At 43.8% G+C, this 230,686-nt stretch carries 201 protein-coding genes, 12 tRNA genes, 3 rRNA genes, 2 pseudogenes and 1 CRISPR repeat array (2 of these 219 cut by a window edge); of the genes and pseudogenes, 115 read left to right on the top strand and 103 right to left on the bottom strand.

The annotated features are described in order from the left end of the window. Positions 1-1,190, top strand: the 3' portion of a protein-coding gene (locus MmiEs2_RS04465) for a hydantoinase/oxoprolinase family protein (protein ID WP_316558684.1). It extends 793 nt beyond the left edge of the window; the window shows 1,190 of its 1,983 coding nt (coding positions 794-1,983); its start codon lies beyond the left edge, outside the window; it ends in the stop codon at positions 1,188-1,190. A 151-nt stretch (positions 1,191-1,341) separates the two neighbouring features. Here MmiEs2_RS04465 and ppdK read toward each other — a convergent pair whose 3' ends face one another. The 4 genes from ppdK to MmiEs2_RS04445 form a co-directional block, all read right to left on the bottom strand. After that, complete coding sequence (gene ppdK, locus MmiEs2_RS04460; RefSeq protein WP_316558683.1) at positions 1,342-3,996, bottom strand: pyruvate, phosphate dikinase; 2,655 nt, start codon at positions 3,994-3,996, stop codon at positions 1,342-1,344. A gap of 215 nt (positions 3,997-4,211) precedes the next feature. After that, a complete protein-coding gene (locus MmiEs2_RS04455; protein WP_316558682.1) occupies positions 4,212-4,382 on the bottom strand; it encodes a hypothetical protein in 171 nt (56 codons plus the stop codon). Between the two features lie 44 nt (positions 4,383-4,426). Beyond that, positions 4,427-5,806: a TldD/PmbA family protein gene (locus MmiEs2_RS04450; protein WP_316558681.1), complete on the bottom strand. Its 1,380-nt coding sequence runs from the start codon at positions 5,804-5,806 to the stop codon at positions 4,427-4,429. 1 nt (position 5,807) lies between these two features. After that, positions 5,808-7,139: a TldD/PmbA family protein gene (locus MmiEs2_RS04445; RefSeq protein ID WP_316558680.1), complete on the bottom strand. Its 1,332-nt coding sequence runs from the start codon at positions 7,137-7,139 to the stop codon at positions 5,808-5,810. 199 nt (positions 7,140-7,338) lie between these two features. Between MmiEs2_RS04445 and MmiEs2_RS04440 the strand changes: the two genes are divergently transcribed. From MmiEs2_RS04440 to MmiEs2_RS04405, 8 genes are all read left to right on the top strand, one after another. Continuing rightward, positions 7,339-7,533 carry a hypothetical protein gene (locus MmiEs2_RS04440; protein ID WP_316558679.1) on the top strand — a complete coding sequence of 65 codons (195 nt, stop codon included), beginning with the start codon at positions 7,339-7,341 and terminating at the stop codon, positions 7,531-7,533. Between the two features lie 258 nt (positions 7,534-7,791). Next, positions 7,792-8,472, top strand: coding sequence for a DUF4956 domain-containing protein (locus MmiEs2_RS04435; protein WP_316560209.1), 681 nt, complete (start codon positions 7,792-7,794; stop codon positions 8,470-8,472). Continuing rightward, positions 8,469-10,130 (top strand): CotH kinase family protein, encoded by a 1,662-nt coding sequence (locus MmiEs2_RS04430; protein ID WP_316560208.1) that lies wholly within the window; start codon positions 8,469-8,471, stop codon positions 10,128-10,130. The genes MmiEs2_RS04435 and MmiEs2_RS04430 overlap by 4 nt, the downstream gene beginning before the upstream one ends. After that, positions 10,127-10,828 (top strand): polyphosphate polymerase domain-containing protein, encoded by a 702-nt coding sequence (locus MmiEs2_RS04425; protein ID WP_316560207.1) that lies wholly within the window; start codon positions 10,127-10,129, stop codon positions 10,826-10,828. Before MmiEs2_RS04430 ends, MmiEs2_RS04425 begins: the two co-directional genes overlap by 4 nt. 285 nt (positions 10,829-11,113) lie before the next feature. After that, positions 11,114-11,800: a polyphosphate polymerase domain-containing protein gene (locus MmiEs2_RS04420; protein WP_316560206.1), complete on the top strand. Its 687-nt coding sequence runs from the start codon at positions 11,114-11,116 to the stop codon at positions 11,798-11,800. A 40-nt stretch (positions 11,801-11,840) separates the two neighbouring features. After that, a complete protein-coding gene (locus MmiEs2_RS04415) occupies positions 11,841-12,293 on the top strand; it encodes a hypothetical protein (protein WP_316560205.1) in 453 nt (150 codons plus the stop codon). A gap of 170 nt (positions 12,294-12,463) precedes the next feature. After that, entirely contained in the window at positions 12,464-13,144 is a 681-nt protein-coding gene (locus MmiEs2_RS04410) for a DUF4956 domain-containing protein (protein ID WP_316560204.1), read from the top strand. Continuing rightward, the gene (locus tag MmiEs2_RS04405) at positions 13,141-15,003 is read left to right on the top strand and encodes a CotH kinase family protein (protein WP_316560203.1); all 1,863 of its coding nucleotides are present in this window, start codon (positions 13,141-13,143) and stop codon (positions 15,001-15,003) included. The genes MmiEs2_RS04410 and MmiEs2_RS04405 overlap by 4 nt, the downstream gene beginning before the upstream one ends. Before the next feature lie 80 nt (positions 15,004-15,083). On the opposite strand, the gene MmiEs2_RS04400 is transcribed toward MmiEs2_RS04405, so the two are convergent. The 5 genes from MmiEs2_RS04400 to MmiEs2_RS04380 all read right to left on the bottom strand — a co-directional run bounded on the left by MmiEs2_RS04400 (position 15,084) and on the right by MmiEs2_RS04380 (position 19,863). Then, positions 15,084-15,278: a hypothetical protein gene (locus MmiEs2_RS04400; RefSeq protein ID WP_316560202.1), complete on the bottom strand. Its 195-nt coding sequence runs from the start codon at positions 15,276-15,278 to the stop codon at positions 15,084-15,086. A gap of 115 nt (positions 15,279-15,393) precedes the next feature. Then, the gene (locus tag MmiEs2_RS04395) at positions 15,394-16,401 is read right to left on the bottom strand and encodes a transcription initiation factor IIB (protein WP_316557838.1); all 1,008 of its coding nucleotides are present in this window, start codon (positions 16,399-16,401) and stop codon (positions 15,394-15,396) included. An 81-nt stretch (positions 16,402-16,482) separates the two neighbouring features. After that, entirely contained in the window at positions 16,483-16,734 is a 252-nt protein-coding gene (locus MmiEs2_RS04390; RefSeq protein WP_316560201.1) for an H/ACA ribonucleoprotein complex subunit GAR1, read from the bottom strand. Between the two features lie 408 nt (positions 16,735-17,142). Then, positions 17,143-19,164, bottom strand: coding sequence for an ATP-dependent protease LonB (gene lonB / locus MmiEs2_RS04385; RefSeq protein ID WP_316560200.1), 2,022 nt, complete (start codon positions 19,162-19,164; stop codon positions 17,143-17,145). Positions 19,165-19,509: 345 nt separating this feature from the next. Beyond that, entirely contained in the window at positions 19,510-19,863 is a 354-nt protein-coding gene (locus MmiEs2_RS04380; protein WP_316560199.1) for a hypothetical protein, read from the bottom strand. A gap of 365 nt (positions 19,864-20,228) precedes the next feature. On the opposite strand from MmiEs2_RS04380, the gene MmiEs2_RS04375 reads away from it, so the two are divergent. The 6 genes from MmiEs2_RS04375 to MmiEs2_RS04350 all read left to right on the top strand — a co-directional run bounded on the left by MmiEs2_RS04375 (position 20,229) and on the right by MmiEs2_RS04350 (position 23,577). Continuing rightward, positions 20,229-20,672 carry a hypothetical protein gene (locus MmiEs2_RS04375; protein WP_316560198.1) on the top strand — a complete coding sequence of 148 codons (444 nt, stop codon included), beginning with the start codon at positions 20,229-20,231 and terminating at the stop codon, positions 20,670-20,672. 175 nt (positions 20,673-20,847) lie between these two features. Next, positions 20,848-20,921 (top strand) — tRNA-Val (locus tag MmiEs2_RS04370). A 49-nt stretch (positions 20,922-20,970) separates the two neighbouring features. Next, positions 20,971-21,043, top strand: a tRNA-Phe gene (locus MmiEs2_RS04365). A 69-nt stretch (positions 21,044-21,112) separates the two neighbouring features. After that, positions 21,113-21,184 (top strand) — tRNA-Gly (locus tag MmiEs2_RS04360). 444 nt (positions 21,185-21,628) lie between these two features. Beyond that, positions 21,629-22,894 carry a YcaO-related McrA-glycine thioamidation protein gene (locus MmiEs2_RS04355; RefSeq protein WP_316560197.1) on the top strand — a complete coding sequence of 422 codons (1,266 nt, stop codon included), beginning with the start codon at positions 21,629-21,631 and terminating at the stop codon, positions 22,892-22,894. Positions 22,895-22,905: 11 nt separating this feature from the next. After that, positions 22,906-23,577, top strand: a complete 672-nt coding sequence (locus MmiEs2_RS04350) for a TfuA-related McrA-glycine thioamidation protein (RefSeq protein ID WP_316560196.1) — start codon at positions 22,906-22,908, stop codon at positions 23,575-23,577. A 58-nt stretch (positions 23,578-23,635) separates the two neighbouring features. Here MmiEs2_RS04350 and MmiEs2_RS04345 read toward each other — a convergent pair whose 3' ends face one another. Genes MmiEs2_RS04345 through MmiEs2_RS04330 form a run of 4 tightly spaced genes read right to left on the bottom strand, consistent with a single transcriptional unit; the run spans position 23,636 to position 25,482 of the window. Next, positions 23,636-23,911, bottom strand: a complete 276-nt coding sequence (locus MmiEs2_RS04345) for a MoaD/ThiS family protein (RefSeq protein ID WP_316560195.1) — start codon at positions 23,909-23,911, stop codon at positions 23,636-23,638. A 39-nt stretch (positions 23,912-23,950) separates the two neighbouring features. Beyond that, complete coding sequence (locus MmiEs2_RS04340) at positions 23,951-24,724, bottom strand: HesA/MoeB/ThiF family protein (protein ID WP_316560194.1); 774 nt, start codon at positions 24,722-24,724, stop codon at positions 23,951-23,953. Between the two features lie 23 nt (positions 24,725-24,747). Further along, a complete protein-coding gene (locus MmiEs2_RS04335; RefSeq protein WP_316560193.1) occupies positions 24,748-25,047 on the bottom strand; it encodes a DUF2769 domain-containing protein in 300 nt (99 codons plus the stop codon). An 18-nt stretch (positions 25,048-25,065) separates the two neighbouring features. Next, entirely contained in the window at positions 25,066-25,482 is a 417-nt protein-coding gene (locus MmiEs2_RS04330; protein ID WP_316560192.1) for an HIT family protein, read from the bottom strand. Positions 25,483-25,699: 217 nt separating this feature from the next. Between MmiEs2_RS04330 and MmiEs2_RS04325 the strand changes: the two genes are divergently transcribed. Continuing rightward, complete coding sequence (locus MmiEs2_RS04325) at positions 25,700-25,903, top strand: hypothetical protein (protein ID WP_316560191.1); 204 nt, start codon at positions 25,700-25,702, stop codon at positions 25,901-25,903. A gap of 243 nt (positions 25,904-26,146) precedes the next feature. Then, a complete protein-coding gene (locus tag MmiEs2_RS04320; RefSeq protein ID WP_316560190.1) occupies positions 26,147-27,598 on the top strand; it encodes an aminotransferase class I/II-fold pyridoxal phosphate-dependent enzyme in 1,452 nt (483 codons plus the stop codon). A 637-nt stretch (positions 27,599-28,235) separates the two neighbouring features. On the opposite strand, the gene uppS is transcribed toward MmiEs2_RS04320, so the two are convergent. From uppS to MmiEs2_RS04305, 3 genes are all read right to left on the bottom strand, one after another. After that, on the bottom strand, positions 28,236-29,042 hold the full coding sequence (gene uppS / locus MmiEs2_RS04315) for a polyprenyl diphosphate synthase (protein ID WP_316560189.1): 807 nt from the start codon (positions 29,040-29,042) through the stop codon (positions 28,236-28,238). A gap of 154 nt (positions 29,043-29,196) precedes the next feature. Further along, positions 29,197-29,514: a DUF2551 domain-containing protein gene (locus MmiEs2_RS04310; RefSeq protein ID WP_316560188.1), complete on the bottom strand. Its 318-nt coding sequence runs from the start codon at positions 29,512-29,514 to the stop codon at positions 29,197-29,199. Positions 29,515-29,816: 302 nt separating this feature from the next. Continuing rightward, positions 29,817-30,404, bottom strand: a complete 588-nt coding sequence (locus tag MmiEs2_RS04305; RefSeq protein ID WP_316560187.1) for a DUF8061 domain-containing protein — start codon at positions 30,402-30,404, stop codon at positions 29,817-29,819. Between MmiEs2_RS04305 and MmiEs2_RS04300 the strand changes: the two genes are divergently transcribed. After that, positions 30,403-30,525 carry a hypothetical protein gene (locus MmiEs2_RS04300; RefSeq protein WP_316560186.1) on the top strand — a complete coding sequence of 41 codons (123 nt, stop codon included), beginning with the start codon at positions 30,403-30,405 and terminating at the stop codon, positions 30,523-30,525. The genes MmiEs2_RS04305 and MmiEs2_RS04300 overlap by 2 nt on opposite strands. Here MmiEs2_RS04300 and MmiEs2_RS04295 read toward each other — a convergent pair. The 14 genes from MmiEs2_RS04295 to MmiEs2_RS04225 all read right to left on the bottom strand — a co-directional run bounded on the left by MmiEs2_RS04295 (position 30,498) and on the right by MmiEs2_RS04225 (position 44,775). After that, positions 30,498-30,971 (bottom strand): radical SAM protein, encoded by a 474-nt coding sequence (locus tag MmiEs2_RS04295; RefSeq protein WP_316560185.1) that lies wholly within the window; start codon positions 30,969-30,971, stop codon positions 30,498-30,500. The genes MmiEs2_RS04300 and MmiEs2_RS04295 overlap by 28 nt on opposite strands. A gap of 117 nt (positions 30,972-31,088) precedes the next feature. Continuing rightward, on the bottom strand, positions 31,089-32,987 hold the full coding sequence (locus tag MmiEs2_RS04290; protein WP_316560184.1) for a beta-CASP ribonuclease aCPSF1: 1,899 nt from the start codon (positions 32,985-32,987) through the stop codon (positions 31,089-31,091). Positions 32,988-33,293: 306 nt separating this feature from the next. Continuing rightward, entirely contained in the window at positions 33,294-33,923 is a 630-nt protein-coding gene (gene psmB / locus MmiEs2_RS04285; RefSeq protein WP_316560183.1) for an archaeal proteasome endopeptidase complex subunit beta, read from the bottom strand. A gap of 389 nt (positions 33,924-34,312) precedes the next feature. Next, complete coding sequence (locus MmiEs2_RS04280) at positions 34,313-34,825, bottom strand: HDIG domain-containing metalloprotein (protein WP_316560182.1); 513 nt, start codon at positions 34,823-34,825, stop codon at positions 34,313-34,315. Between the two features lie 72 nt (positions 34,826-34,897). After that, complete coding sequence (locus tag MmiEs2_RS04275) at positions 34,898-35,563, bottom strand: transcription factor (RefSeq protein WP_420891237.1); 666 nt, start codon at positions 35,561-35,563, stop codon at positions 34,898-34,900. A gap of 633 nt (positions 35,564-36,196) precedes the next feature. Continuing rightward, complete coding sequence (locus MmiEs2_RS04265; RefSeq protein ID WP_316560181.1) at positions 36,197-37,336, bottom strand: 60S ribosomal export protein NMD3; 1,140 nt, start codon at positions 37,334-37,336, stop codon at positions 36,197-36,199. Next, complete coding sequence (gene acsC / locus MmiEs2_RS04260; RefSeq protein WP_316560180.1) at positions 37,300-38,745, bottom strand: acetyl-CoA decarbonylase/synthase complex subunit gamma; 1,446 nt, start codon at positions 38,743-38,745, stop codon at positions 37,300-37,302. Before acsC ends, MmiEs2_RS04265 begins: the two co-directional genes overlap by 37 nt. Further along, positions 38,746-39,999 carry a CO dehydrogenase/acetyl-CoA synthase subunit delta gene (gene cdhD / locus MmiEs2_RS04255; RefSeq protein ID WP_316560179.1) on the bottom strand — a complete coding sequence of 418 codons (1,254 nt, stop codon included), beginning with the start codon at positions 39,997-39,999 and terminating at the stop codon, positions 38,746-38,748. A 51-nt stretch (positions 40,000-40,050) separates the two neighbouring features. Continuing rightward, positions 40,051-41,319 (bottom strand): hypothetical protein, encoded by a 1,269-nt coding sequence (locus MmiEs2_RS04250; RefSeq protein ID WP_316560178.1) that lies wholly within the window; start codon positions 41,317-41,319, stop codon positions 40,051-40,053. 53 nt (positions 41,320-41,372) lie between these two features. Beyond that, positions 41,373-42,071: a 7-cyano-7-deazaguanine synthase QueC gene (gene queC, locus MmiEs2_RS04245; RefSeq protein WP_316560177.1), complete on the bottom strand. Its 699-nt coding sequence runs from the start codon at positions 42,069-42,071 to the stop codon at positions 41,373-41,375. A gap of 20 nt (positions 42,072-42,091) precedes the next feature. Then, complete coding sequence (locus tag MmiEs2_RS04240; RefSeq protein ID WP_316560176.1) at positions 42,092-42,688, bottom strand: metallophosphoesterase; 597 nt, start codon at positions 42,686-42,688, stop codon at positions 42,092-42,094. Between the two features lie 152 nt (positions 42,689-42,840). After that, positions 42,841-43,026: a hypothetical protein gene (locus tag MmiEs2_RS04235; protein ID WP_316560175.1), complete on the bottom strand. Its 186-nt coding sequence runs from the start codon at positions 43,024-43,026 to the stop codon at positions 42,841-42,843. A gap of 424 nt (positions 43,027-43,450) precedes the next feature. Continuing rightward, complete coding sequence (locus MmiEs2_RS04230) at positions 43,451-44,218, bottom strand: DUF7839 domain-containing protein (protein WP_420891240.1); 768 nt, start codon at positions 44,216-44,218, stop codon at positions 43,451-43,453. Between the two features lie 35 nt (positions 44,219-44,253). Further along, positions 44,254-44,775 (bottom strand): ArsR family transcriptional regulator, encoded by a 522-nt coding sequence (locus MmiEs2_RS04225; protein WP_316560173.1) that lies wholly within the window; start codon positions 44,773-44,775, stop codon positions 44,254-44,256. Between the two features lie 383 nt (positions 44,776-45,158). Between MmiEs2_RS04225 and MmiEs2_RS04220 the strand changes: the two genes are divergently transcribed. Next, on the top strand, positions 45,159-45,836 hold the full coding sequence (locus MmiEs2_RS04220) for a hypothetical protein (RefSeq protein ID WP_316560172.1): 678 nt from the start codon (positions 45,159-45,161) through the stop codon (positions 45,834-45,836). 33 nt (positions 45,837-45,869) lie between these two features. Here MmiEs2_RS04220 and MmiEs2_RS04215 read toward each other — a convergent pair whose 3' ends face one another. The 4 genes from MmiEs2_RS04215 to MmiEs2_RS04200 all read right to left on the bottom strand — a co-directional run bounded on the left by MmiEs2_RS04215 (position 45,870) and on the right by MmiEs2_RS04200 (position 51,563). Beyond that, positions 45,870-46,331, bottom strand: coding sequence for a hypothetical protein (locus tag MmiEs2_RS04215; protein WP_316560171.1), 462 nt, complete (start codon positions 46,329-46,331; stop codon positions 45,870-45,872). Between the two features lie 120 nt (positions 46,332-46,451). Further along, the gene (leuS, locus tag MmiEs2_RS04210) at positions 46,452-49,505 is read right to left on the bottom strand and encodes a leucine--tRNA ligase (RefSeq protein WP_316560170.1); all 3,054 of its coding nucleotides are present in this window, start codon (positions 49,503-49,505) and stop codon (positions 46,452-46,454) included. Between the two features lie 66 nt (positions 49,506-49,571). Further along, the gene (thrC, locus tag MmiEs2_RS04205) at positions 49,572-50,789 is read right to left on the bottom strand and encodes a threonine synthase (RefSeq protein WP_316560169.1); all 1,218 of its coding nucleotides are present in this window, start codon (positions 50,787-50,789) and stop codon (positions 49,572-49,574) included. A 309-nt stretch (positions 50,790-51,098) separates the two neighbouring features. Continuing rightward, on the bottom strand, positions 51,099-51,563 hold the full coding sequence (locus MmiEs2_RS04200; RefSeq protein ID WP_316560168.1) for a ribbon-helix-helix domain-containing protein: 465 nt from the start codon (positions 51,561-51,563) through the stop codon (positions 51,099-51,101). 284 nt (positions 51,564-51,847) lie between these two features. On the opposite strand from MmiEs2_RS04200, the gene MmiEs2_RS08370 reads away from it, so the two are divergent. From MmiEs2_RS08370 to mtaA, 8 genes are all read left to right on the top strand, one after another. Then, positions 51,848-52,096 (top strand): DUF8108 domain-containing protein, encoded by a 249-nt coding sequence (locus MmiEs2_RS08370; RefSeq protein WP_478219581.1) that lies wholly within the window; start codon positions 51,848-51,850, stop codon positions 52,094-52,096. Positions 52,097-52,143: 47 nt separating this feature from the next. Next, positions 52,144-52,767 carry a hypothetical protein gene (locus MmiEs2_RS04195; protein WP_316560167.1) on the top strand — a complete coding sequence of 208 codons (624 nt, stop codon included), beginning with the start codon at positions 52,144-52,146 and terminating at the stop codon, positions 52,765-52,767. 167 nt (positions 52,768-52,934) lie between these two features. Continuing rightward, the gene (locus MmiEs2_RS04190; protein ID WP_316560166.1) at positions 52,935-53,498 is read left to right on the top strand and encodes a hypothetical protein; all 564 of its coding nucleotides are present in this window, start codon (positions 52,935-52,937) and stop codon (positions 53,496-53,498) included. Positions 53,499-54,080: 582 nt separating this feature from the next. Beyond that, positions 54,081-55,555, top strand: a 16S ribosomal RNA gene (locus MmiEs2_RS04185). A 164-nt stretch (positions 55,556-55,719) separates the two neighbouring features. Further along, a tRNA-Ala gene (locus tag MmiEs2_RS04180) sits at positions 55,720-55,792 on the top strand. A gap of 265 nt (positions 55,793-56,057) precedes the next feature. After that, positions 56,058-58,988: ribosomal RNA gene (locus MmiEs2_RS04175) — 23S ribosomal RNA — on the top strand. A gap of 225 nt (positions 58,989-59,213) precedes the next feature. Beyond that, a 5S ribosomal RNA gene (rrf, locus tag MmiEs2_RS04170) occupies positions 59,214-59,335 on the top strand. Together the 16S, 23S and 5S rRNA genes with 1 tRNA gene alongside form the textbook arrangement of a ribosomal RNA operon. Before the next feature lie 416 nt (positions 59,336-59,751). Continuing rightward, on the top strand, positions 59,752-60,798 hold the full coding sequence (gene mtaA, locus MmiEs2_RS04165) for a methylcobamide:CoM methyltransferase MtaA (RefSeq protein ID WP_316560165.1): 1,047 nt from the start codon (positions 59,752-59,754) through the stop codon (positions 60,796-60,798). Between the two features lie 33 nt (positions 60,799-60,831). Here mtaA and MmiEs2_RS04160 read toward each other — a convergent pair whose 3' ends face one another. After that, positions 60,832-61,428 carry a hypothetical protein gene (locus tag MmiEs2_RS04160; protein WP_316560164.1) on the bottom strand — a complete coding sequence of 199 codons (597 nt, stop codon included), beginning with the start codon at positions 61,426-61,428 and terminating at the stop codon, positions 60,832-60,834. 65 nt (positions 61,429-61,493) lie between these two features. Further along, positions 61,494-62,150 (bottom strand): histidinol phosphate phosphatase domain-containing protein, encoded by a 657-nt coding sequence (locus tag MmiEs2_RS04155; protein ID WP_316560163.1) that lies wholly within the window; start codon positions 62,148-62,150, stop codon positions 61,494-61,496. Positions 62,151-62,324: 174 nt separating this feature from the next. On the opposite strand from MmiEs2_RS04155, the pseudogene MmiEs2_RS04150 reads away from it, so the two are divergent. Beyond that, positions 62,325-63,074, top strand: a pseudogene (locus tag MmiEs2_RS04150) (4-phosphopantoate--beta-alanine ligase); the annotation flags it as partial. A 139-nt stretch (positions 63,075-63,213) separates the two neighbouring features. On the opposite strand, the gene MmiEs2_RS04145 reads toward MmiEs2_RS04150, so the two are convergent. Beyond that, positions 63,214-63,474, bottom strand: a complete 261-nt coding sequence (locus tag MmiEs2_RS04145; protein ID WP_316560162.1) for a hypothetical protein — start codon at positions 63,472-63,474, stop codon at positions 63,214-63,216. A 51-nt stretch (positions 63,475-63,525) separates the two neighbouring features. Then, a complete protein-coding gene (locus MmiEs2_RS04140; RefSeq protein ID WP_316560161.1) occupies positions 63,526-65,253 on the bottom strand; it encodes a tRNA uridine(34) 5-carboxymethylaminomethyl modification radical SAM/GNAT enzyme Elp3 in 1,728 nt (575 codons plus the stop codon). A gap of 174 nt (positions 65,254-65,427) precedes the next feature. Between MmiEs2_RS04140 and mer the strand changes: the two genes are divergently transcribed. Genes mer through MmiEs2_RS04125 form a run of 3 tightly spaced genes read left to right on the top strand, consistent with a single transcriptional unit; the run spans position 65,428 to position 67,376 of the window. Then, a complete protein-coding gene (gene mer, locus MmiEs2_RS04135; RefSeq protein WP_316560160.1) occupies positions 65,428-66,429 on the top strand; it encodes a 5,10-methylenetetrahydromethanopterin reductase in 1,002 nt (333 codons plus the stop codon). A 1-nt stretch (position 66,430) separates the two neighbouring features. After that, the gene (locus tag MmiEs2_RS04130) at positions 66,431-66,946 is read left to right on the top strand and encodes a nicotinamide-nucleotide adenylyltransferase (RefSeq protein ID WP_316560159.1); all 516 of its coding nucleotides are present in this window, start codon (positions 66,431-66,433) and stop codon (positions 66,944-66,946) included. Further along, positions 66,894-67,376: a hypothetical protein gene (locus MmiEs2_RS04125; protein ID WP_316560256.1), complete on the top strand. Its 483-nt coding sequence runs from the start codon at positions 66,894-66,896 to the stop codon at positions 67,374-67,376. The genes MmiEs2_RS04130 and MmiEs2_RS04125 overlap by 53 nt, the downstream gene beginning before the upstream one ends. Positions 67,377-67,500: 124 nt before the next feature. Here the strand turns inward: MmiEs2_RS04125 and MmiEs2_RS04120 are convergent, their stop codons facing one another. The 4 genes from MmiEs2_RS04120 to MmiEs2_RS04105 all read right to left on the bottom strand — a co-directional run bounded on the left by MmiEs2_RS04120 (position 67,501) and on the right by MmiEs2_RS04105 (position 72,900). Next, entirely contained in the window at positions 67,501-68,316 is an 816-nt protein-coding gene (locus MmiEs2_RS04120) for an adenylate kinase family protein (RefSeq protein WP_316560158.1), read from the bottom strand. Between the two features lie 247 nt (positions 68,317-68,563). Then, positions 68,564-71,479, bottom strand: coding sequence for a DUF3458 domain-containing protein (locus MmiEs2_RS04115; protein ID WP_316560157.1), 2,916 nt, complete (start codon positions 71,477-71,479; stop codon positions 68,564-68,566). 96 nt (positions 71,480-71,575) lie between these two features. Continuing rightward, positions 71,576-71,779 (bottom strand): hypothetical protein, encoded by a 204-nt coding sequence (locus tag MmiEs2_RS04110; RefSeq protein ID WP_316560156.1) that lies wholly within the window; start codon positions 71,777-71,779, stop codon positions 71,576-71,578. Between the two features lie 191 nt (positions 71,780-71,970). Beyond that, the gene (locus MmiEs2_RS04105; protein WP_316560155.1) at positions 71,971-72,900 is read right to left on the bottom strand and encodes a 23S rRNA (uridine(2552)-2'-O)-methyltransferase; all 930 of its coding nucleotides are present in this window, start codon (positions 72,898-72,900) and stop codon (positions 71,971-71,973) included. A 157-nt stretch (positions 72,901-73,057) separates the two neighbouring features. Here MmiEs2_RS04105 and coaBC point away from each other — a divergent pair, with 157 nt between their 5' ends. Genes coaBC through MmiEs2_RS04085 form a run of 4 tightly spaced genes read left to right on the top strand, consistent with a single transcriptional unit; the run spans position 73,058 to position 76,984 of the window. Continuing rightward, complete coding sequence (gene coaBC, locus MmiEs2_RS04100; protein WP_316560154.1) at positions 73,058-74,641, top strand: bifunctional phosphopantothenoylcysteine decarboxylase/phosphopantothenate--cysteine ligase CoaBC; 1,584 nt, start codon at positions 73,058-73,060, stop codon at positions 74,639-74,641. Between the two features lie 2 nt (positions 74,642-74,643). Then, positions 74,644-75,630, top strand: coding sequence for a pantoate kinase (locus tag MmiEs2_RS04095; RefSeq protein WP_316560153.1), 987 nt, complete (start codon positions 74,644-74,646; stop codon positions 75,628-75,630). A 32-nt stretch (positions 75,631-75,662) separates the two neighbouring features. Then, positions 75,663-76,640: an SPL family radical SAM protein gene (locus tag MmiEs2_RS04090; RefSeq protein WP_316560152.1), complete on the top strand. Its 978-nt coding sequence runs from the start codon at positions 75,663-75,665 to the stop codon at positions 76,638-76,640. Positions 76,641-76,663: 23 nt separating this feature from the next. After that, on the top strand, positions 76,664-76,984 hold the full coding sequence (locus MmiEs2_RS04085) for a hypothetical protein (RefSeq protein WP_316560151.1): 321 nt from the start codon (positions 76,664-76,666) through the stop codon (positions 76,982-76,984). Positions 76,985-77,051: 67 nt separating this feature from the next. Here the strand turns inward: MmiEs2_RS04085 and MmiEs2_RS04080 are convergent, their stop codons facing one another. The 4 genes from MmiEs2_RS04080 to MmiEs2_RS04065 form a co-directional block, all read right to left on the bottom strand. Further along, positions 77,052-78,707: an AMP-binding protein gene (locus MmiEs2_RS04080; RefSeq protein ID WP_316560150.1), complete on the bottom strand. Its 1,656-nt coding sequence runs from the start codon at positions 78,705-78,707 to the stop codon at positions 77,052-77,054. 71 nt (positions 78,708-78,778) lie between these two features. Further along, positions 78,779-79,354 carry a helix-turn-helix domain-containing protein gene (locus tag MmiEs2_RS04075; RefSeq protein ID WP_316560149.1) on the bottom strand — a complete coding sequence of 192 codons (576 nt, stop codon included), beginning with the start codon at positions 79,352-79,354 and terminating at the stop codon, positions 78,779-78,781. Positions 79,355-79,402: 48 nt separating this feature from the next. Then, complete coding sequence (locus tag MmiEs2_RS04070) at positions 79,403-80,641, bottom strand: adenosylhomocysteinase (RefSeq protein WP_316560148.1); 1,239 nt, start codon at positions 80,639-80,641, stop codon at positions 79,403-79,405. 133 nt (positions 80,642-80,774) lie between these two features. Next, entirely contained in the window at positions 80,775-81,611 is an 837-nt protein-coding gene (locus tag MmiEs2_RS04065) for a metallophosphoesterase (RefSeq protein WP_316560147.1), read from the bottom strand. A 185-nt stretch (positions 81,612-81,796) separates the two neighbouring features. Here MmiEs2_RS04065 and MmiEs2_RS04060 point away from each other — a divergent pair, with 185 nt between their 5' ends. Then, positions 81,797-83,134, top strand: coding sequence for an amidohydrolase family protein (locus MmiEs2_RS04060; RefSeq protein ID WP_316560146.1), 1,338 nt, complete (start codon positions 81,797-81,799; stop codon positions 83,132-83,134). A gap of 693 nt (positions 83,135-83,827) precedes the next feature. Here the strand turns inward: MmiEs2_RS04060 and argF are convergent. The 3 genes from argF to MmiEs2_RS04045 all read right to left on the bottom strand — a co-directional run bounded on the left by argF (position 83,828) and on the right by MmiEs2_RS04045 (position 86,688). Beyond that, positions 83,828-84,748 carry an ornithine carbamoyltransferase gene (argF, locus tag MmiEs2_RS04055; protein WP_316560230.1) on the bottom strand — a complete coding sequence of 307 codons (921 nt, stop codon included), beginning with the start codon at positions 84,746-84,748 and terminating at the stop codon, positions 83,828-83,830. A 56-nt stretch (positions 84,749-84,804) separates the two neighbouring features. Further along, entirely contained in the window at positions 84,805-86,145 is a 1,341-nt protein-coding gene (gene purD / locus MmiEs2_RS04050; protein WP_316560145.1) for a phosphoribosylamine--glycine ligase, read from the bottom strand. A gap of 270 nt (positions 86,146-86,415) precedes the next feature. Continuing rightward, the gene (locus MmiEs2_RS04045) at positions 86,416-86,688 is read right to left on the bottom strand and encodes a ribbon-helix-helix domain-containing protein (RefSeq protein WP_316560144.1); all 273 of its coding nucleotides are present in this window, start codon (positions 86,686-86,688) and stop codon (positions 86,416-86,418) included. A 233-nt stretch (positions 86,689-86,921) separates the two neighbouring features. Between MmiEs2_RS04045 and MmiEs2_RS04040 the strand changes: the two genes are divergently transcribed. From MmiEs2_RS04040 to MmiEs2_RS04030, 3 genes are all read left to right on the top strand, one after another. Further along, positions 86,922-87,455: an Rrf2 family transcriptional regulator gene (locus MmiEs2_RS04040; RefSeq protein ID WP_316560143.1), complete on the top strand. Its 534-nt coding sequence runs from the start codon at positions 86,922-86,924 to the stop codon at positions 87,453-87,455. Between the two features lie 220 nt (positions 87,456-87,675). Beyond that, positions 87,676-88,212: a flavodoxin family protein gene (locus MmiEs2_RS04035; protein ID WP_316560142.1), complete on the top strand. Its 537-nt coding sequence runs from the start codon at positions 87,676-87,678 to the stop codon at positions 88,210-88,212. A 441-nt stretch (positions 88,213-88,653) separates the two neighbouring features. Then, positions 88,654-89,697, top strand: a complete 1,044-nt coding sequence (locus tag MmiEs2_RS04030) for an NAD(P)-dependent alcohol dehydrogenase (RefSeq protein ID WP_316560141.1) — start codon at positions 88,654-88,656, stop codon at positions 89,695-89,697. A gap of 112 nt (positions 89,698-89,809) precedes the next feature. Here MmiEs2_RS04030 and MmiEs2_RS04025 read toward each other — a convergent pair whose 3' ends face one another. The 5 genes from MmiEs2_RS04025 to thiD all read right to left on the bottom strand — a co-directional run bounded on the left by MmiEs2_RS04025 (position 89,810) and on the right by thiD (position 95,573). After that, positions 89,810-90,388, bottom strand: coding sequence for an XTP/dITP diphosphatase (locus MmiEs2_RS04025; protein WP_316560140.1), 579 nt, complete (start codon positions 90,386-90,388; stop codon positions 89,810-89,812). A gap of 77 nt (positions 90,389-90,465) precedes the next feature. Next, positions 90,466-92,187 (bottom strand): bifunctional N(6)-L-threonylcarbamoyladenine synthase/serine/threonine protein kinase, encoded by a 1,722-nt coding sequence (locus MmiEs2_RS04020; RefSeq protein WP_316560139.1) that lies wholly within the window; start codon positions 92,185-92,187, stop codon positions 90,466-90,468. Positions 92,188-92,276: 89 nt separating this feature from the next. Then, a complete protein-coding gene (locus MmiEs2_RS04015) occupies positions 92,277-93,161 on the bottom strand; it encodes an Abi family protein (protein WP_316560138.1) in 885 nt (294 codons plus the stop codon). A gap of 267 nt (positions 93,162-93,428) precedes the next feature. Beyond that, complete coding sequence (locus MmiEs2_RS04010; protein ID WP_316560137.1) at positions 93,429-93,830, bottom strand: hypothetical protein; 402 nt, start codon at positions 93,828-93,830, stop codon at positions 93,429-93,431. Positions 93,831-94,091: 261 nt separating this feature from the next. Continuing rightward, positions 94,092-95,573: a bifunctional hydroxymethylpyrimidine kinase/phosphomethylpyrimidine kinase gene (gene thiD / locus MmiEs2_RS04005; protein WP_316560136.1), complete on the bottom strand. Its 1,482-nt coding sequence runs from the start codon at positions 95,571-95,573 to the stop codon at positions 94,092-94,094. Positions 95,574-95,895: 322 nt separating this feature from the next. Between thiD and MmiEs2_RS04000 the strand changes: the two genes are divergently transcribed. From MmiEs2_RS04000 to purF, 4 genes are all read left to right on the top strand, one after another. Further along, positions 95,896-96,114, top strand: a complete 219-nt coding sequence (locus MmiEs2_RS04000; protein ID WP_316560135.1) for an LSm family protein — start codon at positions 95,896-95,898, stop codon at positions 96,112-96,114. Positions 96,115-96,320: 206 nt separating this feature from the next. Then, entirely contained in the window at positions 96,321-96,500 is a 180-nt protein-coding gene (locus MmiEs2_RS03995) for a 50S ribosomal protein L37e (RefSeq protein WP_316560134.1), read from the top strand. Positions 96,501-96,792: 292 nt separating this feature from the next. Beyond that, complete coding sequence (locus tag MmiEs2_RS03990; protein ID WP_316560133.1) at positions 96,793-97,317, top strand: type III toxin-antitoxin system ToxN/AbiQ family toxin; 525 nt, start codon at positions 96,793-96,795, stop codon at positions 97,315-97,317. Positions 97,318-97,739: 422 nt separating this feature from the next. Next, on the top strand, positions 97,740-99,188 hold the full coding sequence (gene purF, locus MmiEs2_RS03985; RefSeq protein ID WP_316560132.1) for an amidophosphoribosyltransferase: 1,449 nt from the start codon (positions 97,740-97,742) through the stop codon (positions 99,186-99,188). A gap of 142 nt (positions 99,189-99,330) precedes the next feature. On the opposite strand, the gene MmiEs2_RS03980 is transcribed toward purF, so the two are convergent. The 11 genes from MmiEs2_RS03980 to MmiEs2_RS03930 all read right to left on the bottom strand — a co-directional run bounded on the left by MmiEs2_RS03980 (position 99,331) and on the right by MmiEs2_RS03930 (position 110,557). Continuing rightward, positions 99,331-100,341 (bottom strand): HipA domain-containing protein, encoded by a 1,011-nt coding sequence (locus tag MmiEs2_RS03980; protein ID WP_316560131.1) that lies wholly within the window; start codon positions 100,339-100,341, stop codon positions 99,331-99,333. A 22-nt stretch (positions 100,342-100,363) separates the two neighbouring features. After that, the gene (locus MmiEs2_RS03975) at positions 100,364-100,714 is read right to left on the bottom strand and encodes a HipA N-terminal domain-containing protein (RefSeq protein WP_316560130.1); all 351 of its coding nucleotides are present in this window, start codon (positions 100,712-100,714) and stop codon (positions 100,364-100,366) included. Between the two features lie 2 nt (positions 100,715-100,716). Then, positions 100,717-100,935: a type II toxin-antitoxin system Y4mF family antitoxin gene (locus MmiEs2_RS03970; protein ID WP_316560129.1), complete on the bottom strand. Its 219-nt coding sequence runs from the start codon at positions 100,933-100,935 to the stop codon at positions 100,717-100,719. A 365-nt stretch (positions 100,936-101,300) separates the two neighbouring features. Further along, the gene (locus MmiEs2_RS03965; protein WP_316560128.1) at positions 101,301-102,293 is read right to left on the bottom strand and encodes an ankyrin repeat domain-containing protein; all 993 of its coding nucleotides are present in this window, start codon (positions 102,291-102,293) and stop codon (positions 101,301-101,303) included. 23 nt (positions 102,294-102,316) lie between these two features. Further along, positions 102,317-102,577 (bottom strand): hypothetical protein, encoded by a 261-nt coding sequence (locus tag MmiEs2_RS03960; RefSeq protein WP_316560127.1) that lies wholly within the window; start codon positions 102,575-102,577, stop codon positions 102,317-102,319. 55 nt (positions 102,578-102,632) lie between these two features. Next, on the bottom strand, positions 102,633-104,219 hold the full coding sequence (locus tag MmiEs2_RS03955) for an ankyrin repeat domain-containing protein (RefSeq protein ID WP_316560126.1): 1,587 nt from the start codon (positions 104,217-104,219) through the stop codon (positions 102,633-102,635). A 10-nt stretch (positions 104,220-104,229) separates the two neighbouring features. After that, the gene (locus MmiEs2_RS03950; protein ID WP_316560125.1) at positions 104,230-105,801 is read right to left on the bottom strand and encodes an ankyrin repeat domain-containing protein; all 1,572 of its coding nucleotides are present in this window, start codon (positions 105,799-105,801) and stop codon (positions 104,230-104,232) included. Continuing rightward, positions 105,801-106,331: a tetratricopeptide repeat protein gene (locus MmiEs2_RS03945; protein WP_316560124.1), complete on the bottom strand. Its 531-nt coding sequence runs from the start codon at positions 106,329-106,331 to the stop codon at positions 105,801-105,803. Before MmiEs2_RS03945 ends, MmiEs2_RS03950 begins: the two co-directional genes overlap by 1 nt. A 91-nt stretch (positions 106,332-106,422) precedes the next feature. Further along, on the bottom strand, positions 106,423-107,913 hold the full coding sequence (locus tag MmiEs2_RS03940; RefSeq protein ID WP_316560123.1) for a DUF4261 domain-containing protein: 1,491 nt from the start codon (positions 107,911-107,913) through the stop codon (positions 106,423-106,425). 266 nt (positions 107,914-108,179) lie between these two features. Beyond that, the gene (gene gltA / locus MmiEs2_RS03935) at positions 108,180-109,643 is read right to left on the bottom strand and encodes an NADPH-dependent glutamate synthase (RefSeq protein ID WP_316560122.1); all 1,464 of its coding nucleotides are present in this window, start codon (positions 109,641-109,643) and stop codon (positions 108,180-108,182) included. Between the two features lie 35 nt (positions 109,644-109,678). Further along, complete coding sequence (locus MmiEs2_RS03930) at positions 109,679-110,557, bottom strand: sulfide/dihydroorotate dehydrogenase-like FAD/NAD-binding protein (protein WP_316560121.1); 879 nt, start codon at positions 110,555-110,557, stop codon at positions 109,679-109,681. Between the two features lie 267 nt (positions 110,558-110,824). Between MmiEs2_RS03930 and MmiEs2_RS03925 the strand changes: the two genes are divergently transcribed. From MmiEs2_RS03925 to rpoA2, 6 genes and pseudogenes are all read left to right on the top strand, one after another. After that, positions 110,825-110,901 (top strand) — tRNA-Lys (locus MmiEs2_RS03925). 201 nt (positions 110,902-111,102) lie between these two features. Beyond that, a complete protein-coding gene (locus MmiEs2_RS03920; RefSeq protein ID WP_316560120.1) occupies positions 111,103-111,345 on the top strand; it encodes a DNA-directed RNA polymerase subunit H in 243 nt (80 codons plus the stop codon). Positions 111,346-111,757: 412 nt separating this feature from the next. After that, the gene (locus tag MmiEs2_RS03915) at positions 111,758-113,446 is read left to right on the top strand and encodes a DNA-directed RNA polymerase subunit B'' (RefSeq protein ID WP_316560229.1); all 1,689 of its coding nucleotides are present in this window, start codon (positions 111,758-111,760) and stop codon (positions 113,444-113,446) included. Then, positions 113,446-115,281 (top strand): DNA-directed RNA polymerase subunit B, encoded by a 1,836-nt coding sequence (rpoB, locus tag MmiEs2_RS03910; RefSeq protein WP_316560228.1) that lies wholly within the window; start codon positions 113,446-113,448, stop codon positions 115,279-115,281. The genes MmiEs2_RS03915 and rpoB overlap by 1 nt, the downstream gene beginning before the upstream one ends. Before the next feature lie 2 nt (positions 115,282-115,283). Next, complete coding sequence (locus MmiEs2_RS03905) at positions 115,284-117,932, top strand: DNA-directed RNA polymerase subunit A' (protein ID WP_316560119.1); 2,649 nt, start codon at positions 115,284-115,286, stop codon at positions 117,930-117,932. Positions 117,933-117,934: 2 nt separating this feature from the next. Continuing rightward, positions 117,935-119,119: pseudogene (gene rpoA2, locus MmiEs2_RS03900) on the top strand (DNA-directed RNA polymerase subunit A''); the annotation flags it as partial. 321 nt (positions 119,120-119,440) lie between these two features. Here rpoA2 and MmiEs2_RS03895 read toward each other — a convergent pair. Further along, positions 119,441-119,899 carry a hypothetical protein gene (locus MmiEs2_RS03895; RefSeq protein WP_316560118.1) on the bottom strand — a complete coding sequence of 153 codons (459 nt, stop codon included), beginning with the start codon at positions 119,897-119,899 and terminating at the stop codon, positions 119,441-119,443. 236 nt (positions 119,900-120,135) lie between these two features. Here MmiEs2_RS03895 and MmiEs2_RS03890 point away from each other — a divergent pair, with 236 nt between their 5' ends. Further along, positions 120,136-120,531: a hypothetical protein gene (locus MmiEs2_RS03890; RefSeq protein WP_316560117.1), complete on the top strand. Its 396-nt coding sequence runs from the start codon at positions 120,136-120,138 to the stop codon at positions 120,529-120,531. A gap of 114 nt (positions 120,532-120,645) precedes the next feature. On the opposite strand, the gene MmiEs2_RS03885 is transcribed toward MmiEs2_RS03890, so the two are convergent. After that, the gene (locus MmiEs2_RS03885; RefSeq protein WP_316560116.1) at positions 120,646-121,155 is read right to left on the bottom strand and encodes a nitroreductase family protein; all 510 of its coding nucleotides are present in this window, start codon (positions 121,153-121,155) and stop codon (positions 120,646-120,648) included. Positions 121,156-121,570: 415 nt separating this feature from the next. On the opposite strand from MmiEs2_RS03885, the gene MmiEs2_RS03880 reads away from it, so the two are divergent. Continuing rightward, positions 121,571-121,653, top strand: a tRNA-Leu gene (locus MmiEs2_RS03880). A gap of 189 nt (positions 121,654-121,842) precedes the next feature. After that, a complete protein-coding gene (locus MmiEs2_RS03875; protein ID WP_316560115.1) occupies positions 121,843-122,358 on the top strand; it encodes an HdeD family acid-resistance protein in 516 nt (171 codons plus the stop codon). A gap of 130 nt (positions 122,359-122,488) precedes the next feature. Here the strand turns inward: MmiEs2_RS03875 and MmiEs2_RS03870 are convergent, their stop codons facing one another. Further along, a complete protein-coding gene (locus tag MmiEs2_RS03870) occupies positions 122,489-123,580 on the bottom strand; it encodes a mannitol dehydrogenase family protein (RefSeq protein ID WP_316560114.1) in 1,092 nt (363 codons plus the stop codon). Between the two features lie 54 nt (positions 123,581-123,634). Then, on the bottom strand, positions 123,635-124,333 hold the full coding sequence (locus MmiEs2_RS03865; protein WP_316560113.1) for a TetR/AcrR family transcriptional regulator: 699 nt from the start codon (positions 124,331-124,333) through the stop codon (positions 123,635-123,637). A gap of 255 nt (positions 124,334-124,588) precedes the next feature. Here MmiEs2_RS03865 and MmiEs2_RS03860 point away from each other — a divergent pair, with 255 nt between their 5' ends. From MmiEs2_RS03860 to pfdA, 18 genes are all read left to right on the top strand, one after another. Continuing rightward, entirely contained in the window at positions 124,589-125,146 is a 558-nt protein-coding gene (locus tag MmiEs2_RS03860; RefSeq protein WP_316560112.1) for a 5-formyltetrahydrofolate cyclo-ligase, read from the top strand. 491 nt (positions 125,147-125,637) lie between these two features. Next, positions 125,638-126,750 (top strand): cell division protein FtsZ, encoded by a 1,113-nt coding sequence (gene ftsZ, locus MmiEs2_RS03855; RefSeq protein WP_316560111.1) that lies wholly within the window; start codon positions 125,638-125,640, stop codon positions 126,748-126,750. A gap of 183 nt (positions 126,751-126,933) precedes the next feature. After that, positions 126,934-128,703 carry a DUF4346 domain-containing protein gene (locus tag MmiEs2_RS03850; protein WP_316560110.1) on the top strand — a complete coding sequence of 590 codons (1,770 nt, stop codon included), beginning with the start codon at positions 126,934-126,936 and terminating at the stop codon, positions 128,701-128,703. 490 nt (positions 128,704-129,193) lie between these two features. Continuing rightward, a complete protein-coding gene (locus MmiEs2_RS03845) occupies positions 129,194-134,029 on the top strand; it encodes an SdrD B-like domain-containing protein (RefSeq protein WP_316560109.1) in 4,836 nt (1,611 codons plus the stop codon). Between the two features lie 237 nt (positions 134,030-134,266). Continuing rightward, positions 134,267-134,728 carry a hypothetical protein gene (locus tag MmiEs2_RS03840; protein WP_316560108.1) on the top strand — a complete coding sequence of 154 codons (462 nt, stop codon included), beginning with the start codon at positions 134,267-134,269 and terminating at the stop codon, positions 134,726-134,728. A gap of 461 nt (positions 134,729-135,189) precedes the next feature. After that, positions 135,190-137,235: a sodium-translocating pyrophosphatase gene (locus tag MmiEs2_RS03835; RefSeq protein ID WP_316560107.1), complete on the top strand. Its 2,046-nt coding sequence runs from the start codon at positions 135,190-135,192 to the stop codon at positions 137,233-137,235. A 530-nt stretch (positions 137,236-137,765) separates the two neighbouring features. Beyond that, on the top strand, positions 137,766-138,251 hold the full coding sequence (locus MmiEs2_RS03830; protein ID WP_316560106.1) for an RNA-binding protein: 486 nt from the start codon (positions 137,766-137,768) through the stop codon (positions 138,249-138,251). A 295-nt stretch (positions 138,252-138,546) separates the two neighbouring features. Further along, positions 138,547-138,930: a cell division protein SepF gene (locus MmiEs2_RS03825; RefSeq protein ID WP_316560105.1), complete on the top strand. Its 384-nt coding sequence runs from the start codon at positions 138,547-138,549 to the stop codon at positions 138,928-138,930. A gap of 135 nt (positions 138,931-139,065) precedes the next feature. Next, complete coding sequence (locus tag MmiEs2_RS03820; RefSeq protein ID WP_316560104.1) at positions 139,066-139,716, top strand: ZPR1 zinc finger domain-containing protein; 651 nt, start codon at positions 139,066-139,068, stop codon at positions 139,714-139,716. Between the two features lie 746 nt (positions 139,717-140,462). Then, the gene (locus tag MmiEs2_RS03815; protein ID WP_316560103.1) at positions 140,463-141,788 is read left to right on the top strand and encodes an adenylosuccinate synthase; all 1,326 of its coding nucleotides are present in this window, start codon (positions 140,463-140,465) and stop codon (positions 141,786-141,788) included. Between the two features lie 452 nt (positions 141,789-142,240). Continuing rightward, positions 142,241-142,690, top strand: coding sequence for a 30S ribosomal protein S19e (locus tag MmiEs2_RS03810; protein WP_316560102.1), 450 nt, complete (start codon positions 142,241-142,243; stop codon positions 142,688-142,690). Between the two features lie 66 nt (positions 142,691-142,756). After that, positions 142,757-143,104: a DNA-binding protein gene (locus MmiEs2_RS03805; protein WP_316560101.1), complete on the top strand. Its 348-nt coding sequence runs from the start codon at positions 142,757-142,759 to the stop codon at positions 143,102-143,104. Between the two features lie 49 nt (positions 143,105-143,153). Next, positions 143,154-143,771, top strand: coding sequence for a DUF7411 family protein (locus tag MmiEs2_RS03800; protein WP_316560100.1), 618 nt, complete (start codon positions 143,154-143,156; stop codon positions 143,769-143,771). A gap of 75 nt (positions 143,772-143,846) precedes the next feature. Continuing rightward, positions 143,847-144,002 (top strand): 50S ribosomal protein L39e, encoded by a 156-nt coding sequence (locus MmiEs2_RS03795; protein WP_133517669.1) that lies wholly within the window; start codon positions 143,847-143,849, stop codon positions 144,000-144,002. Positions 144,003-144,041: 39 nt separating this feature from the next. Beyond that, a complete protein-coding gene (locus MmiEs2_RS03790) occupies positions 144,042-144,311 on the top strand; it encodes a 50S ribosomal protein L31e (protein ID WP_316560099.1) in 270 nt (89 codons plus the stop codon). A gap of 90 nt (positions 144,312-144,401) precedes the next feature. After that, a complete protein-coding gene (locus MmiEs2_RS03785) occupies positions 144,402-145,055 on the top strand; it encodes a translation initiation factor IF-6 (RefSeq protein ID WP_316560098.1) in 654 nt (217 codons plus the stop codon). A gap of 70 nt (positions 145,056-145,125) precedes the next feature. Continuing rightward, positions 145,126-145,302, top strand: coding sequence for a 50S ribosomal protein L18Ae (gene rpl18a / locus MmiEs2_RS03780; protein WP_316560097.1), 177 nt, complete (start codon positions 145,126-145,128; stop codon positions 145,300-145,302). 2 nt (positions 145,303-145,304) lie between these two features. Continuing rightward, complete coding sequence (gene pfdA, locus MmiEs2_RS03775) at positions 145,305-145,709, top strand: prefoldin subunit alpha (RefSeq protein WP_316560096.1); 405 nt, start codon at positions 145,305-145,307, stop codon at positions 145,707-145,709. A 32-nt stretch (positions 145,710-145,741) separates the two neighbouring features. On the opposite strand, the gene MmiEs2_RS03770 is transcribed toward pfdA, so the two are convergent. The 3 genes from MmiEs2_RS03770 to MmiEs2_RS03760 all read right to left on the bottom strand — a co-directional run bounded on the left by MmiEs2_RS03770 (position 145,742) and on the right by MmiEs2_RS03760 (position 147,222). Then, complete coding sequence (locus tag MmiEs2_RS03770; RefSeq protein ID WP_316560095.1) at positions 145,742-146,008, bottom strand: hypothetical protein; 267 nt, start codon at positions 146,006-146,008, stop codon at positions 145,742-145,744. Between the two features lie 11 nt (positions 146,009-146,019). Further along, positions 146,020-146,092, bottom strand: a tRNA-Glu gene (locus MmiEs2_RS03765). A 137-nt stretch (positions 146,093-146,229) separates the two neighbouring features. Beyond that, positions 146,230-147,222, bottom strand: a complete 993-nt coding sequence (locus MmiEs2_RS03760; protein ID WP_316560094.1) for a hypothetical protein — start codon at positions 147,220-147,222, stop codon at positions 146,230-146,232. 96 nt (positions 147,223-147,318) lie between these two features. On the opposite strand from MmiEs2_RS03760, the gene MmiEs2_RS03755 reads away from it, so the two are divergent. Both MmiEs2_RS03755 and MmiEs2_RS03750 read left to right on the top strand, forming a co-directional pair. Then, a complete protein-coding gene (locus tag MmiEs2_RS03755) occupies positions 147,319-148,752 on the top strand; it encodes a type II/IV secretion system ATPase subunit (RefSeq protein WP_316560093.1) in 1,434 nt (477 codons plus the stop codon). 2 nt (positions 148,753-148,754) lie between these two features. Then, entirely contained in the window at positions 148,755-149,657 is a 903-nt protein-coding gene (locus MmiEs2_RS03750; RefSeq protein ID WP_316560092.1) for a type II secretion system F family protein, read from the top strand. A gap of 75 nt (positions 149,658-149,732) precedes the next feature. Here the strand turns inward: MmiEs2_RS03750 and MmiEs2_RS03745 are convergent, their stop codons facing one another. The 3 genes from MmiEs2_RS03745 to cobT all read right to left on the bottom strand — a co-directional run bounded on the left by MmiEs2_RS03745 (position 149,733) and on the right by cobT (position 153,847). Beyond that, complete coding sequence (locus tag MmiEs2_RS03745; protein ID WP_316560091.1) at positions 149,733-152,222, bottom strand: DUF5814 domain-containing protein; 2,490 nt, start codon at positions 152,220-152,222, stop codon at positions 149,733-149,735. 36 nt (positions 152,223-152,258) lie between these two features. Then, positions 152,259-152,723, bottom strand: a complete 465-nt coding sequence (locus MmiEs2_RS03740) for a hypothetical protein (protein ID WP_316560090.1) — start codon at positions 152,721-152,723, stop codon at positions 152,259-152,261. A 62-nt stretch (positions 152,724-152,785) separates the two neighbouring features. Next, positions 152,786-153,847 carry a nicotinate mononucleotide-dependent phosphoribosyltransferase CobT gene (gene cobT / locus MmiEs2_RS03735; RefSeq protein ID WP_316560089.1) on the bottom strand — a complete coding sequence of 354 codons (1,062 nt, stop codon included), beginning with the start codon at positions 153,845-153,847 and terminating at the stop codon, positions 152,786-152,788. 452 nt (positions 153,848-154,299) lie between these two features. Between cobT and cas9 the strand changes: the two genes are divergently transcribed. The 8 genes from cas9 (at position 154,300) to MmiEs2_RS03695 (ending at position 167,689) form a co-directional block, all read left to right on the top strand. After that, a complete protein-coding gene (gene cas9, locus MmiEs2_RS03730; RefSeq protein ID WP_316560088.1) occupies positions 154,300-158,355 on the top strand; it encodes a type II CRISPR RNA-guided endonuclease Cas9 in 4,056 nt (1,351 codons plus the stop codon). After that, positions 158,352-159,218 (top strand): type II CRISPR-associated endonuclease Cas1, encoded by an 867-nt coding sequence (gene cas1, locus MmiEs2_RS03725; protein WP_316560087.1) that lies wholly within the window; start codon positions 158,352-158,354, stop codon positions 159,216-159,218. The genes cas9 and cas1 overlap by 4 nt, the downstream gene beginning before the upstream one ends. Before the next feature lie 11 nt (positions 159,219-159,229). Next, positions 159,230-159,535 carry a CRISPR-associated endonuclease Cas2 gene (gene cas2 / locus MmiEs2_RS03720; RefSeq protein ID WP_316560086.1) on the top strand — a complete coding sequence of 102 codons (306 nt, stop codon included), beginning with the start codon at positions 159,230-159,232 and terminating at the stop codon, positions 159,533-159,535. Between the two features lie 19 nt (positions 159,536-159,554). After that, complete coding sequence (gene csn2 / locus MmiEs2_RS03715) at positions 159,555-160,247, top strand: type II-A CRISPR-associated protein Csn2 (RefSeq protein WP_316560085.1); 693 nt, start codon at positions 159,555-159,557, stop codon at positions 160,245-160,247. Between the two features lie 20 nt (positions 160,248-160,267). Beyond that, a CRISPR array of direct repeats spans positions 160,268-164,133; the repeat unit is 36 nt; unit sequence GTTTGAGAGTGTTGTTAAATCAGAGGTCTCCAAATC. A gap of 149 nt (positions 164,134-164,282) precedes the next feature. Further along, positions 164,283-164,954, top strand: coding sequence for a nicotinamide riboside transporter PnuC (pnuC, locus tag MmiEs2_RS03710; RefSeq protein WP_316560084.1), 672 nt, complete (start codon positions 164,283-164,285; stop codon positions 164,952-164,954). After that, positions 164,947-165,879 (top strand): multifunctional transcriptional regulator/nicotinamide-nucleotide adenylyltransferase/ribosylnicotinamide kinase NadR, encoded by a 933-nt coding sequence (gene nadR / locus MmiEs2_RS03705; protein WP_316560083.1) that lies wholly within the window; start codon positions 164,947-164,949, stop codon positions 165,877-165,879. The genes pnuC and nadR overlap by 8 nt, the downstream gene beginning before the upstream one ends. A gap of 148 nt (positions 165,880-166,027) precedes the next feature. Then, the gene (locus tag MmiEs2_RS03700; RefSeq protein WP_316560082.1) at positions 166,028-166,306 is read left to right on the top strand and encodes an ACT domain-containing protein; all 279 of its coding nucleotides are present in this window, start codon (positions 166,028-166,030) and stop codon (positions 166,304-166,306) included. 21 nt (positions 166,307-166,327) lie between these two features. Continuing rightward, positions 166,328-167,689, top strand: a complete 1,362-nt coding sequence (locus MmiEs2_RS03695; RefSeq protein WP_316560081.1) for a PFL family protein — start codon at positions 166,328-166,330, stop codon at positions 167,687-167,689. Positions 167,690-167,964: 275 nt separating this feature from the next. On the opposite strand, the gene MmiEs2_RS03690 is transcribed toward MmiEs2_RS03695, so the two are convergent. Beyond that, positions 167,965-168,327, bottom strand: coding sequence for an MreA family transcriptional regulator (locus MmiEs2_RS03690; protein WP_316560080.1), 363 nt, complete (start codon positions 168,325-168,327; stop codon positions 167,965-167,967). A 605-nt stretch (positions 168,328-168,932) separates the two neighbouring features. Further along, positions 168,933-169,009: transfer RNA gene (locus tag MmiEs2_RS03685), tRNA-Ile, on the bottom strand. A gap of 245 nt (positions 169,010-169,254) precedes the next feature. On the opposite strand from MmiEs2_RS03685, the gene MmiEs2_RS03680 reads away from it, so the two are divergent. From MmiEs2_RS03680 to MmiEs2_RS03645, 8 genes are all read left to right on the top strand, one after another. Then, a tRNA-Ala gene (locus tag MmiEs2_RS03680) sits at positions 169,255-169,326 on the top strand. Between the two features lie 383 nt (positions 169,327-169,709). Then, a complete protein-coding gene (locus tag MmiEs2_RS03675) occupies positions 169,710-170,066 on the top strand; it encodes a response regulator (RefSeq protein ID WP_316560079.1) in 357 nt (118 codons plus the stop codon). A 369-nt stretch (positions 170,067-170,435) separates the two neighbouring features. Further along, a complete protein-coding gene (locus tag MmiEs2_RS03670) occupies positions 170,436-172,754 on the top strand; it encodes a DNA topoisomerase I (RefSeq protein WP_316560078.1) in 2,319 nt (772 codons plus the stop codon). Between the two features lie 127 nt (positions 172,755-172,881). Next, a complete protein-coding gene (locus MmiEs2_RS03665; protein ID WP_316560077.1) occupies positions 172,882-173,178 on the top strand; it encodes a hypothetical protein in 297 nt (98 codons plus the stop codon). 88 nt (positions 173,179-173,266) lie between these two features. Continuing rightward, the gene (locus tag MmiEs2_RS03660) at positions 173,267-174,046 is read left to right on the top strand and encodes a thymidylate synthase (protein WP_316560076.1); all 780 of its coding nucleotides are present in this window, start codon (positions 173,267-173,269) and stop codon (positions 174,044-174,046) included. A gap of 53 nt (positions 174,047-174,099) precedes the next feature. Beyond that, a complete protein-coding gene (cobA, locus tag MmiEs2_RS03655) occupies positions 174,100-174,852 on the top strand; it encodes a uroporphyrinogen-III C-methyltransferase (RefSeq protein WP_316560075.1) in 753 nt (250 codons plus the stop codon). 16 nt (positions 174,853-174,868) lie between these two features. Continuing rightward, the gene (locus tag MmiEs2_RS03650; protein ID WP_316560074.1) at positions 174,869-175,663 is read left to right on the top strand and encodes a uroporphyrinogen-III synthase; all 795 of its coding nucleotides are present in this window, start codon (positions 174,869-174,871) and stop codon (positions 175,661-175,663) included. A gap of 370 nt (positions 175,664-176,033) precedes the next feature. Further along, positions 176,034-176,264: an Lrp/AsnC ligand binding domain-containing protein gene (locus MmiEs2_RS03645; RefSeq protein WP_133517679.1), complete on the top strand. Its 231-nt coding sequence runs from the start codon at positions 176,034-176,036 to the stop codon at positions 176,262-176,264. 268 nt (positions 176,265-176,532) lie between these two features. Here MmiEs2_RS03645 and MmiEs2_RS03640 read toward each other — a convergent pair whose 3' ends face one another. Both MmiEs2_RS03640 and MmiEs2_RS03635 read right to left on the bottom strand, forming a co-directional pair. Then, complete coding sequence (locus MmiEs2_RS03640) at positions 176,533-177,684, bottom strand: DNA topoisomerase IV subunit A (RefSeq protein WP_316560227.1); 1,152 nt, start codon at positions 177,682-177,684, stop codon at positions 176,533-176,535. Positions 177,685-178,017: 333 nt separating this feature from the next. Next, positions 178,018-179,910 carry a DNA topoisomerase VI subunit B gene (locus MmiEs2_RS03635; RefSeq protein ID WP_316560073.1) on the bottom strand — a complete coding sequence of 631 codons (1,893 nt, stop codon included), beginning with the start codon at positions 179,908-179,910 and terminating at the stop codon, positions 178,018-178,020. 286 nt (positions 179,911-180,196) lie between these two features. Between MmiEs2_RS03635 and MmiEs2_RS03630 the strand changes: the two genes are divergently transcribed. The 5 genes from MmiEs2_RS03630 (at position 180,197) to truD (ending at position 185,260) form a co-directional block, all read left to right on the top strand. Continuing rightward, positions 180,197-180,865 (top strand): hypothetical protein, encoded by a 669-nt coding sequence (locus MmiEs2_RS03630; RefSeq protein ID WP_316560072.1) that lies wholly within the window; start codon positions 180,197-180,199, stop codon positions 180,863-180,865. A gap of 78 nt (positions 180,866-180,943) precedes the next feature. Next, on the top strand, positions 180,944-181,606 hold the full coding sequence (locus MmiEs2_RS03625) for a hypothetical protein (protein WP_316560071.1): 663 nt from the start codon (positions 180,944-180,946) through the stop codon (positions 181,604-181,606). Positions 181,607-181,781: 175 nt separating this feature from the next. Further along, the gene (gene pepD, locus MmiEs2_RS03620; RefSeq protein ID WP_316560070.1) at positions 181,782-183,404 is read left to right on the top strand and encodes a beta-Ala-His dipeptidase; all 1,623 of its coding nucleotides are present in this window, start codon (positions 181,782-181,784) and stop codon (positions 183,402-183,404) included. A 74-nt stretch (positions 183,405-183,478) separates the two neighbouring features. Further along, the gene (gene pth2 / locus MmiEs2_RS03615; RefSeq protein ID WP_316560069.1) at positions 183,479-183,826 is read left to right on the top strand and encodes a peptidyl-tRNA hydrolase Pth2; all 348 of its coding nucleotides are present in this window, start codon (positions 183,479-183,481) and stop codon (positions 183,824-183,826) included. 36 nt (positions 183,827-183,862) lie between these two features. Continuing rightward, on the top strand, positions 183,863-185,260 hold the full coding sequence (truD, locus tag MmiEs2_RS03610) for a tRNA pseudouridine(13) synthase TruD (protein WP_316560068.1): 1,398 nt from the start codon (positions 183,863-183,865) through the stop codon (positions 185,258-185,260). Between the two features lie 57 nt (positions 185,261-185,317). Here truD and MmiEs2_RS03605 read toward each other — a convergent pair whose 3' ends face one another. The 12 genes from MmiEs2_RS03605 to MmiEs2_RS03550 form a co-directional block, all read right to left on the bottom strand. Beyond that, a complete protein-coding gene (locus MmiEs2_RS03605) occupies positions 185,318-185,755 on the bottom strand; it encodes a hypothetical protein (protein ID WP_316560067.1) in 438 nt (145 codons plus the stop codon). A gap of 306 nt (positions 185,756-186,061) precedes the next feature. Beyond that, positions 186,062-186,874 (bottom strand): protease inhibitor I42 family protein, encoded by an 813-nt coding sequence (locus MmiEs2_RS03600; RefSeq protein ID WP_316560066.1) that lies wholly within the window; start codon positions 186,872-186,874, stop codon positions 186,062-186,064. Positions 186,875-187,163: 289 nt separating this feature from the next. Continuing rightward, complete coding sequence (locus MmiEs2_RS03595; RefSeq protein WP_316560065.1) at positions 187,164-187,697, bottom strand: protease inhibitor I42 family protein; 534 nt, start codon at positions 187,695-187,697, stop codon at positions 187,164-187,166. A gap of 253 nt (positions 187,698-187,950) precedes the next feature. Beyond that, on the bottom strand, positions 187,951-189,444 hold the full coding sequence (gene proS, locus MmiEs2_RS03590) for a proline--tRNA ligase (RefSeq protein WP_316560064.1): 1,494 nt from the start codon (positions 189,442-189,444) through the stop codon (positions 187,951-187,953). Between the two features lie 32 nt (positions 189,445-189,476). Next, a complete protein-coding gene (locus MmiEs2_RS03585; protein ID WP_316560063.1) occupies positions 189,477-189,779 on the bottom strand; it encodes a Dabb family protein in 303 nt (100 codons plus the stop codon). An 81-nt stretch (positions 189,780-189,860) separates the two neighbouring features. Continuing rightward, on the bottom strand, positions 189,861-191,300 hold the full coding sequence (locus MmiEs2_RS03580) for an MFS transporter (RefSeq protein WP_316560062.1): 1,440 nt from the start codon (positions 191,298-191,300) through the stop codon (positions 189,861-189,863). A gap of 130 nt (positions 191,301-191,430) precedes the next feature. Beyond that, complete coding sequence (locus MmiEs2_RS03575; RefSeq protein ID WP_316560061.1) at positions 191,431-192,273, bottom strand: DUF7524 family protein; 843 nt, start codon at positions 192,271-192,273, stop codon at positions 191,431-191,433. A 174-nt stretch (positions 192,274-192,447) separates the two neighbouring features. Then, positions 192,448-192,636: a methytransferase partner Trm112 gene (locus tag MmiEs2_RS03570; RefSeq protein WP_316560060.1), complete on the bottom strand. Its 189-nt coding sequence runs from the start codon at positions 192,634-192,636 to the stop codon at positions 192,448-192,450. Between the two features lie 110 nt (positions 192,637-192,746). Then, entirely contained in the window at positions 192,747-193,496 is a 750-nt protein-coding gene (locus MmiEs2_RS03565) for a MarC family protein (protein WP_316560059.1), read from the bottom strand. Between the two features lie 146 nt (positions 193,497-193,642). Further along, positions 193,643-194,851, bottom strand: coding sequence for a potassium channel family protein (locus MmiEs2_RS03560; protein ID WP_316560058.1), 1,209 nt, complete (start codon positions 194,849-194,851; stop codon positions 193,643-193,645). Between the two features lie 138 nt (positions 194,852-194,989). Then, positions 194,990-195,553 (bottom strand): magnesium transporter, encoded by a 564-nt coding sequence (locus MmiEs2_RS03555; RefSeq protein ID WP_316560057.1) that lies wholly within the window; start codon positions 195,551-195,553, stop codon positions 194,990-194,992. Beyond that, positions 195,550-196,167, bottom strand: a complete 618-nt coding sequence (locus MmiEs2_RS03550; protein WP_316560056.1) for a magnesium transporter — start codon at positions 196,165-196,167, stop codon at positions 195,550-195,552. The genes MmiEs2_RS03555 and MmiEs2_RS03550 overlap by 4 nt, the downstream gene beginning before the upstream one ends. A gap of 99 nt (positions 196,168-196,266) precedes the next feature. Between MmiEs2_RS03550 and MmiEs2_RS03545 the strand changes: the two genes are divergently transcribed. The 8 genes from MmiEs2_RS03545 to MmiEs2_RS03510 all read left to right on the top strand — a co-directional run bounded on the left by MmiEs2_RS03545 (position 196,267) and on the right by MmiEs2_RS03510 (position 206,036). Continuing rightward, positions 196,267-196,340 (top strand) — tRNA-Val (locus MmiEs2_RS03545). Positions 196,341-196,412: 72 nt separating this feature from the next. Beyond that, positions 196,413-196,486: transfer RNA gene (locus MmiEs2_RS03540), tRNA-Val, on the top strand. A 174-nt stretch (positions 196,487-196,660) separates the two neighbouring features. After that, entirely contained in the window at positions 196,661-197,593 is a 933-nt protein-coding gene (locus MmiEs2_RS03535; protein WP_316560055.1) for a hypothetical protein, read from the top strand. An 80-nt stretch (positions 197,594-197,673) separates the two neighbouring features. Beyond that, on the top strand, positions 197,674-197,886 hold the full coding sequence (locus MmiEs2_RS03530) for a hypothetical protein (protein WP_316560054.1): 213 nt from the start codon (positions 197,674-197,676) through the stop codon (positions 197,884-197,886). Between the two features lie 244 nt (positions 197,887-198,130). Next, positions 198,131-200,179, top strand: coding sequence for a beta-propeller domain-containing protein (locus MmiEs2_RS03525; protein WP_316560053.1), 2,049 nt, complete (start codon positions 198,131-198,133; stop codon positions 200,177-200,179). A gap of 290 nt (positions 200,180-200,469) precedes the next feature. Beyond that, the gene (locus MmiEs2_RS03520) at positions 200,470-202,476 is read left to right on the top strand and encodes a beta-propeller domain-containing protein (protein WP_316560052.1); all 2,007 of its coding nucleotides are present in this window, start codon (positions 200,470-200,472) and stop codon (positions 202,474-202,476) included. A 114-nt stretch (positions 202,477-202,590) separates the two neighbouring features. Then, positions 202,591-204,186: a thiamine pyrophosphate-dependent enzyme gene (locus MmiEs2_RS03515; RefSeq protein ID WP_316560051.1), complete on the top strand. Its 1,596-nt coding sequence runs from the start codon at positions 202,591-202,593 to the stop codon at positions 204,184-204,186. A gap of 83 nt (positions 204,187-204,269) precedes the next feature. After that, positions 204,270-206,036 carry a DUF4139 domain-containing protein gene (locus tag MmiEs2_RS03510; protein WP_316560050.1) on the top strand — a complete coding sequence of 589 codons (1,767 nt, stop codon included), beginning with the start codon at positions 204,270-204,272 and terminating at the stop codon, positions 206,034-206,036. A 98-nt stretch (positions 206,037-206,134) separates the two neighbouring features. Here MmiEs2_RS03510 and cutA read toward each other — a convergent pair whose 3' ends face one another. The 7 genes from cutA to MmiEs2_RS03475 form a co-directional block, all read right to left on the bottom strand. After that, positions 206,135-206,482 carry a divalent cation tolerance protein CutA gene (gene cutA, locus MmiEs2_RS03505; protein WP_316560049.1) on the bottom strand — a complete coding sequence of 116 codons (348 nt, stop codon included), beginning with the start codon at positions 206,480-206,482 and terminating at the stop codon, positions 206,135-206,137. A 38-nt stretch (positions 206,483-206,520) separates the two neighbouring features. Continuing rightward, the gene (gene hypE, locus MmiEs2_RS03500) at positions 206,521-207,582 is read right to left on the bottom strand and encodes a hydrogenase expression/formation protein HypE (protein ID WP_316560048.1); all 1,062 of its coding nucleotides are present in this window, start codon (positions 207,580-207,582) and stop codon (positions 206,521-206,523) included. Between the two features lie 45 nt (positions 207,583-207,627). Continuing rightward, entirely contained in the window at positions 207,628-208,320 is a 693-nt protein-coding gene (hypB, locus tag MmiEs2_RS03495) for a hydrogenase nickel incorporation protein HypB (protein ID WP_316560047.1), read from the bottom strand. Between the two features lie 87 nt (positions 208,321-208,407). Next, positions 208,408-208,776 (bottom strand): hydrogenase/urease maturation nickel metallochaperone HypA, encoded by a 369-nt coding sequence (locus MmiEs2_RS03490; protein ID WP_316560046.1) that lies wholly within the window; start codon positions 208,774-208,776, stop codon positions 208,408-208,410. Continuing rightward, entirely contained in the window at positions 208,769-209,200 is a 432-nt protein-coding gene (locus MmiEs2_RS03485; RefSeq protein WP_316560045.1) for an MmcQ/YjbR family DNA-binding protein, read from the bottom strand. Before MmiEs2_RS03485 ends, MmiEs2_RS03490 begins: the two co-directional genes overlap by 8 nt. A 22-nt stretch (positions 209,201-209,222) precedes the next feature. After that, positions 209,223-210,317: a hydrogenase formation protein HypD gene (gene hypD, locus MmiEs2_RS03480; RefSeq protein WP_316560044.1), complete on the bottom strand. Its 1,095-nt coding sequence runs from the start codon at positions 210,315-210,317 to the stop codon at positions 209,223-209,225. Between the two features lie 11 nt (positions 210,318-210,328). After that, positions 210,329-210,616 carry a HypC/HybG/HupF family hydrogenase formation chaperone gene (locus tag MmiEs2_RS03475; RefSeq protein WP_316560043.1) on the bottom strand — a complete coding sequence of 96 codons (288 nt, stop codon included), beginning with the start codon at positions 210,614-210,616 and terminating at the stop codon, positions 210,329-210,331. Between the two features lie 747 nt (positions 210,617-211,363). Here MmiEs2_RS03475 and MmiEs2_RS03470 point away from each other — a divergent pair. The 6 genes from MmiEs2_RS03470 to MmiEs2_RS03445 all read left to right on the top strand — a co-directional run bounded on the left by MmiEs2_RS03470 (position 211,364) and on the right by MmiEs2_RS03445 (position 218,759). Then, positions 211,364-212,515 (top strand): hydrogenase small subunit, encoded by a 1,152-nt coding sequence (locus MmiEs2_RS03470; protein ID WP_316560042.1) that lies wholly within the window; start codon positions 211,364-211,366, stop codon positions 212,513-212,515. 6 nt (positions 212,516-212,521) lie between these two features. Further along, positions 212,522-214,315, top strand: coding sequence for a nickel-dependent hydrogenase large subunit (locus MmiEs2_RS03465; protein WP_316560041.1), 1,794 nt, complete (start codon positions 212,522-212,524; stop codon positions 214,313-214,315). A 13-nt stretch (positions 214,316-214,328) separates the two neighbouring features. Next, the gene (locus MmiEs2_RS03460; RefSeq protein ID WP_316560040.1) at positions 214,329-215,090 is read left to right on the top strand and encodes a cytochrome B; all 762 of its coding nucleotides are present in this window, start codon (positions 214,329-214,331) and stop codon (positions 215,088-215,090) included. 436 nt (positions 215,091-215,526) lie between these two features. Next, on the top strand, positions 215,527-216,081 hold the full coding sequence (locus tag MmiEs2_RS03455) for a hydrogenase maturation protease (protein WP_316560039.1): 555 nt from the start codon (positions 215,527-215,529) through the stop codon (positions 216,079-216,081). Between the two features lie 51 nt (positions 216,082-216,132). Further along, positions 216,133-218,583, top strand: coding sequence for a carbamoyltransferase HypF (gene hypF / locus MmiEs2_RS03450; RefSeq protein WP_316560038.1), 2,451 nt, complete (start codon positions 216,133-216,135; stop codon positions 218,581-218,583). A gap of 93 nt (positions 218,584-218,676) precedes the next feature. Further along, positions 218,677-218,759, top strand: a tRNA-Leu gene (locus MmiEs2_RS03445). A 153-nt stretch (positions 218,760-218,912) separates the two neighbouring features. On the opposite strand, the gene MmiEs2_RS03440 is transcribed toward MmiEs2_RS03445, so the two are convergent. Continuing rightward, the gene (locus MmiEs2_RS03440; protein WP_316560037.1) at positions 218,913-219,359 is read right to left on the bottom strand and encodes a low molecular weight protein arginine phosphatase; all 447 of its coding nucleotides are present in this window, start codon (positions 219,357-219,359) and stop codon (positions 218,913-218,915) included. Between the two features lie 126 nt (positions 219,360-219,485). On the opposite strand from MmiEs2_RS03440, the gene MmiEs2_RS03435 reads away from it, so the two are divergent. The 4 genes from MmiEs2_RS03435 to MmiEs2_RS03420 all read left to right on the top strand — a co-directional run bounded on the left by MmiEs2_RS03435 (position 219,486) and on the right by MmiEs2_RS03420 (position 223,316). After that, complete coding sequence (locus tag MmiEs2_RS03435; protein ID WP_316560036.1) at positions 219,486-219,995, top strand: type IV pilin domain-containing protein; 510 nt, start codon at positions 219,486-219,488, stop codon at positions 219,993-219,995. Positions 219,996-220,304: 309 nt separating this feature from the next. Further along, positions 220,305-221,285 (top strand): cation diffusion facilitator family transporter, encoded by a 981-nt coding sequence (locus tag MmiEs2_RS03430; protein ID WP_316560035.1) that lies wholly within the window; start codon positions 220,305-220,307, stop codon positions 221,283-221,285. A gap of 258 nt (positions 221,286-221,543) precedes the next feature. After that, positions 221,544-222,806 carry a 3-isopropylmalate dehydratase large subunit gene (locus MmiEs2_RS03425; protein ID WP_316560034.1) on the top strand — a complete coding sequence of 421 codons (1,263 nt, stop codon included), beginning with the start codon at positions 221,544-221,546 and terminating at the stop codon, positions 222,804-222,806. After that, positions 222,807-223,316, top strand: a complete 510-nt coding sequence (locus MmiEs2_RS03420) for a 3-isopropylmalate dehydratase small subunit (protein WP_316560033.1) — start codon at positions 222,807-222,809, stop codon at positions 223,314-223,316. It abuts the gene before it with no gap. Positions 223,317-223,520: 204 nt separating this feature from the next. Here MmiEs2_RS03420 and MmiEs2_RS03415 read toward each other — a convergent pair whose 3' ends face one another. Together MmiEs2_RS03415 and MmiEs2_RS03410 are read right to left on the bottom strand one after the other, a co-directional pair. Continuing rightward, complete coding sequence (locus tag MmiEs2_RS03415) at positions 223,521-223,748, bottom strand: hypothetical protein (protein ID WP_316560032.1); 228 nt, start codon at positions 223,746-223,748, stop codon at positions 223,521-223,523. Between the two features lie 152 nt (positions 223,749-223,900). After that, positions 223,901-225,406, bottom strand: coding sequence for a catalase (locus MmiEs2_RS03410; RefSeq protein WP_316560031.1), 1,506 nt, complete (start codon positions 225,404-225,406; stop codon positions 223,901-223,903). Between the two features lie 243 nt (positions 225,407-225,649). Here MmiEs2_RS03410 and MmiEs2_RS03405 point away from each other — a divergent pair, with 243 nt between their 5' ends. Continuing rightward, entirely contained in the window at positions 225,650-226,258 is a 609-nt protein-coding gene (locus MmiEs2_RS03405) for a DUF367 family protein (RefSeq protein ID WP_316560030.1), read from the top strand. Between the two features lie 86 nt (positions 226,259-226,344). Then, positions 226,345-226,521 carry a hypothetical protein gene (locus MmiEs2_RS03400; protein WP_316560029.1) on the top strand — a complete coding sequence of 59 codons (177 nt, stop codon included), beginning with the start codon at positions 226,345-226,347 and terminating at the stop codon, positions 226,519-226,521. A 111-nt stretch (positions 226,522-226,632) separates the two neighbouring features. On the opposite strand, the gene MmiEs2_RS03395 is transcribed toward MmiEs2_RS03400, so the two are convergent. Continuing rightward, positions 226,633-227,868 (bottom strand): DUF373 family protein, encoded by a 1,236-nt coding sequence (locus MmiEs2_RS03395; protein ID WP_316560028.1) that lies wholly within the window; start codon positions 227,866-227,868, stop codon positions 226,633-226,635. A gap of 189 nt (positions 227,869-228,057) precedes the next feature. Here MmiEs2_RS03395 and MmiEs2_RS03390 point away from each other — a divergent pair, with 189 nt between their 5' ends. Next, on the top strand, positions 228,058-228,306 hold the full coding sequence (locus MmiEs2_RS03390; protein WP_316560027.1) for a hypothetical protein: 249 nt from the start codon (positions 228,058-228,060) through the stop codon (positions 228,304-228,306). Between the two features lie 56 nt (positions 228,307-228,362). Here MmiEs2_RS03390 and MmiEs2_RS03385 read toward each other — a convergent pair whose 3' ends face one another. Beyond that, positions 228,363-229,088 (bottom strand): 6-hydroxymethylpterin diphosphokinase MptE-like protein, encoded by a 726-nt coding sequence (locus MmiEs2_RS03385; protein ID WP_316560026.1) that lies wholly within the window; start codon positions 229,086-229,088, stop codon positions 228,363-228,365. Positions 229,089-229,241: 153 nt separating this feature from the next. Here MmiEs2_RS03385 and MmiEs2_RS03380 point away from each other — a divergent pair, with 153 nt between their 5' ends. Next, positions 229,242-230,686: the 5' portion of an ABC transporter ATP-binding protein gene (locus MmiEs2_RS03380; RefSeq protein ID WP_316560025.1), read on the top strand. 298 nt of this gene lie beyond the right edge of the window; only the first 1,445 of its 1,743 coding nucleotides appear in the window; its start codon is at positions 229,242-229,244; its stop codon lies off the right edge, out of view.

The following is a 230,686-nucleotide window of genomic DNA, read 5'->3' as shown; positions in this document are numbered from 1 at the left end:
CCAGCACGGATGTTTCGATGATTGAAGACGGCATTCCGCAGATTTCCGACCTCGGCGCGACCGTCGGCGGCTGGAAAACCAAAGTCCGCGCAATCAAAATGGAAACGATTGCCGCCGGCGGCGACAGTCACATTTGGGTGAACGCCGCAAACGTTTTGGAAGCGCGCCTGCCGTCCGTTACGATCGGCCCGCGCCGCGTCATTCCGCTTTGCCGCGCCGCCGTCATGTATCCGAAAATTGCCGAAACAATTACAAATCATTGGGCGGCGCACAATATGTCTTTGAACGAATTCATGCAAAAGACAACGCTTGTTTTAAAAAGCGGCTACGAAGCGACGAATTTGTCTCCCGATGAGATGAAAGTTTATCAAAAAATGAGCGAAGAGCCGGCTTTTATTGATGATTTGAACTGGAAAGATTTTCCCGAAGGCGAAATTCCGTTTGACATCGTTGAAACGTTGGTCAACAAGCGGTTGATTCAGCTCATCGGATTTACGCCGACCGACGTTCTTCACGTGACAGGTGAATTTTCCGAATGGGACGTTGAAATCGCGCAGCTTGGCGCAAGAAAGCTTGCCGAAATTTTCAATATGGCCAAAGAAGATTTCTGCCGGTTCGTTAAGCGCAAATTTGCGAAAATCATGGCGATTGAAACCGTTCTGTTCTTAAACGATACGTTTTCGCGCGATGAATTGAATTTATTCGCCGACAAATTCGGCGGCATCGGCGACAGCTCTTATTTGCGGTTTAAAGTAGATATTCCGATTATTTTAATCGGTGCGCCTGTTCGCTGTTTCATTCCCGAACTCGGCGAGTTTTTGGACGCTGAAATCATTGCGCCCGATCATTACGCCGTCGGAAACGCTGTCGGCTGTCTTGCCGGAAAACTTGCGAAACGCGTTGAAATCCGCATTGAAGTGGAATCCAAAGAAGAAGAAAACGGTGACTGGACGCTTCGCTACAACACGTTTACTTCCGAAGGCCAGCGCGCATTTTCAAACAAAGATGCCGCCGTTCATTACGCCGAATCATTTGCGCGAAAAGACATTTTCAAATACATGAATGAAAACGGCATCGCCGATGCGGATGTTGAAATTCGCGTCAAAGCCAAAGAAATGATTTATAACCCGCAAAAACCGCCGGTTCAAATTGATCTTTCCGTTGAGGGATTCGCCGAAAATAAAGTTTGATTTCGGCTTTCCTTTCCTTTTTTTTGTTTATTTTTTGATTTCACGGCTGCCGCCGCGCGCGAGCCGCTGCGCTTTTGAAGAAAATTTAATTCAAAATCAAATCGTACGTTTTTAAAAATAGAGTTTGAAAATCGGTTGATTCCGATTTTCATTATTTGTTTTCGTTTTCAATGCTCGCCTGCGCCGCCACCAAGCGCGCAATCGGCACGCGGTAGGGGGAACAGCTGACATAGTTTAAGCCGAGTGAATAAGCGAAGCGGATGGAACTCGGCTCGCCGCCGTGTTCGCCACAAATGCCCATTTTCAAATCGGGTTTCGTGGATTTTCCTTTCTCAACACCGATTTTCATCAACGCGCCGACGCCTTCCTGATCGATTGCAACGAACGGATCTTCCGGCAAAATGCCTTTTTCAATGTAGAGCGGAATGAATTTTGCGACATCGTCTCTGGAAAAGCCGAATGTCGTTTGCGTCAAATCGTTTGTTCCGAAGGAAAAGAACTCAGCTTCCTTTGCGATTTGGTCGGCGGTCATTGTCGCGCGCGGCAATTCAATCATTGTTCCGACAGTGTATTCAATCGTAACACCGCATTCTTCCATCACTTTTTGGGCGGTTTCGTTGACGTCCTTCTTGGTGATTTCCAATTCGCGGACGTGGCCGACGAGCGGAATCATGATTTCAGGCTTCACGATGATGCCTTCTTTGTGAAGGTTGCAGGCCGCTTCAAAAATGGCGCGCGTCTGCATGTTGTAAATCTCAGGATAAGTAATGCCGAGGCGGCATCCTCTGTGGCCGAGCATCGGATTGAGTTCGTGAAGATTGATGACACGATCAATCATCTTTTCAATCGCGTCGATTTCGTCTTTGGACGCGCCTTCTTTTTTAAGATGTTCCAAGTCTTCTTTTAATTCGAATACTTTGGGGAGGAATTCGTGAAGCGGCGGGTCTAAGTAGCGAATCGTCACAGGTTTTCCCTGCATGACGCGGAGAATTTCCGTAAAGTCTTTTCTTTGCATCGGCAAGAGTTTCGCCAACTGAATCTCGCGCTCTTCTTTGGATTCTGCAAGAATCATGTTGCGAACGACCGGAATTCTTTCTTCTTCAAAGAACATGTGTTCCGTTCTGCAAAGACCGATGCCTTCTGCGCCGAGTTCCAGTGCTTTTTGCGCGTCTTCAGGCGTGTCAGCGTTTGTGCGGACGCCGAGCGTGCGGATTCCGTCCGCCCAGCCGAGCAAAACTTCGATATCTTCGCTGATTTCCGGCGGAATCAAAGGCATTTCGCCTAAAATGACGCTTCCGGTGCTGCCGTCAATCGTAATGTAATCCAATTCGTTAATGGTTAAATCGCCGACATAGAATTTTTTGTCTTCTGATTCCGTAATTGTGATGTCGCCGCAGCCGACAACACAGGGCTTGCCCATGCCTCTGCCGACAACAGCCGCGTGAGATGTCATACCGCCTCTGACCGTCAAAACACCTTCCGCGACATACATGCCGCCGATGTCTTCGGGTGAGGTTTCGGTTCTGACCAAAATGACTTTTTCGCCTTTTTCAACCATGTATTCAGCATCTTCGGGTGTGAATACGACTTTTCCGACGGCGGCTCCCGGGGATGCCGGAAGACCTTTGGCAATCACGTTCTGTTTGCAGGACGGATCAATCATCGGGTGGAGGAGCTGGTCAATCTGCGCCGGCGTGACGCGTGTCACAGCCGTCTTTTTGTCGATTAAGCCTTCTTCGACCATGTCAACGGCAATCTTTGTCGCGGATTTCGCGGTTCTCTTGCCGCTTCTGGTCTGAAGCATGTAAAGCTTTCCTTCTTCAATCGTGAATTCGATGTCCTGCATGTCCTTGAAATGCTTTTCAAGGGTTTGGCAGATGTCGATTAATTGTTTGTACGCGTCGGGAATTTTCTTCTCAAGCGTTGAAATTTCGGACGGCGTTCGAATGCCGGCGACGACGTCTTCGCCCTGGGCGTTAATCAAATATTCACCGAAGAATTTGTTTTCGCCGGTGGACGGGTTTCTCGTAAAAGCGACACCGGTTCCGGACATGTCGCCCATGTTGCCGTAAACCATCGACTGCACGTTTACCGCTGTTCCCCAGTCTCCCGGGATGCCGTTAATTTTGCGGTAGGTAATCGCGCGCTGAGAATTCCATGAATCAAAAACAGCGTTAATCGCCATGAATAATTGCTTTTCGGGTTCCTGCGGGAAGTCAAAGCCTTTTTCGTCTTTGACGATTTGTTTGGATGCCGCGATAATTTCTTTTAAATCATCAACGGACAAATCGGTGTCTGATTCGACGCCGGATTTTTTCTTTTGTGCTTCGAGCGCTTTTTCAAATTTATTGAATTCAATGCCGAGAACGACATCGGAAAACATTGAAATAAAGCGGCGGTAGCAGTCATAAGCAAAACGAGGATTTTCGGTCTTGGAGGAAAGACCTTCGACAGAAATATCATTTAATCCGAGATTTAAAACAGTGTCCATCATGCCGGGCATTGAAATCCTAGCGCCGGAACGAACGGAAACTAAAAGCGGATCGGCATTGTCGCCGAGTTTTTTCCCGGTGACGTTTTCAAGTTTGTCAACGGCCGCTAAAATCTGTTTATGCATTTCGTCCGTTAACCCTTTGTTTGCCAAATAATGGATACATGCTTCCGTTGTAATCGTAAAGCCCGGCGGGACAGGGATGTTTAAATTCGCCATTTCAGCCAAATTCGCGCCTTTTCCGCCAAGAAGGTTTCTCATATCGCTTTTTCCTTCTGTCAGGCCTGCGCCAAAAATGTAGGTATATTTCTCCAAAAGTTTTCCTCCGATTACTCTTTTCACCCTTGCGTAAAAGTGTTTGACGGTTTTTTCAAACGAAGTCTTTCACTCGCAACACGGATAATAAAATGAGTCATATCTGAAACACAACCGTTGTAAATTCGCCACAAATCAATAACGGTCGGTTAAATCTAAATTAGATCTATGTTTGAAAATGATAAATATTCTATAAATCCTTTGTCCTTCAACATTCATTCTTCATTTTTTATTTTATTAGTGATATGCTCAATCTCGTTTTTTTTCATTTTATTCGAAATATCTTTCAAATAAACATTTAAACCGCAAACAATTATAAATATAATAAAAAAACGGCGTTTTATTTCCGTTTTTTCATTCTTTTTTACGGATGCGGCAGCGTTCATTCGGGTGTTCGGTTGCGGCTCACTCCGCCGCAGCGAGAACCGTTTTACTCCCCAATAACGCTCATTTCCGAAATTCGAATCGACGGCGTGATAATGCCGCCGACGGAACGCACATCTTTTCCGGCGCCGTCAATATTTTTAAGCATTTCAAAAATGTTTCCGGAAATCATCACTGATTTAATCGGTTTTGAAATTTCGCCGTTTTCAATTAAAAACGCGTTGCGTCCTTCAATTGAGAAATCGCCGGAAATTTCATTCGCGGTATGTGCGCCGATGACGGTATTGACGTAAATGCCGCGCTTCGTTTCGCGAATGACATCGCTTTGCGGAAACTGAATGATGAAATTGCTGAAATCCACACTCGGCGCGGACGAATACGAATATCGGTATCCGTTTCCGGTGCTTTTCACGCCGTCTTTTCCGGCGGTGTAGCTGTCATACAAATAAGAGTTCAGCACACCGTTTTCAATGACATTTGTCTTTTGCGTCGGCGTGCCTTCGTCATCAAAAGCGCCGCTTGAAATGCCGCCGGCAAGCGTTCCGTCATCAACGATTGACAATTCGGTGTTTGCGATTTCATCGCCGAGGCGACCGACAAGGCCCGACCTTTCTTTTTGAATATTGTCCGCGTCAACAGACGGCGCAAGCGTATTTTCCAAAATGTCGGAGAATGAAAACGGGTGGAAAATGACAGGCATTTTCTCCGCGCCACACGTCACGCCGTTGAGTGATTTTTTCGCCAAATCTGCGGCATTTTCGCCGATTTTCGCGAAGTCCACGTTTTTCTCGCGCGACACCGCGTAATCGTAAGCCGTTGAAACTTCGCCGGACATTGTCGTCACATCCGCGAAACCCGAGATCGCCGTTCCTTTTCTTTGAGCGAACAAATCATTCGTGTTCATAATCATCAAATAAGAAACCGATCTCGAAAATCCGCCGGATGTCGGAATCATGTTTTCAATGCTTTTCACGCCTGAAATCATGTCGGTCGCGCATTCGATACATTCGTCCAAACGCATTTCAACGATTTTGTCATCAAACAAACCGTCTACCGTTTTGTATTCCGATTTTGCCGGAAAACTTTTGAAAAGCGGATCCGCTTCCATCACTTTCGCCGATGCGACCGCCGTCCGGACGGTATTTTCCAAATCAGAGATTAAATTTGTTCCGGCGAACCCGACAGCGCCGTTGACCGCCGCGCGCACGCCGTAGCCGGCATTCGTGCTTTGTTTTGCCGTCTCAATCACGTCTTTTTTGAATTGAATGCTTGTCGATTCCCCGATTGAAAAAACAATTTCCGCATCCGATGCGCCGAGCTGTTCGGAAAGCTTCAGCGCTTTTTCAATGCCGGATCGGATTTCTTCAATTGATATTTTGTTTTCCGGAAACAATTTTTCCGCGTTTTCTGTTTTATTTGCCGTCATCTCAGGCACCTCCGACCGTTGCTTTTGAAATTGAAATGTGCGGCGCGCCGTCGGTGACCGGAACAGTCTGCCCGGACTTGCCGCAGTGGCCTGCATGCAGCTTGACATCTTTTCCGACCATTTTTATGTGATTTAAAATGTCCAGTGTTTGTCCCGACAATGAAACATCGCGAACCAAATCCGAAATTTCGCCGTTTTTAATCAAATATCCTTTTTCGGCGTTGAATTGGAAAACGCCTTCGCCGGTGTTGACCTGGCCGCCGCGCGAGCCGATTAAATAAATGCCGTCTTTGATGTCTTCAAGCATTTCTTCAAAAGTCGCGTTTCCCTTGTCGATATAAGTATTGCTCATGCGAACGACCGGCATCGAATACCCTTGGGCGCGCGCGTTTCCCGAAACGCCTTCAAACGCGCCGGCGGTTTCTCTGGAATGCATGTATGAATTCATGATCCCGTCTTTGATGAGAACGGTTTTTTCAGACGGCACGCCTTCGGCGTCAAACGGATAAAAGCCGTATTCCTGAATCGTCGGATCATCAATCACCGTAATTTCGGGAACCGCGATTTGTTTTCCCAATTTTCCCGAAAGAACGGAATCATTCTGAAGCACCAAATCCGCTTCCGACGCGTGTCCGACGGCCTCGTGCGTAAAAACGCCGGCAAGTTCGGGATCCAAAATCACGGGAAGCGCGCCGCCTTTGGGCGTTTTTGCGGTCAGCAAAGATTTTGCGGTTTTCGCGGCTTGTTTTGCCAATTCGTACGGATCGTTTTTTTCAAAAATTTCATAACCGGAAATGTTAAAGCGGCTTTCTCGGCCGGCTTGATAATTGCTGCCTTCGGCGGCGACGGCAGACACCGCAAACCCACTTCTGACTGTCTGATATTCCTTTTCATCGCCTTCGGAATTCATGAAGCGCGTTGTCAATATTGATTCGGAATACGAAACGCGCGTGCTTTTAATGCCTTCTTCTTTCGCGTATTTTTCAATTTCTCGGAGCAATTCGACTTTGTCTTCGATGCTGATGTCTTCCGGGTTGATTTTGATTTGCGGCATGCTGCCGACTTTTCTTTTCGGAACGCTTCCGAGAATCACTTTTTCTTTGGGCGTTCTTCTGTTCATGGAAACTGCCAATTCTGACGCGTTTTGAATGCCGGTTTTTAAATCCGTTTCGCCGTCAATCGACGTGTAGCCCCAAGAGCCGTGGCAAAGCGCGCGGATGCCGGCGCCTTTTGAATTGTTTTTGGAAACCGTTTCTAATTTTCCGTTGTCTAAAACGATTGTCATGGAACGCCCTTCGATTTGATTGGCGTCATAATATTGAATCTGATCCATTTTTTCCCTCCGTTTTTAAAATTAATTTAATTGATGATACAATAATAATTAAAACAATAAATACTTCAATAATATTTGGAATTTATTTATATTCTGTTATATGAATTTAATTCAGTCCGCCGCATAATTTCATTTTCCAAATCAAAAAGGGTAAACTATATAAATTTAAAAACTATTTTCAAACTTAGGTGATTTTGAAATGATTGGCATGAAAGAAATTGCATACGTTACAGCGGCATCCGTTGCGCTCACACTCGTTCTTTTCGCGTGGTACGCATTCGGCGCGCCGATGACAGCCCTTGATTTGACATCCGACGTGAACCAGTTCGCGCTTGTCGGCATCGGCATTGTTATCTGTTTCGTCGCATACGCATTATCCAAGCCGGAATTCTAATTCGGCTTTTTATTTCTTTTTATTTTTTATTTATCTCCTATTTTAATTTCATTTTTTGCCGCGCCGATTCGCGCGCGTGCCGCACGTTTTTAAAAATTTCAAAATTGCGTGTTCCTTTTTCAATTTTCAATTTACAAACTTTTGCCCTTTTTGAATTATTCTAATCCGATTCCGTTTTTCAAACCTTTCTTTTAAATATTTGTTATTCTTATTTATCATCAAAATTTGAATTACATTTTGGGTTTATGGAGAAATAAAATGGCGACTTTGACTTTTAATGACATTTTTGAATCGCATCTCATCAACAACATCGTTGATTTTTCATTGACGGATATTTTCATTGCCATGGTTTTGGCGTTCATCCTCGGATTGTTTATCTTTTTCGTTTACAAAAAAACATTCTCCGGCGTGATGTATTCTTCGGGATTCGGGGTTTCTCTGATTGCCATGACGCTTGTCACGACCATGATTATTATCGCAATCAGCTCCAACTTAATTTTATCACTCGGTATGGTCGGCGCACTTTCCATCGTCCGTTTCCGTTCCGCCGTTAAAGAGCCGATGGACATCGCGTACCTCTTTTGGGCAATTTCAGCAGGTATCGTCATCGGCGCGGGACTCATTCCGCTCGCCGTTCTCGGCTCCGCTTTCATCGGTGTCATTCTCATTATTTTCGCGAGCAAAAAACCGCTGGATAAGCCGTACATTTTAGTCGTTGACATCACCGGCGAAGATGCCGAAAAAGAAGTCAAGGAAATCATTCAAAACGGCGTTAAAAAGCAAGTGCTTCGCTCCAAAACGCTTTCCGAAGGAAACATCGAACTGACCGTTGAAGTCCGCCTCGTCAACAGCGAAAGTGAGTTCTTAAACAAAATTTCAAACGTTGAAGGCGTGACAAGCGCGGTTTTGGTCAGCTACAACGGAGAATATGTGACATGAGCGCCGATTCCGGCTCCGGTCTCATCAACAGCAAATACATGAACGCGCTGGCAGTCGTACTGATCGCCGCCGCGCTTATTTTTGTCGGGATTCTGCTTTTTGCGCCCGGCTTAATTCCAATCCCGTCGGCATCGGAAACCGTCAATTACGACGAAATGATGTTTGACCGCAACACCGTCATGACGATTGAAATTGAAATGGGGGAGGCGGATTGGGATCATTTGCTTTCCAACCCGCATGACGAGAGTTATCTCCCGTGCAACGTCACGATTAACGGTCAAAAATTCAGCGCCGTCGGCATTCGCGTCAAAGGCCAGTCCAGTTTGGTTTCGGTTGCCGCCAGCAACTCCGACCGTTTCAGCTTCAAGTTCAAAGCCGACGAATACGTTTACGGCCAAACCTTTTTCGGATTAAAAGAATTCGTCGTCAACAACAATTACCGCGACCCGACTTACATGAAAGAGTATCTGGCTTACGATATGATGGATTACGCCGGCGCGCCGGTTCCGCTTTTCGCGTACGCCGATATTGACATTAACGGCCGGGACTGGGGACTTTATCTCGCGGTCGAATCGGTTGAGGATGATTTCGCGCGGCGCGTTTTCGGAAACGATTTCGGAAAACTGTACAAACCGGAATTAATCAACGAAAGCAATGTTCCGAAGTTAGGCGGATTTTCGCCGCTGTACGGAACCGATGTCAATCAAGGCGCCGCTTTGATTTACACAACTGACAGCATTTGGGATTATTATCAAATTTTCGGAAATGCCGTGTTCAAAAACACGACGATTTCCGACTGCAAGCGCGCGTTAAAAGCGATTGAGCAGATCAACAAAGGCGAAGATTTGGATCAATATGTTTTTATCGACGAATCTTTGGCTTATTTCGCCGTCACCGGAATCGTTGTCAGCATGGACAGCTACGCCGGCCCGTCGCTTCAAAACTTTTACATTTATGAAAAAGACGGCAAGCTCATGATTTTCCCGTGGGATCAGAATTTCGCGTTTGACGGCTACAAAGACAACAGTACGCCGTCAGTCGTTGATTATCCGATTGACACGCCGGTTTATTCAAACGTTTCCATATATCATCGACCGTTCGTTAACATGCTCTTGAAAAATGAAACTTATAAAGAACAATATTATGACATTCTTCAAGACATTCTTGACGGCTATTTCAAAAGCGGCCGCTACGAAGAAACAATTAACCGCGTTGATTTGCTGATCGGCGAATCCGTTCGCGACGATCCGACGGCGTTTGTTTCATACGAGGATTACGCGGCAGGCGTTGAAGCGCTGCGTGTTTTCGGGGAATATCGCGCGCGCAGCATCGAAGGTCAGCTCAACGGAACGATTCCAAAAAACCATTTCGATCAACGTGTTGAGCGAGAAAATTTATCTGTTGACGCACCGGTTGACGCAATGTTTATGGAACGTACTTACCGCTATTACATTAAACCCGAAAATCCGAGATATACGCCGGAATCTAACAATTTCATGGTTTCTGTTTCGGATTTGCCGGATGTGATTAACGAGCCTGATCCGTCGGAAGCGCCGGATGACAATTTGCCGGAACTTGACGATGATTCGGAAATTTCGAACAAAAATTTAAATGAAAATTCGAATGAAAATTTAAATAAAATTTCGGAGGCTCAATGATGGATTCGATGTATTCGGAAATGAAATTCCGGCACGAGTTGAAGTATTACATTAACACGGCGGATTATTTGACGATTAAAAACCGTCTGTCGGCTTTCGCTGATATTGATAAAAACGTGAATGAAAACGGTACCTACAAAATCCGCAGTCTTTATTTTGAAACCCCGACAGACCGTGTTTTGTCGGAAAAAATAAACGGTGTCAACAACCGCGAAAAATTCCGCATTCGAATGTATAACGACGACGCGTCTTTCATTCGGTTGGAAAAGAAAACGAAAGTGAATGGTTTTGCCAACAAAATTGAAGCGCCTGTGACGCAGGAAGAATGTGAAAAGCTTTTGAGCGGCGACACGGCTTGGATGAAAAATTCCGAGCGCGCGCTTTTGACGGAATTGTACGCCAAAATGAAATACGAACATCTCCGCCCGAAAACGGTTGTCGATTACATTCGCGAGCCGTTTATTTACAAACCGGGAAATGTTCGAGTGACATTGGATTCGCAAATTAAAACAGGAATTCACGCGAAAGACATGTTTAATCCGAAACTGCCGACTGTCAAAACGAACGGCGGAGACGTCATTATTTTGGAAGTCAAATACGATCATTTCCTTCCGGCAATCGTTCAAACCGCCGTTCAGGTTCAAAATCGAAAAAGCACCGCGTTTTCGAAATATGCGATTTCAAGAATGTTCGGCTGATCTTATTTTTATCTTTTACATTTTTGTTTTTTTCTTTTCTGTTTTTCCGCTTTCTACTTTTCCGCTTTCTACTTTTCCGCTTTCTACTTTTCCATTTTTCTTTTTTCCGTTTTTTATTTTATTTTATTTTTTCTTTCCTTCGTTTTGCCAAATCTCTTTCCTGCTTCGATTCCGTTTTTATCTCGTTGACTCGACAATTTTATATACGATGTCTAATTTCAGTATTGTAAACCTTAATTCAAATTTAGGTTTACATTAACTCAAGCAAATCGGAGAAAACGGTTTATGGAGACTTTAAAATTCAGACATGAACTCAAATATTACATCAATATGGCGGATTATCTGACGATTAAAAATCGTCTGTCTGCATTTGCCGATAAGGATTTGCATGTCAGTGAAAACGGGACGTATAAAATTCGGAGTTTGTATTTCGAAACGCCGAACGATCGCGTTCTTCGCGAAAAGGTTGACGGCGTCAACAATCGCGAAAAATTCAGAATCCGCATGTACAATGACGATCCGTCTTTCATTCGGCTGGAAAAGAAAACAAAAATCAACGGCTATTGCAACAAAATTGACGCGCCCGTGACGCAGGACGAGTGCGAGCGGATGATTGTCGGCGACACGGCTTGGATGAAAGAATCCGAGCACGCGCTTTTGGTCGAGCTTTACGCGAAAATGAAATTTGAACTGCTGCGGCCGAAAACGGTTGTCGATTACATTCGCGAGCCGTTTATTTACAAGCCGGGAAACACGCGCATTACGCTGGATTCTCAAATCACGACCGGAATTCATGCCAAAGACATGTTTAATCCGGAACTGCCGACGGTTCGAACGCATGGGACGAACATCATCATTTTGGAAGTCAAATATGATGAATTCCTGCCGGAAATTATTCAAAATTCCGTTCGCGTTCAAAATCGTAAAAATACGGCTTTTTCAAAATACGCCGTCGCTCGAATGTTCGGCTGACTGAAAAACAATGCAATTAATCTGAAACGGATTTGAAAACATGTTGTCGTATCTCAATAACGAACTCGCTGTTTTGACAGGCGGAATCGCGTTAAAAACAATTGCAGTTTTGTTTTTTTTAATCGCGCTGAAATATCTCGTTGAAAAATTGGCGCAAGCGAATCCGGCTTTTACCGACGCTGATCAATTTTTTGATAAAAATTATCTGCCGATCGGGTTTGCTGTCATCGCAATTTCATTTGTTCATTGGATGTGTTCCGCCGGAAGCGTTGAAACACTCGGCTTTATGCCGTTTTTCATCGGTTTTATCGGCATCGCGGTCTGTTTGATTGCGGCCGGCAGTTATTATTCCGGCAAGACGACGCCGTTTCAAATAATCGGACGAAAACTCAAAACGAAAATTGCTTTCAAAAATGAAAAACGAAAATCAAAAACAAAAACAAAAACCCCAAGAAGAAACAGAATACAAAAAATGAAAAAAACGTTCTTGTGATTATTGAAAAATAAAATTAATTCAAACAAATGTTTAAAAATTGATTTAAAAATCAATTCTAAAAAATTTTAAAAATTAATTCAAAAATTGATTTAATTAAACTCAGAAAATTTAAAAAAATGTGATATGAATTTAAATTCGGCACTTCGTGCTGTTTTAGGAGTATAACTATGGCTACTTTAACGTTTAATGATATTTTGTCTTCAAATTTGATTGACAATATTACCAATTTTTCATTGCTGGATATGGCGATTGCCATGATTTTGTCTTTTATTATCGGTCTTTTCATTTATTACATTTACAAAAAAACGTTTTCCGGCGTCATGTATTCGTCGGGATTCGGCGTGTCGCTCATCGCAATGGCTGTTGTGACGACGATGATTATCATCGCAATCAGTTCCAACATCATCCTCTCACTCGGTATGGTCGGCGCGCTGTCGATTGTGCGTTTCCGCTCCGCCGTTAAGGAGCCGATGGACATCGCTTATCTCTTCTGGGCAATTTCAGCCGGTATCGTCACCGGCGCGGGTCTCATTCCGCTCGCGATTTTCGGATCGCTTTTCATCGGCGCAATTTTGTTGGTTTTTGCAAGCCGCAAGCCGACAGACCAGCCGTACATTCTGGTTGTTGATTTCGGCGGCGAAGAAACCGAAAAAGCCGTGATGGATGTCATTAAGTCTTCCGTTAAGAAGTATGTTCTTCGTTCAAAGACGCTTTCCGGTGCCGGAACCGAATTAACGATTGAAGTTCGCCTGCCGGATTCCGAAAGTGTTTTCTTAAACCGCATTTCAGAAACATCCGACGTTAAGAGCGCCGTTTTGGTCAGCTACAACGGAGAATACGTCACATGAGCTCGACTGATGAGAAAAACGGTTTTATCAACAGCAAATATCTGAACGCTGCAACAGCGGTTCTTGTCGTTTTCGCCGTTCTTCTTGTCTGCGTTCTGATGTACAATCCCGGCCTTCTCGGCATCCAATCCGCGAGCGCGCATCCCGATTACGAAGATGAAATTTTCGACCAAAGCATGATCACGTCAATCAGCATCGATATTTCCGACGAAGATTGGGTTGACATTTTGGCGAATCCGACGGCGGAAGAATTTCATCGCTGCAACGTTACCATCAACGGTCAAACGTTTTATTCCGTCGGGATTCGAACAAAAGGCATGACCAGTTTGTCCCAAGTCGCGAGCAGCGATTCCGACAGATACAGTTTCAAAATCAAAGCCGACAAATATGTTGACGGTCAGACTTTCTTCGGCTTAGAAGAGTTTGTTGTCAATAATATGTATCAGGATCCGACATACATGAAGGAATATCTTTCTTACGACATGATGTCTTACATCGGCGTTCCGACGCCGCTTTACAATTTCGCCGAAATTTCAATCAACGGCGAATATTGGGGTCTTTATTTGGCGATTGAAGCGGTGGAAGAAGACTTCGCGATGCGCGTTTACGGCAGCAGTTTCGGCCAGCTCTATAAACCCGAAAGTATGGGCAACATGGGCGGTGGCGGCGGAAATGCAGGCGGCGAGCGTCCGGATTTCACCGGCGGCGAGATGCAGATGTTTGAAGGAATGCCTGATCGAACGCAAAATATGCAGAATTTCGGCGGCTTCGAAGATTTCGACGAATCCGTTTTTGAGGCGGCGGCAGCAACGGCCGGCGTCGGCGGCGCAGGCGGCGAAAACGCGCGTCAAAATCCGTTTGGTGACGGCGCAGATAATGCTGTTTTTGACGGCACAGCCGTCGAAGCAGGCAATACCCGTCCCGACTTTGTCGGCGGAAACGGCGGTGGTCCGGGCGGCTTCGGCGGCACGGGCGGCGGCGCGGATTTGGTTTACACTGATGATGAAATTTCGAGTTACAGTCAAATCTTTGACAACGCGGTTTTCGGCAATGCCAAAAATTCCGATTTCAGGCGCGTGATTACGGCGCTGAAATATCTGAATGCCGGCGAGGAGCTTGAAACCTATGTTGATGTTGACAATACGCTCCGTTATTTCGCGGCGAATACGATGCTTGTGAATTTGGACAGCTACGTCAGTAATTTGAAACACAATTACTATTTGTACGAAAAGAACGGGCAGATTACGATTTTGCCGTGGGATTTCAATTTGGCGTTCGGCGCTTTCCAAGGCGGAAGCGCGTCGACAACCGTTAATTTCCCGATTGACACGCCGGTTTCCGGTGTCAGCTTGGAAGATCGCCCGCTCATCGGCGTTTTGCTGGCAGAAGATGAATACATGGAACTGTATCATTCTTATTTGCAGGAAATCGTTGACGGGTATTTCAACAGCGGCCATTATGACGCGAAAATTACGGAATTGGATCTTTTGATTAATCAATCGATTCAAAATGATCCGACGGCTTTCTACGAATACGAAGAATATTTAAAAGCGGTCGAAGCGCTTCGATTGCTCGGCGAACTTCGCGCAGAAAGCGTTCAAGGGCAGCTGAGCGGCACAATTCCGTCAACGGACAGCGCGCAATCTGCTGATCCGGATGCATTGCTTGACTCTTCCGCGCTGAATATAAACGATTTAGGCGGCATGGGTAACATGGGACGCGCCGACGGCGACAACAGTCGCCGCGGCCCGACTCAAAATGCGGTGACAGCGGTTTCGGTCAACACAACCGTTCCGATACAAATCGACAGGGGATCTTCTGATTCGGAAAGTAATCCGGCAGAACCGATTCCGGCATAAATCTAAAATTGAAACGGAAATTTTCCGTTTCATTTTTCTTTTTTAAAAATCATAGTCGATTTAATTCATTTATTATTTTTTTAAACCGGGATTGGGTTTAATTCATTTTTTAAAAATTGGTGCGGCTCGCGCGCGGCGACGGCAGCCGACGGCAACGAAAAGATGCGGAGGTAGCAGCGGCAAACGGAAACCAAAAGGTAATCTGTGCCACGCTCGCGCAGCGAGCGGATGTGATAAGAAAGAGCAAATACGCGCCAAACGCAAACTATAGGCATAAGCGCAGACACGGCCGGGAAGCACAAACGCAAATGGAAATAAAAAGAAAGAAAATTGAAAATTAAGAAAAATGTAAATTAAGAAAAAAAATGAAAAATAAATTATTCTCTAAAATCAGAGAATAATTTCAATGTCTAATTCTTCCGCGAGTTCCTTGTAACGGTTTCGAATCGTCACTTCGGTCACGCCGGCAACATCGGCCACTTCTCTTTGTGTTCTGCGTTCGCCGCAGAGGATGGAGGCGATGTAAATTGCCGCTGCGGCAACACCGGTCGGACCGCGGCCGCTTGTGAGTTCCTTTTCAGAAGCCTGTCTCAAAATTTCAACACTCTTGGACTGAACTTCGCCTTTGAGGTTGAGGCCGGAGCAGAATCTCGGGACGTAATCAATCGGAGAGGTCGGCATAAGTTTGAGAGAAAGTTCTCTTGAAATGAAACGGTATGTTCTGCCGATTTCTTTTCTGCTGACTCTTGACACTTCTTCAACTTCGTCGAGCGTTCTCGGGACACCGCACTGGCGGCAGGCTGCGTAAAGCGCTGCTGCTGCGACACCTTCAATGCTGCGTCCGCGAATGAGGTTTTTGTCAACCGCTTTTCTGTAAACGACGGACGCCGTTTCACGAACGGTTCTCGGAAGACCGAGGGCGGATGCCATACGGTCCAATTCGGAAAGCGCGAACGCAAGGTTTCTTTCCGTCGCGTTGCTCACACGAATACGTCTCTGCCATTTTCTGAGACGGTACAATTGCGCCCTGTTTTTGGACGAAATGGATTTGCCGTAAGAGTCACGGTTTCTCCAGTCAATCATCGTGGACAAACCTTTATCGTGAATTGTGTACGTCATCGGCGCACCGACACGTGAGCGTTTCATGCGCTGGTCGTGGTCAAACGCGCGCCATTCCGGACCTTCGTCAACGAAGTCCGCGTCAACAACAAGACCGCAGTCGCCGCAGACAAGCTCGGCGCGTTCATAATCGTGAACGAGATTTTGGCTGCCGCATTCCGGACAGGAGTAGACTTCCGTTTCTTTGGGCGTCTCCTTTTCCTTCTTGGCGCGGATCATCTCTTTAATTTTGTCTCTGTTGACGGTTTCAGAATATCGAACCCTTTCTAATTCTACCATTGTCATCACCTTTAATTTTCTTCGTTTTTGGACGAATTGCACGTATTGCTCACGTTTTTTACGGTTTAATATAAATTTGAATTATTTCACGTAGACTTTTTCTTTAACCAATTTTTTGGCCTGCGCGGCATCCAGTTCCCTGAAAATGCGCACCAAGAAGTACGGCTGCTTTTCAGATCCAAAGACAGTCACGACTTTTCCGACCGGGCGAACGCTTTTATCAATAACTTGCAAATTCATCATTCTGTTCAGCGGAGTTCCGTCAGGCGTGTCGTATTTGACAACAAAACAGGATTTTCCGTGCAAGTGCGATACAGTTCCGAGTCGTTTCATGAAATCCTCAAAATACGTCATCATTTCAGATGTTTATTTAAATTCGTACAGATTGTATTTCGGTAATCCGAATACAATAACCTTTAAATCCTTAAATCGCTTATGAATTTATCACTGAGATTTAAAAATCGAAGCGGCAATAATCAATTGCAATCCGCAAATGAACTATAAACTCTATAAGTCAGTTCATACTATTTAAACTTGCCGCAACAGTTATAAGTGAAAATCATTTCTTCTTTTTTGAAAAAGACAGCCGCATGTCAAAATAAAATTCATTTTAATATTCATAAGCGGATAGTGTCGAAACATTTGTAAAAAATAAGTGCAATCAAGGTCATAAAAATAAATATTGCAAAAAAATAAGTTAAAGCCGGAATTGTTTCCGACTTTTTATTTTTTTCTTATTCTTTATTCCGCGGGGGTTAAAGCCGCTTCCAATTTTTTAAGAAATTCTTCTTTTCTCGGACCATCAACAAGCGCGTGTTCGGCAACTTCTGTGATGCTTGAGACCGGAATGATTTCGATGATGTCCTTATAGGAATCTTCAATCATGACATCGGGCTCGTTTGCTTTCGGAATGATGACTTTTTTGATGCCTGCCTGCGCGGCTGCTTCAATCTTGTAGGTGACACCGCCGACCGGGAGCACATCGCCGCGGACGGACAAAGAGCCTGTCATGGCAACGGACTGGTTGACCGGAATCTTTTCATAAGCCGAGAGAACCGCGGTTGCAATTGAAATGGACGCGCTGTCGCCTTCAACACCTTCGTAGGTGCCGACAAACTGAATGTGAATGTCGATGGCTTCGATATTTTTGCCGGTCACTTTCTTAATCACGGCGGAAACGTTTTTCACAGCTTCACGCGCGATTGTTTTCAATTGACCTGTCGCAATAATATTGCCTTGCGCGCCGGACATGGAGGGCGTGACTTCCGATAAAATCGGGAGAACAATGCCTGAATCGCCGCCGATCACAGCCAAACCGTTGACACGGCCGATTTCGCCGCCGTCTTTAAAGAAGGATTCGTAATCTTTCTTGTTTTCCAAATAGCGGTCAGCCAATTGCTGTTCAATGGAACGTGAGATCTTTTTCGCGCGCAAAACGTGTTCAGCCGTTGTAAACGGCGCGTTGTCGGCGCGGGCTAAGTCACCGGCCACACGGACCAAACCGCCCAAATCTCTGAGTTTCAATGTCAACTGGCCTTTGCGCCCGGAACGGCGCTTGGCTTCGCGAATAATTTCTTTCACGGCATCTTCGTCAAATTGAGGAATGTTGCCGTCGCGCATGACTTCCTGCGCGACGAATCGAATAAACTTGTCGCGGTTTTCAGGTGTATCCGGAATGGATTCGCGCATATAAACTTCGTAACCGTAGCCTTTAATTCTGGAACGAAGCGCCGGATGCATTTTTTCAAGCGCGTCAATGTTTCCTGCGGCAACCATAATAAAGTCGCACGGAACAGGTTCGGTTTTGACAAGCGCGCCCGAACTTCTTTCTGATTGGCCGGTAATTGCGTATTCTTTTTCCTGAAGCGCGGTGAGCAAGCTCTGCTGAGATTCGATGCTCAAGATATTGATTTCATCCATAAACAAAACCCCTTTGTGGGATTTGTGAATGTCACCGGCTTCGACACGGTCGTGCGCGGGCGTTTCAAGGCCGCCGGACTGGAACGGATCGTGTCTGACATCGCCGAGGAGCGCGCCTGCGTGTGCGGCGGTTGCGTCAACGTAAGGAGCCTGCTGCTTGTTGTAATTTGAGACCAGCAGTTTCGGAATGAGCGCTTCATCGCGGCCGATAAACTGTCTTCCGACCGTCAACAATAAGAGACAAATGAAAATGCCGAGTAAAATCGCTCCTGTAAATACTGAATAAATCACAATACCCAACATCAAAAACATCAAAATCATTGTTTTTGACTGCGCTTTTTTCTGTGCTTCGGCGCGGTGGGCGGCGACGATTTCGCGGCCTTTTCCTGCCGGGACGCGGCGGATGCGCGGATTGTTGGAGTCTTCCGCATTCGGATACACAAGAATGTCTTCCAGTTCTTCTTTCGGGAGAAGTTCGGCCATTGCTTTTGCAAGCAATGATTTGCCTGTTCCGGGCGTTCCGATCATCATCACGTGGCGCCTTTGGCGCGCGGCTTTCTTGACAATCTCGACAGCCTGTTCCTGACCTAAAATTTGATCAATCAAAAGCGGCGGAACGTCAATTTCTCCCGTATTGGTGAAACTGTATCCGAGTTCGATGTCCTCATTGTCATTCGGAATCTCTTTAATCTCCGGCTGCTGTCCGGTTTCCGCGGTTTCAGTAACGGATTCCGTGACATTTTCAGTTTCATTCTCCGTTTTTGAAACCATCGGAGTAGTATTTTCCTCAGAGAACATCCCCTCTTCAGGATTTTGTTCCGTGAGTTCGTTGAATGTTTCCATTTTTATCACACTAAATTTAAAATTTTAAAAATCGATACGCTGATCTTAAAAACCAATTAAAAAACGAAACCTTAAAAGCTTGCGGAATAAATAAACAAGCTGTTTTTCTTATTTATTTTCGGTATTCCTACATATAAAGTGATATTACCATATATGAACTTAATTCTTGAAATAATTAAATAACTTTAATTAAAAAATGAGCGGCTGATGATTTTCACCGATTTTTCTAAAAATTCAAAAATAAATTATAATATTCTTATTTATCACAGCCGAATTATGAAAATGAGTTCTGAAGTTGTTTTCAACAACTTCTTCATTCAAATTTTTGCTTCTTAATTTTGCTTCTTAATTATCCATCGCCAAAACATCCGTTCGAATCGCGTGAATCAACGCGGCCGCCAAAAGCGCGGTTCCGATGCAGATAAAAACGCCGACTAAAATCTGCCAAGTAATAATTGAATAAAAAATGACGGCAACAATGACGCCGAGCGCGACATATTGAATTTTTTCAATTAAACCGTACGGCTCAATCGTCTCACCTTTCTTTATTTTGTAATATTGATAGGCTAGCAATACGATTATGGCGCAAACCAATACGATAAAAGCAATTCCGCCGGCAAGTCCCATGACAATTCCGACAGCCATTCCGGCAACGCCCGCAATCGCGGCTTTTCTCGCCGTTTCCTTTTCAATCTTCAACTTAAATCCCTCTAACCCCTGATTTCGATATTTTCCGATTTTATCTTTTTGATACGGATTGTCATTCTTTCATTAAAACAGTTTTCTTCAAGTTTTAATTTTTTCCAAAACCTTAAGTTTTTCAAAACTTCAAAATGTTTTTCAAAACCTCAGAGTTTTTCAAAATCCTTTTCAAAACTTCAATTTTTCAAAACTTCATTTTTTTACAACTTCAATTTTTTTACAACTTCATTTTTTTACAACTTCAATTTTTTTCAAAATAATTCAAACAATTCAAAACATGGAAGCAATATTATATATTCAAAAAAAGCAATTCAATTGATACTGTCTTCAGTTCAGGTTTATGTTTTAATTCGAGGTCAATTATGAAAGCGTCTCATCTCTTAATTTTGTTCGCCGCCGTTACGGTTATATTAGTAGCGTCAGCAACGCTTCATTATTCGATTGCGCCTCAAAAATCCGTTCAGTTTACGAAAATGGAAATTCATTTCCAAAATGAAAACGCAACCGCCGACATCGAATATGAAGTCGGTCTTTTGACGCAGCTTTATGTTTTCTTTTTCGGAAGCCGCAATCTGGATCCTTATTTGGACGAGCTGCTTTACGATTTTGAAGAATACAGAATCACTTCCGTTTTGGGCGCGACGGCAACCGTTGAGCTGATCAACGCGTCCCGTTACGAAGGCTCTTATTATCTTCATGAAAAGCACACCCTCGGAACTGATGTCAATCGACTTATTTTGTATTTCCCCGACGGCAAAACAATGACATTTGACAACGCGACCGAAACGCAGAATGTCTTCTATTAATCTTCGTTAAATTCGGCTTTTTCAAAGGCCGTATATAAATGACCGCTACTGCAACTCAAAACCTTTATATACGATTATCATATTTATGAGAAGTGCACAGCCGTGAGGAATAAGGCAGGCAAGTTCCCTGTCTGTTTCGGGTTTTTCCGAAATATTCTCACAATTTGTTACGTATGGGCTCGTGGTCTAGATGGTTATGACGTCGCCTTGACATGGCGGAGGTCCTGAGTTCGAATCTCAGCGGGCCCATCAAATTTCGATTGCTGTATGCCGAAAATTAAAACGACGGCACTTTTGTGCCCAAATAGCTCAGTTGGGAGAGCGCTGCCCTGAAGAGGCAGTTGTCGCTGGTTCAAGTCCGGCTTTGGGCATTTTCAGTATCGAAATTCTTTAATAACTTGAAGCAATTTTAGGATTGTTTCTAAAACATTAATCGAAGGACACTGGTAGTGTAGTGGTTATCACCGGGCGTTGCCAACGCTCGAACCCGGGTTCGAGTCCCGGCCAGTGTACTTATCTTTCTTTTCTTTTAATTCAACAACAACAGAATACTTTCTTTGTTTTTTCTATTAACATTGATACCGCTTTTTTTTTGCAGCATCTATAATATTGTCTTGTGCGCTTCTGCTTGCAATGCGTGCGTCTCTGTCTGCAATGTGTGGTCTCTGTCGCAGTGTCGAATGCGTTGCCGCCTGTACCATCTCATTTTTAGTACATCCGCTCGCTACGCGAGCGTGGGTGCAGATTACCTGCCGATTCCGTTTGCTGCCGGCATCAGGTTTCCGTAAATACAGTTGCCGACTTGCCTGCCTGCCCGCTGCCGCCGCCCGCGCGCGAACCGCACAAATTTTAAAAAATAAACAAAATCCAATCCCGCTTTTTTGAAAATAACAACTTGATGCAGATTTTTGTTCATTGAAAACTGTTAAATCATTTCGATTCGTTTTTCACGCCACATGGAATTAAAATCTTGTAAAAAATTATACTTAAAAGAAACGCATCGGGTCAAATCGCCCGAAGAAACGTTTGAAATCGTTGAACCGCTGACGGAAGTTGCCGGCATTACGCGTGTCGCCGACATCACAAAGCTTGACCGTCTCAACATTCCCGTTTTTTCATGCATCCGACCGGGCGCAGCCGACGGCGCGATTTCCGTTTACAACGGCAAAGGCGCAACGCCGATTGCAGCGCGCGTTTCCGCGATTATGGAAGGGCTTGAGCGCTATTCCGCAGAACTTCAGCAAACGGATCAGGATCAGCTTGTGACCGGCAAATATCCCGTCTTAGCGGAAGAATTTGAAGTTTTGGATCCCGTCGAATTGATTTTACCCGAAGCAATTGATCCGGATGCCGTTATTCCTTGGACAACCTGCTCCGAATTTTTGTTTTCCGAGGACGGCGAACTTCAATCCGAAGATCTTCTCGTTCCCGCCGCAGCCGTTTATCATCCGCTTCCGCCTCATTATTATTCTATTTTCCGAACCGGAACAAACGGCATCGCTTCCGGAAACACGCTTGAAGAAGCGACTTTTCACGCGATGTGCGAAGTGATTGAGCGTGACGCTTGGTCGCTCGCCGAAGCCGGAAAAACCGGCGGCAAATTAATCGTTGACATTGATGACCCGGATATTTCGAATTTAATCGACGCTTTCAAAAATGCCGGCGTCGATGTTTTTCTTCGTGACATCACAAGCGACATCGGGGTTCCGACGATTGCCGCCGTTTCCGATGATGTCGAATTGAAAGACCCGACGCTGCTTTGCCTCGGCATGGGAACGCATTCGTCGCCGAAAATCGCGGCGCTTCGCGCGCTCACGGAAGTCGCCCAGAGTCGCGCCACGCAGATTCACGGCGCGCGCGAGGACGCGACAATCGCGGATGTCCGCAAACAAATCGGGTACGAACGCACCAAACGCTTGAATGCGAAATGGTTTGACGACACCGTTACGATTTCCTGGAATGATTTGAAAGACATTTCAACCGACGACTTTTTAGACGAAATTAAAAATACGATTCGCGCTTTAAACGATGTCGGGCTCCAAACCGTGATTTTAAAGGATTTGACGCGCCCCGAACTCGGCATTCCCGTCGTTCATGTGATTATTCCGGGAATTGAGTCTTTCGCGATTGATTCGGATCGCATGGGCGTCCGCTCAAAAGCGGCGCGCGCAAAGGCCTCAAAAACCGGAAGCCGTGTTCGTAAATATGTTCGTGAAACCTGAACTGAGAAAAAATGTCTGAAAAATCGGTGATTGTTTTTCTCGGCCCGAGTCTGGATTTGGATTCGGCCCGCTCAATTTTGCCGAGCGCAGACTTTCGTCCGCCGGCGTCCCGCGGCGATTTGGAAAAAGCCGCCGCCGAAAACCCCGACATCATTTGTCTCATCGACGGCGTTTTTTTCGAGCAGTGTTCCGTCGGCCACCGTGAAATCCTCGCCGCGCTTAAAAAAGGTATTTGCGTTGTCGGCGCATCCAGCATGGGCGCGCTTCGCGCTTCTGAAACCGAGATTTTCGGAATGGTCGGCATCGGAAAAGTTTTTGAACTTTACAAAAACAAAATCATTGAATCCGATGACGAAGTCGCCGTCATTTGCGATCCGTTTACCAACGAAGCCGTGTCAGATGCTTTGGTTAACATTCGCGCGACATTGGAAAAAGCGGAATCCGAAAAGATTCTGACAGCTGATGAAAGCGCCGCTCTGTTTCAAATCGCGGCGGAAATTTATTATCCCGACAGGCTTTACGATTTTTTAATTGAAAACGCGAGCGCGTCAGGCGTTTTAAATCCCGAATCGCTTCATTCATTTGAAAAATGGATTCGCGACGGAAACGCCGCCGATATTAAAAAAGAAGATGCGATTGCCGCTTTAAAATTCGTTTCCGAAAAAATATCAGAATCGGATTAATTCGTTTCGAATTTACCCTCTGATTTTCATTTTCAATGTTTGATTTTTGTTTTTCAATTTATCCGCCCGAAACCGACGGGTAAACAACGACTTCGTCGCCGTCTTTTAAGATCAAATCCGCTGCCTTTCCGGTCAAAACTCTTTTTTTATTGACTTGAATAATCAAATGTTTTTTCAAATTTCCGTCTTTATCTGCGATTAAATCCGGATCGGTGAGAGTCTGCGCAAATTCCAAAATCAAATCTTTCGCGCTGGATTGTTCCGAAATATTCATCTCGGCAGCTTTTTTCCCGTTGTCTGCGCGTATTCCTAATATCGAAATTGACACTTTCATCTCATTTTCTCCTTATTTTGATTCTTTCCGGTATCGTTTTTAATTCTTGCAGCAAACGGCGCATTCCGCGTCTTTTTCAATTTCAATCACATCAAAGCTGTTTGAAAGACCGTCCCAAATAAACAATCTCCCGACTTGTTTTTTCCCGGCATTTGTTATGTACTTGATGATCTCGTTCGCCTGCATGGACCCGATAATGCCGGCAGTCGCCCCGACAATCGGAAAAACAGGCTGTTCGGATTCATTTGATTCATTTTCATCTTCCGCTTCCGGAAACGCACAGAAATAACACGGTCCGTCTTTCGGATAAAAAGACGCGAACTGTCCTCTGAATCCGGAAACGGCGGCGTGGAAATAAGGCCGTCCGGTTCTGACTGCAAAAGCGGCGAGCAATCGCCGTGTTTTATCATTATCAAGCGCGTCAACAATAATTTGACAGCCGCCGATTAAGTTTTCAACATTTTCTGCCGTCAACAAATCGCAAACCGAATTAACTTGAATTTCGGGATTCATCGCCTTTAATTTCTCCGCGCCCGACTCCGCCTTTTGCCGGCCGACATCCGCATCCCGATGCAAAAACTGGCGGTTCAGATTGGTTTTTTCAACCGTATCGCAATCCAGCAAAACAATTTTTCCAACCCCTGCCGCCGCTAAATAAGTCGCAACCGGCGATCCGAGACCACCCGCACCTGCGATGAAAACGGAGGCGTTTGCCAGCTTTTCCTGTCCTTCCCTTCCGAAAAGCGGAAGCTGACGGTCATATCTTCCGGCAGTCGGGGTTTGGCAGCTGCATTTTGATTCCGGTTGATTCATATTTTATTCCTTTCTGTTCTTTCTCATTCGGTTTTATTGTCGTTTACGCAAAAATCCGATCCTTCCATCGAAAATTGTTTGTAGACGGCGCATTTTTCGCACAAGCAAATCGTATTTTCTTCTTTTTCAGCATCAACAATCGTTCCGACTTCGCCGTTTTCATCGCCCGATCCGTAAGTCGGACAGCTTCCTTTCGCGCAATACATGATGTTTCCGAAATCGGGTCGAAGCGCGCACGTCGGACAAAGGCAGGCTTTGGAATGGTGAAACGAAGCGCAGACGCCGAAATATTTTCCGAATTTCTGTTCCCGCTCGTCTGCCATTTTGCCGCTTCCATTTGATTATTCTGTCAAAAGTTCGCAGATTTTCTTTAAATATTCGGGGTCGGCGGATTTCGCGGAATCGACGATTGAATGCGTTGTTCCGCCGCCGTCGCCTTCATAGCGCGGAAAAATGTGGACGTGCGTGTGCATAACAGTTTGGCCGGCGGAAGGGTACGTGTTCATTCCGATTGTCAGGCCGGTGATGCTTTCCATTTTATTCATAATCTGATTGGAAACTTTATTGACGGCTTCAAAAAGCGCGCCGGATTCTTCAGGTGTCATTTCAACGAAAGCGTCGGCGTGCTTTTTCGGAATCACCATGGTGTGACCGTCAGCGCAGGGCGCGACATCCAAAAACGCAAGCGTTTTTTCGTCTTCATAAACTTTAAAGCACGGAATTTCGCCGGCGATAATTTTGCAGAAAATGCAGTCCATTTTTAAAAACCTCTCTGATTATTTGATTTCAATGATTTCGATTATTTTGATTTTGACGATTTTACATTTTTAATTTTAAATTTATTGATGAATGCATTCAAAATCATATTAATTTTGCCGCCAATTCATTTTATTCGATAATTCAGTTTATGAGTTCTGTTATTATTGTTTTTTATTCGTTGCGGTTTGTGTTTTTGTTTGCGTTGCGGGTGGCGTGTTGCCGCCTGCGCTGCTGTCAGCGTTGCAGTTTGCACCTGCTCTTTATCATCACATCCGTTCGCTTCGCGAACGGGCGCACGGCTATCAGCCGTTCGCGCCACTGTCGGTGCCGCCGCGCGTGAGCCGCATCATTTTTCCAGAAAATAAATCAAAATACAATTTCGTTTTTCAAAAAAATAAATTAAATCCGAGTCGAATTTAAAAAATCAAATTTCAATCACGTTTCTAAAAATAATCTGTCAAAATTCTGTTTTAAAAACATTTTGAAAATGAAAGAAGGACTAGTTTTAAATATTGAAATCCATTATGAATTTTGTTTAATTTATTTTGACGGAAAAAGGCGAAAGCGGATATCGAAAAACTTCTGTTCTTAAATATCTGTTTCAAAACTGTCCCCATACCGTTTTTGTTTTTTGTTGAAATAAATCAGAGGTTATAACTGTAGATGGACCAAAATGCTACCCCGATTATCGATGCATTACGTGAATTCGATTCCAAGAAAATCACGTCGTATGATGTCCCCGGCCACAAAAGAGGAATCCGTGAAGACGATTTCCAAAAGTTGGTCGGCAAAGAAGTTTTTTTAATGGATGTAAATTCTCCGATCGGCACAGATCATTTTTCGCATCCGAAAGGCGTGATTAAAGAGTCGCTGGAGCTTGCGGCAGAAGCCTACAAAGCCGACAACGCGTTTTATCTGGTCAACGGCAGCAGCAGCGGCGTTCAGATCATGATCATGACGGTTTGTTATGACGGCGAAAAAATTCTGATTCCGCGAAACGCGCACAAATCCGTGACGAACGCGCTGATTTTGTCAGGCGCTGTTCCGGTTTTCATGGAGCCTGAAATCAATCAGCATTTCGGAATTGCCAGCGGCATGACGTTAAAAACAATCCAAAAACACGTCGAAGAAAATCCCGATGCGAAAGCGCTTTTTTTGGTTTATCCGACTTATTACGGCGCGTGCGCCGATTTGGAACAAATCATTGAATACGCGCACAGCAAAGACATTGTCGTGATGGTCGACCAAGCCCACGGCGCGCATTTCTCATTTTCGTCCGCGCTTCCGAAGTCTGCCGCCGAACTCGGCGCCGATTTGGTGGTCGCAAGCACGCACAAAACAGGCGGTTCACTCACGCAAAGCGCGATGCTTTTGCACAATGAAGGTTTGGTCAAATATCATTCCATCAAAAAGCGTGTTTTGATGTTTCACACGACAAGCCCGAGCTATCTGCTGATGGCGTCTTTGGAATCTTCCCGCAAGCTTTTGGCAACACAAGGCGAAGAGATTTTCGGCGAACTCGTTCACGAATGTCGAAAATTGAAAAAGGAAATCTCAAAAATTCCGGGACTTTCGGTTTTGGACGAACACGAAGGCGTGACGACAATGACGTACGACCCGACGAAAATCGTCATCAACGTGACGAAACTCGGTTTGGATGGTTTTGACGTTTACGATATTATGTTTGAAAAATACGGCATTCAAATGGAACTCGCCGAGCCGACAATTGTTTTGGCTGTCATCGGAATCGGTGATACGAAAGAAACGATTTGGAAGCTGGCCGACGCATTCAAAGATTTGTCGGAAACGTATTACGGCAAATATGAAATGCTTGACATTCCCGAAGAAATCGTGTACGTCCCGCCGCAAATCATGTCGCCGAGACAGGCGTTTTACGCCGACAAAATTTCAATCCCAATCGGCGAAGCCGTCGGCCATGTCGCCGCCGAAGCCGTGATGATTTATCCCCCCGGCATTCCGATTTGCATTCCCGGCGAATTAATCACCGCCGAAACCATTGATGAAATTCTTTATTGTCAGGAAAACAGCAACTGCGTTCAAAAAGACAGCAAAGAAGCCGATAAAATTCTCGTCGTCGATGACGGCGAGGAATGATTTTTTTATTTTTCGCTTTTCTCGTTTTTGTTTTTTGACATTTTCCTCAATTTGGGTCTTTTTCGTTTTTCTTATTTTGTTTCTTTTCTGCTTCTTCTTTTTGTTTCTTTCAACTTTTCTTTTTTTGTTTCTTCTTTCTCCTTTTTGTTAATTCGTTAAACCCTAAACAACCACACGCTAATTTTTGTTTTTGAACGGAGCGAAGCGAAGTGAGAAAACGGAAATTTGCGGATTCGCACCCATTCGAGTCAAAAAAACATTTGCTCATTGCTGTTACAGTTCGTTGTCACCACCGCAGTTAGTCGTCACCGCTAAAAACAGTCCATCGTCGCCACAGCAGTTTGTTGCCACCTCCAAGCAGTTCATTGCTGCCGCGTCCGTAGCTCATCGCCGCCACAACAGGTTTGCGTTTCCACTCGCATTTTCTTCTTAGAGCAGCCGTTCGCTTCGCGAACGTGGCACAGCTACCTGCCGTTTCCGGTCGCGGTTATTTCATTTTCAATAAAATTATCAAAAAATTATCCCTTCTTTTTCAATAATTTTTATTCAAAAACAACTCTCGTTTTTCAAAAATTTCTTCAAATCGGACCCGTTCGCGCGCGCCGCCGCGGCCCGATTCGTTGCTGTTGTTATTTGCTCAAATTTCAAAAAACGCTTCCACTTTTTTCATGCGCCGCTCTTCATTTTTCCGGCGCTCTTCTTCTAAACGCTGATAAATCCGGAGCGTGTAAAACAAGTCTTTGAACGTGAATTCCGGCCAGAATTTGTTGTAATAACAGACGACAGCATTGTTGCCGTTCGCTTGCCACGGCAGAAAATTAGATGTTCGGTGTTCGTCGCCGGTTCGAATGAGAAAATCAACGCTCGGGACGATTTCATCGGAAAACGGGAATAAGTATTTTGAAATTTCGTCGTCTGATAAGGCGGCTGCATTTGTATTTTCAGAACTCGCCGCGATCTTTTCAAATGCTTGCGTCATGTCGTTGCGGCCGCCGTAGGCGAGCGCGACATTCAAATACATTTTATCATTCGCGGCCGTCTTTTCTTCCAAATCTTTAAACGCGCGGAGTGTTTTTTCCGGAAGATTGTCCGTCTCGCCAATCATTCTGATCTTGATTTTTTTGCTCAGAATTTTTTCATCGGTTGAAAGTTTATGAAGCATTTTTTCAAGGAGCTCAAAAATGCTTTCCACTTCCGACGGATCGCGCTTGAAATTTTCCGTTGAAAAAGCGTAAATCGTGATGTGTTTGATTTTTGCAAGATACGTCCAATGAAGCAGTTTTTCAACGGCTGAGACGCCGGCGGTGTGCCCCCAAGTTGTTTCTTTTCCCTTTTTTTGAGCGTACCTGCGGTTACCGTCCATGATAAAAGCGATATGTTCCGGAACGTGTTTCGCCGAATGAAGAAATGCTCTCGAATTTTTACTTTTATTTATTTGAGGCATAATCGCGGCAACCGTTTCTTTTTAAGTGTGGTTGTTCAAAAAACAAACCGATAAAAACAAATCCGAAAATAAAAATAAAAACAAAAGAATGCCGATTGACATTCTTTTTATTTACTTTTACGAAATACGAAACAACAAAAATAACATGCTCAAATTACTGAGCGGCATGAGTGAGAATTGCTTGGACAACCGGTTTGTAGTCATCCTTCAATGAATAAATATTGTGATCCCCGGTCACATTAATGCTTAAAATTCCGAGTCTCGTATTCATTAAACCGACCATGGCAGAAACGCCTCTGTAACTGACATCACAGCATTCTTGTTCCAAATGCTTGTAAACGTCACCGGTCGTAAACTTGTCACCCGTAATAAACAAATTTAAAACAATTTTTCGTATTCCGTTTTCATCTCTTGAAAGATACTTTTCTAATCTTTCTCTGACTCTGTCTTCTGATGATTGCAGCCCTGACACCCTCTTGTATCCCTAATTTTTTATTTTGTGGGAACGGCAGCGAAAATTCGCGCCTTTTTGGATTGCTTTATTTTTCTTACGGCTGTTTTTGTTTTTGAAAGAAATCGTTTTTATTAACCGCCGGATTTGAAATTATAACTCCCTTTTATAATCCAATCCGTTTTTTATAATTGTTAATGCAATCCGTTTTTGTTTTTCTCCGCAAAATTCGGCGGCCGATTCGAAAATCGTCAGCTTCAAGCGGATTCATACCCCTAATATAGATTAATCCTTTATAAATTTTTACGCGTAACCTTTAAATATCAGAAAATACGCTCGCTGCCAACGACGAAGCCGCCGACAAACGGATACTGTTCGATAATCCAAAGCTGCACCTTTTCAAAACCGTCTTCGTCTTCTTCAAAAATCGCTTTTAATTCTTCGACAATTCCGGCCGCCGTTTCAATTACATTTCCGGAAATCGCATACGCTTCTTCCGGCAATTCATTTTCCTGCAAAATTCGAATCAATTCGCTGAGCGAATCCGAGTCCGGCGCTTTCACGCGTCCAAAATAAATCGTCCCGTCTTCCGTGATTTCATCAAACGGCCGCGCGAACTGCCGCGCCGTTCGAAGAAGCCGAAGCCGAAGCTGAATCGCATCTTTGTAGCGCGACGAACAGAAGTTCATTTTGGCGCCGCTTGCTGTGTCACCTGCGCTGCCGTCGTTGACACAGGCGCAGTCACCTGAGTTGTCGCCCGCACCGCCGCAGTGAGCCGCGCACCCGGCATCAAACGCGTGTTTCGCGATTTCGGCAGATCCCAAAACCGTGTTTGATTCATCATTAATCAAGCTGTAACCGCGGTTTTTCAATTCTTCCGCGTTCGTATCGGAAAATTCGAGTTCATTCATGTTTAAGAAACAGCCGGCTTTTGCCGAAAATTCGGCAACAAACGCCGCGCCGTCAATTGCCGGAATTTCAAATCCGGCGCAAATGCCGTTTTCCTACGCCGCCGTCAACGATTTTTCGTAAGCGGAACCCGAAAGTTTGTCCCACATTTCAATCGGCGGGTGGAATCTTATTTCATCTAAGCCGGCGCCGGCAAGTTCTTTTAATTCTTCATCACGCGGCGCGGTCGAAGTATAAAGGTGAACATGATGTTCTTTTCCGAATTCATTTTTCAAAAGCCGAATGTAATGCGCCACTTTTTCAAGTTCCAAAAGCGGTTCCCCGCCCGTAATTCCCGTTCCTTTCGCGTCCATCGAACGCGCTTCTTCTAAAACGTCGGCATCCGTTAAAACAAGGCGTTCGTTTGCAAAAATGACATCTTTGTTTTTTCGTTCATCCGAGAGCGGACAGAAAAAACAATCGCGGTGACAAATTCCGGTCACAAACAAAACCATTTTCGCGCCTTCGCGGCAGCAAAGACAGCCGTCCGTTAAAAAATTGCTGTAAGAACCGCTTTCATCCGCCTGCATTTAAATCACCTGAATATTGAAGAAAAAATTGAAAAGAAATTAAAAAAGAAAAGGAAATTTTGAGTTTTTCTCAAAATTTCAAGACATTTTATTGTTTTACTGCCTGTTGATTCTGTTTTACAAAATCCTGAACGTTTCCAAATTCACAAGCGGTTTACATTCAATTCTGTTCTTCTTGCGAAGCGATTCCGCAAGTTCGATACAGGATTTTTCATCGCCGTGAACCGTGAAAATGCGTTCAGGCTTGGGCTGCATTTTTCTGATGTATTCATGAAGCTGCCTGACATCGGAGTGACCGGAAAAACCGTCAATCGTCTCAACGCTCATGTTGACTTTCACGGTGTTGTTGTTGCCGACAGCAATCTCGGACCAGCCTTTTTGAAGACGGCGGCCGATGGTTCCGTCAGCCTGATAACCGACGAAAACAAGCGTGTTGCGCTCATCCGGCGCGAGTTTGTAGAAATAACTCATCACAGGACCACCCGTCATCATGCCTGATGTCGCGATAATAACACACGGGTGCGGCTCTTCCAATATTTTCTCACGCATGTCTTTCGAATCAACCTGCTTGAAAGATTCCGACAAGAACGGATTTTGACCTTTCTGGAAAATCTGTTTTTTGAGTTCACTGTTCAAATATTCGGGGTGGGTCGCGTGAATTGCAGTCGCTTCCCAAATCATACCGTCCAAATAAACGGGGACATTCGGAATAAAACCCTTTCGAATGGCCTCTTCCAAAACAATCATAACTTCCTGACTTCTGCCGACCGCAAACGCCGGAATTAAAACCGCGCCGCCGCGATTGACTGTGTCGCGAATAATTTTCTGCAAATTCTTCTCGGCATCTCGAAGCGGCGTCTGATATCCATTGTTGTTGCCATATGTCGCTTCCGTAATGACGGTTTCGACACGCGGGAAACGGTTGACGGCCGGGTCAAAGAGGCGCGTTCTTTCATACTTGTAGTCGCCCGTAAAGACGATGTTGTGGAGACCGTCACCGATGTGGAAGTGCGCAATCGCGGATCCGATAATGTGGCCGGCGTTGTGGAACGTCAGCTTCATGTCCGGCGCGATATCCGTCACTTCTTCGTAATCGAGCGGAATCATATGAAGCAATTCTTTTTGAATCGTTGAAGAATCGTAAGGCACTTTCTTGCCTTCTTTTGATGCGATATCGACGTAGTCCAGCTGAAGGAGAACAGTCATGTCGCGCGTCGGCGGCGTGCAGTAAACAGGACCGTCGTAGCCGTATTTGTAAAGCAGCGGGATGAGACCCTGGTGGTCCATGTGCGCGTGCGTTAAAACAACGGCGTCGAGTTCGTTGAAGTGGTTGACTTCGGGAACGTAAAGGTAAGGCGTTTTGTCTTCTGCGCCAAGGTTGACGCCGCAGTCAATCATGATTTTAGATTCGGGCGTTGAGAGGAGGTAGCAGCTTCTGCCGACTTCCAAACTGCCGCCGAGACCGGTCACACGAATCCATTGGTCGGTGTTCGTGGTTTCGCGGTGGATTTTGCGGCCGATGTCGCGCAGGATTTCTTTTCTTTCTTTGAGATTGTTTCTCATGAAATCGCGGACATTCTTCACGGTTTTGGATTTGATCGGCGGTGTTCGCGCGACTTTCGGAATCCAGCCGATTTCTTTTGTAATTTCACGAAGCGTGTCGCCGTGCTTTCCGATGACAAGTCCCGGTTTTTCGGCTTCGATAATCACTTCGCCGGCATCCGGATCAAAATAACAATTTGAAATAACGGAGTCCGCCGGAACAATCTTGTGAATAATTTCAACGGATTTTTCGGGTTCTGCCAAAACTTTCGGGTCCGGGCGCACCGCGATTCTGATACGAAGTGCCTTTGCCAAGTTTCTGATGATATTTCCGTCATCGGCAAACTTCTTCGGCTCTTCCGTGTAAAGTACTAATTGGGGACCTTCAAAGCTCACGCCTGATATGGTTACGCCGTCAGGCAGATTTTTTTCGATTTTATTTCGAAGGTCAGCTAAAACGTCATCTATTGCCATTCTTTTCTTCCTTTTTTTAAAATGAATAAATGTAATAATTTTCTTTGATTTTTGAATCTGTTGAATTTGAGTTTGTTAAATATTTGAAAAATGATTTAATGACGTTTTTCTAAAAGCAACATGAAAACAGCGGCCGATATCGGAGCTTGCTTTTGATAAACTCAAAAAATCAACAATGGCGGCGCAACGCGCCGTTTCGTTAAAATATTTAATTAAATTAAAAATTTAATAAAATCTAATATTGAATAAAATTTGATATTGAATTAAATTTAATAATTGAATAAAAATGAAAAATGAAATACAGAATCAGTTTAATGTTTTTCTGTATTCATTGATTTCTTCGTCTTCCATTCTGGCAAACTGATTGCCGGTGATTTTAACAACACTGATCGCATCGCCGGATGCGGAGTCTCTTTTCATTGCGTTGTGAAGCGCGCGAATTGCAAGTTCTGCACCTTCGTCAACAGTCATGTCTTCTTTGTAATGGTCTTCCAAAACACCGTAAGCAATCGGTGAGCCGGATCCGGTGGAAACCGCTCTCGTTTCTTCGATGATGCCGCCCATGGCGTCCAAAGAATAAAGCGACGGGCCGTTTTTGTCAACGCCGCCGATCAAAAGCTGAACGGAGTACGGATAATATCTGTTGGAGTTGAGCGTGTTTGAAAGCATTGTCGTCAGCCCTTTAATGGTGACGGATTCCTTTCGTCTCATTTTGTAGAGTTTGGATTCAACGGTCATGGCGCGGACAATCTGCTGCGCGTCGCCGACGGATCCGGCAAGCGTGAGGCCGATTGTGTCTCCAAGCTGATACACTTTTTTAGCTTCACGGCTGGCGATAAAGTGTCCCATTGTTGCGCGCCGTTCGCTTGCAAGAACGATTCCGTCTGAGCAAATCACACCGACTGTCGTTGTTCCTTTGTATACTTCTTGTTCCATGATAATTTACCTTTTGTTTTTGTTTTTGATTAAAAAATTAAGTTTCATAAATTGTAAAGTTATAAATTTAAATTTAAATGTTTATTCTGAAATGTTTGAAAATTCTTTGTTTTATGATTTTTGAAATCAAGCGTTGTTTTTAAAACTTAAGCTTTTTCAAATAAATTTTAAAAACATAAAATGAATGCGCCGTTAAGCTTTGCAGCCGACCTCTCTTATTTTTCAGCCGCAGTTTTATTTTCAGAAATAAACAGCCGATTTCTAAGATTTCAAAAAAGCTATCTGATTCGGCTATATAATTTATTTATGACATAATCGTTTTCGATGTATATAAATTTTCCTTTAATTTATTTCTCAAATATTTCCTATCAGGCGCGCTCTTCAAATCCTTAAAAATAATCGGGATCAATCTCGCGCGCCAAATCGTTAATCCGCTTGATAATATCTTCATCCGCGCCGTTTTCTTCCAACAATTCGTTTCTTTTTTCAAGCGTGATAACCTTCGTTCCTTTCACCAAATTATCCGCATGCGCGACGATTTTCTCTTCCAATGTCCGCGGTATGTAATCATCGTCGGGAAGCCCGAGCGCCGCCGCTTCTTCTTTTGTGACGCCTGCGCCGATATGTCTTTTGATGATTTCTAAAACCGACTCTTCAACGTCGTGTTTTTTCGCGAGTTTGACACCGACAATCGCGTGCGTCATGTCATGCGTTTTCGCGCGCCCCAAATCGTGAAGTAAACCGCCGATTTCAACGAGACTGATGTCAACGTCGCGGCCGATTTCAATATTTTTCTTCGCAACCTCAACGGCTTTATCCGAAACCGTTATACAGTGCCGAATCACTTTCTCATCGCAGCCTTCGTCTTTTAAAATTTGAAGCGCTTCTTCTCTTGAAATCATGAATTATCCCTCAAAATTCCGTCGTTTTTAAAAAATCAGATTGCCCACGCGCAACGGCGCAGGCTTGTAAATTTATGCGGTTTCTTCAAACTCTTCGATTCTCTGATCCAAGAGTTCTTTAAACTGCTCGTTGTCCTGGAAAACCAAATCTTCGCCGCAAAGCGGACATAAGAATTCCGTTTCCGTCGCTTCGTCAAAGACGAGGCGCAGGCAATTCTGCGGACAAACGTAGAAAATATTATTGTCTTCGTATTCCTTGCGCTTGACTAAGTTTCTGTACAGCTTTTTCTTTTCACGCTCAATCTGGTGATAAATGCCGTCCATGTTTAACATCCAGCGAAACGTCAGCCAGCCGCTGTTCGCGTCTCTTTCTCGGTGGCAGATTGTAAATTTGTTTTCATACAAAATGAAAAGAATTTTTCGAACCGTGTTTAACGTAATTTCTTTTTCGTCACCCAAGTTCGCTTTCGCGGTTTCGGCTTCCTTTTCGGCGGCTTTGACATCCTTTTCTAACTTTTTCGTCTCTTCGCCTTTTTCTTTCGCCGCTTTAATTTCAATGTTTAATTTTTTAACCTTGTCATCGGCCGCTTTTGAAATTGTTCGAAGCGGATTGAGCGTGTTGCAGATTTCCTCATCTGTCACTTCGCCTTCCGGCATATTTCGAATCAATGTGATACCGTCTTCACCGATTAAGCGAAGCAGATAGCCGTGAATCAGGGGATCGTCTAAATTAATCAAATCGTTTACCTCGTTTCTGATTTATAAATGCGGACTATTTTCCGCGTTCGTTTTTTTAAAATCGTATCTCATGAAATAAAAATGAAATAATTTTGGTAATTTGTGCTGTTTTAGCTTTTATATCTTTGCTTTAACCTTATGGAAATGAATTTTAAATACTTTATTCAACTTGTAAAATCATTCGCAAATTTTTTATTCACTTAATCGAATTGATTCCAATGAAAAAAGAAAACCAAATCTTCATCTTTTGTCTCGTTTTAGCATTATTCGGCGTTTTTTATTGCAGTTTTACGGAGTTTTCAACATTTTCTTTATTCTGTGTAAGTGCGCCGCCTCTGCTTCTTTTTGTGTCGCTGGTCTCTTCTAAAAAGATTCCCGAATCGGATCATTTGCCCGTTTACAATTTCATCGGCATTCTTTTTGTCATTCTGTCGTATCTTATCAATTTCGCGCATTATCTCAATATTTGGCAAAATGAATCGGCAGAACTCATATTCATAGCAGTATTCTTTATTTATTCTCTCTTTTTGGCATGGCAAAAAGGAAGATCATAAACGAAAAAATATTGAAAAATCCGAATCGGATTTTCATTCCTTTTTGAAAAACGTTGCCATTCACGCGCGAGCCACCGCCTCAAAGCGCGAAAATTCCGTATTCCGTCTTAAAAACTTTAATTTCGCTTCCGGGAAGCGCGTTAAAACTCATCGGCTTTTGAATCGTCACCGTTTCAAACGTTTCCGGATCCAGAATCTGAATGCCGTGCTCTTCAACGGAAACCAAAACGGTTTCCTTTGCGTCAGCCGTGTTTCCAAGAAGTTTCGCGCCTTTGAAGTGTTCACCGTCGATGAAAAAGTTGGACGAATTCATCAAATTAATGCCGGTCACGCGTTTGCCGCAATTTTTGATTTCAATCACTTTGTCTTCGAAATAAACGACATCGCCTTTCTTAAATTCGGGCAGTTTCATCGCGAAAGTCGTTCGATAAATGTCTTTGCCGTCCTTCATGCCGGCAAGCGTGTAAGATTCTGCGACCGTTCCGCCCATCACTTCAATAATGTGTTTGCAGACGTGTTTTCCGGCTTTGGAAGATCCAATGTAAACGTCGGCGCCGTCTTTAAACGTCATCGTATCCGTGACAAACGCGAGTTTATCGCCCTTTTTCAGCTGCGCCGTCATCGACTCTTCAACCAGCTTTAAGCATTCCGTCACTTCTTCTTTCGTCGGTATCCGATTGTTCGCGCGAATTTGAATGATCCCTTCAAAATATCCGCCGGCGCGGCGGCTGCACATTTCGCACGCTTCTCTTTTGATTCGAACTTCTGTTTTGGCATCTTTGTAATATTTAACGCCGTCCACTTCGCCTTCCACATCGACCAAAACGTCAAAAATGTAAGGGGAGCGCGCGTACGGATGCATGCCGACCGTTATGTTTTCAATGCCGTCCGGAATTGCAAGGTGGCTTTCTGCCGTCAGCATCGCGACTTCTTCGGGCGTTCCCATGTCTTCCCATTTGCTTTTGTAATAGTGAGCGCCGCAGCGCTGGCAAATGCGCGCGTGAAGCACTTCCGGCAAGTCAAATAAGTTCAATCTTTTTCCGAAACAATCGGGACAAACGTTTTTAACGGTTTTGTCCGTCTCCTTGCCGCATTCGGGACAAACAATCATCGCCGCGGCAGACGCCGTCTTTGTTTCAGGTTGGTTACTTTTTTGAGTCATTTCTTTCATTCCATTCGTTTTTATTCCTTTTTCGGCGGCCAATTTTCTTCCAGCCATTTCGCAAGCCTTCCCGAATCCATCGGGCCGACAAGCGCCGCCACGTTCATTGATTTTTCAATATCGCTTTGCAGGCGCGCGGCCAAGCCCGGCAGCACCAGCGTTTGATGCGCCGTCTGCTCCTCAAAGTTGAATTGCGCCTCTTCAAAATCCTTCTTCACAACGTCTGCCGTCAGCTGTCCGCCGGCAACCGCCGCTTCCACGCCGAGTCCGCCCGTGTTGACCGCCAAAACGTAACCGTTAAAGCCGGCCGATTCCAAATCGCTTTCCACCGTGTAGTAGGTCAGCGCGAAATTCGTCGTAAACAAAACCGGCGACGTTGAATCGGGATTTCCGATCTCATAGAGTTTCGGCTCAACCGACGACGGTGTTCGCGGGTCGGTGTAAATCATGTCGGTGACATGAACAATCGGAAGCAGCTCATGACCTTCCAAGCCGTGAATAATCATAATGTCCGCATATCGAACTGTCAGCGCTGATGCCGCAATCGTTTCATGATAATCTGCGACAATTTCGGGCGGCAAAGTTTCGCCGACTTTCGGAAGCGCTGCGCTTTTTCTTGCGGCAATCGGCAGCGCAATCAACGGGTACGCTAAATCTTTGTCGCCGTCAAGACCCGCTTTTCGAAGTTTGATGAAATTCTGAAACGTCTTTTTAAATTCCGGGCCGTAAGACGCGGTTCCCGGATCAATCACGATTTTTGAAACGCCGTCGGCGCGAAGCGTTGCCGAAAGCGATTTTAAATCGTCCAAATTTCCGCCGGCAGAAATCACAACAGGCGCATCAAATTCAAGCGCGAGCCGTGTCATTTCCTTGCGGTTTTTTAAATCGCAGGCATACATCAGCGGATTTTTGTCGTCCGCCGCGATGAGTCCGGCGCGCATAATTTCCGGATTTTTCGTACACAAAATCAACGGCAAATCCGAATGTTTTATAATCTTTTCAACGATTTTTCCGAATGTTTCGGGACTGCCCGATGTCGAACGAATCGCAATCATATCCAAATACAAAAAGTCGCCGACATAGAATTTCTTGAAATTTTGGATCTTTTCGATTCTTTCAAACAATTCCGCGTCAATCATCGTGTCCCAAACATCGACGGCAACCGGCGGTTTGTTATAAAACGAAAGCGTATGGCGGAACATCACGTCATCGCCGCCGATTGTAACTTTTTTGTCCCCCGCGCCGATTTCAATTTCCCGAATCGTCGGACTTAACAAATCGGCGAGTTTTTCGTATTTTTCGATAAATTCCGGCGGCAGGGTTTCGTAAATTTCCCGAACGTCTTTCACTTTTAATTTCTTTCCGGCAAGCTGCGTTGCAACCGCCATCTTTGACGTTCCGAAAAGCGATTCGCAGTTGTCCGGCAGAAGCGGATAAATGTCAAGCGGACTGACTTGTTTTGCCATTCAATAAACCTCCGTCAGCCAATCGTCATTGATTTCGGCGTTTTCAATATTTGCCGAGTTTCCTAAAATGCCCGTAAATTCCTTCAAAAATTGAACGGCTTTCGGGTGCATCATCATGAAAAGATCATTTCCGGCAAGCGAAAGCGTCATTCCCGTTATAATTTCCCAAATCGGGCCGCGATATTCGCGGTCACCCCAGTCGGAATCCTGTCCCTGCGGCGATGCGATCATCCACGCTTCGCGCGCGCCCCAGGCATTGGTCGTGCCGGACGAGAGCGGATAAGCCAGCTCGGAATCGCCCGAAAGTCCCGCCATTCGAATGCGTTCCATGTTGGAGTACGCGTAATCCAAACCGTAGCCGAGCGCAGCCGTCGTCGGATCCATGATCAGGCCGTCAGGCGCGATGCCGCATTGGCGAAACAGTTTGCGGTTGAGTTCTTTTTGCGCGTTGATGTCCATTTGCGTCCAGGACAAAACGACATGTCCGTGCTTTTTTGCCGCGTCTCCGATGCGTTTGTAATCCATATTCAGGTTCGCGGATGCGATGAGCGCGCGCTCGCCTTCCGCCGCCTCCGCGGCTTTTTCCAAGACTTCCGGATCTTTTTGCGGATTGCCGCTGCCGCCGATGACGATTGGGACATCAACGGCTTGCAATATTTCTTCAACCGTTTTCGCCGCGTCTTTTGCCGACGTGTCTTTAATGGCGGGATCGGTTGACACCAAATGAATCGTAATCATGTCCGCGCCGAATTCGTTCACCGCTTTTTTCGCCCACGCGGCCGGGTCGTCTAAAACGTCTTCGTAATTGGAGCGAACGGATTTCGCAAGGCCGACCGGCATGTCAAAAACGTCCATCGTTACGCGGTTGATGTTGGGCATTGCCGCGTCAAAAAAGTAAGGCATCGTTTTCTCACCGCCGAGAGTGAGCGTTTTCTTTCGGCTGCCGCCTTCGCTTTTGCCGGCACCGAGAACGACTTCCTGAATCGGTTGTTTGAATTGATTAAATCCTGAGACATTGAATTTGGCGGCGGTAAGCGTGTCCGAGATCGGGTACGCGCGGCTCAGCAGCGTTTCGAGCTCGCTGTCCGTTTCGCAGCCGAAAAGCGCCGTAATTTGAGAAATGCGCGCGAGAAGTTCTTTTTCATCGCTTTTCGCACCGGATAAATCCGAAAGCTGCAGCTCGCCTGCCTTGCCTTCGGTTTTGAGAAGCAGAAACATTTTTTCCAAATCGGAATATTTCATTTTGCGCGTCATAATCGGTTCACCAATGTTTTTTACGCTTATTTAATTTTTCATACGGTTTCGTTAATTCTTGTGCTCCGCCCGATATTTCAAAAGCGCGTCCAAATTCGCGGCATCCTTTTCCGTCGGAATTTCCAAAAGTCGGCCGAGTCGTTTTTCAAATCTTTTTGAATCCGATGATTTGATTTTTTGAATCAATTTATTTTTAAGCGATTCCGACATCCAAACGACATTTTCAAAGCTGCCTTCCATTTGCATAAATTTGTCCGACAGCAAATACATTTCGCCGACGCCCGAAAATCCGGAAATTTGCTGACCGTATCCCGTAAAAATCATCATTTCTTCAAACGTTAAACAATTCACGCTCGGCGTTTTTGTGTCGCGGTCAATTAAACCGATGCCGGAAAGTTCCGGGATGTAAAACGCGATAATGTCAAACGAAGAGCCGGTCGTATGCGGATTCTCAATCAATGAATAAAGCCGGACTTTTTCCGTCTCACCGCCGCTTTCCGAAAAAACGGCGTCGTTGACGCCGGAATATTCGCCGCCGGCTTCATCAATCAGCTCGCCCTTTTCAATCTCGAAAATCGGGCCGTCGGGGTTTGCCAATGTCGATGCCCCCGCTTCAAACCAGTGAATCGTTCCGCAAACCGACGGCCGATCCGGTGTAATCACGCAAACATGCGCCGGACTGCTGATTTGACAAATTTTGCAGCCGTAAAATTTCCCGACATCCTCATCGTGAAGTGCCAGCGACCGCTCGTCCCGCCGTTTGTAAATTTCTCGCGCGATTTCAAGGCCTGCTTTCACCGATTCCAAATCCGTGTAAATGCGAACGAAAACCGCGTCGACAAACGGAAATTCCTTTAATATTTCCTCCTCGACAAACACTTCGATTTTTTCAAATGTTATTCCGTTTTTCACGGCGTCAATGCTGATTTTTATCTCAATCTGGTCGCGCGTATGCTCATGAGAAACACCCGAAATCAAATTTAAAATGTCGCCGAGTTTCTTTTCGACAACGGCTTCCAAATCTTCAGCCGTAATCGAAGCGTCGGCGGAAATCTTCTTTTCAATCTCGTCTTTAATTTGAATTCTGACAACCAATCCGAACGGCGCGGTTTTTCCGAGCCGGTCCAGCTCCGGTCCGACCAAATATTCGTCAAATGATTTTGATTCTGCTCGGCCGGCGGCTGTTGTCGCTTGCTCGCTGACAGCCGTTACCAGCTGGTATCCGCTCTCAGCGCCGCCGAGCGTGACAAATGTGTCGGCATCCCGAATGTGTTCGCCCGATGTTTCGGGCGCGGCAATTATTTTTTCATCAAAATCCATTTTATGACGACCGTTTTCAATTTTTAATTCCGATTCGTTTCGAAATTCAAATCTTAATATTTTCCGCGCTGATATTCTTCAAGCCCCTTTTGCCGCAATCCGCAGGCAGGACATTCGCCGCAGCCTCTTCCGACAATGCCGTTGTAGCAGGTCACCGTTTCTTTTTCAATCAAATCAAAAATGCCGAGGTCTTCCGCCATTTTCCAGGTTTCCGCCTTTGTTTTATTCATCAGCGGCGTATGAATTTTAATTTCATAATCCATCGCAAGCGAAATTGTTTTTTCGGCGGATCTGATGAATTCTTCGCGGCAGTCGGGATAACCGCTGAAATCGGATTCGGAAACGCCGGTCACGACATTGTGAAATCCGTTGTTTCGGGCGATAACGCCGGCAATTGATAAGAAAAATAAATTTCTTCCGGGAACAAACGTATTCGGATAGTCCTCTCCTTCCGGAATTTCCTTGTCAATTTCAATTTCATCTTCCGTCAGCGCGCACGCCGAAATTGATTTTAGAAAATCCAGCGACAAATTCGTATGGGAAAATCCGTTTTCTCTTGCGATTTTCTCGGCCGCTTCCAATTCCTTTTCGTGTTTCTGGCCGTAAAAAAACGAAACCGGAATGATGTTTTTTTTTCCGTAAATCTTTTCCGCCCAAAACAAACAGGTCGTGCTGTCCTGTCCGCCTGAGAAGATGATGACTGCGCCGTCTTGTTCTTGATTTTTTTCCGACATTTGTTTCGTTTCCGTCATTTTGTTTTCCGTTCGTGTTTTTATTTCTTCTTTTCCTGATTCTTGACCAATTCCTCTTGGAATTTTAAGTAACCGCAGGAAGCAGGCGCAACCGGAATGATTTGAATTTCCGTAATCTTCTTTTCGTTTTCATCAATTGTCATTTCAACAACCGCCGGCTCGGACATTCGGGCTTTTGTCGGCGATCCCGGGCAAATCAAAAACTTTCCGTCATATTCGTCAACGGACGGCGTGTGAATATGGCCGTAAATCAAAACATCCGCGCCCATTTCTTTTAAAATATACCAGCGCGCGGTGTTATCGTTTAAAGAAAGGCCGGCTTCGTGAACGACGCCGAATTTGATGCCGCATTCTTCAAAAATCAATTTCTCCGGCAGTTCTTTTCGAATATTTTCCGTATCGCAATTCCCGAAAACCGCTTTCAACTTTCCCGTATTTTTAAAAAGCAGGTACGCATTGTCTGATTCAAAATCGCCGGCATGAACAATCAAATCCGCTTCGCGGATTTTTTGCCGCAGCGTTTCCGGAAAAAACGGAAAATCATTCATCTCGGGATTGTTTTTATTTTCGGCGCTGAATTCCGGAAGATGCGTATCGGAAAGAATTAAAATATTCATGAAATCCACCTGTTTTTATTCTTAAAGAAAAAAGTGCGTTGAAGGATTATATATCTTATCGAAAAATCCGAGTCAGGGTTTTATTTGTTTGTTAAAATTCGTGTTGGTTTTTTGTTCGTTTTTTAAAATTTTTGTTGGTTTTTATTCGTTTTTTAAAATCCGCGTTGGCTTTTTGTTCGCTTTTTAAAATCGGAGCGGTTCGCGCGCGCGGCGGCGGCAGCAGAGGCGGCAAAACGGAAACCTGAAGGTAAACAGTACCAAACGGAATCGGAAAGGTAATCTGTGCCACGCTCGCGCAGCGAGCGGATGTGATAAGAAAGAGAAGATGCACGCAGCAACACACTCCGCATTGCAAGCTGTAATCCACACAGAAGTAGAAACAGAAGCTGAAACATAACAATATCTCTAAAAACGGTTTTTTGTTTTTATGAAATTCTTGGGGCGAATCTCCAATCCTCATTTTGCTCGCTTCGCTCACAAAACTCGGATTGGAGGCGGTTATTTTGGTTTTCTATTATTATTTACAAACCGAAACATCGTTTTCTTTAAAATTAAGAAAAACGAACCCCTTTCTTCTTTTTATTTTTTGGAAAAGGCGGGGTTCGGGTTTTTAAAATTATGAAAAACGATGTTTCAATTTATGAAAAAACTAAAAAAATACAGAACTCAAAAAATAAAAACAGAATTAAAAATGAAAAACAGAAATAAAAAAATGAATCGATAAAAAAATGAATCGAAATGGAAAAATCAAAAAAGGAAAAATTAAATTTTTCCGGTTTTGCTTAAATCCATAATCTCATACGGAATGCTTTCGTTTTCAAGGCGCGCCATCAAATAAGAAACTTCATCTTCGACGATGACGATGACGGATGCTAATCCGTGATAAGCCGCCTGAATGACAGATTCGGGCGCGCCGAACATAACGTCGGGCGTGATGCCGATTCTTTTCAGCGCCATCAAAGCTTCCGTTCCGACCGCGCCGATGTAAGGCTTGGATTCAACAATTGGTCTAAGGCGTTCCAAATTCGTAAAAGACGATCCGCCGCGTTTAATTCTCGGAATCTTGCAAATTGTAATGGATTCGGTGTCGACATGCATGTAACCTTTCAAATCGGTTACACCAATATCAAAACCCTTCTCGCCGCTCATGATTGCGGTTCCGTAAATGCCGGTATCTTTGCTGCGGTTCGCGTACAATAATCCCTTGCGCATTTCGATATAAACCTTATCTTCCTTTTGAATCGCTTCATCGCAAATGGCCGTCCATGTCGAAACATGACTGATGATGTCTTCCATGACCAGCTGAGAATAACGCTTTAATTCCGACGCGTTATCCAAAACCCACTCGACACCGTCCTTGGTAATCTTGTAGCGGACACGCCCATCCGAATGAATCAATCCTTCCGCCGTCAATTCCTTAATGTATTCGGAAACGGCCTGAGGTGTAATTCCGATTTTGACTGCGATTTCCTTTTGGCGGACATTCGGCTGGTGCGCCGCAATTTCCGTCAATACTTGGAATTTGGTCATCTCACTTTTGCTTTGAAGGATTTTTGCATTCAAGGTTATATCTCCTCATCTTTTTCAGCTAATTTAAGACGCTGTCCCATGACGGAAAGTCTGTCGGAACGGCGCGCGATGGCGCAGATGTGGCTGGCATTCATGTTCAGCTCACGCGTGAGCTTGCTCATGGAATTGTTTCCCTCGGCAACCATTCTTTCAAGACTTTCGATTGTGTCTTTCACTTCTTCATACGGCTTGAAAGCCAGCATGATAATGTCGCTTAAATCTTCAAACGAGCTTTGGAAATTCACCTGAACATTGGAATAAGAAGTATGATATTCCTTGACCGGAGATTTTCCGGGTTCGGGAACACGCCATTTGCTTTCCAAAAGGCCCGCTTTTTTAAGGTTGATCAAACTGCTCAACGATTCGGCTTCAATCTCTTCATCCAGTTCTTCCTGTGTCATCCAATTTGATAAAAGTAAATCGAAGACTTTTTTGTGCGTCCTCGAACCAAAAGTTCTCAAAAGAGGAACCAGGTATGAAGGATCGTTAATAATTCGCGTTCTTTCTCTTTCTCCCATTTCAAAGCCTCAAATTTTGCCTTGCAGCAAATATTGTTTTTGTTTCGTTTTTAATTATGCCGGCCAATCCTTTCTTGTTTGTTTTTCTCTGAATCATAAACAAGGGGTTTGTATCCGAACATGGTAAAAGTTATATTCATCTATTGTGTTTGTTCATTAAATCATGTGATTTAAAAAAGACAGGTTCTCAATAGGTGTGCAAAGTATTTTAAACTTATCAGAAATACGCAATTTAATCAAGACAAATTGTGCATTTTTTATTGAGCAAACTCTGATTTCGTAATTCGTCCTCGAAATTCGGAACGGTTGAAATCAAGTTTAGTTCACTGTCAATCATGTTAATTTGCTTTTGCCGTACCGTTGTCATTGATTTTGGTGTATTTATGCAGGAACATTCGGATTTATCAGTTGAAATTTACGATTTATTAAAAGACGGCCGCCAGCTTTCAATCAGCGGAATCACACGCGAGCTGAAAGCGCGCGATTTCAACGAGCATCGCCTTATCGTAACCGGTTACCTTCGCGCGCTCAAAGATATGGATTGCTTAAACGAATTTGATTTGTCGCCGTCTAAAATTTACACGCTGAAAGCGGACGATAAAAACGCGAACGGCTTTTCAAAGTCAAAAACAAATGCGAACGTCGATGCAAACGCCGCGGACATTTACGGTTTGGTCGGCGAGAAGCTTTCTAAAACAATGTCTTCTGTTATCAAAATTGAAACCGCCGTTTATATTTTCATGACTCTTTTTGACCGCCCGTGCTTTGAATCCGAATTAAACGCGGCCGGCATTGATTCCGTTCAGCTTTCAAAATATTTCAGCGCGCAAACGGATTCCAATACCGATTCCAATCTTGTTTTCAAATCCAAAGATTTCAAAAAATATTACGACGAACTGCCGCAAATGAAAAATTCGCAGGCATATGAAATTCACACCGATAAACTGGATCCCGATTTCCTGATGCGCGCCGTCAATCTCTTGACCGCGCTTTTAAAAGATGAAGTTGATGTTTCTGATTTGGTTTCAAAAACGGCGAATACGAGTTTGCTGAATTTCTGATTCGATTTTCAGAAAAATCATTTTTCATTATTTTTAGTACATTTTAATAATCTCAATTTTAAAAACAACCGGTAAAGATCCTTTTTGCCATTCTGCCGCGTAATTTTCTAAAATGCCGGTGACCTCTTTAAACTCTGCCAAATCTTCTTCCGTTAAATTTTCTCGGTATTGTTCTCCCACTAAAACAATGACTGCAATTTTTTTGCTGCTGCTGTCCGGGTATAAACTGTATCCGTATCCCTTAACGAAACCGCCATTCTTATACAAATATTTGTCAAGCGCGCCATCAGCTGTAAGTTTATCAATATCGCAAGTTGACGAACTGAATGATCCGTCCGGATTTATTCCAAAAGTCGCAATAATTTTTTCATATTCTGTTTTATTCAAATTCGTTTGATCATCTGTCGAATCAATATTATCCAAACAGCCTGAAATCATACTTGCCATCAAAATTAAAATAAATATAATTGCAGTATGGTATTGCATTTTTATCATTGATTATTGCTTTTGTTTTAATCTTTTTAATAATTTGTTAATTAAAAAGATCTGTCTTTTTTTGTCTTTAAAAAAGGGTGCGGCTCGCGCGCACAATGGCGGCGCAAGCCAAAAATAATTTCACTCAATATAAATCGCCGGTCTTCCCGGTTCCGCGAATCTAGATTTCTTTTCCGGATCATAAGCGTTTCCGGCGTCAATTTCTTCCGCGTTGAAGATTTCAACCGCGCAGCCGAGTTCTTTTTCAAGGAACTGTTTGGCTTCTTCCAAAACGGCTTTCTCGTCCAAATCTGCGTTCAAATATCTCAAAACGGTGTCAATGGATGAGCCGCGAATATCGCCGGCAACTTTTTGGATATATTTCTGAGCGTCTTTGCCGCGAGAGCGAATAATCGGCTCTTCCATGCTTTTTTGCATGAGCTCTTTCATCTCGACAACGCTTTGGTTTTTGATGGCTTGGAGCATGTCATCCGCCCTGTCTTTGATATCTTCTTTGACATAATGGCGCATCGTTTCAATACTCGTTGTCACGATTTCCTTGTCTTTTGAAATTTCTTCCTGAATCTTTTCCGTCGGAACAAATTCGGAATTTGCCAGCGCGATTTCCGCCGCTTTCTTTAAAATCATCACGCGCCATTCGTGCGTCGTGTAAAGGTAGACTTTTTTCGGCTCAATCTTTGCCACGCGAATGATTTCTTCGACATCTTCAAGTGTTTTGATGATGATGTTTTCGGCAACTTCCGCCGCTTCGTCAACCAATTCCGGGTCTTCTTCCGGATACGGCGCGAACGCGATGGATTCCGTGTGTCCGAGCGCATCCCAAACTTCTTCGCAAATGTGCGGCGTAAACGGCGCCATCAATTTGGTCCAAGTTTCGACGACTTCGGTTAAACACTGTTCGCCGCCTCTTTTGTGATACCATTTGATATCATTGTAAATCAAAAAGAAAGCGTTTTGAATCGCGTGCCGCGTGTGAATCGTATCCAGCGCCGTGTTAACTTCGCGGATGTATTGCTGAAGACGGCTTTCAATCCAGCGGTCGATATGCGTTTTCTCGGCGGTTTCCGAGATTTGGCAGCCGCTTTCAATAATTTGCCGGACAAAATTGTAGAATCTGCCGATTTGCGCGCGAGCCGACTCGATGCCTTCGCGGCGCCAGTCCGCGTCCTGCGCCTGCTCGGCAGCGGAGAGGATATACATGCGCGTCACGTCCGCGCCGTATGTGTCCACCGCTTCTTTTAACGTCAGAATCGGGCCTTTGGATTTGCTCATCTTCTGTCCTTCAAGTGATACGAAACCGTTCACAGCCAAAGCTTTCGGCCATTTGGATTCGTCAAACAGCGCGACGTGGTGGAACAGGAAGAAAAGCAGGTGGTTCGGAACCAAATCTTTTCCCGAAGAGCGGATGTCAACCGGATACCAGTAGTTGAATTCCGATTTCATCTTGTCGATTAATGCCGCGTCCAGACTGCTTGCGTCGGCCGCGTCTTTGACTGTTCCGATGTCCAAAAACAGATAGTCTAAGAACGGGCGTGTCATCATCTCAGGCGTAATCGTGCCGTCGTTGATGTAATTGGCAATGGTATAATAAGACATGTAAATGGTGGAATCGCCGAGTGATTCAATCAGCCAGCGCGGGTCGCACGGCAGTTTTGTGCCGAGTCCTTTTGTCCGGGCGCAGGCTTTGTCTTTGAGCCAGTCGATTTTGTTTTCAAATTCCACGCGGAATTCGGGGGGAATGACTTCCATCATGCCGAGGCATTTGTAAACTTTATCTTTCCATTCGGGGTTGGAATAATTGAGGAACCATTGTCCTTTGACCATGTTGACAACGCACATCGTTCCGCAGCGGCACTGAACGGGTTCGCTGAATTCGTAGAAAACGCTTCCGATGCCCTGCGCGATGAAATCCTGCGTCAGGCGGTCCTTAATTTTTGAAACCGGCATGCCTTTGTATTTGCCGGTGATTTCTTTGAGCGTTCCGCCGTGGAATTCCCGCCGATAGACGATTTTTGTCGCTTCTTCGGCTTTCGGATCTTTTTGGTCGGTGACACCGAGTTCGACAACAACTTCAGCCGCCGGCGCTTCGCCGTAATCGGGGACATCAATAACCTGAATCGGTTTGATGTTTTGAATATCGTCGGCAGTGATGCCGTAGTTTGTCAAATCCTGAGTTGCCAAGTCTTTGAGCGCGAGATAATCATAAGGCGCGTGCGCCGGAACACTCATGACAACGCCGCTTCCGTTGTTTCCGCGGACAAACGGTGCCGGCAGAATCTGAATGATGTTGTCGGTTGCCGGGTTTTTGAGTTTTAAGCCGATGAGGTCGTTCGCGTTGAGTTCTTCGACCAATTCAACGTTCCAGTCGGTGTAAAGCAGTTTTTCGTACGCAACTTTACTGACAACCCAATATTCTTCAAGCTCGTCTTTTTCCATTTTCAATTTCACGTACTCAACTTCGGGGTTGAGCCAAAGATTGGTCACGCCGTAAACCGTTTCGGGGCGCAGCGTCGCGCAGGGGAAAATTGTGTCTTTGTGTCTGAATTTAATCAGCGTGTATTCGACAAGCGTTGCTTCTTCACCGCGCAGAATGTCGTGGTCTTCGACGGGATTGTTGTCATGCGGACACCATTTCACGGGGTGGGATCCTTTGACGATGAGTCCTTTGTCATAGAGATTTTCATACTGCCATTCGATAAATTTCTGAAAAGCCGGGTCCATGGTTGTGAATTTTCGGCGCCAGTCGATGGAATAGCCGATGATGTTCATTGCATTTTCGGCTTCGACTTTGAAATAATCGACAATTTTTTCAGGCTCGTCCAATGTCGGCAGAATGTCTTTCGGAATGCCGTGCAGTTCGGTGTAAACTTTCATCGTTGTCGGATCTTTTTCGCGAATCAAATCTGCGAGGCCGACAATCGGTGTTCCTGTGACGTGAAAGCTCATCGGGTAGAGGACGTTGTATCCCTGCATGCGTTTGTAGCGTGCAATAACGTCTCCGATCGTAAACGTGCGCGTGTGACCGGCGTGCAGGTTTCCGTTTAAGTACGGGAACGGAATTGTGATAAAGAATTTTTCTTTATCCGTCACAGGATCGGCTTCAAAGATCTTTCCGCTTCTCCATTTTTCCTGCCACTTGGATTCGGTCTCTTGTATGTTATAATCCTCTTGCATTTGTTTCACCGGATTTCCGACTTGTTTTCCTGTTATTCTTTCTGTTCGAACCAATAATCTTAATCCTTATTCGAAAACGGCTTTTCTCAATGCTTCCAGATTTGCTTCAACGGTCACGGGTTCGGTGCAGACGCTGATGACTTCTTCGGGGTCTTTGAGGAGGTGGCCGGTGGTCACACAGACAACGGTTTCGTCTTTGGAAATGAGTCCTGCGTCAACCAGCTTTTTGAGGCCGGCTACGGATGTTGCGCTGGCAGGCTCAACGCCGATGCCTTCAAGCTGCGCCAAGTCCTTTTGCGCTTGGACGAGTTCGGCGTCGGTGACGGATTCGGCCATGCCGCCGGATTCTTTGATGGCGATGAGTGCTTTTCTTGCGTTGACAGGGTCGCCGATTCGAATGGCGGTTGCGATGGTTTCCGGATTCTTCTCCGGTGTGATGTCATCGGCATCGGCTTTGTAAGCTTTGACAATCGGGCACGCGCCTTCGGTTTGAATGCCTGTCATTTTCGGGCGTTTGTCGGTGATTCCGAGCGTTACGAATTCTTTGAAACCTTTGTTGATTGCGGTGATGTTTCCCGCGTTTCCGACGGGCAAAACAACGCGGTCGGGCACTTTAAATCCGAGCTGGTCAACGATTTCAAAAGCAATGGTTTTCTGTCCTTCCAAACGGTAGGGGTTGACGGAATTAAGCAGGTAAATCGGTTCCTGCTCGCAGAGTTCGCGAACGAGCGCAAGCGCGTCATCGAAGTTTCCTTTAATCATGATGACTTTGGCGCCGTGCATGAGCGCCTGTCCGATTTTGCCGAGCGCAACTTTTCCGGCCGGAAGCAAAACAACGGACGGAATACCGGCTTTCGCGCCGTAAATGGCAAGCGCGGCAGACGTGTTTCCTGTGGATGCGCAGGCAACTGTTTTCATGCCAAGCTCAATTGCTTTTGAAACGCCGACGGTCATGCCGCGATCTTTAAACGACCCGGTCGGATTCATGCCTTCATGTTTGACGTAAAGTTCCTTAACGCCGATTTTCTTGGCGAGGCGGTCGCATTTGTAAAGCGGCGTTCCGCCTTCTCGGATGCTGACCGGCTCGATTGCAATCGGAAGCAAGTCCTTATACTTCCAAACCGACGGCGGCGCGGTTTTTAATTTTTCCATGTCCATGTTCTTTTTGATTTCATCGTAATCATAGATGACATCCAAAAGCCCGTCACATTTTCGGCAGGTGTAAATGATTTCTGTTTTGTCAAAGTCTGCGCCGCATTCGATGCATTTCAGGTAATAATCCATTGCTTGATGCTCCTGTTTCAGAGTTATTGATTAAAAATTGAATAATTATGAATGAAAAATGAATATTGATTTTATTTATTATCTTATCGATTGATTTGGTTTTTCAGAACTCATTAATTCATTATTAAGTTTGTGTCATTTTTCTTCTTTTGTTGAAGTTTCAACTGAAATAAAAATAACAATTGGTTTTGGTAATGTATGATAAATGATTTTGTTACATAAATTAAAGCTGCAAGGGAAATTTGAAAAAAGACTGACTGTAAGTATAAGTGCAGCTTTGTTGTAAGTTGTAACTTTTAATTTATGAGTTTAGTTTTTTTTCTTTGTCTCAATATCATTTATTATTTCTTTGATTAATTCTACTAAATCTTCTTTTGTAAACACATTCATTTCTTCATCTGGTTTTAAACGCTGTTCGATATTTATATAATATTCAAAAAAATCTTTCAGCGCAAGGCGAACAATATATGATTTGTTCTTTTGGGTGATGGCAACTAAATTTTCAAGTTCTTCATCTAAAAATTCGCTATATGTGACGGATATGCTTTGTTTGGGTGATTTGTCATCTTCTTTTAATTCTACCTTTTTTGAAAAATCAAAATTAAGATTATTTTCATATATTGCCATTTTTCCCAAATACATGGAAACTGCAACGTTTACAACATCCGATATTGATGAAAATTTGCCGGCTTTTATTAACTGATTCATTTTGTTAAGATATGGTTGACTTACCGTAAGGGAGATTGAGGTTTTTCTACGGTTTGTCGATTTCATGAATGCTTCATATTTTTAAAATAATATTATCATTCGCGGTGTAATTACACCATGTTTCTTATTTATGGTGTACGTGTCTTATATTTTGCATAATTTATTTATATTTGTAGTGGTATGGTGCTATTTAATAATGAGTTTGGTTTCGTTTATCGGGTTATTTTTCTCATAGCTAATTTCGGGCTATCAATGATGAATTGTGAATGAAGATCCATGACGAATTTCATAACGGATTCCGCGAACTCATTGAATAATTTTTAGCAAAATCAAATGGAGGTTTGTTTAATATGAGGATAATAACAGTAGATACAAAAAGAGCGTTGGAAAGGCGGGTTGAAGAATATGTCCTGCAAGGTTATTCGGTAAAAACACAATCTGATACAACCGCAACAGTTGAACTCCGAAAATTTGGAAGTATATTTTGGCATATTATTTTCTTTTTGATTTCGTTTGGTCTGTTGAATATTCTTTATCTCTTATATTCATATTTTGTGAAATGTGATGAAGTTTTGATTAAAGTGGAAGAGACTGATTAATTTATAGTGAGAATATTGGAAATTTCTTTCTTCATGGTGTTTTTACTATGGCAATTGATAAAAATCAGAAAAAATTATTGTTTTGGCTTGTAATTTTTGCAGTTCTTGCATTTTTTATGCTTTCTACTTATGTGAATAATTTCACTGACAGTAGTAAGCCAAATGATAATATGACAACAAGCAATGCATCAAACAACTTCTCGAATAACACATCAACTACAAATTCTTCTCAAATTCCTAAAAGTACAGGTCCGGCCGGTATAAATGAAAGTGAATTAAAAAAAGCTACACAAGCGACTAAATCTGCATTTCGGGAGTCTGGGGTGTATGAATTCGATGATATGAGTGTTTCATATAACCAATCAAATAATGAAATAACCGTTATAATCAGTGTTTTGGATACAACAAAGGGACTTTATGCAAAAAAAATGGCAGAAACCACCCTTAAGCGATTGAATGAAGAAGTTCGTGTTTACAATTCCAGCATTAAGCCACATAGTACTACTTATTACGGGGGCTTATATGATGAATGTAATTTGACAATCATGGTTGTTCCCAAAAACAACATGTATGATTCAAAATATTGGTATATTTCTCAATACATGACAAAGGGAACTCATCGGAATATAACTCTTAAAAAAATGTACGCGAGTGGTTCTATGTATATTTAAATATTTAGAGATTGGGCCATTTATTACTAAAATGAATCATTATTGAATAATTTGAAAATTTATTTTTATGGCCCATGCTATTAATTTATTATAAATTCTTTGGATGACACATCCTAATTTTTAAGTTTTGGCAATTAATTTATTTATGAATGTTGGAGGTTTAAATTGTGGTATCTCAAATTAAAGAAAATCGTTTAAATTATTGGGGAATGCTTCTCCAAAATCCTTTTTTTGAAGATGGGTATTTCAAACGTGGATATATGAAAAAGTATTCCAACGATAATTATTTGGCCTTATCTCGAAAAGAATGTGAAGGTATCTTTTTTAATTTCAAATTTGATGCACGAGATATTGGTGACAACCGGTCACCCGATGGACCATATGTAGCCGTTGAATTAACACTCCATTCTAAAAATGATGATAAACTCCCGATTTATACTCATTTAGAACAAAGACGGATCTCTATTAAAAACCAATTAGATTCCTTAGAACGGGAATTCGATGCTGTTTTGTATTATAATCCTAAGTTTCAAATTAAATCTCATCTTGCAACTGGATCTCAAAAAGAATATACAACGTGTGTTTCAGGAATTCAATTATGTAAATTTGATTTGGATTTCAAAGATGAATCTCATTTCGAAGAAGCATGTGAATTCCATCTTAAATGCATGCCCAAATTTAAATCTGTATTGGAATCAGAACTTAAATTGATTATGGGGGAATTAATCTGAATGTAATAAATAGGATTGCTGGATAATTTATTTCTTATATACGAAAATTCTGGCAAAACCCTTAAATACTTAACACCACTCTTTGGATTCCTCTCAAATCGCTCAGATTTGAGGCGTAAAATTCAAAATGAAAAGTTTTGACGAGAATCTTTATATATCTCAAAGCTATTCTGAGAATCTCTCGTTTGACGTGCTTTGAAACGTCTTGTGAGAACAATTTTACATTCATCTAATAATGAAGTCCGGAGTTTTTTCCGCGACTGATATGTGACCTGATGTTTCGGTAAACTTCGGCGGTGATTTTCAAAATTTCAGTTTGTTTTAACAAATTGAATCAAATTGTAAATCATCGTTACGAGATTTACAGGAATATCAAACTGTGTACAAAGGAAAGCAACTCAAAAATCTAAGAACTAAGTGTGAATAGCGCTTTATTCGTGGTTGACAAGTTTTTTCCGACAATTCTGATTATTCAGCAATGTTTGCAGTATTTCCAAAACCAGCTATTAAAAGCAACATCAAAGTGTGTACAGGATTACATTGAAAATGCTCACAGCGTTTTAAATGTTAAATTCAAATATAATTCCGGTTGATCCTGCCGGAGGTTACTGCTATCGGTGTTTGACTAAGCCATGCGAGTCAAATGTTCTTCGTGAACATGGCGTAATGCTCAGTAACACGTGGATAACCTGCCCTTAGGTCCGGCATAACCTCGGGAAACTGAGGATAATTCCGGATATCTCTTCTCTGCCGGAATCGCTTGAAGAGACAAAGAATTTCGCCTAAGGATGGGTCTGCGGCCTATCAGGTTGTAGGGGGTGTAATGTACCCTCTAGCCGACAACGGGTACGGGTTGTGAGAGCAAGAGCCCGGAGATGGATTCTGAGACATGAATCCAGGCCCTACGGGGCGCAGCAGGCGCGAAAACTTTACAATGCAGGAAACTGTGATAAGGAGACACCGAGTGCTCGCATCAAATGCGGGCTGTCCACATACCTAAATCGTATGTGTTAGCAAGGGCCGGGCAAGACCGGTGCCAGCCGCCGCGGTAATACCGGTGGCCCGAGTGGTAGCCGCTTTTATTGGGTCTAAAGGGTCCGTAGCCGGTTCGGTCAGTCCATTGGGAAATCCGGATGCTCAACATCCGGGCTTCCAGTGGATACTGCCGAACTTGGGATCGGGGGAGGTAAGAGGTACTACAGGGGTAGGAGTGAAATCTTGTAATCCTTGTGGGACCACCTGTGGCGAAGGCGTCTTACCAAAACGAGTCCGACGGTGAGGGACGAAAGCTGGGGGCACGAACCGGATTAGATACCCGGGTAGTCCCAGCCGTAAACGATGCTCGCTAGGTGTCAGGCATGGCGTGACTGTGTCTGGTGCCGAAGGGAAGCCGTGAAGCGAGCCACCTGGGAAGTACGGCCGCAAGGCTGAAACTTAAAGGAATTGGCGGGGGAGCACAACAACGGGTGGAGCCTGCGGTTTAATTGGACTCAACGCCGGAAAACTCACCAGGGGAGACAGCAATATGTAGGTCAAGCTGAAGACTTTACCTGAATCGCTGAGAGGAGGTGCATGGTCGTCGCCAGTTCGTACTGTGAAGCATCCTGTTAAGTCAGGCAACGAGCGAGACCCGTGCCCACAGTTACCAGCGGCATCTCCGGATGGCCGGGTACTCTGTGGGGACCGCCGGTGTTAAATCGGAGGAAGGTGCGGGCTACGGTAGATCAGTATGCCCCGAATCTCTTGGGCTACACGCGGGCTACAATGGACGGGACAATGGGTAACTACCCCGAAAGGGGATGTTAATCTCATAAACCCGTTCGAAGTTCGGATCGAGGATTGAAACCCATCCTCGTGAAGCTGGAATCCGTAGTAATCGCGTTTCAACATAGCGCGGTGAATACGTCCCTGCTCCTTGCACACACCGCCCGTCAAACCACCCGAGTGGGGTATGGGTGAGGGTATGGACATCGTGCCGTATTCAAACCTGAATTCCGCAAGGGGGGTTAAGTCGTAACAAGGTAGCCGTAGGGGAATCTGCGGCTGGATCACCTCCTAAGAATAAAACACCGCCGAATGCCGAAAAAACATCAGGTCACAACAAAAAACCAATAAAAGATCAATTCAAATAAAATTTGAAAATAAATCAAACTAAATTGAAACCAAAAGATCATCGGGCAAGACCCAAAAACAAATCGGGCAACGCCCGAATTTACGTATTGGGCTTGTAGATCAGCTGGAAGATCGCCGCCTTTGCAAGGCGGAGGCCTGGGGTTCAAATCCCCACAAGTCCATTTATTGGAAACAATAACAATCGGAATCATTCTATAACCGGAATTATCCGATGACAACAACAAGAAGCGCGTTTAAAAACGCGCCGGGGTGCAATTCCTCTCACAAATTTATAATGCACTCCGCGATTTCTCGCGGGGGAAGGACGGATAAATCGTGTGCCAGCACGGAATTTAAGTGATGTCATGTAAAGGTTGAAGAAGATAAACAACAACAAATCAACAAGTTGGACAGATATATCAGACGCTAACTGAAAAATCGGTTAAGCGAATGGTGTTACGCCAACAGGTGGATGGCTCGGCTCAAGAGCTGATGAAGGACGTGCCAAGCTGCGATAAGCTCAGGGTAGACGCAAGGAATCTATGAACCTGAGATCTCCTAATGGGAATCCCGTTGTCCGCGAGGGCAGCGATCAGTCATGATCGGGAACGCCCCGAATTGAAACATCTTAGTAGGGGCAGGAAAAGAAATCAATAAGAGATGCCGTTAGTAAAGGCGATTGAAACCGGCAGAGTTCAAACTGAATCCTTTGCAGTAATGTAAAGGAGATGTGGTTTACGGCTGACATTATTTTCCTATTTCATTGAATCAAACTTGCCTGAAACGGCAGACCATAGAGTGTGATAGTCACGTCGATAAAGATGCAAGGAAAATCGTCATGTCCTGAGTAGTGTGGGTCGGAAATCTCGCACGAATATGGGGGTCACCAATCTCCAAAACTAAATACTCCTTGAGTCCGATAGCGAATTAGTAGGGTGACCGAACGCTGAAAAGTACCCCGAGAAGGGAGGTAAAAAGTGCCTGAAACCTGTTGGTTATAGAACGATGGGGCGTGAAAGGATCTTTCTTATGAAGGAAGAAGCTGCGAGGCTTTTGTACGAATAAGATTGCCGATGTTCCATCTTAAGTTTTGAAGAACTGGCCAGGGAGTTTATCTTGGTGGCGAAGGCTAACTGTTCTTACAGGCAGCCAAAGCGAAAGCAACATGTGCGCAACTCTTCGAGTGAGGCACGGCGTATACAAGTGCGCGGAGTCACCGGGATAAGACCCGAAGCCGGGCGATCTAGGCGTGGGCAGGTTGAAGCGTGGCGAAAGCTGCGTGGAGGACCGCAAGTGGTATTGATCTGCAAATCATTCACGTGACCCACGTCTCGGAGTGAAATGCTAATCTAGCCCGGCATCCGCTGGTTCCCTCCGAAACATGTCGTAGCATGACCTGACCCGAGGTCGTTGGTGGAGTAGAGCACTGATTGGGGAATCCGGGGAAGAAATTCTTCGCTCTTCTGTCAAACTCCAAACCCACCCACACCGTAGACGGTCGGAGTCCGCACTGCTGGGGTAAGCTTGTAGTGCGTAAGGGAGACAACCCTGCCCGTGGTTAAGGTCCCCAAGTGTCGGCTAAGTGTAAACACTAAAGGGCGTCCCAAGCCCAAAACAGCTGGAAGGTTAGCTTAGAAGCAGCTATCCTTTAAAGAGTTCGTAACAGACCACCAGTCGAGGTTTGGGGCCCCGAAAATTGACGGGGCTCAAGCCGACCACCGATACCACGGAGTACCGTATAGGTAATCTCGTAGGAGGGCGTTGTGTTCGGGCAGAAGCAGGGCTGTGAAGTCCTGTGGACCGTTCACAAACGAAAATCCTGGTAATAGTAGCAGCATAGTCAAGTGAAAATCTTGACCGCCGAAGGGGCCAGGTTTCCTCGGCAATGATCATCAGCCGAGGGTTAGTCGGTCCTAAGACGTACCGTAATCCGAGTACGCCGAATCAGGGAAACAGGTTAATATTCCTGTACCGTTCGACAATAATCCTGACGCTTCAGGGCAGGCCGAGCGGCGTTGTCGCGCCGTTTAAGCATCGAAGTTCGTGGAGAGCCGTAATGGCGAGAAGCGAATGAATATGTTATGACGAAAGTCGGCTGCACCCCGGAGCCCGTGAAAAGGGGTCGAAACGTCCGTACCAAGATCTGACACAGGTGCCCCTAGCTGAAAAGGCTAAGGCGTGACGGAGTAATTCAGTTTAGGGAATTCGGCAAATTAGCTCCGTAACTTCGGGAGAAGGAGTGCCTGCTGTGAAGACAGCAGGTCGCAGTGACCAGGGGGCTCCAACTGTCTAATACCAACATAGGAGATCGCAAATCCGTAAGGATGAGTACGATCTCTGAATCCTGCTCAGTGCAGGTACCTCAAACCCCGGTTCAACGGGACGAAGGGCCTGTAAACAGCGGGGGTAACTATGACCCTCTTAAGGTAGCGTAGTACCTTGTCGCTTAATTGGCGACTTGCATGAATGGATCAATGAGAGCCCTACTGTCCCAAACTGGAATCCGGTGAAGCTTACATTCTAGTGCACAGTCTAGAGACCTCTAGGGGGAAGTGAAGACCCCATAGAGCTTTACTGCAGCCTGTCGTTGAGTTGTGATTTCGAATGTACAGTGTAGGTAGGAGACGTCGAAGCGGGCGCGCCAGCGTTCGTGGAGTCAAAAGTGGGACACTACCCTTTTGGAATTACGATTCTCACTCTCTTCTGAGAGGACCCCGATAGGTGGGCAGTTTGCCTGGGGCGGGACGCCCTTGAAAAGATATCAAGGGTGCGCAATGGTTGACTCAAGTGGGTCGGAAACTCACTGAAGAGTGCAAGAGCATAAGTCAGCCTGACGTTATTTCGCACAACAAGGAATGACGAGACGAAAGTCGGTTCTAGCGAACTTTTGAGCCCGCTTGGTGCGGGCCAAAAACTACAGAAAAGTTACCTTGGGGATAATTGTGTCGTTGCCGGCAAGAGTACATATCGACCCGGCAGCTTGCTACTTCGATGTCGGTTCTTTCCATCCTGGCCGTGCAGCAGCGGCCAAGGGTGAGGTTGTTCGCCTATTAAAGGAGATCGTGAGCTGGGTTTAGACCGTCGTGAGACAGGTTGGTTACTATCTACTAGAGGTGTTTGATGTCTGAGGGTAAGTTGCTTTTAGTACGAGAGGAACAAAGCAACGGTGCCTCTGGTCTACCTGTTGTCTGACAAGGCATCGCAGGGCAGCTACGCACCAAAGAATAAGAGCTGAATGCATCTAAGCTCGAAATCCCACCTAAATAAGAGACATCGTCAAGGACACTCGTAAAAGACGAGGTTGATCGAAACGGGATGTACGCACCAAGGCAACGAGGTGTTGAGTCCGCGTTCACGAATAGTCCGTGCCGCCGCGAGACTGATTTTTCAGGCGATATCTGATTATGTCTGAGTCATCCGTTTGTTGAAATTATTAAAATGTTGTTTATCAAAAATTGAGCAAATGCAATTTATGAATTGTTTGAATTCATTTGATTTGCATTGTTTGTTTTTCAATCATTACATGGCAGTCATGTTTTTCTTTTCAGGAAAAACATTAAATATCAATTATCCGTTTCATATCTCACGCTATAGAGAAAGTCTTTTGGCGGCCATAGCGGCGGGGCGACTCCTGTACCCATACCGAACACAGAAGATAAGCCCGCCAGCGTTCCCTGTTGTACTGAAGTGTGCGAGCCTTCGGGAAGCTTGGATCGCTGCCATGAGTCTTTCTTTATCATTCTTATTTTGTAATTGTTTTTTGAAGTGAAAAGCGGAAGCTTTGGTTTTTATTATTTTATGATTTCTTTTAATTTTGTTTTATTTTTGTTTGCCGTTGGCATCAGGTTTGCGTTTTGTACTTGGCGTCAGGTTTGCGTTTTGCCGTTGGCGTCAGGTTTGCGTTTTGCCGTTGGTGTCAGGTTTGCGTTTTGCGCCGGCTGCCGCCGCCGCGCGCGAGCCACATCATTTTTTCAAAAAGGTTGGAAAAATGGGGGATGGTTTTTTTAAAAAGTTGAAAAAATGAGCCACGATGATTTTTTCAAAAAAATGTTGGAAAAATGAACGATCATTTTTCAATTTTTGCATAACATTTTATTTTTTGAATCCATTAATTATATTACAATATCACGGGAATGATAAAATGGAAACAATGACAATGCTTGAACGCTTTACAAAATCCTTGCAGCTCAAAGAAGTTGACAAGATCCCGGTTTGTTCGGTAACGCAAACCGGAACAATGGAATTAATGGAACTGACTGGAACATCTTGGCCGAAAGCCTTTACGGATCCGAAAGAAATGGCTGCGCTGGCAATGGCCGGCTATGAAATTGCAGGGCTCGAAGGCGTTCGTTATCCGTTCAGTTCTCCCGATATTCCGCAGGCATTCGGATGCGCTTATTCAAGTGGCACATTTAATTCGCCGCCGCATCAGCTGGATTTTCCGTGTCAAACGCCTGAAGAAGTTTTAGATTTAACGATTCCCGAGGATTTGTATGAAAGCCCGGGAATTAAATCAATGATTGAAACGACAGATATTTTGCGCCGGCAAATTGATGAAAAAGGATATGAATTGCCTTTAATTGCAGGAATCTTAGGGCCGGCGTCTTTTGCTTCATGTATCGCAGGCGTTAACAATTATCTAATGTGGTCGGTGAAAGAACAAGATGCTCTTCAACAACTGATTAATCTCGGCGGCGAGGTTTGCGCCGAATACGCCAATGTTCTTTATGATCACGGCGCTGATTCCGTTGTTATTATTGATTCCGAATCCGGGCCCGACTTATTTCCGCCGCCGCTCTTTGAGCCGATGTTTTTATCCGTTTACCAAAAAATGGCGAAAACCATGAAAGGATTAAACATTCTTCACATGTGCGGCGATGCAACCGTTATTTTAGATCCGCTTGCAAAATCCGGATTTCACGGACTCAGCATCGAAGAAAAAACAAGTATGAAATATGCGTCTCAAACAATCGGAGATCAAATTTGTCTCATCGGCAACATTTCACCGTCCGATGAATTGCTTCTTCAATCACTGGAAGTTGTTAAAAAAGCGGCGAAGCAGTGCATCGAAGACGGCGTTCGAATTTTGGCGCCCGGCTGCGGCATTGCGCCGTACACGCCTCTTGCGAATTTAAAAGCGTTTGTTGCCGCAAGAGATGAATATTATGCAGAAAAAGAATCGGTTTGATTCTTTTTCGATTTTATATTTTCTTTTTCTGAATTATTCGTCAAAAACGCTGACTTTTACAGTTTTACAAGTTTCCGTCGGATATTTGTAATATTCGAGAACCTTGAAGAAAAGCATAAACGCGTACCAGTTATCAGTGTCGTCAAAACCGCAGCAGTTTCGTATGTCAAGCTTATTGTTCTTGTAAGTGATTTCGGCGTGAATGGAAACGTCATTTTTCTCGGACGCCAAAACTGTTCCCGTAAAATCTTCTTTCAAAAACGTTCCGGTGCCTTCCAATATGTAAATATCGTTTGTCTCATCTTCCGTTTTTTCTTTTTTCTTCAAAGTGAGTTCTTTGAACGTGTAATCCCTTTGCTTGTACCAGTCATTGGAATGACCCATGTAATCGACGCGGAAGAAAACATCGTTGACGACGAAATTTTCGCTGCTGTCCAGTTTGCCGAAGATTTCCCGAATGGTTTGATCAGACGGAATAATATATTCGGTGCTGGCGATATAATCCTGTTTGGTATACTCGTTGTCATCGATTTCCCAATCCAGTCTTTTGTAGCTTTTTGTTTTCAAATGACCTTGAGGGTCAGTCGCATCATGTTTATTAGAACCGAAAAGTCTTCCGAATAATCCCATATTTATTCACCTCTTCTCAAATAGGCTTTTTAAGCTTTTATATTTTTACTGAAAAAATCTGTTATTTATTGTCGTTTTTTCATTTTTTCAACTAATTCTTCCGAATTTTTAAAAGCCCGATCCGCGTGTTCTTTGGAAAGCCCCGCGCCCATTAAAACATCATACGCCGTTTCTTTTGTAATCATATCTCCCGGGCGATGCGTGTCGGTGTTGCAAACCAATTTCGCGCTTACTTCCGTTGCCAGTTTCGCGACGTGTCCGTTTGTTCGGTTGTGACCGCCGCGTGCCGTAATTTCCAGGCAGGTGTTTGTCGCTTTCGCAAGTTCTGTTTCTTCAAGCGTGATGAATCCGGGGTGGGCTAAAATATCAACGTATTCGGATTCGATTGCGGCGCGGTTTGTTCCGGCAGCAACGGGCTCGACCGGCGTTTCACCGTGAACGACGACAACGTCCGCGCCGATTTCTTTGGCGCGTTTGGCAAGCTTATCAATTTGTCCGGGGGGGACGTGTGTGATTTCAATGCCCGCGAAAATGTCGATTTCCCATTCTTCTTCGATGATTTTGGCTTTTTGAAGAGAAGTGAGGATGTATTCGAAATTCGTAAAATCGGCATGGTCGGTCATGGCAATTGCGCGGCAGCCGTGCATGACGGCGCGGCGGATGTGTTCGGCCGGAATTAATTCGCCGTCGCTGAAAAGTGTATGGGTGTGAAGATCTATCATTGAAAAACCCTGGATTTTTAATAATTCATTTGAATGAATTTTCGGTTTTGTGTTATTTATATATTGCTGATTGATTTTGATTTTTATTCGATTTTCTCAATAATTCAAAATTTAAACGAATGATTTTAAAGCATGAAGCGGTTTTACCAAGCAAATAAATTTAAGGGAAAAATTATGACTGAAATTCCGAAAAACCATCCTCGTTACGAATCGCTGATGACGCGCGAACAAATTGTCGCAGGCGTTGAAAATGGCATGACAAGCCGCCAAGGCTTAATTGCTCAAGGCCGTGGCGAAGCTTTTGATTATTTGATCGGCGAAAAAACAATCGAAAGCGCGGATTACGCCGAAGCGGTTGCGGTTTGTTTGCTGCTTTTGGCTGAGAATCCTGTTATTTCCGTTAACGGCAACGCCGCCGCTTTGGCGCCGGCTGAACTTGTCGCGCTTTCGCAGCTGACAGGCGCGAAACTGGAAGTCAATCTGTTTCACAGAACGGAAGAGCGCATTCAAAAAATCATCAGCGCGCTGAAAGAAAACGGTGCTGATGTCGTTCTCGGCGAAAACGCCGAGCCTTTGCTGCCGCTCGAACATGAGCGCGCGAAAGTCGAGCGCGACGGCATTTTTGATGCTGACGTGATTTTCGTACCGCTGGAAGACGGCGATCGCTGCAAGGTTTTGGCAGACATGAAAAAATTAGTGATTGCGGTTGACCTCAATCCGCTTTCAAGAACGGCGCAGACGGCGCATGTCAGTATTATTGACAATTTGAAGCGCGCACTTCCGAAAATGATTGATATGATTCCTGAATTCAAAAACATGAATGAAGAAGATTTGTGGGAAATCGTTGACGCGTATGACAACAATGTCGTTTTGGTCGATGCGATTGAAACGATGAAAGAAAATTTAACCGCCAAACAAAATGAGATTCTCGGTATTGAAAACGACGATGCCGGCAGCAAAAAAGAAAAGCCGGAAGATCCGAGAAAAGCCGGCAGAATCCAAAGAAATGCTGAAATCGCGCGTAAAGTTTTGATGCGCGGCGGCGATTTAATGATGGAATAAATCAAATCCGAAATCGGGTTTGATTCTTTTTCTTTTTTTTAATTTTATTTCTTTTAGAACTGACACTTAATTGAAAATATTGCGCCGCGCTGATTTTGATTTTTGCTGCGTTGGGTGTTGTGTTTATTTCTGCGTTGGGCGTGGTTTGCGTTGCCGCTGACATCTGTTTCTCAGAGCAGCCGTTCGCTTCGCGAACGTGATGCTGCTGCCTTCCCGTTTCCGCTTGCCGCCTCGTCGCGCGCGAGCCGCACAAACTTTTCAAAATTTAATCAAAATTTGTCCCCTCGTTTTTCAAAAATAAAAAAAGAATTCCTTACAATTTTTTCGTCATGTAAGTGCCGTCAAAAACGTATCCGTATTTTCGATAATATTCGCGAACGCCGATTCCGCTGATGACTGAAATCTTGTCATAGCCGCCGTCTGCCGCAATTTCCTCCGCTTTTTGAATCAATTCCTTGCCGTAGCCGCGGTGCTGCCAGGAACGGTTGTTGTCGGCAAGCGGCGCGGTCAGCGTGTCGGCGGTCTCGCCGAGCGGTGTGAGCGACCCGTAAACGTGAAGCTCGCGGATGAGCGCGGTGTTTGAAAGTTCCGGGCGGTGCGGCGCGTTCGGGAAACGGAGGCGGACAAATCCGATGAGAACGTCGGCTTTCAAATCTTCAAACGAAATGAAATGCTCGGTGCCGCCGCAGCAATCGTAGCTTTCGACGAGCAGCTGAATATTTTCAGGGCTCGGCGGATTGTTTTTCAAAATATTGTGACCGACTTCGCGGCAGCGGATGCATTTGCATTTTTCGCCGCGTTCGTGAAGCAATTTCTCGGCAAGCTGCCGCACATTGCTTTTTTGAATGCCTGCCAAAATCTGATCCGCCGGAATATCGCGCTGAATCCGCTGAAGCCGCGTCCATTTCGGCAAAATCGCTTTGATTCCGGAAACCAATTCCGGACCGTTGGAATCATCAAGCGGCGCGTATTCGCCGTTTTGCCACATTTCGCAAAGTTTTGTACCTTCCGTTACCAGCGTCGGATAAATTTTCAAATAATCCGGTTTGAAATCCGGATTTTCAAAAAGCGCCTTAAAACCTTCGATGTCGCGGTCAAAATCCGTATCGAACAGACCGGGCATCATATGAAATCCGACTTTAAACGCGCTGTCGCGCAGGCGGCGGTTCGCGTCAGCCGTTTCCGTAACCGTATGCCCGCGATTCATTTTGAGAAGGACATCTTCAAAAACGCTTTGAACACCAAGCTCCACCTTCGTTCCGCCGATTTTCAAAAACGTATCAATATGCTCTTCCTTCGTCCAATCCGGCCGCGTCTCAAGCGTCATGCCGACATTTCGAACATAAGCCGTCTCATTCGATTTCTGAACATCGGCAAGCGTGACAAACGGATAAGCCGAATCCGGCGACTCGTAATTCGGAACATCAAGCCGCCATTTCGGAATTCCCTGCGCGGTCTCTGCATTGCTTTCCGCGTCGTAATCGTTCATCGCCTCCAAACAGCGTTTCACGAACCATTCCTGATAATCAATCGTGCGCGCCGAAAACGTGCCGCCCATCACAATCAATTCCGCTTTGGAAACGTCGTGCCCGATCGTGTTCAGCTGTTTCAGCCTTGAGCTGACCTGCGCGTACGGGTCAAAGCGGAACTCAAATGCGCGCATCGCTGCCGGCTCGCGTCCCATGTAGCTTTGCGGCGACTCAAACGCCGAGTCGGGGCCGCCGGGGCAGGGCAGGCACTTGCCGTGAGGACAGGGTGCAGGCGACGTCATCGCGGCGATGACGGCAACGCCTGAAATCGTTCGAACCGGTTTTCTTTGAAGCACATCGCGAACCGCTTTCTGCTCCGCCGGATTTCCGCGAAGAATGATGTCGCCGTTGCTTGGAAGCGTTGATAAGCCGTATTTTTTACAAACTTTTTTCTTCATTTTGGCGAGATCTTTTTCGGATTCAAAATCGCCGCGGGCGGCAGAGAGAAGAATCTCGCGGCAGGCGGCATCGAATTTTTCATCGGATTTATCAAATTCCCGGTAGCTCATCATTTCACCAAAATCAACAAAAAGCCGGCAATGGATGCCGGACAACAACTTTTAATAATTCATATTTCTGAAAAAGTATGTGTCATTCATGTAATAAGTATATAAGTTCTGTTACTGTAACCATAATAAATTCTATTCATCAAATATATTCAAATTAATTCAAATTTAAGTGATAAAATGAAATTCGGCATTGAATTCGTTCCGAACGAACCCGTATTTAAAATCGCCGCCTACACGAAAATGGCGGAAGATCGGGGTTTTGAATACGCTTGGATTACCGACCATTACAACAACCGCGAGGTTTATTCCACCATTTCCGTCTTGGCGCTCTCAACCAACAAAATCAAACTCGGCGCAGGCGTTACCAATCCGTACACGCGAAGCCCTGTCGTCACCGCCGCAAGCATCGCGTCCGTCAATGAAATTGCAGGCGGCCGCGCGATTCTTGGAATCGGTCCCGGCGATAAAATGACATTTGAAGCGCTCGGCCTCTCCGGTGAAAAACCGCTTTCCGCCGTCAAAGAAACAGCCGAAGCCGTCCGCGAACTTTTAACCGGCAAAAAAATCACGTACGACGGCAACACAATTCAATTGAAAAACGCGAAACTGGATTTCGCCGACCCGAAAAAAACGGGTGTGAATATGAATCTTCCGATTTACATCGGCGCCCAAGGTCCGAAAATGCTTGAAATGGCCGGCGCCGTCGGTGACGGAATTTTAATCAACGGCTCACACCCCGACGATTTCAAAGCCGCCGCGATTCAAATCCAAAAAGGTGCGGCCGCCGCGAACAGAGATGTCAAAGACATCGACATTGCCGCATACACTTGCTTTTCAATTGACGCAGACGCGGAAAAAGCGTACGCCTCGGCAAAACCGGTCACGGCGTTTATCATCGCCGGCGCGTCAGGCGCACTTTTAGAACGCCACGGCATTTCCGAAGAAAACAAAACAGAAATTGCCGGCGCGATTTCCAAAGGCGATTTCAAAGGATTGAATACGATTATTACCGACGATATGGCGGATCGTTTCGCCGTTATCGGCGATTTCGATAAATGCATGAAAAAGGCAAAAGAATTGGAACGCGCAGGCGTTACGCAATTGGTTGCCGGATCACCGCTCGGCCCGAACAAAGAAAAATCAATTCAACTGATCGGACAAATCATTTCGGAGTTTTAAAATGAAAAGAGCATTCTACGTCGGCCGTTTTCAGCCGTTTCATTACGGTCATGAGAAAATTTTAAACACGATTGCCGAAGAAGTCGACGAAGTTGTCATCGGCATCGGCAGCGCTCAAAAAAGTCATTCGACGCGCGATCCGTTCACGGCCGGCGAGCGCGTTGAAATGGTTCTCAAATCTCTTGAAAACTTTCCGATCCGCCATTACATTATTCCGCTTCAAGATGTCGAATACAACGCGCTTTGGGTGCCGCATGTCAAATCCATGTCCCCGAAATTTGATGTTGCCTATTCCAACAATCCGCTGGTCATTCAGCTTTTTACGGAGGCAGGCATCGAAGTCCGCCGCCCCGCAATGCATGAGCGCAGCATTTATTCCGGAACCGCGATTCGCAAATCCATGATTGAAAGCAAAAACAGAGAATGGACAGAATATGTTCCGCCGACCGTTGCCGAAGTTATTGATGAAGTCGGCGGCATCTGCCGCATCAAAAGAGTTTCGGGAAACGACGAATGATTTTGGAGTGCCTATGTCCTATTCTAAAATTCTCTCTCCCGGTCAAATCGAATCTTTGACAGTTTACATTTTTTTCGTTGTCGTTATAGTAGGTTTGCAGTTATATGCAGATCACATAAACGCGACAACAAGCGCTCTTTCGCTCGTTACGACAATTCCTTTATTATTGGCGTTTACATTGCCGTCTCGCGTTTTATCGGTTTATTGGAAAATTATCAGCGTTTTTTTGGCAATGGTTATCACGGCTCTTTATTTTGGTGTTTCATGGCCGCAAAGATATGTTTTGGGCGATGACGGTTATTACACAATTGTCAATGATTCCGTCGGTCTTTCTTCATATACAAGTTTTGTTTGCATCATTGCGCTTTTGTTTTTGTTTGTTGTCCTGTTCTATAAAGTGAAAGTCAAAAAAACGGCGGCATTTGATTAAAATCATTTTTTAAATGATATGAAAAAACAAGAACAAATGAATTAATAAACGAAAGTGCAAAAATGAAAAATACAAAAGCAAAAAATGAAATTACAAAAATAAAATTTTAAAAAACGAATCCGAATTACTCGGTCAATTCGCTCCAATCGTTTTGACCGGGAACGTATTTCATTAAAATCGGATTTTGTTCTTCGATGTAATCTCCGACATCATCGTCGCCGTCTTCATAAACGACGGCACCGTCGTCTTCGAACGCGCCGAGAACGTCTGAAATCGGGAAACAGCCCGACTGCGACTGTGCAGCAATATTTTCGGCGGTCACGTTCATCTTTTCCATCAATGAATTGTAAATGTCAAATTCGTCGTCGTAAAGCGCGTGAATCAATTCTTTTAAGCAGTCGGCGGTCTCATCAATCGTCAAATTCGTCGTCTCAATTTCGTAGACGCGGCGGCAGTAATCAAAACAGTCGCACAAAACAACGTCGATGGATTCCGCCAAAACGTTTTCCATGACTTTTTTATCGGAGTAGCCGCGTTCGTTCAAACGGTCTTTAAGCGTGTACGGATGCGTTCGCAAAACGACGGACAAATCACATAAATAATGCGCCAAGTGGCTTTCAATAATTAAAACAGGCAAATGCGCGGGAGATTTATGAAAATCTTGGCGCGTCAATTCTTCCGAAAAACATCTTTGATTGTATTCTTTTCGAATCTGCTGCTGATAGTCAAAAACGGCTTCTTCCAAAGCGTCCATGTCAATCACATCGCAATCTCTTTCTTCATCACGTTCGGACGGAATGTTATTCTTTTTAATAAATTCCGTAACATGAAGAATGCGATATCCTTCGGATTCCAGCTTTTTAGAAACTTCAGTTTTGCCCGTTCCGGGCGTACCCGTCAAGGCGATTGTCAGAAAGGGCGGAAATAAGATATCAGTCATAAATGGCACCTGCAACATCTGCGAATAAACCGTTTTTTCGTTTTAGCAAACACATTCGTTTTTGAACAAATTAAATGATTAAACATTTTAATTTGAATAATTTAGAATAATGAAATTAACATTCTTACTTAATACTTTTTTGTTAATTGTCAACCTTTCAGGGTTTATATTCTAAATTCATTCAAAATCATTTCGTCATTTTTCAATGACGGGCGAATTAAATCTTCGTCCTTTTTTCATTTTGCGTTCAAACCGTATTCATTTGTTGAAGAAAAGGAATTTCCTTCACTTCTTTTTCATACAATTTAACAGCTTTCGGCGCGCCGATGAGCAATTTTATGATTCTGTTGTAAACGCTCGGTGATTTTTCGATGTCAACGGATTCGGCAATCGTCACCAAAGCATCCGCCAGCGGCACATAATATTTCGGATTCATGAAATCAATGATTGAAAATGCATTCAAAAGTCCGACCGTGCTGTATTCGTTGATTCCGGCCAAACGAATAATCGTTTGCTTCAAAAATTCCAAACCTTCCGGTGTTTGAAGCGAATACTTTCTGTTGCGCGCAAAAGCGCCGTAGAGCGCGCGCTGATCGTTCGCCTGCTCGATGCGGAATGTCGGGTCGCTTTCGACCATCTTGACAAGCTCCAGGCAGTCGGGCGCGTCCGTGCTTGCAACGGCCGACAAAAACGCCTCCCACGCGACCAAATCCTTTTTGCACTCTTCCATGTAAATCTGCGTCAGCTCACGCTTTTCCGGCGCCGAGCTGTTCAGCCACGCGGCAAACGCGACAGCGCGGTCGGTTGCGTTGACCGCCGTTAAGAACTGGCGTTTGATGAGCGCGTGAATTTCAGGTGTGTCCAGCGTAGCCAGCAGCCGAAGCGCGTTGTTTTTGACTTGGCGGCGTTTAATCTGCCCCGCTTTCAGGCGCAGAGAACCGCGCATCGAGAAGAGTTTTTCTTCTTCGGGGTCCTGCATTTCGGAATATTCATCATAAATGATTTTCAGCGAATTTTCATGCGTTTTCGCAATCGCGGTTTGAAGTCTTAAACGAACACCGTAGAGCTCTTTGTAATGGTGCGCGTATTCTTCGTCGTCAACCGATTCAAAAAGCGTTAAGAAAAGGCCGCCCGTCATTTCCAAAAGGGAATGGTCGCAAAGCAATTCGTGATACAAATCAACATATTCGGGCGTTGCTTCCGCATTTCTATGAAGCAGCAAATATTTCTTTTCCATATCCGTCAGCGTGTAAAAAGCCAGCCAGCGGCCGATAATGTCTTTATCCTTTTTCGCCTGAATCAATAATTCACGCGTGTCTGCATCCGTTTCGATTTTGCCGTAGAAAGAGCCGTTTCGGTTGAGTGAAACGAAAGCCGGTTGATCGACATCGGTGAGAATTATTTCTTCTTCACGGCGCTGAACGAAAAACGTGTCTTCGTGAATGATTTTTCCTTTTCTGTCGCAAAGCGCGTAGGAGAACGGGAATTGCCACGGCTGTTTGGTGTACGGAATATTTTGAACCAATTTCATGGAAAACGTTCCGGTCGCCGCGTCGTAGGTCTTGGAAACGGAAAGAATCGGGTAACCTGTTTGGTGCAGCCAGCTGTTTGACATGCGCATCAGCTGCATTCCGGAAATCACTTCCATTTCGTGAATCCAATCGAAGGTGCGCGCGTTTTTGTGGCTGTATTTGCGGTGGTACGCGTCAAGGCCGCGCGAGAACGCGCCTTTTCCGATCAGCGTTTCAATCATTTGAACGAATTCGGGTGCCTTGACGTAGGTCACCGATGTAATCAAATCGTTCGGATCGTTGAAGCCGTCGGGCAGAATCGGCATGGAAGAAGCGCTTGCGTCAAGCGCGAATGTTCCCGAAATCGGTGCGTAAAGGTTTAAAATCGTTTGAAGGCGCGTGTATTCGTCGCCGAAGAAATACGCGTGGCATTCGTTCTCGATAAGAACGGTCACGGCTTCGTTGAGCCAGATTTCAAACGGGCTGTTACCGGTGACTTCCGAGCCGTTAATGTTGTGATAATATTCATGAACCTTGACATCCGCCATGTATTCAAATGCGCCGTCGAGCATGTTTTTAGACGGCATGATGCGGTTTGTCGTAATGGTCGTGTTGCCGACGTTTTCCATGCCGCCGAAGTCGGAATTTTGCATGCCGATTTCGCGGTAAACGGTTCCGGTGTATTTGTAGCCGAAAGTGAGTCCTTTGGAAAGCGTTGCGATTTTATCGCGAACGGCGGAAAGGTTGTCCATCGTCTTGTTCAAATTTTCGGGATTGATGGACGCGGAATTGAGATTGTGTTTGAGGTGGTCGCGCAGTTTTGTCAAATCGAAAATCTGTTTTTTAATGTCAACATCTTTGTGACTTTCGGGGCCGGTAAAGAGATATACCCACATGACGGCATCTTGTAAAATGTCCAAAGATTGCTCGGCGTAATTTTTATCGGAACCGGGCGGAATGAGAAGTTCCAAATCAAAGCAATAATCGTCGGGATATTCAAATTCGCGCGTGTAAGTGTCGTAAGTGCCGACACCGAGGAAGAAAAGGTAGGTTGCCATCGGCGTTTTCATGTTTTCATAAACAATTTCGTCGCGAGACAAACCTGTCGCGGGATCGGTCAAAACGGTTTTTCGGGGAACTGCGATGTCACCGTTTGTGATGATGTTTGTATAGCGCGAATCGGCGCGGACTGTGGTTTTGTAAGTGCATTTGGCGGCCATATCGTCAATGCAGGGAACGATTCTTTGGAATCCCCATTGCTGGCACTGGGTGATTTGCTGCGGCGGCGCGCCTGCCGGTGTTTCGTCGTAATAAAGCCCTTCGAGTAAATTTTTAGTCGGGCGGCAAATTGTTTTTGTAACGATTTCAATCTTTTCGTTTCTTTGAACGGGCGGATTGAAATAAATATCAAGATACGCGTCTTTTTGGCGGTAATCGAATTTTTCCATATTCGGTGCTTTGACATCTAAAATTTCCAAGTCGCGGCAGTTCAATGAAATTTTATCCGCAGGCGCGTCCATGTTTTTTAAAAACAAATGAGAGGTGACAACCGTCCGGTCGTCAAAGACATCAAAATCCAAATCCATATGAAGGACGCGGAAATTGAGCCGGCCGAAATCTTCGGGGTAATATCTGTAAAGTCTTTCTTTCATGAAAGTGATGAAGGTTTTCGGGGTATTAATATTTCACTTTTCTAAAATAAAAATAAAAGGTGGAAGTAAACAAACAGATTTTTGTTGTTGTTTGTTTCAGGCTTTGCCGGTGTCTGTTTCGTTTAATTTGTTATCGTCTTTTCTGTTTTTTGCTGCGTTGGCTGTGGTTTGCACTGCATTGGTTGCGGTTTGCACTGCGTCGGGTGTGGTTTGCACTGCGCCGGTTGCGGTTTGCACTGCGCCGGTTGCGGTTTGCACTGCGCGGTTGCGGTTTGCACTGCATCGGGTTTGCGTTGCCACTTGCATCTGTTTTTAAGAGCAGCCGTTCGCTTCGCGAACGGAGCGCTGCCTGCTGCCGCCGCCGCGCGCGAGCCGCACCATTTTTCACAAAAATAATCGAAAACAATCTTCGATTTTTTCAAAAAATAATCAAAAATAGAAAATCATGTTTTTTAAAAATAAAAATGAAATGGAATTTGAAGAGAACTGAATCATTCTTCTTCGTGTTCATTTTCCTTCGGCGGTCTGTAATTGTCTCTCGCCGTGTTTCCTTTTGGTCGTGTTTCTTCGTCTTTTTCGAAATCGGCGGAAAGCGGGGTTTGGGTTCTTTGCTGAACCGGATTTTCGTATCTCGGATTTTCGGGGAGCGCGTCAAGTTTTTCAACGACTGCGGCAAATCCGAAATTGGGTTTGACATCTTTGATTTTGATGTTGACAATGTCGCCGACTTCAACTTCTTTGACGAAAATGACGAAATCGTCAATGTGGGCGATACCGTCGCCGGAGGCGCCGAGTTCTTTGATTTCGGCGGCGTAAATCTGTCCTTTTCGAATCGGGGCGGTCAGGAATTTCTTCGCGATAATATAAATTTCGGCGCTTGTGGAACGCGACGCTTGGGGCGTGTAAGCCTTGACGTGTACAAATTCGCTTTTGACATCGTCAAAAAATTCCTTGAACATATCGCCTTGGAAAACCTTGACGACAAACGTTCCTTTCGGTTTGAGAATCTTTTTCGCGCATTCAAAAGCGGCGCGGTTGAGCTCGATTCCGCGCGCGTGATCCAACGCCCAGTTTCCGGTTAAGTTCGGCGCGGCGTCACACAGAACAACATCAACGCCGCCTTTTCCGGCAAACTCCAATATCTTTTCAATCGTTGAATCGGCGGTGATGTCGCCTTTAAAAGTCGTCACGCCGGGGATTTCACTAATCTTTTGAAGATCAACACCCATGACGCGCCCGCCGGAAAGCTCTTTTGCGACTTGAAGCCAGCCGCCCGGCGCCGCGCCCAAATCGACAATCGTGTCGCCGCGTTTAATTATGTTTGAGTGCTGCTGAATTTGTTTCAGCTTATAAGATGCTCGTGAGCGATAGCCTTCTTTTTGAGCTAAATCGTAAAAATAATCCTTTTGGTTCCGCGCCATAATCCCTGCCTTCTTCAATTGTTTTTAATGTTTTATGATAATTGCTTTTCCCTTGAATACTTTCGCTTTGAACGGGCTAAACGTATTTATGATTAATGTTATTAATCAAAAAAACGTAAATCCATCAAGAATTTTAATTTATCCGACAGGTTAAAAAATGGAACAAAATCAAAAAACAATTTCATCTCTCGATTCCGAAACGGTCGGTTCGGCTGATTCGGTTCATCCGACGCTTTGGATTCGCGGCGCCAAAGGAACTGCGCTGTTCGGAAAAACAATCGTCATCGGCGTTACGGGAAGTATTGCCGCCGTTGAAACAATCAAGCTGGCGCGCGAACTGATCCGCCACGGTGCCGCCGTTCACGCCGTCATGACGGATGCCGCGCACCAAATCGTTCACGAAAACGCTTTGCATTACGCGACCGGAAATCCCGTCATCACAAAACTTTCGGGTCGCGTCGAGCACGTTGAGTTTTTCGGATCAAACGGGTCCGCCGATTTATTTTTGATTGCGCCGGCAACCGCCAACACGATTTCAAAAATCGCCGCGGGAATCGATGACACGCCGGTCACAACTTTTGCGACCACCGCCATCGGCGAAGGGAAAAAAGTCATGATCGTTCCGGCGATGCACGAATCCATGTACCGCCATCCGAAAGTTTTGGAAAATCTCAAAACGCTGAAATCCTGGAATATTGACGTCGTCGGCCCCAAAATCGAAGAAGGCATCGCAAAAATCGCGAGCAATGATGAAATCGTCCTCCGCGTTCTTCGCGCGCTCGGCGACAATTCGCTTGCGGGAAAAACCGTTTTCATCACATCCGGCTCAACCGCCGAATCCGTTGACCCGATTCGTTTGTTGACCAACCGCGCGTCGGGCAAAACAGGCGAGGCGCTTGCCAAGGAAGCGTACGCGAGGGGTGCTGAAGTTTATTTGTTCCACCGGTCGAAATCGCCGATGGCCGGCTTGCCGCATTTCCATGATATTCATGTTGAAAGCGTTTCCGATATGATTCAAGCCGTCACCGAAAAAATCGCGCTGGCTGACATTCCGGCCGCCGGCAAAAATATTTTAATCAGCGCGGCCGCGATTTCCGATTACACGATTGATGCGGCCGATTCAAAAATTAAATCCGGCGGCCGTGATTTGACAATCACATTGAAGCCGACCAAAAAACTGATTGAAGAAGCCTGCTACACCGACCCGAATCTTTTCATCGTCGGTTACAAAGCGGAAACGGACGTCACGCATCAACAGCTGATCGATTCGGCCGCGGAGAAAATTGATGCCGGAATCGCCGACTTCGTCGTTGCCAACGACGTGAAAGAAAAAGGAATGGGCACCGATGAAAATGATGTTTATGTCGTCACGAAAGAGTATGTCGTGAATCGTGACATGAAAACCGTTGTTCCGATTTCCGGCAGCAAAAGTGAAATTGCGACGGCTTTGTTTGATCTGATCGGCAGCCGCATGGGCGAAGAGGGCCCTTCCGTTTTTATTGATCTGGAAATTGCCGGTTCTGATTCCGACGATTCTGAAAATCTCGAAACGAAACATGATGGCGAAAACGAAGAAAGTCTCAACTTGCTTGAAGAAACGATTGATGACAATTATCTGAATGAAACCGAAAACAGTAATGAGATGAATGATGCTGAAAATTCAAATGTTTCGGAATCCAAAAAATCGGTTCTTCGGAAAAAACCGGCTCAGGTGAAGGGCCGCACTTTTAAAAGGAAATAATTATGGCATTTGAAACGCGAACGGCTTTTTCCCCCGGTCATATCACGGGTTTTTTTCAAATTTACAATCATCCCGGCTTGTCCCAAAAAGGGTCAATTGGTGGCGGAATTGTATTGAATAAAGGAATTTATACAACGGTTACGCCTTTTGAAGGAGAAGGCGAAACCGTCGTTTATTTAAACGGTGAAAAAAAAGCCGCCGCCTTGTCTTCGGAACTTCAAATCAAAGACCTTTCTGATTTTTCAATCGCGCCGCCAAATGTCATTTTAGCTGTTATTTCCGAACTTTCGTTTTCTTATGAACAAAAATACGGCTCATCATTCCATTTTAAAATCGAAGAGCGCAGCGCTTTGCCCGTCGGCAGCGGATTCGGCTTGTCGGCGGCAGGCGCGCTCGGCACGGCTTACGCGCTCAACAGCGCGCTCAACCTTGGCCTGTCCAACAAAGTGCTGGCAGAAACTGCGCATCGGGCGGAAGTTCTGACCGGCAGCGGCCTTGGCGACGCGGCCGGCGAATTCGCAGGCGGCTTGGCGGTTCGGGAAAAGCCGGGCTTACTCTACGGAAAATCTTACAGTCTGCCGCTTTCAAAAGCCGAGCTTCAAAAGACAATTTACTGTTTGCCGCTCGGCGAACTGTCGACAAAATCTGTCATCAGCGACGAGTCGCTGACTCAAAAAATAAATCAATTCGGACACAACGCACTTTGCGGTTTCTTAAACGAGCCGAATCTTAAAAATTTCATGAAAGAATCTTTGTATTTCACGAAAAATGTCGGTTTAATGAGCCCCGATGCTGAAAGCATCATTGATCAAATCAATGAATCCTGCGGCATGGCGGCGCAGGCGATGCTCGGAAACACGGTTTTCGCGATTTCATCAGACGAAGACAATGCCGATGAACGCCTCCTTGATTTGATGCAGGAGTTCGGTGACGTTTACGAATGCAAAATTGAAACAAACGGGCCGCATGTTTGTTTATCGGCTTTTTAATATGAATCTAACACTTTTTTTCGGCGATTCAAATGAAAACGGAAATGAAAAAACAAGCGCGGTATTTGCCGATTCAATGTAAAACCGCGCTTCATTCCGTGAACGGCGGCTTTCCTTACAAAAAAGACTTAAACATTTACCGCGGCTGTGAAAACGGCTGCAAATACTGTTTTGCAATTTACTCTCACAAATATATGAAATCGGACGGCGAAATTGAAAACGCCGCCGGGTCAAATAATTCCGACGGCTACTACGACCAAATTTATGTCAAAACAAACATCGCCGAGCAGCTGGATAAAGAACTCGGCCGCCCGAACCGAAAGAAAGAAGTCATTAATCTCGGCGGCGTCTGCGACAGCTATCAGCGCGCGGAAGCCGAATACGAACTCATGCCCGATATTTTAAGAGTCGTGCTCAAACACAAAAATCCGATTATTATTTCAACCAAATCCGACCTCATTCTTCGCGACTTTGATCTTATCGACGAGCTTTCCAAACACACTTTTGTCAACATCGCCGCAACAATCACAACAACCGATGAAAATCTGGCCTCAAAAATCGAGCCCGGCGCCGTCAGCACGAAATGCCGTTTCAATATGCTTGAAAAATTCAAAAAAACGGACGCGACAATCGGCGTTCACACAATGCCCGTTCTGCCGTTTTTGACGGATTCACCGGAGAATTTAAGCGCGATTTTTGGAAAAACAAAGGAAATCGGCGCCGAATACATTATCGTTCAAACTTTGTATCTTCGAAGTCAAACGAAAAAAACGTATTTGGATTTCATTCAAAACGAATTTCCCGAGATTTTTGAGCCGACGAAATTGCTTTATAAAACCGGAAGTTTGGATAAGGAATATAAGCGGAAATTTTATTCGATGCTGAATCCTTTGCTGAAAAAATATGAGCTTTCAACGGATTATATGAAACCGGTGAGAGTTGCGATGGAAAAAGAAAACGGGAGCTTAAATGAAAAAGAAATGAAGCAAAAAACATTGTTTGATTTTTAATTCACTCTTGTTCTGTTTTGTTTGTGCTGTTGCTGCCTGCCATGCAGGGTGCGTTTTCGTATGCATCATCTTATTTTTATCACATCCGCTCGCTTCGCGAACGTGGTACGGCTACCTTACCGTTTCCGTTTTCCGCTGCTACCTTACTGCTTCTGTTTACCGTTGCTACCGCCACATCTCACCGTTTCTGCCGCCGGTTGGCAGCAGCTGCCGCCCGCTGCCGCCCGCCGCCGCGCGCGAGCCGCTCCGCTTTTCTTCAAATTCGGCAAAAACGAACCGAAGTTCAAAAAAATTCAGCAAAAACGAATCTGAAGTTCAAAAAATTCAACAAAAACAAAATCTGAAATTCAAAAAACTCAGCAAAACAAAGGATTTTAAAAAATTCAAAAAAAAAGATAAAGTGATTTTTAATTAAATCACTTCATACCCATACTCTTTCGCAAGCTCCAAACTCATGTCTCTCAATTTAAATTTCTGAATCTTGCCGCTTCCCGTCATCGGAAACTCATCAAGGAAAAACACATATTTCGGAACTTTGTAGCGCGCGATTTGACCGCGGCAGAAATCTCTGACATCTTCGGGGTGCATTTTCACGCCGTCCTGCAAAATGATGAACGCGCCGACTTCTTCGCCGTATTTTTCGGAAGGGACGCCGGCGACTTGAACATCTTTCACGCCTTCCAGTTTGTACAGGAATTCTTCGATTTCGCGCGGGTAAATGTTTTCGCCGCCGCGGATAATCATATCCTTGATGCGGCCGGTAATCGTGTAATTGCCGTTTTCATCCATCACGCCGAGATCGCCCGAATGAAGGTAACCGTCGCCGTCAATCGCTTCTGCGGTTGCTTTCGGGTTGTTATAATAGCCTTTCATCACATTGTAGCCGCGGCAGCACATTTCGCCGGCAACGCCGGGCGGACATTCTTCGTACGTTTCTGGATCCAAAACTTTGACATCCGTAAATTCAAACGGGCGGCCGACAGTCAAATAACGAACATCGGGCGCGTCGTCGATGCGCGACTGACTCATTCCGGGAGACGTTTCCGTGAGACCGTAAACGCTCGTGATGTCGATAAACATCTCTTCATTCACGCGCTTCATCAAATCCGACGGACAGACGGAGCCGGCCATGATGCCGGTTCGAAGACACGTGAGGTCAAACATGTCAAACATCGGGTGATTCAATTCCGCGATAAACATTGTCGGGACGCCGTAAAGCGCCGTGCATCTTTCCTTGTGAATCGAAGCAAGCGTCAAAAGCGGATCGAATTTCTCAATCATCACCTGCGTGCTGCCGTGCGTGAGGCAGTTCATGGTTGCCAAAACAACGCCGAAACAATGGAAAAGCGGAACGCAGATGCAAAGCTTGTCATCCGGCGTAAATTTCATGTGCTCGCCCGTTAAAAGGCCGTTGTTTGCGATATTGTGGTGCGAAAGCATAACGCCTTTCGGAAAACCGGTTGTGCCGGACGTGTACTGCATGTTAACGATGTCGTGGCAGTTGACAAGCGTTTTCGCGTTTTCCAAAACGTCATCGGCGATGTTGCTTCCGAGAAGCAGAACTTCCGCCGTGTTGTACATGCCGCGGTGCTTTTCCTGACCGATGTAAATCACATTTTTCATGCGCGGATATTTCTCGCTCTTTAAGTGGCCGCGCTGGCAGGTTTTAAGTTCCGGCAGCATGTCGTATGTCATTTGAACATAATCGCTTTCGAAAGTGCCGTCAATAATACAAAGTGTGTGCATGTCCGAGTCTTTGACCAAATATTCAAGCTCGTGCTGCTTGTAGCTGGTGTTGACCGTCACGCAGACCGCACCGATTTTCGCGCAGGCGTACAAAAACGTCAGCCAGTCGGGGACGTTTGTCGCCCATAAGCCGACATGGTAGCCCTTCTGAACGCCGATTGCCAAAAGGCCTTTTGCCATATTGTCAACGCGTCTGTTAAAATCATTCCAGGTAAATCTCAAATCACGGTCGGAATAAACGATGTATTCCTTGTCGGGCGTTTCTTTCGCCCAATATTCGAGCCAGTCGCCCAAAGTTCTGTCGGAAAGTTCGATTGCCATGTTTTTCTCCTTTTCACTTTTTTGCTTCTTTTATCCTTTTGCCTTTTTCTTTCTCTTGACATCAAGACAAATTAAGCCGGAGCGTAAACGGTCGCAATGATTTTCGCGCCTTTTTCGTCGGCGGCGCAGACAAGGTGGCTGACAATCGAATCGTAATAAATGCTGTCGCCTTCGTTTAAGATGTACGTTTCTTTGCCGTAAATCACTTTCAGCGTGCCTTCCAAAACGTAAATGAATTCTTCGCCTTCGTGCGCGGACATTTCAAGCGTTCCGTCATCAATCGCGTTGATTTCAATAAAGAACGGTTCCATGGAACGGCCCGATTTTTGAGGGGCGAGCGTGAAGAAATTGTTGTGCTTCACGGTTTTTTCTTCGGCGTTAGACGTGTGAATCGTCTCAACCGCTTCATTTTTGCGGCTGACGGCGGGACCGAGATTTTCATCGTCATCTAAAAATGTTCCGAGACGAACGCCCAGCGCGCGCGCGATTTTAATCAGCGGCGCTAAAGACGGCACATTCATATCATTTTCAATGTTGTTGATTTGTTCTGTGCTCAGCTGGCTTCTTTCCGCCAATTCTTCGACCGTGATCTGTTTTGATTCACGAATGGATTTGATTTTTGTTCCGATGTTCTTATCGTCTGCCATAATTTCCCTCCTGTTTTTGATAAACTGAATTATGTAAAGCTTTCTTATTTATGTGCCTTCTTCCCAGTCGTCCATGTAATTCCGCTGCTTTTCGGTCAACGTGTCAATCTTAATGTCCATGGATTTTAATTTCAGAAGCGCGACGTAATTGTCGATTTCTTCGGGCACTTTGTGAACGCCGTAAGACAATTTGTTTTCGGCGATGTATTTGACGCCGAGCGCCTGATTGGCAAAGCTCATATCCATGACTTCCGCCGGGTGACCGTCGCCGGCTGCCAAATTGACAAGTCTGCCGTCTGCCAAAACATTGATTTTTTTGCCGTCAACAACATATTCTTTGATATTTCGGCGGACAGTTTTTTCGGACACTGCCATCTTTTTCAAAGATTCCAAATCAATTTCCACGTTGAAGTGGCCGGCGTTTGCCAAAATCGCGCCGTCTTTCATTCTTTTGAAATGATTTTCCGTCAAAATGTCGCGGTTGCCGGTTGTTGTGACAAACAAATCGCCGATTTCGGCAGCCTGCTCCATCGGCATCACGCGGTAGCCGTCCATGCGCGCTTCGAGCGCTCTGACGGGATCAATTTCGGTCACGACGACTTCTGCGCCGAGACCGTCTGCGCGCATCGCAACGCCGCGCCCGCACCAGCCGTAGCCACCGACAACAACGGTTTTTCCGGCAACGAGCAAGTTTGTCGTTCTCATGATGCCGTCCCAGGCGGATTGTCCGGTTCCGTAGCGGTTGTCGAATAAGAATTTGGTTTTCGCGTCATTGACCGCAAGCACCGCCATTTCAAGCGCGCCGTCTTTTTCCATGCCGATTAAACGGTGGATGCCGGTTGTGGTTTCTTCGCAGCCGCCGATGATTTTCGGAATCAAATCGCGTCTTTCTTTGTGAATTTTAAAAATCAAATCGGCACCGTCGTCAATCGTAATGTCGGGGTCGATGTCTAAAACTTTGTCAATCGCTTCGTAATATTCTTCATTCGTGCAGTCGTATTTCGCGTAGCAGGAAATGTTCTCAACCGTGTCGAGCGCCGCTGCGACGTCGTCCTGCGTGCTGAGCGGATTGCAGCCGGTAATCGCGACAACCGCGCCGCCGGCAGCAAGCGTTTCAACGAGGACCGCCGTTTTGGCTTCCACGTGAAGCGCCATTGCGATTTTGTGCCCGGCAAGCGGCTTTTCCTTCTCGAAATCCGCCCGGATTTGTTTTAACACGGGCATGTGACTGCGCGCCCATTCGATCTTTAAGCGACCGGATTCCTGCATTTCTTTTAAATCAGACAATGTAGACACCTGTAATTGATTATATGATTATGATAAGTAAATCTGAAAATTATTTAAATAAAAAAGTTCTGTTCAAGCGAAATGAAAGCCGTCATGAAATATAAAATAAATGCCTTTTTTTTAACACCTGAAATTATTTTAATTTCATTTTTTCCGATTCGTCTAACCACTCGAATCTGTTTTTCGTTTTTCTGAAATAATGAAATTTAATTTCGTCTTCTTTTGCGATTGCGACAGCCGCTTTTACTTGTAGTCCGTCGAGGTGAATTCCGGAATAAAGAGAAACCAATTTGCCGTCAAACCAATATTTCACGCCTTCCGTGTGCGATGTGTGGCCGCGAATGATGAGTTTTAAATCGTTTCGTTTGAGATAATCCGAAATCAAATTCGGACCGACGCGGTGAATGCTGTTGCCGCGCGGAGAGGGTGTCAATCCGTCTTCTGCGCCGGGGTCGTTCCAAATATAGCATTTCGGCTCGGCTTTGGAAATGTCTGTCGGCGTTTCGTCTTCGCTGCCGGCAATGCAGCCGTGAATGCAGAAAATCTGATTGTTTAAAACCGCAGCAATCGGCATCTTTTCAAAAAACTCATTTGCCGCGTCGAGTAATTCGGGATGATAAACCAAATCTTCGCCGAATTCAAGCCAAGCGCTTAAGCCGCGCGTTTCATGGTTGCCGCGAAGCAAAATCGTTTTCTTCGGGTCTTTGAGTTTTAATTCCAAAAGCGTGTTTAAAACGGCAACCGATTCCGATCCTTTGTCGATGTAATCGCCGAGAAAAATGTATGAATCAACTTCTTTTTCTTCCGCGAATTTCAAAATAAATTCAAGCGCATTCAAATCGCCGTGAATGTCGGTTGCGATCAACGTTTTTTTGAAATCCGAATGAACGACGGCGCTTTCTTTTTCAAAAAGAGGAATGGAGCGCTCTAAATTCAGTTTCAGTATTTCTTTTTCTTCCGGAGTTGACATAGTCGATGCCTTTTCATTCGATTTTGGTAAAATAAATGTCGCGCTGATGATATATAGCGTTTTTTGATTTATTCTGTAATCATTATAAAGTATGAAACCATTTCGAAGAGATAAAAATAATGTTTAAAATTATTCAAATTTGGTTGAAATGATTCAAATTTGATTGAATTCCAAAAGTGATTCTCATGTCAATTCTCATCAAAAATGCTTACATCGCGACAATGGACAAAGACGGAACGGGAGAAATCCAAAACGGCTTTCTTTTAATTGAAAACAATTTAATCTCTCAAATCGGAGACAATTCAAACGGCACCGCCGACAAGATTGCCGCCGATAAAGGGATTGATAAAATTATTGATGCGAAAGGTGCAATCCTGATGCCGGGCCTCTCCAACACGCACACGCATCTCGGAATGACGCTTCTGCGCGGCTACGCGGACGACATGGCGCTCAAAGACTGGCTTGAAGCGCAAATCTGGCCGGCGGAAGCGAACCTGACGGCGGAAGACGTGTATTGGGGCTCGCTGCTCGGCTGCCTTGAAATGATCCGGTCGGGAACGACGGCGTTTTGCGACATGTATTTCTTCATGGATGAAACCGCGAAAGCGGTTGAAAAAGCCGGCATTCGCGGCTGTCTTTCTTACGGCATGATTGAATTCGGCGATGTTGAGAAAGGAAACAAAGAAATCGCGGTCAATGAAAAATTGGTTTCGGATTGGCAGGGAAAAGCAAACGGCAGAATCACGACAATGTTCGGTCCGCACGCGCCGAACACTTGCAGCCAGGCATTTATCGCGCGCGCAAAAGCGGCGGCGGAAAAGGCCGGCGTCGGGGTTCAAATTCATGTTTTGGAAACCGAAGCCGAGCTCAATTATATGAAAGAAAACTTCGATATGTGTTCGGTTCATCATTTAGACGCCGTCGATTTTTGGAACACGTCAAAAGTTCCGGTGATTGCGGCGCACTGTGTTTGGATGTCGGACGGCGATATTCGTCTTTTCGCTGAAAAAGGCGTGACGGTTTCTCACAATCCGATTAGTAACATGAAATTGGCTTCGGGAATCGCGCCGATTCAAAAAATGCTTGACGCCGGCGTTTCCGTGACACTCGGAACGGACGGCTGCGCGTCAAACAACACGCTGAATATGTTTGAGGAAATGAAAACGGCCGCGCTTTTGCAAAAAGTCGGAACAATGTCGCCGACGGCGCTGCCGGCCAAAGCGGTTGTTGAAATGGCGACGATTAACGGCGGCCGGGTGATTGACAAACAAACCGGCGCGCTGAAAGTCGGCAACAAAGCCGATATGATTTTGGTCGACACAAACAAAGCCAACGCTGCGCCGATTTTCGACGTTTATTCTCATTTGGTTTACGCGGCGGCCGGAAGCGACGTGAAAACGATGATTGTTGACGGTAAAATTCTGATGGAAGATTATAAAATTTTGGTTTTGGATGAAAAAGAAGTGATTGAAAAAGCCAATGAACGCGCGCATTCTTTGGCGGCGCGGGCACAAAAATGCTGAAATCCAATTTCATCATTTTAATTCTATTTTTTGATTCATCATTTTAATCATCATCTCCGTTATACGGTTGCTGAACTATTTCCTGTCAATGATCTATTCTGTTATATTTCAAACCGTTGAAATTATATCGCTCGTGTAGTTTTTTGTATTGAATCACTTATATATTCTTTAAAAATTTATATATGTCATGTCGGTTCAAAAAAAATTTGAATTGACATTGAATCAAACAAATCGTAAATAAGGTGGTCGATTTGCCGGGGTATGCAAATGAACCGAAAATATTTGCGGCCGGCAATTTTCTCCCAAGAATTGTTCGGATTCAAAACAACATAAGCCAACCAATGGGTATCCGAAAGGCATTTTCACTAAAAACGAAAGCAAAAATAACCAAACACCCAAAACACCAAAATATGACTCAAAGCAACCGTGAGCCATAAACACCCTGTTAATGCCTGGCAATACCTGCTAAAAACGAATCGAAAAACAACAAGATCGAAAAACATCGATTTTGCCTCTATCCTAAAATCCGAACGCCGCTTTATCACTAACTTAAAATAAATGAAAAAGGGCGTTCGGTTTTTTTAATTCTTCAAATAAACGATGTTTTGGATTTTTGATTCAAAATAAAAAAGAAAGGAAAAAAGATTGAAAATAAAAAGAATAAAAGGAAATTCAATTCATTAAAAATCCGAATTATTCTTCGTCGACAATCATTAATTTTAAAAGAACCGCTTTTTGCGCGTGCAGTCTGTTTTCCGCCTGATCGAACACAACGGAATGAGGCCCGTCGATTGCGCCGGCCGAGATCTCAAGACTGCGGTGCGCCGGCAGGCAGTGCATGACAATTACGTCGGGCTTTGAGACGGCGATTAATTCTTCGTTAATCTGATAGCCTTCAAAGTCTTTGAGGCGTTTAGCTTCTTCTTCTTCATCGCCCATGGAAACCCAGACATCGGTGTACAAAACGTCCGCGTCTTTTGCGGCTTCCAGCGGATTGTCCGTAATCGTTAAAACGCCGCCGAGTTCGCGAGTTTTCTGAATGTATTTTTCTGCCGGTTCGTAGCCTTTCGGACAAGCGACAACGATTTCCATGCCGACGATTGCGCAAGCAAGCATCAAAGAGTTGCAGACGTTGTTGCCGTCGCCGACCCAAACGAATTTCATGTCCGAAATTCTATTTTTGTATTCTTTAATCGTTAAAAGATCGGCCAAAACCTGGCACGGGTGCTCTTCGTCGGAAAGCGCGTTAATCACAGGGATTGACGCGTTTTCGGCGAGTTTTACCAATGTGTCGTGAGAGTAAACGCGCGCGATAATGCCGTTTAAATAGCGAGACAAAACTTTCGCCGTATCTTCGACGGTTTCGCCGCGCCCGATTTGAATATCATTTGAATTTAAATAAATCGCGTGACCGCCTAAATCGTTCATGCCGACTTCAAAAGAAACGCGCGTGCGCGTCGATGATTTTTCAAAAATCATGCCCAAGCTTTTGTTTCTTAAATGATCCGTGATTTTACCCTGGCTTCTCTTTTCTTTAATTTCGGCCGCCAAATCCAAAATGCCGTAAATGTCCTCCAAAGACAAATCCGTCATCGAAAGCAAACTTTTCATGATCTCACCCTTTTCCTTAAAAACACAAATTAAAGTTTATTTAATTTTATTTATTCAAATTAATTTTGATTTAATTCGTTCATGTGATCGATTCTTTTTTGAACCAAATCAGCTGTTCCGATATCTCTTCTGAAAAACAAATCGCCTTTGACCTGATTGTCAAGCGCGTCCTGGGAAATCTTTTCGGCATCGGCAATGGAGTCCGCAAGGCCGACAACGCCGATTGAGCGCGAACCGGTCGTGTAAATTTTCCCGTCTTTTTCATAAACGCTGGAATAATAAATGATTAAATCCGAGTTCGGTCCGGTTGCCGCATCTGCAATCGCGCCGCTTGCCAAAACCGTCACTTCCGAATCCTTTTTCGGATCGTCGGGATAGCCAGCCGGAACCGCGTATTTGCAAACCGTCGCCTTCTTTGAAAACTCAACGCTGAGTTTGTCCAATGTTCCTTCGGTAACCGCTTTCATAATTTCAACCATGTCGGTTTCAAGTAAAGAAAGCACGTTCATCGCTTCGGGATCGCCGAAACGCGCGTTGTATTCAATCAATTTCGGGCCGCGCTTTGTTAAAATGAATTGGCCGTAAAGGATTCCTTTAAATTCTTCGCCGGTTTCTTTCGGGAAAGCCGCAACGGTTTCCTTCATGATTCTTTTGGCGGTTTCGTATTCTTCGGGTTTGAGGAACGGTAAAAGCGCGCCTGCGTTGGTGTACGCGCCCATGCCGCCCGTGTTGGGACCGACGTCGCCTTCGTAAGCGCGTTTGTGATCCTGCGCGGTCGGGCAAAACGCCAAATTCTTGCCGTCGACAAACGCCTGAAGCGTGAATTCTTCGCCGATGAAACGCTCTTCGATGACGACGCTGTCGCCTTTTAAAACTTCTTTTGTGTATTCTTTTGCGGCGGCGATGTCGGGGAGCTGGTCGCCCATCACTTTTACGCCTTTGCCGCCGGTTAAGCCGGCCGGTTTGACAGCCACGTCTTTGAGCTTGTCAATAAATTCGGCAGCGGCTTCATAATCCGTAAAAACGGCGTATTCGGGATTTCCGTCAATGCCGTGTTTTTCAATGAATTTGCGCGCCCACGCTTTATCGGTTTCGATTCGGGCGCAGTCTTTTTTCGGGCCGACAGCCGGAATTCCGGCATTCCAAAGCGCGTCGGAAACACCCGCTGAAAGCGGCGCTTCGGGGCCGATGAAAGCCATGTCAATGCCGTTTTCCTTGGCGAAAGCCGCGATTGCGGCAGCGTCTTTTTCATCGCCGATTAAAACATCTTCACAGAGCGTTGCGATTCCCGGATTCTTTTTAGACATTACCGTGTAAAGAAGCGGTTTTTGAGGGCTTCTTTTAACGGCTGACGCGATTGCGTGTTCACGGCCGCCGCCGCCGACTAATAAAATTTTCATTCGAGTTCCTCGTAAATTTAAAAAAATGTCATGAATCAATAAATTTCAATCAAAACAGACATAGAATAAACATTAAAATTTAAATGAAATTTAAACAAGAATTTTCAATAAATTCAATTCATAAATAAATTCATAGATGGTGTGATTTAAAATAAACGGCGGACAAAGTGTCCGATAAATTGAGAATTGAATAAATCTTTTTTATCTATTTAAGATTACCGACTCAATCTGATATTTGAAAAAAACAGCGTGTGGAGATTGATAATTCGGTCAGGTTTTCTTTTCTTTGCTGAAATTCATTTCCGCCGCTTTTTCGCGAATAATGCTTCGAATCACTTCGATTTCATCTTCCGTAAAAACGCCGGATTCAAATTTCGGCAAACTGTCGTCGTATTTTTTCAATAAATCCGAAACCGCCTGATTAATAAAATCTGAAACGCTGGCAAATTCACCCGCTTCGACAAGCTGATCAATTCTCTTCTTATAAGTCGGACTGACCGTGCCGCTGATAATAGGTTTCTTGCGCGTGTACTCTTTTGCCATTATTTATGAAATCATTGATGGGATAATTAAATCTGATTAAAACAGTTGTTCTACAATTGTATAATCAACAAACTTATGGAATTGAATTTAATAAAAGTAAATTCTATCGAAATCATTGAATCGAATCAGCCGACGTTTTAAACAATCGCTTTATAAAGAATAACTTAATAACAATCGGAACATATTGAAGATTAAAATTTAATTCAAAAAACAAAATTTAAAGGAGGCGGAAAATGAAGATTTCAAGCAGATTCAGCATTGCGGTTCATATTGTTTTGACAATCGCGATTCTTGAAAACAAACAAAAGATGACATCCGATTTCTTGGCTTCCTGCATTTCCGTCAATCCCGTCGTTATTCGCCGCATTTTGGGACAGCTTAAAAAAGCGAATTTGGTTGATGTCAAAGCCGGCGAAGGCGGCGCGTTTCTGATTAAAGATCCGGCGGAATTAACGCTTTTCGATATTTTTCAGGCGGTTGAAGTGATTGAAGATATTTCTTTATTCAATTCTCACAAACAGCCGGAAACCTGCTGTCCGGTGGACTGCGCGGGCTGTCCGAGAACGGCGGGCTGCGAATCCGAGCCGTCGGACTGCTTGGCGGCATCCGGCCCCGGCGCGGTGTGCGCTCTTCCGTCCGGCGACAGCGCAACATGCTGCTATATTCATCATAAAATTGAAAACCATTTGCTGTCGGCACAGGCGGCAATGGAAAATTCTCTTAAAGAGACGACGATTCAACAAATCATTTCGGAATTGTCTTCTTAATTCTTTTTTAAAAATCTTGAATCAACAGGATTCGAATGCTTTTTTAATTTCGATAAATACAAAGGATTAAATAATAAAACCGATTTAATTACAGTGTTGTAACTAAAACAGTTACAACGAAAAACGGCTTAAAAACGGTCTTTCAAGTTTGAATATAACATTTAATGTCAATTTTGTAAAAAAACATTTTATGTAAAAATAAATCACATTGGTGTGGATTATGAAAATTATCGGAATTACAGCAAGCCCTCACGAGAAAGGAAATACAGCAACTCTTGTTCAGAAAGCCCTTGAAGATGCCGCCGCCAAAGGCGCGGAAACCGAACACATTGATTTGGCGAAATTAACCATCAATCCCTGCAAAGGATGCAATTATTGTAAAGCGCACGACACATGCGTTCAAAAAGATGATTTTGCCGGCGTCATGGAAAAATTTGTCGCAGCAGACGGCATTTTAATGGGAAGTCCCGTTTATTTCTTTGACATCACCGCGCAGGAAAAAGTTTTCATCGACAGACTTTACGCTTGCGTCGACGGTCAATACAATTCCAGAATTCCGGCCGGAAAGAAAATGGGATTCGTTTATTCTCAAAATACGCCTGACAGAGACGCTTTCGCGGTCAATTTGGATAAATACAACCAGGTTGCCGGAATGCTCGGCATTGAGCCGGTCGGAAAATTCGTATCCGTCGGCAGCGTTTCTGAAAATCCGTCCGAAATCGACGGCGCGATTGCAATCGCGGAGAAATTATTGTAATTTTTCATTTTCATTTTTTTTAATTTTTCATTTTCAATTGAAAAACCCGTTTCCGATTTTTTTCGGAAACCATTCTTTTTTTCCGACTTCCTTTATAACCCTTTTTCTTAGAATTTTCAAATGTTTTTAATGAAAATTCATGAAAGATTCGCCCGTTTTTTAAAATTTAAAAAATTTTCAAGTAACGCAATCGGATTCTTAGTTGTTTTTGGAGATTTTTGTAAAACGTATTCGGGAGGTTTGTCGGGTTGTGTCGTATATTCAAAATCAAATAATGTTCGCAAGATAACTGTTTAGTTTGAATATATCATATTTGTTCATGAACAATCCGAAAAATATAAATAACACCGAATATTCGTCGAAAACGCAGGTCTGGAAAATCTGCGAGAGAATTAAGTGAATTAAATTTAAAGGAGAGTGTTAAATTTGAGAGGATTTGCCATGCTTGGCATCGGAAAAGTCGGTTGGATTGAGAAGGACGCCCCCGTCGCAGGCCCGTATGATGCGATTGTCAAGCCGCTGGCTGTCGCGCCGTGCACTTCTGACATTCACACGGTCTGGGAAGGCGCGCTCGGTGACCGCAAAGATTTGATTTTGGGTCATGAAGCCGTCGGTGAAGTTGTCGAAGTCGGCACCGAAGTCAAAGATTTCAAACCCGGCGACAGGGTCATTGTTCCGGCAATTACGCCTGACTGGAGATCCGAAGCCGTTCAGCAAGGATTCCAGCAGCATTCCGGCGGTATGCTTGCCGGCTGGAAGTTTTCAAACTTTAAAGACGGTGTTTTCGCTGAAGAATTCCACGTCAACGACGCCGATATGAATCTGGCGCATATGCCCAAAGGCATGTCTTTGGAGCAGGCCGTTATGCTTCCCGACATGGCGCCGACAGGCATTCAGGGCGCGGAACTCGCACGCATTAAGCCCGGAGAAACCGTTGCCGTCATCGGAATCGGTCCGGTCGGATTGATGTCCGTTGCGGGCGCCGCCATTTTGGGTGCCGGCAGATTGTTTGCCGTCGGCAACCGTCAGGTTTGCGCCGACTTGGCAACAGAATACGGCGCAACCGATATCATTGATTACAAGAAAGGCGACATCGTCGAGCAAATTTTAAAAGCCACGAACGGCAGAGGCGTTGATGCGGCAATCGTTGCCGGCGGCTCTTCCGATTCGCTCGGTCAGGCGATTGAAATTACACGCCCCGGCGGAACGATTTCAAATGTCAATTATTTCGGATCCGGCGACACGATTCCGATTCCGCGTTTGGCGTGGGGCAACGGAATGTCTCACAAAGACATCCGTGGGGGATTGGTTGCCGGCGGCCGTCTGAAAATGGAACAGATGGTCGACCTTGCTGTTTACAACCGCATTCAGCCTGAAAAGATGGTCACTCACGTCTTTGACGGTTTTGAAAACATGGAGAAGGCGCTTCTTTTGATGAAAGAAAAGCCCAAGGACCTGATTAAGCCGGTTGTATTGCTCGAATGAGTGAAAAACCGTAAAACATTTTAAAAACGAAATTCCCCAAAGTTAAACCCCGTAAAAGAAGAAAATAATGCCGTCTGTTTACCATTTCAGGCGGCGTTGTTTTTGATTATTTTTAAAAAGAAACGGTTTTGACCCATTCGATAAATTTATCCAGCGCGCGTCTTCTGTGCGAAATCGTGTTTTTGAATTCGATGCCGAGTTCGCCAAACGTTTTGCCATTGTAATCGAAAATCGGATCAAACCCGAATCCGCCGTCGCCGCGCTCTTCATGCGCGATTTTGCCGTCAACCGTTCCGGCAAACGTAATCGGTTCTTTTCCGGGCTCGCAGAACGCGATTACGGTTTTGAAATACGCGTCGCGGTTTGTTTCATTTTCCATGAGTTTTAAAACACGCGGATTGCCGAGATGATCTTCAACAAAACGGGAATAGGGTCCCGGAAATCCGTTTAAGGCTTTGATGAAAATGCCGGAATCGTCAACCAAAACGGGAATCTGCAAATCTTCCGCGGCCGCTTTTGCGGATGCCGCGGCAATCGGCTCCAAATCATCGGCTTGAATTTCGGGATAATCGCCTTTGTTTTGAATTGCGGTAATTCCGACCGATGCCAATATTTCTTCAATTTCCGCGAATTTGCCGGCGTTTCCCGTCACAAACACGATTTTTTCATAAGCCGATTTCGATTTTTCCATTTTCTGCTTCTCCGTTCTTGTTATTTTTGTATTTCTTCGCTTTTTATTCTTCGTTTTTTTCATTTTTATTTTATTTTTTATTTTCCTTCAATATATCGGCCGCGCATTTTGATTTCTTCGGCGCGTTTTAAAATGCTGTCGGCTTCTTTGTAACTTTTCCGATAACCGGCGGCGAATAAGTCTTTTAATTTTTCGGGATTTTTATGAGAACTGTCAAAAGTTTGGAATAAAACGTGAATGTCAACGCCTTTTGCCTCGACGCTGTTTTCCGAAAACGATAAGCCGAAGTCGATGAGATATAACTTTGCATCCGAATCGGGCGTCTGTTTGTAAATCATGTTTGACGTCGTCAAATCGCCGTGAATGATGTTGTTCGCGTGAAGTTTCCCGATTGTTTTTCCGACTTCTTCCGCGATTGTTTCATTTTCATCAATCACGAATTTGAGCGGCAGACCTTGAATTTGTTCCATTTTAATCGCGTAATCGGAAACGCCGTAAATGACGGGGACAGTTATGCCGCAGCGGCGCGCTTCGGTCAGCATTCTAACTTCCGTTCGCGTTCTTTCTTTTCTCAGCTTGGAATCAATTTGAGGCAGGCGGTAATTCTTTTGAATGCGTTCTTTGACAACCATTTCCGGTTGGTTTTGGTCGTTTGCCGCAACTCCGAATTCTTTTTCAAATCCGTAAGATTTGAGCTCGGCGTGAACGACAGCTTCCGCGCCGTTTTGCATTTTCTTGATTTCTTCTGCGCGGTTTTTTTGTTTTTCTTCTTTCCACGAAACTTTCACTTCGTCGGGACGGAATCCGGCGTCAACATACGATTCTTCAACGCTGAGCGTGTCGCCCGCTTTAAACATCAAAAGACCGGTGTACGCAATCATCGCGCCATTGTCGCCCATAAATTTCTTTTCGGGAACGAAAAACTTCGCGCCGCGGTCGGCGCACATTTGTTCCAGCATTTCGCGAATGCGGCTGTTTGCGCCGACGCCGCCTGCCAGCAAAACCTCATTCTTGCCGGTATGGGCAAGCGCGCGCTCGGTGACTTCAACCGCCATCGCAAATGCGGTTTCCTGATAGGAATAACAAACGTTTGCCAAAGTTTCGTCAATATTGTTCTTGTTCGGATTCGATTTTTCTTTCAGCGCGCGCGTCGCGGCGGTCGAAAGTCCGGAGAAGAAAAAGTCCATGCCTTTGACGGTGTAGGGCAATTCAATATATTCGGTCGCCTCTTTTGCATATTTTTCAACGAGCGGGCCGCCGGGATGCGGCAGTCCGGCGGATCTTGCGAATTTGTCAAGCGAATTGCCGAGCCCGATGTCCAGCGTTTCGCCGAAAACGCGATACGCGCCGATTCCGGGCTCGTTTTCTTCGTACGCCAAAACTTGAGAGTTCGCGCCGCTCACGTAAAGCGTAATCGGATCGGTCGCATCCGTTTTCCAAAGACCGACTTCGATGTGCGCGACGCAATGATTCACGCCGACGAGCGGTTTTTCGAGCATCAACGAAACCATGCGTGCCGCCGTTCCGACGATTCGAAGACACGGGCCGAGCCCGGGACCCTTTGAAAAAGCGACGGCATCAATATCGGATCTGGAATACCCTTTTTCTTCAAAGGCACGGAAAAGCTCGTCAATCACTTCGCCGACATGCGCCGCGTGGTGCTGCGCCGCCTCGCGCGGATGGATGCCGCCGGCTGCGGGCTTGTAAGTGCGCGTCGATTCGGCGATGACATCGTCTTCGTTGACGATTGCCGCGCTTAAATTCCAGGCGGTTCCTTCGATTCCGAGAATGATTGTCACAGAAATTAACTCCGGTTTACAGGATTTTACAAATACAAAGGTTGATAAATGAATAATTTTCAATCATTGAAAATGGGCAATATTTTAAATTATTGCCAAAACAATTCATTTTTCCAATCTGTTGGAAATCCCATTAATTTGAAATTAACAGAGGGATGCAAATTTAATAAGTTTTTCAAATCCTTTTTAAAATTATTTTGCGGTTCGATTTCATTTAATAAATACAGAATACAGCAAATTGATGAATAAATATTGTCATTCGAAATATCGATATTTTGAATATATGCTGAAGGTAATTTCTTTGGCAATATTATCTTTTTGAGTTCTCTGTTCCATAAACGACCATGATGTGCGCAAATGTTTCGGATTAGACTTATTCGATGCATCCAGTTTTCCAATATGCGGGTTGATTGTGCTCCGTAATGATTTACAATATTCATTTTGCATTCATCCGCTTTTAAGTTTTCAAACATCTTAGAAAGTTCCCCAAAACTGATTATTTCAAGAGAAACCCAACAATCAATATTCAAATTCGGATTTTTTGTTCGGTGGTGAATTATAAATTCTTCCCGACTTCGATTGACTTCTAAATTCAACTTTTTTATAAATTCAGCATGAACAATCTTATTTTTAAAATAAATGTCATTCAAATGCCATTGTTCTCCATATTTGTTGGCATATTGGTAAATTATTTGGTTCCTGAATGAAATTTCGATTTTTTCAACAGCATTAAAAATTAAAGATCTTAAATCACTATCAAAATTATAAATTTCCAACAAATCTTCAAAATAAACTTTGCCGCAAAAAGGTTTATTCAACAATTTTGTGTTTTGAAACGGAATCATATAACCTTTTAATCTGTAATAATTATTGTTCAGCAAAAAGTGTCTTGATGTTTTTTCATTTTTAAAAACAAGTCCTTTCTCTTTCAAATTATTTATTTGATCATAAATTGAGAAAGGTTCAGCCATCATATCACCTAAATAATATTAGGAAAATAAAAAGACCTGCCAAGTGTGCATCAACTTGTCTAAACATCTTTTAAATCAATGAGTCGACAATAATTGCTGATTAAGCATGGCAGGGATGATTAAGCTTACTTCTTTTCAAAAGTATAAATATGTTTTTAAATATTTTCGCATTCAATAGAATGTGTCTGAAATAAAATTCAAATAATGAAAAAACACGAAATAATATTATATTACCGGTTTTATCATGATTCAATATCGAAATCAAAAACCTTAGTTCTTGGTTTTATAATCCCATCTGATTTCGGAAATATTCGGATCTTCGCTTTCGAATCTTTCCGTGTGCCATTTGTTTTCTCTTGATGAAATCTTCAATGTGCGGACTTCTCCCGTGCCGTCTTTGAATGAAATTTCAACTTCTTCGAATTCTTCGGGGCAATGGCCGTAGACGAGGAAAACGTAGTCGCGGACAATTCCTTCATCTCTTTGGAGGTGAATGTGGCGGATGCCGGGAATGGTAAATTCAAGCGTCGTGTCTTCGTTGATGGTGACGGCGGATTCGTTGTCGCGGTCTTTGTCCACAGATAACATTCCTGTAATTCTGCTTTCGGCGAGTTCTTTTTTAAACGGACATTCTTTGTTGAAATATCTGTCTTCATTTTTCTTATCAAGCATAGTTCTCTCTCCTGTTTTTGTTTTTAATTTGTTTTTAGTTTGTTTTTAATTTGTTTTTCGCATTAGGTTTTTGAAAAATCAATGCTTATTTTAAAATATATTCGTTTAATTATATATTGTTTTTCAAATATATATTTTGCAGAGTTTATTGGGATTGAAATTAAAAAATGAGATATAAAAAATCAACAAAAATAATAATTCTGAATGAAAATAAAAGAGTCGAAAAACAAATCTTTGTTTTTCCGATTTCATTCCACAATTTCATTTCTGTTTCCGAATGCCGTCGCAAATCATCAAAACTTTATTCGCAACGTCAATCGCATCCGTTCCGAAAACAAAAACGGCGCCTTCTCTGTCTTCTCCGCCGGTTTCATAAATGATGTCGGGGACGATTTCGCCGTTTTCAAAAATCGCGGAAATGATTCCGAAATCTTTCGTTTCATCGCATTTCGGCGGTTCGGCGGCGCGGTTATTCGCGCAAGCCGAAAATCCGGATTGGTCGCAGTGGGAAACTGTTTTTTCCGCGTATTTCAAACGGATGCAGGCGCGAACCGTTTCATCAAAATCTTGCGCGGATTTGAGGATTTTCGCCAAAGGATCCGCGCCGAAAATCGGATTGCCGAGAAAAGCGGCGGAGAAGGACACGCCGGTTTTGTCCTTGACTTTATGAATCCCGCCGGAAAAGGCGGCCGCCGCTGAATTAAACGAACCGAAACCGTCGGCGCCGATGATTTTATCCGTTTTGTCGGCGGCCGGATTTTGCAGGTGCGGCAAAATTCCGGAAGCGTAATATTCCGGATAAATCGAATCCTTGAAAATGTCTGAAAGCGTCATCGAAATATTTGTTCCCGATTCCGGAATCAATTGCGGAAAAACGTCGTCGTTTTTGAGCAATTCTCGCGCCGCCGATATATTCTCAATGACTGCGGCGCGCTGTGAGAAAACAGCGCGCGCGCCGCCCGGATTCACCGGCGCAACGCCCGATCCGATATTTTCCGAAAACAAAATCGCGTCAACGACAAATTTCTTCGCGAACTCGCAGGCCTGCGCGAACTCAAAGCCGCGCGCCAAATAAGAGACGAGCGCCGATGAATAAGTGCATCCCGTCCCATGCGTTCCGCCTTTGACAAACGTTCCGGAAAGCGTTGTAAATTCCCGATTTATCGAATCATAAACAATATCTTTCGCATCCAAATGGCCGCCCGTGACAATCACGTATTTGACCCCGGTTTCCGCGATTTTGACAGCCGCAGCCTTCGCATCCTCTTTATTTTTAATTTTCATGCCGGACAAAACCTCCGCCTCAAAAATGTTAGGCGTGACCGCGTAAGAGACAGGCAGCAGCGCGCTTGCCATCATCTCGACGGCATCTTTTCTGAGAAGCTCGCCGCCGGCCTCGGCCGCCATCACAGGATCGACAACCAAAGACAAATTGTATTCCCGAACCTTTTCGGCAACAAACGCAACAATTTCCGGCGACGAAAGCATTCCGGATTTCGCGAAAACAATCTCCAAATCCGAGCAAACGGAATCCATTTGTTTTCCGATATGCTCCGTCGGAATATCAAAAACCGCCTGAACGCCGGTCGTATTTTGAGACGTGACAGACGCGATGACACAGGCGCCGTGAACCCCGAGCGCGGAAAACGTTTTCAAGTCCGCTTCAATTCCCGCGCCGCCGCCCGAATCACTCCCGGCAATCGTCATCACGCATTTCTTTTTCGTTTGATTTGTTTTTTTCAAAAAATTCACTTCCGGAAAAATTATTCACTTATTTAATGTTTTTCTATAAATTCAACCGTTTTATAAATAAATCATTTGAATTTATTACAATCCACCGTCAAATTCGCCGAGATTTTTATAATTCCTTTATCAGTCGAATTTTAATCGTTTCAAAACAGATATGTTTAAATATCATAATTCAGTTCTTAAACAAATTACAGTCTCCGTTCTCTTCGGACACGGCCTGACTGATAAAAAAGGTGGCAATCCCCTGATTTACACGGGATTATTAATTTATGAAGCGCGAATTTCGCGCGACAATGCAACAAAACAGGTAATACTTATGACGAACAGACCTCTTGACATTTTAAATGAGGCTTTAAACAAGCCGGTTATTGCGCGCCTGAAAGGCGGTCGTGAATTCAGAGGAGAATTGAAAGGCTACGACATTCACATGAATCTCGTCCTCGACAATGCGGAAGAATTAAAAGATGGCGTCAGCGTCAGAAAATATTCCAGTCTTGTTGTCAGAGGGGACAACATTGTTTACGTCTCCCCCTGATTATTCCGATTGATTTAAAGTATCGGCTCAGCCGATCTTTTTTATTCAATTTTACTGAAACAATAATATTCTTATTGACGGCATTTTTGATTATTATTAATCATCAAACCGCCGTTTTTCAGCCGATGATTTTATATCATTCATTTCGTTTATCAATTTCAAATCATACATTATTTAATTGACATATTTAAAAAGGTGAAGAAGCAATGGTTAAAGGCACGCCCTCAATGGGTCAGAGACAAAAACGCACACATATGAAATGCAGAAGATGCGGCAGCACATCTTTTAACATCCACACAAAACAGTGTGTCGCATGCGGTTTCGGAAAATCCGCAAAAATCAGAGACTACAAATGGGTCAGAAAATCCAAATTAAACGGTGACTAAGTTCATCGTTTTTTCTTTTCTATTTTAAAAAAATCGAAACATATATTTACGTTCATTTCCTATTTTTCTGTAAGTAGAGATTTAATCTCTATTCAGCGGTGTACTCTACCAATGGAATCTTTCCAAAAAGTGAGAATGGAAAAAGTGGTGTACTCTACCAAGGGATTTTCCCGAAAGTGAGAATGGAAAAAGTGGTGTACTCTACCAAGGGATTTTCCCGAAAGTGAGAATTAAAAACGGAGGTGAATTTTTCACCTCCTTATTATTTTTATTAACTGTTTTTAGGGATTTTATGCAGAATAACGGCTTATCATTTTTTACGGTTGATTCGGATTATCGTAATTATTTAAGTTCACATGATTTTCGTGTTCCTCAAAAATCTTCCCGTCCGTTTACAGGCATCGTTTTTACAGTAAACGGTTATTGTTATTATGCAAGTTTAGCTTCTCCGAAACCAAAACACGTTTCAATGAATAATTCTGTTGATTTTATCAAAATTGACGAAGGAAACCTCGGTGTTATTAATCTGAATACGATGATTCCTGTTCCTCCGTCTTTATTGTATGATTTAAACCCGGTCGCTATGTCGACGAGCACGCCGGAAGATCTTCAATACAAAAATTTGATTCAGGATCAATTGTCATGGATTAATCAGTCGCATAATAAATCCGTCATTTTGAAAAATGCAACACGCCTTTATTATTTAATTATCAAAAATAAAGCAAAACCAAAATTAAAGTCGAGATGCTGTGATTTCGTAAAACTTGAACAAAAATGTTTGGATTATTGCGGTCAAAAAAAGATTGACTTTTATTGAATTATTCCAATTTGTCATTTTATTCTTATTTTATTTTCAATCTTTACGGTTTTCGTTTTTTGAATTTTTCTGTTTTTATTTTTGAATGGTTTTTGAAACTCATGACAATTTCCGCTTCAATTGTCCGTTTTTTAATATGAACATTAATGAAAATTAACTTAAAATATAACTACGAATTATTCTTTTTTGTTAACATTATTCATCTGTGTTCATTCAGCATTGATCTGCCGTTTTTCTCTGAAAAAATTGTAAAATCGGCAGAGCTGTTTGACATATTATTCCAATCTTTTGTCCCGTGATTTTTCACTGAAATTTGGAAAAAGCTATTGTTTTTAACCGCTAATTATTTCATAATCGTTGAGTTAAAATAATTTAATCATAAACAGTATTAAAATTCAAACTTAAAAATCGGGTGATTCATTTTGAAAGAAGAATGTGGTGTTGCCGGTGTCATCATTCATGACCCTGCGCCGCCGACAAATATTGTTGCTTTTAAACTTTATTACGCGCTTTACGCGCTGCAGCATCGCGGTCAGGATTCAACCGGCATTGTTGTTTTTGACGGAACAAAACCGAGATCTATTAAACGCATGGGCTTGGTTTCCGAAGCGTATTCTCGCGACACGCTTCAAGATATTGTCGGCTATGTCGGCGTCGGCCATGTCCGAAACGCAACTTACGGCACCCAATCCATTGAAAACTGCCAGCCTTTCGTTTTAAATTTCAAGGGCGGTGTCATCGCGATTTCTCATAACGGTAATTTAGTCAACAGCGCAGAACTCAAAGACGAGCTTGAGTCCGAAGGACGCATTTTTACAACTGCTCTCGATGCCGAAATCATCGGCCTTCTTTTGGTGAAAGAACTCTTGAAATTAGAACCTGTTGACGCGATTCGCGCGGTCATGCGGCGCATCATCGGCTCTTATGCGCTCACGATTATGATTAACGGCGATCTTTACGCCGTCCGCGACCCGATTGGCAACAAACCGATTTGTTACGGCGAAATCGAAGGCGGTTACGCCGCGGTTTCCGAAAGTGTTGCGCTTGACACGATTAAAGGAAAACTCATCCGCGACCTCAAGCCCGGCGAAATTATGATTTTCAAGAAAACCGGCGAAGTCGAAAGCATCATGACAACCGATGACAATTTCGCGGCCCATTGCGTTTTTGAATATATTTATCTCGCGCGCCCGGATTCAATCATCGACGGCCAGCTCGTTTACGCCGCGCGTGAAAGAATCGGAAACGAACTCGCACGCGAACACCCGGCAGACGCCGACATCGTCTCTCCCGTCCCCGACTCCGGAATCGCAGCCGCCATCGGCTACTCCCGCGAATCCGAAATCAAATATTTAGAAGGCCTGATGAAAAACAGATACATCGGCCGAACTTTCATTCTCCCGCATCAGGAAATGCGTGAAATGGCCGTCCGCTTGAAAATGAATACAATCGGCGAAAATCTCAAAGACAGAAGCGTTGTTCTCGTTGATGACAGCGTTGTCCGCGGCACGACGTCACGCAGAATCGTTGACATGATTAAAGATGCCGGCGCCAAAGAAGTGCACCTGCGCGTTGCAAGCCCGCCGATTATCGCGCCCTGCTACCTCGGCATTGACATGCCGACTCGCGCCGAGCTGATTGCAACGCACAAGACGATTGACGGCATCTGCGCCGCTGTCAACGCCGATACAATCGGCTACCTCAGCGCAGACGGCCTCGTCAAAGCAATCGGCATCGACAAAAGCAGACTCTGCCTCGGCTGTATCAACGAACTCTATCCCGTCCCGATTCCGGGCGAAAAATGCTATTGCGACAAGCAAAGCAAAATGGATGATTTCGTACCGGTTGAGGAAGAAAAAAAAGTTGAATGATTTAATTTATTTGTCCTTTCATTATGAAAGGGCTTCTTTTATTTTTTCAAAAACGACTCATAAATCTTATTTAATTTTGAAAAATGGTGCGGCTCGCGCGCGAGAGGCGGCGCGCAAACGGCAAAACAAGTTTCATGATTGATTAAATCAAATCTAATTTTTTTGCTCTTTCATGAACGAGCGCTTTGTATTTTTCTTTCATTTCATCGGGCAGGAAGCTTTTGTCGATGAAATCGAACCAAAGAGGAACTGTTTTTTTAAAATTTTTGAAAATGGATTGAAGCCGTGTTTGGTCCATTTTCATAGTGTCAACCATTTTTTCAAAATCTGTTTTTTCAATTTTTCGCTTCTTTCCGTTGAGCATAAGCGCCGTTTCTTCAAGATCTTCGGGAATAGCCAATTTTGTTGCCAGCATATCGTATGCCGGAGAAAGTCTGTATTCTTTCGTTTCGGTTTTAATCAACGAAAAGTTTTTCAAATGCATATCGGCATTTCCGGTCAGCCAGCAAAAAATAAGCTGTTCGCAAAAGCTGATGGTGTCTAAATTCGGTTTTTGAGAATGCTGCTGAATGACTTTTTGAATCTGTTCGTAAGAGCCTTTGTATTTGTGTTCCGTCATTCTTTCGGTCAGCTGGCACATGTCTTCCATGTAATATTTATTTCCTTGACTGTCACGGTCAATTCTTTTCGTAATGTAGCATAATTCACCGTCTGAAAACCGAATGAGGGAATGCGGAACAACTTTAATGTGTGAAAGTTCGGCCAAATGCATTGTTAAATCTTCAAGCTCCGGTAAATTTGGGTAATGGTCTGATTGCGGTTTTAAAATATATCTTCCCCACAAACCGACAATCGTGAATCTGGATGCTTTTTTTGAAGCGAGGCTGAAACTTCCGGTCTTTTCATTTTTTACATTCTTTTCTTTTAAAAGGTCTAATGAAAGCTTCGGCTGAACGCCTGTTACCGCCGTTTGAGAGCGAATGACATCCAACGCCAATTCATCAATCCGGTTGCGCGTGTATGGCAAAATCGGCGGAACAGCGGTTCCGAATATTTTTTTAGAACACGCGGTATGGTAATCCGAATTTTCATCGGCATCGCTCAGTTCTTTATAGCAGTATAAGCATTTCCGCGCTTCTTGCATTTGGTTCATCTCCTCTCTTTTATTTCATTTTTTAATTTTCATTTTCTTCATTATTCGTTTCTTCACTTTCAATCGGAATAACGCTGACAGCACCGATACAATCTCGGCAACAAGCCAAAAGCAATGACATGCGATCACGACCTGATATTTTCCAATTGTTTTCGGCGACATCTAAGAGCCAGCCTTCCGGAATCAAACCATCAAAAAATGAGAATAATCGATCACTTTTATACGATATTTCTTGAAGCGGCAATGTTAAGCTGACGGGTTCGGCATTTTCGTTTTGAAGATATTTTTCATAATATTGGAAGAAAAAACCTTCCTCATTTTCTGTCAGAATTCCGGCCGGGAATTCAAACATTAAAATTTCGGCTTGTTTCATTCTCATTCCTCATTCAACGGGATAACGCCGAGTTCGCTGCTGAACAAAAACAAGACTTGATTGACTTTGTCCATCCGAAGCGTTTCTTTTCCTTGTTCCAGTTCCCGAATAAAACGAAGACCAACGCCTGCTTTTTTTGATAATTCGACTTGTGTTAAATCCGCTTTTTTGCGTTCGATTTTTACGTATTCGGAAAGTGTTAAATGTTTTTCTTTATTCATGATTATACCCTATCAGGTTTCAAATATTTATATTTATACCCCTTTGGGTTTAATTTGTATGGTTTTATACCTTTTCGGGGTTAATTCGTTTTAAAAATGACTTTTTGAAACTAATTTCTTTAAAATTATACCTTTTAGGGGATATTTTCTCAAAATGTTTGTTCATTATACCTCTTTGGGGTCATTTTTGAATTTTAACACTCAATTTCAAAGAAAAATCTAAATTTTATACCATATCGGGATTAATTTCGGTGAATTGTAGTTTAAAATAGTAGGAATGAAAGTGAAAAAAAAGTAAAATGAAAAGAAAGTTGAAATAAAAAATAAAGCTGAAAAGAAAAATGAAAATTAAGACTTTTAAAATCTCAATTTTCAGCCCCTGCCATAATCAACATTTCAACAATTTCGGTAAATCCTGACTCACTTGCGTAAGACAAAGCGCTCTGCTGCGCGTTATCAATCGCGTTGACATCCGCTTCGTTTTCAATCAGCAAGGCAACGAAATCGTTGTTGCCGCGCGATGCTGCGATAATCAAAGGTGTTTCCGAATCTTCGTTCTTGAAATTGACATTGGCGCCGGCTTTTATCAAAGCGTTTCCGATAAACCTGTTCCCCATTGCCGCCGAATAATGAAGCGGGGAACTACCGTCAAGAAGTTTTAAATTCGCGTCGGCGCCGTTTTCAAGAAGCAATTCAACCAAATGGATGTTGGAATTCATCGCGGCGAGAATAAGCGGTGATTCGCCGCTGTCGTTTAATTCATTGACGCTGTCCTTGCTTTTGCTCAAAAGCGCGATCACGACTTCGCTTTGCCCGGCGGCGACAGCCTGATGGAGCGGGGTGTTTCCGTAATTGTCTTTTTGAGACATTCCGGCTTCGCCGTCGGCAAGAAGTGCGATAATGTCGCGAAGGCCGGCGGATGTCGCGTAATCCAAAGCGTTGTGATTGCTGTTGTCTTTGATCGTTTTGTCTGCGCCGAGCGAAAGCAATTGGCGCGTAATTTCTGATTTGCCGGCGGCAACCGCGTAAATGAGCGGCGTTTTTCCGCCTTTGTCAGTCGCGTTAATGTCCGCGCCGTTTTCCGTTAAAATTGTAATAATCTCTTTGTTTCCGGTTTTTGAAGCGGCATGAAGCGGTGTTGCGCTGACATTATTGGCAAGCCCCGCGTCCGCGCCGTTTTCAATCAAAAGTTTCACGATGTCGCGCGCGCCTTTTTGCGCCGCGTAATAAAGCGGCGTGTTGCCGCTTGCATCACGTTTGTCATAATTGATGCCGCCTTTTTTGACGAATGTTTCAACAACGCCTTTCTGCCCGTTTTTACAGGCGTTTAAAAAAATGTTGTCCATGTTTGCTCCCATTATTTCACCTTTTATTTTTTGATTTATTTTTTATTTGTAAGTGTGATTTTGTAATTAATTCTACTGTTATTTTTGTGCTGCTTGGGTGATGCTTGTGTCTGCGTGGCGGTTTGTGTTTCTGCGTGGCGGTTTGCGTTTCTGCGTGGGGTGTGGTTTGCGTTGCGCGTGTACCCTGTCGTGCATTTCCGCGTGCATCTGCTCTTTTTCATGGCAGCCGTTCGCTTCGCGAACGTGGTGCCGTTTGCCGTTTGCGCCGCCGCGCGCGGACCGCTCCGACTTTCCAAAATCGATTGAAACCCACCTCGAATTTTATTTCAAATATTGAATCCGGTCGGGATTTTACATTTTCGATAACAAAAACTTCACAAGCGGCTCATTATTCTTTTCTGTCGCGTAATCCAATGCCGTTTTTCCGTCGTTGTCAACGTGGTCGGCTTTCGGGTTTCCGACATCAAAAAGGTATTCTGCCATTTGTTTTGCGCCGGTTGTGCTGCGGTTGTTTGCCGCGTAAATGAGCGCCGTCTTTCCGAATTTGTCGATTGCTTCGACATCCGCGCCGGCTTCCAAAAGCGCAATCTGCTGATTTTCAATCACATCAAAATCCGACGCGCAAATGTTCATCAGCGGCGTTGTTCCGTCCAAATTCGGCAAATCAATGTTGGGGTTGTATTCCATAACAATGTCAATCACGTGGCTTTTTAAACGGAACCCGTTGTAGCCGGTTCCGACCGCCGCGCGGCACGCCAAATTCAAAAGCGTTTCCCCTTTGTTTGTCACAATTTCGTTGATGTCAAAACCGCAGTCTGTCAAGCTTTTTAAAATCCTTGCCGGCCGTTTTTCTTCAAAAACTTTCAGATTCGTTCGAATGCTCGCATCCGTCGTAAAGAAATAAGCGACGGCCGCTCTTTCGTCGCTGTCTTTGAAACTCGGATCCGCGCCGTTTTCAAGAAGCAGCGAAACCGCGTCCGCGTCAAAATTTTCAACCGCAACCGCAAGCGCGGTTTTTCCTTTCGTCCGATGATCTTCGTCGCCGGCGATTTCATTCGGATCCGCGCCGAGTTTCAAAATCGCGCGGACTGCTTCATAATCCTTCTTCTCAACCGCTTTATGAAGCGTCATCGAACCCGACTGAATAATCAGCTCCTGCATCTCCGAGTCTTCGCTTTCCGAATACGTTCCCGAAAGAAGCGCCGCCATTTTTTTATCCTCACTCTCAATCGCAAAATCAAGCGCCGTTTTCCCGTATTCATTCTTTTCCGTCGGGTCAACGCCCGCATCCAAAAACGCTTTCGCCGTCAAAAAATAACTCTCAACAACCTGCTTTTGCTTCAAATAATCCGCTTCATATTCCGAAAGCTGTTTTTCATGCGGCGACGAAGGCATTTCCTTCTCCTTCTCAGCCTTTCGGTCATAATCGCGCTTCGCGTAACCGAGCGACGAAATTTCGTGGCGAACATGCTCGGCCGCGAAATGAATGCCGGTGTAGCCGTTCTTTCCGAGACCGTTTAACTTCGCGCCTTTATCTGCAAGCGCTCTTACGAATTCATAATTACCCGAATCTCCGGCGACATGATAACAAGCGTTTCCGTCATCGTCTTTTCGAAGAACGCTGACCTTCCCGTCCAAAAGCAAAATCGCTGTTTTGTAAATCGCCTCCGGCGCCGGCTGAAATTCCCGGCGGTCGCCCTTTGCCAAAAGATGCAGCGGCGTTTCATTGTATTTGTTAAAAACCGCAGCTTTCGCGCCCGCATTCAATAAATATTCAACCGCTTCAAAATCCGCGTACTTCGCGGCGATATGAAGCAGCGAATTGCCGCTGTAATCGTCGGCAAAATCAACATCTTCCGCCGATTTGTAAAGCGCCATGATCTCTTCACGCGGCGTTTCTTTTTTCGAATAAAGCTTGGTTATGTCATACATTTGCATTTTAAACACCTTAAATCTTGGAAAGCAAAAGCTTCACCAGCATTTCATTATCATTCTTCGTCGCGTAATCCAACGCCGTTTTTCCGTCATTGTTGACCGCGTTTGGAAGCGTGTCGCCGAAATCAAACAGCAAATCCGCAATCTGTTTCGCATCCAATTTGTTCGAATTCCGCGCCGCGCAAATCAGCGGCGTGTTTCCCGATCCATCCGAAACATCTGTCCGCGCGCCGTTTTCAAGAAGTGTCAAGAGAACGGATTCAATTTCTTTAAATTCCAAAAGGCACGCGCCCATTAAAGCCGTTTGCCCGAAACGGTTCGCTGCGTTCACATCAACACCGAACCGAATCATTTCATCAATCAAAATATTTCTTAAAATTAAATTGTTATACCCCGGCGACCGATTCGGAGACCAACAAGCGCACGTTAAAACTGTGTTGAAATCGTCATCCACCGTATCGTTGATGTCAAGTCCCGCGTCAATCAGCATTTGAATCGCTTTTTGCGCTTTCTTTTCGGTAAACACATCGGTGTTGACATTCAGCGCGGTAATGTGTGAAAACATATATGCGGCAGCCGTTCTTCCGTTTCCGTCCTTGAAATTCGGATCCGCGCCGGCCGCAAGCAAAATTTCCATGCATTCCGTATTAATCACGCGCGCGGCAACGGCAAGCGGTGTCATTCCCTTAAACCGTTCTTCATCGCTGATTTCATTGACATCTGCGCCGAGCGTAATCACGGCGGAAACGGCTTCCAAATCACAATTGATAACCGCTTCGTGAAGCGACATGCCGCCGGCTTTTGCCGCAAGGTCCGCGTTTTCGCCATCTTCCGTGTACGATCCGTCCAAAAGCGCCGCGATTTTGTTCGCGCCGCTGCCTTTTGCGATATCAATCGGCTTTTGATGATTATTGTTGGTATCGTCCGGATCCACGCCGCCGTCCAAAAAGGCCTTGGCCGTTTTAAAAAACTCTTCCAAATAATCCTGCGCGATTTCCAGTTCCCGCTCCAATTCCTCCATGCTGCGCCAGCTTTTGGAAGGAACATTCGGATTTTCCGCTTTCTTTTGATCGAGAAACTTCTGCGCCAAATCGACTTTTTCAATCGCGCGGCGCGCGTTGTACGCGGCGATATGAAGACCGTTTTCGCCCTCGTCTGTCACGCCTTTTAAACGCGTCCCCTTGTCGCAGAACGCCTGCACGATTTCCCAGTTGCCGTCGCGGGCGGCGTGCAGGTAGCAGGTCTTTCCCGACTCGTCCTTCTTGTGCGGATTGGCTTTGGCATCCAAGAGGAGCATCGTTGCCGTGTACATGTTTCCGGCAGGCGGCCGATCGGAAATGTGATCGTTTTTCGCTAAAATGTCCAAAGACGTGTTGCCGTATGTATCCGCCGCATTCGGATCCGCGCCGTTTTTCAAAAAAATCTCCATCAATTCAACATCCGCGAATTTCGCCGCGACATGAAGCGGCGTGTAGCCGTTTGAATCCGTTTCGGAAACATCGGCGGATTTGCATAAATCGACCAATTCGGCGCGAGATAAATTCGCCGTCTTAAAATAAAATCTGAAAATTTCACTGCACGCCATTAAACCACGCCTTTGTTTTTCTGCGCTTCCGCAACGGCGGCTTGAACGTTTTTGTAATTCTTTTCAAGCGGCTGCAACGCGGCCGCGTAAGTCAAAACCGCGTCCCAATTTTCGGCGGCGGTGGAAAGGTCGATTAAAAGGCGCAAAATGTTTCTCTTTGCGGCATCCGGAAGCAAACCCGGAAGTTTTTCCGGCATCGGTTTCAAATAATCTGTTTGTCCGCTTTCGGATTGTGCCAAATTTGTAAACGTGCTTTGCGCCGTCAACGGATTTTTCATAACCGGCGCTTTTTTCTTAATCGCCGATAAAGCTTTTTCAAGTTTTTCAATCGCCGGTTGGGTTTCGCCGGCAAAATAATGACAAAGCCCTAAATTATATTGAACGGCGACTTGATTCTCATCCGCCGCCAATTTTGAAAATAATAAAAACGCGTCGGCATAAGCGCCGTTTTGCATCAGCAAAACGCCGTTTTCAATTAATTCCGCCGGATTTCCCGCGTTTCCGATACTTGGTTTGTTTTCTCCGAGCATTTGAATTCTCCGTTATTTTTTCCGATTTATTTTCCGATTTGTTTTTTTTAGTTTTCGATTTACTTTTCGTTTTTTCAATCGTTTTTGAAAATTAATAATCAATTTTCATCGTGAATCCGTCAAGCGCGATACCTTTCGATCTTGTAATCTTTAATTTCTGATATTCCGTAAAACCGATGGTTTCGCCGTCTTGAAGCGTAATGTCACCCGATAAAATATAATAAACAATATCAATTAAAAAATCGTGAATGGTTTCAGGCATTGCCGTGCTTTCCAAAATTTCAATCTCTTCTTTTCCGAACATCCGAAGGCCGTAAGTGTATCCGCTTGTTCCCTTTTCGTTTGCATAAACGCCGAAATAAATCCAATTCAAAATCGGCAAATCGCCGTCATTCATCATTTCTGACACGTCAATGTAAAATTCCGGCTGAAAAACCGTTCCCGATGTGTATAAACCAATCGCGTTCTCCAATTTCAGACAGCTTGACGCGATTTTCGTAAACAGCTTTCCGGCTTCAAGCGCGGGCTGCCCGCGGTCCATGACGGCGAGCAAAATCTGCGCCTTGTGCGTCTTCACGGTTTCAACAGCGTCCGGCCATATGTAATTCGTTTCCGCGTAGTGTTCGGCCTCTCCATTCGGAATCGGTCCTTCAATCAGGCTGATTGCAACCATCATGCCGTCCGATTCAAAAACCAAAGCGTTTTCATCGACCGCATCCGGATCTTCCGCCTCTTCAATGATGGGGATGTCCCAATCGTTTTTCAAATTCGCTTTAATTTGTTCCGGATCAAAATCGTAAGAATTCAGCAAAACGAATCCGGCAAACGGTCCCGTTCTTGGCCCGTCTTCAAAAGGATCGTCTGGATTCAGGCCGCGCGCTTTCATTTCCTTTCTCATTTCATCTATCCAGGCTTCCCGAAGCATTTCAACAAGCGCAATCGCTTTTTCTTCGGCGGTGTCGGGGTCGTATTCTTCCATCTCGCTGAAAACGTGACCGCAATGATCCAAATCACGCCGGCCGTAGCCGCCGCAAACGCCGATCAGCCACGGCTCTTCTGCCGTTTTCTTGTATTTGTAAATGTAATAATGATAGCCGTGTAAATCAAATTCGCCGGCGCATTCTATTTTTTCCGGAACACAGCCGAGTTCGTTTTCATGCGACAGCCATTCCGTCATCTGCGCGAGCGCCGCCTCTTCCTGCTTCGGTTTAATTTCCGCGCCTTCTTTGATTTCTTCACGAATCCATTCCAAAAATTCCTGCGCGTCGCCGTCGCCCGGGTCGGATTTCAAAACACGCTCAAACGCTTTTTCGGCAAGCTCCAGCAAGTCCATGTAATAATACGCGTAACCGATTCGAAAATGCCACATCAGGTCATGTTTTCCTTCCTCTTCAACCGACAAAAGCAACTCCAGCGCTTTTTCATAATCTTCCATGTTATTGTAAGCGCGCGCCAGAAGCCCGATTAATTCATAATCTCTTTCATTTTCGGGAATTTTCGAAATCGTTTCAATAATCTGCGCGTGTTCGTCTTCGTCATGCCACGCGGCAATTTGATCCAAAAAGTCGGTTTGAGATGTCATATGAATTTCCCTTCAAAATAGTCTGTTCTTGAGTATTAACAGATGTCAAAATGTTTACATAACTTTATCCGTCGGTCTTAAAATTGAAGAAATGATGAAAAATTCTGGTTTTAAAAACGGAGTCCGTTTATAAAATACAAATAAAAATAAATGAAATTTTAAAAACCGGAATATAAAATCAAAATAAACAATAATTCAAAAACAAAAAAATTTAAAACAAACAATTCAAAGCAAAAAAATAAAAAGAAAATGATGAAAAATGGATTTCATTTTTTCATCAAATATTTGTCGATTTCTTCGGCCGCCTTTTTACCGGCGCCCATCGCTGAAATGACGGTTGCAGCGCCGGTGACGACATCGCCGCCTGCGAAAATATTTTCTTTCGTGGATCTTAAATTTTCGTCAACGACAATCGTTCCGCGTTTTGTTTTTTCAACGCCGGTCGCGCCGACGTAAATCAGCGGATTCGGGGACGTGCCGATTGCGATAATCACAACATCCGCATCAATCGTAAATTCCGATCCGGAAACTTCCTTCGGGCTTCTTCTGCCGGATTCGTCGGGCTCGCCGAGTTCCATTTTGATGCATTCGACGGCTTTGACATCGAATTTCCGTCCCTGCGGCGTTCCGTCGCCGTATTCGCCGATAATTTTCGTCGGATTCGCAAGCAAACAGAATTGAATGCCTTCATGTTTGGCGTGTTCGATTTCTTCGCGGCGCGCCGGAAGTTCTGCATCACTTCTGCGGTAGACGACGGTGACGTTTTCCGCGCCGAGGCGCAGCGCCGAGCGAGCCGCGTCCATCGCGACATTGCCGCCGCCGACAACGACGACGTTTTTGCCTTTTCGAATCATTGTGTTCGAATCAGACGCGTACGCTTTCATTAAATTCACGCGCGTTAAAAATTCGTTCGCGGAATAAACGCCGTTTAAATTTTCGCCCTCGATTCCCATGAAATTGGGAAGACCGGCGCCGGTTCCCAAGAAGACCGCGTCGTATTCTTCGGCGATTTCATCCAGCGTTTTAATTCTTCCGATCACGTAATCCGTTTTCAGTTCGACACCGAGTGCGAGAACATCGTCAATTTCGGCTTGAACGATGTCTTTTGGCAGTCTGAACGACGGAATGCCGTACGTTAAAACGCCGCCCGGAAGGTGCAGCGATTCAAAAATCGTGACTTTGTGTCCGGCTTTCGCCAAGTCCGCGGCGGCGGTGAGGCCGGCAGGGCCAGATCCTATGACAGCAACCGTTTTTCCGGTCGGCGCGCTGAGGCAGCCTGAATCAGGCGTTCCGTCTTTGATTTCCGTTCCGTCTCCAATCTTGCAGCTTCGGCCGCCGACGGATCTGAGCGTGTCAGCCGCGTATCTTTCCAATCGGCCGATGGCAATCGGTTCACCCTTCTTTCCGAGGATGCACAATTCTTCACATTGCGTTTCCTGCGGGCAGACGCGACCGCAAATCGCGGGAAGCATGTTTGTCTCAAAGAGTTTTTCTGCGGCTTCTTCGGGGTTTCCTTCCGCGATAAGTTTGATAAATTTGGGAATGTTGACATTCACCGGGCAGCCTTCCACGCAGCGCGGCACGCGGCACTGGATACAGCGCGAGGCTTCCGCGATGGCTTCTGCTGCCGTGTAGCCGAGCGCGACTTCATCAAAATTGTGCCGGCGAACTTTGGCCGGCTGTTCAGGCATCGCAATGCGGCCGGTTCTTTCTTTTTTCGTTGCAGTCATAAATTTCAAATCCTTATTCAATCATTTCAATCGGCTCAGTCAAGCTGCGCGCAGATGCCGGCGCATTCTTCGTCATATTTTTGAGACGCGTCCGCTTCATCTTTTCTGTAAATCATCAAGCGGTTCATGACGGTGTCAAAATCCACCAATCTGCCGTCAAATTCCGGACCGTCAACGCAGGCGAATTTCACTTCGCCGTCGACAACGACACGACAGCCGCCGCACATTCCGGTTCCGTCCACCATCATCGCGTTGATGCTGACGATGATTTCAACATCGGGGTAGTCTTTCATCATGTCGGTGGCGACTTTCATTAAAATCGGGGGGCCGATGACAACAACGCGGCCGATTCTTTCGCCTTCGTATTCGCCGGCGTTTTGTTTGTCCAAAAGCTCCTTGACGACTTCCGTTACAAAACCGTGGCGGCCTTTCGATCCGTCGTCAGTCGTAACATAATGCTCGTCGCTTGCGGCTTCGAATTCTTTTTCCATCATCAGCAAACTTTCGTTTCGGGCGCCGATGACGGTCACAACGCGGTTTCCGGCATCTTTGTAAGCTTGAATCTGCGGATAAATCGGCGCGATTCCGACGCCGCCGCCGACTAAAATGACCGTTCCGATTTTCTTGACATCCGCCGGTGTTCCGAGCGGTCCGACAAAGTCTGCCAAGCTTTCGCCGACTTCCATTTTGGTAATCTGCTTCGTTCCTTTTCCGAGCGCTTGCACCGACATCATAATCGTTCCTTTCTCTCTATCGATGTCGGCGATTGTCAGCGGAATTCTTTCACTGTCATCATACGCGCGGACGATGACGAATTGACCGGCTTTTGCAGCCTTGGCGACATCGGACGCGTCAATCACCATTTTCCAGACACCCGCGGCCATCTCTTCTTTTTCTAATATTTTAAAAGACATTTTCAATCACAAAAATTAATTTTCTGTTACGGTTTAATTAGTTTTCCGTAAATAAATAACGAAAAATTTGAAGAAATCATCATGATTCTTTTTATTTTTAAATATTTACATTCACTTTTAAGCAAAATCTTAAAATCTGATTCTTTATTATATACATTCCTCTTCCGAATCTTGCCAAACGACAAATCAGACTCGCAAGGCAAAACATATAAATATAACAAATATGTTGTTAGGTCTGCTTCAGATACGACAACAATTCATTCGAGGGGGCCCATAGCTCAGTCAGGCAGAGCGACTGGCTTTTAACCAGTCGGCCTAGGGTTCAAATCCCTATGGGCCCGCCATTTTTTTCATATTTGACAATTGATGATGGTAATCGTTTGTCATTTTGTTTTAAATTGATGTTTGACGGTATCGTTTCGCACTGAAATTCAAAATAAGATGAAATATATAAAAACAAACGCAATTCCAAATTTGTCGTCCGCAAACCACGTTTGCGCTGCAGCACAAATATGAATATTTATCTTTCTCACGGAGGAAAAGATTTGACATTTAAACTTCTTGATCATGAATCGGTCCCGCATCATGAAATTATCGGAGAAGAGGAAGTGGCCGTATTACTCGAAAAATACGCCATTGACAAGGAACAATTTCCGAAAATCAGATTCGATGACCCGATCGTCCTTGAAATCGGCGCCAAAATCGGCGAGGTTATAAAAATCGCGCGCAAAAGCCAGACTGCCGATGAATCTTTCTATTACAGGCTTGTCATCGACGCCGTTGTTTAAACGCGCGTTGATTTCTTTTGATATTGTTTGAAAACATTTGGGAAATTATTACTCTATTCATAATCGCCAGCATTCCCGTTACCAACGTCCGCCAAAAAACCGCATTATTCTCAACCGATCCGCAAAATGCCGCTGAAGCACGGCATCGTTTAATCGTCAGGTTCCGCACTTTTTTCTTTTGTCGTTATGCCGACCTGCCGAATGTTTGCGGTTTTTGAGAACTTGCACGGTTTATGAGTGTGATTGAGGTTTTTGATGCGAATTCGCTTTTATCGAAAAAATTCAATTCCCGTTTTTCAAACAAATTCGACGCTATCATATTTATTAACATTTCAAAAATTAAATCGAACAGACAGACGAATAAAAATTACTCAATAAGAGGGTGCTAACTATTACATTAGATACACGCGTCCTGACGAAATATTATTTCACACAAGATAAAATTGTACAGCATCATATCGATTCTTTCAATAAATTCTTGGACACAGGACTTCAGAAAATTATAGATGAACAGCAAATCATCGAAACGGATATCGAAGGAACCTATTTGAAGCTCGGAAAAATCCGCGTCGAAAATCCGGTCGTGAAAGAAGCAGACGGAGCGATTGAAAAGCTCTATCCGAACGAAGCGCGTCTTCGAAACCTTTCCTATTCCGCGCCGCTGTTCCTCCAAATGTCAGTCGTCAAAGGCGACCAGGAAACGCAGGACGAACCGATTGAAGCCAACATCGGACAGCTTCCGATTATGCTCAAATCCAAAGTCTGCAACTTAATCGGCATGATGGATGACGAAAAGATTTCAAACGGCGAAGATCCCCTCGACTGCGGCGGTTATTTCATTGTCGGCGGCACCGAACGTGTCGTTATGACTTTAGAAGACCTCGCGCCGAACAAAATTCTCACCGAATACGGCGAACGCTACGGCGACAAAATCGAAGTCGCGAAAGTTTTCTCTCAAAAGAAAGGCTACCGCGCGCTCGTTGTCGTTGAGCGCGGACGCAAGTCTTTGCTTGAAGTTTCTTTCCCGTCCATTACCGGAAGACTCAATTTTATCACGCTTATCCGCGCGCTCGGCATTGTCACTGACCAGGATGTCGTGACAGCCGTTTCAAGCGACCCCGAAATCGTGAAATTCATGCTTGAAAACTTAGACGAAGCCGAGGTTGACACGATGCAGGATGCGATTTCAAAGATCGGTCAGCGTGTCGCGGCAGGCCAGGCGCACGAATATCAGATTAAGCGCGCCAACTACGTTTTGGACAGATATTTATTGCCGCATCTCGGCGACAAACCCGAAGACCGCATTTCAAAAGCAAACTTCCTCGCCAGAATGGCCGAATCTTGCTTTGAACTCGCGCTCGGAAAACGCAATGAAGATGACAAAGACCACTATTCCAACAAACGCCTGAAACTTGCAGGCGACTTAATGGAAGACCTCTTCCGCGTCTCTTTCAACAAACTTTCTCGTGATATTAAATATCAGTTGGAACGCGCCAGCATGAGAAACAGAGAACTCAACGTCGCGACCATCGTTCGCGCCGACGTTTTGACCGACCGTTTGCAGCATCCGCTTGCAACCGGCAACTGGGTCGGCGGCCGAACCGGCGTTTCTCAGCTTTTGGACAGAAACGACCACATCTCCACGCTTTCTCACCTCCGCCGTGTGATTTCACCGCTTTCCCGCGCGCAGCCGCACTTCGAAGCCCGTGACTTGCATCCGACACAGTGGGGACGCCTCTGCCCGTCAGAAACCCCTGAAGGTCCGAACTGCGGTCTTGTGAAGAACTTTGCCGAAATGGTGGAGCTTTCAACAGGCGTTGACGACACAGATCCCATCAAACAGGCGCTTTACAATTTAGGCGTTGAGAAATTCCAGTTTATCCATCCCGAAATTATTGAAGTCGAATACGACAGCGCTGAAAAAGAAGAATTTGAAAGCGAATTCGAAGAAAAGGCAATCGGTATCAAGAAAACCGAAGGCGAATTCAGTGAAGACGAAGACGCGCTTCCCGAAACCGCAGCCGCGCCTGCCGAAAAGGAAGACGACATGGACGATGACTTCTTAGGCGGCATCGACTACGACGGGGGAATTGAAGAATGATGAACAGATCTAAAATTTTCTTGGACGGCGAACTCATCGGAACGCACGACGACCCGATGACGCTTGTTTCCAACATTCGTGAAATGAGACGAAAAGGCTACTTCTCCAAACAAGTCAACGTCGCTTTCTTGGAGCACACCGGCGAAGTTATCATTTCAGCCGACATCGGCCGCGCCAGAAGACCGCTTTTAATCGTTGAAAACGGTCAGATTCTCGTCACCGAAGAACACCTTGAAAAACTCAAAACCGGCGAACTGAATTTCGAAGATTTGATCGATCTCGGTCTCATCGAATATTTGGACGCAGAAGAAGAAGAAAACGCGTATGTCGCGCTTCGTGAAAGAGAATTAAACGAGCGCCACACGCACATGGAACTCTCACCCGATTTGATTTTGGGTATCTGCTCCGGTATGATTCCGTATCCGGAACACAATGCGGCCCCGCGTTGTACGATGGGCGCAGCCATGATTAAGCAGTGTATCGGCGTCTCAACGGCAAACCACAAGCTCAGACCCGACACGCGCGCAAACATTTTGCATTATCCGCAGCGCGCGATGACTTACACGCAGACTTGCGAATCCATCGGTTTCGATGACAGGCCGGCCGGTCAGAATTTCGTTGTCGCCATTCTTTCTTACGAAGGCTACAACATTGAGGACGCGCTCGTTTTCAACAGAGGCTCCATCGAAAGAGGTCTCGGCCGCAGTCACTTCGTTCGTACGTTCGAAGGCGAAGAACGCCGCTACCCCGGCGGTCAGGAAGACAAATTCGAAATTCCCGACTCCGAATACCGCGGCGCAAGAAGCGCCGAGTCTTACGCCGAGCTTGATGAAGACGGTTTGGTCAACCCCGAAACATATGCCGCGCCGAATGCGGTTTTGATCGGTAAAACCAGTCCGCCGCGTTTTCTTGAAGAAAATTCGGGCGGCCTTGATTCCGGTTTCAGTCAGCAAAGACGTGAAAGTTCCGTCACCATGCGTTCCAACGAAAAAGGTATCGTTGACAACGTTATTTTAACGGAATCCATTAACGGCACAAGACTCGCAAAAGTCAAAGTCAGAGACGAGCGTATCCCCGATATCGGTGACAAGTTCGCTTCCAGACACGGTCAGAAAGGCGTTATCGGCCTCAAAGTCAACATCGCCGACATGCCGTTCTCCGAATCCGGTTTATCACCCGACTTGATGATTAATCCGCACGCGATTCCTTCCCGTATGACGGTGGGACACGTTCTCGAAATGATCGGCGGAAAAGTCGGTTCCATGGAAGGACGCCGCATTAACGCGACAGCCTTCTCCGCCGCCGAAGAAAACGGCGACGATGAAGACAAGCTCAGAAGCACGTTGATGCAATACGGCTTTGCCCACACAGGCAAAGAAGTGTTCTATGACGGCGTGACCGGAAAAATGATCCCGGCAGACGTTTTCGTCGGTGTCATTCTTTACCAGAAACTCCACCACATGGTCACATCAAAAATGCACGCCAGATCCCGCGGTCCCGTTCAGGTGCTTACCAGACAGCCGACGGAAGGTCGTGCTCGTGAAGGCGGTCTTCGTTTCGGTGAAATGGAGCGTGACGTTTTAGTCGGCCACGGCGCTGCGATGTGTCTCAAAGAAAGATTATTGGAAGAGTCCGACAAGGATGAAGAGTATGTCTGCAGCAGCTGCGGTATGATTGCCACATTTGACAGACAGCGCAACATGGCCGTCTGCCCCAACTGCGGTGCCGACACCGACATTTACCTTGTTGAAATGAGTTATTCCTTCAAGCTCCTGCTTGATGAAATTAAATCCCTCGGCGTTGCGCCGAGAATGGAACTTGAGGATGCGGTGTAATCATGATATCAAGAAGAGTTCAGCAGATCCCGAAAAGAATTTCGGCCATTAAATTCGGTTTACTTTCTCCGAAAGAAATCAGAAACATGAGCGCAACCAACGTCATCACCGCAGACACTTACGACGAAGACGGTTTTCCGATTGAGATGGGTCTCATGGACACCCGTCTCGGTGTGATTGACCCGGGATTGAAATGTAAAACTTGCCACTCCAAGGCAGGCGAATGTCCCGGCCACTTCGGTCACATCGAATTGGTCGTTCCGGTCATTCACGTCGGTTTTAACAAAACCATCCGCAAATTGCTTCGTTCCATCTGCTGCAACTGCAGCCGTTTGCTTTTAAACGACGCGCAGAAAGAAGATTATTTGGCGCAGCTTGCCGCGGTCATTGATATCGGTCACATGCCCGATGATTTGATCAACGAAGTTTACAAGGAAGCCGCCAAAGTCAAAAAATGTCCGTACTGTGACATGGAACAAAATGACATTAAATTCGAAAAGCCGACCGAATACATCGAAAACGGCGAGCGTTTAACGCCGACCGAAATCCGCGACCGCTTTGAGAATGTTCCGGACGAAGATATCCGCGTCATCGGCATGGACCCCGAAAACGCGCGCCCCGAATGGATGATTTTAACCGTTCTTCCGGTACCGCCGGTAACGGTTCGACCGTCCATCACACTCGAATCCGGTCAGCGCAGTGAAGACGACTTGACGCACAAGCTTGTCGATATTATCAGAATCAACCAAAGATTCCAGGAAAACAGAGACGCAGGCGCTCCTCAGCTCATTATCGAGGACTTGTGGGAACTCTTGCAGTACCACGTGACCACGTTCTTTGACAACTCCGTCTCAGGCATTCCGCCGGCCAGACACAGATCAGGCCGTCCGCTCAAGACGCTTTCCCAGCGTTTGAAAGGAAAGGAAGGCCGTTTCAGAGGCAGTTTGTCCGGTAAGCGTGTCAACTTCTCCGCTCGTACCGTTATCTCTCCGGATCCTGATTTGAGCATCAACGAAGTCGGCGTGCCGCTTCCGATTGCGCTCATTTTAACCATTCCGGAACACGTGACCGAACGCAACATCGACTTCCTCAAAGAACACATCCGCCGCGGTCCGGTCAACTATCCGGGCGCGAATTACGTCATTCGTTCCGACGGCGGCCGTATCAAAATTACGGACATCAATGTGGAAGATTTGTGCGAGAAACTCGAATACGGCTGGATTGTCGAAAGACACCTCCGCGACGGCGATGTCGTTCTCTTCAACCGTCAGCCATCTTTGCACAAGATGAGTATTATGGCGCACAGCGTCAAGGTTCTCGACGGCAAAACTTTCCGTATGAATCCGGCGGTATGTCCGCCTTATAACGCTGACTTCGACGGTGACGAAATGAATATGCACGTTTTGCAGACCGAAGAAGCGCGCGCGGAAGCGAAAATTCTGCTTCAGGTTCAGGAAAACATCCTGTCTCCGCGTTTCGGCGGTCCGATTGTCGGTGGTATTCACGACCACATTTCAGGCATGTTCCTTTTGACAAGAAAAGACAACCCGGTGACGGGCCGCATCAACAAAGACGATGCGCTTGACTTGCTCAGAAAGACGGACATCCGTGAATTGCCGGCGCCGGCAGGCGTTGATGAAAACGGCGAAGAGTTCTGGACCGGAAAGCAGATTTTCAGTCAGATTCTCCCTGAAGGCCTCAACATTTCATTCTCTTCCAACGTCGGTACAAAAGTCATGGAAGAAGACTTGAAGAACGACGCTTATGTCGTCATCGAAGACGGCGAGCTGATTGCCGGAACAATCGATGAAACGGCAATGGGCGCGTTTAAGGCTCAGATTTTGGACACAATCATTAAAGAATACGGCACAACCCGCGGCGCGCAGTTTGTTGACGATGTCACAAAACTTGCGATTCGCGCGGTCATGAGGACGGGTCTTTCATTCGGTATTGCCGATGAAGACATCCCCGAAGAAGCCAAGATTCAAATTGACATGGTTTTAACAACCGCCGAAGATGAAGTTCAGAAGCTCATTCAGGCTTACAAAGACGAAGAGCTCGAACCTTTGCCCGGAAGAACGCTTGATGAAACCATTGAAATGCGTATCATGCAGGAACTCGGTCGCGCGCGTGACAAGTCCGGTAAGATTGCCGACGCGCACATGGGTCTCGAAAACCCTGCCGCGATGATGGCACGCTCCGGTGCGAGAGGTTCTATTTTGAACATCACGCAGATGGCGGCTTGTGTCGGTCAGCAGGCAGTTCGTGGCGCTCGTATCAACAGAGGCTACCGCGGAAGAACGTTGCCGCACTTTGAGCGCGGCGACTTAGGCGCTGACGCGCACGGTTTCGTGAAGTCCAGCTACAAGAGCGGTTTGAACCCGACGGAATACTTCTTCCACTCCATCGGTGGTCGTGAAGGTTTGGTCGACACTGCGGTTCGTACGTCTCAATCCGGTTATCTCCAACGCCGTTTGGTCAGTGCGCTGCAGGACTTGGAAGTTCAGACGGACTACACGGTTCGCGACACACGCGGTGTGATTGTGCAGTTCCTTTACGGTGAAGACGGTATTGACCCGACGAAGAGTGACTTCGCCAAGCCGGAAGCCATTCATCGTATTTTCAGAAATGTTACCGGAAAGGAGGTCTGATTATGGCAAAATTAAAAGACGCTGAAATTCAGTCAATGATTCAGGATTTACCGCTTCCGAAAAACATCTTAAAGACAATTCGCGAGGATGCGAATGAAGTCGGTGTCACGGAAAAGGAAATGCAGGAAATCATTGATCGTGTGATGGTCGGCTACAAACTCTCTCAAATCGAAGCGTGCGACGCGGCCGGTGTGGTTGCGGCGCAGTCGATTGGTGAGCCGGGTACGCAGATGACCATGAGAACTTTCCACTACGCCGGTGTGGCTGAAATTAACGTTACGCTCGGTTTGCCGCGTTTGATTGAAATCGTGGACGCGCGTAAGATTCCGAGTACGCCGACGATGTCGATTTATTTGAGGAACAACAAGGATTTGGTTGATGAAGACGGTAAAGCCGATTATGCTTTTGATCGTGACAAAGCTCAGGCGGTTGCCTGGGAAATTGAAGCGACCAAGATTGATCATATCGCGTCTGTCACAACCGACTTGGCGCAGATGAAAATCGTCATCAACATCAATGAAAAAGCGATGAACAAAAGGCATATGGCTTTCATGGAAATCGCCGAGAAATTCAAAGAGAAAATTCCGGACGCGACGGTTGAAGTCAGCGAGGAGAATTTCCAGATTGACTTGACGCCCAAAGATCAGCGTTACCGCGATTTGCTTCAATTGACGAAGAAGATCAATGACATCACGTTAAAAGGCATTGAAGATATCAAGCGTGTCGTTCTCAGAAAAGGCAGCGACATGGATGAATACGTTTTGTACACGGAAGGTTCCGCTTTAAAAGACGTCATTCCGATTCCCGGCGTTGATATGTCGCGCACGACGACAAATAACATCAGTGAAATTTTCTCTGTTTTCGGTATTGAAGCGGCGAGAAACGCGATTATCACGGAAGCAACAAACACGCTGCGTGAGCAGGGTTTGAACGTCGATATCCGTCACATTATGCTTGTGGCTGATTTGATGACGAGCGACGGTGAAGTGAAACAGATCGGCCGTCACGGTATTTCAGGCGAGAAGGCCAGTGTTTTCGCGAGAGCGGCTTTCGAAGTGACTGTCAATCACTTGCTTGACGCGGGTATGCGCGGCAATGTTGACGACCTTCAGGGTGTTACCGAAAACGTCATTGTCGGCCAGCCGATTAAAATGGGTACCGGTGACATTCGTTTGATTGCGAAAAAGATTGACCCGGACGACCCGAAACTTGCAAAACCGCCGGAAAAGAAAGCGGCAAGAACAAGATCCCAAAAGAACGCCGCCGACAAGGCGGAACTTGCAGGCGTTAAAGTGTCGGCCGACGTTTTGGCGGCAGCCGAAACCGCGTCAACCGACGACTATGAAGAAGTCGGCAGTGATTTCGACGAAAACGGCATTGCCGATTCCGAAGAAATTGTGACGGAAGAAGTTGTCGAAGAACCCAAGAAAAGAAGAGGAAGACCGCCGAAAGTTAAGGCGGAAGATGAAGAGTAATTCTCTTCACTTTTTCTTTCTTTTTTTTATTTTTCATTTTTCATTTTTCATTTTCATTTTCTTTTTCTTTTTTATATCTTGGATCGTTCGTTTTTTTGAATCTTTTAAATTTGGGATTCGTTTTTGCCGAATTTTTGGGAAAGCGGAGCGGCTCGCGCGCGGCGGCGCAACAGCTGCGCCGGCTGACAGCGACAGGGACGGTGAGATGTAAAGGTGGCGGCGGAAAACAGAAACGGTGAGGTGGCAGCGGAAAACGGAAACGGTGAGGTAGCAGCGGAAAACGGAAACGGTGGGTAGCCGTACCACGTTCGCGAAGCGAACGGCAGTTCTAAAAAGAAGATGCTTATGGGAACGGTAAGATGCGCGCCAAATGCGACTCGCGCCAAATGCAACCAGCTCCAAAACTGCACTCGGCACCAATACTGCCAACACACCAATGCAGTCAGAATCAATGTAAACAACACAAATGTAATTGTAAAATAAAATAAACACGGATTATCATTTTTCATTGAAGGATGGGGGCGAATCCGCAAATTTCCATTTTTTCGCTTCGCTCAAAAATGAAAATTAGCGTGCGGTTGTTCCGGGTTTCAAAAAAGTTAAAAGCGAATGTGGTTTTGTTTCATAAAAACTATTATATAATTTGTAATTTATTTTTATATTGCGTTTTATTATAAAATGCAATTCTAATTTAAAAACAATAACATAAAAATAAAGGATGAATCAGTATGGGAATCGATCTTGACAGAACTTTTGACAAAGAATGTGTTTTTACAAAAAACGAATCTGAAAACAAAATTACCGGTGTTTTAAGCGTTTCTTCGGATGTCGACAACGAATCCGCCGTTTCCATGAACGGCGCACGCGTCGTTTCGCCGTTTGTTCCGGGTATTCAGTATATTCATTTGGAACGAAATAAAGGAATTATTTACAACTACAGGATTCATGTTTACGGTGCTTGTCCGTCCGAATATAAAACGATGGAACTTTTTTTCAAAGACGGCGAAGATAAAATTCACAAAATTACCATCCGGTCCGAATCCGATAAATGGCACACCGAAAGATACAACAGCGACAAATCCGAAATTTCCGAGATTTCCTGGGAATTTACAAAAAAAGATTGAATTTATTCAAAAATCATAAAAATTAAACAAATGATCATTTTGACTCATTTGTTTAATCGTTTTACGTTTTACCTTTTCGTTTTTTACCTTTTATTTTACCTTTTTTTACGTTTCTCACCATTTGTTGTATCTGATTCTTTCCGGTTTAAATCTCTCGGCCGGTTCCGCTTCCTTTTCCGGCCAGCCAATAATTGTAAACGAATAAGGAATCACATTTTCCGGCAAACCAAACATTTTAACAAACCCGGCCATCCGATCTTCGCGCGGATAAACGCCTGTCCAAACGGCACCGAGTCCTGCCGCGTGCAGCGCAAGAAGCAAATTCTCTGTCGCCGCACCCAAATCCTGCGGGAAAAATCCTTCTGCGACATCGTAATCTTTGTTGTAACAAATCAAAACTCCGGCCGGCGCGCCTTTTGCCATTCCCGCGTGCGGACTGAACGACGGAATTTCATCCAAAAGTTCCCGTTTGTCGACAATGATAAATTCCCACGGCTGCTGATTTCGCGCAGACGGCGCGAACATTGCGGCTTTCACGGCTTCTTCAATCAATTCCGCCGGAACCGGTTTGTTTTGATATTTTCGAACACTTCGGCGTGTTAAAAGTGCTTCTATTGTATCCATTTCTATTTCTCCTTCTTTTGAAAAACAATTATAAATCATTCTTTAATTTGAAAGAAAGATTATATTTCTTTTTATTAAAATTGCAAAAACGAGGTTGGATTTTCGTTTCGTTTTGTTAAAGTTTGTGCGGCTCGCGCGCGAGCAGGCAGGGCGACGGTGGCAGCGCAGACGGAAACCTGAAGGTAATCTGTGCCCACGTTCGCGAAAGCGAGCGGATGTGATAAGAATCAGATGATACATGCAGCAGCACAGGCTGCAATAAAGTCGCTGATGACGACGATCTGTAAAATTAAATTTTAATTTTAATTTCAGAAAGGGAATTTCATTTTTCAACAATAAAGTTTAAAAAGAATCCGTCTCTTTATGAGATGCTGTTTTTCAAAAAAGAAAAATAATATTTTTCACTTTTCAGAATGCGAAGGTTGCCAAGTGGTCAAAGGCGGCAGGTTCAGGGCCTGTTCGTGTAGACGTTCGCGGGTTCGACTCCCACCCTTCGCACTTTTCTTTATTTTTTCATTTTTTCGATTCATTTGTTTTCATTTTATGTTTTTATTTTTGTATATTTCATCGAATTTTATTTTAATAAAAACATTTTTATTTAAAAACGAAGATTTTTAATTGCAGTTCTGTAAAGAACTTTTGTTAATGTTCATAATTATTCAAAAACTAAAACGAAGGTGTATTATAATGAGTACAAACTCAAAATTTGACTGGCTTTCATTCCTGATTGGTATTCTCTTAATCCTTGCCGCGCTCATCGCTTTTTCGGATACTGCAGGAAGTTTAGCCGGGCTTGCAATCTTTATCGGTCTTTTGGCGGTCATTGGCGGTATTATTGAAGTTTATTCCGGCTGGAAATTGCACAAATTAGAACTCGGCGGCACATGGACGATGGTTCTCGGAACCATTAACATTTTAATCGGTTTATTCATCTTGTTCAATATCAAATCCAGTGTCATCGCTTTGCCTTATGTTTTCGCTGTCTGGTTCATTCTTGATTCCGTTTTAAGCCTGTTGAATCTTGATTTAGCCAAAGCCATCAGCAAATCCTATTATTGGCTGAAAATCATCATCAGCGTTTTCGGAATCGCAATCGGTACCATTCTTCTCTTCAATCCGGTTGTTTCGGCATTTACGCTTGCCTTTTTGGTCGGATTCTATTTCCTGATCTTCGGCATTTTGTATATTGTCAAAGCTTTTTGAAATGAGTAATGCAGAAAAGATTTAAAACGTAACGAAATTTTCTTCAAAAAAACGAAAATGCAATTTCATGACTTGCGCATGAAATTTGCATTTTTTAATATTTTTTTTTTTTTTTTTTTAATAATCAAAATTAATCAAAAACGGAATTATCTAATTTCGATAATATTTTATCTTTCATTTGATTTTCCAAACCGATTTTTGAAAGCACGTGCAATACTTTTTGCTTGGTTGAAACCGAAAGCGCCGCCGAATCTTTGGCAAATTCCAAATCATAAGCATATACGGCCGCGCCGGCAATGCCGATTAAAATATTTTCACAATCAATATTTGCCGCATCGCACAATGCTGCCGCGCCAATCAGTCTGCCGTCCGGCTGCAGTTTTCTGTAAGGCTCTCTCGCGACTCTTGAAATCGGATCGCACAGCAATTGATCGGAAAAACGTTCGATTTCTTTTGCCGCGTACCATTCTAAAAACGCGGAATCAATTTTATTTTCATTTTTTAAAGCGCCGAGCATTTCATTCATTGAACCGACGACGACTTCGCGTAATTTCGGCTGCTCCATCACTTCATGCAAATATTTCAGCCCGCGCATAGCGCCCAAATAAGCCGCGATGCAGTGCGGCGTGTTGTGTACAAATAATTTTGCTTTCCATTCTTTATTCAGCAGCTCGCCGGCACCAATGTATTCAATGTCTCCGTCAAGCTTCTCGGCGCGTTCGTCAACGAATAAAACTCCGTCTTCGGTGTGAATTGCAAGCGGATCACGCAATAAATTCTCATCGGAAGCCGTGTTTGAAGCAATCACATCCGGAATCGCAAAATAAATTTTATCGCTGCCGATTTCGCGTTTTAATATTTCAACCGTTTCAGGATCGTTTTCGCACAATACGATTGAGCAGGACGCGTCTTTTACGGCATCGGCAATACTTTTCACATTGTTCGGGCCGACGGCGACAAAAATCGTTGAAAGATTGTCATAATCCGCGGCTTTGAATTCTGAAATTAAATACGCGCGGCTTGAGCGTACAAATTTTTCTTCCAATTTGCCGCCATGCGATTTAAAAGTTAAAAAGCCGCCGTTTTTATTCATGACGTCAACAATGTTCGGATTACTGTCAATAAAAATAAAATCATATTTTTCGGCGTTTATCTTCCACGGTAAAAATCCGCGTCCGATTGCGCCGGCACCAATGACTGCGATTATTTCTTTATTGCTCATATTTGTATCCTCCTTTTACGGGTATTCAAATACAAACTGTTGTCTCTTTTATATTTATTGGATTATCGGCTCATAAGTATATTTCTTTGAAAATCCGGATAATTTGCTGATTGTTTCAATCAATTCGTCGCAATATGTTTCATAATCCTGTTTTTCAGACGCGTTCGGGTTCATCGAATAGCCGCGAACCGCCCCGTTAATTAAAATTGCCAAAGACGTGACATCCATTCCCGGGAAACCGTCTTTTCTCTGAACGGCTTCCAATATCTTTTCAAGAAGATCCGTCTCGTCGCCGCCGAATTTTTTGTAATACGGTGTTCCGTTTTCATCGCGCGCGTTGTAAATGATTTCCATCAGCGCGTCGTTTTCACGACGGAATTCTTCCGAATAGGCCAAATGCGCGCGAATGTAAATATAAAGCATTTCCAAAGGCGTTTGCGCTTTGGCAACTTTTTCATGAACATACTTTTCTTGTTTTTGAAGAAGGGATTGAAGCAGTTTTTCAATCAATTCTGTTTTTGTCGGGAAATAATATGAAATCAAAGCCGCGCTGATATCTGCTTGTTTTGCGATTTTGGCCAAACTTGCATTTGTATAGCCTGTATTAATCAGCGTCAAAGCGGCGGCATCTAAAATCTGTTCTTTTCGAAGATCTGCGATAATCGAGTTTTGAGATGCTCTCCTTTCATTAATTTTGTCTGTTATGCCGGTTAAGCTCATTTCTTCATAATTTTCCTGATTTTCGCTGTTCATTTTATCATCTCTTCTTCAATGCCTTCTGTCCTTGATTTTTATTTTTTGAGTGATTGTTCAATATTTTGATTTTTCGGTAAATTTATTAAATGATTGTTTAATTATTTAAATATACGTTTAATTTTTTTAAAAAATCGGATTTACTTCAAAAAATAATATAAACAAAAAGACCTTTTACGGATACGGATTATTTAAATTCAAACATTTTATCTGTTTGAAAAATTCTTTGATATCAATTCAACCGGTCGTGAAAATATGAAACATCATTTCCGTCAATTTCTCCGCGCGCGCCGTGACAGCCTAACACAAACAGAAGCGGCGGAAAAAAGCAAAGCGATCACTGATTCGCTTATTCATTCCGAACTGTTTCAAAAAAGCAGTTCTCTGTTTGCGTATTTGGATGTAAGGGGCGAAGTTCAAACCCGGCCGCTGATCGAATATTGTTTCAAAATCGGTAAGCCTGTTTATGTTCCTGTCACGCGCGATCGCGAAATGTTTTTTGCAGAACTGTGTGATTTTTCCGTTTTGACGGAAGCCGGGTATGGTATTTTGGAACCGGCGCATCCGGTTGAAGCGATTCCGGATGAAAATTCTCTTTTTATTATTCCGGGTGTTGGATTTGATAAATGTGGCAACCGCATCGGATATGGCGCAGGCTTTTACGACAAATACTTAAATTGCCGCAGCTGCCTGCATTTAATCGGAATCTGTTTTGAAATTCAATTGGCGGATGAACTTCCAACGGAAGACGCGGATGTTCAAATGGATTCGGTTTTGACGGAAAAAAGATGGCTGATTGTCGAAAAAGAGTGACGGTAATCAGGCTTTTATGTTTTTAAAAATCGGTTGCATGTAATACATTATATCAAGTTTATAGTTTTATTTTTCTTTCTTTTTTTGTGTGAAATTTCTTTTCCGAAAACCTATATTTCCTGTAGAATATCTATCAAAAATATCGGGCTGTTCGTTCTCACTTTTTTACAACAACTTTATATACTAGTACGGATTTATATAGCTTTACACATGGTAACGTTTAGCATATCATAGATGTCTCAAAATCATGTATATCAATTGATGCTTTGACATTTTTCATATGCTAGGTTTTGCTTAATTTCGGTTGCCGTTCATGTTTTTGAACTGCGGTCAAAAACGCCACACAATATCTTACATTTATCAACGCCACACCTGCAAATGTTGTCTTTCGAAAGTCTGACTTTTGAATTGATTGACATTTAATGGTACAAGTAATCTAAAAACGAATATAATTCACACAAAATCGTTTCAATTCAAAGAGGTTTTCGTATATGCAGTCCATCATTCAAGAAGCATTAAAGTACACAGAACAGGAAAAATCCCTTGCCGGCGCAGACAACGACGGCGGTTTTGATGAATTCGGCCAGCCCCGTATCGTTATCATCGGTTGCGGCGGTGCCGGAAACAACACAATCAAGCGTCTTTACAACATGGGTGTTGAAAACGCTGAAACCATTTGTATTAATACTGACAAGCAGGATCTTGACAGAACCCGCGCTGACAAAAAAATCTTGATCGGTAAGACTCTCACAAGAGGTCTCGGAGCAGGCGGTTACCCCGAAATCGGCAGAAAAGCAGCCGAACTTGCTCGCGGAACCCTCGAATCTGTTTTAAAAGATGCTGACCTCGTTTTCGTCACAGCCGGTATGGGCGGCGGAACAGGTACAGGTGTCGCGCCTGTTGTTGCGGAAGTCGCAAAAGAACAGGGCGCAATCGTTATCGGTATGGTCTCAAGCCCCTTCAAAGTTGAAGGTTCCCGTTCCCAAAAAGCACAGGACGGTATCGAAGCTTTGAGAAAAGCCGCCGACACAGTCGTTATTTTGGACAACCAGAGACTTTTGTCCCACGTCCCCAACCTTCCGATTGACCAGGCCCTTTCCGTTATGGACCAAATCATCGCTGAAACCGTCAAAGGTCTCACCGAAACAATCACGGAATACTCACTTATCAACCTTGACTACGCCGACGTTCGCGCCACAATGGGCTGCGGCGGCATCGCTGTCATGATGGTCGGCGAATCCAAGAACCAAAACAAGAGTCAGGAAGTCGTCAAAGCGGCGCTCAACCACCCGCTCCTCGATGTCGACTACCGCGGTGCAACCGGATGTCTCATTCACATCACAGGCGGTCCCGACATGAGCCTCCAAGAAGCCATGGAAATCGGCGAACAGTTAACTTATGAAATTTCCGACGAAGCAAAAGTGACAATCGGCGCACGTGTTCTTGAAGAATACGAAGGTCGTGTCAGAGTTATGGCAATTATGACAGGCGTTCAGCAGAAAGCCGGCGGATTCTCCGCAACTTCTACGATGAACACCGCCTCAGTCAGAAGCAAAGATGTCAATCTGTCTGCTTCCAGAGACAACATCATTGACTTCATTTAAAAACAAAAACAAGATGTGTAAGTGATATTCACTTACATCTCTCCTTCTATCTCTGTGTTTTATTTTTTTCATTCTTTTATTTTTTTACTTTTTTTCAATTCTTTTTTATTCGTCAGATGTTTTTGAAATTTTCTTCATTTTTCTTGAAAGGTTTATCTATTTCTTTTTCATTTATGAATCATTATGAAAATACTCGTTGTGACCGGGCTTTTAGCGTCTGACGCCGTTTTAAAAGCTGTCGGCGATCTTGCCGACGTTTTGGTTTTGCCGACTCCTGTAGCAGCGCTGATTACACCGCAAAAACTTCTCACCGGATGGCGAAATTCTGATTTTTTCAAAAATCAATACGATGCCGTTTTGGTTTCCGGTTTTTCAAAATTTAATTTTTCAAAAGCGGAAGCTGAAATCAAATGTCCGATTTATTTGGGCCCGAAACACGCGGTTGATTTAAAACAAGTTTTAAAGTCCTTCGACTTTCAAACATTTTCAAAAACTGTTCCGGCTTGCGAATTAATTCAAAATCAAAAAAAGGCGCAAAGCTTAGAACTTTTAAAAGAATACGCGCAAAATGAAGCCGGCACTTTTCAAATCGGAAACGTTCCGGTCGGCGGCAACGCCCGAATGAAAATTTTAGCCGAAATCGTTTCCGCCGAATCTTTGTCTTTTAATGAAATCCGATCTCAAATCAACTATTTGATTTCTGAAGGCGCCGACATGATTGATCTCGGTTTTTCTCCCGACGCGGACGAGCAAACGGTTTCCTCAATCGTTTCCGATGTCAAATCTTATTGCCCGATTCCGGTCAGCATTGATTCCGGCAGTTTTTCTCAAATCCGCGCAGGCATTGAAAGCGGCGTTGATTTGGTTTTGAGCGTTGACAGTCAGATTTTGGCGGAATTTGAACTTTCTTCCGATGTATTTCCCGATTCGGTTTTAAATCGAATTTCTTTCGTTGTGATTCCCGATCTCTTTTCAAATTCAAACGAATCACATTTGGAATCGCTTGAGAAAAACCTGTCCGCCGCCCGGCAATTCGGTTCGAAAAATCTAATCGCCGATCCGATTTTATCGCCGCCCGGCCGCGATCTTTTTTTGTCTTTAAAAGATTATTACGATTTTCATCAGCGACAACCCGATGTTCCGATTTTGTTCGGCGCGGGTAATGTTACCGAATTGTTTGACGCCGATTCCGTCGGAATGAACGCGCTTCTTGCGGAAATTGCAGACGAATGCGGCGCGTCAATTTTGTTTACGCCAAATGCCGGCGATAAGGGAAAAGGATCCGTCAGCGAGCTTAAAACGGCTTCCGAAATGATGCTGCTTGCAAAAATTCGAAATTCTTCGCCCAAAGATTTGGGAATTGATCTTTTAATCCTGAAAGAGAAAAGAAAACGCCCCGACTTTAATTTAAACTTAATTTCAAAAAGCGGCGCTTTTGAAATGCTTCATCTGCCCGACGATGAAATTGAAAATAAACAACCTGAAACGAATCAAAACGATTCTTCTTTCGAAACGGCAGAGTCCGATTCAGTTTCCGGTTCTGCGCACGAGTCCGAATTTGTCCGTCCGTTGCTTTTGTCAGGCGCGCTCAATCCGAATTTCACCGCCGGAACCAAATGGGGCTGGAAATCCGATCCGTCCGGAAATTTTCTCATCGGCGTTCTTCCCGTTTTCGATTTAATTCCGTATCTGATTCAATCTTCCGGCTTGAATGAAAATTCCGCCGAAATTCAAAAACTTAAATCCGTTCAAACGCCCGGAAAAAGAGTGATTGCCGCTGTTCATCAAAAAATGATTCTTGTCGGAATCGATTCGGCTTTCATGATGGAATCCGTTTTAAATGAAGGACTCATTTCGGAGCTCAGCCATGCCGGATATTTGGGGCGCGAACTTCAAAAAGCGGAAATCGCGGTTTTTTTGGGGCGCAGCTATTCGCAAGATGACAAATTTTAATTATGATTCTTATTTTTATGCCTTTTGGTGCTGTTTTTCTATTTTTGTTTTCACTGTTTCTATTTTTTTTAAAAAACAATTATATAATTGATTATATTGTTGGAATATTTTTTCATAACCTCTCTATTTCTTGTTTTGAAGGAACTTTTATATATCTCTGTTTCCTTGTAGTTAGCACGAAGTTAATTTAATAGGTAGTCATTCCTATTAAGTTGAGGATGTTGTTTGAAATTACGTCTTTAATGTGGTAATCCGTGTGCAATAGATCGTTTGAAAATGTTTGATTTTATCTGAAACAAAGTGTGTTTTTCAGGCTTGTAAAAACGTTTGCTTTCATTTCTGTCTTTACAGGCATGCGGCTGAATCAATGTTATCCCTTAATCCGATTTCAAAAACAATATTTTCATATTCGGTAATGACTCTTAACTTTAGACGGTTTGGTTTTTTATCTTAATTTATTATTGAAATCTAAAAAAATGGGTTGAATCCAATGAAATCACGTATGGAATCTTCTGTAGTATTGCTCATCTCAATACTCGTTTTACTTCTGCTGATTGCCCCCGCGGCAGCGGCAGACGACGACTATCAAATCTCTTATAAATGGTCTTCCGGAAAAAGCAGCGAAACGCAAGTCGAATCTTTTCAGCCGACGAATACCAGCACTTTGACTTACACAGTCATCGCGAAAGAATCAATTTCTTCAATCTATTTCATCGCTGAAGTTGAAGAAGACGGTACTGAAACCAAGCCCGGTTTTAAAATTTCCGGCTACCCGAAAACCGACCTTGTTTCCGGCACCACCACCATTGCCAAAATTTCAAATACGAATTACAACCGAAGCAACGGCACTTTAATCATTCCGCTGACAAATGCAGCGCAGCGCTTTTCAATCGACTTAACCATTGAATCCGATGCCGCAACCGTTTATCATGATGAAACAAACACAATCAAAGCCGGTCTTTACGTCAAAGAAGGCGACACTTATGTCCCCGTCTCAAACAGCGTAACGGCAACAGCAAACAACAAATACCCGCAACTTTCCTCTCGCGGCACATTCCAGCTTTTGAATCCGTCTTTGATGCCCTCCGGCGAATCCGAAGTTGATCTTCAATATGTTTTTTACACAACAAGCGGTATCAACAGCAACTGGAATACTTTAAGCACAAAAGGCCTGCGCGTGAATTTTACGTCCTTTACACTTGATTTCTCAGATGTCGATATTAAGGCAGACGGTGTCAACAAAACTTACAGTCAATGGATTGCTGACGGTAATTCTCCTGTTGAATTTTCAACAGCGGCAACCACCGGATATACTTCAAAATTGTCGGATGACAAAATGAAGATTACTTTTACGCCGACCATTGCCACTCGATACTTCTCTTGGAATCAGACATTCAATTTTTCATTTAATACAACAGACGATTTCAAATTCAACGGTGCTGTCGCTCCTTATATCAATTTCACGAATCTGTCGGACTCTGCCGAGATGAAAATCAACAGCCGCGGAGATCCGGTTCAATTTACAAATATCGAAAAAGCTGCAAACAACAATGCAGCTTATTTGCTCCCTCATTATACCGAAGGCACATTGACAGGCGCAGCCTCCGATAAAGTGACGGCAACGCTTTATTCAAGTTCCGGCGCCAATCGTATTATTTCAAATTCTGTCAGTTACGATCCGTCCTCCCCCTTCTACTATCAAGAATTATTCAAAGCAACATTCAGAAACACGATTCGAGACGGTTCGGATGAATCATTCACTTTTGACATCCCTGCCGGGGTTGCCGTAACGCATCTTCGTGTCCCGAAATCCGGATCTGATGTGGCTCAATATGATTCAATTACCATCCTCAAAGACGGTAAAAATTATACAATAGACAACGCGTCCAGCCGAGTCGTCGAGTTGACAACGCTTACGGCAGACGAAGACGATTCTCCGATGGCTTCTTATTCGCCCGGAGAATATGTCGCTTTCAAAATTAACGGATTGGTTTTAATTGAAAGAAGTACGGGCGGCGCACAGAGCTATTCGGCCGCTCATACGCTTACCGTTATCGGGACCACTGATATAGCAACTCCGGGTCAGTATGAATTTAAAATCTTAACCCTCGGTCCGACAACGCTTAGCACGCTGAAGCCGACATTCGCGACAGATTATGTTGTTTCACCCTATTTGGCAAACACTGTCAGATATTTGTCTGATTCAAGTACCGGTTACACCGCCAATCCGTCCCTTGTCAGCCGTGGCGAGACGTTCTATATGTACAACACTTTCTATGCGTCCGGTTATCCGTACGGTTCCGCGATTCGTGTCAGTCCGACAAACACGGCCGGTATTTATTCCAACCCTGTGATTTATTTCAGCGTTCCAAAAGACCTTGATCCGGGGACTGTTCAAATTACGACATCCAACGGCGTTGATGTTATCGCCAATGGAGCGTTTACGGATATCGACGGAAATGCTTTGGCAATCACTCAAAACGTTTACGATAATGCGGGATTGTATCCCGGCGGAAAGCTTGTCGAAGCTAAAATTCATTTAGCCGAATCCGGAAAAGAAGGCGATACTTTCTGGATTAATTCGACACAGCGTTATGCTCGATTACCCGTCACGGTTTCACAAGAATTTTTGGGCACCTCATTTGATTTTAAAACAAACAGTGTTTTAATTTCCTCTTGGGATTCGGCGGCTCTCAGTTCTCAAACAGGCGGATCCGGCGGTACAAATTATAATATTGCAGCAGATTCCGGATTCAGTCAGGCAATTGCGCGCAGTAACACACATGGTTCGTATCCCAGTTATTTGATCGGCGCGAAAGTTTTCGTCCAAGATGACGCGTCCGTCGTTTCATCAACAGGTGTCCGCATCGGTTCGGATTATATTTACTACAACCCGGCCAGTACGGACTCTTATCCGTCTTTGAAAGCCGGCAGTTCCAATGAAATGTTTAAAATTTATTTCTACAACGGAATCGGCGAGACAATCGGTGACAACAACGATCCTGCAACGATTTATTTCATTTTGCCGGCGCACGCAACCTGGAGGCCGACATTAAAGGACGTGACTTCTTTAGATATTACCGAAGCCGGTGACATTGATCAGTATATGATTTATTACACCTATGACACCGACATTGATTCTTCGGACATCGGTGATTATTCATTAACGGACGCCGCAGGATTTGACTGGGTTGCAATTGCCGATGTCAATAATGTCGGCGGTATCGACTGGGACAGAGTTACGGCGATTAAATGTGAATTCTATGAAGCGGAAGACAAGAGCCGTTTTGAGCTTTTGCTGCCGTTTGAATTGCCGGCTGTAGACGGCACAACTGTCGTCTTCGACCAAACCGCAATCGGTCAAACTTTGTTTGATGTCAGAATTGCCGGATCAACCGTCATGTCCAGTCCGAGCAGTTATACCGCTGCTGTTCTGTTGTCTCCGTCCGATGCTCCTGAAATCTATTCCGGAGGCGGTACCGCGTTCCTTCCGAATTATGAAGTTGCTTACCAAACAGGCACACTTCCGGGTTGGAACAACATCATCACATACGACGACTTTACTGCAAATATCGGTCTTACAAGTGTGAATGTGACTTTCAAAGATATCACCGGCACGGAAACGATTAATGATTCCTTGTCAATCGGCACATTCTTTAATCGAACCGCATATCCTGCCGCAGTCGATCACGCAGCCGGATACGAATACACGCTGAACACAACTTCCGGAATTACCAACCCGGTTTCAACATCCGAAGTCGGTAATTACACGATTGAGTACAAAACCGCGCCTGATGGGGAAGGCAATATCAGTACGGTGACAACGCATATTGAAATCAAAAAAGCCGCGTCTACGGTTACTTTGACCAACCCGGCAAGTTCCCAGGAAATTTACATGAACGCCGATGTTCCAAACGGTTACGCCGACTGGGAAACCTATTTCCGTCAATTCGTTTCCGGAACAGATATGAATGTGCCGATCAGCAATGATAAATTTGTTTATGACAGCGCAAACAGCACTTTCAATTCGGCTGTTCCCGGAAATCAGGTTGCGAAATACACTTACACGGATGTTGCGTTAAACACTCAAACAGCAACCGTTAATGTTATCGTTAAATATACGGATGAATTGATTGTCAACGCGGTCGCGTCAGGAACACCGGAATCGCCGGTTATGGATCTTTCCGTCACTATTTTGAGTACGGGCGTTCCGAGCTCGAGCTCTTCTCCTGTGTATAATATTGACAAAAACGGTTACAATGCTTCCGTTTATGCGAAACCAGCAACGCCGACAACAATTGATTATGATATTTCATACAGCAATGTTCCGGCCGGTCTCATTGATGCGAATTCGGGAAGCGTTTTAGGATCCATTGTCTATTCCGTTGACACGTCTGTGTATAAATTGGTGTTTACGCCGGCAAAAGTCATCGTGAATTTGGACAACGCATCGTTTGTCGAAAGCATCAGCATGTATCAGAAAGACGTTTCCGGCGATTTGTGTATTGAAACAATTCCGATTTTAGGTACAGAAAGCACCGTTTCGTTTGAAACGGAAACCGGCTGGTTCGATGACGAAGATTATTATCTTGTCGCGGAACTCTATCCCGGATACACTTTGACAAGTTCGGATTTCTCTGCCGCCGGCAGTTTAATTTATTTGAAAACCGCCGATTTCAATTTCGCAAACGCGGATGCTGAATTTGATTTGTTTGTTTCCGAATCTGAATTAATTACGGGCCGTGTTTGGAATGATGCCAACCGCAACAGTTTGATTGATGAGGATACGTTCGTTTCAGGTGCGATTGTTCGTTTGCTGGATTCGACCGGTACGACAGTTCTGGACACCGCCATGACAGCTGACGATGGTTCCTACTATTTCATCGGCATGGGCGCTGACACGGATTTCATTGTTCAGGTGACTGTCCCGAGCGGATACACGCACGCTTCCGCATTCATTAACGATCAGAAGATTAACGGCAGCAACAATTATTCCTCGGAAATTGTTCGCCCCGAATCTTTGGGACAAATTCATATCACAGACATCGATGCCGGTTTCTACCGCCAGTCCGGCGGCTCGGGCGGCAACGGCGGCCAGGCAACCGTTAACAACGGCACCTCTTCGACCGGTTCCGAAGCAGAAGACGGCGGCGGCGCAGGCGGCGATCTTACCGAAGAAAGCCCCGGTTCAGCCTTTACGGATCCTGTGACGACACCCGATTTGCCGGAAGAGAAAAAGTTCCCGCTGTGGATTGTCGGTCTGCTTCTTGTGCTTGCAATCCTCGTTTTCGCAGGCTGGCAAATCTGGAATAAAAAGAAAAATTAAAAGAAAAATTAATGAATGAGAGATGTTTCATCTCTCTTCCTTCTATTTTTTGATTTGTTTTTATTTTTTTGATTTTTTGGTTTTTTGACTTTCATTTTCTCATTTTTTATATTTTTTAAATTCGTTTTTTATTTTCATATTTTTAAACAAAGGGCAGTTTATTAATATTTTAAAAAATATTAGTTACTACTTTAACAGATTAATTTTTCAGGTAAATTGTATCAGGTGAATCATAAAATGAGAATTAACAACGATGACAAAATGAGAATTTTCGGTGTTCTTGCGGAGAGGTATTTTGCGGATAATCAATGGAAATTTTATTCCGTTTCAAAAGACGCCGAACGCATTCAAAAAATTGCCGAGGACATTAACGAGCAGCACAATGCGTACCCGAGCATCACGCGCGACTGGTACGTTCAAAACGGCGGCGCTCGCGACATTCACTTGGCCGACTCTTGGGACGAACTTAAAACCGTCGCCGGATTCTTGAAAACAAATCCCGGTTACTTTGATTATTTTGTCGATACCGGCGAAATTAAAGCGTTTTGCATTTTAAGCGCGACAAAAGAACTTGAACCCGAAAGAATTGAAGTGATTTTAAAAGCGCAGGAAGCCGGCATCCGAACGCTTGTCTTTTTGGCAAACGTGCCGAGCGACATTGAAGCAAGCATTCTTCAGATTCGAAAGAGTGAATGCTGATTCCTTTTTTATTTTAATTTTTCACTTTTGTTTTATTTTCATTTTTATTTTAATTTTTCATTTTTGTTTTATTTTCATTTTTATTTTTCCTTCTTTCATTTTTCTCTTTTTTCGCCCTTTTATCTTTTTTTCACCGTCTCTTCAATCTGTTTTTTGCTTCTTTTTTCTTATTCGTTCAGTTTATATATTAGAAAACTCTTCCTCTTCCTATTACCGCTTCAGTATTCTTTCATTCAGAATCGGCAAACGGTTTTGTAAAATTCAGCGGCGACTGTCCGGACGCGGAAAACAGGTCGTTGAATGTTATTATTATCATTTTTGTAAATTGTTAAATTATTTTCACACAATATTTAACATTTGAAATTAAAATTTTGAATTTTAAATTTCAATTTTAAATTCGAATTTAAAATAAATTTAAAAATTTAAAATAATCATTTAATTGGTTAAGAAAGAGGTATAAAATGGATTTAGGATATTTGATTTATTTGGCTCCTATTTCCGGTTTGGTCAGCCTTCTTTTTGCAGCGCTTTTAGCCCGTAAAGTCCTTTCCGAGGACAAAGGCTCAAAAGAGATGCAGGAGATCGCGGCGGCCATTCAGGAAGGCGCCATGGCGTATCTGAACCGCCAATACAAAACCATCGCGGTCGTCGCGATTATTCTTACGGTTTTGATTGCCGTTCTTTTGCCCAAAGACGATTTGTACAGTGTTAAAGTCGCAATCGGTTTCGTTTTCGGTGCGCTTTCATCTGCAGCGGCAGGTTACATCGGCATGAACGTTTCCGTTCGCGCAAATGTCAGAACCGCAGCAGCCGCCAAAAACGGCTTGGAAAGCGCATTAAACGTCGCTTTCCGCGGCGGTGCCGTCACAGGTCTTGCTGTCGTCGGTCTTTCAATTCTCGGTGTCAGCGTTTTCTATTTGATTTACGGTGATGTCGATTTGGTTATCGGATTCGGTTTCGGTGCCAGTTTAATCAGTCTGTTCGCCAGAGTCGGCGGCGGCATTTACACAAAAGCGGCTGATGTCGGCGCGGATATTGTCGGCAAAGTTGAAGCCGGAATTCCTGAGGACGACCCGAGAAACCCGGCGGTCATTGCCGATAACGTCGGCGACAACGTCGGTGACTGTGCCGGAATGGGCGCAGACTTGTTCGAAACTTATGCTGTTACGCTTCTTGCGGCAATGCTTCTCGGCTCACTCGTTTTGGGATCCATCCCGAATGCGATTCTCTACCCGCTGATGCTCGGCGCGGCAGCGATTTTTGTGACAATCATCGCATTGTTCTTCGTCCGTCTCGGAAAAAGCAACAACATCATGAACGCGCTTTACAAAGGCGTTGCAGCAGCGACAATTATCAGCGCAGTTGTTTTCTTCTTCATTACCGATTTCCTTCTTGATGATTACAGATTCTTCATCGCAGCGCTTGTCGGTATGGTCATTACCGTTTTGATGGTCGTCTTTACCGAATATTATACATCCACCAAATACCGCCCGGTTAAGGAAATCGCGGCCGCATCTCAAACCGGTGCCGGTACCAACGTTATTTCCGGTCTTTCTTTCGGTTTTGAAAGCACGGCGCTTCCGGTGATTACAATCGTTATCGGTATTTTGGTTTCATTCCTTGTCGTCGGCGGCGCAGCTGACGCGACAATTGGTCTTTACGGCATTTCCGTTGCGGCGATTGCAATGCTTTCCACAACCGGTATGATTGTGGCGCTTGACTGCTACGGCCCGATTACGGACAACGCCGGCGGTATTGCCGAGATGTCCCAGCAGCCCGAATCTGTCAGAGAAGTGACAGATGAACTCGACGCTGTCGGAAATACAACAAAAGCGGTGACAAAAGGTTATGCGATCGGCTCGGCAGCGCTCGGCGCGCTTGCGCTTTTCGCTGACTACAAGCTCCGCGTTGACTTGGGCGCAGGCTCGCTTTCCATTGACAACCCGCTCGTTTTGGTCGGTCTTTTAATCGGCGGTCTCTTGCCGTTTATCTTCTCGTCCGTGACAATGCGTGCTGTCAGTAAAGCAGCGATGAAAGTCGTTGACGAAGTCCGCCGCCAGTTTAGAGAAATTCCGGGCATCATGGAAGGCACTGCAAAACCCGAATACGGCAAATGTGTCGACATCGTGACATCCGCGGCTCTTCGTGAAATGGTTGTTCCGGGCGCGCTTGCAATCGTTGTTCCGATTGCTGTCGGTATCATTTTCGGTTCCGAAGCGCTTGCAGGTCTTTTGATCGGTATTATCGTCGTCGGTCTCATGCTCGCCATGACTTTGAACAACGCCGGCGGTGCTTGGGATAACGCGAAGAAATTGATCGAATCCGGTCTTTACGGCGGCAAGGGCTCTGAAGCTCACAAAGCAGCCGTTGTCGGCGACACGGTCGGCGACCCCGCAAAAGACACATCAGGCCCCGGCTTGAACGCATTAATTAAAGTCGTGAACATGGTTGCCATTCTTTTCGCAACGCTTTTCGTAAGCGGCGGATTGCTCGGCGGCTTGTTCTGATTTGTAAGAAAAGAATCTTTCTTTTCTTCTTTTTTTATTTTTTATAAAACCGATCATTTTTAAATCTCGAAAATTCGGGGTTCTGTTTTTTGTTTTTTTGAAACGCGAATGGCGTTTTTCGATTTGCTTTTTGAAAAGCGGAGCGGCTCGCGCGAGCGGCGGCGTCGGACAAAAACCTGACGGTAACAGTGCAAACGAAAACGGTAAGGTAATCTGTGCCACGTTCGCGAAGCGAACGGCTGTTAAAAGAAGCAGGTGCGAATGGAAACGCAAACCGTAAGGTAGCCGGCAGCAAACACAAACCTGTAGGTAACAGCAGCAAATACAAAACTGTAGGTGGCGGCAGCAAACAGAAACAGCAAGGTAGCAGCAGTAAACCGAAACCGCAAAGTAGCAGCAAAGAAATAACGCCGAAGCGACAATAATCAAAAAAATTTGAAAACGCCAACATCAAATTTAACAAACAATTTCACTATCTTTTTATCTGACTTCTTCATTTATTGAACAAAAATTGTATTTCAGGTGATTTTTTGAAAATAAAGTCAAGAGTCAGTCTCAGAAAAAATGATAAAAACAAAATGGTGGAATCGCTTCGCGACATTTACGGCGACGGCGTTTCCGTTTTTTCGGATTCCAAATTTGAAGTCATCACGACGGATGAATTTAAAGTGATTTTCGCCGACGGCAAACAGATGTTTATCGAATACGACGGCCAGCTTTTCCCGACCGTGCGCGGCGCGCTCGAATTGTTGCCGCCGAATCGATTGGTGACAGTGGATATGGGCGCGGTTAAATTCGTTGTCAACGGCGCCGATGTCATGAGCCCCGGGATCACAGCCGCCGATTCTTCGATTCAAAAAGATGATTTGGTTGTTATTGTTGAAGAAACGCATAAAAAACCGCTGGCAATCGGCCGCGCTTTAATTTCAGGCGACGAAATGACGGCTTCAAGTTCGGGCAAAGCGATTAAATCGCTTTCCTATGTCGGCGACGCGCTTTGGGGACTCGAAATCTGACGGGCGGCAGTTTTTCCGTTTTGATATTGTATCTTGCATTTACATTTTCATATTTTCATTTTTGCATTTTGTTTTTGTATTTTCAATTCTAATTTTTTAATTTATTAAAAAAACGTTTTAACTGTTTGAATCCGCGCGGTTTTTACGCACAAGTTTATAAATATGTATAGCATTAATGCTTTATATTATTCCAATAATTTACATTCAAATATCAACTTCGGAGAAAATTCATCGTCTTTCCGATTAATTTTTTCCGCTTTACACACATTTTAATTAACAGACAAAGGTGTTTCAATTGAGTTTTTTGAAAAAGATCATGGGCGGTTCCGAGCCCAAACAGAACGATGATTATTCAGCATACATTGACCTTGACAAATTTGAAAAGGACATTGACAGCAACGCAGGCGATGAGCCGGCAGAAACCTATGTCAAGATTGCGATTTTCACTCACTTTGATCAGATTACGTCATTGAAGAAGGAAATCTACGACGGAAACATTTTGATTGTTGACATCACCAACATCAAATCCGACGAACGCCTCAGAAACCACCTCTTCAACGAACTCAAAGACGTTGTTTTAGACGTTCACGGTGACATTGTCGGCATGAAAGACAACAACATTCTTGTCACGCCGACCGGCATTAAAGTCGACAGAAAGAAAATCGGCGGCAATTATTAATTCCGCTTTTTTTTTTCTTTTTTTTGTTTTTCGCGATTTGTCCGCGTTTTTTATTGTTTCTGAGTTTTTTAATTGTTTAAATTCTAAATTCATTTACAGACTTATTTATTTCAATTCATTAAAACGGTGTTCTCCTTGATTGACGATTTTGAAACACAGTCCAGTTGCCCGCTTTGTCAGGCAGATATGGCGATTAAATGGCAGAAAGACACGATTCCGTATTTCGGCGACATCATGTACACGACGGCGCAATGCGATCAATGTTCTTTTAAATTTGCCGATACGATTATTTTATCCGGCAAAGATCCGGTTTGCTGCACGCTGCCGGTCCGAACGGAAGCGGATTTGGACGCGCGCGTCATTCGCTCGACATCGGGAACAATTATTGTCGAAGAAATCGGCGTTATGGTTGAGCCCGGGCCGATTTCCGAATCTTACATTACAAATGTCGAAGGCGTTCTTCAGCGCATCCGCGGCGTTATCGAAAGCACGGTTCGCTGGTCGGAAATGGACAACGATTTCGAAAAAGTCGACATCGCGCTTGATTTGCTCAACAAAATCGATGCCGTCATTGACAATCCCGAAACCGCGCCCGTTTCTCTGACGCTTCAAATTAAAGATCCGCTCGGCAACAGCGCGATTATTTCCGCGAACGCCGAATCCCGAAAACTGACGGAAGACGAACTTGAAACGCTTAAAACAGGAATGATTATTTTAGACGCGGAAAAAGATGAAATCATTTATGACATTTCCGACGAAGCCGGCCCGATCGGTAAAAATGATTAATTTTTTCTTTCTTTTTTTCTTATTTTTATTTGAAAAACGAAACATCATTTTTCCTATTTTTTTCAAACCCGAACCCCGCTTTTCATAAAATAATATAAAAGAAAGAGAGGGTTCGTTTTCATAAAATTAAATAAACCGATGTTTCGGTTTTGAAAATATAATTGAAAACCCAAAACAACAACCTCCAACGGCGAGTTTCGCGAAAGCCAGCGAGTGAAAGGAGACGTTGGAGATTCGCTCCACGACTATACAAAACAACACAAGCTGTTCTTTTTAATTTTATACATTTTGATTTTCTTCTTTGTCAACGTTTGCTGTCGCTGTGCCGGGATGGGTTTGCTACCGTTACTTACAGTTTGCATTTCCGCATGTATCTGCTTTTTCTTATCACATCCGTTCGCTTCGCGAACGTGGCACGGCTACCGTTAGGTTTCCGTTTGCACAGATTACCTTACTGTTTCCGCTTTCCACCGCTACCTTTCTGTTTGCATTCGCCGCCTGCCGCGCTGCCGCCGGCACGCGCGCGAGCCGCACAAACTTTCAAAAAACAAATCGAAAAACGCCCTTCATTTTTCAAAAAAACAAATCGAAACCCCCCACCATTTTTCAAAAAATAAATCGAAAAACATCACTTGCCTTTCAAAAACATATCTCGAAACCTTATTTTATCTTTCAAAAATATTTATTTGTAATTCACTTTCACCTCAATCAGAATATTTATATTACCTTTTGTAATTGCATAAATTATGTTTACAGTCATTACAGGCGCGCAATTCGGCGACGAAGGGAAAGGAAAAATCGTTGACCTTCTCGCGGAAGACTATGACATTGTTGCTCGTTTTCAAGGCGGAGACAACGCGGGACACACCGTCGTTGCCGATTCCGAAACGTACAAACTTCATCAAATTCCGTCCGGCATTTTGGTCGGCGCAACCGCGCTCATCGGCCCGGGCGTTGTTTTAAATCCGTTTACATTGACGGACGAGCTGAACGCGCTCATCGAGCGCGGCATTTCCGTAACGCCTGAAAATTTCGGAATTGATCCCAAAGCCAGCATCATCATGCCGTATCATATCGCGGCGGACACGCTCGGCGAGTTTTCCGAAAAAGACAAAATCGGGACGACAAAAAAAGGAATCGCTTACGCTTATTCCGATCGAATTTTAAGAAACGAAATCCGTTTCGGCGATTTGCTCGACGAAAATCGATTTTATGAAAAATTAAATGATTTGCTGCCGGCAAAAAAAGAAATGATTGCCAATCTCGGCGGAAATCCGCACGATCTTTTTCCCGATGAAGAGGCAAAACGCCTTCTCAAAATCGGCCGTGATTTAGAAGACTACGCGATTGACGTTTCCTATGAAATCAACAATTCGCTTCGCGCCGGCAAAAAAGTTCTCGCCGAAGGCGCCCAAGGAACATTTTTAGATGTTATTCACGGCACGCAAAAATATGTGACATCTTCGTCAACAATCGCCGGCTCCGCCTGCACCGGCTTAGGCGTCGGCCCGTCTCAGGTAACAAAAACAATCGGCTTGGTCAAAGCCTACATCACGCGCGTCGGCAACGGCCCGCTTCCGACAGAACTGAACGACGAAGTCGGACAGCATTTGGCGGAAGTCGGTCATGAATACGGCACAACGACCGGGCGCAAAAGACGCTGCGGCTGGATTGATATTCCCCTTCTGAAAAAAGCCGTCAACTTAAACGGTTACACGGAATTGGTTTTAACCAAATTAGATGTTTTAACAGGACTTGAAACGATTCATATGTGCGTCGCTTACGAATTAGACGGCGAACGCATTGATTATCCGCCCTTGCTGACCGAAGACTTAGAACGCTGCGTTCCGGTTTACGGCGACGGAAACGGATGGGACGAACCGCTCGGCGACATCCGAAATTTCCACGATTTGCCTTACAGCGCTCGCGAATTTGTCGAATATGTTGAAAAAATCAGCCGCGTTCCGATTAGTTATGTGTCAGTCGGGCCCGACCGAGATCAGATTATAAAAGTCGATGTCAATCGACAGAAAGATACGCGGTGCAATCCGATTAACAGAAAGTTGTTTTAAAAACAGCTTTCTTTTCATTTTCCTTCTCATTTTCTTTTTCTTTCCTTTCTCTTCTCCAATCCTCTTTTTCAACAAAATCTTTTTATACCATCACCCTGTTGATAGATTCATTTGAGTCCTTATTATTCAAGCATCCGGTTTCGGCCACCGCGGAGTTTGAAATAAAAGTTCAAAAAACCATTGAATGCTTCAGCCAGCGTCGCATTGAATGTCACAATATAATCCGAACGAACCTGTCAAATCATCTGACCGTACCGGCAGATTGAAAAAGAGCGGGGCGTTACATGTTTCGCATGCGGAGATACCGCATCGAATACTGCTGAGCACAGCTTTTTTCTGAATTTATCGGTAAGGCAGCACAAATGCTTTTTGACAGATTTGGCATTTGAATGCGTAGCATATTGTTACTGTTTTCAAAAGCACGAGATTATCAATTTAATAAGGAGATATGAATGACAACAGCATACGATGTTCCCGCAAGCGATCTCATTATGAGAGTTGCGGACAAATTTAAAGAAAACGACAAAATCAACCCGCCGGAATGGGCTGAATTTGTCAAGACAGGCGTTCACAAAGAATTCCCGCCCGTTCAAGAAGACTGGTGGTATATCAGATGCGCGGCAGTTCTTCGCTCAATCTACATGAACGGCCCGATCGGTGTCGAAAGACTTTGCTCCGTTTACGGCGGCAAACAGGACCGCGGATCCCAGCCCTACAGAAAGGCAAAAGGCAGCGGCTCTGTCATCAGAAAAGCTGTTCAGCAGCTCGAAGCCGCAGGCTACCTCCAGACTGCCAAAACAGGCAGAACTGTCGCAGGTCCCGGCAGAGCATTGCTCGACAACACAGCTCACGAATTGAAAGGAGAACTTCTCGAAAAGTATCCGGGATTGAAAAACTACTGAGTTTTTTGATTTCAATTCGCATCGAAATGGTTTCTGATTCAAAATCATTCAAGGAGTGTTTAAAAAATGGATAACGAGCTTGAAGAAATTCGTCGCCGAAGAATGGCGCAAATGCAGGAGCAGCAAGCTTCCGCACAAGCGAATCCTGAGGCCGCCTACCAGCAGGAACAGGCACAGGCCGAAATGGAAGCTCGCAAGCAGGAACTTCTCCGAAAAATCTTAACGCCTGAAGCGCGCGAACGTTTAACGACGCTTCGCATGTCTCGCCCGGCATTGGTGGAACAGTTGGAAGTTCAGCTGTTTTCTCTCGCCCAAAGCGGACGCATTCAGAATATGATTGACGACGAGCAGTTAAAACAGCTTTTGGCGCAAATTCAGCCGCCGAAGCGTGAAACCTCCATTAAAAGAGTGTAAAATTCAAACATTATCGTAATTTCCAAATTTCGCAAACAGTTGAGTTATCATGAAAGCGCATGTATTGTTCAGCGGCGGTAAAGACAGTTCTTTGTCCGCTATGATTTTGGAACCTTATTTTGAGGTTCGGCTCGTCACCTGCAATTTCGGCATTCTGCCCACAGGTGAAGTTGCTAAACAAATCGCTGACGAATTGGGCTTTTCACATATGGTCATTCAGCCGCCGATGGAAATTTTGGAAAACGCCGCCGAAATCGTTCAAAAAGACGGTTTCCCGAACGGCGCGATTAACTACATCCACCGCCAAGTTCTTGAAATTTTGGCAAAGACGGATGGCGTCGAGCTTATCGCCGACGGTCTCCGAAGAGATGATCGCGTTCCGCATTTGGAGCAATCCGAAATTCAAAGTTTCGAAGACAGACATAAAGTTCTGTATTGCAGCCCTTTGATGGGATTCGGACGGTTTACGATTAACAAAATGATTGAATCCAACCTTGTCATCACCGAAGAAGAAAGCGCCGTGATTTTGAAATGTGATTATGAAGCCGAACTCCGCGAATACTTGTATCGTGAACTCGGCGAAGATGAAACCCATAAGCATTTTCCGAAATCTCATAAGCAATCGCGCGTGATTTCAAGACTCAGAAAACAGGAATCAGAAAATTAAGTGAACTCCACGGGATTTACGAATTTCATTTCGATAAGATTTCAATTTATAATATCATACAAAAGGTGTATTGAAATGAGTAAGAACTTAAAAGGACAGAAGAAAAGACTCGCAAAGGCGCATGTGCAGAACGCACGTGTTCCGGTCTGGGTCATCATCAAGACCAAAAGAAACGTCACATCTCACCCCAAGAGACGCCACTGGAGAAGATCCAGCATGCGCTTGAAGTAATCGGGATGGTAATTTTTAAAGAAATTATGGTGATTTATAATGGCAGAAGACATTGTTAAAGAACAAATTTATACAATCCCGCTTCGCGGCGTGAAAGTGGCTCCCAGATGGAAAAGAGCCAACAAGGCGATGGCTATCATCAGAGCCTACCTCGAGAGACATATGAAAGCAAACCCCGAAATGATTAAGATTGACAAATCAATCAACGAGCGCGTTTGGGAAAGAGGCTGCGAGAAGCCCCCGTCCTTTATCCGCGTGAGAGCTGCAAAATACGCAGACGGTGAAGTTCAAGCTGAACTTGCCGCCTGATTTTGTCTGCAAGCTGTTGGTTTGATCTCTTCGGCGCAGTCATTGGCTGCGCCGAGTTCTTAATCATTCAAATTTTGAGTGAAGAAGATTATGCAAACAATAAACATCATGGACACCTCGGTCATCGGGGTTTTTTCCACATGTACCGAAGACGTCTGCTTGGTTCCTCAAGGAACACGGCAAGAAATTGCCGAAAAGATTGAGAAGCGCTTGGACGTATCCGTTTACAAATGTCTTGTCAATGACAGCATTTTGGTCGGCTCAATGTGCCGCGGCAATTCCAACGGTTTTTTGGTTCCCGAGAACACAAAAACCGACGTTCTTTCAAAACAGATTGGAAAGCCGGTTACGGTCATGCCGGGTAAATTAAACGCTGTCGGCAACATTTTGCTTGCCAACGATACGGCAGGTTTGGTTCACCCCGAAATGCCGGACAACATTATCAAAATCATCGGCGACGCTTTGAAAATTGATGTCCGTAAAGGAACAATCGCGGGCATTAACACGGTCGGCATGGCCGGCTGCGTCACGAACAAAGGCCTTTTGGTCAGTCCCGGTGTCACGGAAGCAGAAACGGCGCTTTTAGAAGACTTGTTCGGTTTTGAACCGGTTGTCGGAAGCGTTAATTTCGGTTCCCGAATGGTCGGCTCAGGCATTTTGGCAAATTCGAAAGGATGTTTGGCAGGATCGGAAACAAGCGGTTACGAACTCGGCCGTATTTTGACGGCGCTCGGGCTTGAGTGAATCAAGGTTTTGAATAATTATATCAACCGTCAGCATGTATTGATACTTAATAATTAAAAGGTGAGACAAAATGGCAAACTATTTCATTACAGGAAAATTTAAACCCGGTTTTTTCTGGGAAAAATTTACCAAAACAATTGAAAGCGAAAATGAAAAGAACGCGCTTGAGAAAGTCTATTCTATTATGGGCAGCAAGCACGGCTTGAAGAGACGCTGCATTGTTGTTGAATCTGTTAAAGAGGTCTGATTATGGCAATCAGTGAACAGGAAGCCCGACAATTGGTCGCGGAGTATCAGGAATATCAGAGAAGCGTCGAGGCGCTTCAGAGTCAAATGGAAATGGTCCGGACCACGCTGGCCGGCTGTGACAGTTCGATCAATACGATTGAAGCGTTGAAAGCCGCCGCTGCCGCGGGCAATTCCGAGTCCGTTATTCCTGTCGGTTCCGGCTGTTTTGTTCACGCCGAAATCCGTGACTTTTCAAAAGTTATCGTCAACATCGGCTCCGGCGCAAACGTCGAGAAAAATGTTGATGACGCGCTTGCTTTCCTCAGTGAAAGAAAAGAAAAGCTTGAGAAAATGATCCAGGATTTAAACGAATCTCTCGCTCAGATTTTACAAAATATGAGAGAAATTGAGTCTAAGCTCAATTGAATAAAGGGTTGATTGATTTTGATTTTTCAAAATTAATCTCTTTTCTTTTTTATTTTTAATATTGTTCGATTATTCTGTTTTTTGTAAAAACGCGTTTGAATTTTTGATTCTTTTTTTGTAAAAAATCTGATTGATTTTTTCGATTCATTTTTTTGAAAAGCTGTGCGGCTCGCGCGTGCAGGCGCTGCTGCGCCAGGATACCGGCAGCGGCAGAGGGCGAACAGCAAGACAACTGACGACAAACGTAAGGTGCCGGCAGCTAAACGATAATGAGTTGTGAAAAAAAGAAGAGGTTTCAAAAAGGTAAAAATGCTCCGACCGGGATTTGAACCCGAGTCATAGGAGTGAGAGTCCTAGATGATTGGCCGCTACACTATCGGAGCATTCCGATATATTTTTCCGATAAATAAGTAAAGTAAAACAGTTGCCGCAAGTTTCAGAAAATCTCAAACTGCAAGCAAAAGAGAGATTTAAGGTATAAAAAGATTATTGTAACTATTTTTGGATTTTCAAAATCAAATTAAATAACGCCGCCGGCTGTAAATGCAATCCAAACGATAATCAGCATCAAAAACGAATATTTTAACCCGGCGGCGGCTTTTCCTTTTTGAAGTTTGCCGATCATAAGGCCCGCAAAAAACGCCTGAATCAAAAGCATATGATAAATCAGAGTTGAAGATTCGGCGGCAGTCGCGAAAGAATCAGGCTGCGCCGCCAAAAGATTCATCGAATTAAATTGCCGGATTAAAAGAACGGCAATTCCGATGAACAGCAAAAACGAAATGAGAAGGACAATTCCGTAAACCGATTGTTTCGAATCTCTTTCTTTTTTCAAATTGACATTTTCCTGAATATCAAAAACGGCGGCATCAATTGATAAATGCATTAAACCGCCCGATTTTTCAGCGGCGGAAATAACCGATGCCGCCCTTTCAATGAGTTTTGAATCATATCGTTTTCCGAAATCTTCAAGACAAGAATCAAACGCAATTCCGGATCTCATTTTTAATCCGATTAAATGAATCTCATCTTCAAAAAATGAAACTTTCATGCCGCGGTTCGGATTTTTTGCCGGATTTTTATGGTTGTTTACATCCTTCGAAATTTCGGTCAGCGCTTCTTGAAGTGTCAAGCCGCCCGCAATTAAATTGGAGAGCCCGTGTAAAAATCCCGGCAGCTTTTCTTCGGCCGCTTCAATTCTTTTTTGATGTTTTTCTTCAAAATAAATGTAAGGCAAAAAGAATGCGAGGCCGAGAATTAATAAAATTGTTTCAGCCGATTGAAAATGTGATTTAAAATAAAAGCCGGCCTCGATTTCAAATTGATTGAAAGCAATGACAATCAGTAAGGCCGAAAAAGCGCAAAAAATGCCGAACAGAAACGAAAATTGTGGTTTTTGTTCGAAATAATAAAACGGATTTTTTAAAAAATCAAAATAAAAACCGTAATCTTCCCGCTGTTTGATTTTCTTTAAAATTGACAGCTCGTCATCCGTTTTGATTTCTTGATTCATAAGACCACTTTTAATCAAATTAAACTGCCTGCTGATAAACATTTTGATTTTTTCAAAATCGGCAGCTTTATTATTTTGAACACCCGGTTAGGGTTTATGAACACAATCCTTCAATCTTACAAATTAATTCAACCGCACGTTTCGGTTTCAATCATTCAAACCGGTGATAAAAATATTCGGTATGAGCTTTCCAAACCTGAAATCAGTCCCGCAAATCAAATCTTATTTCAAAAAATTCTGTCGCTGTTAAATGATTCTTTCAATCCGGAACTGTTTGAATCAAATCCGGCCGGTTCTGATTCGAAAGCCGAACCAAATTCAAAAGAAGAGGTGCTTGTCGAAAAAATATCCGAAATTTTAAAACTTTATTCGATTCGCCTTTCCGATGAAGATCTTGATGTTTTGCATTATTATATTCGCCGCGATTTTTACGGATTCGGAATCCTTCAACCGCTTTTGGAAGATACGAACATCGAAGACATTTCATGCAGCGGCGGAAATCTTCCGATTTATATTTTTCACAAAGATTACGGTTCTGTGCCGACAAATCTTATTTTATCGGAGTCGGAAGCCGACGGTTTGGTTCGGAAAATGGCGCAGTGCTCGGGAAAGCAAATTTCGGTTGCCGAGCCGATGACGGATGCGACGCTTCCGGACGGATCGCGCGCAATGCTGACGCTCGGGAGCGAAATCACAACCAAGGGCAGCACGTTTACGATTCGCAGATTTAACGAAAAACCGTTTTTACCCGAAGAATTGGTTTTGAACGAAACGTTTACGGCGGAGATGATGGCGTATCTTTGGCTGTGCGCGGAATCAAACATGAATCTCATGTTTGCCGGCGGAACCGCCAGCGGAAAAACCACGTCTTTGAATGCGGTTTGCCGGTTTATTCCGGCTGATAAAAAAATCGTTTCCATTGAAGATACACGCGAAATCAATTTGCCGCATTTGAATTGGATTTCAGGCGTTTCAAGAGAAAAACAAAAATCTTCAAATGACGAAAAAGCCGTCGGTGACGTGACCTTATATGATTTGCTGAAAGCGTCTCTTCGGCAGCGGCCGGAATACATTTTAGTCGGCGAAATCCGAGGGTCGGAAGCTTATGTTCTTTTTCAGGCGATGTCCACCGGTCATACAACCGTTTCAACGATGCACGCCGAATCGGTTGACACTTTAATTCACCGCCTTGAAAATCCGCCGATGAACGTTCCGCGCGTTATGATTCAAACGCTTGACGTTTTGGTCGTTTTGGCGCAAACGGAAGACGAGGGTCGTTTTTCAAAAAAATGCCTTTCCATTTATGAAATTTTAGAAACCGACCCTCAGACTTCCGAAATTTTAACGCAGGAAATTTTTAACCGAAATCAGTCAGATGCGGTGAATTTGAAAAAATCGGCGGTTTTGGATAAAACAAGAATTCGCAGGGGCTGGACGTTTGAGAAATTGGAAAATGAATTTAATGAAAGAGTCGGCATTTTAAAATCTCATGAAAACGTCTCCCGTTTTGAAATCCGCGGGGACGAGTAAATATGATCGCGAACCCCGTTTTTAATTTATTTGCCATTGTGTCTTATCGTCTTTTCGGAAGCGTTGCCGAAAAAATAAAAACGCCGTCATTAGAATTAAATTTGAAAAAAAGCAGAATGTATATTTCGTCGCTTCTTTACAAATCAATGCTTTTCTTCCTTTTGTTTTTAGTTGTTATGATCGGAATTTTGGCGGAGATTTGTGTTTATTTAATGATGTCAACGGAATTCATCGAAGAGCTCGCCGCTCAAACAGCGGCCATTCTCGTTTTTCTTTTCCTTTTTGTTGTTTTCTTTTTGACGTTTTTGACATTCTCTTTCCTGCCGTCTTTAAAAGCATACGACCGGAAAATAAAAATTGAGCAGCAATTGCCGTTTGCCGTTAATTACATGGCAGCAATGGCAATTGCAGGCGTTTCTGTTGAAAATATTTTTCATTCCATGTCTCAAAAGCGCATCCGTTCCGTTTATCAGGAACTTTCCGATGAAATGAAAACGATTGAAATTCAAACAAAGTATTTCGGATTCGATTATCCGTCTGCGCTTTTAACACTCTCCAAGGAAACGGCATCGCCGATGTTTTCCGATTTTATCAACAGTTCTAAAAATACGATTATTTCCGGCGGCAGTTTTCAAAAATTTATAATCGCCAAAAAACACGAATATCGAAGCCTTGCCGCCGCTCGAAAAGAAAAATATTTTCAAACGCTTGAAATGCTTTCCGAAATTTACATCACCATTTTTCTGGCGATGCCGATTTTCTTCATGATTTTGTTTTACACGCTCGCGCCGCTTTCAGGGTCGCAAACCGAACAGATGAAAATGCTGACATATCAGCTCGTTCCTTTTTTGGGATTTTTCTTCTTGTTGATTTTGGAAATTGTTAATGAGAAGGAGGATTTGTGATCTTATTGAAACAGAATCTGAAATCTTTTCAAATTTCAATATGATTACAAATCATAAACCGGCGCGCTTTCGCAATCAGCCGCGAATTTTTGCTCGAAGCTCTTTCGCTTCCTTAGCCAACCCGTCTTTTTTCATCGTCTTCGCAATCAATTCAACCGCTTCCAAATTACGAACCGCGTCTTCCAAATATGAAAAAACATCGCCGACATAAGCCGTGATGCCGTATTCGCTTTCCAGCTCGCGGATAATTGCAATCGGCTCCAATCCTTTCATACGAAGCAGCAAAATCTTTTCGGAGAACTTTCGCTCGGCGCAGCCGCAATACGGCGATTCTTTGCAGGAGCAGACAAACATGTCGCCGGCAAAATTGAGCAGCATTTTCTGGTATTTGGGGCTGACTTCTTTTAAAACCGCGCCGTCAAAAATGATATCCAAGAACGCGCCTTGGAAAACGCGCGACGGCAGATTCATTCGCAGATCTTTTGAAATCTGCTCGGTATATTTGAACGTCGCGCCCGTGAAAAATTCCAAATTCGTGATGATGCGAAGCGCCGAAATATTCGCTTTAATCGAATCCACGATCATATACGTTTTCGAAACCGAAAGGAAATGCGCCGACGCGATTTGTCCGAGTTCCGTCTGGGTGACCGCTTGTCCGCGAAGTTCAATAAATTTGTATTTTTGAAGCTTGAGCAGCATCGTGTTTTCATTAATCGATCCAAACATCGTTGATAAAATCTTCAATAAATCCGATTTCAAAGACGTCACCGAAACCGATGCCAGCAGCTCTTCTAACTGACTTTCTTCGCCGTAATCGAAATCATCTTCCGAAAGAGTCCCCTTCAACAGGCCGACCGCGACGTCTTCTTCCGTTTCTTTCGTTCCCGACGAATAACTTTTTCCGGGAACCGGCATTAAAACAACAACGCCGCGGTCATGGAAATCCGGGCGCCCGGCGCGGCCGCTCATCTGCAAAAAATCCTGAACCGTCAGCCAGTCAATGCCCATCGCCAGCGATTCAAAAATGACCTGCGATGCCGGGAAATCAACGCCTGCCGCAAGCGCCGCCGTTGTGACAACTGCCGGAATTTCGCCTTTGCCGAATTTTGTTTCCACAATTTTGCGTTCGCGCTGATTCAAACCCGCGTGATAATAAGCCGACGGCATCGGAAGCGCGTTTGAAATGCTTTGGCAGTTCGCGCGTGAATTGGTAAAAATAATTGTTTGCCCGCGATGACCTTTCGAAGATTTCATATTCCATTCGTCTTGAATCAGCTGCGTCATCAGCCTGTTCTTTTCATGATCCTGGACGAAAAGCAAATGCCGGTCAATCGGGACCGGCCGATGCTCATAAATGACAAGATTCGCTCCGAGTTTCTCGGCGAAATAATTCGGATTGCCGACTGTTGCCGACAAATAAATGAATTGCGCATCCGGGACCGTGTAACGCAGCCGTGCAATCAGACCGTCCAGCCTGTGCCCGCGTTCGGCATCGGTGAGCATATGCACTTCGTCAATCACAACCGTTCCGACCTGCCCGAGCGCGTCCGCATTTCCGAGGCGCAGCAGATGGTCGATTCCTTCGTAAGTGCCGACAATAATGTCCGAGTCCAGTGTTTTTTTCATAAACGTCGTCTCTTTCGTTTTAATCATCTCGGCGCCGATTCGAATGGATGTTTTGAGGCCGATTTCATTGTAGCGCGTTGTGAATTGATCGTATTTCTGATTGGCCAGCGCAACGAGCGGCACGAGGTAAAGCATTTTTCCTTTTTTGGAAAGCACGTTCTCAACGCCCGCGATTTCGCCGATTAATGTTTTTCCGGTCGCGGTGGCAGAGACAATCATTAAATTTTTGTGTTTCAAAAGACCTGATTCGACGGCCAGCGACTGAACCGGCATGAGGTCTTTTGATTTTTTGAGAAGAAGATCTTTCAGCCGTTTATGAATCGGAAGCGCCTTAATCGGCATTCGCTTTTCGTCTTTCGATGAAACGACCGTATCGTATTTTGTCGTCGATTCGTCCAACCGGTCGGCGTTGAGCATGGAAAGCGTTTTGTCAAAATCCTTGGTCCGATCCAAAATGCGGTCAAAAAAGTCCATCGTGGAATCGCCCATATGCTGTTTGGAATTGCGGAGTGCCTTTTTCAGTTCGTCTTTCGCGCAGTCGGGGCAAATAAGTTCCTTGCCGTATTTGACGGACGATTTGTTCAAAAAATTAAAACGCTTTTGAAGCAGACAATGGCGGCAGATGTCAACCGTATCGAATTTGAGCTGATACGCGCCGAGCATGTTCTCAAGCTCCTGCCGGTTTTTCGGTGACGTTTCTTTTGAAACCATGACACGATTTGCTTTTTTCAAAATTTCGATAAAATCCTTTGTCGGGACATATTCTTCATCGGCGAGCGTTTTTCCGTTTTTCTTCAAAACACGGATTTTATGCGGGCGAAAGCCGGCTGTGTTTTGTTTCAGCTCAAGCTCTCCAACCCACGAAGGCTCTCGTTTTTTGTCTTCGATGACCATGACCGTGAAAGTTTTTCCCTTTCCGGCAAAAAGGATCCATAACATTTGATATCTCAAAAGAAAAAGGGGTTTAAATATTTATCATATGCCAAAACGGAATGGATTTATTGAGTTTTTAAAAAACAACGATTTGGCTTGTTGAAATTTTTGAAAATCCGGGGTGTGTTTTGCGCAAATTTTTGAAAAATCGAGCAGCTCGCGCGCGGCGACGGCGACAGCAAGCAGAAACGGTGAGGCAGCGCCCACGTTCGCGGAGCGAACGGCTGCCATAAGAAAGAGGAAAGGCAAACGCAAACGGTGAGGTGACAGCGGCAAGTGCAAACTGTAAGGTAGCAGCAGCAAACGCAAACGGTGAGGTGACAGCAGCAAACGTAAACCTGAAGGTAGCAGCAGCAAACGTAAACCTGAAAGTAGCAGCAGCAAACGTAAACCTGAAGGTAATCTGCGTCCACGCTCGCGAAAGCGAGCGGCTGCTAAAAAAGATGCAGATGCAAACGGCAAAACACCAACAGCACAAATCATCTTGAATAAAACTGCATCAGTCAAAACAATTGCTGTTAAAAAAAAGATGGAATTAAAAGATGAAAATTAAAACCGAAAGGAAGAAATCAAACCTTCCCCGCTTTTAAAATTTCACACACATTTTCCACTTCTTCTCTGAATTCGACATCCGAAAAGCCCATCAAATTGGCAAGATACATGGAACCGCCGGCGCCGGCACCTTCTTTAATTGTTCCCGTATCATATCTTTGAATTCCGGGAAGTCTGGATTTGCCGAAACCGGGGTCGGAAATGTAAGCCTTAAAGCCGAGTTCTTTGGAAAGGTCGCCGAAGTTGGCGGTTTCATCTTCCATCACGTATCTCGTGGTTGCTAAATCGACATTTGAAAGGTTAACGCCCATGTGTTTGGCAACGGCATAAACGGCAGCCATTTGCGTTCCGCCGGCCATGATGATGTTCATCTCGGGGTCGTACTCTTTAAATCCGGCAATCAGGCCCGCAACGGCCGGCATCATGGGATCGCCGAGGAGTTCGACGGCTCTGAGCGGATCGTCTCTGAGACTTCCGACAATGATGTTGTTCTTTTTCATCGCGTCGCTGACGACTTGACATTTCAGCTCGACGGGATTGATGTCGGCGCTGCTGCTGACGCGGGCGTTGTAGCCGAGCGCAATCAAAACGCCCATCGCCGTCGTTGTGCCGCCGGGTGTGCTTTCGCCGATGATCGGGTGGTCGGTGGTCGGCGCGAGTTCGCGGCCGATTTTCCTGGCGTTTTCAAAAATCATTTTCGGGTCATGAACTGCAATGCCTGTTGTGATGTCTTCGCCGACGGCCGCTTCCGTCTGATACATCGGAATAGATTCGTCAGGCAAAATCATAAGACCGGCGTTGACAAAAACGCAGGGGACTTTGGTTAAGTTGAGCGCCGAGCGCGTGATAACGGCAGGCGTCGGCGTGTCCAAGGGCGGCGTCATCGGCATGACAGGAACGCTGATGATGTTTCCCGTTTGCATCAGTTCGCTGTCGCCGGCCGGCGTGTAAACGGTCAATTCCGCTGTCTTTCCTGCAGCTGAAAGTCCCGGAATCTGCGATGTTTTCGTATTCGATAAAACGCAGATGTAAAGCGGCTTCTCAGCATTTAATTCAGGTTTTGGTGTCGTCCAACTCATTTTATGTACCCCGTTTAAAAATGATTTTTAAAAGTTTTAGAATTTAAATTAACAAAAATTAACAAGTGAGGTGTAATAATGAGATTTTTGAATATTAAGTCTCTGTTCGGCAAAATTGAGGGGAAGGAAAGTGGGGTTGATTTATCTGATCTAATTGCGATGGATGTGAAATTAAATCATATCCATTAATGGGTAATTAATAGATTTTTTTCAAATTTCAATAATTTTGAAATTTATATGACAATTTAAAAAATAGTTGTAAAAAAGAACAATTGAGTGAGTGTTGTTAATATTGCTCCTTTTTATTAAATTCCGCCAATGCGGAGTCCTCGAAGAGGACGGTTTCGGCAAAGCCTTATTTGAACTCGTGTTGTTACTTGTTTAATTATACAAATACATATTTATAATTTGTCATTTTAAACAATTTTAAATTTTATTTGGGAGTTATTGAAATGGGTAAAAAGAAATTTGATGATTATTATCTTGGTTTGGATATCGGAACAAATTCAGTCGGATGGGCTGTTACCGATAAAAATTACAAAATTCCGAATTTTAACGGGAAAGCCATGTGGGGTGTTCATCTTTTCGATCCGGGGAATACAGCAGAAGATCGAAGAATTCAAAGAATCGCTCGCCGCAGATTAGAACGCAGAAAACAGAGAATCAAACTCCTTCAGAAAATCTTTGCAGATGAAATGAATTCCACAGATTCCGATTTTTTTAAACGATTGAATGAAAGCCGTTTTGTTATTGAAGATCGAACACACAAAAATCATGACACTCTCTTCAATGATCCGTCATTCAAAGACCGTGATTTATTCCAAAAATATCCGACGATTTACCATCTTCGAAACAATTTAATGGAAAAACAAAATGAAAAACCGGATATTCGACTCTTGTATCTGGCATGCCATCACATAATCAAATACCGCGGCCATTTCCTTTTTGAAGGGCTTTCCGATGAAGCCGTTCCGGAATTTGAAATTGTTTTTGCTGAATTATTGGAAGATTTAAATCAAGATTATGATATTGAGATTAAAGCAGAATCGATAAGTGGTGATGTTAAAAATATTTTGTCCGATAAAAATCTCGGTATTCAAGAGAAAAAGAAAAAACTTCAAACTATTTTATTTGATGATGATTTTCCGGATTTATTAAAGGAATTATGTACTTTAATTTCAGGCGGTACCGCAAATTTAGACAAAATGTTTGGTGAAAATGATGAAAACTTGGGACTGGGCAAACTGACATTCAAAAACACAGACTTTGATGAAGAAAAAGCAAAATGGGAAGATATCATTCCGAATGAGTCTGAAATTTTGGCCCGCGCTAAAACAATTTATGATTGGACACTTCTTTTCAATTTGTTAAATGAATACCGCAGCATTTCAAAATCGAAAATTGCCGGATATGGACAGCATGCGGCTGATTTAAAACTTTTAAAATCAATTTTGAAAAACGAATCTGAAAAATACAAAGAAGTGTTTAAATCTGAAAGTAAAACGCTTAATAATTATCCGGCTTATGCAGGTGTTCATCACAGAAATGCATCTGAAACGAATAGTTGCACTCAATCTGATTTTTGCGCATATTTGAAGAAACTATTCAAAGAGGAATTCAATGATCCAGAATTCCAATCCAATTACGCAGACATGATCAAAAGGATTAACGACGAAACTTTCATGCCCAAACAAACTACGACAGATAACAGTTTATTCCCGAATGCATTACATAAACAGGAACTCCGTGAAATTTTAAACAACATGGAAATTTATTACCCGTTTTTAAATGAGGTTGATGAAACCGGTTTTTCTGCCAAAGATAAAATATTGATGTTATGTACATTCAGAATTCCTTATTATGTCGGTCCTTTAAATCAAAAATCCGAACGCTCTTGGGTTTCCAGAGAAGAGGGGGAAATAACTCCGTGGAATTTTGAGAATAAGGTCAATTTAGATGAAAGTGCACACAATTTTATGGAACGGTTAATCGGAACGTGTACATACATCCCATCGGAGAAAGTTCTTCCAAAAAATTCCTTGATTTATCAAAGATACATGCTTTATAATGAGTTGAATCCTTTGAAAATCAACGGAGAACGTCTTTTTGCATTAAACCCCAAACTCAAAAATGAGCTTGTTAGAGATTTGTTTGAAAATCCAAAATCGAAAAAAGTAACGAAGAAAAAAATTGAAGAATATTTAAAACAAAAGAATTTACTCCATGCCGACGATGAAGTTGAAATGAGCGGAACAGATGATGAGATTAAATCATCGTTAAAATCAGAAGCTCAATTAAAAGCAATTTTAGGTCCGGATATGGATTACAATATGGCAGAAAATGTTATTCGTTCTCTGACTGTTTTCGGTGATGATAAATCCAGAATCATAGAAAAATTTCAAAAAGAATATTCGGAAAAATTGACGGACGATCAAATTAAAAAACTTTCAAATCTTCGGTTTAAGGACTGGGGGCGTCTTTCCGGAAAATTCTTAACAAATGTATATTCATCGGTTAACGGTGAGGAAACGAACATACTAAAAGCCCTTGAAACAACCGATAAAAATTTAATGGAGCTTCTTTCAGGTGATTATGGTTTCAAAAAGCAGATTGATGAATTGAACGAAACGAATTTGCCGGCCGGCCAAATCACTTATGATTTAGTGAAAGACCTTTATGTATCTCCGGCTGTTCGAAGAGGAATTTGGCGTTCTCTTCGCATTGTTGAGGATATTTTAAAAATAACCGGACATGCACCGGCAAAAGTTTTTATTGAAACGACACGCGAAAATCAAGAAAGCAAAAGAACAATTTCCCGAAAAGACGGACTTGTTAGGTTATACGAAGCTTGTAAAAAAGAAAACAGTGATTTGGTTAATTTGCTGAATGATTTGAAAAATGAAGATGAAGGCAGATTGCGCGGAAAAGATCTTTACGCCTATTATACACAGCAAGGCAAGTGTATGTATTGCGGTAAACCGATTGATTTAAACGATCTTGGAAATAATGCCCTTTATGATTTAGATCATATTCACCCGCGTTCAAAGAAGACGGATGACAGTATTCACAATAATTTAGTTCTTGTCTGCAAAGAGCACAACCAGATAAAAAGCGACAAATATCCGTTGCCGGAACCCTGGCAAAAAAATATGGGATCATTTTGGAGCGGTTTAAGAAAAACCGGATTTATTAATGAAGAAAAATATTCTCGCCTTACTCGAAAACACGAGTTTACGCCTGATGAACTCAGCGGTTTCATTAATCGTCAGTTGGTTGAAACAAGTCAGTCCGTTAAAGCCGTCGCAGAAACGTTGAAAAAAGTATTTGACGATAATACGGATATTGTTTATGTTAAAGCAAATGCGGTCAGTGATTTCCGTAACGGAAACAATGGATTCCGTGGTCCTGAAAATGAACGCCTTAAATTCATAAAATGCCGGTCTGTTAATGATTTCCATCATGCAAAGGATGCTTATCTGAATATTGTTGTCGGAAATGTTTATGATACAAAATTCACGAAGGATTACAAAAATTTCATTCAAAGCGGGGAAGGATACAATCTTTCAAGAATGTTTGACCGTGATGTTGAACGGAACGGAGTTTGCGCCTGGAATGCACAAAAAGACGGGAAAGGCGGAACAATTCAAACCGTTCAGAAATACATGAGGCGGAACAATATTTTGTTTACGCGTTTTGCTTATGAGGTGAGCGGTTCGCTTTTCGATTTAAACCCTGTCAAAAAGGGAGACGGGCAATTGCCTTTAAAGAAAGGACTTTCAATTGACAAATATGGTGGATATAATAACTTAACAGGGTCCTATTATTCATTAGTAGAACATACAAAAAACAAAAAGAGAATCAAAACGATTCAACCGGTTCTTTTACATTTTTCAAAAGAAAATGCAGATAATTCAGAACTTGTTAAATATATGGAAAATAAAGGTTTAGAAAATCCACGTATTTTAATTGGTAAAATATTAAAATTCAGTATGTTTGAGATTGATGGTTTTAAAGCACACATCTCAGGCAGAACTGGTGATAGTTATGTATATTATGGAGCTGAACAGCTTATTCTGTCCGAAACTGATTATACATATTGCAAAAAAATTGATAATTATGTCATTAAATCAAGGGAAACTAAAAATCCACTTTCTGCATTAAATTATGGCTTGTCTGCGGAAGAAAATATTTCTCTTTATGACATTTTTATTGAAAAATACGGAGGGCAAAAGTATCATATTATTTTTGAAACCGTTTCCAAAACTTTACATGAAAAACGTGATAATTTTATAAAATTATCAACGGATGATCAAACTAAAGTGTTAAATGAAATCTTACATGGTTTCCAGTGCAACGCTGTATATCTAAACTTGGAAAAAATCGGTGGCCCGAAATTGACAGGTCGAATTACAAAAAGCAATAATATTTCCAATTTCGATTCCATCAAATTAATCCATCAATCTCCCACCGGCTTATTCGAAAAAGAAATCAATCTCAAAGAATTATGACTTGGCGAATTGTTGTCATCAGCAGTATATGCAAGATTGATTTAAAATTGAATCATCTTGTTATTCGGGGCGCAGAACTTCGAAGAATTCATTTGTCGGAAATAGCCGTGCTGATTCTTGAAAATACTGCAATTTCTTTGACAGCTGCACTTCTATCTGAATTATCTAAACGAAAAATTAAAGTTGTGTTTTGTGATGAAAAGCGGAATCCGTATGGGGAGTTGTTGCCTTATTACGGTTCCCACGATACAACTGATAAACTAAGAACGCAGATGGGATGGAGTCTTGAAACGGCCGGGGAAGTCTGGGCTGAAATCGTCAAGGAAAAAATACGAAAACAGGCTGCACTTCTTCATGATTGCAGGCAAACAAAACAAGCAATGATGTTGGAATCATATATTCCGGAAGTTCAACCGCATGACAAAACGAATCGCGAAGGTCATGCTGCAAAAGTTTATTTTAACGCTTTGTATGGATTGGATTTTTCCAGAAGAGGCGAATCGGCAGCAAATGCATGTATGAATTACGGATATGCAATTTTGCTGTCTGCTTTCAATCGTGAAATTACAGCTGCAGGATATTTCACTCAACTCGGAATATTTCATGACAATACTTTCAATCCTTTTAATTTGGGAAGCGATTTGATGGAACCATTTCGCCCGTTAATTGATAAGCGTGTTCTTGACATGGATCCGGTAAATCTCGGTCCGGATGAAAAAAGGGAATTAGTCGATATTCTCAATCTGGAAGTTACAATTGACGGCAAAAATAATTACCTGTTGAATGCCATTCGGATTTATTCCAGAGGTTTCTTTGAAGCGATGAATACAAAAGATCTCACAAAATTGAGGTTCTATGAATGAGGTTTAGGTTTATGCGTGTTGTTATTTTTTTTGATTTACCGATGCTGACAAAAAAAGATACTCGGCAATATACAAAATTTCGTAAATATCTCATTTCTCAAGGATTTATTATGATCCAAAAATCTGTTTATTCAAAAATTGCGCTCAACGGAACCGCATCGAATGCAGTTATTGACAATTTAAAGAAAAATCTTCCGGAAACAGGATTGGTTCAAATTTTAGTGATTACAGAAAAACAATATCAAAGTATGGAATTTTTAGTTGGCGAAGGGCAAAAAGAAACAATTGATACACAGCAACGTCTTGTTATATTATAATGCAAAAAGAGGGATTACGATGCTTTTGTCATACTATGAATTTGATGAACCGATTTCATTTCAAGATGGGGTTATTAATATTTTAGTCATTGAAAATCCGGCCTATATGACCAAAATAATAAAAGAACTCTTGCCATCCTCTGATGAAATCAGTCGTTTTGAGCTTTATGAAAATGATGCGGCCTTTTCAATCTCAGATTATGTTGATGTTATTGTAAATCCTTTTTCTATAAATCTAAACGAAAGAGATATTTTGAATAAACTGTATGCTGCAATGAAAAAAGATGCGTTGGATGAAGAACTGTTCTTAAGTACAAACTCTTTTCTTTCTGAAATCGAAACAAACATTCATAAAATCATTGAAAGACAACAAAGTTTATTGGAACTGGACACTCCGGATCTTATCGGTTTATTTAAAGTGCTGAATGTTCGTTTTTCGGTTTCGGGCTCATTAGTTGAAAACATTTGTGATTATATGGATATTTGTTCCGAATATCGAAAAACAAAATTATTTATTTTTACCAATTTAAAATCTTTTTTAACAGAACTTGAAATTATTCAATTATACACCCATATAAACTACCATAAAAGAAATGTTTTGTTTATTGAAAATCAACAAAGATCAATGTTAGAATTTGAAATAACACGTATAATTGATGAAAATCTTTGTGAAATACCCATTTTAGGACACAATGATAACGATATTTATTAAATACTATAACAACATTTGAGGTTTGAGAGTGTTGTTAAATCAGAGGTCTCCAAATCTTACGAAAAGCAACGAAAAACGAGGGATAAGTTTGAGAGTGTTGTTAAATCAGAGGTCTCCAAATCTTTTAACGCCGCGTTCAGATACGGGCTGACGTTTGAGAGTGTTGTTAAATCAGAGGTCTCCAAATCAAACTGACCGTCCACGGAAATAAACGCGCTGTTTGAGAGTGTTGTTAAATCAGAGGTCTCCAAATCCGACTTTAAGCCCAAGCTGGACGGATTGGAGTTTGAGAGTGTTGTTAAATCAGAGGTCTCCAAATCAAAAGCCTGCTGGCCTGTTTCATACCGCGCGTTTGAGAGTGTTGTTAAATCAGAGGTCTCCAAATCGCTTTATTCTCTTTAAGATTCTTCAATTATGTTTGAGAGTGTTGTTAAATCAGAGGTCTCCAAATCTACTTTGCTAATAATTACGCCCGAATCTATGTTTGAGAGTGTTGTTAAATCAGAGGTCTCCAAATCTAAAATATGTATCATTGTAAATGCAATATTGTTTGAGAGTGTTGTTAAATCAGAGGTCTCCAAATCTCTCCAAACACCAAAATTTTCATTTTTCCGTTTGAGAGTGTTGTTAAATCAGAGGTCTCCAAATCCAACGTGGGGCGACAACATGACAGAATACGGTTTGAGAGTGTTGTTAAATCAGAGGTCTCCAAATCACAGATGTCATTCAATGTCCGGAAAACGGTGTTTGAGAGTGTTGTTAAATCAGAGGTCTCCAAATCGCCATGATTTTCTTTTTGCCGGTTTATCCGGTTTGAGAGTGTTGTTAAATCAGAGGTCTCCAAATCACAAATTGAACCTTGACGGATCCGGAGAAGGTTTGAGAGTGTTGTTAAATCAGAGGTCTCCAAATCATGTTTATATTGTAGTAGACGGTTTTCACCGTTTGAGAGTGTTGTTAAATCAGAGGTCTCCAAATCTAGTAGCTTCTTCCAATACATTAGTATCAAGTTTGAGAGTGTTGTTAAATCAGAGGTCTCCAAATCCGTGGTCGTGTAAACGTCCTGTGACGGTGTGTTTGAGAGTGTTGTTAAATCAGAGGTCTCCAAATCAATATATCAGATTTAATTCGTGTTCTTTGGGTTTGAGAGTGTTGTTAAATCAGAGGTCTCCAAATCCGGAAGCGTTCGGCTTCGCTGAGGACGCCCGTTTGAGAGTGTTGTTAAATCAGAGGTCTCCAAATCCCGACTTGACGGAATACACGACTTATGAAAGTTTGAGAGTGTTGTTAAATCAGAGGTCTCCAAATCGAATGACCAATTGCGGCGCAAACACAGCGCGTTTGAGAGTGTTGTTAAATCAGAGGTCTCCAAATCTGCGCCTTGTAAAAGGGCGTCGAGCCATGAGTTTGAGAGTGTTGTTAAATCAGAGGTCTCCAAATCATAGCGGTTATCATTACTTTACTTTTGTCAGTTTGAGAGTGTTGTTAAATCAGAGGTCTCCAAATCCAAAAACCGTTATCAAGACGGCAAACTACAGTTTGAGAGTGTTGTTAAATCAGAGGTCTCCAAATCACACAGCGGCCGAAATCACAAATTACAGAAGTTTGAGAGTGTTGTTAAATCAGAGGTCTCCAAATCAAGTTGAGGAAACCACAGTTGCCCGAGTGAGTTTGAGAGTGTTGTTAAATCAGAGGTCTCCAAATCCATCAAAAACGACCACGTCAAGGGCTTCTTGTTTGAGAGTGTTGTTAAATCAGAGGTCTCCAAATCATTGGATTCTTTTTTACTGCCGCCAAAAAGGTTTGAGAGTGTTGTTAAATCAGAGGTCTCCAAATCGCACCCGTCGCAACTGCCAACGGCGGCACCGTTTGAGAGTGTTGTTAAATCAGAGGTCTCCAAATCGGGCTGTAATTCCTTTTTTGTAGTTAAATGGTTTGAGAGTGTTGTTAAATCAGAGGTCTCCAAATCTTCGGAAAATGAGTCGTGGCGAGGACTTCGGTTTGAGAGTGTTGTTAAATCAGAGGTCTCCAAATCAATCTTCTTCTCGAATAGGTTTATCTCTATGTTTGAGAGTGTTGTTAAATCAGAGGTCTCCAAATCTTTAGAGAATGGTGATAATGTATTCTGTTGGTTTGAGAGTGTTGTTAAATCAGAGGTCTCCAAATCAGTATGCAATTCCTATCGGAATGAAGTTTTGTTTGAGAGTGTTGTTAAATCAGAGGTCTCCAAATCGGTCGAACTGGCGTGTTGTCGTGCTGGGGTGTTTGAGAGTGTTGTTAAATCAGAGGTCTCCAAATCGTTTGTAAATAATTTCATGTCAAATTCTTGGTTTGAGAGTGTTGTTAAATCAGAGGTCTCCAAATCCGGTTAACCCGGTTCCGCAATATCGCGCCCGTTTGAGAGTGTTGTTAAATCAGAGGTCTCCAAATCTACCGCAACACGAATCTTCGTTTTCTTCTTGTTTGAGAGTGTTGTTAAATCAGAGGTCTCCAAATCAAAATGACAAGATTTTGCGTTACTTGCGGTGTTTGAGAGTGTTGTTAAATCAGAGGTCTCCAAATCTCCATTTTAGCGGACTGAATGCCTTTTTTGGTTTGAGAGTGTTGTTAAATCAGAGGTCTCCAAATCGCAATCGGAGACGAAACAAGCACCGAGTTTGTTTGAGAGTGTTGTTAAATCAGAGGTCTCCAAATCGTAATTGAATACATTAAAATGGAAGTTACTGTTTGAGAGTGTTGTTAAATCAGAGGTCTCCAAATCCCATCACGTCTTCATTTTCGTGCGTGATATTGTTTGAGAGTGTTGTTAAATCAGAGGTCTCCAAATCGGTTAAAATTTCAGTTTCTTTTTTCTTCATGTTTGAGAGTGTTGTTAAATCAGAGGTCTCCAAATCTAATTGGTCTCAAACTGTTGATCAAAGATTCGTTTGAGAGTGTTGTTAAATCAGAGGTCTCCAAATCGCATCAAGTGTGGTAAAATCGCTATCTGTTGTTTGAGAGTGTTGTTAAATCAGAGGTCTCCAAATCAATTGTAAACATTGTTTGAACCTTGTTTACGTTTGAGAGTGTTGTTAAATCAGAGGTCTCCAAATCAATTGAATTTGAATTAACTAATTCAACATCGTTTGAGAGTGTTGTTAAATCAGAGGTCTCCAAATCCTGTAAAATCGTTATCTCGCTGGCTCATAAGTTTGAGAGTGTTGTTAAATCAGAGGTCTCCAAATCTTGCAGAAAGCACTGCATCCCTTTTCTTTTGTTTGAGAGTGTTGTTAAATCAGAGGTCTCCAAATCTGTGTAAAAAGTCAATTATTCTCACGACTTGTTTGAGAGTGTTGTTAAATCAGAGGTCTCCAAATCTATGAAGAACTTGAAACCGAACGCGAAAAAGTTTGAGAGTGTTGTTAAATCAGAGGTCTCCAAATCAAAAACTCTTTACGCTAGCGGAAATGAACGGTTTGAGAGTGTTGTTAAATCAGAGGTCTCCAAATCGAGTCCAAGAAGAATAACATTTTTTACACAGTTTGAGAGTGTTGTTAAATCAGAGGTCTCCAAATCTTATCGTTTTTCTTTGATTTTGTAATTTAGGTTTGAGAGTGTTGTTAAATCAGAGGTCTCCAAATCTAAAAACCTGCAACAGCATAGCTTTATTCAGTTTGAGAGTGTTGTTAAATCAGAGGTCTCCAAATCTCATGTCTGTTTTAGAGGTCTGCGCCGCTTCGTTTGAGAGTGTTGTTAAATCAGAGGTCTCCAAATCTGTTTCTGTTCCGTTCGCGGCGAGTTTATAGTTTGAGAGTGTTGTTAAATCAGAGGTCTCCAAATCGATATATATTCATCATAAACGTTTGTAGTTGTTTGAGAGTGTTGTTAAATCAGAGGTATGTCACATTTAGAAAACGTGAGGTGCCGAATCAGTTCGGTTTAAGAATATTGTTTAATCAGAAAATCTCTTCATCTCTAAACTCCCAACAATCCGTCAATTTCAATCAAAACATTTTTGAAACACCTGCTAAAATTGTATAATGTCTTGGTGATTAAATGGCAAAATTTGAATTGAATAGTATCTTAAAAAATTGGTCAATTTTTGAAATATCGTGGCTTGTTGTATTTTTCATAATCGGGATTATCTTAAACATTGTTTGGGAAAGCGATTTTGTATCAACTCTTGCATTCATTACAGGCATTTTTTGCGTCGTTTTGGCTGCAAAAGGAAGTATATGGAATTACGCATTTGGTTTAATCAATTGCATTACATACGCTTATGTCGCTTTTCATTCCTTATTGTATGGAGAAGTCATACTCAATTTATTGTATTATCTTCCGATGCAATTTATCGGCATTCATTTGTGGATGCGAAATACAACAACCGATAAACGCATTCAAATGAAAGAATTAACACTTTCAAAACAAATCGGATTATTTGCAATAACAATTATTTGCGTTATATTATTTCAGCAATTTTTAATTATGCTGGGAAGCACATATACCGGACTTGACAGCATAACGACGGTCGTTTCGGTTGTTGCTCAAATTTTAATGGCGCTTCGTTATAAAGAACAATGGTTATTATGGATCATCGTTAACATAATATCCATTATTATGTGGACACTTGCAGGAAATCCGATTATGGTTTTAATGTGGACCGCATATCTTATTAACGCAGTATACGGATATTATAACTGGAATAAAGGAGCAAAATTAAATGTATGATGTCGGACTGTTTGCGGGGAAATTTTCGCCGCCGCATATTGGGCACATAAATGCGATTTTGAACGCGGGAACATTATGCAAAAAATTGTATGTCGTTGTTTCCCATCATGAAAAGCTTGAATTTGAAATGTATGAAAAGACAGGATTTTCTGCGCCGACACTTCAGCAAAAAATGAAATGGCTGAGCAAAGAATTAAATGAGCTTCAGCATATTTCTGTAATCGGGCTTGATGAAAGCAACATTCCGGAATATCCGAACGGTTGGAAAGAATGGAGCTCTTTATTAAACGATGCCGTTCCTGAAAAATTTGACGTTATTTTCGGCGGTGAGCCGCAATATGCAGCAGAAGGATATACAAAATATTTCCCGGATGTTAAATATGAACTCTATGACACGGAAAGGAAAACTTATCCGGTCAGCGCAACGAAAATTCGTAATGATCCGTACCAAAATTGGGATTTTATTATTCCGTCGGCAAGAGAGTATTTTGTAAAGCGTATTTTATTAACCGGAACCGAAAGCTGCGGTAAATCGACAATGACAAAAATGTTGTCTTTGTTGTATAATACGAATTATGTTCAAGAAGAAGGCCGATATTATTCTCAGCGGTATTTCGGCGGAAATGATGCGGCATACGAATCGTCAGATTTTATCAACATTGGAATGGAACAAATTCTTGCGGAAAAGAAAGGAATTGAAACGGCAAATAAATTATTATTTATTGATACCGACTCTATTGTCACAGAGTTTTACAGTAAAATGTATACCGGCGAAATAAAACCGGAATTAATTCATTTTCGCCATTTGTCCGATTATGATTTAATTTTGTATTTTGAACCCGATGTTGAATGGGTTGCGGACGGATACAGATTTAATGATTGCGATGATACACGAATGCAATTGAATACGGAATTGAAAAAATAGTATGAAACGGACATAAATTTCAATAAAGACAAATTCATAATTATCTCCGGAAATTATAACGAAAGACTTCAAAAATGTATTTCTTCAATTAATAAATTAAAACAAAAAATAAATTATCTTTAATTATAAATTTTAAGGACCAAATCCCATGAAAACAGACCGTTTTGTTATTACAGTCATCGGTGTTGACACAGTCGGCATTGTCGCAGGCGTGACGCGCATCATGTCCGATTTCGGCGTGAACATTATCGACATTCGTCAAACGCTTATGGAAGACATTTTTACAATGCTTATGATCGGCGAAGTCAAAAGTGAAAATTTCGTTTTGAAAGATTTTCAGGAAAAGATGAACGAAGCCGGACAAGAGCTGAAAGTTGAAATCCGCGTTCAGCATGAAGATGTTTTCAGATACATGCACCGCATTTAATTGGCGTTCGGAAGTGAATTTATGTATTTGACGTCTGAAGAAATATTGGAAACCATTGAAATGGTCCGGATGGAAAATTTGGATATCCGAACCGTGACGATGGGAATCAGTTTGAGAGATTGTTCCAATCCCGATATTGATGTTTTTAATCAAAATATTTATGAAAAAATTGTCGGAAAAGCCGAGAATTTGGTCGGCACGGCCGAGGCTGTTGAAGACCTTTACGGCATTCCGATTATTAATAAGCGCATTTCCGTAACGCCGATTGCAATTGCGGCGGAAGCTTGTGTGAGTCCCGATTTTGTGTCCGTTGCCAAAACTTTGGATCGGGCGGCCAAAGAAGTCGGCGTCAATTTCATCGGCGGCTTCAGCGCTTTGGTTCAGAAGGGAATGACAAACGGTGACCGCCGTTTGATTGAATCGATTCCGAGAGCGCTTGCCGAAACCGAACGTGTCTGCTCTTCCATTAATTTGGCAAGTTCGAAAGCCGGCATCAATATGGATGCGGTTGCTTTGATGGGCAATGTGATTAAGGACGCGGCAAAGCTGACGGCGGACGCTGACAGCATCGGCTGCGCCAAGTTGGTCGTCTTTGCCAACGCGCCTGATGATAATCCGTTCATGGCCGGCGCATTTCACGGTGTCGGCGAGGCGGAATGCGTAATTAACGCGGGTGTCAGCGGCCCCGGTGTCGTCAATGCGGCGCTTCGAAAACTCAAAAATCCGTCTTTTGGGGAGATTTCTGAAGAAATTAAGAAAACCGCTTTTAAAATCACCCGCATGGGCGAAATGGCGGCGCGTGAGGTTTCTCAAAGACTTAACGTTGAGTTCGGTGTTGTTGATATTTCTTTGGCGCCGACACCGGCTGTTGGCGACAGCGTGGCGGAGATCCTGGAAGCGATGGGACTTGAACGCTGCGGAACGCACGGAACGACGGCGGCTCTGGCGCTTTTAAACGACGCGGTTAAGAAAGGCGGCGCAATGGCGTCTTCCTCTGTCGGCGGTCTCAGCGGCGCTTTCATTCCGGTCAGCGAGGATGCGGGCATGATCCGCGCCGTCAACGACGGCGCTTTATCGCTTGAAAAGTTAGAAGCGATGACCTGCGTCTGCTCCGTCGGCTTGGACATGATTGCGGTTCCGGGAAATACGTCCGCGTCAACGATTTCGGCAATTATCGCCGATGAAATGGCCATCGGCGTCATTAACAAAAAAACGACGGCCGTTCGCATTATTCCTGCCGTCGGTAAAAAAGTCGGTGATTCCGTTGAATTCGGCGGCCTTTTGGGCGCGGCGCCTGTCATGAATGTTTCGGATTTCAGTTCCGAAGAATTTATAAAACGCGGCGGCAGAATCCCTGCACCGATTCAATCTTTAACAAATTGATTTACGAATTGAATTGATTTTTAATCAATTCTTTTCCTGTTTTTGATAAAAGTAAGTTTTTGATAAAAGTAAAAAAATCATCTATTTTTTTAATTCAATATTTTCAAGCGAAGTTTTGACAACGTTTTCGGATATTGAATTATAAAAATAAACCGTTGAATTTAAAAAATAAATTGCGGTTTTTTGAAAAAACAAAGAAAAGAAACTGTTTTTCAAAAAATTTAATTTTTTATTGTTTTGAATTGGAAAAGAAAAAACAAAAGAATTAAGAAAAATTAAGAAATTTTCTTTAATTCTTCAATGTTTCTCAAAATCATTTTTCTTTCTTCAAGGATGTTTTCCTCAATCTTTTCAATGATTTTGTCCATCGGAACAGTCAGCTTGTAAAATTTCACAGGTCTGCCTTTACCGTTGTCTCTTTTTTCTTCTCTGATCTCAATCCAATTATTATTTTTAAGATAACGCATGGCGATGCTGACTTCAGGCTGTCTGAGGCCGGATGACATTTCAATGGAATGGGATGTCAATTCTTTTCCGTCAGATAAGCAGGCCAATGTTTTTGCAACAGGTCTGCTGATGTCTAATTTTCTCAGCAGGTCTACCATTTCGGAATCTTTGCTAATATATTGTTCACTCATTATAGTTCCTCATTTAAGCTCGTTTCGTTTTTTTTCGTTTTTAGACGTTTTTACAGCGAAGCTGTTTTTGATAATTAAAGAATGTCAGGAATTTTGATTCAAAAAATAAACATATCAATTTTCTTTGACAAATATAATTATCAGGTTATAATATTTATTCTTATTTATTAGAATTAAATCCTAATAACGAAATTATAATATCTCTTTGAATTGCCTGAAATTAATATATGATTGCGCCGGCATCTGATTATTTATTTTATGTCAGCCGGACACATATATATTATATATTTTTTATAATTCCAAACAGTTCTCTAAAACGAATTGATTATATTTTAAATTTATCGATTAATATTTAAAACATATTTTATAGTTCATTTATTATTTCGAGATATTTTGAAATAATTTATTGAATGTTAAACGGTCAAAAACAGTCAATTTAATTCTTAAGTTTTATTTATTTAAATATTTTTTTATTTAAGAATTTTAACAATTAAAAAATAAACCTTGAATTTAAGTAAATTTTCAAGACACAGAATAAGCATCAATAGAAGAATAAAATATTCATTACTCGATTCAAATTATTCAAAAAAGACGTTAATGATTTATGGTGGGCCCGCTGCGATTCGAACGCAGGACCTTACGGTTATCAGCCGTACGCTCCACCAGGCTAAGCTACGGGCCCTAATTGTTTTGTTGCTGCTCGTGAGACAACAATCCTCTAATATGTATTGTGATATTTAAAGGTTTTGCCATATGCCGTTTCTTTGATTTTTCGATTGACCGAAAGTCTTCTTCCAAATCGACAATTATTTATAGAAATTATTCCTTGTGTTACATCCGCAAGCAGTCTGCACAATTCGTTTTGAATCGGGCGGCTGTGACAGCGTTAATTTTGTTTGATTTTATCATCATATTTGTATTTTCATTGGGCTGGTAGATCAGCGGAAGATCGCTACCTTGGCATGGTAGAGGCCTCGGGTTCAATTCCCGATCAGTCCATCGCTATTGTTTTTATTTTTTAATGGCTGAGCTTAACGTTTAATCATTTTTTCGATTTAATTTTCTATTTCTTGGTTTTTGTTTTATTGTTGTTTTTTTTATTTTTGATTGAATTTTATTAGTTTTGTCTTAATTTTTGAGTTTAATTTTAAACGGTTTATTTTTCAAAATAATTCTCTATCCCCTCAACGAAGTTATTTTATATTTGAGCGCATTTTTTAATGCAATTCAATGAATTTCAAATTCAGCGAATAGTTTATAATCTATTCTATGATAGGTATCATATAATCTCATTTGGTAAAGATGGGACTAAAAACATGGTCGGTTCCTATGTTTTAGTTTAGTGTATGATTCAGTTTGGTTATTTATGAGAGTGATTTATTATGCAAAAAAAAGTACTGGTTGTCGATGATGAGGATTTGCTTCGTGACCTTCTTGTTCAAACGATTCAAAACTCCGGATATGCTGTCGAACAGGCAAAAGACGGCGAAAGCGCAGTTGAGCTTTATAAAAAATTCAGCCCCGACATTGTCATTATGGATATTGTCATGCCAAACATAGACGGCATTCAGGCAACCGAAAAGATTTTACAATACGATTCGGATGCCGTTATTGTCGCTTTAACCTCATTCTCTTCGGCAAAAGGCGACGACATTTTGAAAGCCGGCGTCAAAGAAGTCATCGGAAAGCCCATTAAAAGCGCCGATTTGGTTGAAATTATTAAAAAACACCTCGGATAATTTTTCCGACGCGCATTTTTTAAATTATTAAAAACGCTGTGAATTAAACGATTATTTTTAAAATAATCTTTAATCACTTTCACAGGTTTTACGGTTTTTCTGTTTTTCAGGGTTGTTTGTTTTTCAAGGTTGGTTGGTTTTTTCAATTTTTGTTGTTTTTACATTTTTTATTCAATCACCTGTTTTTTTGGTGATCGTTGTCTTTTCTTGTATTTTTTTAATTTATTTTATATGAAAAGTAGTTTCAAAAAAATATAAATAACAAAGTTTTCCATTCTAACCATTCAAAATGAAATAATGCTGTAAGTGTCTGATCCGGGCATTTGTTTGAAATTCCCGGAAATTAATTTTCATTCATCGGAGTTCTAAATGTATCTGATTATTACGGAAAAGGATACGGCTGCCAAGCGTATTGCCGCAATCCTTTCGGAGAATAAAGTTAAAAAAGTTCGCTACCCCAAATTGGGTATTGAGACGTATGAGTTTACTTATAATGATGATCACACGGTCGTCATGGGTTTGAGCGGACACGTTGTCGGAATTGATTTTCCGAGCGAATACAACAACTGGCAAAAGAATTTGGCCAGAGATTTAATTGACGCTGAAATCATACCGATTTCAACGAATAAAAAAATCGTAACGGCGCTGAAAGTCATCGGCAAGAAAGCCGATCTTGTCACAATCGCAACTGACTACGATCGTGAAGGAGAATTGATCGGCGTTGAAGCGTTGACGCTGGTTCAGTCCGTCAATCCTGACATTAAGTTCAACCGCGCGCTTTACAGTGCGATTACACCGAAAGACATCACGCATGCGTTTGAAAATTTAACAACCGTGAATTTTGATTTGGCGGATGCCGGTCACGCGCGCGAAGTGATTGACTTGGTTTGGGGCGCAGCACTCACGCGCTACATCTCGCTTTGCGCCGGCCGTCTCGGAAAACTCTTTTTGTCTGTCGGGCGCGTTCAGTCGCCGACGCTCGCCTTGATTGTCGAACGCGAAAAAGAGCGTGAAGCGTTCATTCCGGTTCAATATTGGGAAATCGAAACAACGCTTGAAACAAAATCCAATGAATCGTTTATCGCGGAATACCACACGAACCGCATTTTTGAAAAAGAAATCGCCGAGCGCGTTTATTCAAATGTCGTTGTCGGCAATGACGCGAAAATCAAAAGCATTGAAGCAAAAAAGCGCAAAGAAAAACCGCCGATTCCTTTCAATACGACCGAATTTTATGTCGCGGCCAACGCTGTCGGCATTTCCGTTAACAACGCGAAACGCATGTACCAAACGCTTTACGAAGCCGGTTATTTGTCTTATCCGAGAACGGACAGCACGATTTATCCGGAAAGCTTGGAATTGCGTTCGCTCATTGAAATGTTCGTCGGCACCGAATTTGACACGTACGCGAAAGCATTGCTTAAAATCGCTGACAAAGACGGTTTAAAGCCGACGCAGGGCAAAAAGGAAGACCCGGCTCACCCGCCGATTCACCCTGTCGCGCCGGCGAAGCGCACTGACATGAAAGAGGACGAATGGAAGATTTACGAATTGGTTGTCCGCCGCTTCTTCGCGACATTTGCCGGCGAAGCCGAGTGGGACACCATGAAAGTTGAAATCGATATCAACAGCGAAGAATTCAAGAGCAACGGCTCGCGCTTAACGGAGGAAGGCTGGCGCTGGTATTATCCGTACAATAAGCCCGAAGACCGCGTTTTGCCGCATTTGGAAGAAGGCGGCTTGCTTAAAATTACGCACAAAGAATTATTTGATAAAGAAACGCAGCCGCCGAGCCGTTACGGTCAGGGCCGTTTGATTCGTATCATGGATGATATGGGCATCGGAACAAAAGCGACGCGCGCCGACATTATTAATAAGCTTGTTTCTCGTTATTATGTTCACGGCAATCCGCTTCAGCCGACGAATATGGCTTATTCCGTTATTGATACGCTTGAGCAGTACGCGCCGACAATCGTGAAGCCGGATATGACCAAACAGCTGGAAGCTGACATGGATAAAATTTCAGAAGGTCAGATTTCGGAAGCAATCGTTTTAAAAGAATCTCGTGAAATGCTGAACAACATTTTCGACGAGCTTGAAAAGAATCACGAAGATATCGGCCGTTCTTTACAGTCCGGTCTTCGCGAGGATAAAATCGTCGGCAAATGCCAGCGCTGCGGCTCGGATTTGATTATTCGAAAATCGAAGAAGGGATCTCGCTTTATCGGCTGCAGCGGCTACCCTGACTGTGACTTTTCGCTTCCGGTTCCGCGAACGGGACAGGTCGTTGTGACGGATAAAATGTGTGACGATCACCAAATGTATAAAATTAAAATCATCACGGAAGGCAAACGCCCGTGGGAACTCGGCTGCCCGCATTGCAATTTTATCGAATGGCAGAAAAAGGTTGAGGAGGATGAGAAAAACGGCATTGTCGCCGAGACATCCGCCGAACGCGCCAAACGAATCCGAAAAGAAAAGGCGGCGGCAAAAGCAGAAAGAGAGGCGAAAGCCGCGAATCCGACGGAACTTTCAGATATTAAAGGACTCGGAACGGCTTCACTTGAAAAATTAAACGATGCCGGCGTTATGACTTTATCAGATTTGGCATCGGCCGATTCCGGAAAATTGGCGAAAGAAACCGGCATCAGTTTGAAGAATATTGAAAAATGGAAAGAAGTTTTGTGATTTTTTGAAAACTTTTTTTTGTTTTTCTTTTTCTTGTTTTTTATATTTTTCTTGTTTCGTTTTCATTTTTGTTTAATTTGAGACTTGTGTTTTTTCATTACATTTCTTGTGTCTGTGTGCATTTGCATTGGTGTTTGCGCTTGCTGCTGCTACCTTACTGTTTGCGTTTGCTGTTGCTACCTTACTGTTTGCGTTTGCTGCTGCTACCTTGTTGTTTGCGCGCTTGCCTCTCCTTTCTCTTATGGCAGCCGTTCGCTTCGCGAACGGGGCGCCGCACCTTGCCGTTTCCACCTGCTGTCGCCGTCGCCGCGCGCGAACTGCCGCATTTTTGATTATTTTTCAAAAACCAATGACCATTTTGATTATTTTTCAAAAATCCATGACCATTTTTGATTATTTTTCAAAAATCCATGCCTATTTTTGATTTTTTTCAAAAGGGTGAATGAACTTTTAAATAAGTTTAAAGCATATTTCGGGCTGCTTAAAAATAAATCAGGAAATTGTGATTTTTTATGAAACCGTCCTCACTCACATTTGTTAAAACATATTCCGGCGAAAACATTGATTCTTTGTACAAGAGAATTACGGAGGATATTGTTCTTGACGGGAAAGATATCACATTCGGCCACGCCGGCGAGCCGAAACGCGCGCGCGAAATTTACGCGATAATTCAAATTTACGGCCAGGCGATTGATGATGTTTTGGCCGGCGTCACGCCTGAAAATTTCAGATGGGCGGGCGACAAAATCACCGATTATCAGGACAGTTTCCTTGTGCCGCTCTGCGATGTCGGAAAACGCCAGGGCGATGATACCGATTTTGAATACACTTACATTGAACTGATGCGCAAATTCCAAACGATTGAAGGCGAAATCGATCAAATGGAAGTGTCCAAAGAAAAATTAGCGGAAAATCTGAAAACCGAAATTCAGTCCAATCAAAACGTTGGAACGATTTATCACCCGATGTATTGGAACTCTCACAATCCGCCGTGCTTTAATTGGTATCAGGTTCGCCTGCTCGACGACAATCAAGTATCTCTTCGCCTGCTGTTCCGGTCCAACGATTACGGCGACGCGGTTTGGGCAAACCTTTGCGGCATCGCAAAAGCCTTTGACGAACTCGTCATCAAACCGGCCGGCTGCGAATTGGTTGAAATTATTTTAACGTCCACTTCCGCGCACATTTACGCGAACGAAGCCGATTTGGCGAAAAAAGTTTCCGGATTTGACTGGGACCGCGAAAAGAATGAAAAGAAGTCGCCGATTTTAAGACTTCTCGGACACAAATGATAACTACGAATTACTATTGATGTTTACTGATGATTAAATTGGGGAATATAAAAATGTCTGAAAAATACGGTAAAGTTTATTTGGCAGGATCCGGTCCGGGCAATCCCGATCTGCTGACGGTGAAAGCGCGCCGCCTCATTGATGAAGCGGATGTCGTCATTTATGACCAGCTTCCGGGAGAAGCGATTTTAAGCTTAATTCCCGAAAAAACCGAAAAAATTGACGCCGGAAAATATGCCGGAAATCACACGCTGACGCAGGATAAAATCAATGAAGTCATTATTGAAAAAGCCAAAGAAGGCAAAACCGTTTTACGCTTAAAAGGCGGCGACCCGTACGTTTTCGGTCGCGGCGGCGAAGAAGCTGAAGAGCTGGTCAAAGAAGGAATCAAATTTGAAGTTGTTCCCGGAATTACGTCTGCCGTTGCCGCTCCGGCTTACGCGGGCATTCCGATTACACACCGCAACAGCAACTCAATGGTAACGTTTATCACCGGACATGAAGATCCGACCAAAGATGAAACCGGTCTTGATTGGGAACTTTTAGCGAAATTTGACGGCACGCTTGTCATTTTCATGGGCGTTAAAATGCTTGAGCGCAATTGCGGCGAGCTTCTCAAATTCGGAAAAGACCCGAAAACACCGGTTGCGCTGATTGAAAAAGGCACTCGCCCGGATCAGCGCGTCACAATCGGAACGCTTGAAAACATCGCCGCTCTGGCAGAAGAGCGAAATGTCAAAGCGCCGGCAATAACGGTCATCGGCGACGTTGTCAATTTGCATGACATTTTAGGCGAACAAATTTAAAAATGGGGAGACGAATATGGAAAAAAGACCCGTTCTTGCGATTATGCGCCCGGAAACTTACACGGACGCGTCAGAAGACACGGCGGTTGCCGCCGGATTCCAGCCGTTTTCCGTCCCGGTCGTCACGCTGAAAGGAATGAAAGACGACGCTTTTGACGGTTTTGTAAAACGTGTTCTCTCTTCGAAAACGGATCTTGTGATTTTTACAAGTGCGAACGGAATTGATTACACATTGAAAAATTTAGACGGTGTCGGCGAAAAAGATTTTTTAGACGCGCTGAAAAAAATCAAAATTGTTGCCATCGGTCCGACGACGCGCAAAAAACTTGAAAGCTACGGCTTGGAAAGTTCGATGATGCCGGGCGAATACAGTTCTGTCGGTCTCGTCAACGACCTCGGAAAAGATGTTTCCGGAAAAATCATTGATATTCCGAGAAGCTTTTACGGCTCCGCCGTTTTGGTTCAGGGATTAATCGATGCCGGCGCGACGGTTCATCAAACGCATGTTTATACGCTTGACATTCCCGAAGGCGCGCTCCAAGATGAATTGATTGAAAAAACGATCGCCGGCGAAATTGAAGCGTTCGCGTTTACGAGCACGATGATGGTGAAAAATTTCATGGCGCTTGCCGATAAAATCGGTGACCGCGACGAAGTCATCAGCCAGCTGAATGAAGCTGTTGTCGGTGCAATCGGCGACCCGACGGCGCAAACCGTTGAGAGTTTCGGCGTTACGGTGGATGTCGTTCCCGATGAATTTACGTTTGAAGCGCTGGTTTCGGCGATGAAAGAGAAAATGAATCAAAAATAAAAATTAAAACAATAAAAAAAAGTTGTAATAAATGGTTCAATTTAATTTACGAAAAGATCAAAAACAATTCATCGTGTCATGAAAGATTTCAAGATTGTTCCGTTATTGTGAAATTGAAAAAACGTTAAACGAATCTTCCAAAAAAGCATTTTCAAATCATCCTCATGAAGATTTGATATATGAAGAAAGGAATTGACTTTGAAACAATTTAAACATTAACGTTTTTTTATTTTTATTTTTCAACTCTCCCTGCGTTATCTATATAACAAATCGAATAGTTTTATTTTTATCCGGTCGATTCAAAATCGACAGACGTAAAGTTAAAAACAAATTTCAATAATTTTTCATAAATCCAACAGAGGAAAAAAACATGGTTATCGGAGTTACAATGTTAAATGTATTGCCGGGTTCTGAAAAGAACGCTTACAACGATTTGAAGTCTTTTGCCGGCGTCAAAGACGTTTACCACGTTTTCGGAGAATTCGATTTCGTTGTCATCGTCGAACTTGAAACCCTGCGCGAACTCAACGATATCGTTGACAAAATCCGCGAAAGCCCGAACGTGACGGCAACGCAGACGATTGTCGGCGCCGAACTTTAAAATTTGTTTGAATGATTCATTCAAATATTTCTTTTTTAATTTAATTAAAAATAAGTTTGAATGAAAATTTCATTCAAACCAAACTCGTTTTTTGAATATTTTAACCGTTAAGGTGAAGCCATAAAAAATCGCGAAGCGATTTTTTTGTAAACACCTGTCCTAATCGACGGCGAAACCATAAAAATTGTGAGGCGCAGCCGAACAATTTTCTGCAAACGCCTCTCTCCCCCCGCTCTGAAATTTTGTGAGCGAAGCGAACAAAATTTTTTTAAATAATCCCTAAATCTTTCAGCCGATCCGGTAAATACGTCTCCGTCACGAAATCCAAACCTTTGCCGGCAAAAGCTTGCTGTTCAGCCTTCTTTCCGATTTCAAGCTGGAGATTGATTTGCTCTTTCCAGTAGCCTGAGGCGAAACGCGGATCGGAAAGCTCGCTTCTGAGCGCTGCGATGTCCTGTTCCGACAGCTTGTCAGTCGCCAGCTCGTATTCAACGATGTCGGACGGCTGAACGCCGATGAATTTGGCTTCGGGTGTTGCCATGTATTCGGAGAGGTGCGCGCTTTTGATGGCGCCGTACGCAATGGAAGAGAAAATACGGTACGACCACGGGTCACCGTCCGTGAAAACGGTTGCCGGGATTCCGAGTTCCGTATTCAGGCGGCGAATGATGCGGCGCGTCGATCGCGCCGGCTGACCTTTGAGGTGAACCAGAATCGCATTGTATTTTTCATCAAAACCGTTCTCAATCAAACGCGCGTACATACCGCCTGTTTCTACCGCGATAATCATCGTTGCGTCGTGGCTTAAAAATTCAATGTTTTCAACGTTGAACGGAATTTGATAACCGCCTTCGCCGATGTCTTTTTGGCAGTGAATGTCGCGTGAGCCGCGTTTCGTTTCTTCGCGAAGAAGGAGCGGACCGTACATCGTTGCGCCGTCTTCTTCCGGACGAACGTGGAAAAACTCACGCTGCGCGCCCGTTATGATTTCTAAATCCTCAATCAAACGGTCACTTTCGGACTGCGCGTGGAACTTCGCCGCGCCCCAGCCTTCCGAAATGTAATACAATTCTCTTAATGTTGAACTGCGGTTGTTTTTCAAGTGTTCCGACACAACGAAGTCCGAAACCGAAACCGTTCGAAGCAATTGGTGTGCGCCTTTGACGGTTTTGGCGGAACGCTCGCTTTCAATGTCACCGTAAACCCAAACCTCGCTTTCGTCACTGTAAGCGAGATTTTTCTTTGTTCTCGACGGCATTAAAACGTGCGGCACCTGTCCGCTGTCAAACTGGTCGTAAAACGTTTCGGCAAGCCCGATGAGTTTTCGCGTCGTCCACGCGTCATTTTCAAGCTTTTTGTCGGCGACTTTCTTTTTATATTCCTCCGAATTTTTATCGGCGTATTCCGTCTCAGCTGCCAGCTTTTTAAGCGGCGCCGTGTCGTCTTCGATTCTTGATTTCAGCTTGCCGGAATCATCAAACAAATCCGGCTCGGGCTCGAAAAACTCTTCGTCTTCGTCGCTGCCGAATTCATCAAATTCGCCGTCGCTTGAATAACTTTCGGCTTTCGCGGTTTTGTATTCGTCATCACCGATATTGTCGCCGGCATCGTCTTCATAGTCGTCGAACGCCTCGAATTCGGCTTCATAATCATCAATGTCTGAAACATATTCGCCGGCGTTGTTTTCGACAGTGTTTTCTGAATTTTCTTCTGCCGGCTCTTCTTTTTTACTTTTGCGGACCATTTTTTAACCTCAAAACAGTTCATTGAGGGCCTTTGCGCCCGTTACGTCTTCTTCGTCCATTCCTTCGACGATCACTTCGTCCATGTTTGCTAATTCGTTGGCATCGGCACCGTCCAGTGTAAAACGGAACACTTTTGACGCGCCGGCCGCGACATTGACTTCCCAAATGTAATCGTAATTGTCGCCGACGCTGACAATCGTTGACGGCGGCGGACTCGGGGATTTGATTTCACACGGCAGAATCTGGTGAATCTTGAATTTTCGCTGCGCAGATCCGTAATTGCGGACGGCGAGCGAGACAAAATGCAGATTGGACTGGCTGTCTTCTCCGACATCTACCGTTCTGTTGACCAAAAGATTGCCCATGATATTGGCAACGGCCGGCTGAATGTCCGGAACCGGTTTTTCAACCATCGCCGCGACTTTTTCGGCCATTTGCGGCAAAAGCTTTGTAATAATCACTTCCTTCTCGCGGCGTTTTGCCAAATCGCCCTGCTTTCCGAGATATGTTTTTAACTTGCGGGCGACTTCTTTGACGGCAAGTTCGGTTTCTTCTCGAATAATGTCAATTTCGGCGATCGCGTCTTTGGATTCGGATGTGAACGGCACGTTTGTTGACGCGATGTGAATCAAAATGACGAACGGGCCAAACGGAACGCCGCCGCCGGGTTGGCTGATGTTGTATTGCTTCCATTTAACGCTTTCAATCGCGTGCGTTGTCACACAAGCGCCCTGCTGATACAGAAGCGGAACACGGTTTGCAAAACGCATAATCTGCGCTTTTTCGTCTTTCGGGAAATTGCCGCCGTAGGCGACACCGACTTCAATCACGAACGGATTGCCGGAATAAATCGCAGGTTTTCGGGAGGCGGTTGCGATAAAGTCAACGCTGAACTCCTTTTTTAAACCCTGATAAATTAAATCTTCCGTAATCGGCGACAAACAAGTGGTTGACGGCGCAACGATTTTTGCTTTTTTAAACGCGTTTAAAAGCTTCACGGCATCGTTTCTGTCAAGCGCGTGCGGATCTGCTTCGCGGTCCAATCCGGCCGCATCGCAAATTTCTTCCGCCGTCTGAAGGCCGATTTTTGAAAACGAGTAGCGCAAAAACGGTGCCAGCTTCTGGCGGTCCGTGTTTTGAAGCATTTTCATCAACGTTCCGAGTTCAATGCCGTGCGGATGCGGCAGAACTTCTTCCGCTTGCTTCGGGATTTGATCGGTCGCGCGCTCGAACAGGATTTCGTTTCCGTCGGGCTCGACCAAGCGGATGCGGGCGTGCGGATTGATAATCGCGGTGGATTTCAAATATTCGAAAACGGATTGCTTTCTGCCTTTGACGTATGAGGCGGCCATTTCGATTTCGATTCGCGTTCCGTGCGCGTTGGGCCAGTCCACAATCCTGTCTTCCAAAATCGACGGCTCGTTCGTGCTTGTGTCAATCATCAGCTCGTAATAATGCGCCGGTGATCTGTGATCGACTTTTGAGATGATTTTCGTTGATTTTCCTGTTGTGATTTGAGAGTACAAAACGGCGGCGGAAATACCGATACCCTGCTGGCCGCGGCTTTGTTTGAGCGCGTGAAAACGAGAGCCGTAAAGTAATTTTGCGAAAACTTTCGGAATTTGTTCTTTGATGATGCCGGGACCGTTATCCTCAATCGTAATCTGAAGATAATCACCGTCGCCGCGGTTGACTTCAACCAAAAGATCCGGCAGAATGCCGGCTTCTTCACAAGCATCAAGCGCGTTGTCAACGGCTTCTTTAATTGTTGTAATCAATGCGCGCGGCGCCGAATCAAAACCAAGAATGTGGCGATTTTTTTCGAAGAACTCGGCGACACTGATTGATTTTTGTCTCTTTGCCAGTTCTTCGGCAATCGGGGTTTTGTCTGTTTCTTCCATAAAAAACTCCTTGAAAAAGTGAATGTATAATTTAGTAATTGAAAAATCAAATAATAGATGAATTGTAGAATGCATTATTGTTTTTAAATTAATGCTTTCAAAAATCAACTGAATCGTGTTTCATGTCGATTGTCATAAAAATCTTTCCAAATGATGATAAGTATATTAATTAATGCTTTGTATTAAAGGTGAAAGTATTCAAATAAATAAAACCGTAAATAATAAAATTATTTCAAAAAGTTTTTTTTTTAAATTTTAAAAACAATTTCAATATCGGCATGATAAAATGATTTCAATTCGCTCTTTCTTCCCGTCTCTTCCCGAAAACAGCAGTTCTGCCGCCGACAGCGGCCAAATAATTTCTCTTAACAATCGCCCGCCAGATGACGTTTACGATAAAATCAAAAAAGAAACGGGCGCCGATAAAATCTATCGCTTATCCGTTTTTTTAACGGACAAAGAACAGCTTCTTTTTGCAGCGCCTGCCGGTCCTGATATAATTTCAGGTTTGGAAGATTTGGAATTTTGCGCGAAAGCCGGTTTTTCATTGATTCAAAAACTCGGAATCAAACCCGAAATCGGCATTATTTCGGGCGGCCGCGCCGGCGATCTCGGCCGCGACAAAACAGTCGATCAAACGATTTTAACCGCCGAGGCGCTTGAAGCGAAACTCAATTCGGAAGGCATTTCCGCAAAACACTATACGATATTGATTGAAGACGCGATCAAAGAAACGAACTTTTTAATTCTGCCCGATTCGCTTTCCGGCGAAATGATTTTGAAAACGGTTGCCGGGGTTGGCGAAGGCGTTGAAATCGGAAATATTCTTCTTTTAAAACCGCCGGTCGGAGAAACGATGTCGGATTCTCGAATTTATATCGAGCAGTTGACGAAAAAAGCGGATTTGAAAAATTTGGATATTTTAAAAGAAGTTTTGGCTATTCTTCATTTATAATTCTCAGTTAATTTCAAAAGTTTTTTCAACTTTTAATCTTATTTGTTCGTATCTGAATTAATTTATGAAGTGGTGCGAATGAATAAAACAGCAGTTTTTATTTCTTTATTTTTAATCGGGATACTTCTGTCAGCATCGGTTTTTATTTTTGCCGGAAATGATTTTTTAAATTCAAATCCCGAAAACGCGTTTTCCAATAATCAAAAAGATTTATTGTCCCTCAGAAACGTTACCCCCGAAAACATTGATGACAAAGTTTATGCCAATGAAATTATTGTAAACGTGTCTCCTGAATACATTGAATACAGTAAACTCGCGGCCAATTCTGATCTTGTGATAAAAGGAAAAGTTGTCGAAATATTGCCGGCGTGGTGGACGATTGAGCCTGAAAAACAAGCCGAATCCGATGAAATTCCTCGCATTTATCATGATGTTGCGATTGAAGTTGAAGAAATTTATAAAGGTAATTTAAAAGACAAAAATAATTTGATATATGTCAGAACACTTGGCGGCGTGGTGGGTGATACGATTATGATTACAAATCTTCCGGAATATTATAAAGGAGAAGAAATCATGTTGTACTTGGTCGAAGACGAGAACTCGGAAACTAAAAACGTCGGACCTGAACATTATTTTGTATTAAACAAATTCGGACAGTTTTTTATAATTCAGGAGAATACAGCAGTAAACGCATTTGGCGAGTTTGTAAATATACAAAAAGAGCTTTTACCATATTTATAAAAACTTTGTAAAATATATTAAAAATATATTTAAAATGATAAGATGAAAATCTTATCATTTTTTCAAAATCAAAGAACGGTTTAATATATTTTAAAAAATAAATAAAAATGAACTTAAGAATTTAATAATTATTTTTGTAAAAAATCATTATCCTAAAAAATTCTCGGTGAATCTCATGCAAACAATCAATCAAAATCGGTGGAATGACTCCGATTTTAAAACGGTTCTTTCGATTTTTGAAGAAATTTCAAGCATTCCGAGATGTTCCAAAAATGAAGAACAAATCGCGGCGTGGCTTGAAAAATTCGGCAAAGAGCGCGGTTTTGAAACCAAACGCGATCATTGCAATAACATTCTTATTCAAGTTCCCGCGTCACCCGGGATGGAAAATTTGCCGGCGGTTATTTTGCAGGCGCATACCGATATGGTTTGCGAAAAAGAAACAGGCTCGCCGCACAGTTTCGTAACAGACGGGATTTCACTTCGCTATTTCGAAGAAAACAATATTTCATATTTGACGGCCGACCAAACCACGCTCGGCGCCGACAACGGCATCGGAATGGCGTACATGCTGGCAATCGCCGCATCGGCTGACATTTCCCATCCGCCGCTTGAACTTTTATTTACGACGGATGAAGAAATCGGTCTGACAGGCGCGCAAGGTATGGATCCCGATTTTATTTCCGGCAATTATTTAATCAATTTGGATTCCGAAGAGGAAGGCGTTGTTATCGTCGGCTGTGCAGGCGGTACGCAAATCGGTTTTAAGCGTTTGATTGATGTTGAAAACGCGTGCGCAGGCGATAATCTCGAAGAGACGGACTGTGATGCCACGCTGATGCCTTACAACATCGTCGTCTCGGGCCTGCTCGGCGGCCATTCCGGAACGGACATACACATCGGACGCGGAAACGCGAATCTTATTCTGATTCAGTTCTTTAAACGGCTGGCGGAGAGATATACGCAGAATACGATTAAACTGATTAAAATCAAAGGCGGAACCGCGGCAAACACAATTCCGAGACGCGCGGAACTTTCGTTTGTGACGGATATTCCTGCCGAAAATTTGAAAACGGAAGCGGCAGATTATGCCGCGCTGATCTCATCCGTTCCGAGTTTTAATGATCCGAATATGGCAGTTGAAGTGGCCGTCGCTGATTTTTCAAACGTTCAGAAATCCAATCTCAAATCGTTTTCCGCGAAAAACACAGAGCGGATCTTGAATTTTTTAATCGCGATTCCAAACGGTGTTTTCGAAATGTCGGCCTCCATTCCGGATTTGGTTTTAACGTCGGGAAATTTGGCAATTATTAAAACTCGTTCGAATGAGGAATATTTCAAAGGCGCGGAAAAAGAGACTGAAAGTTCCGATTTGGATATTTATACCGAAAAATCAAAGCGCGAATTGGAAATCATTTACAGCCTTCGTTCCGGAAACGATTTAAGGCTCAAAGAAAAAATCAAAGAAATGATGGCGCTTTCCGAAAAGTATCATTATAATTTTGAAATCACGCATACTTATTCGCCGTGGGAGCCCGATTTCAACTCGGTGTTTTTGAAAAACTGCGCTGAAATTTATCAAAAAACATTCGGAAAAGAAATTCAAATTCAAGCGATTCATGCCGGGTTGGAATGCGGTGTTTTTCACAGGACTTTTTCCGGAATTAAAATGGTTTCAATCGGCCCCGATATAACAGGCGCGCACACGCCGGATGAAACGTTAAATTTAGATGCTGCTGAAAAGGTTTGGATTTATTTAAAAGAAATTTTGAAATCCTTTCCGAACGCGGAAGGCTGAGAAAATCGTTTTTTCAGCTGAATGAAAACAATTAAATGAAAAGCGTGTCGTTAAACCGTATCAGAGGAAGAATTATGGGTGAATATAAACAAGTCATCGTCATGCGAACGGATTTGAAGCTCTCGCCGGGAAAGCTTGCGGTTCAGGTCGCGCACGCTGCCGTATCCGCCGCCGATTGGGCGGACAAAAGAGAGTTGGACGCCTGGAAAGCGGGCGGCCAGAAAAAAGTCGTGTTAAAAGCCGCGAGTCTTCAAGAATTGTTTGAGCTCAAGGAAAAAGCAAGACGTGAAGGACTTTCAACTGCGCTGATTACGGATGCGGGCCGGACAGAAATCGCGCCCGGAACAATTACGGTGCTCGGAATCGGGCCCGCGCAGGAAGAAAAAATCGATAAAATTACAGGGCATTTGAAAATGCTTTAACCGTTATTCAAATTGCCATAACAAAGAATGAGAGACATGACAGAAGAACAGACAAACATTTCCGAAACAATGGACACAAAAATGTCCGAAACAACAGGTATAAATGTGCCTGCTCTGGAAAACGAAATCGGAATTAATCTTTATTCGACGACAACCGCCGGCGTCAGCGGCGTTCTCAGATATCAGCCGACCGATTTCATTGTTCGGGAAATTTCAAATTATCCTTATGAAGAGAATGACGTGATTGATAAAAATCGGAAATATTTGATGGTTGAGGTCACGAAAGAGAATTGGGATACCAACCATTTTTTAAAAGCGTATTCCAGCGCGCTCGGAATCAGTCATAAAAGAATCACTTACGCGGGAACGAAAGACAAACGCGCCGTCACGGTTCAGAAAATGAGTCTTTATGACGTGACGAAAGAACAAGTTGAAAATGTTCATCTCAAAGACGTTTCCGTTCGCGTTCTCGGCCGTTCTCAGCAGCCGATCGGGCTCGGCGATTTGGAAGGCAATCAATTCCAAATCGTGATTCGAAACATCGATTTGCCGGAAGCGGAAGCAAAAGCCGCCGCCGAAAAAACAACCGCTGATATTTTAAAAGCCGGCGGCGTTCCGAATTTCTTTGGGATTCAAAGATTCGGATCCCGGCGGCCGGTAACGCATCACGTCGGTGAAGATTTGCTCAAAGGCGATTTGGAAAAAGCGATTTTAAGATATGTCTCGGAAGTTTATCCCGACGAACCGGAAGAAACCAAAAACGTCCGCCGCTACATCGCAGAAACCAATGATTTCAAAGGCGGCGTTTTGCAGTTCCCGGATTATTTGGGACATGAAAAAGCGCTTCTCAATCATTTAATCGCGCGTCCCGGCGACTTTAAAGGTGCGTTTATGGTTTTGCCGAAAAACCTTTACACGATGTTTATTCACGCTTACCAGTCCTGGCTTTTCAACCGCATTATTTGCGAACGCCTGAAAAACGGCCTTTCCTTAAATCAAGCGGTTGTCGGCGACATCGTTTGCTATCGCGCAAAAGACAAAACGCCCGACCCGTCACGCCTTGAAAAAGTCGATGAAGACAATATTGACGGCATTAATGGTCTTTTAAAACGAGGCCGCGCTTTCATCACGGCGCCGCTTTTCGGATCGGTAACACCGTTTGCCGACGGCATTCCGGGCGAAATCGAATGCCGGTTGATTGAAGAAACAGGATTTACGCCCGAAGATTTCAAAATGCCGGCGTTTCCCGAAGTTGCTTCAAAGGGTCTTCGAAAAGAGATTTTACTCGAAGTCGAGCCGAATGTTTTGGTTGCAGCGGATGATTTGAATGAAGGCAAAACAAAATTGACGCTTGAATTCAAATTGCCGAAAGGAAGTTACGCGACAACCGTTCTTCGAGAATATATGAAAACAAATCCGCTCAATATGAGCTGATTTTTAATTTTTGAAAAAAATCGCTGAATCCGTTTATTTCGGATTCACTTTCTGTTTTTATTTCTCATAAATCCGAAGCGACATGTCCGTTTCATCAACGTAAACGGTCAAGGTATGCTTTGTAACGGTTGTGCCGTTGTAATCATAAGAAAAAGTCACGGTCGCGTTTCTGCCCGGCTGCGCGCCATGGAAAACCCATTTGTGATATCCCTGCTCGTTGAAAATGTAATCGTCGGGGACATAGGCATTGTCGGTCATCAATAAAACACCGGACGGCTCAACGCCGACAGACCAGCGCTGTTCGGGAATTTCGCGAAGCCGGATTTGAACGTTCGTGTGTTCGCGATTGTATAATTTTTGCATCGGCGCGACATTGTACGGGTCGTTTTTGTCCCCCGTCAAGCCGGAATCTTCGATAACGGAAAGACATCCGGAAAAGGGAACGGAAATAAAAATGAATATCAGAATGATAAAAAGAACAGCCGATTTTTTCATTAAAACGCCTTTTAAACCCGATTTATGTTTCTCAACAATTTGATTCATTTCAAAAACGGAAATAGAAATGAAATCAAAATTTAAAATGATATTATTTGAATATAATATATATTTTGAATATAAACTTATTTCTCAAAAATCTTGATGAAATAATTCAAATCTGAATTAAAAAAGATTAAAGAGAAAATACAGGAATCGTATTTCTCTTTAAATAAACATCGCTGAAACGCGCTGTTTCATTTCGATGTTGTATTTATGTTGTATTTTAAATCGTATTTTGTTGTGCTGATTGTTGAATTTCCGCGTTTATTGCGTATCCAAGCTGATGCCGCGGATTTCAATCGTTCCGTCCGAATTTGCTTTCAGCGAAAAGACGGCGGTTTCTGTGGTGCTTGCATTTTCAAACGATCTGTTGTGATCAAATAAAACGGAAACGTTTCCGGCTTTTAACGTGTCAAATTCCCAGGTGTGCACGCCGGCAGCGCCGACCGCATCGGTCACAGGTGTGTCGATGTAATCCTTTGACATATGCAAAACGTCAGTCGGTGTCATTGTGATATTCCAGGTGTAGCCCGTTGTCGGATTTTCGGCAAACATGATTTTCATCACGGTGCCGTTCTTTTCAAGTCCCGCCTCTTTGTAAAGCGGCAGCAAGTTTCCGGCTGCTGATGAAACCGATACGATTTCAGCGGTGTTGTTTTGGTAAACCTGAATCACGTAAGTTAAATCTTCGACGGTTGTGCCTTCTTCAAAGGATCTTTCGTATTTGAAATTCAAAGCGACCGTTCCGGGTGCTTGGGCTTTGTAATAAAATTGCTGAACAATCGGCGCGCCGACAAGATCGGAATCGTCTGCCGTGGCTTCAATCAGAATTTCATCTAAAATGCCTGTTTTGTTCACGGTCACAGCCCAGCCGTAGCCGGTTGTCGGGTTTGACGTGAAGTCGAATTTGACAACGGTGTCATTTTCCGCCAGCGTCACATTTTTGTAGAAATGAGATACGCTAACGTTTGTGTTGTTGTCGGTTTCCGCGCCGCCGTCATCGCTGCCGAGGCATCCCGAAAGCGCAACCGCCAAAATAAGGCCGGTTAAAATCAATAATTTTGTTAAATTTTTCAAAGTATCCCCTCGATTCATAATCATAGAACTAAACCAAAATTTGATTCAAAATGATTTGATTAATTTGATTTAATCAAATTCATTTGAATAAAATTCAAAAAATAATTATGTCATTTTTGTATTTAAATCCGATTCATGAACGAGATTGATTCGGATTTTTTGAAACAAAAATGAAATTTAAAACGAAAAGCGAAATCTAAACGAAAAGATGAAAACGAAATGATGAAAATGAAATCAAAATAAAAAAGTTAAAATTGCAAGCTGCAAAGCAGCTTTCTTTTTTTAAAAATTAAAGGCGCTCGTGAAGCAAACTCTTAATGCTGATTTCGCCGGCATTGTTCACTTCAATGATGTAAATGATGTGGTTGATGGATTTGTCTTCCTTTTGCACAACATAGTTAAAATCAAGAATTGTTTTTTCGGCTTTGCCGGATTCAAAAACCCAAACATGAATGCCGCTGTCAGTTTCTTCCGGTTTTTCGGGCGGAATGTATAAATCTTCCTGAAGAATCAAAACGCCTTGCGGTTCCATAATTAACGCCCATTTGTCTTCGTCCGTTTCATCAAAAACAAACGTAATGGTTTTTTTATCGTCGGAAATCCGCACTTGTTTAATTAAATACGCCGTCGAATTTTTGTATTCGGAAGCGTTTGCACCTGAAGAGTTGTTTGCGGCAGATACGTTTGCATTTACCGAATCATTTGTAATGTTTGTATAATTTGAAGTATTTGCAGATTCATTGCCGTCATTTGACAAACAGCCCGCGGCCGCAACCGCGAAAACCAAACAAACCAAAATACATAATTGTGCCAATCTTTTCATGTCACCGTTCTCCTTTTTAGAATGAATCCCCCATAATGAAGTTCATGAATAAATATCTTATGTTTTTATAAAAAATTTCTGTCATCGAAAAACAAGTTTCCGTTTCCGAAAATTATGAAAAATAAAAGTAAAAGCAAAAGTAAAAGCAAAAATAAAAACGATTTTTAAAAGATTATACAAAATCAAAAAAATGTGATGTAAAAACAGATTACGAACATCACATTTTATTTTTGATTTCTTTTTTTATTTCAATTTAATACATTTTGGCAATATACACAATCTGATCGGCTTCTTTGCCGCAGGCCGGGCATTTGCCTTTTTTGATTTCCGTTTCAACATTCGGCGTTCCGAGGATGCTGCCGTTTGTCTCTTCTTCAATTTTCATGCCGCACTCTTCACAGCCGCACCACGGAAGTGTCGCGACACCCTTTCCGATTTGCGCAACCACTTCTTCCGTTGTTTCGCACGGCGCAATCATCGCGTTCATCTTTTCTTCAGCGGCGGTGTAAAGGTCTTCAGCCATTTGCTTTAATTCGGCGTCAACGGTTTCGACAATGCCGTCCAAAGACGCGAACTGTTTTTCGCCTTTGTCTCTTCGAACCAAAACCGCGGAATTTTTCTCTAAATCGCGCGGACCTATTTCAATGCGCAAGCAGCTTCCTTTAAGCTCCCACTTGTAGTATTTCGCGCCCGGGCGCGCATCGCTTGCATCCATTTCAACGCGGAATCCCGCGTTTTTGAGATCCGAAACAACTTTGTTGCACGCGTTCATGACGGCTTCCGTCGTGTCTTTGAACAAAACCGGAATGACAACCACTTGCGTCGGCGCGACAGCCGGCGGTAAAACCAAGCCTTTATCGTCGCCGTGAACGGAAATCAGCGCGGCAATCGAGCGCTCGGAAATGCCGTAGCATGTCTGGTTCACGTATTCCTGCTCACCTTCCGCGTTTTCGTACATGATGTCATACGTTTTCGCGAAATTGGTTCCCAAATGGTGAACCGTTCCAATCTGAAGCGTTTTGCCGTCAGGCATAATCGTGTCAAGAGCGATTGTGTAGTCGCCGCCCGGGAATTTGTCCCAGTCGGGGCGCTTTGAAATCAAAACCGGGACGGAGAGCTTTTTGTAAATGTCGGTGTAAAGGCCGACCGCTTCATCCACTTGGTTTTTCGCGTCTTCCCAAGTCGCGTGAACGGTGTGCGCTTCTTTAAACGACGTGATTTCACGCAATCGAATAAGCGGTCGCGTGTGTTTCGTTTCATGGCGGAATGTGTTGACCACCTGGTACAATTTCAGCGGCAAATCCGCATGAGAGCGCACCCAAAGCTTGTACATCGGGTAAATCGCGGTCTCGCTGGTCGGGCGAAGCGCCAGGCGCACGTCCAAAGGCGTGACACCGCCGTGCGTGACCCAGAAAACCTCGTCTTCAAAGCCTTTGATGTGATCGGCTTCCTTCATGAATTCCGTTTCCGGAATCAAAAGCGGGAAAAGTGTTTCATCGTGGCCGGAATTGTCCATGATATCGCGGATAATGTTGTAAACGCGTTTTCTGATGCCGAAGCCGAACGGATACCAAACGTAAAGGCCTTTGACGGGATAGCGGACATCCATAATCTGTCCGATGTCGATAATTGAATTAAACCATTCACTGAAATCGGATTTGGGCGGCAAAACCGCTTCTTTGCCGGAATCATTTTTACCGGCATCGTTCTTGCCGGTTTTTTTGTTTTCTGTTTTATTTTCTGCCATAAATTCACCAATCATAAATTAAATTTCAAAAATTAAATCTCAAAATCAATTGCCGCTCTCGTTTCAACAACCTTTTTCACGAAAACCGCGACTTCTTCGTGAAGCGGATTTTTCTGATACGCGTACATCGCGTCAGCTGTTTCAAATTCTGCAATCAGCGCGAGGTCATAATTTCCGGCGATGTTCAGCGTGTTTGCCTGAACCCGAATGCTTTTAATTTCCGGGATTTTGCCGAAGAGGCTTTCCAATTTTTCTTTGATAATCGCGGCGTTTTCCTGCGCGAATTTCCCTTCCGCTTCGGTTTTTAACGTCCACAAAACAATATGCTTTATCATTGTTCCAAGAAAACGGGTTTTTGATATATTAAAGTATCAAATTTCAAAAGAATTTAATTTCAAATTCATAATCATCAATTTTCAAATTTCACAAACTTCCTCTTCCCGAACAGACGGTCCTCTCAAATAGGACAAAACCGCGCCGGCTAAACAAAATACAATTCCAATGTAAAATGTTGTTCGCATGGCGGCAAGGAAAAGCGGAATCGTATCCGTTCGAATCATTTCGGTGTTGCCGAGGAAAACGGAAACAACGCACATCGCAATCGCCATTGACAAAACCATTCCGGATTGGCGCATTACGGAAAGAGAAGCGCTTGCGCTGCTGTAATCTTTTCGGCTGACGCAGCCCATAATTGAAGCTGTGTTGGGGGACGCGAAAAACGCGAAACCGATGCCGACGATTATTTCGTAAATTATCAAATGAAGAATTTGTGATTCCGAATTCAATGTTGAGAGGCAAAAGAGACCGACAGCGAGCAGAAGCATTCCAAAAGTCGTGAGGTATCTGCTGTCAAAACGATCGGAAAGTTTGCCGACGAAGGGCGAAAAGATTGCTTGAAGCAGCGGCTGCGCGAGCAAAATGAATCCCGCCGTTCCTGCCGGCAGCATCAAAACGCGCTGAAGATACAGGCTGAGGAAGAAAATAATCGCATACGTTCCGGCATAATTGAGAAACGCGGCGATGTTTGAGCGTGAAAAGTGTTTGTTTGTAAAAAACAGATTCACTTGCATAATCGGATATTTTTGTTTTCGGCTGTACATGATAAATACGGGAAGCGCAATTAAGCCGATGGCGGTCGCCGCAAATGCCCACAATTCCGGAAGATTGCTGAGACCGAATAAGACAAAGAAAACGGTAATCATGTACAGGATTGCGCCTGTTTTATCGAACGGCTCGCCTTTTCCTTCGATAAATTCGATTTTAAGCGCGCGGTAAATTAAAATCGTGCTGATTGCGGCAAGCGGAATAATCAGCAAAAAAAGGCTGCGCCAGCCGAAATATTGCGTAATGATGCCGCCGATAACGGGGCCAAGCGATGATCCGATATAAACGACGCCGATGTTTATTCCAAAAACCGCGCCGCGGCTGGAAGCCGGATAAATGGAGCTGAGAATCGGAAGGGATGTTGCAAAAACGCAAGCCATTGAAAGTCCGTCTAAAGTTCTGAGTAAAATGAAAAATAAAAAGCTCGGTGAAAACGGCTGCATGCAAGCGGAGGCGGTTGCAAGAATCATGCCGGCTAAAAATATTTTTTTGCGGCCGACCAAATCTGAAATGCGCGCCATCGGCACCAAAAAGAGGACGGATGAGAGCAGGTATGCGGTTGCCACCCAACCGAGCGCGTGCGTGCTGACACCGAAGTCCGCGCCGATTTCAGGCAGGGACAGGTTCAGCATGGAAACGCCAAACGGTGTCATGAAAGAGGCGAGAGAAATGCCGATTAAAACCAAGCGCCTTTGTTCGGACGTAAGCGACGGCATTTTGCCGGATTCGGAATTTTGAGCCGTCGAAGACATAGTTTGAACCTGAAAGTGAATTTGAAATAAAAAGGAGTTTAAAGATTTTGAAAAATTTAAAGATATTTTTTATTTTAAAGAATTTTTAAAAATAAAAAATCCAAGGAACAAACTAAAAAGGTTTGTGTCCTCAGTTGAAATTCGTTCTTTTCAGGAACATGGATAAGAGCAGAATGATTGCGACAACGAAGCCGCCTGTGATTAGCGCTAAAATCACCGTTTGATCGAAATTGAAAATCGAATCAATGTCCGTGATTTGAATGTAAACGAACATGGCGACTAAAATCGCGATTAACAAAACCGATATGGAAAATGAAATCTTTTCGGCGGCTGAAAGCGGTTCTATCGGTTTGTTTGGCTTGTATTTATCGGCGTTTGAAGAAACACGCGAAGACCGTCCGTCTTTTTTGTTTTTGCCTTCGCTCCAATCCTTTTTCACGGCAAAAGACGGCTGCGGCTTTTTCGGCGCGGTGTCGTCTTCGTCGTCCTCATCTCTGACCAGCTGCACGCGTTCCGGAACGGGGCTGATCATCGGGCCTTCGGGGCGGTAAATGTCGCCGGCGGGATTGCTTGAGAGGCGCTCGCCTGACAAGTCGCCCGATTCGGAAAGGACGGAGGCGCGGGTTTTGTCCGAGCCGACGGATAACTTAAATCCTTTTTTCTGCGCGCCGTAGCCGGTCACGACATAAAACATGCCTTCGGCAGTCGGGTTCGCGTTATAAGGAATACGAATGACGATTCGGGCGTATTCGTTATTTTGAATATGGTGCTTGCTCGGCACTAAAATCAAGTAATCGCGAATGGAATCGTCGGGTAAAAAATTGATGTAAGTCGGTGCGGCGAAGTTTTTGATGAAAATTTGAAACTCGCGGTCCTCACCTCGGTAAAGCGGAACTTCAATTTCATTGTATTTGAATTCAATCGAGTCTAAAGATTGGCGCCCGATGTATATGTCTTGAAGTACTTCTTTCATTAAATCTCTCCGAATTGAAAATGTGTCAAATTGATAAAATTTATTGATAAATTGAATGATTGAACAGAATATACTTTTATCTGTTAATAAAATTATTCATGGACGCTTTGTAAAATTTTTCCGAATTGAAATACAATTTTAAAATTTCATCTTTTTTAAAAATCGCCTTTGATTTTAAAATTCGTCTCTTAATTCCGGCGGCAGCATGTTCGCGATTTTATTTTCAATCGGATAATAAATACCGCATTCGGCGCAATACAAATTACCCGAAATGATTTCCGTTTCATTTTCTTCTTCGGGCTTCGCCGTCAATTTATTGCGGCATGCCGGGCAAACCAATATGGAAAGCGTTTCTTTTTTCATAATAATCCTTTAATTGAATCGTGTTTGTGTTTGAGGCGACGAAGCAGTGTTCGCCGCTGCGTTTACGCGGTCGTTTTACTGCTGCCGTGCGGGCTGTGTTTGCTGTGCGCTTACACGGGTGGGTTTGCTGCGTCGGCTGCGGTGCCGGTTGCCGTGTCTGCGGCGCCGGCAAGCGCTGCCGGATCCGCCGCTGCCGTTCCGTTCAGCGGTTCAATGAATTCGGCGAGCAGATTTCTCAGCAAATCCGTGATGTAATTTTGAAGGCCGGTCATAATCATGCCGACGGCGAGCGCGGACAAAAGCAGGCCGAGGGGACGCGTAATCACAAGCATTCCGGTGTAGCTGATGCGCTTGCTGATGGCTTCGGATGAGCGGAACATAAGGTAAGCGATTGAATAAACGGCGACGATTGCGATTAAGACGATTAAAACGCCCCAAATGTCCTGACCGCCGGTTAAAATAATCACGGTTGAAATCGTTCCCGGTCCGCAAAGGAGCGGAATTGCGATCGGAAAAACCCAGAAATCCTTGTCGGTTGATTCGGCAATTCCCGTTGATGAGACGATCGGATTGACTTTTGCCGTCATCATGTTAAAGCCGACGGAAATCAAAATGATACCGCCCGCGATTCTGAGCGCGTCAATGTTAATGTTGAACAGGTTTAAAACAAACGAACCGGCAACGGCAAAGAAAAGCGCCATTCCCATCGCAAGCAATATGGATTTCTTCGCGTATTGATTTTTGGATTTTTGCTGGTAACCGCTGGTCATCGACATAAAAGTAAACAAACCGCTGAGCGGATTAACAATGACGAAAACGGCGGTAAAAGCAAAAATAAAAGAAGCGATGACGTTATCCATTTTTTTGACACCTGATTTTCATAATCTTAAATCATTTCATTCTCGTTTGATTTATTATTACACGAATTTATATAAAATAAATACGGTGTCCGATTTACCGGACAAGCCGTGTTTTGCAAGGCAGTTTTTTACATTTTTTTACAAAATTATACATTCACCGGACAAGAACACATTTCATTCAACGCTTCTTCGCCCGAGCGCGATCCGCGCGCGATTAAGACATCATTTTCCTGAATCGTGATTTTTCCGCTGATGGAATAAAGCCAGCGGTTTTCTCTTTTAATCGCGAGAACATGGATTCCGGTTTCGGTTTCAAGTCTCAGTTCTTTAAGCGTTTTTCCGATAATCGGCGAGCAGTCGGCGACTTCGACTTTGATAATCACTTCATCGGATTCGCGAACCGCCATCGCGATAATCGGATGAAGACCGATTTCACGAATCACAGGATCGGCGATGTCGGACGCCGCATTTGAAATCTTCTCAGATGCGCTTGAGAAGATTAAAAGACCTTTATAATCCGTCAAATCTTCGTCTTCGCCGGCAGAGGCGGCCGCTTCTAAAACCAAATCCTGAACTTCGTATTTCATTTCGTCCAAATGCTGTTCAATCGCCTGAACCTCGTGCGCGATATCTTTGTTGTTGAGCAAAAGCGCGGAATACGCGAGGCCGACAGAGAGTTCGCACATGTTTTTCATCTCAACGATGATGTCGATGGAGCGGTCAAATTCGGCCGGATCGTTGTAATCGATGACTTTTCGCGGCGTGTAAATCTTGTTTGTCGCTTTCTTAAAGAAAATCGGAACGCCTTCGTCATGGCCGCGCGCGATTAAGACATCGTCTTGGCGCAGACGCGTTTCGCTGTTGGGCGCGTAAATCCATTCGGAATTGCGGCGCATCGCGATAATCCACATGCCGGTTTCAATGTCGAGTTCCAAATCGCCGAGCGTTTGTCCGACCATTTCGGATTCTTCATTCAGGCGAACTTTGACAATGGTTTCGTTCGCGTTTCTGAGTGCAACTTTCAGGCGGTCGGGAATGGAAATGTCCATCAAAACGCATTTTGAGATTTCCATCGCGGCGTTTGCGATGTATTCTGAGGCGGCGGCAACTTCCAGCACGCCGAGGAGCTGTTCGGCTTCTTCGATGCGGCGCGTGCTTAAAATTGCGCCCATCTTGATTTGGTAGTCAAGCATGTCCATGTTTTCTTCCAAATGCATGACTTCTTCGGCGATGTCTTCGTCGTCGTAAATCATCGCCGAGTATGCCAAATCCACCATCAGTTCAGACGTGTCTTTCATTTCAACCAGCAATTCCTTCAAATTGCGCGGCTTATATTGATATCGATTTTTAGCCATACAGCACAAACCATCCTTTTTTAAATTTTCTTAAATTTGCCGTTTCGAGACGGCGGTTAATGTCCTAAAGTCCGATTCTGAATCGTATTTTTAATATTTTTTAGTTTTAAATTGATAATTTACATTGATAATTTTGAATTAAATCACAACCAACCCGAAAGCAATAATCGCAATCATTATGCCGATAACGCCAACCAAGTCGCCCATACTGGCGACAATCGGAATCACAACATCATCGGGATCAATTCCGATTTTATGAGACAGCGCCGAAAAAGCGACGGCTGTTGTGTAAACGATTAAAATATCCAATATCACAACGATGAAACTGACGCCGAAAATCAGCATGACGGATGTTCCGTAGCCGAGCGCGAGATTGATCAGATAAACGATGACGCTGACGAAAACGGATGAAATGACGGCGACAATAATTGCGGCAATCACGCTGTTTTTGACAACGGGGTTATTGAGAATTCCGCGGCTCAAACCGAGATGAAACGCCGATGAAAGGCGTGAGCCGAGCATGCTTCCCGTATCGCCGCCGATTTTTAGCAAAACCGGCATCAGGATGAGAAGTGTCGGATATTCGATGAGAATGTCTTCTTGATAACCGAGAAGCAAACCGACGATGATTGCCATGAAGCAAGTAATAATTAAAATCGGCAAACCGCCTTTGACAAGGCCGGAAACGGTGTAATAACTCATATCATCAACACCAGCCTTGCGAATATGAAAATCATCATGACAGAGATGATGTCGCCGATTGTCGCAATCGACGGCGTGACAACGTTGTCGGGATCAAACCCGAAGCGGAACGCGCCGATTGATAAATAAACGGAAATAAATGAAAGAATTAATCCGGAAAACATGCCGGACAATAATGAAATCAAAACCAATTTTATGAGCCCTGCGCTGCCGAATCCCAAAAGAACGGAAACGTAATGGCCGAGGATGCCCAGGAAAACGGAAATGATGATTGTCAAAAGCATCGAGCCGATGATGTTGTTCGTCAGCTCGCGGTTTTTAAAATCAATTTTTGTAATCAGACCCATGTGAATCGCGCTTCCCAAACGAGATCCGAGGGTTGATGAAATGTTTCCGCGAAGTCCCATGACGCCGGGAATAATCACAATCAAGCCGGGAATTAATTCCAACTCATTCGTCATGCCGGATAAAATAACGCCTGAAATAACGCCGCCGACAACCGCAATGAGTTCAAAAGGCAGCGCCTCTTTGACAATTGAGGTAACGCTGGCATATTCTCCCAAGTATTGCTCAACGTATTCGGCTTCCGCGTCTTCGCGTTCACGGTGAGGCATAAATACGTATTAAGAGAACAAATAGATATAAATGCTGTTGTACCGGAATCGGTTTTGAAAGAAACTTATTTATAGGAAGTTTCCGTTTTTTTCGAAGTTGGGCTCGTGGTCTAGATGGTCATGACACCGCCTTTACACGGCGGAGGTCCTGAGTTCGAATCTCAGCGGGCCCATGAAACATTTTGATTTTGTTTTCATGGCGGAAACGTATAAAAGCAAAAACAACCAATACAACTTACTTTACTGGGCTCGTGGTCTAGATGGTTATGACGTCGCCTTCACACGGCGGAGGTCCTGAGTTCGAATCTCAGCGGGCCCATCTTATTTTTTGTTTTGTTCTAATCATTTGATTATTTTCAATTTTCAATTGCTTTTACTTCTTCTCATTTATTTTATTCGATTTTTATGTTTTCATTTTTTATTTTTTTGTTTTTGATTTCTTTTCGTTTACGGAAGAGAATTGTTTTATATCAGCAAAACCTCTTTTTTTGCTATGGAACTCTCAGATATTCCCATTTATGTTTATCCGATTCTGTTTATTTTGCTTGTCATTATCGTTGCCGTCGTCAGTTTATTGATCGGCAAGCGCAAATACAACAAGGATAACGGTATCGTTAAGGAAAAGAAAGTTAAAGAGCCGAAGCAAAAGAAGGCGAAAGAGGGCAAAAAACTCAAACGCGCCGAAGAATCCGCGCCGGCAAAGTTTACAGACGAATTTGATTCCGATGAAGACTACGACAACGCCGTCGAGTCTTTAAAATCCGAATCCGGAAAACCGAAACAAAAAGTCGACGGCCCGGTTATCGTTGTTGATGAAAACAAAGTCAACGAAGAAGAAGTCATTGAATGGAAACCGCCGTCGGATGACAAAGCTGTCGTCGATGCCGCGCCCGAATCCGACGCTTCCGTGACGGACACTGCCGCGCAAAATTCTGCCGTTGCTGCCACTGCCGCCGCCGCTCCCCTCGCCGCGCCGTCCGAAGAAAATTGGGACGACGATGATTTGGAACTTTTCGAAGCCCGCGCTTATTCTTTTGATGAAGAAACGCAGTCCGGCTATGTTTCCGGAAAACCGTCCGATGCGGATGCCGAACCTGTGATTGAAGCGCCGGTTGAAACGCCTTATGCTTTCCGCGAACGAAAAGAATCGTCCCGCGACCCGGCCGATGACGAAGGTGTTCAGGTTTTTGAAAATACAGACGAAAAACCCGAACCCGCCGCGCCGAAAGCAAAAGACGAAAAAGCCAACAACACCAAATACGCTTATTTCGATGCCGTTATGGAAAAGGAAAAATCCGAAGTCAAAGAAACGGAATGGCAGCCGCCGCAGGCGCGCTCCAAGCCGGAATCATCACTGGCAGAAACGTCAAACAAACCGAAAAAATCAATGCAGTATATTGAATTGGATTTGGACGACAAAGAATAATTTTTTATTTAACAAGGCGGACAATCTTTCGATTGTCCGCTTTTTTTTGGTTTTTGTTCGTTTTTTGTTTTTTAAATTTCTTGAAAAAACGAGGGCAGTGTTTCATTCTTTTTCGAAAAGCGGAGCAGCTCGCGCGCGCCGACGGCGGCAGCAGCGACGGACAGCAGGCGCAGGCAGCAACGCAAACCCGGGACAGTACCCACGTTCGCGAAGCGAACGGCTGCTCTAAAAAGCAGATACATGTGGCAACGGAAACGGCGAGATACCGGCAGCAAGCGCAAACAGCAAGGTAGCAGCAGCAAGCGCAAACAGAAAGGCAGCGGCAGCAAATGTAAACCCATCGGTAATCATTAAAAAGGGCATTTTTAATTTATTTCAAAAATTTTATTTAATTTTTCCTTTAACTGCAATTTCGGTTGCAGTTTTATAAATATATAAATAGAATCTGACCCTTGTTTTCCATATCTGTTTAATGCTGCCGCATTTATTTGAAGTGACGAAGATAAGCGGCATTAAATTGTTTCAGAAGGACTTTTTATGAAATACAAAATGCATATTCTCTTGGTTTTGTGTCTTGTCATTGCCGGCGCGGTTGTTGCCGGCGGCTGTTTATCAGCCGACAAAGACAAAGATTTGGATAACGTCGGCATGACGTCGTTTAAATCTGAAAAAGAATTGAAAAACTATCTCGAAAACAGCGGATCCTTAAACACAAGATCCGTGTCAGGCGGAAGCATCGCAAAGACAACCGCCCCGTCTCCCGCGCCCGAAGCAGCCGTTTCGGAAGCTTCGATGGACAGCGGCGCCAATTATAATTCGGCCGGCGGCGCGGATTATTCCCAGACAAATGTTCAAATCGCAGGCGTTGACGAAGCCGATATTGTTAAAACGGACGGCAAAGTCATCTATTACACGCCGAATCTGTATTATACCAAAAATGTAACGCTTCACAACGATTCAAAATATCCTTATTACACTTACGATACCTATCAAATGACGCTTGTCATTAACGCGATGCCTGCCGAAACCGCATCCATTATTTCCAAAATTACGGAAACCGGCGGCAATCTTTACTTAGCGGACGATCTTTTAATTACGATTTCAACCGACTACAAAATTCACAAAATCATCGCTTATGACATTTCCGACCCGACAGCGCCGAAAGTTATGTGGGAACAGGAATATGAAGGCTATTACGTTGATTCCCGCTTAATTGACGACAAATTGTATTTCGTCGCGAACGAATACGGTTTCGGCGTTTTCCCGTTAATGTACATGGGCAGAGAATTGGCTTACTCCGACTGTTACTACCCGTTCGGCCCCGACATTATCCGCCCGAACGCCGACATCACTTATTATGTGACCAAATTGGATGTCAAAACCGGCGACGCCGACAAAACAATTGCGCTCATCGGCTCTTACAACACAATTTTGTTCGCATCCGGCGACAATTTGTATATGACAAATTATTATTATCCCGACACGCAGCTCATGTATTTGGATTTCATCGAGTCCAACGGCTCGGATTATTTGCCGTCCGATGTCATGAAATACATCAAAAAAGTCATGGGCTACGACCTCAGCACGCGCATCAAATACATGGCGGTTTCTGAGACAATCGGCAACTACACCGCCGAATTAACGGAAGATGAAAACAACGATTTCTACGACTCTTTCTACAAAGATTACAACGCTTACTCCTCCGCTTTAATCATTGAAGCCGAGAAGACAACAATCACGAAAATCAATTTGGAAACCTTCGATTTGGTTTCAGGCGTTGTTCCCGGAAGAATCAACGATAAATTCGCGATGGACGAAAAAGACGGTTATTTGCGCGTCATTTCAACTGTCGGCGATGATTACAGAACCGAAGAAAGCACGCTTCGTTCCATGGTCAGCATTTTGAATGCCGATATGGAAACCGCCGGAACACTTGACAATGTCGCAGCCGGTGAATATATCCAAACAACGCGCTATGTCGGAAACACGCTTTATTTGATGACATACACCGATAACGATCCGTTCCTTTTGATTGATTTGAGCACGCCTGAAAAACCGGCCGTTCTCGGCGAAATGCAGCTTCAGGGAACTTACAGCTATATTTATCCGATCAGCGACACGCTGCTTGTCGGCTTCGGTTACACCGGCGACTGGAGAGACTGGCGCACAAAACTTTCTCTCTACGACGTTTCCAGCCCCGAAAATCCGGTCGAATTAGATGTTTTCTATTTCAACGATGACGAATATGTCAGCGTTTACGACTACCACGGCTTTACCTGGAACGCGGCGAAAAACCTCATGGTTGTCCCGGGATCTGACACGGCTTATGTCTTTGAAATTAAAGACGGAAAAATCACTTTGATGAAAGAAGATGTTCACAAAGACAGTTACGTCGTCCGCTCCGCTTACATCGGCGATTACCTCTACACGTTCTCCTCTAAGGAAATTCATGTCTACAACATGACAAATTGGCAGCGTGTTCAGGTGATTCCAATCGACCAGCCGGTTTACCCTGACTACGGATCCATTTATCCGACACACGAAGACCCGATTTATCCGACGCACGATGAACCGGTTTACGCGTAAAATGAAAACTGTAAAATGAATTTATTTTAAGAAGGCCGATTTATTTCGGCTTCTTTTTTATTTTTTGATTTTGTTTGTTTTTGATTTTGTTTGTTTTTGATTTTGTTTGTTTTAAATTACGTTTTTGAATTTTATTTTTTTTGATTTTGTTTGTTTTTTATTGAAATTAAAAATAAATCTCCAATTCCTGTTTCCCATCTTATGCAATTTTTTTATATGATAACTGCTTCGTTTATTTTACATTCTGTGTATTAATGTAATCTTTTATCGATTTCAGTTCCGGTGAAAATATGAGAAAAATAAAATTAATTTCATTTGTTTTCCTAAGTGTTGGTTTAATGCTTTTTGCAAGCGGCTGTTTATTTGATTTTGATTCATCAAAAGATTATACTGTCACAGAAATGAAGACTTTTCAATCAGAAGAAGAACTTGCATCTTATCTTAAAACGCTTCGAGAATCATTTGAATATGAGCTGAATTCGAATTATTATAATTTATATTACGGCGTTAATGCAGATTGGGCAGATGAAAATTCGATTTCTGCAAGATCTTTAAATTTTGAAAATGGACGGCTTCCTCAAAGAATAAACAGTACCGATATACAACTCAAAAATTCAAATGAAGCGGATATTGTTCGTATTTCCGGAAATGTCATCTATTACACACCTGATAATGTTTATTTGTCAAATGAAAGACCGTTTACAAAATATCATGCGGAAAAAGAAATGATTTATGATTTAAATCTTAATACTTATGAAATAGATATCGAAATGCCGCAATCCGCTTCTGTTTTTTCGGAAATTGCACCATCGGGAGATATTTTTATTGACGGAAATATACTGGTTGCAACGGATTCGGTTTCTGTGATGGCTTATGATATTAAAAATCCGGCTGAGCCGAAGTTGATGTGGGAAAAAAATGTTGAAGGAAATTATTCTTTTTCATCTCTTTATGACGGAAAATTCTATACTGTTGTACGTCAGAAAACATATGATTATCCGCTTGTCTATATGAATACAACCGTTCCGTTTTCAGATGTTTATTATTCGGAAGTTTCCAATGATTTTTATACCCATCTTGAAACCGTTTATTATATTTCACAATTGAATCTGTCAACAGGGGATTTAGAAGAATGTATTGCCGTGATCGGTCAAGATTCTTCGTATAATCGAAAAGGTTCATTTATTTATTCTGCTGAAGATGATGTTTATTTAGTTAATTCTTATTTCCCGCGAGAAGACCGTTATGCTGAATTTTTAGTTTCACACGGGTCTGATTATTTTCCTAAATCTTTTATCAAAGAAATCAAACAAATTTTGAAAACACCCGATTTTACAGAATATGCCAAAGAGGATGCTGTATCCAATAAAATCGAGAATTACACCGCCGATATGACAGACAGAGAACGCCAATCGTTTATGGAAGAAATTGACAAAGGATACAATCAATATCTGATTGACGAAGGCAAAGGTGCTGAGCAAAGCGTTGTCATTCAAATTCATCTTCCCGATTTATCCGTCGATTCAGGCGTTATTCCGGGAAGCCTGGTGGACGGCAGATCCATGGATAAAAAGGACGGATATTTAAGAGTTGCAACAACGGCAGGCAATGAAAACAGATATATGCCTGCTAACCGAAACAATGGGGTATACATTTTTAATTCGAAGATGGATTTAGTCGGTTCCTTGAATTATTTGCTTTTGGATGATTATGTGACAAGTGCTTGCTTCATTGAAGATTCGCTGCATTTAATACGCCCGAATGAAAGCAGTCCCCGGCTTGTTATTGATCTCAGCAATCCTAATAATCCAGAGCTTGCCGGCGATCTTTTTATTTTCGGTTATTCGGTTTATTTGCAGCCGATTAAAGACAATATTGTTCTCGGTATCAATCAAACGAAGAAAGGGCAGTTGCAATTGACATTGTTTAACATTTCAAACAAAACGGTGCCGAAAGAATTAGATTCTTATGTTTCGGGAGATATTTTAACTTCTTGGACTTATCATACATTCAGCGGTTACATGTTTGATGAAAAAAGAAACATTCTGCTTGTTCCTTCAAGCAGCGGTGTCAGTATTTTTGAAATTAAAAATAATACATTTAATTTACTTAAAGAAGATACGCATCGAAACGGAACAGTCATTCGCGCTGTTTTTGTTGATAATATGCTTTACACTTTTTCCGAAAAAGAAGTCCATGTTATTGAGACTGAAAGTTGGAATACTCTGAAGGTTATTTCTATTCCGCAACCTAATGCGGTTTATTATGAGCGTGACTATGCTGTCGGATATGTTTGACTAGGCAAGTTATTGCCGGTTAAATATCTTTTCTTTTTCTTGTGAATTTGATTTGACACGCAATTTTTTTGTCAACTATAAACTAAATATACTCCTGTTTCCTTTTTCTTTTCAATGACTTTTTTATCGGGTATTTCAGCCGTTCTCAAATCCGCTTCCGACAATTTTGTGAGCGCCGTCTGCGGTGTTCCCGGATCTCCGATGACGGATGTCGTTTCCGCTTTTGAATCTTCCGACGTTGAAACCGATTGGTTCGTGAATGAAAAAATCGCTTTTGAGTGGGCGCTTGGGTATTCTTTTTCAGGCATTCGGTCTTTGGTTGCCGTCAAACACGTCGGCATGAATGTTTTGGCCGATCCGCTCATGACTTCCATGATTCATACAATCGGGGCGGGACTTGTGATTTTGGTCGGCGACGACCCCGAAGTTTCCGGCTCTCAAAATTCTCAGGATTCGCGGTATTACGGAAGTCTTTCTCGTTCTCCCGTTTTTGATCCGGCATCACCGCAGGAAATTTATGATTATTTGGCGGCCGCTTTTCAATTATCCGAAGAAATCAAAGCGCCCGTTATTATTCGCGTCACGGCGGCGGTTTTGAATGAAGAATCGGAAGTCATTGAAACCGATTTTTCAAAACCGGAACCCTCAAACATTGCCGCTGATGAATCTCTTTGGCAATATCGAATGCGCGGCCGCCACTTGCGTTCGCATTTTGAAAATGATGAAATTTTGTCACAGGCGGCAGCAGATTTTTGTTTTGTTGAAAATGCCGGCAAATCAAACAAAAAAAGGCTCGGAATCATCACGTCCGGATACTGTTTTTCTCGGGTTCAATCCGTTTTAGAATCCGTTTCAAAAAACAATATTGGATTGGCCGATTTCGATTTTTCCGTTTTGAAACTCGGTGTTGTTTCACCGCTCTCGATTTCTAAAATCCGACATTTTTTGGAAAATCATGAAACGGTCTTGGTCGCTGAAGAATCCGAACCGTTCATCGAAGACCAAATCCGCGTTTTCGGAAATGTCATCGGAAAACGTTCCGGACATTTGCCGTTTGGCAGCGTGACAACCGCACACATTTTATCGGCGATTGAAAATGCCGGCGTTTCGACTCTTCCTGTTTCAAAAGATCTTGAAATGTTTAAACGGCCGGCCGGGAAATCTTATTTCTGTGACGGCTGCCTTTATCCGTCATTTTATGAAATGCTCGGGCGGCTGAAAGCCGAAACCGGCGTTTATGTTTCAGGCGATATCGGCTGTTCCATGTACGGCATTGTTCCGCCTTATTCCGTTTTGGATTCTGCTGTTTCTCTCGGCGCGGCAATCGGTATCGGCTCGGGTGCCGCGCGCGTGCAAAATCGGAAATCCGTTGCCGTCATCGGCGACTTCGGCTTTTTCCATTCGGGGCTTCTCAGCTTGATTGAAGCGGCTGAAAAAAATGTTCCGTCTTTGATTTACGTTATGCAGAATTCGGCGGCGGCGATGACGGGCGGAAAATTTGCTTACGATCCCGAAAAATTGATTCGGGCGGGGCTTGATTCCGGGGCGAATCCTTTGAATTCCGTTCAGTCTTTTGACTTTGTTTCGGCTGTTGAAGAAGATTTAAATAGTGATATGCAGCTTCTCTTAAAAGCGAGTTTTGAAGAAATCGAAAAGGCAGGTGTTTCCGTTATCATTATCCGTTGGAAATGCCGAAAGTGCCAACCCTGATTGTCTGCGTCGGCAATGAACCGGTTCAAAAGTGAACAGCAGCACACACATTTTAATTCATTTAATAATCGGAGGCAATTGCTATGGAAAATTATACAATTTTATCAAAAGTCGAAGAAGCCGCTGTTTTTTATAACGGCGCAGAATTGGTTCACAAAGCCAAAGCCGCTCTTTCCAAGGGCAGCAGCGAAATTTTTATCGAAGGATTCAGTCCCGGAACGGATCAAAACAGCATTAAAGTCAAGACAACGAACGGCGTTGTCGTCTCCTCTTTTGAATTTTCCGTCAACTATTTGAGAGACGAAACTTTGGGCGAAGAAGCTCAAAAATTAAAAGAAGAAATCAAAATTCAGCAGAAAACGCTTGAAAAAGTTGACGCGGATATTCGGATTCATGAAGAAATGCTTTCGCTGCTTCAGGAAAGTATTGAAAAGAAAACGTCCGGTCCGAAAAAAGGTCCCGACATTGACGATTTAATGAAAGCGCTTGAATTTTTCAAAACAAAATCGGTTGAATTGGACGGCGCGATTCGCGAAGATCGTGAGAAAGCGGAACAAATCCGTGAAAAAATTTACGATTTGTCAAATCAATTCAATCAGGAATCCGTGAAAAATACGAAAACGTCAGGCATTTTAAAATTGAATCTTTCCGCGCCTGCGGACTGCGATTGCGATTTCGAAATTCGCTGCTACACGGAAAATGCCGGCTGGTACCCGTATTATGACATCAATGTGCCCGCCGCCGACAGCCCGATTCAAATTTTATCAAAAGCGAAAGTCCGCCAAACGACCGGCATTGATTGGGACAAAGTCAAAATAACGCTTTCAACCGCCGTTCCGAGCATGGGAAAAGTGGCGCCTCTTTTCAGCACTTGGGTTTTGGATTTTGTCAAACCGATTCCCGTTCCGGCATCAATGCCGTTGGGTCAAATGAAACAAAAACGCATGGCTCAGAACGCTTATTCTTATGACAATATTGAAAAAATGGCGGAAGTTTCATGCTGCATGGAATCGGTTGAAGAATATTGCGACGAGAAAATATACAGCGAACCGATTTACGTCATTGACGGCGTTATCTCCGATTCCGGATATTTCAATTCGATTGACGCGTCCATGATTAAAGAAAACAAATATATGAGTCCGTCCGAAGCGGTCGGAACTTTCGGCTCTTTCGCATCCGGCGGCGCTTATGTTATGACTTTGAAAGGCATGAGCGATTTCGTTTCTGTTTCTGAGAATCAGCTCAACGTCATGTTTGAAATCGAACTTCCGTATTCGATTCCGGGAAACGGCAAAGAACAAAGCATTGACCTCAAAAGCGATGAAGTGAAAGCCGATTTCATGTATTACTGCGCGCCGAAATTGGATTCTGAAACGTATTTGATTGCCGAAATTCCGAATTGGGAGAAGCTCGGGCTTCTCAGCGGAAACGCGAACATCACCTATGACGGAACGTTTATCGGTGAAACTTATATTGACGCAGATTCGACGCGCGACAAACTGTCGCTCACGCTCGGAACCGACAAGCGCGTTGCCGTCAAGCGCGAAAAGCTTAAAGATTTAAGCAGCAAGAGTTTGTTCGGAAACGACATCAAACAGGAATTCGCTTATCAACTGACGGTTCGAAACAATCAGAATAAAGCGGCGCGTATGGTTTTAAAAGATCAATATCCGATTTCTGCCGATAAGGAAATCACGGTTGAAGTCTCCAAAGAATCTGCACCGTTTACTTACAACAAAGAAGACATCGGCGTTGTGACTTGGGAATATGAAATGCAACCGGGAGAATCCAAAACATTCAAACTGGTTTACAGCGTGAAATATCCCAAAGGAAAAGAAGTGAATTTGTAATCGAAAAATCAAAGATTATTAAAAAACCGTTCAAAATAAATCAAAAAATATTCAAGAAATCATTAATGAACAGAATTTTTCTGTTCATTACATTTTATTTATTTTTTAAATTTTAATTGTTTGTCGTCCAAACTGTCATCCATCCATTTTTTAAATCCCGGATTATAGTCCCGAATTCTCAATTTTAAAATGACAGGCGTTTCGTACGGATGTTTCTTTAAAATAAGAGCTTTGGTTTTTTTCCATTTGTCTTCCCGCGTTTTGAAAAAGACGCCGTATTCCTTTTCTTCGTACACGCGCTTGTTCCAAGAATAAATGGCATCATGCTCGCGGATATTCGCGCAGACAACCAGCTTCTTTTCAATCAGTTTTTCTGTCACGGACAAAACCGTCTTTTTGGACGGAAATGTCGCGTAGATGAAAATGTATTGATTTTTCTTTGACATTTATTCTTTCTCCGTTTCTTTAATTTTCGGTTTTGCCGTCAGCAAACGCGAGGAATCGGATCGCCGGTCGGAACGTCAACATAACGCGTGCTTCCGAGCGCCGACACCAAAATAACTTTTCCCGGCTTCTCTTCCGTGACTTCGCCGATGATTGCCGCGTCTTTGCCGTACGGGTGACTTTTTAAAAGTTCCAGAACCGCTTCCGCGCATTCCGGGCGAACGCCGATAACCGTTTTTCCTTCGTTTGCGATTTCAAGCGGGTCTAAGCCGAGCATTTCGCAAGATGTCAAAACAGCTTCCCGAATCGGAAGATTGTCTTCATAAACGCGGACACCGACATTGCTTTTTTGAGCCATTTCATTGAGCGAGTCGGCAACGCCGCCGCGCGTCGGATCTTTCATCGCGGTCACCGCTCTTTTACCGTCGGCGGTTTGAATCGCTAAAATCGGTTCAATCATTTTCCAAAGCGGCGCCGTGTCGGATTCCAAATCCGAATTGAATTCAAAACCTTCGCGTTTTGTAAGAAGCGCCATGCCGTGGTCGGCAATGAAGCCCGAAACAATGATTTTATCGCCGAGCTGAAGGCCGCAGTCGCGAACGGGCGCGTCGCAAATGCCGACGGCTGCAATGTTTATAATAATCGAATCCAAAGCCGTTCCTTCAACGGTTTTTGTATCGCCGGTAATCAAAGGAACGCCGATTTCCAAAAGTGCGGCGTTCATGGACTGAACTACCTTTTCCAAATCCGTAATGCTGAAGCCTTCCGGAATGATCATGCCGCTGCTGACGGCAAGCGGTTGCGCGCCCATGACGGCCAAGTCGTTAATTGCACCGCAGACGGCAACTTTTCCGATGTCGCCGCCCGGAAAGAAAATCGGTTTGACAACATGGCTGTCGGTTGTCATCACAAGTTCGGCGCTTTTGTGATTGTTTAAAAAATCCCGGTCGAGCTCAATTGTCGCGCCGTCATCGAGCGCTTCCAGTCCGACAGATCCGGCTTTCGTGTTCGTGAAATTCTTTAAAATAATGTCGCCGATTAAAGACTGCATTTGCTGGCCGCCCGCACCGTGTTCCATTGAAATTTTATTTTCTCTCGCCATTTTATCCCCGAAATTTCCGATTTTGTATTTGATTGTTTATTGTTATTATTGATTCGCGCCTTTCTTTTCAAGCATCGCGTTTTCAATCGTTTTGACCCATTCCGCAACGGTTTCTTCCTGTTTTTTAGATGTCAGCAAAATCGGAATATTTTCATTCAGCGACTTGGCATCTCTGACCATCGTTGCCGGATCAACGCCGACAGCTTCGGCAATGTCGATTTTGTTGATGATTGCTAAATCCGACGTTTTGAAAATGACGGGGTGTTTTAAAACGATGTCATCGCCTTCGCTCACGCTGACAACGACGATTTTCATATCTTCGCCGAGATCGAAATCCGTCGGGCAGATCAAATTGCCGACATTTTCAATAAACAAAATATCGTAGCCGTTCAAATCATTCTTTTTGAGCAAATCGCTGACGATGTGCGCGTCCAAATGGCATTCCTTTCCTGTGTTTGCCGGAATCGTTTTCACGCCGAGCTTTTCAAAGCGCGCCGCATCCATGTCCGCAATCACGTCGCCTGCGATTGCCGCAACTTTATATTTTTCGCCGAGCGCTTTAATCGCTTCTTCAATCAGCGTCGTTTTGCCCGAGCCGATGGCGCCCATAATGTTGACGGAAAATACGCCCGACTTTTTGAGGCTTTCGCGGTTTTTGTCCGCAAGCTTTCTGTTTTCCTTAAAAACGTCATGACCGATGTTAATTATATGTCCCGTTGCTAAAAAAGAATTCCACATTTTTATCCCTCTGCTTTTATTTTCCTTTGCTTTTCTGTTTTTTATTTTAATCTTCTGTTTTTATTTTTTGATTTTGTTGTGATAACTTTAATCAATATCAATCGAATCAACGGAAAGTTCCGTTCCGCCGATGACTTCCACATTCTTGCCACAAATCGGACAAACCAGCGACACCAAATATTCCAGCATATCCGAATTGTCTTTCACTTCGCCGGGTTTTCCGAAATAACCGCACGAACATCGAATTTCAGGGTCGACATATTCAAACGAATATGCCGCGTTTTCCGCGATTGTTCCTTCGCCGATGGATTTTAAACAAAATTCCAATTGCGTCGGATTCACGTGCGCGATTCGGCCGACTTTCACGCTGATTTGATTGACAATTTTTGCGTCATTGTCCGCAGCGGCTTCCAAAATGCTTTCCATTAAACCGATTGCCAAAGAATATTCATGCATTTTGATTTTCCGCCTGTTCGTTCAATATTTCCTGCTGCGCTTTCTTGCTGAGCGATGCCAGCATTACTTTATGAGACGCGCATACCATGTCGGCAATCACTTCCCGCGGCACTTCGCCGTCTAAATAAACGGTGCTCCAATGCATTTTATTCATGTAATAGCCCGGAACAATGTCATTAAAATCGCGGCGAAGCATATCGCTGAACATCGGTTCTAATTTCAAAGTGATGATGGGGCGCCCGTTTTGATCGTTGATGCCGACGTAAGCGTACATTTTGCCCCGCAGCAAATATTTATACGCTTGCCACGCCGGCTGAAACTCCTTTTCAGTTGCCGGTTGTTTCAGCAACAATTTGTCCAGCCAATCGTAAGTTTCCATGATGTCTGCCGGCCATGGTGTTATACCGTTTGCTGCTGTTACCATTCGTGTTCCTCTTTTTTTAAGCTTAATCACGGCAGTATTTGTACCAGCTGTGACACATGCCCTCGTCGCTGACCATGCACGGGCCGATCGGATTTGTCGGCTTGCATGCTTTCTCAAACATCGGACAGTCGGCAGGCGTTGCCTTTCCGGTCAGAATCGTTGCGCAAATGCAGTTTTTCTTTTTCTTTTTGCGGATTTCGCGCAATTCATTTAAGCTGTCTTCGTAAACTGATTTGTATTTGACGGCGGCATCGTATTCTTTGTATTTGTCTTTTAAACGGTAGCCTGATTCGGGAATGATTCCGAGGCCGCGCCATTCGGCATCGACGATGTCAAACGCTTCGTCCATCATTTTAATCGCAATCGGATTGCCTTCCGTTTTGACGGCGCGGAGATATGCGTTTTCAACATTTGACGTGCCGGCTGCCATTTGATCTAAAAGCATTTTGATGCCGAGGAGAATGTCGTAAGATTCAAAACCTGCGACCGCAATCGGATAGCCGAGTTTCGCGAATTTTTCGTAAGGGACGGTTCCGGTAATGACGGCAACGTGACCGGGCGCGATAAACGCATCGACGTTGATGTCCTGAACAAGCAGATTGATTGCGGGCGGCGTCAATTTTAAGGATGTGTAAATTGAAAAGTTAGACGGCAAACCGCGGCGAACGACGGCAGCGGTTGTCGGAATCGTTGTTTCAAAGCCGATTGAAAAGAAAACGATTTCCTTGTCGGGATTTTCTTCGGCAAGTTTGACAGCATCATCGATTGAATAAACCATTCGAACATCGGCGCCTTCGGCGCGCGCGTCAAACAAGCTTTCTTCCGTTCCGGGAACGCGGAGCATATCGCCGAATGTCACGACGGTTAATCCTTTTTTTGCCAAAAGAATCGCGGTGTCAATGTCGTCGTCCGGCGTCACGCAAACCGGGCAGCCGGGGCCGCTGAGAACTTCGATTCTGTCCGGAAGCAAACTGCGAATGCCGTATTTGGCAATCGTTCGCTCGTGTGTTCCGCAAATGTGCATAATTCGAGCTGATTTCGGATAAGCGGCGATGTTTTCAACCAGTTTTTTCTGAACTTCCACCGGATTTTTAACAAACGGATCCTGCTTTGTCATAAATTCCCTCGTTAAGCGCCGACTTCACGGCTTTCCGTTTTCAAATCTTCGATTTCGCGGTCAAATTCTTCGTTGGCGGCCAGCAATTCTTCAAATGCTTCGGCCGTCAAACGCGCTTCTTCTTCCGTAATCACTGAAATCGCGTAACCGACGTGAACCAAAACGTGGTCGCCGACATTAATTTCAGAAGCGCCGCCAAGCAAATCTAAGTTTACGTCTCTGAAAACGCCGCCGAAATCCACTTCCGCCTTGTTTTCATCAATAATTTTTGAAATTTTTCCCGGAATTGCAATACACATAGTTTTTCCTTCCTCTCTTCTCTTTCCGTTTTGTTGTCTATATTATATGTGAGTTAATGTGATTGTTGAATCAATATTAACAGTCTGTGAGAATCACAATTTATAATTTTAATGATTAATTGAGTCGTTTCTTTCATCCTATAATAAATCTGTGTTTCAAAACCACGAAAATGATTGTTTCATTTTTTTTTGAAATTTTTAATATTTTGATGCTTTCATTCAAATTTTAAAATATTTTGAAATAATTTTCAAATTATTTTGATAATATTCAAAGTTTAAAAAAATCATTTTGAAATTATTTCGAAAATTATTTTCAAATCATCTTCAAATTATTCTCAAAATCATTTGAAATCGTTTTCAAATTATTCTCAAAATTGAAATTGTTTTCAAATAATTTTCAATAAATCATCTTCAAATTTCTAAAATAAATTCCAAAAATCATGCGTTTATTATTCATCATTTATCATTACGGTTCTCAGTATTATTTTCTTTTTTTATTTAAATAGAACGTTTCATCCGATTTTGAATTATATTTTCGGTATGTCAAATTTGTTTCAGATTCTTTTGATTTTTCTAAGTTTTTTAAAAAACAATGTTTGAGCTGTCGAAAAATGTTTTTCGGATTTGTCATTTTTCGCTTCAATCCTGCATGTTTTTTAATGAAAAATGTGGGCAACGTTTATATAGACCATAGCGAATATAGTCTGATGCTACTACTTTATAGTGTTTACAGTAGAGGGTTTTCAAATGGCTAGTGAAAAATTGAATATGATTGAACAATTCAAGAACCTTGATATTCTCAAGGTCGACCGCCGTACTTTCTTAAAGGCGGTAGCTGCCCTCGGTGCTACTTCTTTTGTTTCGCTTTACGGAAATCAGTTAGCCGATGCGTTAGCTGCGTTCCCCGAAACCAAAGTCGTTTGGCTCCACGGTGCAGAATGTACAGGCTGTTCAGAATCCGCATTAAACGGCAGCAGCCCGGAATTTGCGGACGCACTCAGCGAATTAAACATCACTTTGGCTTACCATGAGACGCTTTTGGCGCAGCAGGGTATCTTTGTTGATGACAAGTTGGTCGGCACTTCCGATTTAAACGGCGAAATCTTATTGGAAGAACTCGTCAAAGAAGGCGGCTACATCCTTGTCGTTGAAGGTTCCATCGGAAACGGTCCGGACGGAACAGGCAAAATCAACATGATCGGTAAGCACACTTTCAAAGACATTTACGCAAAAGCTGCGAAAAACGCAGCGGCTGTCATTGCTCTCGGTACATGCGCAACATACGGCGGTATTACGGTTACAGATTGTGACACAAAGAAATACTGCGACTTTATGGGCGTTAACCAAACCGAAAACAAGAAAGGCGGTATGAACAAGGTTCTCGGAATCGACAAACCTGTCATCAACCTCCCCGGATGTCCGGCACACCCCGACTGGTTCTTCTTAACCGTCGCGGCTGTTCTCCTCGGCAAGATTGACTTAAACAACTTAAAAGGCATCTTGGACGACGACGGCAGACCCATGGTCTTCTACCCGCCGAACAGCACACTCCACGACAACTGCCCGAGACGCGGATTCTATGACCGCGGCGTTCTTGACGAAAGATTCGCAGAAGGCGGCTGCCTCTGGAAAGTCGGTTGTAAAGCACCGTACGTCCACGCAGATTGCGCACTCAGAAAATGGAACAACGGAACAAGCGTTTGTATGCAGGCCGGCGGCCCGTGTATCGCTTGCGTCGAACCGATTTTCCCCAACGGCTCAATGCCCTATTATGTTGAAAGAGAAAGCGCAGGCGTCCTGTTCGGCGTCAACATCGGAACCGTTGCAGCTCTTGCAATCGGCGCTGCTGTTACAGCCGCAGCCGTGCACGCTGTCCGCAGAGTTAACAAGGAGAAGTGATGATAAATGGTTAAAGTTACAGTTGATCCCTTAACAAGAATTGAAGGTCACATGAGAGTGTCCGCTGAAGTCGACAGCAACGGTATCATCACCTCCGCGCAGAGCGGCGGTATGCTTTTCCGCGGTTTTGAACGCATGCTCCAGGGCAAAGACCCGAGAGACGCGTCCCTTCACGTTGCAAGAATCTGCGGCGTTTGCCCGATTTCTCACTCCATGACCGCAACAAACGCGCTTGATGATTTGTATCAGGTCGCAGAAAGCGTTCCGAAGAACGGTCTTGCCGTCAGAAACTTTATTCAGGCCGCAAACACCGTTGCAAGTCACGCAACACACATCTACATTTTATTCGGTCCCGACTTGGCAAACCCGAGATACAGAGACGTTTTAACCGGCTCAACTCTCGGCCTTGGCGCAACCGGCGAAGCTGTTTGGAAAGAACTCCTCGGCAGATTCGCGCCGCTCACCTACAAGATTGACGGTAAACCGGTTCCGGTCGGTACAAGCTACTTAAACGCAATTCCCGAGAAAAAGAGACTCCAGGAAGCAATCGCCCTTTTCGGCGGTAAAATGCCCCACCAGGCTGTTACCGTTGCCGGCGGTGTCACCTGTACGCCCGACCTCGGCGAAATTTCAAAAGCAGCTGCAATCTACTTAAAAGTCATGGAATTCGTCCAGAACTACACGCTCGGTGTCGATCTTGACACATGGGTCGAAAACACCCACTACGCAAAATCACCCGACGCAGCCGTTAAATTCGTCATTGACCACCTTTCCGGTTTAATTGACAAATCCGGCAGCGATTTCTCCAGAGAAAAAGGCTGGAAAGACGTTGAATTCTATGCAGCATTCGGTTCCGAACTTGTCGGTGAAAAACTTCTCGGTCTTCCGGCCAGCTTAAGACACGACAAACTCGGCGGCTACAGCGACGCAAGCAAGATGTGCTTCATGTCTTACGGTGAGTTTTATGACAGCACCAAAGACGGTTACACGCCTTCAAGCCCGACAGGCGAGCGTTTCTTGACATCCGGTATCGTTCGCGCAAGCAACTTGAAATTCGAAGACTTGGACACAACCAAGATTTCCGAAAGCATTGAATGCGCCTTCTATGAAGACGACACCCCGTCCAGACACCCGTATGACGGAACCACTGTCCCGATTTCCGATGCAAGCAAGATTAACCTTGAAGCAGGACCCAAAGACAAATACAGCTGGTTAAAAGCACCGCGTTACGACGGCATTGCCGCAGAAGTCGGTCCGCTTGCCAGAATGATTGTCGCACAGGACCCGTTGGTCACCGGTCTCGCGAAAGCATTCGCAGACAACGGCATGTCCCCGGCAAACGTTTACACCAGAATGCTTGCCCGCATGCAGGAAACCGCAGTCATTGCGCACAAGATTGTTGACTTCCTCAATGATATCGACCCCGGACAGCCTTTTGCAACACCGCTCGACATGAGAGCCGCAAAAGACAACAGAGGTATGGGTATCTGGGAAGCACCCAGAGGCGCGCTCGGTCACTGGATCTCCGCTGACAAATCCGGTAAAACCAAGAACTATCAGGCAATCGTTCCGAGTACCTGGAACTTAGGACCCCGCGACGAAAACGGAATTCCGAGCCCGATCGAACAAGCTCTTGTCGGCAACGCGATTTCAGGCGTTGACAACATCGGCGGCGCAGATTACACAAACCCTGTCGCCATTCTCCACGTCGGCCGTTCCTACGACCCGTGTATTGCTTGTGCCGTTCACACAATTGACGCAACAGGAAAGAATGCACCGAGAGACTACGAATTATTCTGAGGAGGTTTTCTAAATGTCAAACGCACAGAAAACCAAATCCGTAGAACGATACAACTGGGTTGAGCGCTGGACGCACACGTTTCACGCCATCGCCATGCTGACCTTAATCTTTACGGGCCTTGCCATTTACTTCGGCTGGGGAGAGATTATCTCGTTCCATAATGCGCGCATTTTGCACATGATTATGGTTCCTGTCTTGATTTTGACCAACTGGTGTTTAGTTCCGTACGGAATTCTTTCCCACGGCTGGCAGGAAGGCGGCGTCAAAGGCATTATCAAGCACTTCTACTACAGTTACATCTTCAACAAAGAAGACTACTATCGTTTGAAGGGCATGGTTCTCAATTTCTTCGGAAAACAAGAGAAGTATCCTGAATTTACGGTCTACAACGAAGCCACCGGCCACTACAAGACAAAACTTCACCCGATGTTTAAAATTTTCATCGTCGTTGAAGGTATGTGTATCTTCTTGATCTTCATTACCGGAATCGTCCTTTACAAGGTCGACTGGAACATTGTCGGAATTCCGATCGCTCACTGGCTGACGATCATTTTCGGCTGGATTTCACCGATTCTGAACATGAACGGTCTTGAATTCGCTCGCTGGCTCCACTTGGCGCTCACGTACTTCTTTATCTTTGAATTGATTTGCCACGCGTTCATTTTGGAATTTGATACCAAAGTGTTCAAGTACTGGAGATCGATTTTCATCGACGGTAAAGAATATTTGGACAGCCCGGTTGTTCAGGTCATCGACGAAGAAGAACATCATTAAAAATCTAAATGAAAAGGAAAATCTAAGGAAACCCTCTGTTTCCTTTTCTTTTTACTTTTTTTTGTTTTATTTCATTTTTCTTTATTTCATTTTAATTTCTTTTGTTGTTTTATTTTGTTTTATTTTATTAATTCTCAATAAAACGGGGAGCATTTTTCGTATATTTTAAAACGGGAGACGCTTTTTTCATATATTTTTTAAAAACGGAGCAGCTCGCGCGCGGCAGACGCGCCGGCATCGGCAAGACAGCAGCGGCAAATAGAAACGGTAAGGTAGCAGCGGCAAACTCAAACAGAGACAGCGCAGTAAACCAAATCCAAACAAAATATTATTTCACTTTTTCGATTTTTCAGATTTAGAAGACCTTTTATAGAATATTGTTAATCTCATTTCAAATTGAAATTTTAATACAAAAATTAAATCGGCAGGTAATTTTATGGCGCTTACAAAAACAATTCGGATTATGGGCTGCGGCAATTTATGGATGGGCGATGACGGTGTCGGCATTCATGCCGTTGAAAAAATGACCGAGATGAAAGATAAACTGGAAGGCGGCGTGGCTTTGTCCGATCCGTTCTTTTCCGGAATGCCTGTCGATGCGCTTCCTTATCTTGCCGACGTTGATATTATGGATGCCGGCGTTTCGGGTTTGGATATGCTTTGTTTTTTGGAAGGCTTTGATAAAATTATCATTATCGACGCGCTGAAAAGTGATCAAAATCTCGGCGCGATTTTAAGAATTAAAGGCGAAGATCTTCTCGACGGCGAAGGTGTCGGTAAAATGATGTCGTCACACGATGTTTCTGTTCCGACGGTTCTCGGAATCGCGCGTGAAGTTCAAGGATTGCCGGAAATCATTGTTTACGGCGTTGAAATTCAAAAACATCCGGATGAAGTGAATTTAACAACCGAAATGAGCCCGGAAGTCACGGCGGCGATTGATCGTTTAATTCCTTTGGTTCTCAAGGAAATTCAAAAAGATGCGGCTTAAAATTCAAATTATTAGTTTTTAAAATCGTTTATTTGTTTTTCAGGAGTTTCTATGCAGCCGGCGGTTTACAACAGAATTTTGATAAAAGGCGTCGTTCAAGGTGTCGGTTTTCGTCCTTTTGTTTACCGAACGGCGGTTTTAAATCATATTTCGGGATCTGTTATCAATTTGGGAAATATGGTTCAAATTTTGGCAGCGGGCAGTGCCGAAAATATGAATTCTTTTTTATCGGATTTGAAATCAAAAAATCCGCCGCTTTCTGAAATTGATGAAACGGATATTTTCAATTTGTCGGTTTCGGAAATTAATCCAGCCGATTTTGACGGTTTTTCCATTTTAGAAAGCGCCGAAGGCGCATCCGGAAATTCGATTATTCCGCCGGATACCGCCGTTTGTTCGGACTGTTTGTCCGATATTTTTTCAACCGAAAACCGCAGACACATGTATCCGTTTACGGTGTGTACCAATTGCGGTCCGCGGTATACGACAGTTAAAAAACTGCCTTACGACCGCAAAAACACGGTGATGGACGATTTTCCGCTTTGCAGTGAGTGTTTGAAAGAATATGCCGATGTCAATGACCGCCGCTACCATGCGCAGCCGGTTTGCTGCCCGAAATGCGGCCCGATTCATACGTTTGAAAAATCCGTTTCCGGCCCGTCCGCCGTGTTTCGTTCTTTTGATGAAATTGATAATTCTGCTCAAAGAGAAACAATTGTTCTTGCAAGCGGAAATGAAGCTTTAAAAAACGCGGCGAAAGCAATCGATGACGGTTTTATTGTCGCGCTCAAAGGGGACGGCGGGTTTCATCTCGTTTGCGATGCTTTTAATGAAAACGCCGTCCGTCTTTTGCGCGAGCGTTTGAACAGACCGGCGCAGCCGTTTGCCGTCATGGCTCGAAATGCGGATTTCGCGTCCGATCATGTTCAAATTCAAAAAGATGGCGGCGAACTTTCACTTCTTGAAAACATACGCCGCCCGATTGTTGTCTTTAATAAATCAAATTCCTACGCGCTTGCGCCGTCGGTTTCGCCGAAACTTCATAATCTCGGTGTTATGATTCCGTATTCGGCGGCGCACTATGTTTTATTTAATTATTTGAAAACAAACATTCTTGTCATGACTTCCGCCAATCTTCCGGGTTTGCCGATGGTGATTGACAATGACGACGCGTTTTTCAAACTGGCGCACGTCGCGGATTATTTCTTATTCCATAACCGCGTGATTCAAAACAGAACCGATGACACCGTCATTCGTTTTGTCAACAGCGCGCCGATTTTTCTGCGCCGCTCACGCGGCTTCGTTCCCGAAAAAATTCGCCTGCCTTTTTCAAATTCAAAAGAAATCGCAGGCGTCGGTGCTGAAATGAATAACACGCTTTCATTCGCAAAAGACGGCAACGTATTTTTATCGCAATATATCGGAAACACAAAACATATTCAAACGGCGGCGTATCACGCCGAGGCTTTTGAAACGCTTCAAAAATTGACGGGCATTCGGCCCGAAATTGTCGCTTGCGACATGCATCCCGATTTTAATACGACGCATTTTGCAAAAGAATACGTTGCTCGCGAAAACACCGCTTTGCTTCCGATTCAGCATCATCACGCGCATATTTGTTCCGTGATGGCGGACAACGGTCTTTCGATCGATTCCGAAGTGATCGGAATCGCGCTTGACGGCGTCGGCTACGGCGACGATCAAACAGTTTGGGGCGGTGAGATTTTGAAATGCGGTTACGCGGATTATGAACGCCTTTCCTCGCTGATGCCGCAGCCGATGGCAGGCGGCGACTTGGCAACCAAATATCCGGCGCGGTTGGTTTTCGGCATGCTTTATCCTTATCTTTCAGATGGAACGCTTTCGGAAGAGGACTTACTGTCGCTGAATCTTTTCCTTCCGCGCGGCGCGGAAGAAGCGAAAGTTGTTTTGTCGCAATTGAAAAACAATTTCAATGTCGCGCTTTCGAGCAGTTCCGGCCGTGTTTTGGACGCCGCTTCCGCGCTGCTCGGTTTTTGCAATGAGCGGACTTTTGACGGCGAACCGGCAATGATTTTGGAATCCGCCGCTTATTACGGTTTATTTGAAAAACCCGATTTGGATTTCTTTAAATTAAATTCAAAAACCGTTGAAATCGGCGGTTTCAATCGAGCCGTTTTGGATACAAGCGCGCTTCTTTTCGATCTTTATTCCGAAATCGCCGCAGAATCGAAATTTTCAAAAAATGAATTGGCGGCAATGTTTATTCACGCTTTTGCCGAAGGAATCGGCCGTTTGGTTTTGAAACATGTTTCTAAAACCGGAATTCGTATTGTTTGCGTTTCAGGCGGCGTTGCCAACAATGATTACATTGTTTCTGTTTTGGCGAATACATTGAAAACAAACGGCGTTGATTTATTGGTTCATCAAAACCTGCCGCCGGGTGACGGCTGTATTTCCCACGGCCAAGTTGCATCGGCTGCGGCGCGATTATTGATGAATAAAAATGAACTTCGGGAATAAGCTTTAAATATAATTGTTATGATTATACGGTTGCTTTATTGTATTTTCTGCTTATGAAAAATAAAATCCTGTCACTCTCTTTAAACTCATTTTGCGAGGGTTGTCGAGTGGTCAAAGGCGCCGGACTTAAGATCCGGTTCCGAAGGGATTCGTGGGTTCAACTCCCACCCCTCGCATTTTTGTTATTTTCGGACACCCTTGCAGAAATATTTCAAAATTGTTGTTAGGAATGACAATTTTATAAAACTGCAAAATAAAACAAACAACCATTTTCGTGATGTCACGAAAATGGTCGAACTGGAATTATTTTATGTTTATTTGTAACCGTTTCACACTATTGATTTATTTTTCACTTTTTCAATAATCTTTTCAATCAAAATTTCCAATTCATCCGCGCATTCCAGATATTCTTCAACAGATTTCCCGTATGGGTCGCTGATATCTTCATTACTGCCGTCGGCAAATTCACAAATTGTGTACAATCTTTTTTCTGTATTTGGAATAATTGCTTCCAGCGCGGTTTTATGCTCTTTTGTCATTGTTAAAATCAAATCCGCATCCCATAATATTTCAGAATCGGCGCGCCGGGATTTGTGATTTGATAAATCTGCGCCTTTTTCAGCCGCGGCTAAGATTGCTTTTTTAGAGGCCGTATCGCCTTCATACGCCCACGTTCCGCAGCTGGAAACATCCAAATTCGGCTCTTTTTTTCTCATAATTGCTTCAGCCATCGCGCTTCTGCATATGTTTCCCGTACATACGAATACGATTTTCATTTTTAACCTCGGTTTTTTATCATTTTATCATTTTGCTTTTCATTTTTATTATTTCATATTTCATAACATTTCGGATTATTTAAAAACATTTATCCGATTCCGTTTCTTTTTTGATTCGGTGTTTTAATGAGTTCAAAATCTAAATTCAAATCATTCAATTTTCTCTCCGACAACCGCGGTATTTCTCCTGTTGTCGGTGTTTTGCTTCTCTTGGCAATTACCGTTGTCATGGCCGGCTACTTGGCAACCGAAGTGCTCAGCTACGAATTTCAAACGCCGTCTCAGCCGGTCAGCTTAAGCGCGCGCGTTGAAACGGTCACTGTCGGCAGTACCGATTACGCTGTCATTCGGCTGGAACATACGGGAGGCGCGCCGCTTCAAATGTCAAATATTCGCGTTTTATTCAATCAATCGGAAGTCGATTTGTCCTATTATTCGAACGAAAACTTTTGGATCGGTACTTCCATCGCGGTTTGCGGCATCGGAAACAATAATATGGCGGTTTTGTCTTATCCGGTTTCAGGAAGCACGAAAAAACCGTCTCAAAATGTTTTGAAATCCGGCGAGTCTGCTGAATTAATTGTCATTGACGTGTCCAACAATCAAATCCTTTACAAAAAAGTGGTTTATGGATGATGATTTTAATTTTCATCCTTTTGTTTTTATTTTTTGAAAAACAATGTTTGTTTTTTAATATTTGTTAAAAATGGTGCGATTCGCGCGCGCGGCAGTGGTGCAGCAGCAGCACGGTGACACAGCGGCTCAAATCCGCACAAAAATCGCGGCTTTTCGGCAGTCTTAAAATTATTCATTTTATTCAAAATCTTTGACAAAAATCAAAATCATTCTGTTCGTTTTTTAAATACTACAACGGCGTTTTATTAAATAAGGCGTTTTGATATTTTTGGTATTTTTACCGTTTATGAAAGCGTGGGGGTTATTATTTTGACAGAAACGGAAAATCAAAAAGCTGTGTCTCAAAACCCGTTTCAAACGGCAGCAGACAAATCAAAGGCAGGTGTCCGCGTAACGGTTATCGGAATGCTTGTCAACATTTTGCTAACGATTATTAAAATCGGCGCAGGTATTCTCGGCGGCAGCGCAGCGTTGGTTGCCGACGGTGTTCATTCTCTTTCCGATTTGCTGAGCGATTTCGTTGTTATTTTCAGCATCCGCGTTTCTGCAAAACCCGAAGACGAATCTCATAATTTCGGACATAAAAAAATTGAAAGCTTAGCCTCCGTTACTGTCGGTTTTATGCTTCTTCTCGCAGGCGCGATGATTTTGTACGAAGGCGCCGGCTCAATTTACGAGTTCATACAAGGCATTCCGATTGAAAAGCCGGCGATGATTGCTTTTTATGTGGCGATAATTTCTATTCTTTGTAAAGAATTGCTTTATCAATACACCCACCGCATCGCAAAAAAATTGGACAGCGACATGATTGAAGTCAACGCCTGGCACCACCGAACAGATGCGTTTTCATCGGTCGGCGTTGCAGCCGGTATCGGCGTCGCGATTTTGCTCGGCGACCAATGGGCGATTATTGATCCGATTATGGCTGTCATTTTGGCGTTTTATATTCTTTACATTGCCGTCAAAATCATTTACAACAGCACGAATGATTTAATGGACGCATCGCTCAGTCCCGAAATTAATGATGAAATCAAAACGATTATCGTTGATTGCGCCGGCGTTTTGAACATGCATTCTTTGAAAACGCGAAAACTCGGCAGCTCCAAAGCAATTGACATGCATATTATGGTCGACCCGGATTTGACGGTGAATGAAGCGGCCGCAATTCAAAAGGAAGTCGAAAAATGTTTGAAAGACAGGTTCGGTGCCGACACATATGTGATTATTAAAATTGAGCCGTTTTTGGATCGAAAAGCGGATCGTGAAAAGCATATTTCAGAAGGGCTTTGATTTTTTTTGGTGGCTGCCGCGACGACTGCCGCGCGCAAGCCGCTTGATTTTTTTGAAATACAAAAAATCCGACCCGATTTTATTGCAAATTCAATAAAACCGGAAAATACATGAAAAATAAGCTCTGTCTCGTCTTTTCCAATACTATTTTATATTTAAAGTCAATTGACTTATCCAAAACAGAGATATTTTCATTCGGGAGCTTTTCTGCCTTCCGTTTTCTTTTTATCTGTTATTCTTTTTGAAATGTGATTGATTATGGCACAAAAACCGCAAACTTTAGCTGAAAAAATAATCAGCGGCCGTGCCGGCAAAGATGTTTATGCCGGCGACATCACACTTGTGGATGTGGATGTGACCGCTGTTCAGGACGGAACGGGACCGCTCGCGGTTCAGCAGCTTGAAAAGATGAATTTGGTTCAGGCGGCAAACCCTGACAGAACCGTTTTGTTCATCGACCACGCCGCGCCCAGTCCGCAGAAGGACCTGTCCAACGCGCACGTGATTCTCAGAACGTTTTCCAAAAAAACAGGCGCGCACCTCTCCGAAGCCGGCGAAGGCGTCTGCCACCAGCGTTTGGTTGAAACATACGTGAATCCGGGAGACGTTCTCATCGGCGCCGATTCCCACACCTGCACCTCCGGCGCGCTCGGCGCCTTCTCAACCGGCATGGGTTCAACCGACGTCGCCGTCGGAATCGCGCTCGGCAAAACCTGGTTCCGCGTTCCCGAAACTTTCCTCGTCAACGTGACCGGCGAATTCCAAAAAGGCGTTTACGCCAAAGACTTGATTCTTCATCTCATCGGCCTCATCGGCGCCGACGGCGCAACGTACAAAGCGCTTGAATTCCGCGGCGAAACCGTTGAAAAAATGACCATGTCTCAGAGATTTACGCTTGCCAACATGGCTGTCGAAGCCGGCGCGAAAGCAGGTCTTTTTGAAACCGACGCAACCACCAAAGCGTATCTCGAAGAACGCGGCCGCGGCGATAAATTCAAAGAAATCAAAGTCGACGAAGGCGCGGAATACGAACGCGTGATTGACATTGACGTTTCCAAGCTTGAGCCGACGATTTCAAAACCGCACACTGTTGACAACACGGCAACTGTCGGCGAAGTCGCGGGAACCAAAATCGATCAAGTCTTTATCGGCACCTGTACAAACGGCAGAATCGATGACCTCGAAATTGCCGCGAAGATTTTAGACGGCAAAGTCAGACACCCTGACACGCGCTTGATTATCGTTCCGGCATCCAAGGAAATCTATTTGGAAGCCGTTCAGAAGGGCTACATTGAAACATTTATCAAAGCCGGCGCAATCATCATGGCGCCGGGCTGCGGTCCGTGTGTCGGTGTTCACGAAGGCGCGCTTGCCGACGGTGAAGCATGTCTTGCAACGCAGAACCGAAATTTCCAGGGCAGAATGGGCAACACGGAAGGCTTCATTTATTTGGGATCTCCGGCCGTTGCCGCAGCAACTGCGATTGCCGGTGTCATTGCAGACCCGCGCGAGGTGATTTAAATGGCAGAAACAGTTTACAACGGCAAAGCTTTCAAATTCGGTGATGACATCAGCACCGACCACATTGCGCCCGGCCGTTTGTTCCATCTGAGAACAAACCTCCCCGAACTCGCCAAACACGTTTTGGAAGACGCGGACCCCGAGTTCGCTCAAAAAGTTCAGAAAGGCGACTTCGTTGTTGCCGGAAACAATTTCGGTCTCGGCTCTTCTCGTGAACACGCGCCGACGATCATTAAAATGGCAGGCGTGAGCGCGGTTCTCGCGAAATCCTTCGCTCGCATTTTCTACAGAAACGCGATCAACGTCGGTTTACCGGTTTTGATTTGCGACACCGATCAGATTGACGAAGGCGATCAATTGGAAGTTGACCTTGCCGGCGGCATCATTAAAGACGTCACAAAAGGCATTGAATTGACTTTCTCACCGCTTCCCGACGCGATGATCACAATTCTCAACGACGGCGGCCTTGTCGCGCACATTGAGAAAAATAAAGGATTTAAATTTGATTAATTTTGGAAAAGCCCGATTCGGGTTTTTCATTTTCTTTTTTTAACGGCATATCCGGATCGATTTGTTTTTTTGAAAAAATTGTGTTCATTTTTCGTTTGATTATTTGAAAAACGAAGTGTTTGATTTTCATTTGATTATGAAAAATGAAATCGTTGGTTTATCATTTGATTATTTGAAAAACGAAATGATTGGTTTATCATTTGATTATTTGAAAAATCGGGCGTGTCGCGCGCGGCGGCAGCTGCTGCCGGCTGCGAGCTGCAGGGCAGCACGGCAAACCGAAACCTGTCGGTAGCAGCGGCAAACAGAAACCTGGCGGTAGCAGCGGCAAACGGAAACCTGATTGAAACGGCGGCCACGTTCGCGAAGCGAACGGATGTGATAAGAAAGAGCAAATGCAAACAGCAGTACAAGCGGCGCAGAATTGGACACAAATAAAAACAACAAAAAAAAGAAAAATTAAAGAAAAATTGAGAAAATTAAAAAAATTGAGAAATTAAAGAAAAATCGAGAATTAAACAAAAATAAAATTGAATAATTAAAGCCAAAAAGCAGCTTTAATCATTCTTTTCACCTTTTAAATTTCAGACTTTAATTTGCTTCAAATCGGTCACATTCAGATTCTTTTCAACCAAATGCCATTCGATTCCCATCGCATCGGCAACGCCTTTACCGTAATCCGGATTGGCGCGGTAACAATTAACCGCGTGGCGAACTTTTGTTTGAAGCGTTGCGCCATCAATGTTTCGAGCCGTGTTTTCAAAGAGCAGTTTTTGCTTATCCGGCGTCATCAAACGGAACAATTTTCCGGGCTGCGTGTAGTAATCGCTGTCGTCCTCACGGAAATTCCAATTGTCGGCAGCGCCTGTCAGTTCAAGTGCAGGTGCTTTAAATTCCGGCTGCTCTTCCCACTCGCCGTAGCTGTTGGGTTCGTAGCCGAGCGTGCTTCCGTAATTGCCGTCAACGCGCATCTGTCCGTCACGGTGGTAAGCGTGGTAGCCGAAACGCGGTTTATTGACCGGAATCTGGTAATGATTGACGCCGAGTCTGTAACGCTGCGCATCGCCGTATGAAAACAAACGCCCTTGAAGCATTTTATCCGGCGAGAAACCGATTCCCGGAACAACGTGCGCCGGATTGAAAGCCGCTTGCTCGACATCGGCGAAATAATTGTCCGGATTCCTATTCAATTCCATGACACCGACTTCGATGAGCGGAAATTCGCCGTGATACCACACTTTTGTCAAATCAAACGGATTGTACGGCATTTCCTTTGCCTGCGCTTCCGTCATCACTTGAATAAACATGGTCCAGCGCGGGAATTCTCTCTTTTCAATGCTTTCGTACAAATCGCGCTGGTGGCTTTCACGATCCATGCCGACAGTTTTGCAGGCTTCCTCGTCGGAAATATTTTTGATGCCCTGCTGCGTTGTCAAATGGAATTTCACCCAAACGCGTTCATTTTTATCGTTTATCATGCTGTAAGCGTGACTTGAAAAGCCGTGCATATGTCTGTAAGAACACGGAATGCCGCGGTCACTCATCGTAATTGTCACCTGATGAAGCGTTTCCGGCAGAAGCGTCCACCAGTCCCAGTTGTTTTTCGGGCTTCTCAAATTCGTTCTCGGATCGCGTTTCACAACGTGGTTCAAATCCGGGAATTTCAACGGGTCGCGAATGAAGAAAACGGGGGTGTTGTTGCCGACAAGATCCCAGTTTCCGTCTTCCGTATAGAATTTCATGGCAAAGCCGCGAATGTCACGCTCGGCATCCGCTGCGCCGCGCTCTCCGGCAACGGTTGAGAAGCGGACAAACATTTCCGTTTGTTTGCCGATTTCGGAGAAAATCTTGGCTTTCGTGTATTTTGTGATGTCATGCGTCACCGTAAATGTGCCAAACGCGCCGGATCCTTTGGCGTGCATGCGTCTTTCGGGAATGACTTCGCGATCGAAGTGCGCCATTTTTTCAAGGTACCAAACATCCTGCAAAAGCACCGGACCGCGCGGACCTGCTGTCGCGATGTTGTTGTTGTCGGCAACGGGGGCGCCGTTGACAGACGTTAGTTTTTGTGAGTGCGGTTGATTTGTCATTTCTTTTGTTTCCTGATTTTTCGTATTCAAAACGAACACCTCTTTTGAATCAATTGATTTAATTAATTTTATAATAGTGTTTTACGTGTATAAATATATTCGTATAATATATTTTTAATTCATTGGTATTTTCATTTTAAACTGTTTGGTTTTAATTTTTGTTTTTTTGATTTTTGATTTTTAACAGCTGAAATCAAAAAGAATAAAAAGAAAACATGCTTTATGAAATCAAAAGGGGATTGTATGGAATACGGCAGAACAGAACGATACGGCAAACAGGCAAACTTTTCAAACGCGGCGGCAAAATCAGATGCGCCTCCGGCGGCGCAAAAAGATGTTCGCCTCTATCTTTATTACGCCAATCAATGCGATCCGAAAAAATGCAGCGGTGTCAAACTTTCCAAATTTGATTTGGCGCGCAAGTATGAAAATATCAATGAAACGCCGCGCGGCGCGATTTTAATGGATCCGACGGCCGAGCAGGCGCTTTCTCGCGCCGATAATTTGAAAAAAGGGATTATTGTTTTGGATTGTTCTTGGGAGCATGCGGAAGAAATGTTTCCACTGCTTGAAAAATTTGATTTACAGAGGCGCGCGCTTCCCTACCTTTTGGCGGCAAATCCGGTTAATTTCGGCCGCCCGTTTCGTTTAAATTCCGCGGAAGCATTTGCGGCCGCGCTTTATATTATGGGTCGAAAAGAACAGGCGGAAAAAGTGATGTCCAAATTCAATTGGGGCCATTCTTTTATTGAACTTAACGAAGAGCCGCTGAATGATTACGCGGCGGCGAAAAACAGTACGGAAGTCGTGGAAGCTCAAAGTTATTACATTGATTTTGACGAAGACGAATAAAACCGTCGTTCGTTTTTCTTTTTGTTTTACAGATTTCTGTTGCAGTTTTTTGTTATTTATGTTTGCTGCCTACCTGCTGAGTGTGTTTGCTGTTGCTACCTTACGGTTTGCATTTGCACATGCATCTGCTTTTTTTCATAACAGCCGTTCGCTTCGCGAACGTGGCACGGCTACCTTATTGTTTCCGTTTTGCTTGCTGTCTTGCTGCTGCGCCTGCCGCGGCAGCGCCGCCGCGCGCGAGCTGCATCATTTTTCTGAAATGACACAAAAAATGAGTCTCATTTTATTGAAAATAAAATCAAAATGCGCAACGGTTTTATTGAAATAAAATAAAAAAAGTTTAAAGAAGTTAAAAAAGTAAAAAAAATTAGAAATTACTCTTTTCCGCTTCGAATTCCGATTTTGATTTTCACCGGTTCGGAAACGTTTTCTTCATCTTCGTCTTCCAAATCATCTTCGTCTCTGACAGTAATTGTCTTTTCCGGCTTTTTTGTTTCCGGTTTTTCCGGCTTTTTTTCTTCGGGCTCAAGTTCTTCTTTCTTTTGGTTCGCGGAGAAATAAATGCCGACAAGCGCGATGATGACTGCTAAAACAACGCTGTAAACGAAATACGCGACCGGGAACACATAACCGGTTTCAGATAATGTGAGTGACAAAGCGTAGCTGCCGGCGCTCCAGAACAAAAGCGTTCCGGAAAGCACGAAAAGCATCTCGATAATCAAATCCTGATATTCTTGTTTCGCGTAAATTCTGTCAAAGATCTTTCCGAGAAGATAAACAAACAGGGATCCGGCGTACCAAAGAACCACATTTTTTATGAACAGGGAAATCAGCGACGCGAATCCGTAATAGCTGATGTTGGAAAATCCGGTGATGTTCCAAATGCTGATTGCGCCGGTAATCGTTCCGATCACGAAAAGAAGGACGGATGCGATTGTTGTCACGAACGAAAGCTGATGCGAGTGGAATGATTTTTTCAATTCCGTCCAGCTGAGAATCAATTTGTCGTTGAGCGAGTAGGCGCGAAGAATCATGTAAAAACCGACAACAAGGAACGTTCCGATGATGGCCCACTGCGGATTGCTTGTCGCCATCGCCAAAGCGTAAATGATAAGCGCGAGACCGATCGGGACGAAAAACGTTTGAAGCAGTTTCGGATCTTTTAAGAAGTTTTTAATCATGTAATACGTGCTTTCTAAATTTTCGCTCTGCATGACAACGATTCTTTGAACCGAATCGACTTTGACACGGGATTGAACCAGCGGAATTAAAGATTCGTCTTCTGCGCCGTCGGATACGAAAACCGCGCTTTTGACATCTTGATTCGCTAAAAATTCGTCAAGCTGGTCGGCAATTTTTTTATCCGAAATCGTGCCGACGTTTTTATCGCCTGCGAATGAAACGATTTCGGCGTCAACGCCGAGGCTTCGAAGTTCGTCTAAAATTCGGATGCCGCCAAAAATTGTGTTTGTGTCGGAATCTTCGGGGTCAACCGTCGCCAAGCTGACGGCTGCGGCAATATTGGCGCCGCGCCCGACGACCGGCGTGATGACTTTTGCTTTTTCTCCGAGATCGTTGTCCCGGTCAATACAAACAACAAGCGTATCCATTTTATTTTCAATCCTGGTTGAAACTCATAAAATCAAAATAACAATAAATGAAGTGGTATCCATTCTATTTATATTTTTAAGAATGAATGTCGGGTTTTATTTGATTTTTTAAAGAAATTGAATGTTTATTATGAATGAGGCGCGGCGATTTACAGTTTCGATTTACAGTTGCTGCTTTGTTGTTTCTGTTTGCTGCTGCTATCTGCTGTTTCTATTTGCATTGCTGCCTACAGGTTTCCGTTTGCGCGTGCATCTGCTTTTTCTTATCACATCCGCTCGCTTCGCGAGCGTGGCGCATTTACCTTACCGTTTCCGTTTTGCGTTGTTACCTTGCTGTTTCCGTTGCTGCTGCTACCTGCCGTTCGGCGCAGCTACCGCCGCCGCGCGCGAGCCGCACCATTTTTTAAAAAATTTAAAAACTTAACTCCCCTTTTTTAAAAAATTCAAAAAACTCAAACCTTTTTTTAAAAAAGTTCAAAAAACCCGATTTTTTTTCAAATTTCTGAAAAAAATCTGATTTTCGAGTTTTGTTCGCGAATCATTTGAATGAGTTTTTCGGCGCATTGCAGCTTCTTTTTCTTCATCGGCGAAACATCGGGGTCGTTAAAATCAAAACCGATTAACGTGACGGAAGCGGCGCCGAATTCGTCGGCTAAAAAAACACAGCGATCGCCGTCTGTGAATCCGCCGAAATTGTGCAATTTTTTCGGCGGGCGGCATTGGCACGTTGGGACGACGGCATTTTCTTTAATTTTATCGGAAAACGCAGGCAGGTATTTTTCTAATTTGTCCAAATTGTCGCCGTGTGCGTGAATTAAAAGCAAAGCGCCTTTGTCTGTCGCTTCGATTTCTTTAATCGCATCGTTTTGGTGTTTGCCGTCCAAATCTGTAACGATAATATCCGGCACTTTCCGATTTTTCAGCAAAACAGAAGCTGCACCGTCGGCGGCAATATATATTTCATCGCCCGTTGTGTTTTTTTGATTTTGAAATTGGAGGTATTCGTCATTAAGAGACGGCGCGTTGCCGCAAACGACAATATTTTTGCCGGCGATTTTATTTTTCAACTCTTTGATTGAATCGTCTTCCGTTTTTTCTGAAAAATGAAGGGCGGTTAAAACATCCGAAAACCATTCCGCTGTTTTTATATCTGATTTTTCAGAAAAACCAAAACGATTTAAAATAATTTGATAAAAAGGTTCCCAGTTCGTATAATCCATTTTTGTGACCTTTTGAATTTGTTTTGAATTTGATTCGATTTGTTTTGAATTTGTTTTATTTTAATGATTTTGAGTTTTATATACTTATAAATACTTTAATTATTCATTCTAATTTATTCTTTTTATTTTTCTAATAACGGATGGATTATACATATGCAAAAACTGATGAAATATCTGCTTCCTTACCGTTTTGCCGTTCTGGCAGCGGTTTTTCTCATCTTTCTGCAATGTCTGACGCAGCTTCTGCTTCCCGATTTAATGGCAAAAATGGTGGATGTCGGAATTGTCGGCGGCGACATTGATTATATTTACACGATGGGCGCGTACATGCTCATCATTACCGTTTTCAGTATGATTTTTTCAATCGCCGCCGGATTCTTCACGTCAAAAGCGTCCGCCGGCTTTTCAAAACTTCTTCGAAAAGACCTCTTTGATAAAATTGATTATTTTCCGCCGGAAGAATTTGACCGCTTCGGCACGTCCACGCTTGTGACGCGTACGACAAACGATGTCACGCAGCTTCAAAACGTCATCATGATGATGCTTCGCGTCGTCGTCGTCGCGCCGCTGACATTTCTCGGCAGCATTCTGCTGATGATTAATAAAGACATTATGCTGTCGCTTGTCGTTTTATTGGTCATTCCGCTGCTTGCAATTTTTGTTTATTTTGTTTCCCGAAAAATCATTCCGAGTGTTCAGGAAATGCAAAAACAGCTGGACAATGTCAGCCGAATCTTGCGCGAGCGGTTAACCGGCGTTCGCGTAATTCGCGCTTTTAATAAAGAAGAAGCCGCTTCCCGACAATATGAAGCAGCGAACGCTGATTTAACCGCCGTTTCATTAAAAGTCAACAGAATTGTCGCGGTTCTTTTTCCGGGAATGCTTTTCTTAATGAATTTGGCGACCATCGCCGTTTTGTGGTTTGGAAGCTACAGAATCGAAACCGCGAATTTAACAGTCGGCGACATGATGGCGTTTATTCAATACGTGACAATGATTATGATGTCAGTCGTCATGATTTCATTTATTTTCATCATCATTCCGCGCGCGAAAGTTTCCGCCGATCGTATTTTGGAAGTTTTGAACACCGATGAAACAATTCAAGACCCCGACGCGCCGGAAAAATTCGAATTTGAAAAACCGGCGAATATTCCTGCCGTTGAATTTAAAAATGTCTCTTTCAGATATTCCGATTCTGACGAGCTGATCCTGAAAAATATTTCATTTTCAATCAATCGCGGCGAGACGGCGGCGCTTATCGGCGGCACGGGTTCGGGAAAAACTTCTCTCATCAGTTTGGTGCCGCGTTTTTATGACGTTGCCGACGGCATTGTTTTGGTTGACGGCATCAATGTCAAAAACCTCAAACAATCCGACCTGCGCCGAAAAATCGGATTCGTTCCGCAAACAGCCGTTTTATTTTCGGGAACGATTGCCGAAAACATTCGCTACGGCAAGGAAAACGCAACTGAAGAAGAAATTTGGAAAGCGCTTGAAATCGCTCAGGCTTCCGAATTTGTTGAAAACATGGAAGAAGGCATTCATTCTTACATCTCGCAAGGCGGAACAAACGTATCGGGCGGCCAGAAACAGCGGCT

Origin of the sequence: Methanimicrococcus stummii (assembly GCF_032594435.1) — an archaeon.
In the GTDB taxonomy this organism is placed as follows: Archaea; Halobacteriota; Methanosarcinia; order Methanosarcinales; family Methanosarcinaceae; genus Methanimicrococcus; species Methanimicrococcus stummii.
This window is presented reverse-complemented; position numbering and strand designations above follow the sequence as displayed.

Coding starts and splice junctions, on each gene's coding strand:
- MmiEs2_RS03840 (WP_316560108.1), top strand. CDS start 134,267: ATGAGAATTAACAACGATGACAAAATGAGAATTTTCGGTGTTCTTGCG.
- MmiEs2_RS03595 (WP_316560065.1), bottom strand. CDS start 187,697: ATGAAAAGATTGGCACAATTATGTATTTTGGTTTGTTTGGTTTTCGCG.
- MmiEs2_RS03455 (WP_316560039.1), top strand. CDS start 215,527: ATGGCGCTTACAAAAACAATTCGGATTATGGGCTGCGGCAATTTATGG.
- MmiEs2_RS03575 (WP_316560061.1), bottom strand. CDS start 192,273: ATGAAAGAAGTACTTCAAGACATATACATCGGGCGCCAATCTTTAGAC.
- MmiEs2_RS03625 (WP_316560071.1), top strand. CDS start 180,944: ATGAATAAAACAGCAGTTTTTATTTCTTTATTTTTAATCGGGATACTT.
- MmiEs2_RS03465 (WP_316560041.1), top strand. CDS start 212,522: ATGGTTAAAGTTACAGTTGATCCCTTAACAAGAATTGAAGGTCACATG.
- MmiEs2_RS04350 (WP_316560196.1), top strand. CDS start 22,906: ATGTCTGAAAAATCGGTGATTGTTTTTCTCGGCCCGAGTCTGGATTTG.
- MmiEs2_RS03690 (WP_316560080.1), bottom strand. CDS start 168,327: ATGAGTGAACAATATATTAGCAAAGATTCCGAAATGGTAGACCTGCTG.
- MmiEs2_RS03800 (WP_316560100.1), top strand. CDS start 143,154: ATGAAAGCGCATGTATTGTTCAGCGGCGGTAAAGACAGTTCTTTGTCC.
- lonB (WP_316560200.1), bottom strand. CDS start 19,164: ATGGAAACATTCAACGAACTCACGGAACAAAATCCTGAAGAGGGGATG.
- hypD (WP_316560044.1), bottom strand. CDS start 210,317: ATGACAAAGCAGGATCCGTTTGTTAAAAATCCGGTGGAAGTTCAGAAA.
- MmiEs2_RS04395 (WP_316557838.1), bottom strand. CDS start 16,401: ATGGTAGAATTAGAAAGGGTTCGATATTCTGAAACCGTCAACAGAGAC.
- MmiEs2_RS04140 (WP_316560161.1), bottom strand. CDS start 65,253: ATGATGAGCTACCGGGAATTTGATAAATCCGATGAAAAATTCGATGCC.
- MmiEs2_RS03795 (WP_133517669.1), top strand. CDS start 143,847: ATGAGTAAGAACTTAAAAGGACAGAAGAAAAGACTCGCAAAGGCGCAT.
- MmiEs2_RS04080 (WP_316560150.1), bottom strand. CDS start 78,707: ATGGCAATCGAACTTTCCGACAGAACTTTGGGCGACTGGCTCGAATAT.
- MmiEs2_RS03630 (WP_316560072.1), top strand. CDS start 180,197: ATGATTTCAATTCGCTCTTTCTTCCCGTCTCTTCCCGAAAACAGCAGT.
- MmiEs2_RS03785 (WP_316560098.1), top strand. CDS start 144,402: ATGCAAACAATAAACATCATGGACACCTCGGTCATCGGGGTTTTTTCC.
- MmiEs2_RS04095 (WP_316560153.1), top strand. CDS start 74,644: ATGGCATTTGAAACGCGAACGGCTTTTTCCCCCGGTCATATCACGGGT.
- MmiEs2_RS03980 (WP_316560131.1), bottom strand. CDS start 100,341: ATGAACCAAATGCAAGAAGCGCGGAAATGCTTATACTGCTATAAAGAA.
- MmiEs2_RS04040 (WP_316560143.1), top strand. CDS start 86,922: ATGAAGATTTCAAGCAGATTCAGCATTGCGGTTCATATTGTTTTGACA.
- MmiEs2_RS03410 (WP_316560031.1), bottom strand. CDS start 225,406: ATGACAAATCAACCGCACTCACAAAAACTAACGTCTGTCAACGGCGCC.
- MmiEs2_RS04375 (WP_316560198.1), top strand. CDS start 20,229: ATGAAAGCGTCTCATCTCTTAATTTTGTTCGCCGCCGTTACGGTTATA.
- MmiEs2_RS03485 (WP_316560045.1), bottom strand. CDS start 209,200: ATGGTAACAGCAGCAAACGGTATAACACCATGGCCGGCAGACATCATG.
- MmiEs2_RS03580 (WP_316560062.1), bottom strand. CDS start 191,300: ATGTCTTCGACGGCTCAAAATTCCGAATCCGGCAAAATGCCGTCGCTT.
- MmiEs2_RS04240 (WP_316560176.1), bottom strand. CDS start 42,688: ATGAATATTTTAATTCTTTCCGATACGCATCTTCCGGAATTCAGCGCC.
- pth2 (WP_316560069.1), top strand. CDS start 183,479: ATGGGTGAATATAAACAAGTCATCGTCATGCGAACGGATTTGAAGCTC.
- MmiEs2_RS03890 (WP_316560117.1), top strand. CDS start 120,136: ATGGGAATCGATCTTGACAGAACTTTTGACAAAGAATGTGTTTTTACA.
- MmiEs2_RS03945 (WP_316560124.1), bottom strand. CDS start 106,331: ATGCTCGGAGAAAACAAACCAAGTATCGGAAACGCGGGAAATCCGGCG.
- MmiEs2_RS04075 (WP_316560149.1), bottom strand. CDS start 79,354: ATGGCAGACGATAAGAACATCGGAACAAAAATCAAATCCATTCGTGAA.
- MmiEs2_RS04355 (WP_316560197.1), top strand. CDS start 21,629: ATGGAATTAAAATCTTGTAAAAAATTATACTTAAAAGAAACGCATCGG.
- MmiEs2_RS04430 (WP_316560208.1), top strand. CDS start 8,469: ATGAGCGCCGATTCCGGCTCCGGTCTCATCAACAGCAAATACATGAAC.
- pepD (WP_316560070.1), top strand. CDS start 181,782: ATGCAAACAATCAATCAAAATCGGTGGAATGACTCCGATTTTAAAACG.
- MmiEs2_RS03865 (WP_316560113.1), bottom strand. CDS start 124,333: ATGAACAGCGAAAATCAGGAAAATTATGAAGAAATGAGCTTAACCGGC.
- MmiEs2_RS04425 (WP_316560207.1), top strand. CDS start 10,127: ATGATGGATTCGATGTATTCGGAAATGAAATTCCGGCACGAGTTGAAG.
- MmiEs2_RS03700 (WP_316560082.1), top strand. CDS start 166,028: ATGAAAACAGACCGTTTTGTTATTACAGTCATCGGTGTTGACACAGTC.
- MmiEs2_RS03660 (WP_316560076.1), top strand. CDS start 173,267: ATGAAACCGTCCTCACTCACATTTGTTAAAACATATTCCGGCGAAAAC.
- MmiEs2_RS04435 (WP_316560209.1), top strand. CDS start 7,792: ATGGCGACTTTGACTTTTAATGACATTTTTGAATCGCATCTCATCAAC.
- MmiEs2_RS04420 (WP_316560206.1), top strand. CDS start 11,114: ATGGAGACTTTAAAATTCAGACATGAACTCAAATATTACATCAATATG.
- MmiEs2_RS03815 (WP_316560103.1), top strand. CDS start 140,463: ATGTTTACAGTCATTACAGGCGCGCAATTCGGCGACGAAGGGAAAGGA.
- MmiEs2_RS04295 (WP_316560185.1), bottom strand. CDS start 30,971: ATGCAGGCGGATGAAAGCGGTTCTTACAGCAATTTTTTAACGGACGGC.
- MmiEs2_RS03585 (WP_316560063.1), bottom strand. CDS start 189,779: ATGATAAAGCATATTGTTTTGTGGACGTTAAAAACCGAAGCGGAAGGG.
- csn2 (WP_316560085.1), top strand. CDS start 159,555: ATGCTTTTGTCATACTATGAATTTGATGAACCGATTTCATTTCAAGAT.
- MmiEs2_RS04090 (WP_316560152.1), top strand. CDS start 75,663: ATGAAAACGGAAATGAAAAAACAAGCGCGGTATTTGCCGATTCAATGT.
- MmiEs2_RS03535 (WP_316560055.1), top strand. CDS start 196,661: ATGGAACTCTCAGATATTCCCATTTATGTTTATCCGATTCTGTTTATT.
- cobA (WP_316560075.1), top strand. CDS start 174,100: ATGTCTGAAAAATACGGTAAAGTTTATTTGGCAGGATCCGGTCCGGGC.
- MmiEs2_RS03870 (WP_316560114.1), bottom strand. CDS start 123,580: ATGAGCAATAAAGAAATAATCGCAGTCATTGGTGCCGGCGCAATCGGA.
- mer (WP_316560160.1), top strand. CDS start 65,428: ATGAAATTCGGCATTGAATTCGTTCCGAACGAACCCGTATTTAAAATC.
- MmiEs2_RS04060 (WP_316560146.1), top strand. CDS start 81,797: ATGTCAATTCTCATCAAAAATGCTTACATCGCGACAATGGACAAAGAC.
- MmiEs2_RS03420 (WP_316560033.1), top strand. CDS start 222,807: ATGGCAGAAACAGTTTACAACGGCAAAGCTTTCAAATTCGGTGATGAC.
- MmiEs2_RS03965 (WP_316560128.1), bottom strand. CDS start 102,293: ATGGGAGCAAACATGGACAACATTTTTTTAAACGCCTGTAAAAACGGG.
- acsC (WP_316560180.1), bottom strand. CDS start 38,745: ATGGCAAAACAAGTCAGTCCGCTTGACATTTATCCGCTTCTGCCGGAC.
- MmiEs2_RS04405 (WP_316560203.1), top strand. CDS start 13,141: ATGAGCTCGACTGATGAGAAAAACGGTTTTATCAACAGCAAATATCTG.
- MmiEs2_RS04320 (WP_316560190.1), top strand. CDS start 26,147: ATGGACCAAAATGCTACCCCGATTATCGATGCATTACGTGAATTCGAT.
- MmiEs2_RS03405 (WP_316560030.1), top strand. CDS start 225,650: ATGGAATACGGCAGAACAGAACGATACGGCAAACAGGCAAACTTTTCA.
- MmiEs2_RS03550 (WP_316560056.1), bottom strand. CDS start 196,167: ATGCCTCACCGTGAACGCGAAGACGCGGAAGCCGAATACGTTGAGCAA.
- MmiEs2_RS04120 (WP_316560158.1), bottom strand. CDS start 68,316: ATGACTGATATCTTATTTCCGCCCTTTCTGACAATCGCCTTGACGGGT.
- MmiEs2_RS04010 (WP_316560137.1), bottom strand. CDS start 93,830: ATGCTTGATAAGAAAAATGAAGACAGATATTTCAACAAAGAATGTCCG.
- MmiEs2_RS04000 (WP_316560135.1), top strand. CDS start 95,896: ATGACGAACAGACCTCTTGACATTTTAAATGAGGCTTTAAACAAGCCG.
- MmiEs2_RS04335 (WP_316560193.1), bottom strand. CDS start 25,047: ATGGCAGACGAGCGGGAACAGAAATTCGGAAAATATTTCGGCGTCTGC.
- MmiEs2_RS03790 (WP_316560099.1), top strand. CDS start 144,042: ATGGCAGAAGACATTGTTAAAGAACAAATTTATACAATCCCGCTTCGC.
- MmiEs2_RS03635 (WP_316560073.1), bottom strand. CDS start 179,910: ATGGAAGAAACAGACAAAACCCCGATTGCCGAAGAACTGGCAAAGAGA.
- MmiEs2_RS04115 (WP_316560157.1), bottom strand. CDS start 71,479: ATGAAAGAAAGACTTTACAGATATTACCCCGAAGATTTCGGCCGGCTC.
- hypF (WP_316560038.1), top strand. CDS start 216,133: ATGCAGCCGGCGGTTTACAACAGAATTTTGATAAAAGGCGTCGTTCAA.
- MmiEs2_RS03810 (WP_316560102.1), top strand. CDS start 142,241: ATGACAACAGCATACGATGTTCCCGCAAGCGATCTCATTATGAGAGTT.
- MmiEs2_RS03990 (WP_316560133.1), top strand. CDS start 96,793: ATGCAGAATAACGGCTTATCATTTTTTACGGTTGATTCGGATTATCGT.
- MmiEs2_RS04330 (WP_316560192.1), bottom strand. CDS start 25,482: ATGGACTGCATTTTCTGCAAAATTATCGCCGGCGAAATTCCGTGCTTT.
- MmiEs2_RS03435 (WP_316560036.1), top strand. CDS start 219,486: ATGAGTTCAAAATCTAAATTCAAATCATTCAATTTTCTCTCCGACAAC.
- MmiEs2_RS03570 (WP_316560060.1), bottom strand. CDS start 192,636: ATGAAAAAAGAAACGCTTTCCATATTGGTTTGCCCGGCATGCCGCAAT.
- MmiEs2_RS04450 (WP_316558681.1), bottom strand. CDS start 5,806: ATGACGGCAAATAAAACAGAAAACGCGGAAAAATTGTTTCCGGAAAAC.
- MmiEs2_RS03460 (WP_316560040.1), top strand. CDS start 214,329: ATGTCAAACGCACAGAAAACCAAATCCGTAGAACGATACAACTGGGTT.
- MmiEs2_RS03975 (WP_316560130.1), bottom strand. CDS start 100,714: ATGAAACAAGCCGAAATTTTAATGTTTGAATTCCCGGCCGGAATTCTG.
- MmiEs2_RS03525 (WP_316560053.1), top strand. CDS start 198,131: ATGAAATACAAAATGCATATTCTCTTGGTTTTGTGTCTTGTCATTGCC.
- MmiEs2_RS04065 (WP_316560147.1), bottom strand. CDS start 81,611: ATGTCAACTCCGGAAGAAAAAGAAATACTGAAACTGAATTTAGAGCGC.
- mtaA (WP_316560165.1), top strand. CDS start 59,752: ATGGAAACAATGACAATGCTTGAACGCTTTACAAAATCCTTGCAGCTC.
- MmiEs2_RS03750 (WP_316560092.1), top strand. CDS start 148,755: ATGATCGCGAACCCCGTTTTTAATTTATTTGCCATTGTGTCTTATCGT.
- coaBC (WP_316560154.1), top strand. CDS start 73,058: ATGGAACAAAATCAAAAAACAATTTCATCTCTCGATTCCGAAACGGTC.
- MmiEs2_RS04225 (WP_316560173.1), bottom strand. CDS start 44,775: ATGGGAGAAAGAGAAAGAACGCGAATTATTAACGATCCTTCATACCTG.
- cutA (WP_316560049.1), bottom strand. CDS start 206,482: ATGTCAAAGAAAAATCAATACATTTTCATCTACGCGACATTTCCGTCC.
- psmB (WP_316560183.1), bottom strand. CDS start 33,923: ATGGAACAAGAAGTATACAAAGGAACAACGACAGTCGGTGTGATTTGC.
- MmiEs2_RS03875 (WP_316560115.1), top strand. CDS start 121,843: ATGAGTACAAACTCAAAATTTGACTGGCTTTCATTCCTGATTGGTATT.
- MmiEs2_RS03885 (WP_316560116.1), bottom strand. CDS start 121,155: ATGGATACAATAGAAGCACTTTTAACACGCCGAAGTGTTCGAAAATAT.
- MmiEs2_RS03650 (WP_316560074.1), top strand. CDS start 174,869: ATGGAAAAAAGACCCGTTCTTGCGATTATGCGCCCGGAAACTTACACG.
- MmiEs2_RS03835 (WP_316560107.1), top strand. CDS start 135,190: ATGGATTTAGGATATTTGATTTATTTGGCTCCTATTTCCGGTTTGGTC.
- MmiEs2_RS04445 (WP_316558680.1), bottom strand. CDS start 7,139: ATGGATCAGATTCAATATTATGACGCCAATCAAATCGAAGGGCGTTCC.
- MmiEs2_RS04280 (WP_316560182.1), bottom strand. CDS start 34,825: ATGATTTCAAGAGAAGAAGCGCTTCAAATTTTAAAAGACGAAGGCTGC.
- MmiEs2_RS04025 (WP_316560140.1), bottom strand. CDS start 90,388: ATGGAAAAATCGAAATCGGCTTATGAAAAAATCGTGTTTGTGACGGGA.
- MmiEs2_RS03490 (WP_316560046.1), bottom strand. CDS start 208,776: ATGCATGAATATTCTTTGGCAATCGGTTTAATGGAAAGCATTTTGGAA.
- MmiEs2_RS03605 (WP_316560067.1), bottom strand. CDS start 185,755: ATGAAAAAATCGGCTGTTCTTTTTATCATTCTGATATTCATTTTTATT.
- MmiEs2_RS03755 (WP_316560093.1), top strand. CDS start 147,319: ATGAACACAATCCTTCAATCTTACAAATTAATTCAACCGCACGTTTCG.
- MmiEs2_RS04400 (WP_316560202.1), bottom strand. CDS start 15,278: ATGCCTATAGTTTGCGTTTGGCGCGTATTTGCTCTTTCTTATCACATC.
- MmiEs2_RS08370 (WP_478219581.1), top strand. CDS start 51,848: ATGAGGATAATAACAGTAGATACAAAAAGAGCGTTGGAAAGGCGGGTT.
- MmiEs2_RS04200 (WP_316560168.1), bottom strand. CDS start 51,563: ATGAAATCGACAAACCGTAGAAAAACCTCAATCTCCCTTACGGTAAGT.
- MmiEs2_RS04345 (WP_316560195.1), bottom strand. CDS start 23,911: ATGAAAGTGTCAATTTCGATATTAGGAATACGCGCAGACAACGGGAAA.
- cas1 (WP_316560087.1), top strand. CDS start 158,352: ATGACTTGGCGAATTGTTGTCATCAGCAGTATATGCAAGATTGATTTA.
- MmiEs2_RS03745 (WP_316560091.1), bottom strand. CDS start 152,222: ATGTTATGGATCCTTTTTGCCGGAAAGGGAAAAACTTTCACGGTCATG.
- MmiEs2_RS03940 (WP_316560123.1), bottom strand. CDS start 107,913: ATGACATCTCAAACCGACTTTTTGGATCAAATTGCCGCGTGGCATGAC.
- MmiEs2_RS03955 (WP_316560126.1), bottom strand. CDS start 104,219: ATGCAAATGTATGACATAACCAAGCTTTATTCGAAAAAAGAAACGCCG.
- MmiEs2_RS03565 (WP_316560059.1), bottom strand. CDS start 193,496: ATGGATAACGTCATCGCTTCTTTTATTTTTGCTTTTACCGCCGTTTTC.
- nadR (WP_316560083.1), top strand. CDS start 164,947: ATGTATGATGTCGGACTGTTTGCGGGGAAATTTTCGCCGCCGCATATT.
- MmiEs2_RS04290 (WP_316560184.1), bottom strand. CDS start 32,987: ATGGCAATAGATGACGTTTTAGCTGACCTTCGAAATAAAATCGAAAAA.
- MmiEs2_RS03860 (WP_316560112.1), top strand. CDS start 124,589: ATGAAACATCATTTCCGTCAATTTCTCCGCGCGCGCCGTGACAGCCTA.
- cobT (WP_316560089.1), bottom strand. CDS start 153,847: ATGAGTTGGACGACACCAAAACCTGAATTAAATGCTGAGAAGCCGCTT.
- MmiEs2_RS04105 (WP_316560155.1), bottom strand. CDS start 72,900: ATGGCGCGGAACCAAAAGGATTATTTTTACGATTTAGCTCAAAAAGAA.
- cdhD (WP_316560179.1), bottom strand. CDS start 39,999: ATGACGCGCAAAATGAAATATTCCGATTTGGAAAAAATGTTTCTGCTT.
- MmiEs2_RS04035 (WP_316560142.1), top strand. CDS start 87,676: ATGAAAATTATCGGAATTACAGCAAGCCCTCACGAGAAAGGAAATACA.
- rpoB (WP_316560228.1), top strand. CDS start 113,446: ATGAACAGATCTAAAATTTTCTTGGACGGCGAACTCATCGGAACGCAC.
- uppS (WP_316560189.1), bottom strand. CDS start 29,042: ATGCCTCAAATAAATAAAAGTAAAAATTCGAGAGCATTTCTTCATTCG.
- MmiEs2_RS03645 (WP_133517679.1), top strand. CDS start 176,034: ATGGTTATCGGAGTTACAATGTTAAATGTATTGCCGGGTTCTGAAAAG.
- MmiEs2_RS03560 (WP_316560058.1), bottom strand. CDS start 194,851: ATGGCTAAAAATCGATATCAATATAAGCCGCGCAATTTGAAGGAATTG.
- ftsZ (WP_316560111.1), top strand. CDS start 125,638: ATGCAGTCCATCATTCAAGAAGCATTAAAGTACACAGAACAGGAAAAA.
- MmiEs2_RS04300 (WP_316560186.1), top strand. CDS start 30,403: ATGTTTAAGAAACAGCCGGCTTTTGCCGAAAATTCGGCAACAAACGCC.
- MmiEs2_RS04220 (WP_316560172.1), top strand. CDS start 45,159: ATGCAGGAACATTCGGATTTATCAGTTGAAATTTACGATTTATTAAAA.
- MmiEs2_RS03850 (WP_316560110.1), top strand. CDS start 126,934: ATGAAAATACTCGTTGTGACCGGGCTTTTAGCGTCTGACGCCGTTTTA.
- MmiEs2_RS03385 (WP_316560026.1), bottom strand. CDS start 229,088: ATGGATTATACGAACTGGGAACCTTTTTATCAAATTATTTTAAATCGT.
- MmiEs2_RS04195 (WP_316560167.1), top strand. CDS start 52,144: ATGGCAATTGATAAAAATCAGAAAAAATTATTGTTTTGGCTTGTAATT.
- MmiEs2_RS04390 (WP_316560201.1), bottom strand. CDS start 16,734: ATGAAACGACTCGGAACTGTATCGCACTTGCACGGAAAATCCTGTTTT.
- MmiEs2_RS04015 (WP_316560138.1), bottom strand. CDS start 93,161: ATGATGGCTGAACCTTTCTCAATTTATGATCAAATAAATAATTTGAAA.
- MmiEs2_RS04230 (WP_420891240.1), bottom strand. CDS start 44,218: ATGACCAAATTCCAAGTATTGACGGAAATTGCGGCGCACCAGCCGAAT.
- MmiEs2_RS03995 (WP_316560134.1), top strand. CDS start 96,321: ATGGTTAAAGGCACGCCCTCAATGGGTCAGAGACAAAAACGCACACAT.
- rpl18a (WP_316560097.1), top strand. CDS start 145,126: ATGGCAAACTATTTCATTACAGGAAAATTTAAACCCGGTTTTTTCTGG.
- MmiEs2_RS04265 (WP_316560181.1), bottom strand. CDS start 37,336: ATGGCTGGAAGAAAATTGGCCGCCGAAAAAGGAATAAAAACGAATGGA.
- MmiEs2_RS03395 (WP_316560028.1), bottom strand. CDS start 227,868: ATGGATACGCTTGTTGTTTGTATTGACCGGGACAACGATCTCGGAGAA.
- hypE (WP_316560048.1), bottom strand. CDS start 207,582: ATGGCGAGAGAAAATAAAATTTCAATGGAACACGGTGCGGGCGGCCAG.
- cas9 (WP_316560088.1), top strand. CDS start 154,300: ATGGGTAAAAAGAAATTTGATGATTATTATCTTGGTTTGGATATCGGA.
- MmiEs2_RS03515 (WP_316560051.1), top strand. CDS start 202,591: ATGACTTTTTTATCGGGTATTTCAGCCGTTCTCAAATCCGCTTCCGAC.
- MmiEs2_RS03520 (WP_316560052.1), top strand. CDS start 200,470: ATGAGAAAAATAAAATTAATTTCATTTGTTTTCCTAAGTGTTGGTTTA.
- MmiEs2_RS04030 (WP_316560141.1), top strand. CDS start 88,654: ATGCTTGGCATCGGAAAAGTCGGTTGGATTGAGAAGGACGCCCCCGTC.
- purD (WP_316560145.1), bottom strand. CDS start 86,145: ATGAAAATTTTATTAGTCGGCGGCGGCGGCCGTGAACACGCAATCGCG.
- MmiEs2_RS03970 (WP_316560129.1), bottom strand. CDS start 100,935: ATGAATAAAGAAAAACATTTAACACTTTCCGAATACGTAAAAATCGAA.
- MmiEs2_RS04455 (WP_316558682.1), bottom strand. CDS start 4,382: ATGAACGCTGCCGCATCCGTAAAAAAGAATGAAAAAACGGAAATAAAA.
- hypB (WP_316560047.1), bottom strand. CDS start 208,320: ATGTGGAATTCTTTTTTAGCAACGGGACATATAATTAACATCGGTCAT.
- cas2 (WP_316560086.1), top strand. CDS start 159,230: ATGCGTGTTGTTATTTTTTTTGATTTACCGATGCTGACAAAAAAAGAT.
- MmiEs2_RS03675 (WP_316560079.1), top strand. CDS start 169,710: ATGCAAAAAAAAGTACTGGTTGTCGATGATGAGGATTTGCTTCGTGAC.
- MmiEs2_RS03470 (WP_316560042.1), top strand. CDS start 211,364: ATGGCTAGTGAAAAATTGAATATGATTGAACAATTCAAGAACCTTGAT.
- proS (WP_316560064.1), bottom strand. CDS start 189,444: ATGGCAGAAAATAAAACAGAAAACAAAAAAACCGGCAAGAACGATGCC.
- MmiEs2_RS04415 (WP_316560205.1), top strand. CDS start 11,841: ATGTTGTCGTATCTCAATAACGAACTCGCTGTTTTGACAGGCGGAATC.
- leuS (WP_316560170.1), bottom strand. CDS start 49,505: ATGCAAGAGGATTATAACATACAAGAGACCGAATCCAAGTGGCAGGAA.
- MmiEs2_RS03760 (WP_316560094.1), bottom strand. CDS start 147,222: ATGAATCAAGAAATCAAAACGGATGACGAGCTGTCAATTTTAAAGAAA.
- gltA (WP_316560122.1), bottom strand. CDS start 109,643: ATGACTGCAACGAAAAAAGAAAGAACCGGCCGCATTGCGATGCCTGAA.
- MmiEs2_RS04440 (WP_316558679.1), top strand. CDS start 7,339: ATGATTGGCATGAAAGAAATTGCATACGTTACAGCGGCATCCGTTGCG.
- MmiEs2_RS04130 (WP_316560159.1), top strand. CDS start 66,431: ATGAAAAGAGCATTCTACGTCGGCCGTTTTCAGCCGTTTCATTACGGT.
- MmiEs2_RS04340 (WP_316560194.1), bottom strand. CDS start 24,724: ATGAATCAACCGGAATCAAAATGCAGCTGCCAAACCCCGACTGCCGGA.
- MmiEs2_RS04410 (WP_316560204.1), top strand. CDS start 12,464: ATGGCTACTTTAACGTTTAATGATATTTTGTCTTCAAATTTGATTGAC.
- MmiEs2_RS04045 (WP_316560144.1), bottom strand. CDS start 86,688: ATGGCAAAAGAGTACACGCGCAAGAAACCTATTATCAGCGGCACGGTC.
- MmiEs2_RS03695 (WP_316560081.1), top strand. CDS start 166,328: ATGTATTTGACGTCTGAAGAAATATTGGAAACCATTGAAATGGTCCGG.
- MmiEs2_RS03845 (WP_316560109.1), top strand. CDS start 129,194: ATGAAATCACGTATGGAATCTTCTGTAGTATTGCTCATCTCAATACTC.
- MmiEs2_RS04160 (WP_316560164.1), bottom strand. CDS start 61,428: ATGGGATTATTCGGAAGACTTTTCGGTTCTAATAAACATGATGCGACT.
- MmiEs2_RS03670 (WP_316560078.1), top strand. CDS start 170,436: ATGTATCTGATTATTACGGAAAAGGATACGGCTGCCAAGCGTATTGCC.
- MmiEs2_RS03440 (WP_316560037.1), bottom strand. CDS start 219,359: ATGAAAATCGTATTCGTATGTACGGGAAACATATGCAGAAGCGCGATG.
- MmiEs2_RS04305 (WP_316560187.1), bottom strand. CDS start 30,404: ATGAATGAACTCGAATTTTCCGATACGAACGCGGAAGAATTGAAAAAC.
- MmiEs2_RS04215 (WP_316560171.1), bottom strand. CDS start 46,331: ATGATAAAAATGCAATACCATACTGCAATTATATTTATTTTAATTTTG.
- MmiEs2_RS03930 (WP_316560121.1), bottom strand. CDS start 110,557: ATGTCTTTTAAAATATTAGAAAAAGAAGAGATGGCCGCGGGTGTCTGG.
- pnuC (WP_316560084.1), top strand. CDS start 164,283: ATGGCAAAATTTGAATTGAATAGTATCTTAAAAAATTGGTCAATTTTT.
- MmiEs2_RS03425 (WP_316560034.1), top strand. CDS start 221,544: ATGGCACAAAAACCGCAAACTTTAGCTGAAAAAATAATCAGCGGCCGT.
- pfdA (WP_316560096.1), top strand. CDS start 145,305: ATGGCAATCAGTGAACAGGAAGCCCGACAATTGGTCGCGGAGTATCAG.
- MmiEs2_RS04125 (WP_316560256.1), top strand. CDS start 66,894: ATGAAGTCGGCGGCATCTGCCGCATCAAAAGAGTTTCGGGAAACGACG.
- MmiEs2_RS03950 (WP_316560125.1), bottom strand. CDS start 105,801: ATGGCGTGCAGTGAAATTTTCAGATTTTATTTTAAGACGGCGAATTTA.
- MmiEs2_RS03805 (WP_316560101.1), top strand. CDS start 142,757: ATGGATAACGAGCTTGAAGAAATTCGTCGCCGAAGAATGGCGCAAATG.
- thrC (WP_316560169.1), bottom strand. CDS start 50,789: ATGGATTATTACCTGAAATGCATCGAATGCGGCGCAGACTTTGACAAA.
- truD (WP_316560068.1), top strand. CDS start 183,863: ATGACAGAAGAACAGACAAACATTTCCGAAACAATGGACACAAAAATG.
- MmiEs2_RS03475 (WP_316560043.1), bottom strand. CDS start 210,616: ATGTGTATTGCAATTCCGGGAAAAATTTCAAAAATTATTGATGAAAAC.
- MmiEs2_RS03555 (WP_316560057.1), bottom strand. CDS start 195,553: ATGAGTTATTACACCGTTTCCGGCCTTGTCAAAGGCGGTTTGCCGATT.
- MmiEs2_RS03510 (WP_316560050.1), top strand. CDS start 204,270: ATGGAAAATTATACAATTTTATCAAAAGTCGAAGAAGCCGCTGTTTTT.
- MmiEs2_RS04250 (WP_316560178.1), bottom strand. CDS start 41,319: ATGGATTTTGATGAAAAAATAATTGCCGCGCCCGAAACATCGGGCGAA.
- queC (WP_316560177.1), bottom strand. CDS start 42,071: ATGACGGAAACGAAACAAATGTCGGAAAAAAATCAAGAACAAGACGGC.
- MmiEs2_RS04155 (WP_316560163.1), bottom strand. CDS start 62,150: ATGATAGATCTTCACACCCATACACTTTTCAGCGACGGCGAATTAATT.
- MmiEs2_RS03905 (WP_316560119.1), top strand. CDS start 115,284: ATGATATCAAGAAGAGTTCAGCAGATCCCGAAAAGAATTTCGGCCATT.